Raw genomic sequence first — 230,686 nt, 5'->3', positions numbered from 1 at the left:
AGGGCGTACGGAAGATAGGAGCGGCAGACGTTCAGCGGCGTGTCCTCGCCGGCCGGCCTCGTGCGATAGGTCCGCCTCAGCAGCGCGGTCCCCGTCTCGACGCCGAGAGCGGCGGCAAGATCCGCCGACGCCTCCACCCGGTCGTACACGGCCCGGAACGCCAGTCGGCCGGTGGGCAGCCCCGTCTCCCGCTCGGTGGCCCCGGTGCTGCGGCGTTCCCGCAGGTCAGCGTGGGTCCGCTCCTTCTCCCACCGGTGCCGCAGCGTGGACCGCACGGCCCTGCACCGCGCTGGGTGCCGCGTGCGCTCGTCGTCGTTCATGCGTACCGGGTTCCCCAGTCCGCGCTTCCTCTGCCCGCCTGCGGGGACGGGGGGCCGGGCGGCCGGGGCGTGTCCCGGACTTACGCCCCGTGCATCAGGGATGGAACCGCCACCGGCCCTCGGAGACGACGTCCACCTCGCCGTCCCGGACGCGCACGGCCGTGTCGTCGTCGATGAACCAGACCGGGAAGTCCGCCCGCGCGACGATGCGGTCGGCCCAGGCGTCGTCCCGCTCGGGGAAGTCCGGCGAGTACAGGTGCGGCTTGACGTACCAGTCGAACAGGCCGAACGGCGGCTCCACGGTCGTCGCGCCGAGCACATGGAGGTCCGCGCTGTCTTCGACGACGTCGGCGGAGTGCTCGGTCAGATGCCGGCTGAAGATCATCGACCCGGCGCTGAACCCCACGTAGACCCGGCTCTCCAGCGCCTGCAGGAAGCCGTCGGCCAACCCGTTGCCGGTGATGCTGCGGGCGAGGTGGTAATGGTTGCCGCCCCCGACGTAGACGACGTCGGCGTGCAGCAGCCGGTCGAGCACCGTCCGCCGGGGCAGGCCGTTGAGCTCCAGGATGTCGAACTCGCGCCAGCCGAGGCCGTGCAGCCGGTTCATGTCCGCGAGGACCCACCCGTGGTCCCCGGGTTCAGCGACCGACGCTGTGGGCACGTACACGACGTTCGCCGATCCGAACGGCTTTCCCAGCATGTCCCGCAGCGCTTCCCGCAGCGTCTCGTTGCGCACGCCGCCCGCCGTCAGCAGAAGATTCACCGGGCGAGCCAAGCACGCCGCACCGGGGCGGCGCAACGGATATGAGCGGGGGCTCGATCGTGTGCCAGGGCGTCCGGCCGCCCGGTGTTCCCCGCGGTGTTCCCGCGGTGTCTCCCGTGGCGCTCGGACGATCACCCTGCGGGTGGTGACGCGGAGCGCCACGGCGGGTCACCGTCCGCACACGTGCGGCACCGGCAGGCGCAGGCTGCCACAAAGTGAGCGGCTTCCGGCCGCGTTGATGTCAGCAACTGATGTCGAAGGCCCCCTGGAATGATCCCAGGGGGCCTTCGACCTGTGCGCACTCGGCAGGATTCGAACCTGCAACCTTCTGATCCGTAGTCAGATGCTCTATCCGTTAAGCTACGAGTGCTTGTTCTGTTGTCGTCCCCGCTTCCGGTTCCTTTCGGCCCCTCGCGGCGACACGAAGAACATTACATGATTCGCCGCCGTCATGTGAAATCCATATCCCGCACCCCGTCTGACCTGCGCAAACGCGCCCGGCGACGTGCAGCGAGCGACGGGGCGGCGACGTCGGGGAGACCCGTGGGCGGCAGATCGGTGGTGGATCGGCGGCGCATCGGAGGGGGATCGGAGAGGGGGCGTCCGGCTCCCGGCCGGGCGGAGGAGCACAGCCCGCAGGACGGCGGGGAACGACGGAAGGAGACGGAAGGGGACGGAAGAGGACGGAAGGGGAATGGCGGAAGAACGACGAAGCCCGGAGGCAACACCCTGGGACCAGTCCGGACGGCCGCCCCGGAGAACGACGAAGCCCCGGTCTCACGACCGGGGCTTCGGCGCTCACGCGCGGAGGCGGAGGGATTTGAACCCTCGATGGGCTTTAAGGCCCAAACCGCATTAGCAGTGCGGCGCCATAGACCGGACTAGGCGACGCCTCCAGCACAACCACCGACACATGCGCGTCAGCAGTGCGTGCAGATGATGACACAGCCAAGCGGGGTGTCACCAATCGCTGCCCACGGTACTAGGCAGAACCGCTCCAGAGCAAAGCCCTCGCCGTGGCGTCGGAGCGGCGGCGGGCCCGGCGCGGTGTGCGGGCGGGGTGCGCCGCGCAACGTACCGGGCAGCGACGCGTTAGTCCGGGCATGATGCAGTCGACTCTTTCCTCCTCGGGGCGCCCGGGTCCCCGACGGCTCCCGGGTGCCGGCCGGCGCCGCGCGCTGCGGCGCGTGCTCCTCGGCGTCTCCGCCTGCGCCGCCGCGCTCACCGCGGTGGCCGCCCTGCCCGCCGCCGCGGCCCCCGGTGCGCCGCCGCCGGTCCGGGACGAGGACCGCGCCGGAGATCACCTCACGGTCACGGTGCGGCACGCGGGCGCGGCGCACGACGGGACGTGGGAGCTGTACTGCCACCCCGAGGGCGGCACGCACCCGGACGTGCGGGGCGCGTGCGCGCTGCTCGACCGCAGCGCGCGCTGGGGGCGCGACCTCTTCGCACCCGTGCCGCAGGGCAGCGCCTGCACCATGCAGTACGGCGGGCCGGCCACCGCGCGTGTCACCGGCGTCTGGGCCGGGCGGCGGGTGGACGCGGCCTACGACCGCCGCAACGGCTGTGAGATCGACCGCTGGAACCAGCTGGTGCCCCTCCTGCCCGACCTGCGCTCCTGACGCTGCCGGCACCCGGTGCCGCCCCGCCGCCCGCGACTGCGCGGGCCGTCTCGCGGGTCCGGCCGCGTGAGGCCGGATCGCCGGGCGGGCCGGGGTCCGGTGGAGGGCCCGGCGGTCCGGGACCGCTGGAGGGCCGGGAGCAGAGGGCGTAAAGGTCCTGCGCAGGTCGCGCGAAGCGCCGTCGTACGCCCCCGGTTCACGGCCGTTCGCCCGTGTGACCTCCCTCCCGTCCGGCGTCGCAGCTGCAACCCCAGCGCATAGACTCGCTCGCGTGACACGCTGCGGGCCGGTTGGCAAGATGACCCCCGCGGTCGGCAAGGTGCGGTGACAGGGAGGAAGCGTCTCGTGAGCAGCAGGCCATCCCGAGGCGCTGCTCGCCTCGCTGCCATACTCGACGCCCTCCCCGACGCACTGCTGCTGGTCAACGCCAACGGCACCGTCGTCAACGCCAACACCATCGCCCTGGAGGCGTTCGAGACCCCCGGCACGGCCCTGGTGGGGCGCGGACTGCTGGACCTGCTGCCGCAGTTCGACTCCAAGCTGATCCCCGGGTCGATGCGCCGGCCCGACCACATCGACCCGCGCAGCCGCACCAAGCCGACCCGGATGGTGGCGCGGCGCACCGACGGCAGCGAGTTCCCGGTCGAGGTCACCAGCGCGAATCTGCAGAACGGCCAGCAGGCCTACGACGGCTCCGGCTACACCGGCGACGAACTGCTGATGCTGGTCGTGCGCGACCTGTCCGGCACCGTGGACACCGAGGCCGAGCTGGCCCGTTCGCAGCGGCAGACCGAGATGATCCTGCGGGCCGCCGCCGAGGGCGTGGTGGGCACCGACACCGACGGGCGGATCGTGCTCGTCAACCCCGCGGCCGCGCAGATACTGGGCTACCGGGCCGGCGAACTCGGCGGCCGCGAACTGCACACCCTGGTCCTGCACTCCCGCGCCGACGGCTCGCCGTTCCCGTACGACGAGTCGCCGCTCGCCGACACCCTGCGCTCCGGCCGCAAGCACCGGGTGCGCGGGCAGGTGCTGTGGTGCAAGTCCGGGGAGAAGGTGCCCGTCGACCTGACCACCGCGCCGGTGCGAGACGGCGACCAGCTCGTCGGCGCCGTGATGACCTTCACCGACCGGCGGCCGTACGACGCCCTCGCCAAAGAGAAGGCCGCCGCGGAGAAGAAGCACGCGGAGGAACTGGAAAAGCTTGCCGAGGAACACGCCTCCGAACTCACCGCGCTCCGCCAGGAGCACGTCGCCGAGATCGAGAAGCTGGGCGAGCGGCACGCGGAGGAGCTCGCCGCGAGCGAGGAGCGGTACACCGCCCTCGGTGAGCGCGAGAAGGAGCGCTACGAGGCGCTCGCCGCCCGGCACGGGCAGCTGCTGACGCTGCTCGGCTCGTCCCTGCGCGGCCCCCTGGAGGAGCTGCGCCGCGAACTGTCCGCGCTCGCCGCCGACAACGCCGGACAGCTGTGGCCGGAGGCCAACCAGGTCCTGCACCACCTGTCGGCCGGCTACTCCCGCATCACCACCCTCATCGACAACGTCCTGTCCTACCAGCGCCTCGACGCCGGCAGCGAGGAGATCACACGCACCAAGGTGATGCTCGACTCCGTCGTGGCCGCGGGCATCGACGGCGCGGTGGAACTGGTCGGCCCCGGGCGGCTGCAGTTCGCCGTGCACGCGCCGCCCATCGAGGCCGAGGTCGACCCGCAGCGCCTGGCCACCGCGCTCGCCCACCTGGTCGCGGACGTCGCCGGTGTCGACGCGACCGGCAACGCCCCGGTGTCGGCCACCGGTTACATGGACAACACGGTCGTGGTGGCGGCCGCGCAGCGCGGCGAGGTCGCGCGGATCGAGGTGCGCGGCCCCTACGCCGGCGGAGACCCGGTGCACGAGCCGATCGTGCGCGGGATCGTGCGCGCGCACGGCGGTGTGCTGCAGACCCACGAGGTGCCGGGGACGAGCAGCAACGCGTACGTCCTGGAGGTGCCGCTCGGCAGCGGCGCGGGCACCGTCACGGCCGGCCAGGACCAGGTGCCGGCCGGTCACGGCCTGGCTGCCCTCGGCCCGGCCGCCGAAGCGCAGCCGGAACCGGACGCCGCGGCCGCACAGCTCGCACCCGCGGACGCCGCGGCCGCACAGCTCGCACCCGCGGACGCCGCGGCCGCGGCGGGCGCGCTGCCCGCACCCGCACAGCAACCGTCCGGCGGGCGGCGGCGCGCGCGGCGGGCGTCCACGGACGCCTTCCTGGAACCCGAGGGCGACTCCTCGGCCGTACCGGCTCCCACCGGGCGGCGCAGGCGGCGGGCGGCCGAGGAGACTCCGCAGATCCCGGCCCAGGCCGGCGGCGAGGGCACCGACGGCACCGGCCGCCGCCGCGAGCGCCCCGCCGAGGACGCGGGCGCGGCCCAGGGGTCCGTGGTCACGGCGGCGGAGCACGCCGCAGGGACGGCGGCATCCGGTCCCGGTCTCGGCGGCACGGTGCCGCCGCAGGGCATGCCCGCCGCGCCCACCGGACGCCGTGCCCGCCGCGCCGCCGGCGCGCCGCACGCGCTGCCGTCCGGCGCCGGCGCCCTGCCCGCGCCGTCCGCCGCACAGCCGGTCCCGCCGAACGCCTCGCCGGCCGTACAGCCGGTGCCGCACGCCGCGTCGCACGCCCCGGCCGGGCAGCCCGACATGACCACTGCCGGCGCGCCCGCGGCACAGCCGACCGGGCGCCGGCGGCGTGCCCTGGCCTCGGCCCCGGAGCGGGGCGCCGCGCAGGAGCCGGCCTCCCGTGCGGTGTTCGCCCTGCCGCCCGCCGAGGCCGACCGGCCCTCGCCCGCGCCGGAGGCACCGGCCGTGCCCGGCCCGTCCGAGGCCGCCCCGGCCGCGAGCCGGATCCCGGTGCAGGCCGCGCCGGGCGCCGCCGGTCAGCCGGGCGGGCAGCCCGACGCCGTACCGCACGACCACGCGGACGATGCCACCGCGCCGCAGCCGCATCCCGCGGGCACACCGACGGGGCGCCGGCGGCGGGCCGTCGCCCTGCCTCCGGAGAGCACTGCGGCGGGGGCACCGGCGCAGGAGTCGTCCGCACCGAACGCGCCGGAGGTGCCGCAGCTCTCCCCCGTCGTTCCGCCGACGGGGGTGCCGGGCACGCCGCAGGCACGTGCCGGTCAGCCGGCCGTGGACGCCGCGTCCGCACAGGCCGCCGGGACCGCGCGGCCGGCGCCGCAGCCGCTGCCGCAGTCGCCGTCGCTGCCGGCCGCGCCGCTGCCCGCCGAGACCACGGCCGGGCAGGGCGCTCCCGCTGCCCCTCTTCCGCCGTCCACGGCTCCGGCTGCCGACGGGCCGGCCTCCGCCGCCCCCGGCACCCCGGTCACCGCCACCGCCGGCCACACGGAGTCGGGTCCCGCGCACTCCCATGCCGCCCCTGTGCCGGGTCCTGAGCTGCCCGCCCCGGCCCCGCAGCCGTGGCCGGCCGCCGACGGCGCCCGGACCACCCCGGCCGCGGGCACCGCCGTACCGCCGTCCGGCACCGCCGGTCCCGTACCGCCGGCCGCGCCGGGTGTCCCGGTGCCACCGGCCGGTACCGCGCCGGGCGTTCCCGTCCCCGCGCACGGCACCGCCCCCGGCGCGCCCGTGCCCCCGGGAGGCACGCCGGGCACCCCGCCCGCGGCGGCCGCGCCGACGCCCGCCGCCGTGCCCGTGCCCGGGAACGCGCCCTCCGCCGACACGCCCGCCGCCCCGGCTCCCGGCGCGCAGCCCCAGGTCACGCCGGCCCGGGGGACGCCGGCCGCCACCCCGCTGCCGCCCGAGCAGCCCCCCGCCCAGGCAGCGGGGCACACCCCGGCGCAGCCCGGCGGCCGGACGCAGCGCCTGGCGCAGCCGTTGCCCGCGGAGACCGCCGCGCCGGCCGACTCCGACACCACGCAGGGCCGCGCGATCAGCGTGCGCACCCTCGGCCAGGGGGTGCCGTTCGGACGCCAGGCCGCCCAGGTGCAGCAGCCTTCGGCGACCCCGGCCCCGCACCCGTCCGGCGGTTCCGGCCGCCGTCGCAAGCTGGGCACACGGTCCGACGCGGTCGCACGCCCCGAGCAGCGGTCCGAGCAGCAGGGCGCCCGCCCGCACCCGCCGGCCGAACAGCCCCACGGCGCCCCCGCGGCCTCGCCGCAGCCGCCGGCCGGTCCGACCCGGCTCACCCAGGCCACGCAGGGCGCCGGGCGGTCGTACGCCATCAGCGCCCCGGACGAGAATGCCGCCGAGGGACCCGAACCGCTGGACGGCCCGGGCGGCGCGGTGGAGGTCGCCGACCCGCCGCGCCCGCAGCCGATGGACGACGAACTGCCGCCGGAGCCGCTGGACAACCCGCGCCGGCTGCTGGTCTGGCCGGCCCCCGACGCCTCCACCCAGCAGGCGCTCAGCGACCGCGGGTACCGGCCGGTGATCGTGCACTCGCGCGAGGAGGTCGACGCACAGATCGCGGCGTTCCCCGCGGCGCTGTTCGTCGACCCGCTGACCGGTCCGATCACCCGTACGGCGCTGCAGTCGCTGCGCCAGGCCGCGGTCGCCGCCCAGGTGCCGGTGCTGGTCACGGCGGGGCTCGGGCAGGCGAGCCGCGAGGCGGCCTACGGCGCCGATCCGGCCGTGCTGCTGAAGGCGCTGGCGCCGCGCGACAGCGAGCAGCACCCGCCGCGCGTGCTGCTGATCGAGGAGCGCACGGAGATCGCGCTGGCACTGACCGAGGCGCTGCAGCGGCGCGGGATCCAGGTGGCGCGGGCCGCGAGCGACAGCGAGGCGGTGACGACGGCCGGCCGGTTCCACCCGAACCTGGTCGTGATGGACCTGATGCGGATGCATCACCACCGCGCCGGGATCGTCGACTGGCTGCGGGCGAACGGGCAGCTCAACCGCACTCCGCTGGTCGTCTACACGGCCGCCGTCGACCAGGCGGACCTGCCGCGGCTGGCCTCGGGCGAGACGGTGCTGTTCCTCGCGGAGCGGTCCACCAGCCCCGAGGTCCAGACCCGGATCGTGGACCTGCTGGCCCGTATCGGCGTCAACTGACCGCCGGTGGCGGCGAACGGGACGGTGCCGCGCGGCCCGCCCGTCGCCGCCGTCCCCCGGTGCACGGCCGGGCGGCAGGCGGGCCGCGCCGGTCTCACAGCCGTGTCACGTCCAGCTCCCCGGCGGCGTACTGCCGGCGCAGCACCTTCTTGTCGAACTTGCCCACGGACGTCTTCGGGACCGCGTCGACGACCGTCCAGCGCTCCGGCAGCTGCCACTTGGCGATCCTGGCCTCCTCGGCGAGGAAGGCGCGCAGGGCGGCGAAGTCCGCGGCGGCACCGTCCTTGAGGACGACCGTGGCCAGCGGGCGCTCCCCCCACCGCTCGTCCGGGACGGCGACGACGGCGGCCTCGACGACGTCCGGATGGGCCATCAGGGCGTTCTCCAGCGCGACCGAGGAGATCCACTCGCCGCCGGACTTGATGACGTCCTTGGCGCGGTCGGTGAGGGTGAGGTAGCCGTCGGGCGAGATGGTGCCGACGTCACCGGTCTTCAGCCAGCCGTCCGGGCTGAACTTGTCGTCGGGACGCAGCGGTTCGGCGTCCGCGCCGTTGTAGTAGGCCCCGGCGATCCACGGGCCGCGCACCTCCAGCTCACCGGCGGACTTGCCGTCCCAGGGGAGGCGTTCGCCGTCGGGACCGGTCAGCCGGGCCTCCACACCGGCCGGGAAGCGGCCCTGGGTGAGCCGGTAGCCGAGTTCCTCGTCCGTGCCGACCGCGTGCGCCGGGGGCCGGGCGACCGTGCCCAGCGGGGAGGTCTCCGTCATGCCCCAGGCGTGGCAGACCCGCATGCCCTTCGCGTCGAAGGCCTCCATCAGGGACCGCGGGCAGGCCGAGCCGCCGATGGTGACCTGGACGAGGGAGGAGACGTCCCGGGGGCGGGCGTTCAGTTCGGCGAGCAGGCCCTGCCAGATGGTGGGGACGGCCGCGGCGTGGGTCGGGCGCTCCCGCTCGATCATCTCGGCGAGCGGAGCGGGCTGCAGGAACCGGTCCGGCATGAGCATGTTGATGCCGGTCATGAACGTGGCGTGCGGCAGGCCCCAGGCGTTCACATGAAATTGCGGGACTACGATCAGGGAGGTGTCCCGGTCGGTCAGGCCCATGGACTCCGCCATGTTGACCTGCATGGAGTGCAGATAGATCGAACGGTGGCTGTAGACCACGCCCTTGGGGTCGCCGGTGGTGCCGGAGGTGTAGCACATGGCGGCGGCCTGCCTCTCGTCGAGCTCCGGCCAGTCGTAGGTGGCCGGCCGGCCGGCGATCAGCTCCTCGTAGTCGTGCACCCGCGCGTGCGTACCGTCGAGGGCGGACCGGTCGCCGGGGCCCGAGACGACGACGTGCTTCACGCTCGTCATCCGCGGCAGCAGCGGGGCGAGCACCGGGATCAGCGAGCCGTCGACGATGACGACCCGGTCGGAGGCGTGCTGGACGATCCACACCAGCTGCTCGGCGGGCAGCCGCAGGTTCAGAGTGTGCAGCACCGCGCCCATCGCGGGCACCGCGAAATACGCCTCGACATGCTCGGCGTTGTTGAACATCAGGGTCGCCACCCGGTCGTCGCCCCGGACGCCGAGTTCGTCGTGCAGGGCGTGCGCCAGCTGGGCCGACCGCGCGCCGGCCTCGGCGAAGGTGCGCCGGCGCGGCTCGCCCTCACCGGTCCAGGTCGTGATCCGGGACCGTGCGTGCACGCGCATCCCGTGTTCGAGGAGACGGGTGACGGTCAGCGGTACGTCCTGCATGGTGCTCAGCACAGCGGTCCTCCCGTGGCGCGTTGCCTGCGCGGCGGTAGCGAGTTGCGCCGATTCTGCGCGCATACCACGCGGTATGTCACTAGGCAGGAGTGATCGATCAGCGGTTTCCCGTCTCGCCGGCACCCGCGACCGCTCCGGCCGGCGTCCACGCCCACGACCGCCCCGGCCGGCGTCCACGACCGCCCCGGCCGGCGCACGCACCGGCCCGCCGCGGTCACCGCACGCAGCCCAGCTCCGCGTCCTCGCGCAGCTTGCCCAGTGCCCGGGACACCGCCGACTTCACCGTGCCCACGGACACCCCCAGCACCTCGGCGGTCTGTGCCTCGGAGAGGTCCTCGTAGTACCTGAGGACGACCATCGCCCGCTGCCGGGCGGGCAGTTTGGTGATCGCCCGCCACATCGCGTCGCGCAGCGCCTGCTGCTCCGCGGGATCGGCCGATCCGGGCTCCGCCTCCGGCTCCGGCAGCTCGCCGCAGGCGAACTCGTCCACCTTGCGCTTGCGCCACTGCGAGGTACGGGTGTTCAGCAGGGCGCGGCGGACGTACCCGTCCAGTGCCCGCTGATCCTCGATGCGTTCCCACGCGGCGTAGGTCTTGGCGAGCGCGGTCTGCAGCAGGTCCTCGGCGTCGCTCGGGTTCGCGGTCAGCGACCGGGCGGTACGCAGCAGCACCGGCCGGCGATGGCGCACATAGGCGCTGAACGACGGATACGCCGGGCCCGGTGACACCGGTACGGCGGCGGTGGGCGCGCTGGTGCAGACGGGTGTGGTCATGGCACCACGCTAGAAGCGGCCTTGCCTCCGGCGGATCGCCCGCAGGTGTCGAAGCCGAGTCCGCCTCAGGTCGGAGGGGTGGGGGCGGCCGCACCTCCTGTGGGTGGAGGAACCACCGACCTCACCTGAGGGTTCGTCCCTGAGCGAGGTGCCGTGCACGGCGTCCGCCGGCCCTCAGGCGGGCCGCACGCACGGCCGCCGAGACCCGGTGCAGGCCCGCACCGGGCGCCACGCGACGCGCCGGTGCGGCGGCACCGAGGCACCGCCGCACCGGCGTGTTGCATCCCCACAAGCACACCCACCAGGTCAGGGCCGGCGGATCCCCGAGGTGCGCGCCGGCCCGCCCCGGCTCACCACAGCGGAGTGAAGTTGACGGCGACGTTCCTGTTGCCCTGCTGGATGGACGTGAACGCCGACCGGTTCACCTGAGCGGTGTTGCTCTGGTTGGAAGCGCCGTTTCCGATCGCCTGCTGCTGGCTGGTGGACGAGTTGCCGCTGTTGTCGTGGCCGACGCCGCTGCCGACGACACCGGCGACACCCGCGTTCGATCGGTTGCCCGCGAGGGCGCCGGTGTCCGCGGCGGCGATGCCGCCGAAGAGAACGGCCGCGAGCGGCACAGCGGTGACGGCGGCGAGAACACGGGCGGTACGGATGCTTGCCATATTGCTCCTCCGAGAGGTACGCACCGGCTGCCTGCCGGGAGTACGTGAAGCTGCGTGAAGCGATCTGAACTACGGCTCTCGCCAGGGCAGTTGGCCGACCGCCCCGGCGCTCTCTCACGACGTCGCAAGATCAGAGTTGCCCACGGATCACCGCCGGACCACCTCTGAGGCCCCGATTCGCACCTAAGCGTGAGGACAAGTCGATAAACCCTTTTCACCACCCTTCTCGCCCCGTTCTTCCCACGGACGCCTGTAAGGGATGAGTCGCTCCAAGCGCCACAAGGGGTGAACCGTTTCCCCAACAGTCGTCCGACCGGGCGACCGCACCCCACGGCCCGGGCGCGCCACCCGCGCGCCCCCACCCAACGATCGAACAGACGCACGATCCGGATCGCCCGCCGGCGGACGCGACGCCATCGACGGCGACAGCCGGACACGAGCACGACCGCGACCACCTCCTCAGGGCTGGCCGCCAGGCGCCTCCACTCCCTGAAGCCCCCTGGACCGGCTGGTCGCCTCAGCGATCGACGGGCTACGCCCGCGCCCCGTGCCGGTCCCGGTCACGCACGTCACACCCATGCGGCGGGACGCCCTCCACGACCACCGCGCCCAGCAGGCCGTGCTGCCCGTGACCGCCCCCGACGAAGACGGCGGCACCCGCGAGACGGTGCTCGTGCCCACTCCGGCACAGGTCGAGGCGTACTCCCTCCAGTGGGCACAGCTCGTCGACGCGAGGCAATCGGCGCTTCAGCGCGCACGGTGAACACCGCGGAACAGCGGTGAACCACCGTGCCCGGCACAGCCCCGCGCATGGCAACGGCCCCGGACCGTCACCCTCAGGTCGGGGGCCGTGCTCATGCTCGTGCTGCGGAGGCGGTGGGATTTGAACCCACGGTGACATCGCTGCCACGACGGTTTTCAAGACCGTTCCCTTAGGCCGCTCGGGCACACCTCCCCGCGCCGCCCGTGATCGGCGGCGCGGGGACAAGAGTAACGGGTCGTCCCGCTCGCGTGCCGGTCAGTCGCTGTCGCCGACGCGGGAGCCGAGGGTGACCTCGGTCGTGTGCTCCGCGCCGTCCCGCTTGTAGGTGATCTTGACCTTGTCGCCGGGCTTGTGGGTCCAGATCTCGCCGATCAGGGTGGGCCCGGAGTCGATCACCGTGTCGTCGAGCTTGGTGATGACGTCGCCGGGCTTGAGGCCGGCCTTGTCGGCGGGACCGCCCGGCTCGACCGCGTCGGAGCCGTCGACCCCCTGGTCGGTGATCTGGGCCCCGCTGCTGGTCTCCTCCAGCGAGACCGATGCGCCGATCTTGGCGTAGACCGGCTTGCCGGTCTTGATCAGCTGCTGGGCGACGTACTTGGCCTGGTTGATCGGGATGGCGAAGCCCAGGCCGATCGAGCCGGACTGGCCAGAGCTGCCGAACCCGCCGTTGCCGGCCGACTGGATCGCGGAGTTGATCCCGATGACGGCTCCCCGCGCGTCCAGCAGCGGGCCGCCGGAGTTGCCCGGGTTGATCGAGGCATCCGTCTGCAGGGCGCTCATGTAGGACGCCTTGCTGTCACCGCTTCCATCGCTGGAGGCGACCGGGCGGTTCTTGGCGCTGATGATGCCGGTCGTCACCGTGTTGGACAGGCCGAAGGGCGCGCCGATGGCGATCGTCTGGTCGCCGACGGCCACCTTGTCGGAGTCGCCCAGGGTGAGCGGCTTGAGCTGCGAGGACGGGGCGTCCTTGAGCTTGATGACCGCGACGTCGTAGCCCTGTGCGTGGCCGACGACCTCGGCGGCGTACTTCTTGCCGTCGGGGAACGTGGCCGTGAGCCGGCCGCCGTCCACGGCGTCGGCCACCACGTGATTGTTGGTGATGATGTGGCCCTGGGTGTCGAAGACGAACCCGGTGCCGGTGCCGCCCTGGCCGTCGCTGCCCTGGGCCTCGATGGTGACCGTGCTGGGCAGCGCCCTGGCGGCCACGCCCGCGATCGAGTTCGGGTCGCGTTTGACCTGCGAGGCGCCGTTGTCGGAGACGGAGACGGTGGTCGAGCTGGAGTCGTCGTTCTTGGCCAGCGTGTAGCCGATGCCGCCGCCCAGACCGCCCGCGAACAGCGCGGCCGCGATCACCGCGGCGATCAGTCCGCCGCGCCGGCCGGCGGGACGGGCCGGGGCGGGCTGCTGGTAGCCGGTGCCCCAGCCGCCGCCGTAGGCGGGCATGGCCGGGGGCGCGGGCGGCGGCCAGGAGCCGTCGACGGGCGAGGCGGTGCTGCCGTGGGGCGCCGGGCCGGAAACAGCACCCGAGGGCGCCGCGGCAGCGGCCGCGGTGTCGCCGGGCTGCGGGCCGGCAGCGGGGCCCTGCTGCGGGGTGCCAGGGACCTGCGGAGGGGTGCTGGGAGGCGGAGGCGCGGCGGCGCCGCCCCGCGGGGCGGACGGCTGCGGGGAGGCTGCGGGGGAATCCACCGGCACAGGAGGTGCGGACGGGGCCGGAGGTACCTCGGTGCCCTCGTTCTCGGTGCTCACAGCTCTACTCCTCGATCCACGGCTGTCGTTGTCGGTCGCACTCGGTCACGCTCGTTCATACCTGGTGACGACCCCGGCGTGCTCCAGCTGTGCATGGTCATGTCTATGCCGTCAGCTTTTCCCACCGGCCGTCAGAGCACCATAAGCGGTGGCTGTGGACCGGTTGCCGGTACACGAAAACCCCATCCACATAGAGGTCGTAGTGGATATATGGACACAAGACCGGATCTGGTCCGCAACCACACCCACCCACCGCGGTGGCACCATGACGCGGTGACCCACGTACGCACCCACGCACGGCGGCGCCCCATCCAGGTCGTCGCCCACCGGGGAGCCTCCGAGGACGCCCCGGAGCACACGCTGGCCGCCTACCGGAAAGCCATCGAGGACGGCGCCGACGCACTGGAGTGCGACGTACGTCTCACCGCGGACGGGCACCTGGTGTGCGTGCACGACCGCCGCGTCAACCGTACGTCGAACGGGCGCGGTGCCGTCTCCGCCCTGGAGCTGGCCGACCTGGCCGCCCTGGACTTCGGCGCGGGCCGGACGCGGGCCTTCTGGCGGGGGCGGGACGAGGAGCCCGACTGGCAGGTACGGCCGGAGGACCCCGAGGACACCTCCGTGCTGACCCTGGAGCGGCTGCTGGAACTCGTCGCCGACGCCGGCCGGCGGGTCGAGCTGGCCGTCGAGACCAAGCACCCCACTCGGTGGGCCGGCCAGGTCGAGGAGCGGCTGCTGGAGCTGCTGAAGCGGTTCGGTCTGCACGCCCCGGCCTCGCCCGAGGTCTCGCAGGTACGCGTGATGAGCTTCTCGGCCCGCTCCCTGCACCGGGTGCACGCGGCCTCGCCGACCCTGCCCACCGTCCACCTCACACAGTTCCTCACCCCCCGGCTGCGCGAGGGGCGGCTGCCCGCCGGGGTGGGCATCGCGGGCCCCTCGCTGCGGATCGTGCGTAGCCATCCCGGCTGTGTGGAGCGGCTGCAGCGGGCCGGTCACCAGGTGCACGTGTGGACCGTGAACGAGCCCGAGGACGTCGACCTGTGCATCGGCCTGGGCGTCGACGCCATCATCACCAACCGCCCCAGCGCGGTCCTGCGCCGGCTCGGCCGCTGACCGGCCGCCGGGCCCGTCACCAGGAGTGCTCCGGCGCGTTCGCCGGGTGTCCGATCGTGACGAATGCGTCACCGGCCGGGCACTGCGCGGTTTCCGCTCCAGGTCAGCGGGGCATCCACACCGTGGCGTGGGGCGAAGGAGGTCTCGGGGGTGGCGTTGGTGGTGGCACAGGAGGTGCCCACGTCGTCGAGCATGGCCGTGCCCCATGGCCCTGCGGGCGTGGGCAAGGCGCGGCGCCGGATGCGCGACGAGCTGCGCAGGAGCGGCGTGGCGGAACCGGTCGTCGACGACGCCGTGCTCGTCATGTCCGAGCTGCTGAGCAACGCCTGCAAGCACGGACGGCCCTTGGGCGGTGCGGCCGCCGGGGACGGCACCGTACGGGCCGCGTGGCGGGTGGACGCGCGCGGACGACTGATCGTCGAGGTGACGGACGGCGGCGGTCCGACCCGTCCCGCCCCGGCCGCGCCTTCGGTCACCGCGCACGGCGGCCGCGGGCTGAACATCGTCACGGCGCTCTGCTACGACTGGGGCGTCAGGGACGACATCGACGGCGAGGTCACCGTGTGGGTGGTCGTCCACGACGACGTGCACGACCCGGACGCCGGCCACCGCCGCGACGATTTCGCCAGCCGTGTCACCGCACCGTCGGTCGCGGCCCTGCCCGAGCTGGGCTTCGCGGACGCCTTCGAGGACGTGGACTGACTCAGGGGTCCAGGGGTCCAGGATCGGAGGGGCAGGGCCCCTGGGGCCTGGACCGGGACCGGGAAGACGTCGTCCCGGAGCGACACGGCCCGCGCCGGTTCGCGCGCGGTCCCCCGCCCACACACCGTCCGTCCCCGGTCATGCGGAGCCTCCTCACCACCCACGCGCCCCTTACGCCGGTCCGCGCGCCCCGCTCACAACCCCGGGCGCCCGCCCCTGTCACCGCCCCGGGCGCCCCGTTCACCGGCGCACCGGCGGACGGCTCCGACCCGGCGTGCACCGGCCCGCCGCGCACCGGGGCGCCGGCCCCGCCCGGCCGGCGCGGTCCACGACCGCCGTCCGTCCACAGCTTCCCGGCGTCGGAGGCCGAAGCGGCTAGGCTCCCGCCCGTACGAGACGAGCCGTAACCGGGAGACACCCAGATGGCCAAGAAGCGACCCCAGACCAAGGCCAAGCGCCCGCAGCTGACGGACGGAGAGGTCCCGGTGGTCGGCGCCCGCGAGCCCTGCCCGTGCGGCAGCGGGCGGCGCTACAAGGCCTGCCACGGCCGGGCGGCCGCGCACGCGGTGACCGAACTGGTGCGGCGGCCGTTCGAGGGGCTGCCCGGGGAGTGCGACTGGGTGGCGCTGCGCGAGCTGGTCCCGGCCGCCACCGTGCGGCTGACCCTCCGGGACGGCCTGCCCGAGGGTGTTCCGTCGCTGACCCTGGCCACCGTGCTGCCGATGGCCTGGCCCGCGCTGCGCCGCGACGACGGCTCCGTGCTGATCGGCCTGCAGAACGACATGGCCTCCGGGGACATCAGCCGCGACCTCGCCGACACCCTGCAGCGCGCCCTGCAGGCCGAGCCCGGCACCCCGGTGCAGGGCCGCCGTGTCCCGGCCGACGGCCCCCGCCTGCAGGACCTGCTGGATGTGCAGGCGCCGTTCGAGCCGGTGGTGCACGACGGCTTCGAGTTCTGGGTGCCGGACGCGGAGAACGTCACACCGGAGGTCGCCGCCTCCCTGGAGCGCGCCAACGCCGCAGCGATCCCGACGGTGCGCCTGCGGGGCGTCGAGGCCGCGTACTGGTGCCGGACGCCGGAGAAGAACCATCTGCGGTGGGTCATGCCGCACCCGGAGGAGCAGCTGCTGGACGCCCTGGCGCGGCTGCACGCGGCCGGCCGCTCCGCCCTGGGCGAGGGCACCCGCCTCGTCGGTTCCTTCCGCGCCCACGGTCTGACGGTGCCCGTGTGGGACCTGCCGAGCGAGATGGGCGCCCAGGACGTGGAGAAACCGGCCGCCGAGTTCGCCGAGCGGCTGACCGAGGCGCTGGCCGTACAGGCACCCCTGACCACCGAGGAGCGCCGCGCCCGCAGTGGACTGACCAACCGGCAGGTCACCCTGAGCTGACCAGCCCGTTCGCACGTGTGCCGGCCGCCGGAGCGGGGGGCGCGCGCCCGGCGGCGTGAGCTGATTTGTTGTCAACTTCGTGCTGGCGCAGGCACGTCCATGACTGGAAAGGTGTCCTGCGCGGTGACCGGAAAGCCGGGTCGGAATTTGCGAACGGGCGATCTCTTGTTACCGTTCCCATAGCCCGGTTGCTGGTGCATCCCCCGTCGCCAGCAACCGGGCCTTTCCGTACCGGCGCCCTTTCACGCGCTGCAGCCGCGCGCCTACCGCACGCGACACCGACACCGTCAACCTCTCTGCGATACACGAAAGTTGACCCCCGAGTGCAGCAGCGGACCGGCGCCGCCCGCCCGGGTGAACTCCGCGACGGCCGTGTACGCCGCCGCGTCGCCGGTGTGCTCGCGCGGGGTGTCGCAGGTCGCCGGCTCGTCGCCGCCGTCGAGGGTGCAGCGGGTCCGCACGGTGCGGCCGCCCGGACCCGTCAGGGTCAGCGCGGCCACCAGGCGCTCGCCGGAGGTGTTCCGGTATCAGGTGCGCGCCCAGATGTCGCGCCCCCGGGCCATGACACAGGTCCGGGCCGCCAGACCGCCGGGCGACGAGACCTCGGGGCCGCAACGGGCCGCGATCGCCAGGCCCAGGCCGAGCCATGGGCCGGCACCGGCCGTACCGGACGAAGAGGGAGCGGCGGACGGCATCGTGTCGTCGCCGCGGGCGAGCGGGCGGACGGCATGCCGCGGGACCGTACCGTCCCGGTCGCCCACCCGGTCCGCGGACACCACGGCCGGCGGCACGGCCAGGGCGCACGCCACGAGTGCCGTCAGGGCGTACCGGCGCCCACGCCGCCCGTCCACGCGGCGGGCATCCGCACCGTCCCGGCCGTGCTCGCCGCTGTCGCCCGGCGAACGGCGTGCCCGCTTCTCGGAGCCGCCGGCGTCCCGTGCGAGACCGCGGCCCGCGCCCGCACGGCGTCCGCGCTCCTCGGCATGACGCAGCATGAAACGGGCGATGACGGGCACGGCGGACGCCCGGCTCCGGCGTGCCCCGGGCGCGTCAGAACTCGGGCGCGCTCACGCCCGTCCGGGTGAGGGCGTCCACCACGGCGTCGACCACCGCCTCCACGCCGGGCACCCAGGGCGCGGCGGATCCGGGCAGCGGGGCGCGCTCCCAGCGGATCTGTCCGGCGCCGGTGCGCGAAGGGGGCAGGGCGAGGTAGCCGCCCTCGCCGTGGAAGCGGAGCGAGCCCGGCACGAAGTCCTTGGCGTAGAGCAGTTCGCCGAGCTGCTCCAGGGAGTAGGGCTGGACGAGGATCGACCAGCGGGTGGGCGAGGCGACCACCGGGCCGAGCCGCATCCCGATCCGGTCCAGCGCGCGCAGTGCGCGGGCGGCGGGGAGCGCCGGCAGGCTCACCGCGCACGGCGCCTTGCCTCCGGTGGCGAGGATGATCGGCGCACTGGGCCGGCAGGTCCACCACCAGCGCACCATCCGGGCGTCGGTCGTGGCCGCGAGCAGGCCGGGATCGAGGGGGTGCGCGCCGGGCACCGTGCAGTCCGGGTCGGGGCAGCCGCAGCGATCCGGCTGCCGCGCGTCGAGTCCCACACCGGGCACTACCGGCCACTGCCACCGGGTCGCGAAGGTCAGGGCCGCGTCGACCGACTCAGGCGTCCCGTCACCGTGCCGGGACCGGATCCTGCGTCGCCTTCCGGGGATCTCGCGCATGAGCGCTCGTTCCTTTCCGTTGCACCGCTGGCAACACCGTGGGCCACTCACACCATGTGTCGATCAGTTCACCGGTCGTACCTGGAGGCGCATCGCGCTCCCCGCGACCGGGCACGAGGCACCCGTCCACAGGGGGCGAGCTTCGAGCTGCTTGAGCGGCAGCCCCGTCCATGCGCCTGTCAGAGCACGGGCGTGGCGTGGGGTGGCGGGCGCGTGGCGTACCGCGTCACGCTGTTCTGCTTCTCCGCCGCCCTCACACGAGGATGGGGCACGGTCGTCGGTGGATAGGACGCCCGGGTCCGTCGCCAGGTTCCGAATGGCTCGCGCCGCCCCTGGCCTTCTCCGGGTACGTACCCATCACGACCGCTGTGACGCTCCGTGGAGCACACCAAGTCGACCGCAGCAGGCCTGCACCCCAGGCAGTTTCAAGCCAACTTCGGCCGGAGGCAAGACCGTCGGGCACATCCCTCTCCCGTCTCACGGACACCAGGAATCCCAGCAGGACGATGCTGGACATTCCCGAGCACGGGCGTGTAGATGTGGAGATACTGCTGGCGACGCAGAAGACATGGGGGTTTGCGATGCTTTCGAGCAGTATGCGCCAGTCGGAAAGCCGAACGCCATGAGCGCTCCTCACCCCTCGAAAGTGGCTGGAATCGATCCAACGGTTCCCGCGCCGCCACAGACTGTCGCCTCCGTGTCCGCGACCCCGGACACCTCGTCCCCCGCCTCCGCGCACAGCGCCGGCTCCCCCGGTCCGCCGCGTCCGGCGGGTGCCGTCCTGCAGGACCGGCTCGCCGGCTGGGTCTCCGACCTGAGCACCCTGCACGAGCTGACCGAGCGGATGGTCAGGACCGACCGTCTGGACGCCGCCCTGAACGAACTGCTGCGCGCCGGTGCCGCCCTCGTGGGCGCCCGGCGCGGTCTCGTCGCGCTGGAACCGGACGACGGGCTCGGCCCCGACACCACCGTCGGCCTCGGCCTGGGACGCTGTGACCTCGGGCACATCGAGACCGTGCCGCGCGGCGAACTGCCGCACGGCGCGCTGCTGGACACCGCCGCCTCACTGCCCGGCGGGCCGGGCGAGATCGTGCGGCCCGACCTGTTCGCCGAGGACGGTCTCGACCCGCGCCACCGCGAGGTGGCCACCCGCCTGGGATACGCGGCCAGTTACGCCCTGCCCCTGTGCAGCGAGGCCGCCGGCCGGCTGGGCGCTGCCGTGTGGCTGTACGACGAACCCGCCGAGCCGGACGCCCGCCGGCGTCACCTCGCCGCGCTCTACACCCGCTTCGCCACCGAGCATCTGGCCCGTCTGCTGGACGGCGAGCGCACCCGCTCCTGCCTGGCGACCGTGTACGAGGAACTGCTGCCCTCCCGGCTGCCCCGCCTCGACGGCGTCCAGCTCGCCGCCCGGCACCGCACCGGCCCGCGCGGCGGCGGCGACTGGTACGACGCGCTGCCGCTGCCCGACGACGCGCTCGGCCTCGCGGTCGGCTCGGTGACCGGATCCGGGCCCGGCGCGGTCGCCGCGATGGGCCGGCTGCGCGCCTGTCTGCGCGCGTACGCCGTGATGGAGGGCGAGGACCCGGTCGCCGTCCTGTCCGACCTGGAGCTGTTGCTGCGACTGACCGAGCCCGCCCGCTCGGCCACCGCCCTGTTCGCCTACTGCGAGCCCGCGGCACGCCGGATCACCCTGGCCGGCGCCGGGCACTGTCCGCCGCTGCTGGTCGGGGAGAGGCGTACGCAGTTCGTGGAGACGTCGGTGTCCGCGCCGCTGGGCATGCTCGCCTGCTGGGAGGCGCCGAGCGTGGAGTTCCAGACGGTCGCGGGCGAGACGGTGCTGCTCTACACCGACGGGCTGCTGCACCGCACCGGACAGCCCGTGGACCACGCCTTCGCCCGGCTGCACGCGGCCGCCGCCGCCGTGCCGCGCGCCCTGCGGCACGATCCCGGCGCGATCGCCGACCACGTGCTGGACGCGGTGCTGCCCGACGGCCTGGACGCCACCGGCGGAGCCGAGGACGTGGCCCTGCTGGCGGCCCGCTTCGAGTGAGGTCCGGCCCGGCCCCGGGCGGCCCGCGGTAACAGGCGTTCCGCCCGGGGGCCCCTTCCGCCCGACCGTACGATGGGGAATGGTCCAGTGCCCTATCAAGGAGGAAGACCGTGGCGGAGGAGCTCACTCCGGAAACCCCGGAGACCGAGGCCGAGAAGCCGATCAAGCAGCGCAAGAACGGCTTGTACCCGGGCGTGTCCGAGGAGCTCGCCGAGAACATGACGTCCGGCTGGGCCGACACCGAGCTGCGTGATCTGAAGCCGGTCGCGCAGGCCGGGCAGACCGCCCGCCGCCGCGCCGCGCTGTCCGCACGCTTCCCCGGCGAGCGCCTGGTGATCCCCGCGGGCAACCTGAAGACCCGCTCCAACGACACCGACTACCCCTTCCGCTCCTCGGTCGAGTACGCGTACCTCACCGGCAACCAGACCGAGGACGGCGTGCTGGTGCTGGAGCCCACCGCCGACGACCACCGGGAGACGATCTACCTGCTGCCCCGCTCCGACCGGAGCAACGGCGAGTTCTGGCTCTCCGGCCAGGGCGAGCTGTGGGTCGGCCGTCGCCACTCGCTGGCCGAGGCCGAGCAGCTGTACGGCATCCCCGCCGCCGACGTGCGCGAACTGCCGGAGAAGCTGAAGGCGGCCACCGGCCCGGTCCGGGTGGTGCGCGGCTACGACGCCGGCATCGAGGCGGCCCTGACCGACAAGGTCACCGCCGAGCGCGACGAGGAGCTGCGGGTCTTCCTCTCCGAGATGCGCCTGGTCAAGGACGACTTCGAGATCGGCGAGCTGCAGAAGGCGGTGGACTCCACCGTGCGCGGCTTCGAGGACGTGGTGAAGGTCCTCGACCGGGCCAAGGCCACCAGCGAGCGCTACATCGAGGGCACCTTCTTCCTCCGCGCGCGCGTGGAGGGCAACGACGTCGGCTACGGCACCATCGCGGCGGCCGGCCCGCACGCCTGCACCCTGCACTGGGTGCGCAACGACGGCCCGGTGCGCGACGGCGACCTGCTGCTGCTCGACGCCGGCGTGGAGACGCACACCCTCTACACCGCCGACGTCACGCGCACCCTGCCGGTCAACGGCACCTACAGCGAGATCCAGAAGAAGATCTACGACGCCGTGTACGAGGCGCAGGAGGCCGGCATCGCGGCGGTGAAGCCGGGTGCCAAGTACCGCGACTTCCACGACGCGGCCCAGCGCGTGCTCGCCGGGAAGCTCGTCGAGTGGGGCCTGGTGGAGGGCCCCGTGGAGCGCGTCCTGGAACTCGGCCTGCAGCGCCGCTGGACCCTGCACGGCACCGGCCACATGCTCGGCATGGACGTCCACGACTGCGCCGTCGCGCGCACCGAGACCTATGTCGACGGCACCCTGGAGCCCGGCATGGTCCTCACGGTCGAGCCGGGTCTGTACTTCCAGGCCGACGACCTGACGGTCCCGGAGGAGTACCGCGGCATCGGCGTGCGCATCGAGGACGACATCCTCGTCACCGAGGACGGCAACCGAAACCTGTCCGCCGCGCTGCCGCGCCGGTCGGACGAGGTCGAGGCCTGGATGGCCGCGCTGCGGGGCTGACGGACGGACAGCGGCCGGGCATCCCCGCGGGGTGCCCGGCCGTCGCCGTACCCGGGGCGCCCTTCCCGGAGTCACGCCCGTGTGGAGCAGCGGTGTCAGACCGCCGCCAGCGGTGCGTCCTCGCGCCACTTGAGCAGCTTGTCGAAGCTCACCACGGCCCCGCCGCGGCCCGGTTCGGTGCCGATGGTGACATGGTCGGCGAGTTCCTGGATGAGGCACAGGCCGCGGCCGTGCTCGGCGTCCGGGGGCGCGGTGCACGGCTGCGCGGCGCGCCCCGTGGCGGGGAAGCCGGGTCCGGTGTCGGCCACCTCGATGCGGCACATCTCGCCGTCCAGGTAGGCGGTGACCCGGAAGGCCTCGCAGGACTCGCCGCTGCCGCCGTGCTCGACGGCGTTCGCGCAGGCCTCGCTCAGGGCGACCGACAGGTCGTAGGTGATGTCGGGGTCGACGCCGGCGGTCTCCATCGTGCCCAGGAACAGGCGCCGGGCGAGCCGCACACTGGCAGCGTCGCGCCGCAGACGGAGTGACCACCAGATGCTCATGCTCCAGCCTCCCGGCCGCGGCTCGACGTACCGATACGTATTGCCCCGCGTACCGGGCCATAAGCACCGCGTTGATGCCACACCGCCCGATCGGCGGATGCGGCGGCGCGCGGATCGGTGTATGCACGCCCCGCCTTTCGCCGCAGGTGCGGTACGAAGCCGGTGCATGGGGCGAGCCTGGCGTTCCGGGCGCGAGGGCCGAGTGGGATGATGAGGCCGCCATGTCTGCCCACCCCACGCGCACGGCGTGCGCCGGACACGGTCTCCGGCTGCTGCGGGCCGCGGTGTTCGCCGCGGTCTGCGTCGTGCTGGCCGCGGCCGGTCACGCGCTGGCCTCCTGTGCCCGTGTGCCGCTGTGGGCGCTGGGCGCCGGATTCGCGGGGACGCTGCTCGTCGTGGCGCCGCTGGCCGGGCGGACCCGGTCGCTCCCGGGAATCGCGGCCCTGCTCGCGGTCGGGCAGACCGCGCTGCACACGCTCTTCGGTCTCGCGCAGCACCCCACGGGCGGCCCGGCCGCTCAGGCCGCGGTGTCCGCGGGCGCCGCGGGGCGCGCCGGGCCGGACGGCTGGCTGGTGGCACAGGCCGCGCGGTACATGTGCGGCACCCCGGCCTCCGGTCTCAGCCCGGCCCGGGCCTACCGGGTACTCGTCGACGCCCATGTCTACGCCGGCTCCGCCGCGCACGCCCCGGCTCTCCCCCGCCCCGCGCTGCACCACTCGGCGGACGTGCTGTCCGCCGCGGGCACGACGGCGTCGATGGTGCCGTCGCTGCCGATGCTGCTCGGGCATCTGCTCGCCGCCCTCCCGGCGGGCTGGCTGCTGCGGCGCGGTGATCTCGCCCTGCTGCGGCTGATCGAGCTGTCGGCGCACGGGGTCGCCGAGGCCGCTCTGATCCGTGCCCTGCGCGGGGCGCTCGCCCTGGTGCGCGCGCTGTGCGCCGGGCTGCCCACAGGGCCCGCCGGCGGCCCGCGCCACGCGCGCACCGCCGACTCCTCTCCCCTGGCGCCTGCCTCCCTCGCACTTCAGCACTCGGTGATCCGCCGCGGCCCGCCGGCCGCCGCCTTCCGTCTCGCTGCCTGACACGACGCGGCACACCGGCACCCGCCGGACGTCACTCGAGCGGTTCCGTCCGGGGTGCGGCCGCCGTCGTGCGGCACGCACGGCTGCCCGCGCCCCGCACGGTTAGCCCCGGCGCGCCCGTGCCCCGCACGGTTCGCCCCGGCGCGCCCGTGCCCGCGCTCGGCAGCTCGTCCCGGCAACGGATCCGCACCCGGATCCCGAGCGAAGCAACGGAATTCAGCAGACATGAACCCGCCGGCCGTAACCGGAACGCACCCGGTGGGCCGGGCTCCGGCCCGGCCCTGCGGCCTGCGGGCCCGACTCACCCGAAGTGGAGTGCTCCCAGGCATGAAGGCCTTCACCACCTCCCGGCTCCTCGCTGTCGGCGCCCTGACGGGCACGGCCGTCCTCGCCCTGTCCGTCCCGGCGTTCGCCCACGTCACCGTGGAGCCGGAGGGCACCGCGGCCAAGGGCGGCTACGCGGTCGTCGACTTCAAGGTCCCCAACGAGCGCGACAACGCCTCCACCACCAAGCTCGAGGTCGCCTTTCCCACCGATCACCCGCTGGCCTCGGTGATGCCGCAGCCGGTGGACGGCTGGAAGATCGACATCACCACGTCCAAGCTGGCGAAGCCCGTGCAGTCGCACGGCCAGTCGGTCTCCGAGGCCGTCACCAAGGTCACCTGGACCGCCGACGGCGACGGCATCGAGCCGGGCTTCTTCCAGAAGTTCCCGGTGTCCATCGGCCGGCTGCCCGACAACACCGACCAGCTCGTCTTCAAGGCACTGCAGACGTACTCCGACAAGGAGGTCGTCCGCTGGATCGAGGTGCCGCAGAAGGGCCAGGACGAGCCGGACAACCCGGCGCCGGTGCTGACGCTGGCCCCGGCCGGTGACGAGGGCCAGGACGCGTCCGGCGACGCCACTCCCGCCGCCGCCCGGACCGGCACCGCCTCGGCAGCCGAGAACAGCAGCACGGACGTCACCGCCCGTGTCCTCGGCGTCGTCGGGATCGTCGTCGGCGCCGCGGGCGTGGCCTACGGCGTCCTCGCCGGCCGCCGGCGCACCACCGCCTGACCCTGCCCGCCTCCCGTCCGCCACGCGCACCGGGGCCCTGCGACGCCCGCGTCCGGCCCCGGTGCGCACCGGAGAACACACATCTGGGACATTTTTCTATGCGCACACGAAGCACGAAGACCCTCGCCACGGCCGCGCTGCTGGCGGCCGCGGCCCTCACCCTCACCGCCTGCGGCAGCGGGGACGACAGCGGCAAGCCGGTCGCGGTGGTCTCGGAGGAGGCCGCCTCCCACAAGGCGGCGACCGTCCTCGACCAGCCGTTCGAGAAGCCCGACCTGGTGCTCACCGACACCCAGGGCACGACGTACGACCTGCGCAAGGAGACGGCCGGCCGGCCGACGCTGATCTACTTCGGCTACACGCACTGCCCCGACGTCTGCCCGCTGACCATGAACAACCTCGCGGTCGCCAAGAAGGCACTGCCGAAGGCGGAGCAGGACAAGCTGCGCGTGGTCTTCGTCACCACCGACCCCGACCGGGACACCCCCGGGGAACTCGGCTCCTGGCTGCGCGGCATCGACCCGCAATTCATCGGGCTGACCGGTGACTTCTCCACCATCCAGGCCGGGGCCCGCACCCTCGGCATAGCCATCGAACCGACCAAGAAGGACAAGAACGGCAAGCTCGTCTCGGTGCACGGCACCCAGGTGGTCGCCTTCTCCCCGAAGACCGACGAGGGCTATGTCGTCTACGGCGAGGACGCCACCGTCGACGACTACACCAAGGACCTGCCCAAGCTCATAGAGGGGCAGAACCCGTGAGGCGGCCGGCAGCGGTGGTCCCGCTCGCCGCGACGGTGCTGGCCGGCACCGTCCTGCTGACCGGATGCGGCAGCACGCAGTCCGGCGGGACGCCCGACCTGTCCGTCACCTCGTCCTACATGCCCCAGCCGGTCTCGGCCTCCCTGGCCGCCGGCTTCCTCACGATCGAGAACAAGGGCGACGCCGCCGACCAGCTGACCTCGGTCACCAGCGACGCCGCCGCCTCCGTCACCATGCACCGCACCGAGGGCGGCGCGATGGAGGAGGTGGACCGGCTCACCGTGCCCGCGCACGGACGGCTGGTGTTCCGCAGCGGCGGCGACCACCTGATGTTCGACGGCCTGAAGAGCAAGCCGGTCGAGGGCCGGACGGTCCCGGTCGACCTGCACTTCGCCAAGTCCGGTGATCTGAAGGTCGAGATCCCGGTGAAGCCGGCCACCTACACCCCCGCGACCGGACACTGAAGGAAGGGTCCACCGTGACACGGACCGTCGCCCCCCGCGCACGGACCCTGGTGCTGCTGCTCCTGGCCGCCACCGGCCTGCTTCTGGCCGGCGCCGGTCCCGCCTCCGCACACGCCGTACTGACCGGCAGCGACCCCCGGCAGGGGGCGGTGGTCGGCCGGGCGCCCGCCCAGGTGTCGCTGACCTTCTCCGAGAAGGTCACCTTCAACCCCGGCTCACCGCGCGTGCTGGACCCGCACGGCAGACGCGTGGACACCGGGCAGGTCACCGCGACCGGCGAGAGCACCTACGCCGTGCGGCTGCGCGGCGGCCTCGGCGACGGCACCTACACCGTCACCTACCAGGTCGTCTCGGCCGACAGCCACCCGGTGGGCGGTGCGTACACCTTCTCCGTCGGCGCGCCCTCCGCGACCTCGGTCGCCGTCGGCGGCCAGGAGGCGGGCGGCGGAACCGTCGGCGTGCTGTACGAGATCGGGCGGTACGTGTCGTACGCGGGGTACGTCGTCCTGGCCGGCGGTGCCGCCTTCGTGCTGGCCTGCTGGCCGGGCGGGGCCGGAGTGCGCATCGTGCAGCGCACCGTGACCGGCGGCTGGGTCGCGCTCACCGCCGCCACGCTGGCGCTGCTGCTCCTGCGGGGCGCGTACACCACCTCCGGCAGGCTCGGCGACATCGTCGACCTGGACCTGCTCGGGCAGGTGCTGCAGACCAAGGCGGGTGCGGCGCTCGTCGGCCGGCTGCTGCTGCTCGCCGCGGCGGCCGTGTTCGTCGCGGTGCTCTTCGGCATGTTCGACAAGCGGGCCGGCGAGGACCGGCGACGCCTGACGACCGGACTGGCGATCGTCGGCGTCCTGATCGCGGCGGGGCTCGCCACCAGCTGGGCGGTGGCCGAGCACGCCTCGACCGGCCTGCAGCCGGCCGTCGCCATGCCCGTCGACGTGATCCATCTGCTCGCGGTCGCCGCCTGGTTCGGCGGGCTCGTCACCGTGCTGACCGTGCTGTACCGGGCGCCCGCCGGGACACAGGTGCCGGCCGGTGCCGTACGCCGCTTCTCGACCGTGGCCTTCGGTGCGGTGCTCGCGCTCGTCGCGACCGGCACGTATCAGGCCTGGCGGCAGGTCGGCTCCTGGTCCGCGCTGACCGGCACCCGTTACGGGCAGCTCCTCCTGGTGAAGGTCGCCCTGGTCCTCGCCATGGTCGCCCTCGCGCGGTTCTCGCGCCGCTGGACGGCCCGACTGGCCGAGGCGAAGGACGGCGGAGCCCCGGCCACGGCGGAGCAGGGCGGTACGCCGGAGAAGTCGGGGCAGCCCACCACCGAGGCCACGGAGCAGGGCGGCGGCGAGGGCACCGGCGCAGCCGGGCCGGGTGCGGAGGCGGTGAGCCGGGCAGCGGGCCGGGACACCGACGGCAGCGGCACCGCCACCCTGGACCCCCGGCGCGCCGCACAGCTCGCGCGGCAGCGCGCCGCCATGGAGGCCGCACGCCGCAGACGGGAGCGCGACGCCGACCCGAACAGGTCCGGGCTGCGCCGCTCCGTGCTCGCGGAGGCGGCCGTCGCCGTCGTGGTGCTGGCCGTCACCACCGTGCTCACCCAGACCGAACCCGCCCGCACCGAGCAGGAGGCCGCGGCCGCCCCGTCCTCCTCGGCCTCCGCCGCGTCGACGGGACCGGTCGCCCTCCGGCTCCCGTTCGACACCGGCGGCCCGCACGGCAAGGGCGTCGTCCAGCTCGATTTCGAACCCGCACGCGTCGGCGGCAACGAGATGCATGTCTATGTCGAAGGGCCGGACGGTCAGCCCCTCGACGTTCCGGAGATCACCGTGGCCCTCACCCTGCCCGCGCAGCGCATCGGGCCGCTGCCGGTGGCCGTCGAACGCATCGCCGGCGGCCACTGGGCCGCGACCGGGGTGCAGATCCCGATGGCGGGCGACTGGAAGGTCGCCGTGTCCGTGCGGACCTCCGACATCGACGAGGTGACCGTCACCAAGAACGCGCAGATCGGCTGAACATCACCATGACCGACCAGGACCAGTCCCTTCCCGCGACCGAACGTCCCCGTGTGCCCCGCCAGGCCGGCGCCGGCAGCGGCTCGGCCCGTACCGGGGTGTCCCGGCGCAGGCTGCTCGGCACGGCCGGTGCCACCGGCCTGGTGCTCGGCGCGGCGGGCGCCGCCGGCGGCTACGCCGCGGCCGCCCCCGCCGACGTCACGCCGCTCACCTCGCTCGGCGCGAACCGGGTGACGTTTCACGGGAAACATCAGCCCGGCATCACCGAACCCCTGCAGGCCCGCGGCCACCTCATCGCCTTCGACCTGGCCCCCGGGGCGGGCCGCACCGAGGCGGCCGCCCTGCTGCGGCGCTGGTCGACGACGGCCGAGCGGCTGATGGCGGGCGAACCCGCCGCCCACGGCGACACCGACGTCGCCCGGGACGCCGGCCCGTCCTCGTTGACGATCACCTTCGGCTTCGGCCACAGCTTCTTCGACCGCACCGGCCTGCGGAAGCAGCGCCCGGCCGCCCTGGACCCGCTGCCCGCCTTCTCCTCCGACCGCCTCGACACAGCCCGCAGCGACGGTGATCTGTGGGTGCAGATCGGCGCCGACGACGCCCTGGTCGCCTTCCACGCCCTGCGCGCGATCCAGAAGGACGCGGGCAGCGCCGCCCGGGTGCGCTGGCAGATGAACGGCTTCAACCGGTCCCCGGGGGCCACCGCGCACCCCATGACCGCGCGCAATCTCATGGGCCAGGTCGACGGCACGGGCAATCCCCGGCCCACCGACCCCGATTTCGACCGGCGGATCTTCGTGCCCGCCGACGGCACGCCCTCCTGGATGGCGAACGGCTCCTACGTGGTCGTACGCCGCATCCGCATGCTGCTGGACGACTGGGAGAAGCTCTCCCTGGCCCAGCAGGAGAACGTCATCGGGCGCCGCAAGTCCGACGGGGCCCCGCTCACCGGGGGCACCGAGACGTCCGAGATGGACCTGGAGAAGACGGACCGGAACGGCGAGTACGTGATCCCGGTGAACGCGCACGCCCGGATCACGCGGCCCGACCAGAACGGCGGAGCCGCCATGCTCCGGCGGCCCTTCTCCTACCACGACGGCTACGACCGCGACGGCACACCGGACGCGGGCCTGCTGTTCATCTGCTGGCAGGCGGATCCGCTGCGCGGCTTCGTGCCCGTGCAGCGCAAGCTGGACCGCGGGGACGCCCTGTCGCCGTACATCCGGCACGAGGCCAGCGGACTGTTCGCGGTGCCGGGCGGGGCGGCGAAGGGCGAGTACGTGGGACAGCGGCTGCTGGAGGGGTGAGGCGCCCGCCGCATGCGCGTTCACCCGCCGGAGGGGCGGCCGTGAGACGGATGCGCCAGGTCGCGCCGAGGCCATTAGGGTGAGGTCATGCCAGCGAGCTATGCGTATCTCGGCCCCGAGGGAACCTTCACCGAAGTCGCTCTGCGCACGCTTCCGGAAGCCGCCACGCGCGAGTTGGTGCCCTATGTCTCCGTGCAGTCCGCGCTGGACTCCGTGCGCACCGGGGAGACCGAGGCCGCGTTCGTGCCCATCGAGAATTCCGTCGAGGGCGGTATCACCACCACGCTCGACGAACTCGTCGCCGGCCAACCGCTGATGATCTACCGCGAGGTGCTGCTGTCGATCACCTTCGCGCTGCTGGTCCGGCCCGGCACGAGCCTGTCGGACATCAAGACGGTCACCGCCCACCCGGCCGCGCAGCCGCAGGTGCGCAACTGGCTCAAGGCGAATCTCCCGGACGCGGTCTGGGAGTCCGCCGCCTCGAACGCGGACGGGGCCCGCCTGGTCCAGGAGGGCCGTTACGACGCCGCGTTCGCCGGCGAGTTCGCGGCCGAGCGGTACGGGCTGGTGCCCCTGGAGACAGGGATCCACGACTACCCCGAGACCGCGCAGACCCGGTTCGTCCTGGTCGGTCGGCCCGCCCGGCCCGCGGCCGCGACCGGCGCGGACAAGACCTCCGTGGTGCTGTGGCAGCGGGACGACCACCCGGGCGCGCTGCGCGACCTGCTGGGCGAGTTCGCCAGCCGCGGCATCAACCTCATGCTGCTGCAGTCCCGCCCGACGGGTGCCGGAATCGGCAACTACTGCTTCTGCATCGACGCCGAGGGGCACATCTCCGACCGCCGGATGGCCGAGGCTTTGATGGGGTTGAAGCGGATCTGCCTGCAGGTGCGTTTTCTGGGCTCCTATCCGCGCGCGGACATCGAGGTCGCGGACGCGCGGAAACCGTGTCCCGGAACGTCGGACGCGGAGTTCATGGAGGCGGCGGACTGGGTGGCGCGCTGCCAGGACGGCCGTTTCTAGGGCGACGGGTCCGAAGCGGGGCCGGGCCCGTACGCCCCCGGCTCCGTTTGCTCGGGTTGCCCGGGCGTGCCGGGCAGAGGAAACGGCGGCGCGGTGCCGTCCGCGGCCGGGTGCGCGTGGCGCGCCGTACGGCTGAGGGCCCGGCGTGGCCGTGCGGCGAGGGCACGCCGCCCGCCGGAACGGAATCCTCTGCCCGGACGGGTTGTCCACAGAAGTTATCCACAGGTTCCCTTCTCGACCTGAGGACAAGTCGACATCGAAGGGCATCAACGGTCGATTCCGCTGACATATCCCGTTCGCGCCCCAGGGAGGGAGCCACCCACCGAGAGGTCACCCTTCGTCCATTCGTTTCCTTTGAATCATCTTTTGGGGCGACCTCTTTCCATCGAAAGAGGATGCCGGACGGGTTGAACCGGGACGCTTTCGCTCCGGCTTCCCATGGCCACGACTTCCGGAGCGATCAATTCCAGTGTCCACAGATTTTTCGCACAGCCTGTGGATAACTGTGAGCACAGCCCTGCTCGACTGTGGACAACCCCAGCTCAAGTACCGCTGGGCACAAGCCGATCCGGCCGCTCGGTCCACCGCGAGGCGCCTTACGGCACCCCGGCCGCGATACGCACCGCGATTCATCCATGACGGTACGTCGTGCACGGTTCCGGTAACCAGGTCGTGAGCGAGAACGCCGCACCGGTAGCCTGGACGCGTGATTGACCTTCGCCTGCTCCGTGAGGACCCCGACCGTGTGCGCGCCTCGCAGCGTGCCCGTGGAGAGGACGTCGTGCTTGTCGACGCCCTCCTGTCTGCCGACGAGCGGCGCAGGTCGTCCGGCGTCCGCTTCGACGAGCTGCGCGCCGAGCAGAAGCAGCTCGGCAAGCGCATCCCCAAGGCTTCGCCCGAGGAGAAGGCCGACCTGCTCAAGCGGGCCGAGCAGCTCAAGGCCGATGTCAAGGCGGCCGAGGCCGACCGTGATGCCGCCGACGCCGAGACGCAGGAGCTGCTGCTCCAGCTCGGCAACCTCGTCCACCCCGACGTGCCCGTCGGCGGCGAGGAGGACTTCGTCACGCTGGAGACCCACGGCACCATCCGCGACTTCGCCGCCGAGGGCTTCGAGCCCAAGGACCACGTGGAGCTGGGCCGGATCCTCGGCGCCATCGACGTCGAGCGCGGCGCGAAGGTCTCCGGCTCGCGCTTCTACTTCCTCACCGGCATCGGTGCCCTGCTGGAGCTGGCACTGGTGAACGCCGCGCTGGCGCAGGCCACGGCGGCCGGCTTCACCCCCATGCTGACCCCGGCGCTGGTCCGCCCGCAGTCGATGGCCGGCACCGGCTTCCTCGGCCAGGCCGCCCAGGACGTCTACCACCTCGACAAGGACGACCTGTACCTGGTCGGCACCTCCGAGGTGCCGCTCGCGGCGTACCACATGGACGAGATCATCGACGCCGACCGGCTGCCGCTGCGCTACGCGGGCTTCTCGCCGTGCTTCCGCCGCGAGGCCGGCTCCCACGGCAAGGACACCCGCGGCATCTTCCGCGTCCACCAGTTCGACAAGGTGGAGATGTTCTCCTTCGTCACCCCCGAGGAGTCGCAGGAGGAGCACCGCCGGCTGCTGGAGTGGGAGAAGCAGTGGCTGACCTCGCTGGAGCTGCCGTTCCGCGTCATCGACGTGGCCTCGGGCGACCTCGGCGCCTCGGCCGCGCGGAAGTTCGACTGCGAGGCGTGGATCCCGACCCAGGGCCGGTACCGCGAGCTGACCTCCACCTCGGACTGCACCGAGTTCCAGTCGCGCCGGCTGCAGATCCGCGTCCGCGAGGGCAAGCGGGTCCGTCCGCTGGCCACGCTCAACGGCACCCTGTGCGCCGTCCCGCGCACCATCGTCGCGATCCTGGAGAACCACCAGCAGGCCGACGGTTCCGTCCGGGTGCCCGAGGTCCTGCGTCCCTACCTCGGCGGCCGGGAGGTCCTGGAGCCCGTCGCTTCGTGACCACCACCGCCGAAACGGCCGCCGGAGAACGCTCCGGCGGCTTCCCGTACCAGCTGATCGCCACCGACCTCGACGGAACGCTGCTGCGCTCCGACGACTCGGTCTCCGCACGCACCCGTGACGCGCTCGCCGCGGTGAGCGCGGCGGGTGCCGCGCACATCGTGGTCACCGGCCGGGCGGTGCCCTGGACCCGGCACGTCCTGGACGACCTCGGCTACCAGGGCCTCGCGGTCTGCGGCCAGGGCGCCCAGGTCTATGACGCCGCGGCGCACCGGCTGCTGACCTCCGTCACCCTGGACCGGCGCCTGGCCGGCCTGGCCCTGGCAAAGATCGAGGCGGAGACCGGGCCGCTGTTTCTGGCCGCGAGCCGGGACGGCCTGGACGGCGACGTGCTCGTGGGCCCCGGGTACGCCCTGGCCGGCGCGCTCCCGGCCACCCCGTTCACCGACGCCTCCGACCTGTGGGCCGCGCCGCTGAACAAGATCTACATCCAGCATCCGACCCTCTCCGACGACGAACTCGCCGAGGTGGCCGAGCAGGTGGCAGGCGGCTTCGTGTCCGTCACCATGGCCGGCCAGGGCGTCGTCGAACTGCTGCCGCTCGGCCTGTCCAAGGCCACCGGCCTGTCCCTGGCGGCCCGCCGGCTCGGGGTGAAGGCGGCCGGCACCATGGCCTTCGGCGACATGCCCAACGACATACCGATGTTCTCCTGGGCCGCGCACGGCGTGGCCATGGCCAACGCCCACGAGGAGCTGAAGGCGGTCGCGGACGAGGTGACGTCCTCCAACGACGAGGACGGCATCGCGGTCGTGCTGGAACGGCTGCTCTGCTGACGGCAGGGGGACCGGCGGCCCGCCGGCCGCCCGGACCCGCAACGACGACCGGCGCCGCGAGCGGAACTTCACGTTCTGCTCGGGGCGCCGTCTGCGCGGAGGATGCACGGATCGAACGTGCGCGGGGACAGCCCCGACCACGGCTCAGCAAGCCGGTGCCTTACCACTCGGCCAATCCTCCGGGTGGGCGGCCCACGCGACGGTGGGTCGCGTGCTCGAAGCGGCCGCCCCGGGCAGCTCCCCGTGGCGGCGGGCTCGACGGAGCGGTCGTGGCTCCGGAACCCGCTGCGGGCTGCCCTGTCGGGAGCGCGGCGTACTGCCGTGCGCGGGCATCGCCGCCGCTCCTCTCCCGGACCGTGGCGCCGGTGACGGCCGGCGCTGCGGACATCACCACTGTGCCGGTCGGGCCGGACCGGCGCCACCCATTTTCCGCGTACCGGCTGTCATCACCGCATCTGCGCGTACCGGCCGTCATCACCGCATCTGCGTGTACCGGCCGTCATCACCGCATCTGCGCGTACCGGCTGTCATCACCGCATCTGCGCGTACCGGCCGTCATCACCGCGGACCACCGCGAAGGGCACCGGTCCGGTCAGCGGCGACGCCACCTGCGGCGCCGGGCCTTGCTGAAGAACCACCCGGCGGGCGGCTCGTCGGAACGCCAGGGCTGGGGCTCGGGGGCCTCGCGGCGCCAGCGGGCGGCGAGCATCCGGGCCCGCGCGGAGGGCTCGGTCACCTCGGCGGCCCGGACGAAGTCCTCGTCGAACACGATGTCCTCCCCGCCGTCCCCGGCGCTGTCCGGGCCGTCACCGGACGACGTCTCGTCTGCCATGCCGCCCTCCTCGCGGTGTTGCTCGTCCGCCTCTGCCAGTGTGCGCCCAGGAAAGTGAAGGCCGTGTCAGAGGCCCGGGCCTCACTCCTCGCCGGCGAGCGTGAGGCCCCGCAGCTTCCGCCCGGCGTACCAGGTGGCGAGCACCGTCACCAGCACCAGCAGCACCGTCGCCGTCGGCAGCCCGACGTCGGAGGTGACCAGGTCGCCGCCGGCCACCCGGTGCGCCACGGCCAGGGACCACTGCTGGACGCTCAGCGTGCGCGCCCCGGACACCAGGGAACCGAACAGCGCCTCCCAGACCAGCGCGTAGACCAGTCCGAAGACCACCGCGTGCCGGGAGACCGTGCCCAGCAGCAGGAACAGCGCGGCGTAGGCGATGGAGGCGACCAGCGCCGCCACGGTGTAGGCCACGGCGATCCGCTGTCCGTTGCCGTTGAGGATCAGCCCGGCCACCAGCGTGGGCACCGCGGAGAACACCATGGTGACGGCGATCGCCACGATCAGCTTGGTGAAGACGATCACCGGCCGCTTCAGCGGCTTGGACAGCAGGTACACCACCGAGCCGTCGTCGATCTCGGGCCCGATGGCGCCGGTCCCGGCGATCACCCCGATGATCGGCACCATGGTGGCGAGCGCGAACCCGCCCAGGACGTTCACCGCCGTCTGGTCGTCGGCGCCGGACAGGGCGCGGACGGCCACCGCGATGACGATCAGCAGCAGCGGCAGCGCGCCGAGGATCAGGGCACGGCGGCGGCCGAGCAGGGCCCGGTAGGTGAGCCGCGCGACTGTGGGGTCGTACATGATCGGCCTCCTACGCCGCGACCAGATAGGAGAAGACGGACTCGAGGGACTCGTCGGACGGCGAGACCGTGTGCAGCCGGATGCCCAGCTCCCGGGCCACCTTCGGCAGCAGGGTCGTGAAGCGGCCGAAGTCGACGGCCTGGATGCGCAGCGCGCCCTCGGCGTGGTCGACCTCGATGCCGGACGTCGACGGGTCGGCGATCAGGGCGGCCGCCAGCGCTCGGTCGTCGCTGGAGCGGACCAGGTAGCGGTGCGGGCGGTCGGTCATCAGGCGGCGGATCTTGCGGAAGTCGCCGCTGGCCGCGTGCCGTCCGGCGACGACGACCTCGATGTGCCAGGCGAGCTGTTCGACCTCCTCCAGGATGTGGGAGGAGAACAGCACCGTGCGGCCCTCGTCGCCCATGCGGCGCAGCAGGTCCATCAACTGCATGCGCTGGCGCGGGTCCATGCCGTTGAACGGCTCGTCCAGCAGCAGCAGGGACGGGTCGTGCACCAGGGCGCTCGCCATCTTCACGCGCTGGCGCATGCCCTTGGAGTAGGTGGAGATCTTCCGGTCCTGGGCGTGCTCCATCTCCACCGTGGCCAGCGCCCGCTGGGCCTCCTTGGCACCCAGGCCGTGCAGTTCGGCGTTGGCGAGGACGAATTCACGACCGGTGAGGAAGTCGTACATCGCCTCCCGTTCGGGCACGACGCCGATGTGACGGTAGATCTGCTCGTTGCGCCACACCGGCTGCCCGTCGAGCGTGACGGTGCCCGTGGAGGGGGCGAGGAAGCCGCCCATCATGTTGATCAGCGTGGACTTTCCGGCGCCGTTGGGCCCGAGCAGGCCGGTGACGCCGGGTCCGATGGTCATGGTGATGTCGTTGACGGCGACCACGTTGCCGAACCAGCGGGAGACGTGGTCGAGGGTGAGAGTGCTCATGGGCGCGGCCCATTCCTTCGACGGGTGGTGGTGGGCGACACAGCGGGCGGGGTCACAGTCCCACCTTGCGGTAGCGGCGCAGCAGCAGCCCGTAGGCCGCGGCGACGAGACCGACGACGACCAGGACGTGGACGATGCCCGCCGCCGTCCCGGGAGCGATCCCTCCGGGCGCCGCGGAGGTCGCGCCGAGGAAGGCGCTCTGCACGCCGTCGATCAGAGTGATCGGGGAGAACAGGCCGATCCAGGGGATGGCCCCCGTGGTGCCCTGGGCGTCCGCGATGGCCTGCAGGGTGGAGACCGCGCCGTAGGAGATGACGAGCACGGCGATCACGGCGGCGATGCCGAAGCCGCGGCGCGGGGTGACGGCGGCGATGACCAGTCCGATACCGGCGAAGAGAAGTGAGAGCAGAGCCACGGAGACGAGTCCTTCGGCGAATCCCTTGGTCTGGTCGGCGAAGTCCAGCTTGGCCAGCAGCGCGCCGATGTAGAGCACGAGCAGCGGTGCGGCGGTCAGGATGAACAGGGCCGAGGAGAGGGCCGCGTACTTGGCCCGGACGTAGTCGGCGGTCTCGATGGGACGGGAGAAGTACAGCGGCACCGTCTTGAACCGCAGGTCCCGCGAGACGGCCTGCGGTGCCTGCGAGGCGATGTACAGGCTGATGACGGCCTGCATGATGATCGCGTAGCGCGTGTAGTCGACGGGCAGGTCCTTGGCCTTGGTGGCGACCGTGACGGCGACCATGATGGCCGCGGGCACGCACATCACCACCAACAGCAGCATCGGCAGCACCTTGGACTTCGCCGAGCGTCCCAGCCCCCAGGCGCCGCGCAGGGACTGCGAGTACAGCGAGCGGCGGGCGTAGGCGCGGCCCAGCCGGGGGCCGTCGTAGGACCGGTAGCCGATGTTGTGGATGCGGGTCTGCTCACCCGCCGGGGGCTGCTCAACCGCCATGGCCGACCGCCTCCTTGTGCTGTCCGTCGAGCTCGCCGCCGTGTTCGCCGTGGGTCTGGTCGCCGTCGCGGAAGACCTCAGAGATGCGGTGGCGGCGCTGCTCCATGCGCACCAGGCCGAGCCCGAGGTCCGCGATCACGTCGCGCACCAGGTCGTAGGTCTCCTCGCCCTCGGCGGTCAGGAGCAGGACATGGCCGGCGCCCGGCAGGCCGGTGCCGTCCTCGGTGGGCACCCCGCGCGCCCGGAGCGCCTCGCGCACCGCACGGGTTCCGTCGGGGTGTTCGTCGCTGTCGGTGACTTCGATCGCGAGGGTGGTCGTGGTCCGGGTGAAGTCGGTGGTCGAGCTGGACCGCAGCAGCCTGCCGCCGTCGATGACGACCACGTGGTCGCAGGTGCGCTCCAGCTCGCCGAGCAGATGCGAGGTGACCAGCACGGAGATGCCGAAGTCGCGGTGCACGCGGCGGATCAGGCCGAGCATCTCGTCCCGGCCGACCGGGTCGAGGCCGTTGGTCGGCTCGTCGAGGAAGACCAGCTGCGGGTCGTGCACCAGGGCCTGGGCGAGTTTGACGCGCTGTTTCATGCCGGTGGAGTAGCCGCCGATGGGGCGGTAGCGCTCCTCGTACAGGCCGACGTGGCGCAGGGTGTCCGCGGTGCGCTCGCGTGCCGCGGCGGGCGGCAGCCCGGACATGCGGGCCATGTGGACGACGAACTCGGTGGCCGAGACGTCCGGCGGCAGGCAGTCGTGCTCCGGCATGTAGCCGACGCGCTCGCGGACCGCGGCGCCCTCGGTGGCGACGTCGTGTCCGAGCACCTCGGCGCGGCCCTCCGTGGCGGGGGACAGGCCCAGCAGGATCTTGATGAGGGTGGACTTGCCGGCGCCGTTGGCGCCCACGAGTCCGGTCACACCGGGTCCGATGTCCACGGACAGCCGGTCGAGCGCGGTCACCCGGGGGTACCGCTTGCTCAGGCTTTCGGTCGCGATGACAGTCACACGTCGACGGTAGTGACGCGGACCACGCCGGTCGTCAGACCGCAGAGCTGTTTCCGTGTCCGTCTCGAGTATTACGGGGACCCTAGGGGACGCGCGGGCACGGGCGGTCCGGCTGCGCTCCTGCCGCGCGGAGGTCCGCGGCGAGGTGCGGCGCCGGATGACGGCACAGGGCCCGACCCGCGTCCGATGACGGTGCCGCATCCCGGCCGGCGCGGCGGCGCGGCACATGAGCGGCCTCGGCGGCGTGAGAGCCCGCGCAGCCGAACTCTCTGTGCACAGCGGCCAGTTGTCCACAGAGAGGCCGCCGGTCCGCTGTGGATAACACGTTCTGCTGTGGATCAAACCTGCGCGCCGGAGAAATCCGCGTGATGTTCGTCTCGGACCGCCGACGACGGGCGGCGATTCCCGGCCGGACAGGGGCCGGAGGTGAGGCCGTGCGGCTTGCTGCCGCCTGCGATGGGCGTTTCACGTGAAACGCGAAGCCGCCGTAGGCTCACGTTCCATGACTCTGCGCCTGAGCACCGTGATCCTCCCCTACCGCCGCTGGCACGAGGGCAGCCGTCTCGCCTGGATGCGCGCCGAGGAGCTGGGCTTCCACACCGCCTACACCTACGATCATCTCTCCTGGCGCAGTTTCCGGGACGGCCCGTGGTTCGGTGCCGTGCCCACCCTGACGGCCGCCGCCGCGGTGACCGAACGGATCCGGCTGGGCACGCTGGTGACCTCGCCCAACTTCCGGCACCCGGTCACCCTTGCCAAGGAGCTGATCTCCCTGGACGACATCTCCGGCGGCCGTATCACCCTCGGCATCGGCGCGGGCGGCACCGGCTTCGACGCCACCGTGCTGGGACAGACTCCGTGGACGCCACGGGAGCGCGCCGAGCACTTCGCCGAGTTCGTCTTTCTGCTCGACCGGCTGCTGACCGAGGACGGCCCGGAGGGGGTCACCTACGAGGGCACCTTCTACTCGGCGCACGAGGCACGCAACATCCCCGGCTGTGTGCAGCGGCCGCGGCTTCCGTTCGCGGTGGCCGCGACCGGACCGCGCGGGCTGCGGCTCGCCGCACGCCACGGGCAGGCCTGGGTGACCACGGGTGACCCGAAGCTGTACGAGACCGGTACGCCGGAGCAGTCCGTCCAGGCCCTGCGCGGGCAGGTCGAGAAGCTCACCGAAGCCTGCGCCGCGACCGGCCGGGACGTGCGCGAGCTCGACAAGATCCTGCTCACCGGCTTCACCCCGGACCGCGGGCGCCCCCTTGAGTCGCTGGACGCGTTCGTCGACTTCGCGGGCCGCCACCAGGAGCTGGGCTTCACCGAAATCGTGGTGCACTGGCCGATCCCGGACTCGGACTTCGCCGCGGACCAGAAGATCTTCGAGCAGATCGCCCTGGAGGCCCCGGCGCAACTGGCGTGACGTCCGGAGCTCCGGCCACGGGAGCCTCGCGCGGTCCGCGCGGTGCCGGCGTGACCGAGGCAACGGCTCAGATGCGCGCATCCACGCACGGCCGTGCCGGCATATGCGCGACAATGTCGCGGTGACCTCAGCGACACGCCGACCCGAGTCCCCGGCCGCCACCCCGCGCTCGGCCTCGCCCGAGGAGGGCGGCATACCCGCCGTACCCCGGCTGATCGCCACCGACCTCGACGGAACCCTGCTGCGCGACGACAAGACCGTTTCGCCCCGCACGGTGGCCGCGCTCGCCGCCGCCGAGGAGGCGGGCATCGAGGTGTTCTTCGTCACCGGCCGGCCGGCCCGCTGGATGGACGTCGTCAGCGATCATGTGCACGGCCATGGACTCGCGATCTGCGGCAACGGCGCCGCCGTGGTCGATCTCCACGACGGTGCCGGGGCGCATCGGTTCGTGAAGGTACGGGAGCTGGCACGTGAGAACGCGCTGGACACCGTCCGTCTGCTCCGCCAGGCGGCCCCCGGCACGGTGTACGCGTTCGAGCAGACCTTCGGGTTTCACCAGGAGCCGGACTACCCGAACCTGCACCGGGAGCTGCCGGACACGACCGTCCCCGCCGAGGAGCTGCTCCGGCCGGACGGCCCCACCGCCGAGCAGCCCCTGCTGAAGATCCTCGCGTATCACCCGACGCTGGACCCCGACGCCTTCCTCACCCTGGCCCGCCTCGCCGTCGGGGATCGCGCCACCGTCACCCGGTCCAGCCCCAGCGCCCTGCTGGAGATCAGCGGGCCGGGCGTGTCCAAGGCCAGCACGCTCGCCCTGTGCTGCGCGGAGCGCGGCATCTCCCACGACGAGGTCGTCGCCTTCGGTGACATGCCGAACGACGTGGAGATGCTCACCTGGGCCGGCCGGTCGTACGCCATGGGCAACGCCCACCCGGACGCCGTCGCCGCGGCCACCGGCCGCACCCTCGCCAACAACGACGACGGGGTCGCCGTCGTCATCGAACAGTTCCTGAGCCGGCTGCGGTAGCCGGCGGCCCGGGCTTCCCCTTCACGAGCGGGCCGCCGCCAGCGGCTCCGCCTCGGCCTCCCGCTCGATCATCCGCCGCAGCGGCCCCGGCACGGCGGCCAGCTCCGCATAGGGCCCCCGCTGCGCCACCCGGCCCTCCTGGAGCACGATCACCTCGTCCACCGCCTCCAGACCGGCCAGACGGTGCGTGATGAGCACGGTCGTACGGCCCTCGGTGGCGGCCAGCAGATCGGCGGTCAGGGCGTCGGCGGTCGGCAGGTCCAGATGCTCGGCGGGCTCGTCGAGCACCAGCACCGGGAAGTCCGCGAGCAGGGCTCGGGCCAGGGCCAGCCGCTGCCGCTGGCCGCCGGACAGGCGGGCGCCGTGCTCGCCGACCAGGGTGTCCAGTCCGTCGGGCAGGGAGTCGGCCCACTGAAGCAGCCGGGCCCGTGCCAGCGCGTCGCGCAGCTCGGCCTCGGTGGCGTCCTTCTTGGCCAGCAGCAGGTTCTCCCGCACCGAGCTGTCGAAGAGATGCGCGTCCTGGGCGCACAGCCCGACCAGCCGGCGGACGTCGTCGCCGTCCAGGGTGCGGGCGTCCACCCCGCCGAGCGTGTAGCCGCCCGCCCGCGGGTCGAGGAAGCGCAGCAGCACGTGGGCGAGCGTCGTCTTGCCGGAACCGGACGGCCCCACCACGGCCACCCTGCGGCCCTGCTCCAGGGTCAGGTGCACGTCCGCGAGCGCGTCCCGGTCCTGCCCGGCGTGCCGGGCGGTCAGGGACGTGAGCGTCAGCGGGAACGGCGACACCGGCGCCGGCCGGGGCCGCTCGGGCTCCCGGACGGGGTCGGGCGCGTCCAGGACCTCGTGGACCCGCTCGGCGCTCCGGCGCACCCGCTGCCGGTACCGCATCGCCAGGGGCATGCCGAGGACCGCTTCGAAGGCGGCCAGCGGAGTGAGGACCACGACCGCCATCGCGACACCGTTCAGCCGCCCGTCGGCCACCGCCCGGGCGCCGACGAGGGCCGCCGCGGCGACGGTCAGCCCGGAGACCAGGGCGGTGAGCCCGTCGCCCAGTGCGGTGGCGGTGGCCGCGCGTGAGGCGATCCGGGTCAGCACGCCGTCGGCCCGGCGGGCCTCGGCGGCACGGGCCGGCAGCGCGCCGGCCACGATCGCCTCCGCCGTCCCGGTGAGCAGGTCGGTGACCCGGGTGGCGAGCGTGCCGCGGGCCGGCGCGAGCTGCCGCTCGGCGTGCCGCGCCACCGCGCCGGTGAGCACGGGGACACCGGCCCCGGCCAGGAGCAGCCCGGCGGCGAGGACCGCCCCGGCCTCGGGCAGCAGCCAGGTGGTGAAGGCGACGGAGAGCGCGGAGACGGTCAGGGCCGCTCCGGCCGGCAGCAGCCAGCGCAGCCAGTAGTCCTGGAGCGCGTCCACATCGGCGACGAGCCGGGTGAGCAGATCGCCGCGGCGCAGCGGGCGCAGACCGGCGGGGGCCAGCCGTTCCAGCCGCCGGTAGACCGCGACCCTGGTGTCGGCCAGCATCCGCAGCACCGCGTCGTGCGAGACCAGCCGTTCGGCGTACCGGAACACGGCACGTCCGATGCCGAAGGCCCGCGTCGCCGTGACGGCCACCATGAGATAGAGCACCGGCGGCTGCTGCGAGGCCCGGGAGATGAGCCATCCGGAGGTGGCCATGAGTCCGACGGCGCTCGCCAGGGCGAGGCTGCCGAGCAGCAGGGCGAGGGCGAGACGGCCCCGGCGGGGAGTGGACATCGCGCGGACCCGGGCCAGCGTGTCCTGCCCGGCCGAGGCCGGTGCGGGACCGGCCTTTGTGCCGGTCGGGGGCGCACCGACGGTTGCGGCACGTGGTGCCCGGCCGTCGCCCGGCGCGAGCGGGGTGCGGCGGAGCAGGTGCCCGCCGGCCGGGGCGTCGAGGCGGACCACCCGGTCGGCGATCTGCAGCAGGGCGGGCCGGTGCACGACGAGCAGGACCGTCCTGCCGACGGCCAGCCGCCGTACGGCCTGCACGATCTGCGCCTCGGTCTCCCCGTCCAGGGCGGCGGTCGGCTCGTCCAGCAGCACCACCGGCCGGTCGGCGAGGAAGGCGCGGGCCAGCGCCAGCCGCTGCCGCTGCCCTGCGGACAGTCCGGCGCCGTCCTCGCCGAGCACCGTGTCCGTCCCGTCCGGCAGCGCGTCCACGAAGTCCAGGGCGCCCGCGTCGGCCAGGGCGGCGCGGACGGCGGCGTCGTCCGCGTCGGGCCGGGCGAGCCGTACGTTCTCCGCGACGGTCCCGGCGTACAGGTGCGGCCGCTGCGGGACCCAGGCGATGCGCGAGTGCCACTGCTCGACGTCGAGGCCGGTGAGATCGGCGCCGCCGATGCGTACCCGTCCCTCGGTGGGCCGGACGAATCCGAGCAGGACGTGCAGCAGGGTCGACTTGCCGGCCCCGCTCGGTCCGACGAGCGCGACCGTCTCTCCCGGTTCCACGGTGAACGAGACACCCGAGACGGCGTCCTCGGACCGCCCCGGGTAGCGCACACCGAGACTCTCGACGGCGATGGCCCCGCTGGGGACGCGGCCCGTGCCGGGCGCGGGCAGCGGAGTCTCCAGCACGGCGAAGATCTCCTCGGCGGCCGCCAGTCCCTCGGCCGCCGCGTGGTACTGGGTGCCCACCTGCCGCAGCGGCAGATAGGCCTCGGGCGCGAGCACCAGCACGACCAGGCCGGTGTACAGGTCCATGTCCCCGCCGACCAGGCGCATGCCGATGGTCACGGCCACCAGGGCCACCGACAGGGTGGCGAGCAGTTCCAGCGCGAAGGAGGAGAGGAAGGCGATCCGCAGGGTGCGCAGGGTCGCCTGCCGGTAGGCGCCGGTGATGCGGCGGATCGACTCCGCCTGTGCCTTGGCCCGGCCGAACACCTTCAGGGTCGGCAGGCCCGCGACCACGTCCAGGAAGTGTCCGGAGAGCCGGGACAGCAGCCGCCACTGCCGGTCCATGCGGGACTGCGTGGCCCAGCCGATCAGCACCATGAAAACCGGGATCAGCGGCAGGGTCCCGGCGATGAGGGCCGCCGCGACCCAGTCCTCGGTGACGATCCGCGCCAGCACCGCCACCGGGACGACCACCGCGAGCCCCAGCTGCGGCAGATAGCGCGAGAAGTAGCCGTCGAGGGCGTCGACTCCTCGCGTGGCCAGCGTGACCAGGGAACCGGTGTGCTGCCCGCCGAGCCATCCGGGGCCCAGCGCCGTCGCCCGGTCCAGCAGCCGTCCGCGCAGTTCGGACTTCACCGCGGCGCTCGCCCGGTGCGCGGCGAGTTCGGTGAGCCAGGACACCACCGCCCGGCCGCACGCGACCAGCACCAGCAACACCAGGGGAGTGCGCAGCTCGCCGGCCGTCATCCGGTGCTGGAAGGCACCGACGACCGTCTCGGCGACGAGCATGGCCTGGGCGACGACGAGGCCGGCCCCGAGGCCGCCCAGGACCACCACGGCGACCAGGAAGAACCGGGTGGCCCGGGCGTAACGCAGCAGACGCGGATCGATCGGTTTCACGTGAAACTCGCCCTTCGGTCCAGCAGGGTGCGCTCCAGGGGGCGCACCCCGGTCGGGCTCAGTGCGCGGCGTCGGCGATGTGCTGGGTGCCGATCCGCTTGCGGAACACCCAGTACGTCCAGCCCTGGTAGAGCAGGACGACCGGGGTGGCGATCCCCGCGCACCACGTCATGATCGTCAGGGTGTAGGGGCTGGACGCGGCGTTGCTCACCGTCAGGCTCCAGTCCGCGTTCAGCGTGGACGGCATGACGTTCGGGAAGAGCGACAGGAAGAGCATCGCCACTGCGGCCACGACGGTCACCCCGGACAGGGCGAAGGACCAGCCCTCGCGCCCCGCCCGGTTGGCCACCAGCGCCGCGACCAGGGCGGCCACCGCCACCACCAGCGCGACCAGGCTCCGGACGTTGCCCGAGTGGGCCTGCGTCCACAGCAGGAAGGCCAGTGCCACCACGGCCGTCACCAGGCCCACGCGGCCGGCGAGCCGGCGTGCCCGCTCGCGGATGTCACCGACGGTCTTCAGCGCCGTGAACACCGCGCCGTGGAAGGTGAACAGCGTCAGCGTCACCAGTCCGCCGAGCAGGGCGTAGGGGTTGATCAGGTCGCCGAGGCCGCCGACGTACTCCAGGTTCCGGTCGATCTTGACGCCCCGCACGATGTTGCCGAAGGCCACACCCCACAGGAACGCGGGGATCAGCGAGCACCAGAAGATCGCGTGCTCCCAGGCGCGCTGCCAGGTCTCCTCCGGCCGCTTGGCCCGGTACTCGAAGGCGACGCCCCGCACGATCAGGCAGATCAGGATGACCAGCAGGGGCAGGTAGAAGCCGGAGAAGAGGGTGGCGTACCACTCGGGGAAGGCGGCGAAGGTCGCGCCGCCCGCGCTGAGCAGCCACACCTCGTTGCCGTCCCAGACCGGACCGATGGTGTTGATCAGGACGCGCTTCTCGGCCCGGTCGCGGGCGAGCAGCTTGGTGAGGACGCCGACCCCGAAGTCGAAGCCCTCCAGGAAGAAGTAGCCGGTCCACAGGACGGCGATGAGGACGAACCAGACGTCGTGCAGTTCCATGACGGTGCCTCTCCCTCGGCCTAGTACGAGAAGGCCATCGGCTTGTCGGCGTCACGGGCGTCGCCGCCGATCTTCGTGGGCGGGTTGAGGTCGGCCTCGGTCAGCTCGGGCGGGCCGGCCTTGACGTACTTCGCGAGCAGCTTCACCTCGATGACGGCGAGGACGGCGTAGAGCACCGTGAAGACGGTCATGGAGGTGATGACCTCACCCTGGGAGACGCCGGGGGAGACCGCCTGCCGGGTCTGCAGCACGCCGTAGACGACCCACGGCTGGCGTCCCATCTCGGTGAAGATCCAGCCCCAGGAGTTGGCGATCAGCGGGAAGGCCAGGGTCCACACCGCGATGCGCCAGAACCACGTGGTCCACCGCGGGCCGAGGGCCTTGTTCCGGAACAGCACCAGGTGCGGCACCTCGTCCTCGCCGACCCTGAGATGCTGCGGCAGCAGGAACTTCTTCCGGGTCAGCCACAGGCCGGCCAGGCCGAGGGCGAAGGACGCCATGCCGAAGCCGATCATCCAGCGGAAGCCCCAGAAGGTGACGGGGATGTTGGGCCGGTAGTCACCGGGCCCGAACTTCTGCTGTTCGGCCTTGTTGACGTCGTTGATGCCGGGGACGTACGAGCTGAAGCTGTCGTCGGCCAGGAAGGACAGCAGGCCGGGTATCTCGATCGCGACCGTGTTGTGCCCCTTCTCCACGTCGCCGTAGGCGAAGACCGAGAAGGGCGCCGGCTGCTGCCCGTCCCACAAGGCCTCGGCGGCGGCCATCTTCATCGGCTGCTGCTTGAACATGACCTTGCCCAGGACGTCGCCGCTGACCGCGGTGAGCAGGCCGGCGATGACGACGGTGACCAGGCCGAGCCGCAGCGAGGTCTTCATGGCGCGCACATGCTTCTTGCGGGCCAGGTGGTAGGCGGCGATGCCGACCATGAAGGCGCCACCGGTCAGGAAGGCGGCGGAGAGCGTGTGGAAGGCCTGGGCAAGGGCGGTGTTCTGGGTCAGCACGGCCCAGAAGTCGGTCAGCTCGGCGCGGCCCCTGGCCTTGTCGATGCGGTAGCCGACGGGGTGCTGCATCCAGGAGTTGGCCGCCAGGATGAAGTACGCCGACAGGATCGTGCCGAGCGACACCATCCAGATGCAGGCGAGGTGGATCTTCTTCGGCAGCTTGTCCCAGCCGAAGATCCACAGGCCGATGAAGGTGGACTCGAAGAAGAACGCGATCAGGGCCTCGAAGGCGAGCGGCGCGCCGAAGATGTCCCCGACGAACCGCGAGTAGTCCGACCAGTTCATGCCGAACTGGAACTCCTGGACGATGCCGGTGACCACGCCCATGGCGATGTTGATCAGGAACAGCTTGCCCCAGAACTTGGTGGCTCTGAGGTACTTCTCCTTCTCGGTGCGCACCCAGGCGGTCTGCAGGCCGGCCGTCAGCGCGGCGAGGGAGATCGTCAGGGGAACGAACAGGAAGTGGTAGACGGTCGTGATGCCGAACTGCCAGCGCGCCAGTGTCTCCGGCGCCAAAGCCAGGTCCACGTCGTCACTCTCCTTACGTCGCCGTGGTCACGACGGCGGTTTGCCCCGGTGTGTCCTGCACAACAAGGCAGCAATCGGACTTGCTTGTGAACGCGTTCACATTCACAAGCAATTATGACGTACCGCTTTTCGGACCGTGAGGCGGGGGGGCCTTCCACCCCTCGCGTCAACCCCTGAGATCAAAACTCAACAGACCGTTGATCCGATCGCGCCCGGGCCGAGGCCCCGGATCACCGCGCTCCCGCGGGGCGACGAGCGCCGTCCGGCAGCCCGCGGCGGCGCCGGCGTGCGGGCCCGCCCCGTTCGTCCGCGCGGTGCCGCGACCGCATCTTGGGCACCCGCCGAGCCCGCCCGGGACGACGAAGGGCCTGCCCGCCTGGACGACGCCTCGGCGAGGCAGGAGCCGCTCACACCTCCTTGCGGAACGCCTCCGCCGCCTTGAGGAAAATGTCGTTCGCCTCGGCCTCGCCCACGGTCACCCGCACTCCCTCACCGGGGAACGGACGGACCACCACTCCCGCCCGCTCGCACGCCTCCGCGAAGGCGACCGTGCGCTCCCCCAGCCGCAGCCACACGAAGTTGGCCTGGGTCTCGGGCACCGTCCACCCCTGTGCGCGCAGCCCGTCGACCACGCGGTTGCGCTCGCACACCAGCGAGCCGACCCGGCCCAGCAGCTCGTCCTCGGCGCGCAGCGAGGCGATCGCCGCCTCCTGCGCCAGCTGGCTCACCCCGAAGGGCACGGCCGTCTTGCGCAGCGCGTCCGCCACCGGCTCGTGGGCGATGGCGAACCCCACCCGCAGGCCGGCCAGGCCGTACGCCTTGGAGAAGGTGCGCAGCACACAGACGTTGGGGCGCTCCCGGTACAGGGTCAGGCCGTCGGGGACCTCCTCGTCACGGATGAACTCGCGGTAGGCCTCGTCGAGGACGACCAGCACGTCGTCCGGGACCCGGTCCAGGAACCGTTCGAGCTCGGCCCGCCGCACCACCGTTCCGGTCGGGTTGTTGGGGTTGCAGACGAAGATCAGGCGGGTGCGGTCGGTGACGGCGTCCGCCATCGCGTCCAGGTCGTGGACCTCCTCCGGCGTCAGCGGCACCTGCACCGAGGTCGCACCGCTGATCTGGGAGATGATCGGGTAGGCCTCGAAGGACCGCCAGGCGTAGACGATCTCGTCGCCGGGCCCGCTGGTGGACTGCACGAGCTGCTGGGCGACCCCGACCGAGCCGGTGCCGGTCGCCACATGGGAGACCGGGACGTCGAAGCGCTCGGCCAGCTCGTGGGTCAGGGCGGTGCAGGCCAGATCCGGGTAGCGGTTCAGCGAGCAGGCCGCGGCGGTCACCTTCTCCATGACCCCGGGCAGCGGGGGATAGGGGTTCTCGTTGGAGGACAGCTTGTAGGCAGCCGGTCCCCCGGCCGCGGCGGGCTTGCCCGGCTTGTAGGTGGGGATACCCTCCAGCTCGGCGCGCAGCTTCGGGCTCGTCTCGCTCACCGCAGTCCTCCTCGTGACCACACCGGCCTTGCCACTACTGCCCACCCTATGGGGCGCGCGTGTTCTTGCGTACGAGGCGGAAGCCGTCGCCTCGGTCACTCGACGGCCGCTCTCCGTGCCGGAGGGTCGCCTCGGTCGCCTCACTGGTCACCCTGGCATCACGGGCATCAGTGCCCCAATCCGCACGAACCAGGGGGCGCATCGCACACATATTCATGCGCCGGTGGCTTGCGCCGTGGCGCGCATCCCTCGTCAAGGTGAGTTGAGACCTCTTCGAGACCTGCGCGGCACGACAGGCTCATGCGGTCCACAACTTCACGACCTGACCCAAAGACCGTCAACTGCTTTTGTTTCCAAGGACGTTGACCACTTTTGGCCATGCAGAAACGTGCCTGTCAATGCGTGCATATGCGGCCGCACCACCCCACCGCATGAGCCCTACTATCGGCTCGCCATGACAGCAGCAGGGAAGCACCAGGTGAGCCGCGCGGAAACCTCACGCCGAGGCAGCCGGCCGGGCCGGGCGGGCATCAGGGACGTGGCCGCCGCCGCCGGAGTCTCCATCACGACCGTCTCCGATGCCCTCAACGGCAAAGGCCGGCTCCCGGACGCCACCCGGCGCCATGTCCGCGAGGTGGCCGACCGGCTGGGATACCGCCCGTCGGCTGCCGCCCGGACCCTCCGCACCGGCAAGTCGGGCCTGATCGGCCTGACCGTGACGACCTACGGGGATGAACCTTTCACCTTCACCGAGTTCGCGTATTTCGCCGAGATGGCCCGCGCCGCCACCTCGGCCGCGCTCGCCCGCGGATACGCGCTCGTCATCCTCCCCGCGACCTCCCGCCACGACGTGTGGTCGAACGTCGCCCTGGACGGCACGGTCGTCATCGATCCCTCCGACCAGGATCCCGTCGTCAGCGAACTGGTCCGCCAGGGTTTACCGGTGGTCAGCGACGGCCGCCCGGCCGGCACCCTGCCGGTCACCGCCTGGGTCGACAACGACCACGAGGCCGCGGTCCTCGGCATCCTCGACCATCTCGCCGAAGCCGGAGCCCGGCGCATCGGGCTGCTCACCGGCACCACGACGGACACCTACACCCATCTGTCGACCACCGCCTACCTGCGGTGGTGCGAGCGCGTCGGCCAGGAACCGGTGTACGAGGCCTATCCGGCCCACGACCCGTGCGCGGGCGCCGTAGCCGCGGACCGCCTGCTGGCCCGGCCCGACCGGCCGGACGCCGTCTACGGCCTGTTCGACCCCAACGGCACGGATCTGCTCGCCGCCGCCCGCCGCTACGGGCTGCGCGTCCCCGAAGACCTGCTGCTGGTGTGCTGCAGCGAATCCACGGTGTACGCCAACACCGAGCCGCCCATCACCACCCTGTCGCTGAAACCCCGCCGCATCGGCACCGCGGTGGTCCAGCTCCTCATCGACGCGATCGAAGGTGTCGACTCCGACCGTCCGGTCGAGCAGGTCATACCGACGGAGCTGATCGTGCGCACCTCGTCCCAGCGGCGCCCGCCCCGCACGACCGTCAGCCCGCCGCGCGCACCCGAGGAACGGTAGGCCCTCCCACCCAGAGCCCGCCCGGTCCGGCGGGCTGCGCACCCGCCCGTGGCGCGGTGTCACCGGGTGCGCACCGCCCCTGTGCCCTGCCCCGCGGGGCCCGGGAGCCGTTTCCCGACCGGGTCCGGCCCGCACGACAGGCTGGGGGCGGGCCGGGCACAGGAGGGAAGAAGAGCAGTCAATCCGGGCGAAAGCCGCGGCAGAGCCGAGTTCTGTGGCGATTCACCACCCCTGGGTCATCACATGGCGCGATCGGCATTCCTATGATGGGCGCACGACACCGCGGGCCGCTGCGACCAGGCAGTCCGAAGCGGTGCAGATGCGGCGCAATGGTGGAGGGGTCGATGACTCAGGGGGCCGGTCAGGGACCCGAGGTGCAGCGGACGGCGACGTTGCGCGACTTCCGGGTGCCCGCGTACGTGAACGAGGCCGGTCCGTTCGTCACCAGCACGCACCCCGCCGAGGCCGTACCCCCGGCCGACCCGGGCTACCCGGCGCCCGCTGCCGCGTATCCCGACGGCTACACCCCCACCCAGCGCGACCTGCCCGTCATCCAGCGCGCGGACACCCCGCAGCCCGGCCTGGACCCGGCCGGCCGTCCGGCCTCCGGCCCCGGCCCCCTGTACGTCGTCGGCGACGTGCACGGGTATCTGGACGAGCTGGTCGCCGCGCTCCAGGAGCAGGGCCTCATCGACTCCTCGGGCCAGTGGTGCGCCGGCACGACGCGCCTGTGGTTCCTCGGCGACTTCACCGACCGCGGCCCGGACGGTGTGGGCGTCATCGACCTGGTGATGCGGCTGTCCGCCGAGGCGGCCGCGGCCGGCGGCTACTGCAAGGCGCTGATGGGCAACCACGAACTGCTGCTGCTGGGCGCCAAGCGCTTCGGGGACACGCCCGTCAACTCCGGCGCGGGCACCGCCACCTTCCAGGCGGCCTGGCTGCTCAACGGCGGACAGAAGTCCGACATGGAGCGTCTGCAGGACCACCATCTGCAGTGGATGGCACGCCTCGACGCGGTCGAGGAGGTCGACGGCTATCTGCTCGTGCACTCCGACACCACCGCCTATCTCGACTACGGCTCCTCCATCGAAGAGGTCAACGACACCGTCCGCGAGACGCTCACCCGCAACGACGTGGACGAAGTCTGGGAGCTGTTCCGCAAATTCACCAAGCGTTTCTCCTTCCGCGACGAGGGCGGCGCCGATGCCGTGCGCTCGCTGCTGGATACGTACGGCGGCAGCCGGATCGTTCACGGTCACAGCCCGATCCCCTATCTGCTGGGTGAAGTCGGCTCCGAGGACGGCGACGAATCCACCGGCCCGGTCGTGGAAGGCCCGCACGTCTACGCCGACGGCCTGGCCATCGCCATGGACGGCGGTGTGACCATGTCCGGGAAACTGCTGGTCCGCCGGCTTCCCCTGAGCGGCTGACACCTGTTTCCCGCGGCGCCCGGGCCCTTTTCTCCTTCTGCTTTCTCCTTCAGCGGCCGATGCTTCACCCGTCATATGACGGGTGACTTCCATCCGCGCAGCTCAGTACCCAATGTGCGGAAACCCCCTGTCACCGCGCCCCGCTGCGGCTCTACCATCGGCTTATCCGTAGCAGGCTCCCCTCCGTTTCTGCCCGACGGCTCGCAGGCATGCGAGCCCCAAGCCCTACGGAGCATCGGGGGATGCACATGAACAGCGTTCCGCAGCACCTGCTGAGCGAGGACCGGCTGGAATACGAGCGGATCCTCGATGAGGCGCTGCGCTCCGCGCCGCACCGCCCGGAACTGGCCGCCGCCGGCCGGCGCCTCACCACCGAGCAGCTGCGCGCGATGGCACTCAACGCCACGGCTCTCATCACGGCGGCCGCGGCCGCGGAATACCAGCACTACGTCAAGGTCCGCGAGGAGCTGCGCCGTCCGTCCGGTGCGGCCGACCCCGGCGAGGCGTCCTCGGACCTCGGCCTGACGATCGGGGAGGTCGCCGAGTCGACGGGGGCGGGCGCCGGAGCGGTCGTCGCCGTGCTCGCTCCGGTGCTCGCGGTGGTCGCCGCGGCCTTCTTCCTGATCATCGGCTACCTGCTGCGGGCGCTCGACGCGGATGCGGCCTTCGGTCAGACCCTGGTCACCGCCGGCTGGGTGTTCGGCGCGGTGGCCGCCGCAGCGATCCTCGTCGCCGCCGCCGGACTGCTGATCACCGCTCTGCGCAACCGCCCCTCGGCGTCGTCGGGCCCGTACACCGCGGCCGAGGAACGGGTGGCCCAGGCCCGGGACGCCTGGCGCGCCGCTCTGCTCGAACGAGGCATCCTGCCCTTTCTGCACGACGCGCTCAGCGACCCCGCGTCCGCGGCGGACCGGCGGCCGCGACCGGATGCCGGGACCGGCCGTATTCCTCGCCTGGGATACGACCGGCCCGGCTTCAGCAGCCCGGACGACGGTGTGCCGAGCACCCGTCCGAGCTTCTCCAGCCCCGACTACACCAGCCCGGATTTCTCAGGGCCGGGTGACCGGACCGAGTGACCGGGCCGGGTGACCGGACCGAGTGACCGGACGGAGTGACCGGACCGAGTGACCGGACGGAGTGACCGGGCCAGGTGACCGGACCGAGTGACCGGGCCGGGGCGCCGCGGTACCGGCGTGGTCCGGCAGCAGCCCCCGATGCCGCCGGACCGGCACGGACAGGGCCGGTCTCAGTCCGCGATCGGCAGGTAGACGCGGTTGCCCGCGGCCGCGAACTCCTTCGACTTCTGGGCCATGCCCTCCTCGATCTCGGCCTGCGTCATGCCGTGTTCCCGGCGGATGTCCTGCGAGATCTTCATCGAGCAGAACTTCGGGCCGCACATCGAGCAGAAGTGGGCCGTCTTGGCGGGTTCCGCCGGGAGGGTCTGGTCGTGGAACTCTCGTGCCGTGTCCGGATCGAGGGCCAGGTTGAACTGGTCCTCCCACCGGAACTCGAAACGGGCGTCGGACAACGCGTCGTCCCACGCCTGGGCGCCCGGGTGTCCCTTGGCGAGGTCGGCGGCATGCGCGGCGATCTTGTAGGTGATCACGCCGGTCTTCACGTCGTCCCGGTCGGGCAGGCCCAGATGCTCCTTCGGGGTGACGTAGCAGAGCATGGCCGTCCCCCACCAGGCGATCATCGCGGCACCGATGCCGGAGGTGATGTGGTCGTAGGCGGGAGCGATGTCCGTGGTCAGCGGGCCGAGCGTGTAGAAGGGGGCTTCGTCGCAGAGCTCCTGCTGCAGGTCGATGTTCTCCTTGATCTTGTGCATCGGGACATGGCCCGGGCCCTCGATCATGGTTTGGACCTCGAAGCGCCGAGCGATGCGCCCGAGTTCACCGAGCGTACGCAGCTCCGCGAACTGCGCTTCGTCATTGGCGTCCGCAATGCTGCCGGGCCGCAGCCCGTCCCCCAGCGAGAACGTCACGTCGTAGGCGGCGAGGATCTCGCACAGTTCCTCGAAGTGCTCGTAGAGGAAGGACTCCTTGTGGTGCGCCAGGCACCAGGCCGCCATGATCGAGCCGCCCCGGGAGACGATGCCCGTCTTGCGGCGTGCGGTCAGCGGCACATAGCCCAGACGCACCCCGGCGTGCACCGTCATATAGTCCACGCCCTGCTCGGCCTGCTCGATGACCGTGTCCTTGTAGATCTCCCAGGTGAGTTCCTCGGCCTTGCCACCGACCTTCTCCAGCGCCTGGTAGAGCGGCACCGTGCCGATGGGCACTGGCGAATTGCGCAGCACCCACTCGCGGGTGGTGTGGATGTTGCGGCCGGTGGACAGATCCATGACGGTGTCGGCGCCCCAGCGGGTCGCCCAGGTCATCTTCTCGACCTCCTCCTCGATGGAGGAGGTGATCGCGGAGTTGCCGATATTGGCGTTGACCTTCACCAGGAACCGCTTGCCGATGATCATCGGCTCGGTCTCGGGGTGGTTGACGTTGGCCGGCAGGACGGCCCGGCCCGCCGCGATCTCCTCGCGGACGACCTCCGGCGAGACGTTCTCCCGGAGCGCCACGAACTCCATCTCCGGGGTGATCTCGCCGCGCCGTGCATACGCCAGCTGGGTCACCGCCCGGCCGTCGCGGCCGCGCCGCGGCTGCCGCGGCCGGCCGGGGAACACGGCGTCGAGGTTGCGCAGCCCCCCGCGTGGCGAGGTGTGCCTGATGCCGTCGTCCTCGGGCCGTACCGGACGGCCCGGATACTCCTCGGTGTCGCCGCGGGCGACGATCCAGTTCTGCCGCAACGGCGCCAGTCCACGGCGGACATCGGTGTCGACGTGCGGATCGGTGTACGGGCCCGAGGTGTCGTACAGCGACACCGAGGTGCCATTGGTCAAGTGCACCTGACGGACCGGCACCCGGATGTCGGGGCGTGAGCCCTCGATGTATGCCTTGTGCCAGCCGATGGACTTCCCGGCCTCTCCCTGGGCAGTGGACTGCGCCCCGTCGGGGGACGTCTGGGTGGAGGCAGGCGTGCTTACGTCCTTGTTGGTCATGAGACCTACTCCCTACGCCGGCATTACCCGGTAACAGGTTCGGCGGTCGACGCAGCGGTTACCGTCTGCCGATGTCTGCCGGTGGACCATCGCTGTTCCACGTGAAACATCGCGAAGACGGAGGTCAGCGCCCTCTCAGCCCGGTGCTCCGAGCTCCCGCGTGTGCAAAGGTGCCTCCACGCTAGCGTCATGCACAGCGTGCTGAACAGTGGGCCCTGCCGGTTCTTGCAATGATCGGTCGGTGACGTCGACCCAGCAGTTCCCGCATCCACCGCCTGACCCACGGCGTGGCCCCGGGGCCGGGCACCGCGCGCAGACACCGGGGGAGCCTGTGCGGGCCGCATCCGCGCCACCGGCCGAGCCGGCCCGTGCCGGTCACGGCCACCACCACGAGCGCAGCCGCGCGGCTCAGGAACACGGACACAGCCACAGCCATGCCCATGGGCCCGCCGCGCCGGTCTCCCGGCATCTGCGCACGGTCATCGCCGCGATCCTGATCCCGTTCGCGGTCGCGGTGGTGGCCGGGCTCGCCGTGCTCTGGCCCGGCGGGACCCCCTCGCACCAGCGCACCGGCGTGGGCTTCGACCGGCAGACGCAGCAGGCCACGGTCACCCAGGTGGTGAAGGCGAGCTGCTCGGCGGTTCACACGTCCGGGGGAACGGCCGGCGAGGACGTCCCTGCCGGCAGTGCCACCGCTGCCGGCGGTTCCTCCGGCCGTAGCGGTACCTGCACCAAGGCCACCGTTCGGGTGGACACCGGCAAGGACAAGGGCCGCACCTTCACCGAGATCGTGCAGCCTGACCAGCCGCGGCAGTTGCACCAGGGCCAGAAGGTCGTGGTGGCCTACGAGCCGACCGCGCCACGGGAGTTGCAGTACTCGGTCACTGACGTCAACCGGCGCCTTCCGGTGGGCCTGCTGGCCGGTGCCTTCGCCCTCGCCGTGGTGCTGGTCGGGCGGATGCGGGGCGTGATGGCGCTGATCGCGCTGGGCATCAGCTTCGTGGTGCTGAGCCTGTTCATCCTGCCGGCGATCCTGCAGGGCTCGAATCCGCTCGTCGTGGCGGTGGTCGGGTCGAGCGCCATCATGCTGCTCGCCCTGTATCTGTGCCACGGCCTGTCGGCCCGCACCTCGGTGGCCGTGCTGGGCACGCTGGTGTCCCTGGTGCTCACCGGCGCGCTGGGCTCGCTGTTCATCGGCTGGGCCGCGCTGACCGGCAACACGGACGACAACACCGGGCTCATCCACGGCCTGTATCCGTCGATCGACATGAGCGGCCTGCTGCTCGCCGGCATCATCATTGGCTCGCTCGGCGTCCTGGACGACGTGACGGTGACCCAGACCTCGGCGGTCTGGGAGCTGCACGAGGCCAATCCGTCCATGGGGTGGCGCGGGCTGTACCGGGCCGGGATCCGCATCGGGCGCGACCACATCGCATCGGTCGTCAACACCCTGGTGCTGGCGTACGCGGGCGCGGCGCTGCCTCTGCTGCTGCTGTTCTCGGTCGCCGGCAGCAGCATCGGGACCGTCGCCAACAGCGAACTGGTGGCGGAGGAGATCGTCCGCACGCTGGTCGGGTCGATCGGCCTGGTCGCCTCGGTGCCCGTCACCACCGCCCTGGCCGCGGTGGTGGTCGCCGCCGACCGGCCGGACCGGGGGACGGGGCGGATGCCGCAGGGCACCGGGCCGGGTGTGCCCGCGCCGGCACGCGGCGCAAGGGGCAGGCGGCGCAAGCGGTGACCCCGTGGCGCTCGGCTGCGCGGCCGGCCCGCCGCCCGTGCCACGGGGGCGCGCGGTGAAGCGTGACGCCCCGCGCCGCCCCGCGGGGAAACGCTTCAGCCCGCGCTCTGTTCCTCGGCCAGGATGCGGTCCAGGGCCTCGTCGAGGTGGGCGTCGAAGTCGGCGAGTGCGCCTTCCTGGCCCAGCGGTACCAGCTTGTCCGTACGGTCCAGGAACGCCACCAGGGGCGCGGTGGAGGAACGGAACAGCGCTCGGTCGTTGCCGACCTGAAGCCGGATCAGCACCTCGTTCAGACAGTCGCCGTCCGCGGGCGAGATCCGCACGTCCCCGTCCCCGCACGGGGTACCCACCCCGTCGATCAGCAGCTCGCGTCCGAATACCCAGGTCACCGGGGCGTCGCCGGGCAAGTGGAAGGTGAGCCGCACGGCATAGGGATCGCTGGTCTCGTACCGCAGTTCCACCGGAATGCGGAAGGAGAGCTCCTCGGACACGAGAAAGCTCATCATGACCTCTGCTTGTACGGACTCGCGCATCGCTACCCCGTCATCTGCCGTCGACTGGCCGGGAATCATCCTCGTGACACTGATGGCATCTTGCTGAACGTATATGGCAGATCACAAGGAGTGAGTTTTCAGATGCTGATAGCCAGCGCGAGGGAGCCGACGCGCCGTCCCATCTCGCGCCGCAGCTGCCGTGCGGCGGGCAGCAGCCGGTCGCTCTGACGGGCGGGGAGCGACAGGGCGATGGTCGCCGCCGCGTCCCCGATGGTGAGGGGCACGGCCGCGCAGACCGTGCCCAGAATGTATTCCTGCCGCTCCGTCACCGGCTCCATGCGTCCTACCCGTTCCAGGCGCCGCAGCAGCGTATGGCTGTCCCGCACCGTGTACGGGGTGAGCGACTGCACGGGATAGCGGTCCAGGTGATCGCGGCGGGCGTCCTCGTCCAGCTGGGACAGCAGACACTGCCCGATCGCGTGCGCGTGTCCGGTCTCGCGGAAGTCGGCCCATTCGTGCACCGCCGGGTTGCCCGGCGTCTCGGACACGCACAGGATGTCGATCTCGCCGTCCCGGTACCGCGCGTAGTAGAGCGGTACACCGATCAGATCGCGCCATTGTGCAAGGGTGTCGGCGATCGTGCTGCGACGTTTCTGCGCTGCACCGCTGCTGCTGAGCCGCTCGGCCGCTTCGCCGAGGAAGAACAGCCCCCGATCGCGGTAGAGATAGCCCTCGTGCACCAGGGTGCGCAGCAGATGGTAGGCGGTGGGCAGGGCGAGCCCGGTCTTCCGCGCGAGCTGTTTGGCGGGGGCGCCGTGCTCGTGTTCCGCGACGGTCTCCAGCAGTCGCATCGCCCGCTGGACGGAGCCGATCAAGGTCTGGGACGACGGCGCGTGCCGTGGCTGGGCCGGTCTGCCGCCGGGCCGCTCCACCGGGCCGCCGGAGCGGGGCTGCGCGGGCAGTGCCGTGGAAGGGGACGGCACCCGGGGAGCGAGGGGCGCGTGCGATTCTGCGGGTGCGGTGTCAACCGTGGCCAAGGGTCACTCCCGTAGCGCGAGGGGCAGCCCGTGCGGGGAGACACGGGTGGGGATCGCCTGCCCGCGGGGGCCTGCCCCCGCGTCGATGCCGGGACCCTATCCGCCCGTCGCCGCTCACGGTGGCGCCGCGTCGAAACTTCCCTCCCGCGAGGGACCCGGTGACGGGTGACGTCCACCGCCGTCACCGGCGCACCGGCGTCCTCACCAGTCGCCGCGCGAGGACGAGCCCGCCGTGAACTTGCGCACGATGTAGATCAGCCCGCCGACCAGGGCCACGAAGATCAGCAGCTTGAACAGCAGCCCGATCACGAAGCCCACCACGGTCGCGATCAGGCCGCCGAAGACGATCAGGGCGATGGCCGGCACCGCGATCCACTTCACCCACCACGGCAGTCCCGCGAAGATCCCTCGCATTGCCCCGTCCCTGTCCTCTCGGCCGGCCCTGTGCCGGACTGACGTCGGTGCCCCGATGCTGCTGTGCGTCGGGGCCAAATCTGTCCGCTGTCGATGCTAGGGCCGTCAGCGGGCCGCTCGTGGGCGTCGCATCCCTTGTCCTCCCCTGACCCTTCCCCTAGGGAACCCGGAGACGGACGTCAGGCTTCCGGCGGAGAGAACACCACCAGGACGCGCAGATCCTCGCTGATGTGGTGGAACTTGTGGGGCACCTGGGCCGGGACGTAGACGACGCTGCCCCGTGCCACCTGGGTGGTCTCCGTACCGACCGTGATCAGGGCGCGGCCGCTGACGACGAAGTAGACCTCGTCCTGGTTGTGGGGCTTCTGCGGGTCGTGCTCACCCGCATTGAGCGCGTAGAGACCGACCGACATGTTCCGTTCCCGCAGGAACTGCAGGTAGGCGCCCTGGTTGGCGGCTCGCTCCGCGTCCAGCTCGTCCAGCCGGAATGCCTTCATCGTCCTCGCCCGTACTCGTCACCGATCCGATCCCCACGATCAGACACAGGACGGACCGCCCAGTCAAGACGACCGCCGGCGCGGACACCGGCAGCCAAGTCCAGCCCGGCCCGTCGGCGGGGTGTCCCACCCGCGGACGGCACCGCCGGCCACCCCGGCAGCCCGGCCACCCCGGCAGCCGGCCGCCCCGGCAGCCGGCCGCCCCGGCAGCCCGGCCTCGCCCTCCCCTGCCCGGGCTGCCTCGCGCAGGGGGCGTCGCGGCACCCCGCGGTTTCCTGAGAGGGTGGGACCGACGGCCCGGCCTGCCCGGCCGCAGTACGACAGCACATGAAGGGACGGGCTGCATGAGCGCTTCCGCCGCTGACGGCACGGTGAACACGCACAGGGCCGACGGGCCGGCCGTGACCGGGGACGGCACCCGCGCGGTGCGGGCCGGACTGCCCGAACCGGTCAAGCACGAGCCGACCCTGCCCGGCCCGGTGTTCGCCGCCCACTTCCATCTGCCCGGCGAGCCGACGGGCCCGTACACCTACGGCCGGGACGAGAACCCCACCTGGACCCTGCTGGAGCAGGCCATCACCGAGCTGGAGGCCCCGGGGCGCGATGACGTCGAGACGCTGGTGTTCGCGTCCGGGATGGCGGCCATCTCCTCCGTGCTCTTCTCGCAGCTGCGCGCCGGCGACGCGGTCGTCCTGCCGGACGACGGCTACCAGGCGCTGCCCCTGGTGAGGGCCCAGCTGGAGGCCTACGGCATCGAGGTGCGCACCGCGCCGACCGGCGGCGACGCCCAGCTGGAGGTGCTCCAGGGCGCCCGGCTGCTGTGGATCGAGTCCCCTTCCAACCCCGGGCTCGACGTGTGCGACATACGCCGCCTGACCGAGGCGGCCCATGCGCAGGGCACCCTGGTCGCCGTCGACAACACCCTGGCGACCCCCCTGGGGCAGCGCCCGCTGGAGCTGGGCGCGGACTTCGCGGTGGCCAGCGGCACCAAGCAGCTCAGCGGTCACGGCGACATCCTGCTGGGCTATGTGGCCGGCCGGAACGGCGAGGCCATGGCGGGGGTGCGCCGCTGGCGCAAGATCGTGGGCGCGATCCCCGGCCCCATGGAGGCCTGGCTCGCGCACCGTTCGGTCGCCACGCTGCAGCTGCGCGTGGACCGGCAGGCCGCCACCGCGCTCACCCTGGCCGAGGCGCTGCGGGCGCACCCGGACGTGACCGGCCTGCGGTACCCGGGGCTGCCGGACGACCCCTCGCACGCCGTCGCCAGGCAGCAGATGCGCCGCTTCGGCTGCGTGGTGTCCTTCACGCTGCCCACGCGGGAGCGCGCCGAGCGCTTCCTCGGCGCACTGCGGCTGGTGGACGACGCGACGAGCTTCGGCGGGGTGCGCTCCACCGCGGAACGGCGCGGCCGGTGGGGCGGGGACGCGGTGCCGGAGGGCTTCATCCGGCTCTCCGTGGGCGCCGAGGACCCCGAGGATCTGGTGGCGGACGTGCTGCGGGCCCTGGAGGAGTCGGCCGGCTGATCGCGTGCCGGGGTGCTTCACCGGTGCCCGGGCATGCGACGACGGCGGTCCGAGCCTCCCCCCTCGCGGCTCGGACCGCCTTCGGTTCCGCGCGCGAAGAACCGTGTGACCTAGGCTAATTGACTCGCTGTCAGTGTCCAATCACAGTAGCGACAGAGGCCTATCGACATATTTATAGTTGGCACGCGGCCGGGGCCGGACGGAGAGTGCCGGGAGGGGAGGACGCGCCGTGGATCTGGCGTTACTGCGCACGTTCGTGACCGTCCACCGGGCGGGATCCTTCACCCGCGCGGCTGCTCTGCTGGGCCTGTCCCAGCCGGCCGTCACCTCCCAGATCCGGACGCTCGAAAGACAGCTGGGCCGCCCCTTGTTCCTGCGCCAGGCGCGTGGGGTGACCCCGACGTCCGTCGGGGACGAGCTGGCCCACAAGGCCGCGCCTCATCTGGACGCCCTGGTGGAGATAGCGGAGTTCGGACTCGACGACGAGTCCTCCCTGCGGACGCTTCACCTGGCGGGGCCGCCCGAATTCACCACCGAACGGGCCCTGCCCGCCCTGACACAGCTGACCGGCGAGGACGGCCAGGGGTTCGCTCTGCGGGCGTCCTTTGGACACGCCGAGGAGGTCCTGGAAGGGCTGTCCGCCGGGCATCACGACCTGGCCATCAGCACGGCACGGCCGCGCGGCGGAGTGTTCACGGCGTCGCCTCTGTGCGACGAGGAGCATGTCCTGGTCGCGGCACCACACTGGGCGGAGCAGCTCGGCACCGTGCCCCTGCCCGACCAGGACGTGGAGGCCCTGGAGAGCGTTCCCGTGGTCGAGGTCCACGAGTCGCTCCCCTTCGTGTCCCGCTACTGGGCCTCGGTCTTCGACACCCAGCCGACCGCGTCCGGCTCCGTGATCGTTCCCGACCTGCGCGCGGTTCTCGCCTGTGCGGCGTCCGGTGCCGGGCTCGCGGTACTGCCCCGCTATCTGTGCACCGACGCCTTGAAGCAGGGTCACCTGGTCACGCTGCACGAACCGCCGGTCCCGCCGCTGCGCACCTACTTCCTGGTGGTACGCACCGGGACCCTGGCCTCGCCGAACATCGCCCGCGCCCATGAGTGGCTGCTGCGGGCGGCAGCCGACTGGTGCTGATCCCCCTCCCGTGGAGCGATACGGGAGCTCCGGTGCGGTGACGGCGTGCGATGTTTCACGTGGAACCACGCGGGCCACATGTCACGCATGACCGTCCGCCCCGTGGTCAAGCGCACCGCCCGAGCCGTTCTCCTCGACGGCGACGATCTGATCCTGATCAAGCGCACCAAGCCGGGTGTGGATCCCTACTGGGTCACTCCCGGCGGGGGAGTCGAGCCGGGCGACCCGACCCTCGTCGACGCACTGCGCCGCGAAGTGCACGAGGAACTGGGCGCGAAGATCACGGATGTGGTGCCCTGTTTCGTGGACACCGTGGAGCACATCGGCGTGGACGGCGGTGCCACCGGTGTGAAGGTGCAGTTCTTCTTCGTCTGCCGGCTGACGTCGATGGATCCCTCGCTCCGGCACGGCCCCGAGGTGGAGGAGCCCTCCGGCGAGTACGAGATCGTGCGGGTGCCGTTCACCCGGGTCGGGATCGCCTCCGTCCATCTGGTGCCGTTGTCGCTGCGGCACTATCTGGACGCGAACATCGAGGGCGTCCGGGCCCTGCACGCCGCCGATCTCGGCTGACCGGTGACCGGCGCTCCCCGTGACCGGCCCACGGCGTGGCCCGGGACCCCTGCTGCCCGGCTCGGGAGCCCCGCGACGCTCCTGTCCCGCAGGTCCGGCGGGCTGCGACGGCGTGGCCAAAAGCACGTACGTCCGCCCTGGTGAAGTGGACGCCGGCCCGGCCGGTCGGACAGCCTGACCTGCGTGTCGACTCCTTCCCCTGCCGATCTGCCCATCCGCCGCCTGACGCTGCGGGATCTGCCCGCCTGCGCCGACCTGTCCGAGAGCCGGGGGTGGCTCCGCGAGGAACACAAGTGGAGCTTCCTCCTGACCGCCGGCAACGGATACGGCATCGACGATCCCGCCGGAGGTCTTGTCGCCGCCTGTGTCGTCACCCCCTATGGCCCTCCGGGGCGCACCGAGTTCGCTGCCATCGGCATGGTTCTCGTCGCCGAGGGGCACGAACGGCAGGGCATCGGCCGCCGGCTGATGCGTCACGTCCTGTCGGTGACGGGCACGACGCCCCTGACCCTGTATGCGACGGAGAACGGCCGCCCGCTGTACGAGAAGGTCGGCTTCACGATCACCGGCCGCTCCGAGACGGTGTCGGGGCTGTTCCAGCGGGAGGAGAAGCCCGCACGCATCACCGCTCGCGCGGCCACCGCGGAGGATCTGCCGGGCATCCTCCGGCTGGACGGAGAGGTCTTCGGGGCCGACCGCACCCCGGTCATCACCCGGCTGCCCGCCTTCACCGACCATCTCTGCGTCGCCGAGGACCGCGGGGAACTCATCGGCTATGCCGGGGCCTGGCCGACCACGGACACCCAGGTCGTCGGGCCGCTCATCGCACGGGACACCGAGACGGCGAAGTCCCTGGTCTCCTTCCTCGCCGCCCGGACGGACCGGCCGCTGCGCACCGACATCGACGTCCGCCACGCCGAACTGCTCGCCTGGCTGAAGCAGCGCGGTCTGGCCTCCGTCTCCGTCCAGGCGGTGATGGCCTACGGCACCGCCGAGCTGCCCGGGGACTGGACCCGCCGGTTCGCTCCGCTGACCGTGGCGGCCGGCTGACCGACGCGTCGGAGATCCGTCTCCCCGCTGTGACGACGGGCGGGGCCTGAGGCGTCACTCCGCATCGCCTCGGGCTCCGTCGGTGTCCGAGCCGGCACGCACAGGTCCACCGCCGGGCCGCCCGGCATGCCACCCGAACCCTGCCCATGGAAGGTCCGGACGCTGCCGCTGGGCAAGCCTCGCCCCGCCGCGCCACTGCTTGCACGCGCGGAATGGATGCAGACGCCGTCTCTTGCGCCCTGCTTTACCCTGGACGAAGCCCCCGGGATGGAGGAAACGCTCATGACAGCGACGGACCCCGAGCTCACCGCCCTCGCCCAGGGCTGGTGCGCCCTCTCCCTGCTGCACGGGAGGATCGAGGCGCACATCGAGCGCGCTCTGCAGTCCAAGCACCGCCTGAGCGTGCGCGAGTACTCCCTGCTCGACGTGCTCAGCCGCCAGCACGACGGCGACGGCGGTCATCTGCAGATGAAGCAGGTCGCCGACGCGGTCGTCCTCAGTCAGAGCGCCACCACCCGTCTCGTCACCCGGCTCGAGGACCGCGGGCTGCTGGAGCGCTATCTGTGTCCCACCGACCGCCGCGGCATCTACACCAATGTCACGGAGGCCGGTCTCGCCCTGCTGGAAGAGGCTCGGCCCACCAACGACGCCGCACTGCGCGAGGCACTCGACGAGGCCGCGAAGAACCCGGACCTGGAACCGCTGGTCCGGGCCGTGGAGTCCCTGAAGACACCGGCCGTCCAGGGCCATCCGTCCGCCGTGGCGTCCTGAGGTTCCCGAACCCGGTGTGCTCCCCGGGAGAAGTCCCTAGGGTGCGCCCATGGGCCATCTCGGAATACGGCGGGCCGTCGCCGACGACGTCCCTGCCATCGTCGCCATGCTCGCGGACGACCCACTGGGCGCGCAGCGGGAGTCGCCGGACGATCTCGCACCGTACCTGGCGGCCTTCGAACGGATCCGCACGGACCCGAACCAGCACCTGGTCGTCGCCGTCCGTGAAGGCCGCGTCGTCGGCACCCTGCAGCTGACGGTCGTCCCCGGCCTGTCACGGCGGGGAGCCACCCGGTCGGTCATCGAGGCCGTACGCATCCACGCCGACGCGCGAGGGGACGGCCTGGGCACACAGCTCATCGAGTGGGCGATCGGAGAATCCCGTCGTCTGGGGTGCCACCTGGTGCAGCTGACGTCCGACAGGACACGCAAGGACGCGCATCGCTTCTACGAGCGGCTCGGCTTCGAGGCGTCCCACGTGGGGTTCAAGCTTCCGCTGCGCTGACGGCACGGGGGCCTGTTCCACGTGAAACAGGCCCCGGCCTTCCTCGTCCGGCGTCCCGGCCTACTCGAGGCCGCGCCATCCCTCCGGGTCGACGCCGCCGGGCACCGCCGCGTCGGGGTCGTACGGCTGCCGGGTGAACACGAACGACCCGAGGTCCAGATGGTCCACGGAACCGTCCGCGCGCCGCACCGGCCGCAGCAGCTCGCCGGCGTAGTAGCCCTCCAGTCCCGTCCAGGTCCCGTCCCCGTTCGGCCGGAACCGGGAGTGCCTGCCGGTGCCGGACAGCGGCTCCAGCGAGGCCAGCCCGTCGGCGGTCAGCCGGAGCCCGAACGCATGCGTGCCCCAGTACCACGGCCCGGCCAGCTCCAGCACGGACGGATCGATCTCCCGCAGCGGCCGCCAGGGCTCCGGGATGCGCGGTTCGGCCTCGGCGACGATCCGCACCAGGTCGGCACCCACCGCCACCACCGGCACACCGGAGGTGCAGTTGGCCAGCACCACGGCCGCCACATCGTCGTCCAGGGCGAGGGTCAGCGACGCGACGAAGCCCGGCAGCGACCCGGAGTGGCCCGCCAGGAGCCGCTCACCCGACCGCCGCAGTTCCAGCCCCAGGCCGTAGGCGTACCCCGTCGTCACGTCCGCGGCCTCGGGCGGAGCCGCCGGGGTCCGCATCTCCCGCAGTGACGCGGCGCTCAGCACCCGCTCGTCGCCCCGGGCGAGGAAGGCGGCGAACCGGGCGAGGTCGCCCGTGGTGGACCACAGCTGCCCGGCGGGAGCCATCCGGCCGAGGTCCTCGGCGGGCTCGGGCAGCAGCACATCGGCCCAGGGGTGCACCGCCCAGCCGGCCGCGTGCGGTGCCGTGGGACGGCTGCTCGTGCGCTCCAGCCCCAGCGGGTCGAGCACCTCGCGCCTGAGGACGTCCTCCCAGGCCGCGCCGCGCAGCCTCTCCACCAGCGCCCCCAGCACGGTGTAGCCGGGATTCGAGTAGTGGAACCGCCGGCCGACCGGGTGCCGCAACGGCTCGTCACCCAGGACGTCGGCCAGCTCCGGCCGCAGGGACCCGGGGGTGCGCTCCCACCACGGTGCGGGCGACTCGGCGGCCAGGCCGCCGGTGTGCGACAGCAGGTCGGCGATCGTGGCCTCCCCGGCACCGGTTCCCGGCAGATGCTTCTCCAGCGGGTCCCCCAGGTCGAGGACGCCCTCGTCGCGCAGCCGCATGACGAGCACGGCGGTGAAGGTCTTGGTGATCGAACCGATGCGGTATTGGGTGGTCTCGTCGGGGACATGGCCTCCCGCCCCCGCACGGGCACCGTGCCAGACCGTCCGGCCGTCCCGTACGACCGCGGCGACGAGCGACGGCGCCCGCCCCTCGGCCTGGGCCACGGCGATCCGGTGCGACAGGGCCCGGCGGGTGCCGGGCAGCAGCTCATCCTCAGGTGAAGTCATTCCCCCAGTCCATCGGGTGAGCCCGCACCCCGTCGAGCCCATTGTCACGGCTCAGCCGCCGCGCGGCCCCGCCCCGGCGGAGCTGCACGGCAGGGGGGCAGGCCCGGAAGGCCTTCAGCACGGCAGGGACTCCCCCCCAGGTGCATCCTGGAGGCCCTGGGCACAGTGTGCGCCGGACATGAGCGACGAGGGCTGCTCCGGCAGCGGCTCCCAGGCACCAACCGGACATCCGACGCACCCACCGGACGGCCGCGGCCCGGCGCGACCCGCATCAGGTCTGGGCCATGTCCACGAACCGTGAGTAGTGCCCCTGGAAGGCGACCGTGATCGTCGCCGTGGGGCCGTTGCGGTGCTTGGCGACGATCAGGTCGGCCTCGCCGGCCCGCGGGGACTCCTTCTCGTAGGCGTCCTCACGGTGCAGCAGGATGACCATGTCGGCGTCCTGCTCGATGGAGCCGGACTCACGCAGGTCGGAGACCATCGGCTTCTTGTCGGTGCGCTGCTCGGGACCACGGTTGAGCTGGGACAGCGCGATGACCGGGATTTCCAGCTCCTTGGCGAGCAGCTTGAGGTTCCGGGACATCTCCGAGACCTCCTGCTGACGGCTCTCGGCCCGTCGGGTGCTGCCCGACTGCATCAGCTGGAGGTAGTCGATGACGACCAGTTTGAGGTCGTTGCGCTGCTTCAGCCGCCGGCACTTGGCGCGGATCTCCATCATCGACAGGTTCGGGGAGTCGTCGATGTAGAGCGGGGCCGCGGAGACGTCCGGCATCCGACGGGCCAGCCGGGTCCAGTCGTCGTCGGTCATCGTGCCCGAGCGCATGTGGTGCAGGGCGACGCGGGCCTCGGCGGACAGCAGGCGCATCGCGATCTCGTTGCGGCCCATCTCCAGCGAGAAGATGACGCTCGGCAGGTTGTGCTTGATCGCCGCCGTCCGGGCGAAGTCCAGCGCGAGGGTGGACTTGCCCATGGCGGGGCGGGCGGCGATGACGATCATCTGACCGGGGTGCAGGCCGTTGGTCAGCGCGTCGAAGTCGGTGAAGCCCGTGGGGACACCCGTCATCTCGCCGCTGCGCGAGCCGATCGCCTCGATCTCGTCGAGGGCACCCTCCATGATGTCGCCGAGCGGAAGGTAGTCCTCGCTGGTGCGCTGCTCGGTGACCGCGTAGATCTCGGCCTGAGCGCGGTTGACGATCTCGTCGACGTCGTCGTCCGCGGCGTACCCCATCTGCGTGATCCGCGTACCGGCCTCGACCAGGCGGCGCAGCACCGCCCGGTCGTGCACGATCTCCGCGTAGTAGGCGGCGTTGGCCGCCGTGGGCACGGCCTGTACCAGGGAGTGCAGGTAGGAGGCGCCACCCACGCGGTTGATCTCGCCGCGCTTGGTCAGCTCGGCGGCGATGGTGATGGGGTCGGCGGGCTCGCCGCGCGCGTAGACGTCGAGGATGGCCTGGTAGATCGTCTCGTGCGCGGGCTTGTAGAAGTCGTGGCCCTTGAGGATCTCGACGACGTCGGCGATGGCCTCCTTCGACAGCAGCATGCCGCCGAGGACCGACTGCTCCGCCTCGAGATCCTGCGGAGGGACACGCTCGAACGACGACCCCGCGCCGTCCCACCGGTCGTCCTCACGGCCGCGCTCGTGCTGTTCCTCGCGGCGGCCGGCATCGGGGTGCCGACGGGAGGCGGGCAGACGGTCGCCGGGTCCGCTGTCGGCCCACGGGCTGTCCAAGGGCTCGGACATGCTCACCGAGCGACCTCCTCCCGTCCGCCGAGCGGACCTCGCCGTGCGCGTTCTTTCTACGGCACGGCACTGACAGACCGAGAAGCCTCGCTCCGGTTCGCGGCGTCATGTCGTGCGGGTGCACCAGCCGGTGTCGGACGGAGCGGGCGCCGGACCACGGTAGGCCCCCGGGCACCGTCAGCCAATCTGGTTATCCACAGGCCATGTGGACGACTGGCCGGATGCTGTGGACAACCCCGCTAAACCTGTGCACGACATGGTGGACAGCGCTGTGAACAAGACCGCGACTGCCCGAAAACGACACCTCTGACCTGCACTTTTGCCATCCACGGGCTGTGCAGAAGAAAAACTTCCCCGGTCGGCCCACGATCGCTGCGAACGGTGGGCGCATGGGCACGGCACGAGACGAGAAGTAAGGCATGCACAAGCTTTGCATTCCTTACCTGTGGATGATTGGATGGACGCCCATGACACAGGCCCCCGCACGCCCCACGGCCTCCCGGCGGCGACACGACCGCGAGATCATCGCCCTGGCCGTCCCGGCCTTCGGCGCGCTGGTCGCCGAGCCGCTCTTCGTCATGGCCGACAGCGCGATCGTCGGTCATCTCGGCACGGCACAGCTCGCCGGACTCGGTGTCGCCTCCGCCCTGCTGACCACCGCCGTCAGTGTCTTCGTCTTCCTCGCCTACGCCACCACGGCCGCCGTGGCCCGCCGCGTCGGCGCGGGCGACCTCAGAGCCGCCATACAGCAGGGCATGGACGGCATCTGGCTGGCCCTGCTGCTCGGCGCGGCGGTGATCGTGGTCGTCCTGCCCACCGCCCCCGCCCTGGTGAAACTCTTCGGCGCCTCGCACACCGCCGCTCCGTACGCCACGACCTATCTGCGCATCTCCGCCCTGGGCATCCCGGCGATGCTCGTCGTCCTGGCCGCCACCGGTGTGCTGCGCGGGCTGCAGGACACCAGGACGCCGCTCGCGGTCGCCGTCGCGGGGTTCGTCACCAACGCCGCGCTCAACGCGGGCCTGGTCTACGGCGCCGGTCTCGGCATCGCGGGATCCGCCTGGGGCACCGTGATCGCCCAATGCGGGATGGCAGCGGTCTACCTCACCGTGGTCGTGCGCGGAGCCCGGAGACACGGAGCCTCGCTGCGCCCGGACGCCGCCGGCATCAAGGCCTCCGCACAGGCCGGCGCGCCCCTGCTCGTGCGGACGCTGTCCCTGCGGGCCATCCTGATGATCGCCACGGCCGTCGCGGCCCGCCTCGGCGACGCCGACGTCGCCGCCCACCAGATCATCCTGTCCCTGTGGAGCCTGCTGGCCTTCGCCCTGGACGCGATCGCGATCGCCGGGCAGGCCATCATCGGCCGCTATCTGGGCGCCGAGGACGCCGACGGTGCCCGGCAGGCCTGCCGTCGCATGGTCCAGTGGGGCATCGCGGTCGGCGTGGTTCTCGGCCTGCTGGTGATCGTCACGCGGCCGGTGTTCCTCCCCCTGTTCACCGACGACTCCGCCGTCACGTCCACTGCCCTGCCGGCCTTGCTGGTGGTGGCCCTCGCACAGCCGATCTGCGGGATCGTCTATGTCCTCGACGGTGTGCTCATGGGTGCCGGGGACGGCCCCTATCTGGCCTGGGCCATGCTGATCACCCTGGCGGTGTTCACCCCGGCCGCACTGGCGGTGCCCCGGATCGGCGGAGGGCTCACCGCGCTGTGGGGCGCCATGACGCTGATGATGGCGGTGCGGCTGCTGACGTTGTGGCTGCGGTCCCGCTCGGGCCGATGGGTGGTGACCGGGGCGACGCGCTGAGGAACGCGGCACCGTGCCGCCGCAGGGCGGCCGTTTCACGTGGAACGACGTTCCCGGCGGCTCACCGTCTCGTCTGCCGGCACCCCACCGCCCTGCTCCCTCACACCGCCGCTCCTCTGCGGCGGCGGGGGCGCTCACCATTTCCGCCAAGCGGACTGCACGCGAAAGGGCCGTACCCGGTCAAGGCGGGTACGGCCCTTTCACAGCTGACGCTGCCGAGCGCGACGATCAGGCCGCGACGACCTCGATGTTGACCTTGGCGGCAACCTCGGGGTGCAGACGCACAGACGTCTCGTGGGCGCCCAGGGTCTTGATCGGCGCACCCAGCTCGATGCGGCGCTTGTCGACCTCGGGACCGCCGGCCTCCTTGATCGCCGAAGCGATGTCGGCCGGGGTGACGGAACCGAAGAGACGGCCGGACTCGCCGGAGCGGACGGCCAGGCGGACCTTCACACCCTCGAGCTGGGCCTTGATCTCGTTGGCCTGCTCGATGGTCTGGATCTCGTGGATCTTGCGAGCACGACGGATCTGCTCGACGTCCTTCTCGCCACCCTTGGTCCAGCGGATCGCGAGCTTCCGCGGGATCAGGTAGTTGCGAGCGTAGCCGTCCTTGACGTCGACGATGTCGCCCGCGGCGCCGAGGCCGGAGACCTCGTGGGTAAGGATGATCTTCATGAGTGACTCACCCTTCCCTTAGCGCGCGGTGGAGGTGTAGGGCAGCAGCGCCATCTCACGGCTGTTCTTCACGGCCGTGGCGACGTCACGCTGGTGCTGCGTGCAGTTGCCGGTCACGCGGCGGGCACGGATCTTGCCGCGGTCGGAAATGAACTTCCGCAGCATGTTCGTGTCCTTGTAGTCCACGTACGTGACCTTGTCCTTGCAGAACGCGCAGACCTTCTTCTTAGGCTTGCGCACAGGCGGCTTCGCCATGGTGTTTCTCCTGTGTGATCAAGAAGTCTGGGTAACGACCCGCCCTCGCCCCGCTCCGGCCCGAGGACCGGAAGGACTAGAAGGGGGGCTCGTCCGAGTAGCCGCCGCCCTGCGGGCCGCCGCCCCAGCCGCCGCCCTGGTTGCCACCGGCGGGAGCGCCGGTCGCCCACGGGTCGTCGGCGGGAGCACCGCCCTGCGGGCCGCCGCCCCAGCCGCCACCAGGCTGACCACCGCCGTAGCCGCCCTGGCCACCACGGCCGCCGGTCTTGGTGATCTTGGCCGTGGCATTGCGCAGGCTGGCGCCGACCTCGTCGACGTCCAGCTCGTAGACCGTGCGCTTGACGCCCTCACGGTCCTCGTAGGACCGCTGCTTCAGCCGGCCCTGCACGATGACGCGCGTGCCTCGCTGAAGCGACTCGGCGACGTTCTCCGCCGCCTGACGCCAGACCGAGCAGGTCAGGAAGAGGCTCTCGCCGTCCTTCCACTCGTTCGTCTGGCGGTCGAAGGTGCGGGGCGTGGATGCGACGCGGAACCTCGCGACCGCCGCACCCGAGGGGGTGAAGCGCAGCTCGGGGTCGTCGACGAGATTGCCGACGACCGTGATGACGGTCTCGCCTGCCATGGGGAACCTCTCGGCGGGTGTGCTGCTGGCTGCTGGTGCGTGCTGCTACTCGAATCCCGAGGCCGGCTGAGCGGAGAGGCTCAGTGGGTCTCGGGGCGGAGGACCTTGGTCCGGAGGACCGACTCGTTCAGGTTCATCTGGCGGTCGAGCTCCTTGACGACCGCAGGCTCGGCCTGCAGGTCGATGACCGAGTAGATGCCCTCGGGCTTCTTCTTGATCTCGTACGCGAGACGGCGACGACCCCAGGTGTCGACCTTCTCGATCTTCCCGCCACCGTCACGGACGACGGAGAGGAAGCTCTCGATCAGCGGGGAGACAGCGCGCTCCTCGAGATCGGGGTCGAGGATGACCATCACCTCGTAGTGACGCATGTGGAACCCACCTCCTTTGGACTCAGCGGCCACGGTCGTTCCGTGGCAGGAGGGTCATGATGCGTTGGCACCGGTGTCACCGAGTAAACCAGGCCCCACTGACAGAGGGGCCCACTCGGCCGTACCGGACGACGGGCACCGGTGCAGAAGCTACAGACTACCCGGCAACCGCCGTACGGTTGAAATCCGACCCTGAGGGGACACAATCTGTACACATCGGGTGATGCAGGGCTAAGCGCCCACCGCCTTCCACAGGAGGTCCCGCCATGGCACAGATGATGCGCACCGCCAGATCCCGCAGCGGTCTGCTGGCCACCGACGGCAAGCCCCACCCGCTGCAGGACGCGCTGCTGGCCGTGACCGCGTTCCTCGGCTTGATCTCCCTCGTCACCGCCGCGTTCCCGGCGCTCCACCTGCTGACCGTCTGCACCGGGCTGATCGGCGTGCTCACCGGTGGGTACGGCCAGTTCATCTCGGAGACCACGCGTGAGCGCTTCGGTCTGGTCCTCGGCCTCGGCGCCTCCGCGATCGGTCTGTTCCTCGGCCTCGCGCACAGCGATCTCACCTCGGGGTTCGTCGGCGGCTGAGCGCACCGCCCCAGGGCGGCTGCGGGTGCTCCCCCACAGGGCCGGTTGGCCCAGGCCCAACCGGCCCGCATCCCAGGCGCAGTAGGCTCTGGCGAGAGCCGGAGCCCCTGATCCATGGGGACACGCCAGCCCGAGGAGCGCCCCGAATGAGCCTGACCCTGAGGACCATCAGTCGAGAGCAGCATCTGGCCTACATCCAGAGCCTGCCGGCGGCGAGCCACATGCAGGTCCCGGCGTGGGCGGACGTCAAGGCGGAGTGGCGCTCGGAGAACCTGGGGTGGTTCGACGACCGCACGGGTGAGCTGGTCGGTGTCGGCCTCGTCCTCTACCGGCAGCTGCCCAAGATCAAGCGCTATCTCGCCTATCTGCCCGAGGGTCCGGTCATCAACTGGTTCGCACCGAACCTCGACGACTGGATCCAGCCGATGCTGGCGCACCTGAAGCGGCAGGGCGCCTTCTCGGTGAAGATGGGCCCGCCCGTGATCATCCGCCGCTGGAACGCGGACACCATCAAGAAGGGCATCCAGAACCCGGACGTCAAGCGCCTGCGGGATCTGGAGGCCGACTTCATCGAGCCCCGCGCCTTCGAGGTCGCCGACAAGCTGCGCCGGATGGGCTGGCAGCAGGGCGAGGACGGCGGCGCCGGCTTCGGTGACGTCCAGCCGCGCTACGTCTTCCAGGTGCCGCTGGCCAACCGTTCCCTGGAAGAGGTGCACAAGAACTTCAACCAGCTGTGGCGCCGCAACATCAAGAAGGCGGAGAAGGCCGGCGTGGAGGTCGTCCAGGGCGGCTACCACGACCTGGAGGAGTGGCAGCGGCTGTACGAGATCACGGCCGTGCGCGACCACTTCCGGCCCCGCCCGCTGTCGTACTTCCAGCGCATGTGGACGGCGCTGAACACCGAGGACCCCAACCGCATGCGGCTGTACTTCGCACGGCACAACGGCGCGAACCTGGCCGCGGCGACGATGCTGATCGTCGGCGGCCACGTGTGGTACTCCTACGGCGCCTCCGACAACATCGGCCGTGAGGTCCGGCCCTCGAACGCCATGCAGTGGCGGATGCTGCGCGACGCCTACGCGCTCGGCGCCACCGTCTACGACCTGCGGGGCATCTCCGACACGCTGGACGAGTCCGACCACCTCTTCGGTCTGATCCAGTTCAAGGTCGGCACCGGCGGGCAGGCCGCCGAGTATCTCGGCGAGTGGGACTTCCCGCTGAACAAGCTGCTCCACAAGGCGCTGGACATCTACATGTCCCGCCGCTGACCTCGCGTTCCCCGCTTCGACTCCGTCGACCTCATCCCTACTTCTGACACACCGCAGCCACGAGAAAGGTTCCGGTCCGGCCATGGCGCTCACGCTCTATGTCGACACCGCGCGCTGGCGGGCGCACCACAAGCACGTGCAGGAGCAGTTCCCGGGACTGGTCCCGGTCTGCAAGGGCAACGGCTACGGCTTCGGACACGAACGGCTGGCGGAGGAGGTCACCCGCATGGGCGCGGACGTCCTCGCCGTCGGCACGACGTACGAGGCCGCGCGCATCAAGGACTGGTTCAGCGGCGATCTGCTCGTGCTCACGCCCTACCGGCGTGGTGAGGAGCCGGTGCCGCTGCCGGACCGGGTGATCCGCTCGGTGTCGTCGGTCGACGGCGTGTACGGCCTGGTGGGGGCGCGGGTCGTCATCGAGGTGATGTCGTCGATGAAGCGGCACGGGGTCACCGAGCAGGACCTGCCGCAGCTGCACGCCGCCATCGAGAACGTGCGCCTGGAAGGCTTCGCCATCCACCTGCCGCTGGACCGCACCGACGGCTCGGACGCCGTGGAGGAGGTCATCGGCTGGATGGACCGGCTGCGGGCGGCCCGGCTCCCGCTGCACACCATGTTCGTCAGCCACCTCAAGACCGAGGAGCTGGCCCGCCTGCAGCAGCAGTTCCCGCAGACCCGGTTCCGCGCCCGGATCGGCACACGGCTGTGGCTCGGCGACCACGAGGCCACCGAGTACCGCGGCGCGGTGCTGGACGTCACCCGGGTGTCCAAGGGCGACCGCTTCGGCTACCGGCAGCAGAAGGCCCCCTCCGACGGGTTCCTGGTCGTGGTGGCGGGCGGCACGTCCCACGGTGTGGGCCTGGAGGCGCCGAAGGCGCTGCACGGCGTCATGCCGCGGGCCAAGGGGGTCGCCCGCGCCGGCCTGGCCACCGTGAACCGGAATCTGTCGCCGTTCGTCTGGGCCGGCAAGCAGCGCTGGTTCGCCGAGCCACCGCACATGCAGGTCTCCATCCTCTTCATCCCGGCGGACGCCCCGGAGCCCAAGGTCGGCGACGAGCTGGTGGCCCATCTGCGGCACACCACCACGCAGTTCGACCGTCTCGTGGACCGCTGACCACGCGGCCGGAGACTCCCCCGGGCCGGCCGGCCCACCCGAGATCCTCCTGCACCCACACGAAGGCCGCACCCGGCGCACGCTGCCGGATGCGGCCTTCGACGCGTAGTCCGCCGCTTGCTCAGGCCGGACGGTCCTCCGCACACACCGCTCCGCCGCCCCACCGCACCTGCGGCACATCACCCGGCGCTGCGGAGGCCGCGGGCCGGGCCGCACGGCCGAGGACGAACACGTCCGCGGCGCCGTCCAGGACACCGCCCGAGGGATCGTCGTCCCCGGCGCGGCGCACCACGTCCCGGTCCGGACGCAGGACGTCGCGGACGACCACGGCGCACAGATAGAGCGTCCCGGCCAGGTGCACGGCGATCGCCCAGTGGTAGCCGTCGACCGGCAGTCCTTTGTGCGCGTCTCCGCTGGTGGTGTACGCCAGGTACATCCAGATGCCGAGGTAGTACGCCACCTCGCAGGCCTGCCAGATCAAAAAGTCCCGCCACTTGGGGCGGGCCAGGACGGCCAGCGGCACCAGCCACAGCACGTACTGCGGCGAATAGACCTTGTTGGTGAGGATGAAGACCGCCACGGCCAGGAAGGCCAGCTGGGCGAAGCGCGGCCGGCGCGGCGCGGTCAGCGCCAGGGCCGCGATCCCGAGGAAACAGAGCACCACCAGGAGCGAGGCGGCGGTGTTCACGAAGTCGGTGCTGGGCGGGTTGCTGGAGTTCTGCGCCCAGATCAGCCAGAACGAACCGAAGTCCACGCCCCGGTCATGGCTGAACCGGTAGAACTGCCACCAGCCCTCCTGGGCGAAGGCCAGCACCGGCAGATTCACCACCAGCCAGGCGACGACGGCACTGGCGAGAGCGCGGCCGTACTCCCGCCACCGGCCCGCACGCCAGCACAGGAAGAGAAGCGGAGCGAGCAGCAGGACCGGGTAGAGCTTGGCCGCGGTGGCGAGGCCGAGCAGGACACCGAAGGCGAGGGCGCGGCCCCGCGACCACATCAGCATGGCGGCCGCCGTCAGGGCGACGGCCAGGAGGTCCCAGTTGATGGTCGCGGTGAGGGCGAAGGCCGGCGCCAGGGCGACCAGCAGGCCGTCCCAGGGCCGCCGGGCGTGGGTGCGCACCACACAGACGGCGATGACGGACGCGCACACCATGAGCATCCCGGCGTTGACCATCCAGTACCACCGTTCCTGGTGCTGGATGCTGCCGCTGTGCGGGGTGAGCCAGGAGGCGACCTCCATGAAGAGGCCCGTCAGCACCGGGTACTCCAGGTACGGCATGTCGCCGGGGAGCCGGTCGAAGTAGGGCACCAGGCCGTCGGCGAAGCCGCGTCCCTGGTACAGGTGCGGGATGTCCGAGTAGCAGGCCTTGGTGTACTGCGAGCTGGCACCGAAGAACCAGGCGCTGTGGTAGCACGGTGCCTTCTGGACCAGGCCCAGCGCGAACATGCCGATCGCGACGAGCGCGACGACCCGTATCGGGGTCCACCACGATGTCCCGAGGAGAGCGAACCGGCCGACGGGGCCGCCGATCAGCTCGCTCCCGGCCGCGGCGACCGGGTCCTCCTGGGTCGGCCTGACCGGGCCGGGGTCGGGCTGGTGCACGCTCGCTTGCGTCGATTCAGCACGTGGCATGCCGCCATCCTGCCGTACCCGGCCGGGAATGCGTGTGGGCCGCCGCACTGTCGGTGCGACGGCCCACGTTTCACGTGAAACCGCGACGGGTGACGTCCCCGCCCGGGGGCGTCCGGAAGGCCGCGTCGTCCGCTGGTCGCGGCCTCAGAACCAGCCTCCGTTGCCGTTGCCACGGCTGTTGCCCTGTCCGTGGGTGTCGGACTCGGTGGGGCTGGGCGTCGGGACGCCGCCGTCCGCGCCGCCGGCGTCGTTGCCCCCGTTGTCGCCGGTCTGACCGCCGTCGTCGGAGCAGCCGAAGAACCCGCAGTGCGACTCGGTCGGCGTGGGCGACGGAGAGGTCTCCGTCGCGCTGGGCGACGGCGTCACCGAGGGCGACGGCGACGGGCTCGTGGTGGCCGACGGGGTGGGAGTGGGAGAGGGCTCACCGTTGATGACCTTGCCGATGGGCTGCGGCGTCGGGAACGGCACGGCCGGCTCGCCCTTGAGTGCCTGCTCCATGTAGTCGTGCCAGATCTCGGCAGGGAACGAGGCGCCGTGGATCTTCTCCTGGCCACCGGTTCCGTACATCTCGAGGAACGTGCGCTGCTTGTTGTTCGCGTCGTCGTCGAGGCGGAACATGCTGATCGCGGTGGACAGCTGCGGGGTGTACCCCACGAACCAGGCGGACTTGTTGCCGTCCGTGGTACCGGTCTTGCCGGCCACCTGACGTCCGGGCAGCCGCGCGTTGGTACCGGTTCCCTTGTCGACCACGGTCTTCAGCACGTCGGTGACGTTGTCGGCCACGGCGGCGGTGAAGGCCTGCTTCGGCTTGCTCTCGTGCGTGTAGACCGTGCCGTCCTTGTTCACGACCTTCTCGACCGAGTAGGGGTCGTTCTGCTTGCCGCTGGCGGCGAAGGTGGCGTAGGCCGCAGCCATGCGGATGGCACTCGGGTCGGAAATACCGATGGAGAAGGACGGGTAGGTGGTGCCGGTCAGGCTGCTCTTGAGCAGTCCGGCGTCGAGCGCCGCCTGCTTGACCTTGTCCAGGCCCACGTCCATGCCCAGCTGCACGAAGGCGGAGTTCACGGACTGCCGCATGGCCTCGCGCAGGTCGATCATGTAGTCCGGCGGCTGACCGACCGACTCGTCACCGTCATTGCGCTGCAGCCACTCCTCGCCCTTCTCGTTCGTCCAGACGGTGCCGTCGTAGTTCTTGATCTTGAGCTTGTTCTTGCCGCTGTAGCGGCTCTTGGGGGACACCGGGGTGCGCTCCTCGGGACCCTGCGTCGGCCCCAGGTGCGGGTTGCGCACGCCGTCGCGCATGGCCGCCGCCAGCACGAACGGCTTGAACGTCGATCCGACCTGCGCACCGGTGGCGTCGGCGTTGTTGGTGAAGTGCTTGGTGGCGTCCTCACCGCCGTAGATCGCCACGATGGCGCCCGTCTTCGGGTCCACGGAGGCGCCGCCGAACTGGACGTAGGTGTCGGTGTCCGGCCGCTTGTCGGGCTTGATGTTCTCCTGCCGGATCTTCTTGACGGACTTCTCCAGCTCCTCGACCTTCTTCTTGTCGAAGGTGGTGTGGATCTGGTAGCCGCCCCGCTGCAGCTCGTCCGCGGTGATGTTCGTGTTGTTGATGATGTAGGCCTTGGCGAGGTCGACGAGGTAGCCGATCTGGCCGCTGAGCTGCGTGTTGGAGCGCGGGTTCTGCCACGTCGGCAGGGTCGTGTACTTGGCCCGCTCGGTCGGACTCAGGTAGCCGTACTCGACCATCTTGTCGAGAGTGTCCTGCATCTGCGTCAAGGCGCGCTTCTTGTTCGCCTCGGGCGTGGCCGCAGGGTCGATGGAGGTCGCACCGGCCGGGTCGTAATAGGTGGCGCCCTTGAGCATGGCCGCGAGGAACGCGCACTCGCCGGCGTTGAGGTCCTTGGCGTCCTTGTTGAAGTACGCACGCGAGGCAGCCTGAATACCGTAGGCGCCGCGCCCGTAGTACGAGGTGTTGAGGTAGCCGGACATGATGTCCCTCTTCGGGACCTTGGCGCCCACCTTGATCGCGACGAAGATCTCCTTGAACTTGCGGGAGATCGTCTGCGACTGGTCGTTCAGCATGGCGTTCTTGACGTACTGCTGGGTGATGGTGGAACCACCCTGGGTCTGTCCGCCCCGCGCCATGTTGACCAGGGCCCGGGCGATGCCCTTGAGGTCGACGCCGCTGTCTTGCCAGAAGGTCTTGTTCTCCTGAGAGATCACCGCATTCTGCATGTCCTTGGGAATGTCGGAGATGTTCAGGATCTGGCGGTTGATCTCACCACCGGTCCGGACCATTTCGGAGCCGTCGGACCAGTAGTAGACGTTGTTCTGCGCCTGGGCGGTCTTGGCGACGTCCGGAACCTGCACCGTCGCGTACCCGATTCCGGCCACCGCGACCAGGCTGCCGACGAAGCCGACGAACAGCCCGGCGACCAGCTTCCACGACGGCATCCAGCGCTGCCAGCCGTACTTGCCGGCTCGCGGGTAGTCGATGAACCGCTTGCGTCCCGGGGGTGCAGCACGACCGCGCCCACGGGCCCGGTTGGGGCCACCGGGACCCGCCGCTCTGCGCCGGCCACCGCTTCTCTGCGCCGCACGCCGGGCAGCGGCACGTCCGCCGTACGGGCGTGCCTCGTCTCCCGGTCCGTACGAGCCCGATCCATAGGACGTGGACCCGTAGGAGTCGGCGGGAGATCCGTGGGCGCCTCGCGGTGCCGCGCGGCGGCCGGCCGAGTGGCCGCGCCGGGCCGCGGCTCGTCCGCCTCCTTGCGGCTGCGGCGGTTTGCGACGGTGCTCGCTCATCGAACGATGTACTCCTCGGGCAGGCGCATCCGTGCGCGCCTGGAAACGGCGGCTGGTTTCCGGTCCCCCCGACGTACGGGTGGGGTCGGTCGCGCATCCACCCGTACGGCACCAGGGACGAGGACATCCCCAGGCGTCACTCGGTTCCCGGCGGTTTGCATGGCGCACAGACTACGCACCGCCACAACTCGCCGTGCCCCGAAGTTCACCCCAAATCAGGCAACTTGCCACCACCGCAACAGTGATGTGATCCCGTTCACCATGCCCCCTCTTGTCGCACACGCGGGGCACCTCTATCGTCGAGATGTATCGAGTCGATACATCAGCACGACATAAAGACCGTCACGGCTCCCGGAGCGGCATCCGCCGGTCCCCGGGTCGCGGCAGAGAGGAGGCGACAGTGGGCCGGCGTTCCGGAATCCTTGAGTTCGCCGTACTCGGTCTGCTCCGCGAATCCCCGATGCACGGCTACGAGCTGCGCAAACGACTCAATACGTCACTGGGTGTCTTCCGCGCCTTCAGCTACGGGACGCTCTACCCCTGCCTCAAGACGCTGGTCGCCAACGGCTGGTTGACGGAGGAGAAGGACAGCGCCGGCGAGGACGCCCCGGCCGCTCCTCTTGCGGGGCGCCGCGCCAAGATCGTCTACCGGCTGACGGCGGAAGGTAAGAAGCACTTCGAGGACCTGCTCTCCCAGACCGGCCCTGACACGTACGACGACGAGCACTTCGCCGCGCGGTTCGCCTTCTTCGGGCAGACGTCGCGGGATGTGCGGATGCGCGTGCTGGAGGGACGCCGCAGCCGGCTGGAGGAGCGCCTGGAGAAGATGCGTGCCTCCCTCGCGCGCACCCGGGAGCGCCTCGACAACTACACCCTCGAGCTTCAGCGCCACGGGATGGAGTCCGTGGAGCGCGAAGTGCGCTGGCTGAACGAGCTCATCGAGAGCGAGCGGGCGGGCCGGGACCTGAGAGGTTCCGGCTCCGGGAGGACCGCTCCGCTCGACACCACACAGGGAGCGTCGGGCGGCCTGCCACGGACGGGGAACTTCCCCCGTCCGGATACGCCCGGCGACACCGCCACGTGAGGCCCGTCGGGGCTTCACCGAGAACACACAGGGAGCAACCGGAATGGGTTCGGTTCGCGTAGCCATCGTCGGCGTGGGCAACTGCGCCGCATCGCTGGTGCAGGGCGTCGAGTACTACAAGGACGCCGACCCGGCGTCCAAGGTCCCGGGCCTGATGCACGTGCAGTTCGGCGACTACCACGTGCGGGACATCGAGTTCGTCGCCGCCTTCGACGTCGACGCGAAGAAGGTCGGCCTGGATCTCGCGGACGCCATCGGCGCGTCGGAGAACAACACCATCAAGATCTGCGACGTGCCCCGCACCGGTGTGACGGTCCAGCGCGGCCACACCCTCGACGGCCTCGGCAAGTACTACCGCGCCACCATCGAGGAGTCCGCCGAGGAGCCGGTCGACGTCGTCCAGGTCCTGAAGGACAAGAAGGTCGACGTCCTCGTCTGCTACCTTCCGGTCGGCTCCGAGGAGGCGGCGAAGTTCTACGCCCAGTGCGCCATCGACGCCAAGGTCGCCTTCGTCAACGCCCTGCCGGTCTTCATCGCCGGCACCAAGGAGTGGGCCGACAAGTTCACCGAGGCGGGCGTGCCGATCGTCGGTGACGACATCAAGTCGCAGGTCGGCGCCACCATCACGCACCGCGTCCTGGCCAAGCTGTTCGAGGACCGTGGCGTCATCCTGGACCGCACGATGCAGCTGAACGTCGGCGGCAACATGGACTTCAAGAACATGCTCGAGCGCGAGCGCCTGGAGTCCAAGAAGATCTCCAAGACGCAGGCCGTCACCTCGCAGATCCCCGACCGGGACCTGGGCGAGAAGAACGTCCACATCGGCCCGTCCGACTACGTGGCCTGGCTGGACGACCGCAAGTGGGCCTACGTCCGCCTGGAGGGCCGTGCCTTCGGTGACGTCCCGCTGAACCTGGAGTACAAGCTCGAGGTCTGGGACTCCCCGAACTCCGCCGGTGTCATCATCGACGCCCTGCGTGCCGCGAAGATCGCCAAGGACCGCGGCATCGGCGGCCCCGTGCTGTCCGCCTCCTCGTACTTCATGAAGTCCCCGCCGGTGCAGTACTTCGACGACGAGGCCCGCGAGAACGTCGAGAAGTTCATCCGCGGCGAGGTCGAGCGCTGAGCCGCGCCGAACGCTCCTGCCAGGGCCGGGAGGGCTCCCGCGGTGTCCGCCGCGGGAGCCCTCCCGTATGTGAGGGTGGGCCGCATGGCCGTCGTCCGTGATCTGAGCACGCTGATCCGCCTCAGAGACTTCCGGCGGCTGCTCGCGATACGGCTGCTCTCCCAGGGAGCCGACGGCGTCTACCAGGTGGGACTGGCCACCTACGTCGTCTTCTCCCCGGAGAGACAGACGTCTCCTGCCGCGATCGCCTCCGCCATGGCCGTGCTGCTGCTGCCGTACTCGCTCGTCGGCCCGTTCGCCGGTGTGCTGCTGGACCGCTGGCGGCGCCGCCAGGTGTTCCTCCACGGCAATCTGCTGCGCGCGCTGCTGGCGGCCACCACGGCCGTACTGATGACGGCAGCCGTCCCGGACCGGCTCTTCTATGTCTCCGCGCTCTGCGTCACCGCGGTGAACCGCTTCGTCCTGGCGGGGCTGTCCGCCGCACTGCCACGCGTGGTCGACGCCGAGCGGCTGGTGATGGCGAACTCCTTGTCGCCGACGGCGGGCTCACTGGCCGCATTCGCGGGCGGCGGCCTGGCCTTCGTCCTGCGCCTGGCCGGGGCGGACTCCGACGCGGCCGTGGTGCTGCTCGGCGCCGTCCTGTATCTGTGCGCGGCCCTGGTGTCCCTGCTCATGGCGCCGGATCTGCTCGGCCCCGACCGGGACGCGGCGCGGCCCTCGCTCGGTACGGCCCTGACTGGTACGGCACGCGGGCTGATCGCGGGCGTGGCGCATCTGAGGGAACCGCCGCGCCGGGTCGCCGCCCGGGCACTGGCGGCCATGGCCCTGATGCGTTTCTGCTACGGCGCTCTGACCGTCCTGCTGCTGATGCTCTGCCGCTACGGCCTGACCTCCACCACACAGGAGGGGCTGCGTCTGCTCGGACTGGCCCTGGGGCTCTCGGGGGCAGGCTTCTTCCTCGCGGCCGTGGTCACCCCGTGGGCGGCCGGACGGCTCGGCCCGGTCCGCTGGATCGTCGTGTGCGCCCTCGCGGCCGCGGTCCTGGAGCCCGCGCTGGGTCTTCCGTTCGTCGCGGGTCCTCTGCTGGTCGCGGCCTTCGTGCTGGGGCTGACCACCCAGGCGGCGAAGATCGCCACGGACACGGTCGTGCAGTCCACGGTCGAGGACGGCTTCCGCGGCCGGATCTTCTCGGTCTACGACGTGCTGTTCAACGTCGCCTTCGTGGGCGCTGCGGGTGTGGCCGCCCTGATGCTGCCGCCGGACGGCCGCTCACCCTGGCTGGTGGTCATGGTCGCTGTGATCTATGCGTCGGCCGCTGCGGGGATGGGCCGGCTCCCCCGCACCTCACAGGGCACCTGAGGCGGCCGCCTCCGGGGCCGGCGCGACGGGCATGGGACGGTGCTCCGCACACACGCACAGGGGGCGGTGTTTCACGTGAAACACCGCCCCCTCGTAGTCCTGTTTCACGTGAAACGGACCTTGACCGGCCGGACTCAGCTCTGCGCGGCCCACCACTTCTTCAGGGCCGCCACCGCCTCGTCGTGCCCCATCGGGCCATGCTCCAGGCGCAGCTCCAGCATGTGCTTGTAGGCGCGACCGACGGCCGGGCCCGGCTTGATGCCCAGGATCTCCATGATCTGGTTGCCGTCGAGGTCCGGGCGGATGGCGTCCAGCTCCTCCTGCTCCTTCAGCTGCGCGATGCGCTGCTCCAGGCTGTCGTAGGCCCGGGAGAGCGCGGCCGCCTTGCGCTTGTTGCGGGTGGTGCAGTCGGAACGCGTCAGCTTGTGCAGACGCTCGAGGAGCGGTCCGGCGTCGCGGACATAGCGGCGGACCGCGGAGTCCGTCCATTCGCCGGTTCCGTAGCCGTGGAAACGCAGGTGCAGCTCGACCAGGCGCGAGACGTCCTTGATCACCTCATTGGGGTACTTCAGGGCCGTCAGGCGCTTCTTGGTCATCTTCGCGCCCACCACCTCGTGGTGGTGGAAGGAGACCCGGCCGTCCTTCTCGAAGCGCCGGGTGCGCGGTTTGCCGATGTCGTGCAGCAGCGCGGCCAGCCGCAGGGTGAGGTCGGGGCCGTTGTCCTCCAGCGCGATCGCCTGCTCGAGGACGATCAGCGTGTGGTCATAGACGTCCTTGTGGCGGTGATGCTCATCGCTCTCCAGGCGCAGGGCGGGCAGCTCGGGCAGCACCCGGTCGGCGAGGCCGGTGTCGACGAGCAGGGTCAGGCCCTTGCGCGGCCGGGCCGAGAGGAGCAGCTTGTTCAGCTCGTCCCGGATCCGCTCGGCGGAGACGATCTCGATGCGCCCGGCCATCTCCGTCATCGCCGCGACGACCTCGGGAGCCACCGTGAAGTCGAGCTGGGCGGCGAAGCGCGCGGCCCGCATCATGCGCAGCGGGTCGTCCGAGAAGGACTCCTCGGGGGTCCCGGGAGTGCGCAGCACACGCGCGGCCAGGTCCTCCAGACCGCGGTGCGGGTCGATGAACTTCTTCTCCGGCAGGGCCAGCGCCATCGCGTTGACGGTGAAGTCCCGCCGGACGAGGTCGTCCTCGATGGAGTCGCCGTAGGACACCTCGGGCTTGCGCGAGGTCCGGTCGTAGGCCTCGGAGCGGTAGGTTGTCACCTCGATCTGGTAGCCCTGCTTCTGGGCACCCACCGTGCCGAACGCGATCCCGACCTCCCACACCGCGTCCGCCCAGGGACGCATGATCTTCAGTACGTCCTCGGGGCGCGCGTCCGTGGTGAAGTCCAGGTCGTTGCCGAGCCGGCCGAGCAGCGCGTCCCGGACGGAGCCGCCGACCAGGGCGAGGGAGAACCCGGCCTCCTGGAAGCGGCGAGCGAGGTCGTCGGCGACGGGCGCCACACGCAGCAGCTCGCTCACCGCGCGCTGCTGCGCCTGGCTCAGGGCAGAGGAAGTGTTGTCGTTGGCGTTCGGCACAACAGAAAAGGGTACGTGGCCCGGCCCCGGCCGGGTCCGCTCGCTCGAACAGCTCGCCCTCTCCTCACCAGGGCTCCCGCCTCTCCTCACGCGTCCGTGATCTTTCCTGCACCGCAGGATCGGCACAGGATGCGGCAGGCTCCGCAGAGGACGATGCACCGGGGCGAGCCCGTCTTGTCGTGACGCACCCCACAGCATCCGCGGATAGGCGGACATGCGGGGCAGCCGGTGTCGCCCGCTGATCTTGTGGCCGCCTCCGCGGCACTTCCGCTCCGCGCGCCTCGTTACCATGCCTGGACGCACATGACTGACGACCACTGACGACGAGGGACGGGCGAGCGCGTGGCCGAGGCGGCAGACTTCCAGGGGACCAGTCCCTCACCTGCCCGTCGCTGGCTGCGCAGAGCAGGTGCACTGCTCGCCGGGGCGCCCCTGCTGGCCGGTCTGCTCCAGCTCCCCGCCGCCCCGACCGCACGGGCCGCGGGGCAGAGTGCCGCTCAAGCCGCCGCCGGGTCGCGCACCGTGGCCGTGTCCCTCGACTCGCTCAGCCCGAGTGCCCCCTCCGACGGCGACACGCTGACCGTCTCGGGCACGGTGACCAACAAGGGCAAGCAGCCGATCACCGACGCCCATGTGGGCCTGCGGGTGGGGTCACGCCTGAGCACCCGTTCCGCGATCGACGACGCCGCCGGCCGCACCGGCTTCGATCCGGCGGTCGACGGCAACGAGATCGACGACAAGTACGCCCAGAAGTTCACCGAGCTGGCCCCCGGCGTCGCTCAGCGCTTCAGCATCTCCGTGCCGGTCGGCAAACTGCACCTCGGCCCGGACGGGGTGTACGCGTTCTCCGTCTCGCTCTCGGGCCGGACCTCCTCCCAGCCCTGGGAGCAGGTGCTGGGCGTCCAGCACACGTTCCTGCCCTGGCAGCCCGACAAGGCGGACACCAGGACGAAGACGACGTTCCTGTGGCCGCTGGTGTCCACGGTCCACATGACGGCGGAGACCGGCCCCGGCGCCCAGCAGACGCCGGTGTTCCTCGACGACACCCTCGCCAAGGAGATCTCCCCCGGCGGCCGGCTGGAGCGGATGCTGGAGCTGGGCAAGAGCCTCGACGTCACCTGGGTGATCGACCCGGACCTGCTGGCATCCGTCGATGCGATGACCCGCAGCTACCGCATCCAGACCGACGCCGACAGCGCGCCCGTCGCCGGCACCCACCAGGCGGTGGCCAAGCAGTGGCTCGCCAAGCTGCAGCAGGCGGTGGCCGGCAAGGAGGTCGTGGCACTGCCGTTCGGCGACCCGGACCTGGCCTCTCTCGCCCACCACGGCACCAGCGTCACCGGTTCGCTCAGCCAGCTGAAGGACGCCACCGACGTCGCCGCCGAGACGGTGGAGACGATCCTGCACGTGGAACCGTCCACGGAATTCGCCTGGCCCGCGGACGGCGCCGTCGACCCGTCGATCATCAGGGTCGCCACCTCGGCGGGTGCCGACACGGTCATCGCCCGCAGCGACAGCCTCCAGGAGAGCAGCGGCCTGACGTACACGCCGTCCGCGGCCCGTCCGATCGGCGGGGGCACCACGGCGATCGTGGCCGACGCCCGGCTGTCGACGCTGTTCGAGGGCGATCTGTCGCGCACCGGGGCCGGCACGCTCGCCGTGCAGCGGTTCCTCGCCCAGAGCCTGGCGCTCACCGCCCAGACGAGCAAGCAGCGCAGCATCGTCGTCGCCCCGCAGCGCATGCCCAGCGCCGCCCAGGCCCAGGCCATGGCGCAGGCGCTGACCGCCCTGCAGCACAGCACCTGGTCGGAGTCCCAGGACCTGTCCGCGGCCGCCAAGGCCAAGCCGGACCCCGCGGCCACGAACCGGATTCCGTCGGCCTCGCACTACCCGTCGTCGCTGCGCAAGCAGGAACTGCCGCGTTCCGCCTTCGCCGCGATCGCCCGGACCCAGAAGAAGGTCGACACGTTCAAGGTCGTCCTCACCTACCCGTCCCGGGTCGTCACCCCGTTCGGCCGGGCCCTGAACCGTGAGATGGCCACCTCCTGGCGGGGCCGTGGCAACGCAGCGGCGCACTTCCGCAACGGCGTGGAGACGTATCTGGACAGCCTCTCCGACGAGGTCAAGCTGATCGACAAGTCGGAAACCAAGCTCTCCGGGCACAGCGCCACCATCCCGGTGACCGTCCAGAACAACCTGGTGCAGGGCGTCGACCATCTGGTGCTGCGGCTGACGTCGACCAACCCCACCCGTCTGAAGATCGGCGGGCAGGCCTACGCGGAACAGCCCATCACCGTCTCCGGCGGCCACAGCCAGTCCGTGAAGTTCACCACGTCGGCCAACGCCAACGGCCCGGTGGCGGTGATCGCCCAGCTGTACACCGAGGACGGCCAGGAGTACGGCGCTCCGGTCACCTTCGACGTCAAGGTCACCGAGATCACCGCCACGGTGATGCTGGTCATCGGCGGCGGCGTGCTGCTGCTCGTCCTCGCCGGCTTCCGGATGTACACCCAGCGCAAGCGCGCCGCCGCCCGGCAGGAAGCGGAGGGCGGTCAGGACCCGCGGGAGACCCGCGACGCCGGGGACGGTGCCGGGGACGCCGACGTGTCCGGCACGGCCGCGACGTCGGAGGGGGAGCACGGCACCGCCCAGGAACCGGTGCGGCAGGAGAACTCCGGCGCCACCGCCGAACGTCTCACCCAGGAGTCGGGCACCCGCAGCCGGGCGGACGCCTCCGAGCAGCCGAGTGACCCGGCGCCGGACACCGCGGCAGGTGATGCTGCCCCGTCCGGCACGGGTGAGAAAGTGGACCGTTGAGCATGTCGTGGCCGCAGCGGCCCGGGACGATGAGGTGGGGTAAGCATGAACGCGCCGTACGACGGTGACCGCGGCCGGGCCGTGGGCAGCCAGGGCTACCCCGATGCGGCGCCGCAGCCCGGGAACGGCCAGGCGCCGCAGCCCCCGGCGGACGCGTACGTCCAGGACGCCCTGGGCGAGGACCCCTACCGGGCGCAGGACCTGACCGCACAGGACCCGGTCGGCGAGGCCCTGTACGACCGTGCCGCGCACCCGCCGCCGGCCCCCGGCGCGTACCCCGCGCAGCAGCCGCTGTACGACCCGCCGCCGCAGTCTCCCCATGCACCCGATCCGCGGGTGTGGGCCCGTACCCCGCCCCCGGAGCCGTCCGCGGCCACCCAGTACCTGCCGTACGGGGACGACCCGCGCACCACCCAGTTCGTGGGCGTGGACGATCTCGTCAGCCACTCCGGCGAGGCGCAGCACCAGCCGGACGCCTTCGCCAACCTCTACCGGGACCAGCAGGGCGCCTATCAGGACTCCCGCCAGGGCGGCTTCCCCTCTTCCGGGCCGGCGCAGCAGGACAGTCCCGCGGCGGCTCAGCCGGACGGCTACGCGGACCCCCGGTACGGCTCGGGTACGCAGGGCGTGCCGAGCGGCTACCAGAACCCCGGGCAGCCCTACGGCTACGACCCCCGCCAGGCCGGCTACCAGCCGGCCGCCGCGCACGGCTACGGCTCCTCGCTACAGGCGGGTGCGGCTTACGCCGGTGCCGGACCGGCCCCGGCGGCCGGTCAGCAGGCGGCAGGCCCGTACGCTCCCGGCGGCGGGGGAGCCGAGACCACGGCAGCGGCGTCCGTGGCGACCGACGAGCCCGCGCCCGCGCCGGCGAAGAAGAGCGGCAAGGCCGCGGGGCTGCTGAAGTCGAGTGCCGTGATGGCGGCCGGCACGCTGGTCTCCCGCGTGACCGGTTTCGTCCGGTCGGCGATGATCGTCTCCGCGCTCGGTGTGGGTCTGCTCGGCGACACCTTCCAGGTCGCCTACCAGCTGCCGACGATGATCTACATCCTGACCGTCGGCGGCGGCCTGAACTCCGTGTTCGTGCCCCAGCTCGTCCGGGCGATGAAGGACGACGACGACGGCGGCGAGGCCTACGCCAACCGGCTGCTGACCCTGGTCATGGTGGTGCTGGGCGGGCTCACCGTCCTCGCGGTCGTGGCGGCGCCGCTGCTGGTGAGGCTGCTCTCCCCGTCCGTGGCCGGTGATCCGTCCGCCAACCAGGTCGGCATCACCTTCGTCCGCTACTTCATGCCCTCGATCTTCTTCATGGGCATCCATGTGGTGATGGGGCAGATCCTCAACGCCCGGGGCCGCTTCGGCGCGATGATGTGGACCCCCGTCCTCAACAACATCGTCATCATCGTCACGCTCGGCATGTTCATCTGGGTCTACGGCAGCGCCGCGGACTCCGGGATGAAGGTGTCGAACATCCCGCCGGAGGGCCAGCGGCTGCTGGGCGTCGGCATCCTGCTGGGCCTGGTCGTCCAGGCCCTGGCCATGTTCCCGTACCTGCGGGAGACCGGCTTCCGTCTGCGGCTGCGCTTCGACTGGCGGGGGCACGGGATCGGCAAGGCCGCGGCCCTGGCCAAGTGGACGCTGCTGTTCGTGCTCGCCAACCAGGCCGGCAACATCGTGGTGACCCGGCTGTCCACGGCGGCGGCCACGAACTCGCCCGTGGACGGCACGGGCTACGCCGCCTACGCCAACGCCCAGCTGATCTGGGGTCTGCCGCAGGCGATCATCACCGTCTCCCTGATGGCGGCCCTGCTGCCGCGGATCTCCCGCTCCGCCCACGAGGGCGACGCCGGCGCCGTCCGCGACGACATCTCCCAGGGCCTGCGCACCACGGCCGTCGCGATCGTGCCCGTCGCCTTCGGGTTCGTCGCGCTCGGTGTCCCCATCTGCACGCTGATCTTCGGCACCTCGGGCACCGGCGAGGCCGTCAATATGGGCTACATGCTGATGGCCTTCGGCCTCGGCCTCATCCCCTACTCCGTGCAGTACGTCGTGCTGCGCGCCTTCTACGCCTACGAGGACACCCGGACGCCGTTCTACAACACGGTCATCATCGCCGCGGTCAACGCGGGTGCCTCGGCCCTGTGCTACCTGCTGCTCCCGGCCCGCTGGGCGGTCATCGGCATGGCCTTCTCCTACGGGGTCGCCTACGCCATCGGCGTGGGCGTCGCCTGGGCCCGGCTGCGCAAGCGGCTCGGCGGCGACCTCGACGGTGCGCGCGTGACCCGGACGTACGCACGGCTGTGCATCGCCTCCGTGCCGGCGGCCGCGCTCAGCGGCGCCGCCTGCTACGGCATCAACCACACGCTGGGGCAGGGTGTGATCGCCTCGTTCGCCGAGCTGCTCGCCGGCGGCGTCGTGCTGTTCGGGATCTTCTTCCTCGCCGCCCGCCGTATGCGCATCGAGGAACTGAACTCGCTCGTGGGCATGGTCCGCGGACGGCTGGGCCGTTGAGACGGGGGTAGGTGCACAACCTTCCTCCGTTGCTGCGTGTCGTGCATAGCAGCGGACTGTGGGCACAATTGGTCTCGGCGTCGGACAGCGCGCGGGAACGCGATCTTGGGGAGGCAGGAGCGACGGTGGCGGAACGGAGCACGGCTGCCGTCGACGTGGCAGAAACCAGCGGTGACAAGCCGCTGACCGCGGAGGCGGACCAGGCCACGGCCGACGGTGTGGCCCAGAACCGGAAGCGGGGCACGGACAACGACGACGAGCAGGGCAGCGGCGGCAGCCGGGCTGCCGGCCGGAAGACCACCCCGCCCGAGCTGCACAGCGGCCACAAGCTCGCCAGACGCTACCGGCTGGAGGAGTGCGTCACCCGTCTGGAGGGCTTCAGCAGCTGGCGTGCCGTCGACGAGAAGCTCCGCCGCGCCGTCGGTGTGCACGTGCTGCCCGCGGACCACGCACGCGCCCGCTCCGTGCTGGCCGCCGCCCGTTCCTCCGCGCTGCTCGGCGACCCTCGCTTCGTCCAGGTCCTCGACGCCGTCGAGGAGAACGACCTGGTCTACGTGGTCCATGAATGGCTGCCCGACGCCACCGAGCTGACCACGCTGCTGTCCGCGGGTCCGCTGGAACCGTACGACGCCTACCAGATGGTGAGCCAGGTCGCCGCCGCCATGGCCGCCGCCCACCGCGAGGGTCTCGCCCATCTGCGGCTCAACCCCAACGCGGTCCTGCGCACCTCCACGGGCCAGTGGCGCATCCGCGGCCTCGCCGTGAACGCCGCGCTGCGCGGCATCAGCTCCGACACCCCGCAGCGCACCGACACCGAGGCCATCGGCGCCCTGCTGTACGCGGCACTGACCCAGCGCTGGCCGTACGAGACCGACGCCTACGGTCTGTCCGGCCTGCCCAAGGACGTCGGCCTCCTTCCCCCCGACCAGGTGCGCGCCGGCGTCCACCGCGGGCTGTCCGAACTGGCCATGCGCGCCCTCGCCAACGACGGCGCGACCGCCTCCCGCCACGAGTCTCCGTGCACCACGCCGGAGGAGCTGGTGAAGGCGATCGGCGAGATGCCGCGCATCCGCCCTCCGGAGCCCGCGTTCACCGCGCCTCCGGAGTACCAGAGCACCTCGCACCAGCAGGGCACCTACGGCGGTCCGACGGCCCGGCCCGGTGTCGCGGCGCCGGTCCCGGCCCCGCCGCCCCCGCTGCAGAGCCGCACCGGCAAGGCCCTGAAGTGGGCCGTCTCCGCCCTCCTCATCGCCGCCCTGGGCCTGGGCAGCTGGCAGCTGGCCGAGGCCCTGATGGATCACGGCGGCAGACCGGACAAGGACAACCAGTCGCAGACACAGGACGGCGGCGACAAGAAGAACGACCAGCACAAGCAGGTCCCCCTCGCCATCCAGGGGGCGCAGGAGTTCGTCGCCAAGGGAGAAGCCCAGCACCCCGGTGATGTGGGCAAGACCTACGACGGCAACAGCTCGACCTACTGGAAGACCAACACGTTCATCGACGGCCCGACGCTCGCGCCGTACAAGCCGGGCGTGGGCATCGTCTACGACCTCGGCTCGGCCAAGAACGTCGACGCGGCGACCATCGGTCTGCGGTACAACGGCGATCACACCACCGTCGAGCTGTACTCCGCCGACTCCCTGACGCCTCCGTCCCTGGAGGCGATGCAGAAGATCGGCAGCGTCACGACGAACGGGAAGTCGGCGAGCATCCAGGTCACCAAGCCGGTGAAGACGAGGTACGTCCTGGTCTGGCTCACGGCCGTGCCGTACTCGGGTGAGGACCCGAGCGCGTACTCCGATGCCGGCTACAAGCAGGCCATCACCGAAGTGACGTTCACGAACTGACCGTCACCGGGGGGAGGGGTGCGATGGCGGACGGCACCGCCTACGGCGGCATGAGCGACCAGGACCTCCTGACCCGCCATGTCGCGGGTGACCCCGACGCCTTCGGTGAGCTGGTACGCCGCCACCGTGACCGTCTCTGGGCGGTCGCCCTGCGGACCCTGGGCGACCGGGAGGAGGCCGCCGACGCCGTGCAGGACGCCCTGGTCTCCGCCTACCGGGCCGCTCACACCTTCCGGGGACAGTCCGCGGTCACCACCTGGCTGCACCGGATCACGGTCAACGCCTGCCTGGACCGGGCCCGCAAGGCGGCCTCACGGAAGACCGCTCCGGTGGACGACACCGAGCGTCTGGAGCACCTGCTGGAGCCGCACGAGTCGGCGTCCGCGCCCGCCGAGCGCAACGATGTGCAGCGGCAGCTCGTGAAGGCGCTGGCCACCCTCCCGCCCGACCAGCGAGCCGCCCTGGTGCTGGTCGACATGCAGGGCTATCCCGTCGCCGAGGCCGCCCGGATCCTCGGCGTTCCCGTCGGTACGGTGAAGAGCCGCTGCGCCCGGGGCAGGGCCAGACTCCTGCCGCTCCTCGGCCATCTGCGGCCCGGGAGCCGGGGTGCACCGGGGAAACCGGGCGCGGAAGGGAACCGGGTGCCGGGACCACCCGTCCCATCTGCAGGTCCCCGGCGCGCCGGGCCGGCACCAGCCCTGGGACCCCCGGACCCGGGACCGAACGATCCAGCTGCTGCGAAGGGCGGAGGTGGGCGAGCGTGACATCCACGGCGGACACGGCAGGCCACCCGGACGTCACGGAGATCGCCGATCTCTCCGAGGGCCTCGTGGCGCCTGACCGTGCTCAGGAACTGCGCCGGCATCTGGACGCCTGCACCGCATGTGCAGACGTCCATGCCTCGCTGGAGGAGATCCGGAGTCTGCTGGGCTCCGCTCCGGAGCCCGAGGGCATGCCCGACGACGTCGCGGCCCGGATCGACGCCGCCCTCGCCGCCGAGCGCACGGCCGACGGCCGTGAGGACGGCGTGCATGTTTCACGTGAAACGGCGGCGGCCCGCCCGGCGGCAGACCGCCCCGCGCCCCGTCCGGAGGCTCACCGCCCGGCCGGCCGTGCCACCGGCGCCGGCACCGGGCCGGGCCGCACGTCCCGCACGCCCGGCGCCCGGCGCAGGTTCGGCATGCTCGCCACCGCCTGCACGGCGGCAGCCGTGGTGGTCGCCTCCGCCCTGCTGGCCGCCCTCCAGGACGACAGGAAGTCCCACACCACGGCACAGGACCGGCCCAGCACCTCCGCGGACACGTTCTCCGAAGGAACGCTCCAGCAGCAGGTGGCGAGGCTGCTCGGCCCGGCTGAGCAGACACACGGCACCACCCAGGCCCCGCACGGGTTCGGCGCGTCCTCCGACGCCGGAGGGGCTGCCGGAACCGGTCACCCGAATGTGCTGAAGAGCGCCCCGACGGCCTCGGTCCCGGCATGCGTCCTGCAGGGCATCCGCACCCCCGACAGCCCACTCGCCGCCGAGAGGGGGACCTATGCCGGCAAGGACGCCTATCTCGTCGTCCTGCCCGACCCCTCCGGCGATGCCACCCGCGTCACCGCCTTCGTCGTCGACGCGACCTGTGTGCGGCAGCCCTCGGCCCGGGCCACGGTGCTGCTGTCCCACTCCTATCCCCGGCGCTGAGCACGCCCGGCCCACGGACCATCCCCGGCGCTGAGCACGCCCGGCCCATGAACGCCCGCCGAGGTGTGCTCAGCCGGGGGAGCGGTGCCGACCGCGCCCGTCGGCCACTCCCCGCACCCGTGCCGCGCCCGTCTCGGGGGCCGGCTGCCCGCGTCGCCTCCCTACCGCTCCGCCGGTGGCCCCGTGGTCTCCCGGTGCGTCCGGGCACGCCGGGAATGCAGGCCCCTTAGGATCCGTTGGGTGGGGTGAGAGTCAACAAGCAAGGCTCTCCCGGCCGTAGGACACCGTCCAGAGACGAGGAATCAAGCCGTGAGCGACGTCCGTAACGTGATCATCATCGGCTCCGGGCCCGCCGGCTACACGGCGGCGCTCTACACCGCGCGCGCGTCCCTGAAGCCGCTGGTGTTCGAGGGAGCCGTCACCGCCGGTGGTGCCCTGATGAACACCACCGAGGTGGAGAACTTCCCGGGCTTCCGCGACGGCATCATGGGTCCCGAGCTCATGGACAACATGCGTGCCCAGGCCGAGCGCTTCGGTGCCGAACTCGTTCCGGACGACATCGTCTCCGTCGACCTGACCGGTGAGATCAAGACGGTCACGGACACCTCCGGCACGGTGCACCGGGCGAAGGCGGTCATCGTCGCCACCGGCTCGCAGTACCGCAAGCTCGGTCTGCCGAACGAGGACGCCCTGTCGGGCCGCGGTGTCTCCTGGTGCGCCACCTGTGACGGCTTCTTCTTCAAGGACCAGGACATCGCCGTGGTCGGCGGTGGCGACACCGCGATGGAGGAGGCCACCTTCCTCTCCCGGTTCGCCAAGTCCGTGACGATCATCCACCGCCGGGACACCCTGCGCGCCTCCAAGGCGATGCAGGAGCGCGCCTTCGCCGACCCGAAGATCAAGTTCATCTGGGACAGCGAGGTCGCCGAGATCCAGGGCGAGCAGAAGCTGTCCGGGCTGAAGCTGCGCAACGTCAAGACCGGGGAGCTGACGGATCTGGCGGTGACCGGCCTGTTCATCGCGATCGGCCACGACCCGCGGACCGAGCTCTTCAAGGGGCAGCTCGACCTCGACGAGGAGGGCTACCTGAAGGTCGCTTCCCCGTCCACGCGTACCAACCTCACCGGCGTCTTCGCCGCCGGAGACGTCGTCGACCACACCTACCGGCAGGCCATCACCGCGGCTGGCACCGGTTGCTCCGCTGCTCTCGACGCCGAGCGCTTCCTTGCCGCTCTCGCGGACACCGAGCAGCAGGCCGAGCCCGAGAAGACCACCGTCTGAGACTCTCTTCCACCCCACCGCCCGAATCAAAGAAGGAGCCCGCCGTGGCAGGCACCCTGAAGAACGTGACCGACGCCTCCTTCGAGGAGGACGTCCTCAAGAGCGACAAGCCCGTCCTGGTGGACTTCTGGGCCGCTTGGTGCGGTCCCTGCCGCCAGATCGCACCGTCCCTGGAGCAGATCGCCACCGAGCACGGCGACAAGATCGAGGTCGTCAAGCTCAACATCGACGAGAACCCGGCCACGGCCGCGAAGTACGGCGTCATGTCGATCCCGACGCTGAACGTCTACCAGAAGGGCGAGGTCGCCAAGACCATCGTCGGTGCCAAGCCGAAGGCTGCCCTTCTCCGCGACCTGGAGGAGTTCATCTCCGAGTGACGGCGCACGCCGTCGTAGTCGACGGCGCGTGTTTCACGTGAAACATGAAGGGGCTGGCCCGCTGGGGCCAGCCCCTTCTGCTGTCCGGACGCCGCAAGCCGCAGCTCTTCTCGGTCGCCCCCTCACAGGGGCGCCGCACCGGTCAGAGAGGGCGGAGCGCCGGTTCCTTCTGCACCGCCCCCAGCAGCCGATCGATCGCCATCTCCACGTCTTCCTTCCAGGAGAGAGTCGACCGCAGTTCCAGCCGCAGCCGCGGATGGACGGGATGATGCCGGACGGTCTTGAACCCCACCGCCAGCAGATGATCGGCCGGCAGCACACACGCGGGCTCCGTCCACCGTGCGTCCCCGAACGCCTCGATCGCCTTGAAGCCTCTGCGCAGCAGATCCTTGGCGACCGTCTGGACCATGACACGCCCCAGTCCCTGCCCCTGGTAGCCCGGCATGATGAACCCGGTCATCAGCAGCACCGCATCTGGGGACACCGGACTCGTAGGGAACGCCGTGGACCGCGGTACATACGCAGGGGGAGCGTAGAGCACGAAGCCCACAGGAACATCGTCCACATAGACGACCCGGCCGCAGGACCCCCAGTCCAGCAGAACGGCCGAGATCCAGGCCTCCTTCTCCAGGGCGGGCGTGCCCGCCTTCACCGCGGCCTCACCACTGACCGGGTCGAGTTCCCAGAAGACGCACGCGCGACAGCGCTTGGGCAGGTCCTGAAGGTTGTCGAGTGTGAGCGGTAGGAGCTTGCGGCCCATGGAGGCTGTTCCTCGCTTCCTTCGCCTGCAACGTCACGAACGGCCATCGGCCGAAAATGCGGGAAAAGCAGACTCGATCGCATCGTAACCACGGATGCGACGCCCTCGATACCGTCTCACAGCACAGAGCGGGCCGTGTCCCGTACACACCGGAACACGGCCCGCAACGGCCGAGCGTCGTGGCCCACCCCGAGCCGGGGCCTCACGCTCGTGCAGGTCTCAGGCGCCCGTCTCCTCCGCAGCGCCCTCCGCGAGGCTCTTCTGCAGCACCGGCCCTTCTCCCGGAGCCAGCGTGCTGAGGATGCGCTCCAGGTCCTCCATGGACGCGAACTCGACGGTGATCTTGCCCTTCTTCTGCCCCAGGTCGACCTTCACCCGGGTGTCGAAGCGATCGGAGAGCCGGGTCGCGAGCTCCGCCAGGGCCGGGGAGACCCGGGCACCGGCACGCGGCCGCTTGGTGCGCGAGGTCTTCTGCGGCCCGGCTCCCATCAGCTGGACGATCTCCTCGACGGCCCGGACCGAGAGCCCTTCCGCCACGATCCGGCGGGCCAGCCGGTCCTGCTCCTCCGGGTCGTCCACGGCCAGCAGTGCCCGGGCATGACCGGCGGACAGTACACCGGCAGCAACCCGGCTCTGCACCGCCGGCGGCAGCTTCAGCAAACGCAGGGTGTTCGAGACCTGCGGGCGGGAACGGCCGATGCGGTCGGCCAACTGGTCATGGGTGCAGTTGAAGTCCTTCAGCAGCTGGTCGTAGGCGGCCGCCTCTTCCAGCGGATTCAGCTGGGCCCGGTGGAGATTCTCCAGCAGGGCGTCCAGCAGCATCTTGTCGTCGTCGGTGGCCCGTACGATCGCCGGGATCTTCTCGAACCCCGCCTCGCGGCAGGCCCGCCAGCGGCGCTCACCCATGATGAGCTCGTAGCGCTCCGCCCCGAGCTGCCGTACGACCACGGGCTGAAGAAGACCGACTTCCTTGACCGAGGTGACCAGCTCGGCCAGCGGCTCCTCGTCGAAGACCTTGCGGGGCTGGCGCGGGTTGGCCGTGATCTGATCGAGGGGGATCTCGGCGAAGTGGGCCCCCATCGGAGGCGCCGGGATGCCCGCGGCACTGCTTCCTGTTTCACGTGAAACCGGCGCCAGCCCGGCCACCTTGGCCGCGGCCACCCCACGGTCACTGCGCTCTGCGGTCAGTAGCGGACCTGCGGGCGAGGTGGTGGCCGCACCCCCCAGAGCCGCCTGAGCCGCCGCCTTCTCCCCGGTTGGGGCAGGAGGGATCAGTGCGCCCAGACCACGGCCCAACCCCCTCCGTCGCTCGCTCACTGCATCCCCTCCACCATGTTCGATTCGCTCGGTGCGCCGAGGTGAGCGTGGTCATAGCTGACCCCCACACCCCTCAGCGCGATTTCTCGCGCCGCCTCCAGATAGGAGAGAGCGCCACTTGATCCTGGATCGTAAGTCAACACCGTCTGCCCGTAGCTGGGCGCCTCGGAGATACGGACGGAGCGCGGAATGCTCGTCCGCAGCACCTCGTCACCGAAGTGGCCGCGCACCTCTTCCGCCACCTGGGCCGCCAGCCGGGTCCGGCCGTCGTACATGGTGAGCAGAATGGTCGACACATGGAGTGTGGGGTTGAGGTGGCCCCGTACCAGCTCGACGTTGCGCAGCAGTTGCCCCAAGCCCTCCAGGGCGTAGTACTCGCACTGGATAGGGATGAGAACTTCCTGTCCGGCCACCAGTGCATTGACCGTCAGAAGCCCCAGCGACGGTGGGCAGTCGATGAAGATGTAGTCCAGCGGCTGCTCGTAGGAGTGGATCGCTCGCTGCAGGCGACTCTCCCGTGCCACCAGGGACACCAGCTCGATCTCCGCACCGGCGAGGTCGATCGTGGCGGGGGCGCAGAAGAGGCCCTCCACATCCCTGACGGGCTGGACGACCTCGGCCAGCGGCTTGCTGTCCACCAACACGTCGTAGATCGACGGCACTTCGGCGTGGTGGTCGATGCCCAGTGCGGTGGACGCGTTGCCCTGCGGGTCGAGGTCGATGACCAGCACACGATTGCCGTGCAGGGCCAGCGATGCGGCGAGATTGACGGTGGTCGTCGTCTTGCCGACGCCGCCCTTCTGGTTGGCGACCACGATGATGCGCGTTCGGTCCGGTCGTGGGAGCCCCTCGCCGGCGCGGCCCAGAGCCTCGACCGCCAGTTGGGCAGCTCGGCCGATCGGAGTGTCGTCCATCGGGGGCGGTGTTTCACGTGAAACGTTCTCCCCCGTCGACTCGGTACGGGGACCAGGGACCGGATCGGTCATCGGTCCCGCGATGTTGGCGTCGGACCGCAAGGATTCACTCTCCTCGACTTCAGGCTCGGGACAGACAGAGCCTCCCACGCCTTCCGGGTCGCGAACCAGTGAGGCCTGTCGTTCTGTGGAGAAAACCGACTCTGTGGACAACCGCGTTCCCTCTCCCGGTGAACCGAGAGGCCTACGGTCACGCGGTTGGGCCGCAGCGCGGCCACGGTTGATGATGCCGTGCAGCAATGAGCGACGTTTCACGTGAAACACGATGCACAGCGGCCGTGGCCGAACTGTCGCGACACTCCGTGATGCCCGAGTTCGGCAGCTTATGTGGAGTAGGAGCCGCCGATGCGGGTTTCAGCGACGGCGCCGGGCGCGGCCCGTCCGGGCGGCCTTCGCCCGCTTGGCCGCAAAGCGCACACCGCCAGGGCTCTCACCGACCTCGACACGCACCACGGTGGACAGTGGCTCCACCACACCCTCGCCCACATGCAGGATGGACGTCTCCACCGCACCGAGCTTGCTCAGCGCGGTGGCGGCACTCTTGAGTTCCTGCTCGGCCGTGTCGCCCTTGAGCGCGAGCATCTCGCCGTACGGGCGCAGCAGGGGAATGCCCCAGGTGGCCAGCCGGTCCAGCGGCGCGACGGCACGGGCGGTCACCACATGCACCGGCGGCAGCTTGCCCAGGACTTCCTCGGCCCGGCCCCGCACCACGGTCACATGGTCGAGTCCGAGCAGCTCGACGACCTCGGTGAGGAAGTTGGTGCGGCGCAGCAGCGGCTCCAGGAGGGTGATCTTCAGGTCGTCCCGGACCAGGGCCAGGGGAATGCCCGGCAGGCCGGCGCCGGAACCCACGTCGCACACCGTCACCCCCTCGGGCACCACCTCGGAGAGCACGGCGCAGTTCAGCAGGTGCCGCTCCCATAGCCGCGGCACCTCCCGCGGGCCGATGAGCCCTCGCTGCACTCCTGCCTCGGCCAGCAGCTCGGCGTACCGGACCGCGTCCGCGAAGCGCTCACCGAATACGTCGCGTGCCTGCTCGGGCGCAGGGGGAAGCTCAGCTGCCTCCGTCACGGGGACCGTCCTTCCGTACCGCATCAGCGCATCCGCGCCGACCGTCAGAACTATCAAGCTGATGAGAACGTTTCGGCCCCGCCTGCGCTACAGACGGGGCCGAAGAGACTGGGGGTACCGCTCAGGCGGGGAGCACGACGACGAAGCGCTGCGGCTCCTCGCCCTCGGACTCGCTGCGCAGACCCGCGGCCTTGACCGCGTCGTGCACCACCTTGCGCTCGAACGGAGTCATCGGCTTCAGCCGCACGGCCTCGCCGGTGCTCTTGACCTCGGCCGCGACCTTGGCGCCCAGCTCGGACAGCTCGGCCCGCTTGCGGGCGCGGTAGCCGGCGATGTCCAGCATCAGGCGGCTGCGTTCACCGGTCTCCCGGTGCACGGCCAGCCGCGTCAGCTCCTGCAGCGCCTCCAGCACCTCGCCGTCCCGGCCGACCAGCTTCTGCAGGTCGCGGCTGCCCGTGTCGCTGATGATCGACACGGAGGCACGGTCGCCCTCGACGTCCATGTCGATGTCGCCGTCGAGATCGGCGATGTCCAGCAGACCCTCGAGGTAGTCCGCCGCGATGTCGCCCTCCTGCTCCAGGCGGGTCAGGGTGTCTGCATCCACGGCAGCGGCGGAGGTGGTGCCTTCCGTCACGGGATGGGCTCCTTCTTACTTCTTGGACGGGGACTTCGGCCGCTGCGGGCCCTTGCGCTGGCCGGACTGGGCCCTGCTGCGCTGCCCGGCCTGGGCCTTGCTGCGGGCACCGTTCCCGGGCTTCTGGGCGGCCTTGCCGGCTGCGGGCTTCGCGGCGTCCTGTGGCCGGTCGGACGTGGCCGTGGCGGATGCCGCGGACTCGCTGTCGGCGGCCTTGGGACCGCCCGCCTGGCGCTGGGCCTTGGTCAGCCGCTTGGGCTGCTGGCGCCGGGGCGCGGTCGTGGTCGTGGTCGCACCGTCCTCGGCCTGGGCGACGACGGCCGCGTCGCTCTTGACCACGGTGCCGTCGGCCTGCGCCGCCAGGCCGGCCTTGTTCAGCCCATTGATGAACTTGCGCTCGAACTCGTTGCGGTCGCGGCCCTTGGCGACGATCGCCTTGACGATCGCACGCTCACGCCGGTTGCGGGTCTTGCCGTGATGCGTGACGTGCTTGTACAGACGCTCCAGGTAGGCGGCCTGGGCCTTGGAACCCGGGGTCGGGTTGTTGTGGATGACGTACATCTGCTGGCCCATGGTCCACACGTTGGTGGTCAGCCAGTAGACGAGGACACCGACCGGGAAGTTGATGCCGAAGACGGCGAACATGACCGGGAAGATGTACATCAGCATCTTCTGCTGCTGCATGAACGGCGTCTTCACCGTGGTGTCGACGTTCTTCGTCATCAGCTGCCGCTGCGTGAAGAACTGCGAGGCCGACATCAGCACGATCATGACCGCGGTGACGATCCGGACGTCGGTCAGCGAGGCGCCGAGCGCCGCGACCTTGTCGGAGCTGTCCATGAACTTCGCGGCCAGCGGGGCGCCGACGATGTGCGCGTTACGGGCGCTGGCGAGCAGCGGCTCGTTGATGACACCGATGGTCTTGCCGGTCGCGATCGCGCTGAGCACGTGGTACAGGGCGAAGAAGAACGGCGACTGCGCCAGGATGGGAAGGCACGAGGAGAGCGGGTTGGTGCCCGTCTCCTTGTACAGCTTCATCATCTCTTCGGACTGACGCTGCCGGTCGTTCTTGTAGCGCTCCTGGATCTTCTTCATCTCCGGCTGGAGCGTCTGCATCGCGCGCGTCGCCTTGATCTGCTTCACGAAGAGCGGGATCAGGCAGATGCGGATGAGGATCACCAGGGACACGATGGACAGGCCCCACGCCCACCCCGTGTCGGCACCGAAGATCGCGCCGTACACCTTGTGGAACTGGACGATGATCCAGGAGACGGGCCAGGTGATGAAACTGAAGAGGCTGGCAATCGTGTCCACTAATCATGCTCCTTGGGCATGGGACGAGGTCTTCGCGGCCGGGCTCGACGGAACGAGTCCGCCGGTGGCCGTTTCGGCGGCGGAGGGCCCGCCCTTGCGTGCGCGCCAGGCGTCGCGCAGCAGTTCGTGCCACCGCGGACGCTTGCGCGGCGGAACATGGTCCACGCCGCCCAGCGACCACGGGTTGCACCGCAGGATGCGCCAGGCGGTCAGCGCCGTGCCCTTGATCGCACCATGCCGGTCGATGGCTGTGTAGCCGTAGTGGGAACACGACGGGTAGTACTTGCACACCGGCCCGAGCAACGGGCTGATGGTCCACTGGTACAGCTTGATCAGCGCCAGCAGCGGGTACTTCATCGCGCGCCCCCTCCCAGCAGTCGTCGAAGGGCGGCATCCAGATCTCGGGCCAGCTGTGCGTGATCGGCGTCACCCGCCCCGGGCAGCGCTCGTACGACTACCAGGCTACCGGGGGGAAGCTGACCGATCCGGTCACGCATCAGATGGCGAAGTCTGCGCTTCACGGTATTGCGCACGACCGCACCACCCACGGCCTTGCTCACGACGAAACCCGCACGCGGCCTAGGAGCGCTCTCCCCAGGCGCGTGCGGGTCCGTGGCACCGCGAAAAAGGTGGACGACGAGGAGCGGGCGGCCTGCCCGGCGCCCTCGTCGTACAGCGGTCGCGAAGTCTTCGCGCCGCCTCAGCCGGTTCTCGGTGGGCAGCACGACGTCATGACCTGACCGGGATCAGGCGGACAGACGGGCGCGACCCTTGCTACGGCGGGACGCGAGAATCGCGCGGCCGGCACGGGTGCGCATACGCAGCCGGAAGCCGTGGGTCTTCGCGCGACGACGGTTGTTCGGCTGGAAGGTGCGCTTGCTCACTCGGGGGCTCCAGAAAAAATTCGGTAGTGGCGGGGTGCCGTCCTGGCTGTCACCGTGCGCCCACGAGTAGCTCGCAGTGACGCCCGAGTGCACCGCTTCCCGATCACCTGACGTGATCCGTGCCCTTCGGAGGCAGGCGGCAGCAGCCATCGACAACTCGACCTGGTTACGGTACGCGCGCTCGCGCCGTCCGGTCAAACCAGCCCGGCTCGCGACCGGCTTGTCCACAGGCTGGGGACAACAACTTGAACCGCACCCACCGGCCTGACTACCGTGGCTGGACTCCCATTCGTTCCTGTCCCCCGTTTACATCCCGACCCGTCCCGAACCACACGTTCGTGGGACCCGTGAGAGAGCGTGCCCTGTGGCTGACGTACCCGCCGATCTTGCCGCAGTGTGGCCGCGAGTACTGGAGCAGCTCCTCGGGGAGGGCCGCGGACAGGGCGTCGAGGCGAAGGACGAACACTGGATCCGCCGTTGCCAGCCGCTGGCGCTGGTCGCGGACACCGCCCTGCTCGCCGTGCCGAACGAGTTCGCCAAGGGCGTGCTCGAAGGCCGCCTCGCCCCGGTCGTCAGCGAGACCCTGACCCGGGAGTGCGGCCGGCCGATCCGGATCGCGATCACCGTCGACAGCTCCGTGGGCGAATCCCGCCCGCCCGTCTCGCCGACCCCTGCGCCGCGCTACGAGGAGCAGGAGCTGCCCACCGGTCAGGGCGGCTACGAGGGCTACGGCCGGCACCGTGCGGACCACCTGTCCGACAGCCCGCGCCCCTCCCGCGCCGACCAGCACCCGGGCGCGCCCGGCGACCAGCTGCCGCCGCCGCGCACCGGCCCGTCCGACGGCGACTCGCTGCCCACCGCCCGCCCGGCCTACCCCGCGGAGTACACCGACTACTCCGAGTACCACCGCACCGAGCCCGGTGCCTGGCCGCGCCACGGCCAGGACGACTACGGCTGGCAACAGCGGCGGCTCGGCTACCCCGAGCGCGACCCGTACGCCGTGCCCGCGCAGGAGCCGCCGTACGGCTCCCGTGACGGCTACGGTGCCGCGGACTCCTACTCCGCGGCACCGCAGGACTACCGTGCGCGTCCGGTGGACCGCGCGTCGTACGACCCGTCGCGCGCGGACTACGACTCCGCACGCGGCGAGTTCGACCAGCGGGACTACGACGCACGCGACTACGAGCAGCACGAGCCGGGGCGCCGCGAGCCGTCCGCCGGCTCGGGGCCCGTGCACCGGACGGGTCCGGCCGCGTCCGACACGGGTGTCCGCGGCCCGTCGGGCGGTCAGCCGTCCTCGGGCGGCCATCCCGGCGAGCCGACGGCGCGGCTGAACCCGAAGTACCTGTTCGACACGTTCGTCATCGGCGCCTCCAACCGGTTCGCGCACGCGGCCGCGGTCGCCGTCGCCGAGGCCCCGGCGAAGGCGTACAACCCGCTGTTCATCTACGGCGAGTCCGGGCTCGGCAAGACGCACCTGCTGCACGCCATCGGGCACTACGCGCGCAGCCTGTACCCGGGCACGCGGGTGCGGTACGTCAGCTCGGAGGAGTTCACCAACGAGTTCATCAACTCCATCCGCGACGGCAAGGGCGACAGCTTCCGCAAGCGCTACCGCGAGATGGACATCCTGCTCGTCGACGACATCCAGTTCCTGGCGGACAAGGAGTCGACGCAGGAGGAGTTCTTCCACACGTTCAACACCCTGCACAACGCCAACAAGCAGATCGTGCTCAGCAGCGACCGGCCGCCCAAGCAGCTGGTCACGCTGGAGGACCGGCTGCGCAACCGCTTCGAGTGGGGACTGATCACCGACGTCCAGCCGCCGGAGCTGGAGACGCGCATCGCGATCCTGCGCAAGAAGGCGGTGCAGGAGCAGCTGAACGCCCCGCCGGAGGTGCTGGAGTTCATCGCCTCCCGCATCTCGCGCAACATCCGCGAGCTGGAGGGCGCGCTGATCCGGGTCACGGCGTTCGCGTCGCTGAACAGGCAGCCGGTGGACCTGGGCCTGACGGAGATCGTCCTGAAGGACCTGATCCCCGGCGGGGAGGACACCGCCCCGGAGATCACGGCGACTGCCATCATGGCCGCCACCGCCGACTACTTCGGGCTGACGGTGGAGGACCTGTGCGGCACCTCGCGCGGGCGTGCGCTGGTCACGGCACGGCAGATCGCGATGTACCTGTGCCGGGAGCTGACCGACCTGTCCCTGCCGAAGATCGGCGCCCAGTTCGGCGGCCGCGACCACACGACCGTCATGCACGCCGACCGCAAGATCCGCGCGCTGATGGCCGAGCGGCGCTCCATCTACAACCAGGTCACCGAGCTGACCAACCGGATCAAGAACGGCTGACGACCGCTGCAGCGCACGTGAAGGGCGCCCCGGGAGCGATCCCGCGGGCGCCCTTCACGCATGCCTGGGCCGGCAGGAGCGGTGCCGCGGGAAGCCACGTTCCGGGACAGCACAGCCAGCCCGTCACGCCTTCCGGGCCCCTTCCCTGGAACGGGCCGGGAGCACGTCTCGCAGGCGGGCCACGGACACGGTCCGGCAGCCACCGGACGGCTGCTGGACAACTGCCGTCCAGCAGCGGCCCGCAGGCGGTCGGCCGCACAGCCCGGGAAGCGGCCGGCAGCACCGGGCAAGCCCTCGTCTCGCGGTCCGGGAACCGGCCGGCCAGCACCCCACAGTCCCCCAGCACACGGTCCGCAGTCTCCCCAGCACACGGTCCGGGGCCGCCGGGGAGCCGAGCGTGCCAACAGGCCCGGCCGGCCCCGCTGTTCGATTACCGGCCTGGTTACGGTTCTTCTCCACAGATTCGGCGACTTTTTTCCGTCCACACGCTGGGGACCGGGACGTTGTCCCGATCGGCGTCCACATCTGTGCTGTGCGAGAGTCGTCCTCCCAGCTCACGGCCCTGTGGACTCGTGGACGAACACCGTCCACAGGCTGTGGACGAAGGATCGGTCCACAGACCGTGCCGCACGTTGTCCACCGGTGACCCACAGGTTGTGGGCGGTTGTCCCCAGCGATCGGCGTCTTCTCCACACCCCTGTCCACTGTTCGGCAAGGCACCGCCCCCGCTCACTGCGTCGAGTGAAAGGCGTCACACGGGGTTGCCGGACCGGGGTGTGGGAAACGGGCGCGAATCTGGGGACGCAGCTGGGGAGAACTGGCCTCGGCCTGTGGGTGGGATGTGCAGAACTTTCTGTTCTCCACAGAGCCCCCGAGTTGTCCACGCCGGACGCCCACAGGGTCCGTGGACAAAATCAGGGCGTCAACCTGCGGAAACGTGGTTATCCACGGTATCCACAGGGCCTACTACTACGTCCGACGAGTAGAGAGCGCGAATTCGTTTCGAAGTGGGCCCTGTGCACAACCGTCCGTCGCGAGCCCGGCTGCCCCGGGCGACGAGCTGACCGCGACGGGCACCTACTGTCGGTGCGGTACGTCAGACTGGTCCCCGGAGTCCTTCCCGTCCCGTGGGGCGGTGACACCGCACAGGACTCAGGAGCACCCGCAGGCAACAGCAGCAGGAGGCGGCTTACGGTGAAGATCCGGGTGGAACGCGACGTACTCGCGGAGGCAGTGGCCTGGGCGGCACGCAGCCTCCCGGCCCGTCCGCCGGCGCCTGTCCTCGCCGGCCTGCTGCTCAAGGCCGAGGACGGCCAGCTGAGCCTGTCCAGCTTCGACTACGAGGTCTCCGCGCGCGTGTCGGTGGAGGCCGAGGTCGAGGAGGAGGGCACGGTCCTGGTCTCCGGCCGCCTGCTCGCCGACATCTCCCGCGCGCTGCCCAACCGCCCGGTGGAGATCTCCACCGACGGGGTGCGGGCGACCGTGGTCTGCGGCTCCTCGCGGTTCACCCTCCACACCCTGCCGGTGGAGGAGTACCCGGCTCTGCCGCAGATGCCGAACGCCACGGGCACCGTCCCCGGCGAGGTCTTCTCCTCCGCGGTGCAGCAGGTCGCGATCGCGGCCGGCCGGGACGACACGCTTCCCGTCCTGACCGGTGTCCGCATCGAGATCGAGGGCGACACCGTGACGCTGGCCTCCACCGACCGCTACCGCTTCGCGGTCCGTGAGTTCCTGTGGAAGCCGGAGAACCCGGACGCCTCCGCGGTCGCCCTGGTCCCGGCGAAGACCCTGCTGGACACCGCCAAGTCGCTGACCAGCGGGGACAGCGTCACGCTCGCGCTGTCCGGCTCGGGCGCCGGCGAGGGCCTGATCGGTTTCGAGGGCTCCGGGCGCCGGACGACCACCCGCCTGCTCGAGGGCGACCTGCCGAAGTACCGCACGCTGTTCCCGACGGAGTTCAACTCGGTGGCCACCATCGAGACCGCTCCGTTCGTCGAGGCCGTCAAGCGCGTGTCCCTGGTCGCGGAGCGCAACACCCCGGTGCGGCTGAGCTTCGAGCAGGGAGTGCTGGTGCTGGAGGCCGGAAGCAGCGACGACGCACAGGCTGTGGAGCGGATCGACGCCCAGCTGGACGGCGACGACATCTCGATCGCCTTCAACCCGACGTTCCTGCTGGACGGCCTGAGCGCCATCGACTCCCCGGTGGCCCAGCTGTCCTTCACCACCTCCACCAAGCCGGCGCTGCTGGGCGGCAAGCCCGCGGTGGACGCCGAGGCGGACGAGTCGTACAAGTACCTGATCATGCCGGTGCGGCTGAGCGGCTGAGCCCTGCGAGGCGGTGGTCCTCATCCTCGGTGAGGCCACCGCGCGGCGGCCTCAGGCGCGTGCGTTTGAGCGCCTATGCCCACGGATGTGCGTGAAGATCCGGGTTTAGGCTCGGACGCGGGTACGAATGTGCCCTCACGCCACGTCGGACACCACTAAGGAACACAACTGATGGAGCTCGGTCTCGTCGGCCTCGGCAAGATGGGCGGCAACATGCGCGAGCGGATCCGCCGCGCGGGCCACACCGTCATCGGATACGACCGCAACCCGGACCTCGCGGACGTCCACAGCCTCAAGGAACTGGTGGACAAGCTGCAGGGCCCGCGCGTCGTCTGGGTGATGGTGCCGGCCGGTGCCCCGACCCAGTCGACCATCGACGAACTCGCCGAGCTGCTGGAGCCCGGCGATGTGGTCGTCGACGGCGGCAACTCCCGCTGGACCGACGACGAGAAGCACGCCGAGCAGCTGGCCGCCAAGGGCATAGGCTTCGTGGACTGCGGCGTCTCCGGCGGTGTGTGGGGCCTGGAGAACGGCTACGCCCTCATGTACGGCGGCGACGCCGAGCACATCGCCAAGGTGCAGCCGGTCTTCGACGCGCTCAAGCCGGAGGGCGAATTCGGTTCGGTGCACGCCGGCAAGGTCGGCGCGGGCCACTTCGCGAAGATGGTCCACAACGGCATCGAGTACGCGATGATGCAGGCTTACGCCGAGGGCTGGGAGCTGCTGGAGAAGGTCGACTCCGTGGACAACGTCCGGGAGATCTTCCGCTCCTGGCAGCGCGGCACCGTCATCCGCTCCTGGCTGCTCGACCTCGCGGTCAACGCCCTCGACGAGGACGAGCACCTCGACGCCCTGCGCGGCTACGCACAGGACTCCGGCGAGGGCCGGTGGACGGTGGAGGCCGCCATCGACAACGCCGTGCCGCTGCCGGCGATCACCGCCTCGCTGTTCGCGCGTTTCTCCTCCCGCCAGGAGGACTCGCCGCAGATGAAGATGATCGCGGCGCTGCGCAACCAGTTCGGCGGCCACGCCGTCGAGAAGAAGGCCTGAGCGGCTCCGCCGTCACAGGCAAGCAGTCCCACCGGACCGTGCGGCACGGTCCACGACGCGCAAGGAGGTCGGCACACGCCATGCATGTGACGCATCTGTCGCTGGCCGACTTCCGTTCCTATGCCCGGGCCGAGGTCCCGCTCGGCCCGGGCGTCACCGCCTTCGTCGGCCCCAACGGCCAGGGAAAGACCAACCTCGTCGAGGCCGTCGGCTATCTCGCCACCCTCGGCAGCCACCGGGTCGCCTCCGACGCCCCCCTGGTCCGCGTGGGAGCCGAGCGGGCGGTGATCCGGGCGCAGGTGAGGCAGGGCGACCGGCAGCAGCTGGTCGAACTGGAACTCAACCCGGGCAAGGCCAACCGCGCCCGCGTCAACCGCTCCGTGCAGGGCAGACCGCGCGATGTGCTGGGCATCGTGCGGACCGTGCTGTTCGCGCCCGAGGACCTCGCCCTGGTCAAGGGCGACCCGGGCGAGCGGCGCCGTTTCCTGGACGAGCTGATCACGGCCCGCTCTCCGCGTATGGCGGGCGTGAGGGCCGACTACGAACGCGTCCTCAAACAGCGGAACACCCTGTTGAAGACCGCGGCGCTGGCCCGCCGGCACGGCGGCCGCACGCTGGATCTGTCCACGCTGGACGTCTGGGACCAGCACCTGGCCCGGGCGGGCGCCGAACTGCTCGCCCAGCGCCTGGACCTGATCACCGCGCTCCAGCCGCTGGCCGGCAAGGCCTACGACCAGCTGGCCCCGCAGGGCGGCCCGGTCGCGCTGGAGTACAAGCCGTCCGCCCCCGGCGAGGCGCACACCCGCGAGGACCTGTACGCCCAGCTGATGGCCGCGCTCGCGGACGTCCGCAAGCAGGAGATCGAACGGGGCGTCACGCTCGTCGGCCCGCACCGCGACGACCTGGTGCTCAAGCTCGGCCGGCTGCCCGCCAAGGGCTACGCCTCCCACGGCGAGTCCTGGTCGTTCGCCCTGGCACTGCGGCTGGCCTCGTACGACCTGCTGCGCGCCGAGGGCAACGAGCCGGTGCTGATCCTCGACGACGTCTTCGCCGAGCTGGACGCCCGGCGCCGCGAGCGGCTCGCCGAGCTGGTCGCGCCCGGCGAACAGGTGCTGGTGACCGCGGCGGTCGACGACGACGTGCCGCGGATGCTGGCCGGCAGCAGATTCGCGGTGTCCGGCGGGACGGTGGAGCGGGTATGAGCGGCGAGGCGGATCCGGCGGGCCGGCGCGGACCGGCCCCCGTGCCCCGGCAGTCCCCGCCGCCCGGCGCGCAGCCGTCCGCGCCCTCCGGCGTCGACCTGGCGCGGGTGGCGCTGCGCGCGGCGAAGGAGGCGGCCCAGGCACGAGGCCAGGCCGCCCGGGCGCAGCGGCGGACGCGGCGAGGCGGATGGCGTTCGGCCGTGCGCACCGACGGCCGCGAACCGATGGCGCTGAGCGCGGCGATCAACCGGCTGATCACCGAGCGGGGCTGGGAGACCCCCGTCGCGGTCGGCGGGGTGATGGGGCGCTGGCCGCAGATCGTCGGCGAGAACCTGGCCAAGCACTGTGTGCCGCAGCGCTACGACGAGGACGAGCGGGTGCTGACCGTCCAGTGCGACTCCACGGCGTGGGCGACCCAGCTGCGGGTGCTCGCCCCCTCGCTCGTGGCCCGGCTCAACGAGGCTCTCGGGCACGGCACGGTGCGGCTGATCCGTGTGCTCAACCCCGGCGGAGCCCCCCGGCGCCACGGCCCGCTGCGCGCTCCGGGCAGCACGGGCCCCGGCGACACCTATGGGTGACACACTTCACATCACAACGTGACGAAGGGCTGTGCGTGCCCCCGCGTGTGCGGTGCGCGACCCGTCCGTACGCCTGTGTGCACACCCCCTGACCCGTGGGTAGCGAAGGGTTGACGGCTCGAAGCGCTGAGTGCCGCTGTGAGGCTCTTGGAACCCCCATCCGCATATCGGGACCCGCCCGAGTCCGGTTCAGGGCGGCACATGCGGCCTCAGGGACCCGCAAACCCCCATCACTGTCGGCGCTACCGGTAGACTGGACGACAATCCCGCCCCGAACGTGGGGACCGTCCGGGAAAAGCTGAGCAACGCTGAATCAAGGCTGACCAACGCACCATGCCGCAGCCGCTCCGGCACTCTCCCCCAAAGGGGGCACTGAAGGAGCTCGGCTCGGGCTGTGCCAGAAAGGGCGCTTCGTGGCCGATTCCGGCAACCCCAACGAGAACATCCCGTCCACCGACGCCGACGTCAGCGGTTCCGCCCCAGCAGGCGGCACCGCGGCTTCGTACGACGCCAGCGCCATCACCGTCCTCGAGGGGCTGGACGCGGTCCGCAAGCGACCCGGCATGTACATCGGCTCCACCGGTGAGCGCGGCCTGCACCACCTTGTGTACGAGGTGGTCGACAACTCCGTCGACGAAGCCCTGGCCGGGCACGCCGACACCATCGACGTGACGATCCTGGCCGACGGCGGCGTCCGCGTCATCGACAACGGCCGCGGCATCCCGGTCGGCATCGTCCCCTCCGAGGGCAAGCCGGCCGTCGAGGTCGTGCTGACCGTGCTGCACGCGGGCGGCAAGTTCGGCGGCGGCGGCTACGCGGTCTCCGGTGGTCTGCACGGTGTCGGCGTCTCCGTGGTCAACGCCCTGTCGACCAAGGTGTCCGTCGAGGTCAAGACCGACGGCTACCGGTGGACGCAGGACTACAAGATGGGCGTGCCGACGGCCCCGCTGGCCCGCCACGAGCCCACGGACGAGACCGGCACCTCCGTCACTTTCTGGGCCGACCCGGACATCTTCGAGACCACCGACTACTCCTTCGAGACGCTCTCCCGGCGTTTCCAGGAGATGGCCTTCCTCAACAAGGGCCTGACCATCCGGCTCACCGACGAGCGCGAGTCGGCGAAGGCCACGAGCGGCGCCGACGAGGCGGGCGCCGACCAGAAGGACGAGGTCAAGTCGGTCACGTACCACTACGAGGGCGGCATCGTCGACTTCGTGAAGTACCTCAACTCCCGCAAGGGAGAGGTGGTGCACCCCTCCATCATCGCCCTGGAGGCCGTGGACAAGGACAAGAGCCTGTCCCTCGAGGTCGCGATGCAGTGGAACAACGGCTACAGCGAGGGCGTGTACTCGTTCGCCAACATCATCCACACCCACGAGGGCGGTACCCACGAAGAGGGCTTCCGCGCCGCGCTGACCTCGCTGATCAACAAGTACGCGCGCGACCGGAAGCTGCTGCGGGAGAGGGACGACAACCTCACCGGTGACGACATCCGCGAGGGCCTGACCGCGATCATCTCGGTCAAGCTGAGCGAGCCGCAGTTCGAGGGCCAGACCAAGACCAAGCTGGGCAACACGGAGGCCAAGACCTTCGTGCAGAAGGCGGTCTACGAGCACCTCGCCGACTGGCTCGACCGCAACCCGAACGAGGCCGCCGACATCGTCCGCAAGGCCATCCAGGCGGCCACCGCGCGCGTCGCGGCCCGCAAGGCGCGCGACCTGACCCGCCGCAAGGGCCTGCTGGAGACCGCGTCGCTGCCCGGCAAGCTGGCGGACTGCCAGTCCAACGACCCGTCCAAGTGCGAGATCTTCATCGTCGAGGGCGACTCCGCCGGCGGCTCGGCCAAGTCCGGCCGCAACCCGCAGTACCAGGCGATCCTCCCGATCCGCGGCAAGATCCTCAATGTCGAGAAGGCGCGCATCGACAAGATCCTCCAGAACCAGGAGATCCAGGCGCTGATCTCGGCGTTCGGCACCGGTGTGCACGAGGACTTCGACATCGGCAAGCTCCGCTACCACAAGATCATCCTGATGGCGGACGCCGACGTCGACGGCCAGCACATCAACACGCTGCTGCTGACCTTCCTGTTCCGCTTCATGCGGCCGCTGGTGGAGGCCGGGCACGTGTTCCTGTCCCGCCCCCCGCTGTACAAGATCAAGTGGGGCCGGGAGGACGTCGAGTACGCGTACTCCGACCGCGAGCGCGACGCGCTGATCGAGCTGGGCCGCCAGCGCGGCAAGCGGATCAAGGAGGACTCGATCCAGCGCTTCAAGGGTCTCGGCGAGATGAACGCCGAGGAGCTGCGGGTGACCACCATGGACCCGGACCACCGGGTGCTCGGCCAGGTCACTCTCGACGACGCCGCCCAGGCCGACGACCTGTTCTCGGTGCTGATGGGCGAGGACGTGGAGGCCCGCCGCCAGTTCATCCAGCGCAACGCCAAGGACGTGCGCTTCCTCGACATCTGAGTCGGTCTCAGCTGACCGCACCAGGAAGGATCCCCACCAGCAATGGCCGACGAGAACACTCCCGTGACGCCGGAGAACCCGGAAGAAGAGGGCGGCGACATCGCGCTCCGCGTCGAGCCCGTCGGGCTCGAGACGGAGATGCAGCGTTCCTACCTCGACTACGCGATGTCCGTCATCGTCTCGCGTGCGCTGCCGGACGTCCGGGACGGTCTCAAGCCCGTCCACCGCCGGGTGCTGTACGCCATGTACGACGGCGGCTACCGCCCCGAGCGCGGCTTCTACAAGTGCGCCCGCGTGGTCGGCGACGTCATGGGCAACTACCACCCCCACGGCGACTCCTCCATCTACGACGCGCTGGTCCGCCTCGCCCAGCCCTGGGCGATGCGCATGCCGCTCGTCGACTCCAACGGCAACTTCGGTTCGCCGGGCAACGACCCGGCGGCGGCCATGCGCTACACCGAGTGCAAGATGGCGCCGCTGTCGATGGAGATGGTCCGTGACATCGACGAGGAGACCGTCGATTTCACGGACAACTACGACGGCCGCTCCCAGGAGCCGACCGTCCTGCCCTCCCGCTTCCCGAACCTGCTGATCAACGGCTCGGCGGGCATCGCGGTCGGCATGGCGACCAACATCCCGCCGCACAACCTGCGCGAGGTCGCCGCCGGCGCCCAGTGGTACCTGGAGAACCCGGACGCCTCCCACGAGGAGCTGCTGGACGCGCTCATCGAGCGGATCAAGGGCCCGGACTTCCCGACCGGTGCGCTGGTCGTGGGCCGCAAGGGCATCGAGGAGGCCTACCGCACGGGCCGCGGCTCCATCACCATGCGCGCGGTGGTGGAGGTCGAGGAGATCCAGGGCCGCCAGTGCCTGGTGGTCACCGAGCTGCCCTACCAGGTCAACCCGGACAACCTGGCGCAGAAGATCGCCGACCTGGTCAAGGACGGCAAGATCGCCGGCATCGCGGACGTCCGGGACGAGACCTCGTCCCGCACCGGCCAGCGCCTGGTGATCGTCCTCAAGCGGGACGCGGTCGCCAAGGTCGTCCTGAACAACCTGTACAAGCACACCGACCTGCAGACGAACTTCGGCGCCAACATGCTGGCGCTGGTCGACGGCGTGCCGCGCACCCTGTCGCTGGACGCGTTCATCCGGCACTGGGTGGGCCACCAGATCGAGGTCATCGTCCGCCGGACCCGCTTCCGGCTGCGCAAGGCCGAGGAGCGCGCCCACATCCTGCGCGGCCTGCTCAAGGCCCTGGACGCCATCGACGAGGTCATCGCGCTGATCCGGCGCAGCGAGACCGTCGAGGTCGCCCGCGACGGCCTGATGGGCCTGCTGGACATCGACGACATCCAGGCCAACGCCATTCTGGAGATGCAGCTGCGCCGCCTGGCCGCCCTGGAGCGCCAGAAGATCGTCCAGGAGCACGACGAGCTCCAGGCCAAGATCGACGAGTACAACGAGATCCTGGCCTCCCCGGCCCGCCAGCGGGGCATCGTCAGCGAGGAGCTGGCCGCGCTCGTCGAGAAGTACGGCGACGACCGCAAGACCAAGCTGGTGCCCTACGAGGGCGACATGTCCATCGAGGACCTGATCGCCGAGGAGGACATCGTCGTCACGGTCACCCGCGGCGGCTACATCAAGCGGACCCGGACCGACGACTACCGGGCCCAGAAGCGCGGCGGCAAGGGTGTCCGCGGGACGAAGCTGAAGGAAGACGACATCGTCGACCACTTCTTCGTCTCCACCACGCACCACTGGCTGCTGTTCTTCACCAACAAGGGCCGGGTGTACCGGGCGAAGGCCTACGAGCTGCCCGAGGGCGGCCGGGACGCGCGCGGCCAGCACGTGGCGAACCTGCTGGCCTTCCAGCCGGACGAGACGATCGCCGAGATCCTCGCCATCCGCGACTACGAGGCGGCGCCGTACCTGGTGCTCGCCACGAAGTCCGGTCTGGTCAAGAAGACGCCTCTGAAGGATTACGATTCGCCGCGCTCCGGCGGTGTCATCGCGATCAATCTGCGGGAGCGGGAGGACGGAACCGGCGACGAACTGATCGGCGCCGAACTCGTCTCGGCAGAGGACGATTTGCTTCTGATCAGCAAGAAGGCCCAATCCATCAGGTTCACCGCATCGGACGAAACCCTGCGTCCCATGGGCCGCGCGACCTCGGGCGTCAAGGGCATGAGCTTCCGCGAGGGCGACGAACTGCTGTCGATGAATGTCGTGCGACCGGGTACGTTCGTGTTCACCGCCACCGACGGTGGTTACGCGAAGCGGACCGCCGTCGACGAGTACCGCGTCCAGGGCCGCGGCGGCCTCGGCATCAAGGCCGCCAAGATCGTGGAGGACCGCGGATCCCTCGTGGGTGCGCTGGTGGTCGAGGAGGGCGACGAGATCCTCGCCATCACGCTCTCGGGCGGCGTGATTCGCACGCGAGTCAACGAGGTCAGGGAGACGGGCCGTGACACCATGGGCGTCCAACTGATCAACCTGAGCAAGCGCGATGCCGTGGTCGGCATCGCACGAAACGCCGAGGCGGGACGCGAGGCGGAGGAAGTCGACGGCGAGCAGGCCGCCGGCACCGCCGCCGAGGGTGCCACGACCACCGGCACGGACGAGGGTGAGGCGCCCTCGGCCGAGTAGCACGAGGAGTGAGTCATCGTGAGCGGAGCCACGGGCGCCGGATCAGCCGGTACCTCCAGGGGTACGGAAGCGGACGGCGGCGGCCGTGGCTCCGCCGCGCATGTGACCGACACGCGCACGACCAACCTCAAGCCGATCCGGCGGCCGTCCGCGGCCGACGCACCCGGCGCCCACGGACCCCAAGGGGGAGCGGTGACGGACACCCGAGGTCACGCCCAGCCGCCGGCCGGCCGCCCGGCCTCACCGCTGCCCTCGGAGCGGCCGCAGCAGCCCGCCGCGCCGTACCACCCGCCGCAGGCCTACTCGGCGGCCGAGGACGGCCACACCGGCGCGGTCCGCAGGCCGCGCACCGGCGCCCGCACCACCCCGCGCACCCGCAAGGCCCGGCTGCGCGTGGCCAAGGCCGACCCCTGGTCGGTGATGAAGGTCAGCTTCCTGCTGTCCCTCGCCCTCGGCATCTGCACGATCGTGGCCGCCGCCGTGCTGTGGATGGTCCTGGACGCCATGGGCGTCTTCTCCACGGTCGGCGGAACGATCTCCGAGGCCACCGGGTCCAACGAGTCCAACGGCTTCGACCTGCAGTCCTTCCTGTCCCTGCCGCACGTGCTGATGTTCACCACGATCATCGCGGTGATCGACGTGGTCCTGATGACGGCCCTGGCGACCCTGGGCGCCTTCATCTACAACCTCTCCGCCGGCTTCGTCGGCGGTGTGGAAGTGACCCTGGCCGAGGACGAATGACGGCCGCCGCCGGTCGCGGCGCCCCCCGCGACCGGCGGCCCGCGGCCAACCGATTTTGGTACTGACCGCCTCGTGCGCTAATCTTCAGGAGTCAGCGCGCGGGACACACACCGCAGAGCGCGGCGGGGCTATAGCTCAGTTGGTTAGAGCGCATCCCTGATAAGGATGAGGCCACTGGTTCAAATCCAGTTAGCCCCACCAGCGACAAGACCCCCGGTCCACCAGGGCCGGGGGTCTTTTGACACCCATGGTCGACACCAACAGCGGCGTATCAGCCGATGAGCGGGTCCTGAAGCAGCTCGGCGAGCATCGCGACGGCTTTCCGTTCACTGTCGCCGACCACGTGCGTGCAGTCGTCCATGGTCATGCTCGGCCCCTTGGCGTCCAGGTCGTTCGTACAGTGGCGCGCTCCACCTGGACGCCAGAAACCACGCCCGTTCCACGGCACGTGGGCCGACGGCGGACGGGATGGGATCTGGGGTGAGTGGTGGGTTGAGGTGGGCAGGTCACGGCTGGTCGGCTCGCTGCACTGCGGCCCCCGAGCAGGAGGAGTGGTGCCCATGTTCACTTGCCTGCTCGTCGCGGGTGGTGAGCGGAATAGCCACGGCTCCTCCTGTCTTGCTGGTAAGCATGCGGATCTTTCGTACCTACGCACGCGTCTATACCACCGACCTGAATGCGGTGCTGGCACCGCTCAGCACCGTTACTGATGAGCCGATCACCAGTCGCTTCAGGATGCCGAACGGCCTGGAGCTGGCCGCCGTCGGCCAGGTTCTGGTGGTGGCGGGGGACGAGCGGACATTGGAGCCGTACACGGCGACGGCGGCGACGCTGATCGTGGATGACCTCGATGAGTGCCAGGTACGTCTCAATCAGACGGGAGCACAGATTGTGCGTGGCCCGCAGGCCGTTCCCACTGGGAGGAACCTGACCGCCAAGCTGCCCGGTGGCGTCCAGCTCGAATATGTCGAGTGGGACGAGGCACAGTGGGAACGTGTCGGAGGCCGACCCGCCTAGACGCGAAGCGCTTGTGGGCCCTTGTGTCTCCCTGCTGTTGCGCGGTGCACGCGGACAGAAGGGCCTCGTGCCGCGCTGCGGAACGTGCTGCGTGCCGATGTGAGGACTGCCCATGCCGGCCCGGGGATCGTCCTCGCGTCGTTCGGGTGGGCCGAGTGGACCGCGTAGGGGGCGTGGCCTGCCGCGACGGTCCAGGACGACGCGAGATCCCCGGCCGCGGGCGGCCGGGGATCTCTGTGATGGGTGCGATGGTGCCGGGGTGACGGTGGTCCTGTACGCAGATCGCCGTTACGTCATGGTGGTGGCTGGAGGACCCGGGGGTTCCGGGCCGGCACTGTCAGCGCTGCATGGGGATGAGGGGCCGGGACGGTGGGGCGACGGGGGCGCACACCGGGTCGGTGCCGAGCGAGGGGGCTTCGGAGAGCGGACGGTGGCGGCAGCGGGGGCTCTTGCCGTGGGCCTCGGCACGGATCCGCTGTTTCATCGTGGGGGGCAGGGACCGGGCCTGAAGCCTGGACCACGGTGAGATCGTCCTGACCGGCACCCGGGTCGTGCTCTTGGGTGCCGCCTCGGGCTGCGTCGCGGCGGTGGCCGTGGTGGCGGCGGTCGTGGTGATCAGTCCGAGCGCCGTGCAGAGCGCGAGAAAGGCGGTGACGATGGCGGTCCACAGCTTCTTGACCTTGTGCTGGTCCATGGCCCCTCACTTTCGGGTTGGGCGATTTGCGTACTTTGCTCATGATGTGTATGTGGGCCACGAAGTGGTGGACCGACGCTCGGGGTGCCGGGATCTTCCGATGAACACCACTCGGATGGACGCATGAGCGCCGAAAAAGTGAGATGAAGGGAGGAGCATGGGCAAAGTCACCGTCCGTGCGGGACTCGTCACGCTCCGGCCGGGGCGGCTGGTGCGGCGTCTGCTGCGGCTCAGGCCAGGACAGTTGCGGGCGGGCACGGGCCGCAAGCCGGTTCCGGCCGGTGTGTATAGTCGGGCGCCAGAGGTCCTCTACGTCAACGAAAGACGAGGTCGCGCGGTGAAGAAGCTTCTCCTGGTCGCACTGGCCGCCATCGGCGGGCTCCTCGTGTACCGCCAGATTCAGGCCGATCGCGCCGAGCAGGACCTGTGGACGGAGGCCACCGACTCCGTGTCCACGGGTTCTTGATCACCCACAGTCGATTCTGAGCAGACCCCGGCCGCCGCAGCGGTCGGGGTTTCGTGTTGCCGGGGCCGGCCGAGCCTCCGGCTCCGGTTGCGGGGCCGGCGGAGATGAGGTAGGCGTCGCCGGGCGAGTGGACGAGGCTCGCGGCGACGCGCGGCGGGTGTGCGCGGCCTCCTGCCGGGTGCGGTCCGGTGGAGGGATTCCGCTCGGCGGTGCCTGTCTCCCGGTGTGCGGCCGCGCGGGGCAGGCGTACGCCGGCCGCGGCGTCGCCCGGCGTACGCCTGGTTGCGGCCCCTGCCTCGTGTCGCCGACGGCGGCCGGTACGGCTCGCGGCCGGTGCAGGTCGTGCGGTGCGCGGGTGTCTGCTGCCGGGTCCCGGTGCCGTGGCACGAGGAGCGCGCCGGGCCGGTCGGCGGTTTCTCGGAGCAGGGGCGGGACGGCGTCTGCCGGTGCCGTCAGCTCTGGTGGGCCTGGTAGTGGGCGACCGCGTCGGCGGTGCGGCCGGCTCCGTACACCCGCAGGAATTCGGCGAGTTCGGGGTGGGTGGGTGCGAGGCTGTCCGCGGCCTCGATGATGTCGCTCGCGGCGGCCACCGAGCGCAGCAGCGACTGGATCTCACGCACCACGCGCTTGACCGTCGGTGCGCTCGAACTGGTCACGTTCTGCGTGGTGTTGCTGAGCACCGCCCCTCCCTGAGACCGTTTGATCTCCTCCATGCGCTCGGTGGCCTCGGCGGCGCTGACACTGCCGTCCGCCACCTGCACCGCCAGCTCCTGCAGCAGCTGCACGCGCTGGACCACCGCGGGATTGCCGATCTTCGCGCGCTGGCCGCTCATCAGCTGCGACAGCATCGGTGCGGACAGCCCCAGCACCCCCGCAAGACGGGCCTGGTTGAGCCCGAGGTCGTCTATGAGCCTGCGGAAGAGCGTCCCCAAGGGCTCCCCGTACCAGTTCCGCTGCAGTTCCCGCGCTCTTGCGGTGGCTTCCTGCTGTGCGGCGTCCATTGCGTCTCCCCATCGCTTCCCCGAGTAGGTGGTTCGCTGTAGCGAACCACGCGGAGCATCTTACGGAGCGTGGTCGTCGAGGGGGACCCCCAATCTTTTTGCCGGATCCAGGGGAAGACCCGGTACTCTGTTGTGCGGTACCGACCGGTGGGCTGTTTCGCTGGCCGGATACTCCTCTTCCGGGGCCTTAGCTCAGTTGGTAGAGCGCTGTCTTTGCATGGCAGATGTCAGGGGTTCGACTCCCCTAGGCTCCACCGCAGGTCAGACGCCCTTCGGATCGGTGATCCGGAGGGCGTCTCGCATTGTCGGCGTCCACTGAGCGGCCGCAGTGCCGTGGACCGGGCGCGCTTCGTGCTCTTCGCCGCCGTGCCCGGTCTCCCGCCCCGCCCCCGCACCAGTGACCGTTGCCCGCCCGGCGAGGCCGAGAGATGGTGCACCGGCCCGTGGGCGGGTGACCGGCGCGCCGATCCGTTCCGGCGAACTGCCGTAGGCTACAGAGGACTTGAGCCATGCTGATCGGCATGCCGAGGGGTCGGGGAACAGCGGCGGCGCGCAGATGCCCGCTCGGCACGTCCGACCGGACGGAGCCGACGAGCCGAGGGGGAGCGAGTCCCGCATGGGCAGGCGGAGCGGAAGAGGGACGGCCACGGTCGTCGCCCTCTGGGCAGCCGCGGTCCGTACCGTGAGGGCGGTCGACGGGGAGAGCCCGCCGGCGGTCGTCCTCCTCGCCGGCATCGCGCCGGGCGCCGTGTCCGCTGCTCTGGCGGGCTGTGTCAGCCGTACGTTCGTGAAGTCCCAGGAGGCGGACGCCGGGCATCCGCGGGCCTGCTTCGGGCAGCCTGCGGCGTTCTCGCGGTCCCTGGCCGCCGAGCGGCTGCTGCGGGACGGGAACCTGGACGAGGCGAAGCGGGCGGAGGTGCCGGCGGGCCTGGTGCCGGCGGCCGATCGGAAAGCCCCGGCGGACGACCCCTTGGCGCCACCGTCCGCGTGAGACGGGGCCGCACGGCCGCGCCGGCCCGGCGACCGGCAGGCGTCACCGCTCCGAGGCAGGCGGGTCGCCCGGCGGCGTGGGACCGGGCGGCGCGGGACCGGTCGGCGGCCCGGGGGCGCCCGGGTCCTTCCGTGCGCTGCCGGAGGCTGGGGCTCCGGTATCGGGCGTCCCGGCAGGTCCCGCGGTGCCCGGGACGCCCGCCGCCTCGGCCGGGCGGAGCAGGCTCCAGGCCACCGAGGCCGCCAGCACGACGACGATCACGCCGAGGCTGATCAGGGTGGGGATCTCGGGTACCGCAGGGCTGACGATCTTGTGGCAGGCCTGCAGGACGAGCTTCACCCCGATGAAGCCCAGGATGACCGCCAGGCCTTTGCTGAGGTGATGGAACCGGTCCAGCAGTCCCGACAGCATGAAGTACAGGGCGCGCAGTCCCAGGATGGCGAAGGCGTTGCTGGTGTAGACGATGAAGACGTCGTCGCTGACGGCCAGCACGGCCGGGACGCTGTCCACGGCGAAGACCAGGTCGGCGGCCTCGATCGCGGCGACGACGGCGAGCAGGGGAGTCGCCGTGCGCCGCCCGGCTTCCCTGACGAAGAACTTCGTGCCCGCGTACTCGCTCCGCACCGGCATCAGGGTGCGCAGCAGCCGGACGGCGAAGCTGTGGCCGGGGTCGAAGCTCTCTTCCTGCCCCGAGAGGATCTTGTAGACGCTGTAGAAGAGGATCGCGGCGAAGACGAACAGGACGGCGGTGAAGCGGCTGACCACGGCCACACCGGCGGCGAGGAAGAGACCGCGGAACACCAGGGCCCCGATCACTCCGAAGAACAGCACCCGGTGCTGGTAGGCGCGGGGCAGCCGGAAGTAGGAGAAGATCAGGGCGAACACGAAGAGGTTGTCGACCGACAGGCTCTTCTCCAGCAGCCACGCCGTGATGTACTCCGTGCCGGCCGTCCCTCCGAGGACGAGGAAGACGACCGCGCCGAAGACGAGCGCGAGCCCGACCCACAGTCCGCTCCAGGCGGTGGCCTCCTTGAAGCCGATGACGTGCTCGTGGCGGTGGGCCAGCAGGTCGGTCACCAGCGAGACGAGCACCACGGCGGCGAAGACCGCCCAGAGCCAGAACGGCACATCGAGCACGCGGGCCTCACAGGGGTTGGCCGGGCACCTCTCCGGTACCCGAGTCTGCCGCAGCGTGCCGGGCGCGGCACCGCGAGAGAGGCGAACGGCGCACCGCCGGACCTGTCACCGATGACGTCCGCCCGCTCACCGAGCGCGACCGCAGCGGGCGGCGGCTGAGCCGGTGATCACTGGTGCAAACAGGCCGGGCGGGCGGGTGGCCCGGCCCCGGGGCGGCCGCCGGCGGGATGCCGGGGCGGCATCGAGGGGAGACGGCCGGGCGGCGGGGATTCGGGCCGGTTCGGGTGGTTTGCTGTTCGCGGCAGAGAAAGCTCCCCTTCGTGTCGGGCGGGCCGAGCGGAGGGGAGCTGCGCGGTGAGCGCCGCCGGACGGTGCGGCCGTGTGAGGCGTGCCGGGCGGTCAGGCCCGGTCGTCGCGGTCGGTGGGCCGCTCCTCGGCGCTTGTGGCCTCCTGCGTCCCGGAGCCCGGCTCCGCCGGCGTCTGCCCGCTGCCGTCGACGGCGGACAGGCGGCCCTCTTCGGGCACCTCTGTCGCGGCCGGCGGCTCCACCAGCCAGTCGGGGTTGGCCTGCTTGTCCCACCACCTCCAGGCCGCGAAGGCGCCGCCCGCCAGGACGCCCGCCACCGCGAGCAGCTTGGCCACGCGGCCGGCCCGGCAGCGCCGGCTGTGCTTGCGGGCGAGCTTCTGGATCTTCTCCGGCCGGACCTGGCCGCGCAGCGCGACCAGCGCGGCGGCGCCGCGCGCGGCGGCCTCGTCCGCCACCGGACCGGCGACGGCCCGTGCCTGCTCGATGCGCGGCCGGGAGTACTCGGCGGCCCTGCGCGCGGCCTGACGGGTGCGGCAGGCGGCCACCTGGGCGGCCTGGTCCAGCTTCGGCGGCACGTACGTCATGGCCTGCGCACGGGCCTGCTCCAGCCGGGGTGCGACGTAGGCGCCGTACTGGGCACGGGCCTGGTCGGCGGCCAGGGACACCTTCGGTGCCAGCCGTACGCGGGCCTCGTGCGCGTAGGCCGCGGCCCTCTCCCTGGCCGTGTCGGCGTAGGGCGCCACCGCTTCCGCGGCGTGCAGCACGCTGTCCTTCGCCGATCCGGTCGCGGCGCGCACGCTGTCGATGCGGGTCACGGGTTCCTCCTCCTCGGTGGCGTACGGGGAATCGACTTTCCACCCTTTTACGGATCATGCCTGTCACAGGACCCCTGGGCATGCGAGAACGGGCAACCGGGTCACGGGCGGCGACTCGGTCCCCGGAGCCCTTCCGGTGGCGGGGTCCACGGGAGACGATGGGACGGGACAAGGGACGAACGGGTCTGTCGAGGATCAACAGGGGCAAAGGGAGCTTGCCGCCGACCCTTCCACGGATCGGTGCGCAACACCCCCGACCCGGGCGGATCCGCCCCGATTTCCGCAACCGGCGTGCCCCCGTGACGCGTGTCGTGCGGCCGCCGGGGACGCGCGGCACGGGGCGTGCGAGGATCGGGGAGCCAAAGGAAGACAACGGAAGGCAGATCGTGGCCGAGCAGCTCTACGCCACCCTGAAGACCAACCGCGGCGACATCAAGGTCCGGCTTCTGCCGGACCACGCCCCCAAGACGGTCCGCAACTTCGTGGAGCTCGCCAAGGGCGAGCGCGAGTGGACGCACCCCGCCACCGGCAAGAAGTCCACGGACAAGCTGTACGACGGCACGGTCTTCCACCGGGTGATCAGCGGCTTCATGATTCAGGGCGGTGACCCCCTGGGCAACGGCACCGGCGGTCCGGGCTACACCTTCGAGGACGAGTTCCACCCGGACCTGCGCTTCGACCGGCCCTACCTGATGGCGATGGCCAACGCCGGCCCGGGCACCAACGGCTCCCAGTTCTTCATCACCGTCGCCCCGACGGCCTGGCTGACCCGCAAGCACACCATCTTCGGCGAGGTCACCGACGAGGCGAGCCAGAAGGTCGTGGACGCCATCGCGAACACGCAGACCAACCCGCGCAACGACCGTCCGGTCAACGACGTGGTCATCGAGTCGGTCGTCGTCTCGGGCGACGCCTGACGGACCGCTTGAGGCCGCCCCGGCGACCGGCGGCAGCGGACCGTGCCGGGAACCAAATGCCCCGCTCGTGCGTAGGCACGGGCGGGGCGGTGCGGTGCACGGCGCGGCACGGCCCGGACGTGCCGCCGTCCGCGACGAACACGAGGGGACCGAATGGACCAGGCACCAGGCAGCCCGCAGGGCCCGCTGGAGCGGGGCGCGGCCGGCCGCGGTCCGGCCGGCGACGGACCGGCGGGCGACGGCGAGGGCGCCCCGGACCTGCCGGTGTGCTACCGCCACCCGGACCGTGAGACCGGCATCCGCTGCACCCGCTGCGAGCGGCCGATCTGTCCGGAGTGCATGGTGAACGCGGCGGTCGGTTTCCACTGCCCGCAGTGCGCGCGGCAGGGATCCGGTGCGGGACCGGCGCCGGCCGCCACCCGGCCGCGTACCCTCGCCGGCGGCGTCGTCGCCGCCGACCCACGGCTCGTCACCAAGGTGCTCATCGGCCTGAACCTGGCCTTCTTCCTCGTGCAGCTGGCCGTCGGCGACCCCTTCACCTACCGGTTCGAGCTGCTCGGCCAGGCCTACCAGCCGGGCGTCGAAGGCGTCCAGGGCGTCGCGCAGGGCCAGTGGTACCGGCTGCTGACCGCGATGTTCCTGCACGGCGGCTATCTGCACATCGCGTTCAACATGCTCAGCCTGTGGTGGATCGGCGGCCCGCTGGAGGCGGCCCTGGGCCGGGCCCGCTACCTCGCGCTGTACCTGGTCTCCGGGCTGGCCGGCAGCGCGCTGAGCTATCTGCTGGCCGCGCAGGACCAGCCCTCGGTCGGTGCCTCGGGCGCCATCTTCGGCCTGTTCGGCGCGACGGCCGTGCTCATGCGGCGGCTGCGCTACGACATGCGCCCGGTCGTCGCCCTGCTGGTGATCAACCTGGTCATCACCTTCGGCTGGGGCGGCATCGCCTGGCAGGCGCACGTCGGCGGCCTGGTGGCCGGAGTGATCGTCGGCTATGCGATGGTCCACGCTCCGCGCCGGCGGCGGGCCCTGGTGCAGTACGGCACCTGTGCGCTGATGCTGGCGGCCGTGGTCGTCGTGACCGTGCTCAGAACCGCCCAGCTCACCTGACGGGCGCACCCCGGGCACCCCCGACGAGTGCGTGTACGCACAGTTGTCCACAAACGGTGGCCGATCTTGTGCACACCGTGCGCGATCAGGTGGTTCCCTCGCTGCTCACCTGAGTTTGCGCAGGTCAGCACCGGTGTCGCAGGCGTTCGCCGGAGCGGTGCGACAGTCCTACCGGCGTCAAGGGGCGACTGGTTATCCACAGATCGTCGGCTTTTCCCCAGCCTTCGTGTGGAAATTCCACCAGCCCTGTGGATAACTCAGCGGAAGGCCGTGGGCAGAGCCGTGCGCACCGCCCGGACGTCCTGCTTCCGCCGCCCTATTTCCACTGGGTGGAGACGCCGAACCCGGCCGCGATGAAGCCGAAGCCCACCACGATGTTCCAGTTGTCCAGCTGCTCCACGGGCAGCGAGCCGTCGGTGACGTAGAAGACGACGATCCAGGCCAGACCGATGACGAACAGCGCGAGCATGACGGGGGCCACCCACCCGCGGCTCTGCAGCTTGACGCTCGCGGCCTGCTTGGTCGGCGGCGGCGTGTAGTCGGCCTTCTTGCGGATACGTGACTTCGGCACGAGGGTCTCTCCTGTCGATGCGCTGCGTGGCCGCGCAAGGATACGGGCTGGCTCGGGGCAGCGTACAAGGGGAAACTGAGCACTCCCCCGGGCGTCCGTTAGCGTAGTGCTTCCATGGCGCCGAAGGAGATAAGGGTACGTTGAGCAATTCCGCCGACTCCCCGGGAACGGGACCCGGTCCGGGAATCCGTCCGGGCGGCCCGCGCCGGGTGCGGCCCGTGCGGATCCTCACCGCGGCCGTCTTCGCTCTCGCCGGGCTCATCTTCTTCACCAGTTTCCACACCGCCAAGGGCACCGACATACGGACGGACTCCTCCCTGCTGAAGCTGTCCGACCTCATCCAGGAACGCAGCCGCAAGAACAAGGAACTGGACGAGTCCAACGCGGCTCTGCGCGGCGAGGTGGAGTCCCTCGCCCGCCGCGACGACGGCGGCACCGGGGCCGAGGACGACAAGCTCGCCGGCCTGGCGGAGAGCGCGGGCACCCGGCCGCTGAAGGGCCGGGCGATCACCGTCACGCTCAACGACGCGCCCCCGAACGCCACCGCCAAGCTCCCGGGCTACCCCGAGCCGCAGCCCGACTATCTGGTCATCCACCAGCAGGACCTGCAGGCCGTGGTCAACGCGCTGTGGCACGGCGGCGCCCAGGGCATCAAGGTCATGGACCAGCGGCTGATCTCCACCAGCGCGGTGCGCTGCGTGGGCAACACCCTGATCCTCCAGGGCCGCGTCTACTCCCCGCCCTACAAGATCACCGCCGTCGGCGACCCGGACAGGCTGCGCAAGGCGCTCGCCGACTCCCCGGCGATCCAGAACTACATGATGTACGTCAACGTCTACGGGCTGGGCTGGAAGGTCACCGACGACGGCACGGTGACCCTCCCCGGCTACACCGGGACCGTGGACCTGCAGTACGCCGAGCCGCTTGTGTCCTCCGCCGGCCGCTGAACCGGGCCGGCGGGGCGGCGACCCAGGGCGCACGGTGGTAAAGCCCGTACCAGCACCTTGTGGACGACCGCCGATCCGGGGCGCCGCGCCGTTAGTCTGGTGGACGAAAGCGGCGGGAGACCCGTGCCGTGACGCGAGGGAAGGGACGGCATGTACGGCTGGATCTGGCGGCATCTGCCGGGCAACACCTGGGTGAAGGCGCTGATCTCACTGGTGCTGGTCCTGGCCGTCGTCTATGTCCTGTTCCAGTACGTCTTCCCGTGGGCCGAGCCGCTGCTTCCCTTCAACGATGTGACGGTGAACAACCAGTGAGCGCACGGATCCTCGTCGTCGACAACTACGACAGCTTCGTCTACAACCTCGTGCAGTACCTGTACCAGCTGGGCGCCGCCTGCGAGGTGCTGCGCAACGACGAGGTGCGCACGGAGCACGCCCAGGACGGCTTCGACGGCGTGCTGCTGTCGCCGGGGCCGGGCACACCGGAACAGGCGGGCGTGTGCGTGGACATGGTCCGGCACTGCGCGGCCACCGGCGTTCCCGTCTTCGGGGTGTGCCTGGGCATGCAGTCCATGCAGGTCGCCTACGGCGGTGTGGTCGGCCGGGCCCCTGAGCTGCTGCACGGCAAGACCTCCCTGGTGGAGCACGAGGGCAAGGGCGTCTTCGCCGGCCTGCCCTCCCCCTTCACCGCGACCCGCTACCACTCGCTGGCGGCCGAGCCCGCGACCGTCCCGGACGAGCTGGAGGTCACCGCCCGCACCCGCGACGGCATCGTCATGGGCCTGCGCCACCGCGAACTGCCGGTGGAGGGCGTGCAGTTCCACCCCGAGTCGGTGCTCACCGAGCACGGGCACCGGATGCTCGCCAACTGGCTCGCGGAGTGCGGCGACGAAGGTGCCGTGGCGAGGTCTGAGGGGCTCGCCCCAGTGGTGGGCAGGGCCACGGCGTGACGGCGCTGCGCCCCGAGCGCGAGTCCGGAGCCGGCTGGTATCCGGCGGGGGCGTACGACGCGTCCTGGGAGCCGCACACGGCGCCGTACGACACGCACGGTTCGGGGACGCCGTATCCGCCGCCCGACGGCTCCGGGGAGCAACCCGCGGCCGACGACGCGGAGACGATGGCGCTGCGCATCCCCTCCCCGTCGGCCCCGCCGGACTCCGCGGGCACCGCGGCGCACGGGTCCCACGGGCCCCGGGAGGCGGCGGGCAGCCCCCCGGCCGCGACCGGGGGCCGGGCGGCCCGCAGACGGGCCGCCCAACGCCGCCGCGGCCGCCGTGCGGCGGGCAGCAGACCGCGGGTGCCCCAGCAGACGGCCCCCCGGGACCCGTCCGCCCCGCTGAGCCGCGTGGAGGCACGCCGGCTGGCCCGGGCCCGCAGACCGAGCCCGGCGGTCATCGCCAGCCGGATCATCGGCGAGCTGTTCATCACCACCGGCGTGGTGATGCTGCTGTTCGTCACCTACCAGCTGTGGTGGTCGAACGTGCGCGCGCATCAGCAGGCGGGTCACGAGGCGCACCAGCTGCAGGACGACTGGGCCAGCGGCAAGCGTGCGCCGGGGGCGTTCGAACCGGGGCAGGGCTTCGCGATCCTGCACATCCCCAAGCTCGACGTGGTGGTGCCGATCGCCGAGGGCACCGACAAGACCAAGGTGCTCGACAAGGGCATGGTCGGGCACTACGGGCCCGGGGACTTCGACACCGCGATGCCGGACGCGAAGACCGGCAACTTCGGGCTCGCGGGCCACCGCAACACGCACGGCGAGCCGTTCCGTTACATCAACAAGCTCACACCGGGTGATCCGATCGTCGTGGAGACGCAGGACACCTACTACGTCTACAAGATGACGTCGATGCTGCCGGTGACCTCGCCGTCGAACACCAGCGTCCTCGATCCGATCCCGGCGGGCTCCGGCTTCACCAAGCCCGGCCGCTACATCACCCTCACCACCTGCACGCCGGAGTTCACGAGCAAGTACCGCTTGATCGTCTGGGGCAAGATGGTCGAGGAACGGCCGCGCAGCAAGGGCAAGCCGGATGCGCTCGTCGAATAGAGGCCGCGAAGACAAGGGCGGATGACACAGTGGCAGCGACCACGGACGGCACGGCAGAGCACACCGACGACGGCACCGAGCGGCGTCCGCGCCGCGGCACCGGCCGGCTGGCACAGGCCGTCAGCGTCTTCGGTGAACTTCTCATCACGGCGGGCCTGGTGCTCGGCCTGTTCGTCGTCTACTCGCTGTGGTGGACGAACGTCATGGCGGACCGCACGGCCGACCGGCAGGCCGACAAGGTCCGCGAGCAGTGGGCCCACCCCGCCCCCAGCGGCCCGGGCGCCCTGGACACCGAGGACGGCATCGGCTTCCTCCATGTGCCGGCCATGCACAACGGCGAGGTCCTGGTGAAGAAGGGCACCTCGCCGGACGTCCTCAACGACGGCGTGGCCGGCTACTACGTCGACCCGGTCAAGGCGACGCTGCCGACGAGCGGCAAGGACGGCAACTTCACCCTGGCCGCCCACCGGGACGGCCACGGCGCGAAGTTCCACAACATCGACAAGCTGTCCAAGGGCGACCCGATCGTCTTCGAGACGCGCGACAACTGGTACGTCTACAAGGTCTTCGCCGTCCTCCCCGAGACCTCGAAGTACAACGTGGACGTCATCGCGCAGGTCCCGAAGGAGGCGGGCGTGACGAAGCCCGGCCGTTACATCACCCTGACGACCTGCACGCCGGTGTACACCAGCCGGTACCGGTACGTGGTCTGGGGAGAGCTGGTCCGCGTGGAGAAGGTGGACAGCAAGCGGACACCGCCGAAGGAACTGCGGTGAGATGAGCGTCCGGCCGCAGCGGAGCAGCCGGCCGGCCGTGTCCTCAGCCCGGACCCGGGTGCCGTCGTCCCGCGGTGTGCCGCGAGCATCACGTCTTCGCTGAACGCCGTCCGCCGGCGCCCAACCGGCCGTGTCCCTCACCGCGTCCAGCACCTCGGCAGGGTGCGTTGCGTCACGCCGCTGCGCGGCCTTCGAAGCGCCCCGCAGACAGCACGTGGGCCTCTGCCGGGAACACGTCCCCGCAGAGGCCCACTGCTCAGGCGGCGCGGCTTTGGATGGCGCCGCTCAGGTGGCGGATCAGCCGAAGAAGCCGCCGTTGTTGCCGCCTCGGTTGCCCGCGTGGTTGGCGCCACCACCGATCGTCGTCAGGGTGACCTGCGTGCCGGCCGGGTTGTCGACCGGCTGGTTCGGCTGCGGGTCCTGGCTGATGACGAACGCGTTGGGGTCGTTGCTGCCGTTGACCTTGATGTTGGTGAAGCCGGCCTGGGCGAGCAGCTGCTGCGCCTCCGAGAGCTTGCGACCGCGCACCTCCGGGAGCGGCGTCTGCTGCTGCGGCGCCTGCTTGCCGATCTTGAGGGTCACCGTGGAGCCCTTCTCGACCGGGGTACCTGCCGCAGGCGAGATCTCGAAGACCTTGTCGATCTGGTTCGGGTCGGTGGTTTCCGCCTGAGTGCAGCTGGCCTTGAGACCGCTGGCCTGCAGCTGGGCCGTGGCCTCCTCGCACGTCTTGTTGAGGACGTCCGGTACCGGAACCCTCTCGACCGGCTTGGAAACCGTGAGGGTGATCGTGGAGCCCTTCTCCACCTCCTGGTCCCCGGTGGGGTCCTGGGAGATGACGACGCCCTCGGGGCGGTCGGATTCCTCGGTCTTCTGCTCGACCTTGAAGCCCTTGGCCTGAAGCTGGGACTGGGCCGTTGCGAAAGTGAGACCCGTCACGTCGGGCACGAGCACCTTCGGCGCGCCGGTCGACAGCACCAGGCTGACCGTCTCGCCCTTCTTGATCTCCGTGTCCTTGGCCGGGTCCTGCGAGCAGACCTTGCCCTTGGGCTCGTTGTCGCAGGGCTTCTCGGTGAACGTCACCTTCAGGCCGACGTTGTCCGCCATCTTCTCGGCGTCCGCCCTCGTGTGGTCGACGAAGTTCGGCACGCTCACCTTGTCGTTGCCGACGCCGTTCCCGCTGGTGAGCATCCTGCCGATGAGGACGGCGCCCGCGAGGACCAGGATGCCGGCGACGACCAGCAGGATCGTCGAGGTGTGGGACTTCTTCTGCCGGCGCCGGTCGGGCCGCTCCTCGTAGCCGTAGCCGCCGTCGTCCGGGTTCATGGGCGGCAGCATCGTCGTGGCCTGGGCGCCGGAGTCGGGGCGCAGGGCCGTGGTGGGCTGGTCGTCGCCGTAGGTGCCGTAGCCGACGGTGCCCATGGCCGCGGTGGCCGCGACCGGCTGGCCGTCGAGGCAGGCCTCGATGTCGGCGCGCATCTCGTCGGCGGTCTGGTAGCGGTAGTCGGGGTCCTTCACCAGCGCCCGCAGCACGATCGCGTCCATCTCCGGGGAGATCTCCGGGTCGAACACGCTCGGCGGCTGCGGTTCCTCACGGACGTGCTGATAGGCGACCGCGACCGGGGAGTCGCCCACGAAGGGCGGGCGGACCGTCAGCAGCTCGTACAGCAGGCACCCCGTCGAATACAGGTCCGAGCGGGCGTCGACCTGCTCGCCCTTGGCCTGCTCCGGCGAGAGGTACTGCGCGGTGCCGATGACGGCGGCGGTCTGCGTCATCGTCATGCCGGCGTCGCCCATGGCACGGGCGATGCCGAAGTCCATCACCTTGACCTGGCCGGTGCGCGTCAGCATGACGTTGGCCGGCTTGATGTCGCGGTGGACGATGCCGTTGCGGTGCGCGTACTCCAGACCCTGGAGGATGCCGATGGTCATCTCCATGGCCCGCTCCGGCAGCAGCTTGCGGCCGCTGTGCAGCAGCTCACGGAGAGTGGAGCCGTCGACGTACTCCATGACGATGTACGGGATCGAGACCCCGTCGATGTAGTCCTCGCCCGTGTCGTAGACCGCGACGATCGCCGGGTGGTTGAGCGAGGCGGCCGACTGGGCCTCCCGGCGGAACCGGGCCTGGAAGGAAGGGTCGCGCGCCAGGTCGGCGCGCAGTGTCTTCACCGCCACGGTGCGGCCCAGGCGGGTGTCATGCGCGAGGTACACCTCCGCCATGCCACCACGGCCGAGCACCTGGCCCAGCTCGTACCGGCCGCCGAGGCGACGCGGCTCTTCCATAGCTACCTACCAGCCCTCTCCGTCGGTCCCGGACCGGCACCACGTGTGCCGCCGGAGCTGCCGTCCGGGCCTACCGTACCCGGCTCGCTCTGTGTGACCTGGCCAAGCCCGCCACCCGATACAGGACCGGTATCGCCACGTGCACCGATGTGTAGGCATCGTGGCGGTGGTCACTTCCTGGAGTTGATGACCGCCTCCATGACGTTCTTCGCGATGGGAGCCGCGAGACCGCCACCGGAGATGTCCTGGCGGTCGGCTGCCTCGTCCTCGACCACCACGGCCACGGCCACCGGCGAGCTGCCGTCGGGCAGCTTCGCGTAGGAGATGAACCACGCGTACGGCTTCTCGCTGTTGTTGACACCGTGCTGCGCGGTACCGGTCTTGCCGCCCACGGTGACGCCCGGGATCTGCGCGTTGGTGCCCGTACCGTCCTTGACGACGGTCTCCATCATCGACTGCAGGATCTGCGCGTTCTTCGACGACAGCGGGCGGCTCAGCTCCTTGGGCTCGGTCTGCTCCAGGGTGTCGAGGTTCGGCGACTGCAGCTTGTCCACCATGTACGGCTGCATCAGCTTGCCGTCGTTGGCGACCGCGGAGGCCACCATCGCCATCTGCAGGGGCGTCGCGGCGGTGTTGAACTGGCCGATGGAGGACAGCGCGACCTGCGAGGCGTTCATGTCCTTGGAAAAGTTCGAGGCGTTGGCCCGCACCGGCGTGAACTGCTCACTGTTGAAGCCGAACTTCTCCGCCTCCGAGAGCATCTTGTCCTGGCCGAGGTCGGCTCCGATCTTGCCGAAGACGGTGTTGCAGGAGTACTTCAGCGCGACGCGCATGGTGGCGTTCTTGCAGGGGATGCTGCCTTCGTTGGCGAGGGGCGTGACGGTGCCCGGCATGATCCACGGGTCCGGGGAGTTCGTGGGCTGGTCGGCCGAGGTGTACAGGCCGTTCTCCAGCGCTGCGGCCGCGGTGACCACCTTGAAGGTGGAGCCCGGCGGGTAGGTCTCGCGCAGCGCCCGGTTCAGCATCGGGTCGTCCGGGTCGTTGTCCTTCTGCAGCTTCTGCCAGGCCTTCGCGTCCGAGTCGGACATGCCGGCGAACGAGGACGGGTCGTACGACGGGTAGGACGCCAGCGCCAGGATCTTGCCGGTGGACGGCTCCAGCGCGACGACGGCGCCCTTGCCGTGGCCCTTCAGCCCGTTGTAGGCCGCCTTCTGCGCGGCCGCGTTCAGCGTGGTGACGACGTTGCCGCCCTGCTTCGGCTTCCCGGTGATCATGTCCAGGGTGTTGCGGAAGAACAGCCGGTCGTCGTTGCCGGTGAGGATCTTGTCGTCCACGCTCTCCAGCTGGGTGGCGCCGAAAGCCTGCGAGGCGTACCCGGTGACCGGCGCCCACATGGGGCCGTCCTTGTACGTCCGCTTGTACTTCAGGTCGTTCAGCCCGCTGGTGTCCATCTCCTTCGACCCGGTGATCGGTGAGCCGTCGACGATGATGTCGCCGCGGGGGACGGAGTAACGGGCGATCGTGACACGGCGGTTGTACTTGCTGTCCGCGAGGCTGTCTGCCTTGACGTACTGGAGCCAGTTGTCGCGCAGCAGCAGCGTGAGGACGAGGAGGCCGCAGAAGATCGCGATCCGGCGCAGGGGCTTGTTCACGGGCGGACCACCTGGGTCATTTCGGCGTCGGGGTTGGTCACGGGAGCGGGGGCCGGGCGGCGCGCGGTGTCGCTGATTCTGATGAGGATGCCGATCAGCGCCCAGTTGGCCAGCACGGACGAACCGCCGTAGGCCAGGAACGGCATCGTCATACCGGTCAGCGGGATCAGGCCCATCACACCGCCGGCCACCACGAAGACCTGCAGCGCGAAGGCGCCGGACAGGCCGACGGCGAGCAGCTTGCCGAACGGGTCGCGGGCGGCCAGCGCGGTGCGCACGCCGCGCTCCACGATCAGGCCGTAGATCAGCAGGATCGCCATGATCCCGGCCAGGCCCAGCTCCTCGCCGAAGGTGGCGAGGATGAAGTCGGAGTTGGCGGCGAACCGGATCAGGTCGGAGTGGCCCTGGCCGAGGCCGGTGCCGAGGGTGCCGCCGGAGCCGAAGGCCCACAGGGCCTGCTGCAGCTGGTCGGAGTGCACGATGCCGTCGTGGGTCACCTCGCGGCTGAGCTTGTACTCGCGCAGGGGGTTGAGCCAGGCCTGCACACGGGTCTGGATGTGCGGCTCGAAGCTCGCCACGCCGACGGCGCCCGCGGCGGACATCAGCAGACCGAAGACGATCCAGCTGGTCCGCTCGGTGGCGACGTACAGCATGATCACGAACATGCCGAAGAACAGCAGCGAGGTGCCCAGGTCGGTCTCGAAGATCAGGATGAGGATCGAGAGCGCCCAGACGACCAGGATGGGGCCGAGGTCGCGTCCGCGCGGCAGGTACAGCCCCATGAAGCGGCGGCTGGCGAGCGCGAGCGCGTCCCGCTTGACCATGAGGTAGCCGGCGAAGAACACCGCCAGCACGATCTTGGCGAACTCACCGGGCTGCAGGGAGCCGAGACCGGGGATGTTGATCCAGATCTTGGCGCCGTAGATGTTCGCGCCCAGGCCCGGCACCAGCGGCAGGATGAGCAGCACCAGGGCGCAGAACATGGAGATGTAGGTGTAGCGCTGCAGGACGCGGTGGTCCTTGAGGAAAAGCAGGACGACCACGAACAGGGCGATGCCCAGCGCGGTGTACAGCAGCTGGCGAGGCGCTGCCTGGAAGTAGTTCGGCAGTGACTGCAGCAGCTTCGACTGGTCCAGCCGCCAGATGACGACCAGACCGAGGCCGTTCAGCAGGGTGGCCAGCGGCAGCAGCAAGGGGTCCGCGTACGGGGCGAACTTGCGGACGACCAGGTGGGCGACGCCGGCCAGCAGGCCGAGGCCGAGCCCGTAGCTGAGCAGTCCGGAGGGCACCTCGTTGTTGATGGCCAGACCGACGTTGGCGTAGGCGAACACCGGGATGGCGACCGCGAAGACCAGCAGCGCCAGCTCGGTGTTGCGCCGGCTGGGCGCCCCGATCGCGCCGATCGTGGACGTGTGGTGCGTCGACGTGTTGGTAGTGCTGCTCATCGTGTGACAGGGCCTCTCACGGCTTGCCTACTGCTTACCGCACAGCGAGACGACCTTCTGCTCTTCCTCCGAGAGAGTGGGGCCGGGGCTGGGTGTGGGCGCGGTCGCGGACTGGGACGGGGAGGGGGACTTCGTCGTCAATGTGCTCGATGCCGGTGTCGCCTTGGACGCGAAGGCCGTGAGCGTGGTTCCGTCGAGCCGCGTGCCGACGGTGTCGCCCTGCCCCGGCTTGGGCTTGTTCTGGGACTCGGCGGCGCGGCGCTCCGCTTCCTTGCGGCAGGCGGAGGCCTGCACCGACAGCTCCTCGATCTTCCGCTGGGCCGCCTTCAGGCCGCCCGCGGCGATCGTCGCCCTGACCTGCTTCTGCTGGTAGGGCGGGAGGTACTTCAGCTCGATCTCCGGGTGGTCCTTCTGGAGTCTGGACAGCTTCACCCAGGCCAGGTCCTGGCTGATCCCCTGGTACAGCGCCACGTGCTCGTCGTTGACGCCGACGAAGTACTGGGTCTGCGTCCAGCGGTAGCCGCCGTACAGGCCGCCGCCGATCACGGCGAGCGCGAGCGCGCTGTACAGCGAGCCCTTGAGCCACCTGCGGCTCTTGCGCGGCTTGGTGAGGTCGTCGTCGCCGTAGCCGGCGAAGCCGCCCGCCGAGGCGTAACCGTCGCCGGAGCCGGGCGGGCCGAACTGGCCGCCGCCGCGGCGGCCCAGGCGGGCGGCGCGGCCCGCCGGGGTCTGCATGATGCCGTTGTCCTGCAGGTGCTGCTGGTTCTCGGCGACCGCGCCCACCACGACCGGGGTGTCGTGCAGTTGCCCGGACAGGGTGTCGCCGGTGTCCAGGTCGAGGACGTCGGCGACGATCACGGTGATGTTGTCCGGGCCGCCGCCGCGCAGCGCGAGCTGGATCAGCTCCTGGACGGTCTCCTCGGGACCCTGATAGCTGGCGAGGGTCTCCTCCAGGGTCTGGTGGGAGACGACGCTGGACAGGCCGTCGGAGCAGATCAGGTAGCGGTCGCCGGCGCGGACCTCGCGGATGGACAGGTCGGGCTCGACCCGCTCGCCGCTGCCCAGGGCCCGCATCAGCAGGGACCGCTGCGGGTGGGTGGTGGCCTCCTCCTCGGTGATGCGGCCCTCGTCGACCAGGCGCTGCACCCAGGTGTGGTCCTGGGTGATCTGGGTCAGCACCCCGTCGCGCAGCAGATAGGCGCGGGAGTCGCCGACGTGGACGAGGCCGAGCCGCTGCCCGGTCCACAGCAGCGCGGTGAGGGTGGTGCCCATGCCCTCCAGGGCCGGGTCCTCCTCGACCATCTGCCGCAGCTGCTCGTTGGCGCGCTGCACGGCCGCACCGAGCGAGGTGAGGATGTCGGAGCCGGGGATGTCGTCGTCGAGGGCGACGATGGTGGAGATCACCTCGGACGAGGCGACCTCGCCGGCGGCCTGGCCGCCCATGCCGTCGGCGATCGCGAGCAGCCGCGGGCCGGCGTAGCCGGAGTCCTCGTTGCCCTCACGGATCATGCCTTTGTGGGAACCGGCGGCGAAGCGCAGTGACAGACTCATGCGCACCTCGCCCGCCGGCTCGGGATACAGCCGATCGTGTCGAGCCACACTGCCCACCCTCCGGTCGGGAGCGCGCCGGGGCCCGGGGTGCCGGCGGCCGCTGCGTGCTCGCTCCGCTCGCGCTCTTCCATGACGTAGCACTACTTCCGCAGCTCGATGACGGTCTTGCCGATGCGGATCGGCGTGCCCAGCGGGATCGGCGTGGGGGTCGTCAGCCGGGACCGGTCCAGGTACGTGCCGTTGGTGGATCCGAGGTCCTCGACGATCCACCGGCCGCTCTGGTCCGGGTAGATCCTGGCATGCCGGCTGGAGGCGTAGTCGTCGTCCAGCACGATCGTGGAGTCGTGCGCGCGGCCCAGCGTGATGGTCTGGCCCTGCAGCGCGACGGTTGTCCCGGTGAGGGTGCCCTCGGTGACCACGAGCTTGGTGGGGGCGTTGCGGCGCTGGCGGCCTCCGCCCTGCTGGCCGCGCTGCTGCGGAGGCGAGGCCTGGCGTGCGGCGGCCCGCCCGCCCTGCTGCGACCGTGCCCCCTCGCGGCGGGTCCCCCGGCGGGTGACGCGCGTACCGAACAGATCGCTGCGGATGACCTGCACGGCCACGATCACGAACAGCCACAGTACGGCCAGGAAACCCAGCCGCATGACCGTGAGGGTCAGCTCTGACATTGCCCCCGGTTCACCCTTCGGCTTGCCTATAGATAACGGTGGTGCTGCCCACGACGATCCGCGAGCCGTCGCGGAGCGTAGCGCGGGTTGTGTGCTGCCCGTCCACCACGATGCCGTTGGTGGACCCGAGATCCTGGATCGTCGAGGGCGTTCCGGTCCGGATCTCACAGTGCCGGCGGGAGACGCCGGGGTCGTCGATCCGCACGTCGGCGTCGGTGCTGCGGCCCAGCACCATCGTCGGGCGGGAGATCTGGTGGCGGGTGCCGTTGATCTCGATCCAGTAGCGCGTGCGCCCGCCGGGCATGGCCGGCTGCGGGTAGCCGTACCCGCCGGGCGGCGGGGTGGAGGGCATGGGGGGTGCGCCGACGGGCGGGTAGCCGTATCCGCCCGGGGCGGCGGGCCGGCCGGGCGCGGGCGGCACGGGGCCCTGGGGCTGGGCCTGCTGGCTGCTGGACGAGGCGAGCGTGCGGCTGCGCACCCGGTACAGGCCGGTGTCCAGGTCGTCCGCCTTCTCCAGGTGGACCTTGATCGGCCCCATGAAGGTGTAGCGCTGCTGCTTGGCGTAGTCGCGGACCATGCCGGCCAGCTCGTCGCCCAGCTGGCCCGAATAGGGGCTCAGCCGCTCGTAGTCGGGGGCACTCAGCTCGACGATGAAGTCATTGGGGACGACGGTGCGGTCGCGGTTCCAGATGGTGGCGTTGTTGTCGCACTCACGCTGGAGCGCACCCGCGATCTCCACAGGCTGGACCTCGGACTTGAAGACCTTGGCGAAGGTGCCGTTGACCAGACCTTCGAGACGCTGCTCGAACTTCTTCAGGACTCCCATGGGGCACCTCCTCCGTCGTGGCCGTCGCTGCGCCGGTGCGCATGCCGCGGGTCTTGCGGGTCTTGCTCGTGCGGGTCTCGCTGCTGTCGCGATTCTCGCGAGGTTCGCGGTCGGTTCTTGCCGTCGTGCTGTTGAGTACTGCCTACCTGATACTGCTCACTGATCGTATCTACGCGCCGGTCGATCGGCTGGTTCCCCCTTGTCCGCCTCGTCGACGGGTGTCGACGCCTCCCCCTGGCCTGCCCTGCCGGCCGGCTCCTGACCACTCCTTCCGCCCAGGATCGTAGAGGCGTCCGCCGACCAGTGTCCCGCACCTCGGGGCGCACCCCGTCCCGCTCCAGGGGAGACGGCACGGACCGGTACGAGGTTGATACGTGATCACGCCCAGGTCGAGACGGCGCTGTGGCGTGGGGCCTGTGCCGGGCCGGGTGCGGTGGGGCCGGGGCGATGCGAGCCGGCCGGCCGGGAGGCGGACCCGGCTGTGCCGGTCCCGTCTGCGGCTGACCGGAATTCGCCGGGTCGGGAAAGGCCGGGGCGTGGTGGGCGGGGAAGGACGCCGGGAGTCCGGTGGCCGCTTGCGGCCGGTGTGTCCCGGGTGCCCGGGGCGTCGGGAGTGTCGGTGGTGTCCGGTTTCCGTGTGCGCGGGGTCGGGGGCGCCGGGTCGCTCCGGGGTGCCGGATCTCTCGTGTTGTTCCAGGTCGTGGGGGCTCTGGGTGATCGGGGGCGTCCCTGGAGGACGTCGCTCAGGTGGGGATGGGGGACTGCCGGGCGGGGGGTGCGAGGCGCGGGGTGTCGGGGGTGGTGGATCACAGGGAGGGGCTCAGGGGGAGGGGACGGCGGCTGTTTTCGGGCGGGTGCTGGAGGTGCGGTGGAGGCCGGCTGTGCGGTGCGGGGTGGGTCAGGGGCGAGGGCTGTGCGGGGCGGGGACGGGCCAGGGCTGTGGTGCGGTCCGGGGGCGAGGAGCGGGTGGTGCGGGGGCGGTGAGGGTGAGGGCGGCTGACCGGAGCCGGTGAGTGGTCCGGGGGTGCGGTCGGTGCCGGCGGAACGCGGGGTTGATCCGGGGCGGTTCCGTGCGGGTGATCGGGGCGGGTGAGTGCCCGGGGCGCGTTGGGTGCCTCACCCCGTGGGCCGGGGCCGGCGGAGGGGCGGGAATCGGGGTGCACGTGCCCTCGGAGGAAGGGATGTGAATCCACCCGCGGGGACGTGCTAATGTTCTGGGTGTCGGAAGGCGCCGGGCCCGAAAGGGAACGGAGCCGGAAGGCAAGCCCAATGCGCGGGTGGCGGAATAGGCAGACGCGCTGGATTCAGGTTCCAGTGCCCGCAAGGGCGTGGGGGTTCAACTCCCCCCTCGCGCACCGTCAGGAACGGGTGGCATCGCGAAGATGCCACCCGTTCCTTGTTTTTGCGTTCCTTGTATTCGCGTGTGGTTGCCGTGTGGTGACGCGTGCCTCAGGTGCCTGGTGTCCGCCGGAGTGCGCGAGCGTCGAGCGGACCGTGAGGGGGCCGTGAGAGGGCCGTGGGGGCCGCGGAGGCCGTGGGGGCCCGTGGGGCTTGTCCGGGCTTCGCGGTCTCGCGCTGCCCGTGCGCGTTCCGGATCTCCGGCGGTGCTGCTGCTCGGTCGGATGTGAGGAAGGTCTCAGAGGTGGATGCCCCTTTTCGGGGGCGGTGATCAAGTGATCAGTGCTGGCAGAGCGGGCCGTGGGGACAAAGGGCGCCGCCGTGGGGACAGAGGGCGCCGTGGGGACACAGGGCCAGGGGTCGCAGAGGGCCAGGGGCCAGGGAGCCGGAGGGGGAGTGGGCTTGTGGGCTCGCGTGCCGGTGCGCCGGCCGGCCGTTCGTCGGCTGTGCCCTCCCCGGCGTCTCGGCGAGATCCCGCCCGGCTGTCCGGCCCGAGCGGCGTGTGCGGTGGTGTGCACCCGGCTGTACGGTCGGGCCCGGAGCCTGACAGCGTACGGGGACGCCGTACAGGGACGGCGTGCAGGGACGGGGAGGGCGGTCCTGGGTGACCGAGGGCATAGCGGATGTGGCGGCGCCGGCGTCGGGTGCGGGGACGGTCGGGGACATCGAGGACCGTGGCGGCCATGGCGAGGCGGTGCGGACCGAGGCGCGGGTGCCGGTGGTTGCCGGGTTTGCGCGGTGGCCGGTGCAGGGGTCGCCGAAGGCGGAGGGCAAGGCGCTGCGGCGGCGCGTTCCACGGTCCGCGCACGCCGCCTTCACGGCGGACGCCGGCCGGCCCGACGCCGTTGCGGCCGTGCGCGCGTCCAACCGGGGCCGCCTGCCCGAGCTGACACCGATCCGCGTGGGCAGGATGGCGGCCACACCGTTCGCGTTCCTGCGCGGCTCGGCGGGCCTGATGGCCCATGACCTGGCGCGCACCCCGACGACCGGCATCGGCGCCCAGCTCTGCGGCGACGCCCACGCCTGCAACTTCGGTCTCTACGGCGACGCCCGCGGCGGCCTGGTGATCGACCTGAACGACTTCGACGAGACGGTCCACGGCCCCTGGGAGTGGGACCTGAAGAGGCTCGTCGCCTCCCTGGTGCTCGCGGGCCGTGAGGCGGGCTGCGACGAGGACAGCTGCCGGCGCGCCGCCCAGGACGCGGCGGGCGCCTACCGGCGCACCATGCGGCTGCTGGCCCGGATGCCGGTCCTCGACGCCTGGAGCGCCATCGCCGACGAGCGACTCGTCTCCCACGCCGACGCCCACGACCTGGCCGGCACTCTGGAGCGGGTCTCGGCCAAGGCACGGTCCAACACCAGCGGCCGGTTCGCGGCCAGGTCGACCGAGCGCACCGAGGACGGCGGGCGCAGCTTCGTGGACGCCCCTCCGGTGCTGCGCAGGGTCCCGGACGCCGAAGCGGCCGCGGTGGCCCTCTCGCTGGAGGAATACCTGACCACGCTCCCCGAGGACCGCCGTCCGCTGCTCGCCCGCTACGCGGTGCACGACGTCGCCTTCCGCGTGGTCGGCACCGGCAGCGTGGGCACGCGCTCCTACGTCGTGCTGCTGCTGGACCACCGCGGTGAGCCGCTGGTGCTGCAGGTGAAGGAGGCCAGACCCTCGGCGCTGGTGCCGCACCTGGCCGCCGCGGGGTTCCCGGTGCCGCAGGTGACGCACGAGGGGCGGCGGGTGGTGCTCGGCCAGAAGCGCATGCAGGTGGTCAGCGACATCCTGCTCGGCTGGACCACGATCGACGGGCGTGACTTCCAGGTGCGGCAGTTCCGCAACCGCAAGGGCAGCGTGGACCCGGCCGCGCTGCCCGCCGGCCAGATCGACGACTACGGCCGCATGACCGGAGCGCTGCTGGCCCGCGCCCACGCGCACAGCGCCGACCCGCGGCTGATCGCCGGCTACTGCGGCAAGAACGAGCAGCTGGACGAGGCCCTGGCCGCGTTCGCCGTCGCCTACGCCGACCGCACCGAGGCCGACCACGCACAGCTGGTGGCCGCCGTACGGGCGGGCCGGATCGCGGCCGAGCCGGGGGTGTAGCCCGGCGGTCCGGTGGTGCGGCGGGTCGGCGGTCCGGTGGTGCGGCGGGTCGGCGGTCCGGTGGTGGGCGGTGTGGTGGTGCTGTCATGCGTAGGTGCTGGATGCGTAGGTGCTGTGGTGCGGGCAGCATGGCGGGCTGGTCGTGTGCCGGGCTGCCGGGGCGGACGCCGGTCAGGGGTGGTGGCGCGGTGATGGGCTGCGGTGATGGGCTGCGGTCCGGTGGCGGGGCGTGCCCGCCTGGGCGGAGCGGGGGCGCCGCGGTGGCGCGGGGCTGTACTGGCGCGACGCTAGGCTGGTCGGGTGACGACCCGGGAAGCTGAGCAGGGGGACGGCGGCGGCGTGGATCAGGCGGCGTCCGAGGGCGGTGCGGCGCGGCCCGAGGAACGGTTGGAGCAGGCCGTACGCTCCGCCGAGCAGGCGCTGATCGAGTACGAGATCGCCGTGGAGACCTTCCGGGTGGAGGTCGAGAACTTCTCCCGGCTGCACCAGCAGCGGCTCGGCCCGCTCTACGCCCGCATCGAGGAACTGGACGCACAGATCGCCGAGGCCCAAGCCGCCCGCAGCGGCGACCTGGAGGATCTGCGCCGCGCCCAGGAGGCCCGGGCCCGGTTGCAGCCGATCCCGGCGGTCGAGCATCTGATGCACGGCTGGATGGACGGCAACGGGCTGTTCCCGGAGGCGGTCGCGATGCTCACCGACCAGCCGGTGCGGCCGCCCCAACGGGTCCGCCCGAGCGAGGAGGCCCGGCGCCTGTACCGCGAGCTGGCGCGGAAGGCCCACCCGGACCTGGTGCAGGACGAGGCCGAACGCCGGCGGCGGGAGGACTTCCTCACCCGGGTCAACGCCGCCTACGCCCGGGGAGACGCCGACGAGATGCGCCGGCTGGCCGAGGAGTGGGCCGCCGGTCCCGCCCCCGCGCAGCACCGGCCGAGCCGCAGCGAGGAGCTGTACGCCCGCCTGGAGTGGCTGTCCGAGCGCAAGGAGATGCTGACGCTCGTCGCGAAGCAGCTGGAGGACAGCGCCATCGCCGCGATGCTCCGGCTCGCCCCCGACGACCCCGACGGGCTCCTCGACGAGATCGCCGGGAAGCTGCGTCAGGACATCGCGGAACGGGAAGCCCAGCTGGCCGTGCTCCTCGGCGGGGGCTGAGCCCCTCGGCCGGGCCGTGACGCGCCGCACCGGCCCGTGGGGCGGGCCGGTCCGGCCGTGGCTTCGGGTAGCGTCGGCACCATGCATTTCGGAGCTGGTGTGCCCACGGTCCAGGTCGGCGACCTGAAGGACGACGACTTCCTGCTGGACGTCCGCGAGGACGACGAGTGGCAGGCGGGCCATGCCGAAGGGGCGCTGCACATCCCCCTCAGCGAGTTCACGGCCCGCTACGGCGAGCTGACCGAGGCGGCGCCCCAGGACGGCCGGATCAATGTGATCTGCCGCTCCGGGGGCCGCTCCGCCCAGGTCACCATGTACCTGGTTCAGCAGGGCATCGACGCGGTGAACGTCGACGGCGGCATGCAGGCCTGGTCGGCCGCCGGCCGTGCCGTGGTCACCGACGACGGCCTGCCCGGCCACGTCCTCTGACCCGCCGCAGCCGTCTTCCGCCGGCCGCCGGCGCGGGCGACGCGGTGATGTCCTGCTCCTCGGGCTGTGCGGCGGCCGGTGAGCGCCGTCCTGCCTCGTCGTCCGTGCGGCGGCCGGTGAGCGCCGTCCTGCCTCGTCGTCCGTGCGGCGGCCGGTGCTCAGCGGTCGAAGTCCAGTTCCACCCGCTCCGTGACCGGGTGGGACTGGCACGCCAGGACGTAACCCGCCTCGGTCTCCTCCGGCTCCAGCGCGAAGTTGCGGTCCATGCGCACCTCGCCCGACACGAGGAAGGCCCGGCAGGTTCCGCACACGCCGCCCTTGCAGGCGTACGGGGCGTCGGGGCGGTTGCGCAGCACCGTCTCCAGCAGGGTCTCGCCGTCGCGGACCGGCCAGGATCCGCTGCGGCCGTCGAGCCGGACGGCGACCGTGCTGTGCGCGGGTGCCGTGGCGGCCGGGGCCGGTCGCGTACCGGCGTCCACATGGAAGATCTCCTGGTGGATCCGGGCCCGGGGCACCCCGAGGCCGCGCAGCGCCCGCTCGGCGCCCTGCACCAGCCCGTACGGGCCGCACAGATACCACCCGGCCACCTCCTGCACCGGCAGCAGCGTCGGCAGCAGTCCTGTCAGCCGCTCCTGGTCGAGGCGCCCGGTCGGCAGCCCGGCCTGCTGTTCCTCCCGGGACAGCACCGTCACCAGCTGCAACCGCTCGGGATACCGGTCCTTGAGGTCGGCGACCTCCTCCAGGAACATCGTCGAAGCGGTCGTGCGGTCGCTGCGTATCAGGCAGAAGCGGGCCGCCGGCTCGCGTGCCAGCAGGGTGGAGACGATCGACAGCACCGGAGTGATGCCGCTGCCGCCGACGATCGCCGCGTACTGGCCGGGCGCGGGCTCCAGGACGAAACGCCCCGCTGGAGTCATCACCTCCAGTTCGTCCCCGACGGCGATCTCCTTCAGCGCGTAGGGGGAGAAGGCGCCGCCCTCCACCAGGCGCACCCCGACCCGCAGGTGCGTCGGCCCGTCGCTGCCGGGGGCCGGTGCCGGCGAGCAGATCGAGTACGTCCGCCGTGTCTCGACCCCGTCGGCAACCCTCCGCAGGGCGAGGTGCTGGCCCGGTGCGTGGCGGTACTCCGCGCGCAGCTCGGGCGGCACCGCGAAGGTGAGGGCGACGGAGTCGTCGGTGAGCCGGTCGACCGCCGACACCGTCAGCCGGTGGAAGCGGGCCATCAGACCTCCTTGAAATGGTCGAAGGGGTTCTCGCAGGCCCTGCAGCGCCGCAGCGCCTTGCAGGCGGTGGAGGAGAACCGGCTCAGCAGCTCGGTGTCGGCCGACCCGCAGTGGGGGCATGCGACCGGCTCGACGGGGCCGGTGGCGGCCCGGGACACCGCGGAGCCCGCGGCCGGGTCGGTGCCCGCGGGTCCGGACGGGTGGGAAGAGCGGGTGCGGGTCGGGCCGAGTGCCAGGGAGACCGGGCCGCCGGCCGCGCGGACCCGGGGCGGCGCGATGCCCGACTCCCGCAGCTTGCGCCGGCCCTCGGGCGTGATGTCGTCGGTCGACCAGGCGGGCGAGAGCACCGTGCGGACGGCAACCTCCCGCATACCGTGCTCGCGCAGCACCCGCTCGATGTCCCGCGACATCGCCTCGACGGCCGGGCAGCCGGTGTACGTCGGGGTCAGCTCGACCTCGACCGCGTCGGCGCCGCGCAGATGCACCGCGCGGACCACGCCCAGGTCCTCGAGGGTCAGTACAGGCAGTTCGGGGTCGGGCACCGAGCCGGCCAGCCGCAGCAGCTCGGCCTCCAGCGCCGTCGTGGTCACCATGACGCCCCCGGATGGCTGCGGTGCAGATGCTGCATCTCGGCGAGCATCCGCCCGAACGGCTCGGTGTGCAGGCCCTGCCGGCCCGCGCCCGCCGACCACGCCCCCCGGCGCGGTCCCTCGGGCAGGGTCAGCGTGGCCCGCCGCAGCACGTCGCCCACGGTGTCCAGCCAGGTGGCCTCCAGTGCGGCCCAGTCCACGTCGAGACCCTCGACGGGCTGGAACATCTCACCAGTGAACCGCCACAGCGCCTCGCAGGCCCGCTGCATCCGCTCGTGACTGACGTCGGTGCCGTCGCCGAGCCGCAGCGTCCACTGCTCGGCGTGGTCGCGGTGGTAGGCGACCTCGTGCACGGCCTTGATGGCCAGCGGGGCGAACGGGCCGTCGCCGTCGGCCAGTTGCCCGTACAGCAGGTGCTGATAGGCGGAGAAGTACAGCTGGCGGGCGATGGTGTGGGCGAAGTCGCCGTTCGGCTGCTCCACGAGCTGGAGGTTGGTGAAGGCGCGTTCCTCCCGCAGATAGGCCAGCTCGTCCTCGTCGCCGGCCATCGACAGCAGGAACCGGGCCTGGCCGAGCAGGTCGAGGGCTATGTTGACGAGGGCGACCTCCTCCTCGAGGACAGGCGCGTGCCCCGTCCACTCCGCGAGCCGGTGGGAGAGCACCAGAGCGTCGTCGCCCAGGGCGAGGGCGGCGGTCGTGGGGACGGTGGCCGTCACAGGTGCTTCACCCCTTCCGGGATCTCGTAGAACGTCGGGTGCCGGTAGGGCTTGTCGGCGGACGGCTCGAAGAAGGGGTCCTTCTCGTCGGGCGACGAGGCGGTGATCGCCGCGGACGGCACGACCCAGATGGAGACGCCCTCGCCGCGCCGGGTGTACAGATCGCGGGCGTTGCGCAGCGCCATCTCCGCGTCCGGGGCGTGCAGGCTGCCGGCATGGGTGTGGGACAGTCCGCGCCGGGAGCGCACGAAGACCTCCCACAGGGGCCAGTCGGTGTGGGTCATGCCTGCTCGCCTTCCGTGCTGCCGCCGACGGCGGCGGTGGGGTCGTCGGTGGGTCCGCCCTCCGGGTGGGTGCCGTGTTTGGCCGCATAGGCCGCGGCGGCCTCCCGAACCCAGGCGCCTTCCTCGTGGGCCCGCCTGCGCTGGTTCAGGCGCTGCTCGTTGCACGGGCCGTTGCCCTTGATGACCTGCCAGAACTCGTCCCAGTCGATGGGGCCGAAGTCGTAGTGGCCCCGTTCCTCGTTCCACCTCAGGTGGGGGTCGGGGAGAGTGAGGCCGAGGGACTCGGCCTGCGGGACGCAGATGTCGACGAAACGCTGGCGCAGCTCGTCGTTGGAGTGACGCTTGATCTTCCACGCCATCGACTGCGCGGAGTGCTGCGAGGCGTCGTCGGGCGGACCGAACATCATCAGCGACGGCCACCACCAGCGGTCGACCGCGTCCTGCGCCATCGCGTGCTGCTCGGGCGTGCCGTGGCTGAGCGTCATCAGCAGCTCGTAACCCTGGCGCTGGTGGAAGGACTCCTCCTTGCAGATGCGGACCATCGCGCGGGCGTAGGGCCCGTAGGAGCAGCGGCACAGCGGGACCTGGTTGGTGATCGCGGCGCCGTCCACCAGCCAGCCGATGGCACCCACGTCCGCCCAGGTCAGCGTCGGGTAGTTGAAGATCGAGGAGTACTTCTGACGGCCGCTGTGGAGCTTGTCGAGCAGCTCCTCCCGGCTGACGCCCAGCGTCTCGGCCGCGCTGTACAGGTACAGGCCGTGACCGGCCTCGTCCTGGACCTTGGCCATGAGGATGGCCTTGCGGCGCAGGGACGGCGCCCGCGTGATCCAGTTCGCCTCCGGCTGCATGCCGATGATCTCGGAGTGGGCGTGCTGGGCGATCTGCCGGACGAGCGTCGCCCGGTAGCCCTCCGGCATCCAGTCCCGGGGTTCGATCCGCTCGTCGGCGGCCACCGCCGCGTCGAAGGCGCGCTGCTGGGTGTCGGTGTCCCCGGTGGTGTCCGCGGCACCGTGCGTCAGGGTGCCCGCCCGGTGCGCGGCTGCTGTCGCCATGCTGTCCCCCTCGACCTCGGCTGTCGTCGTCGTCCCGACCGATCGTTCGGTTTGGGCGAGTTCCATGGTGCGGCGTGCCGCCAGGGGTGTCAACTGCTTCGGGCGCCTGTGGAAAACCGCGGTCAGACCCGGTGGACAGGCTGCACGGAGTCTGCTCCGCGTCCCGGTCCCGCACCGCCGCGGCCCGTGCGGCGCACCGGACAGCGGGACACACCGGATGCGGGCAGGCATCGGTGACGCCAGGCGGGTGAAGGCCGGCCCAGCGGCGAAGCACTCGGTCCCGATCCCGGGGCGCGGCAACCGGGGCGGGGCTGTGCCGGTGGGGCGCGCGTGAGTACCGTTCCGTGCGGCGTGCGGCGTGCGGCAGCGGACGGCCCGTGCGGGCGCAGTGCCGTGCCCGGCCGTACGAGCGAACAGGCGGCCGTGGGGCCGGCACGACGAACGGAATCGGGGACAGGCGGATGGACGCGTACGACGGGGACCCGGGTGCCCCGGCCGGGCCGGGTGGACGGACGAAGTCGCCGCCCGTCCCCGGGCAACGGCATGAGACCGCCGGTCCCGGAAAGCCGGAAGGGACCGCCGGTCGAAGCAGGCCGGAGGGGACCGCCGGTCAGGAAGGGCCGGGGACCGCCGGTCCCGAAAGGCAGCACGGGATCGCCGGTGCCGAGGCGACGGACGCGGAGCCCGGCCCCGAGATGCCGTCCGGGGCGGCCGCCGGGAGCGGTTGCACCGGCCGGCAGCCGGTCCCGGCCACCGGTCTGGCCGCTCTCTCCCCCCGCTGCCGGGCGGTAGCGGCGGTGGCGGCCGTCGCCGTCGCCGTGGTCGCCTGTGTGCACCTGGGGATGGTGTTCCTGTCCGTCGCGCCCGCGAACACGGTGAGCAAGCGCCACGCCGACGCCGTCGACGCCTGGGTCTACCCGGAGTTCGAGCAGAACTGGAAGCTGTTCGCGCCCAACCCGCTGCAGCAGAACATCACGGTGCAGGTGCGCGCCCAGGTCCGCACGGAGGCCGGGGACACCCTCACCACCGGCTGGTACGACCTGTCCGCCCAGGACGGGAGGGACATCAGCGGCAATCTGCTGCCCAGCCACACCCAGCAGAACGAGCTGCGCCGTGCCGTGGACTTCTACGCCGGCACGCACGACGCCGGCAACCGCCCGGCCGGCCTGCGCGGCGAGCTGTCCGAGGAGTATCTGCGCCGCATCGCCGTTCTGCGCCTGGAGCGCGTGCACGCCGCCGCCCCGCGGGAGGACCTCACGCGCATCCAGATACGGATACGGAGCACCGAGGTGAAGCCGCCGCCGTGGAGCGAGGAGAAGGCGTCGACGGCGCCCGTGGACCGGCTGCTGCCGTGGTGGACGGTGCCTGCTGGTGAGGCCGGGGGTGGTGTGCGGTGAACCGTCGGGTGATACCGGTGTCGCGCCTGCTGGGCCGGGTCACGGACGTGGCCCTGGGGCCGTACCAGACGGCCGTGGTCCGTATCGGCTTCGCCTTGACGTGGCTGGTGTTCCTGCTGCGGGAGTATCCGCACCGGCAGGAGCTGTACGGCCCCGACGGTCCCTGGAGCTGGGCTCTCGCGCACCGGCTGACCACGGAGAACGGGGCGTTCACCGCGCTGATGTGGTTCCGCGGTCAGCTGTGGTTCGAGACCGTCTACGCGCTGGCGGTGCTGTCGAGTGCGCTGCTGGTGCTGGGCTGGCGGACGCGCACCGTGTCGGTGCTGTTCATGGTCGGTGTGCTGTCGCTGCAGAACCGCAGTGTGTTCGTCGGCGACGGCGGCGACAACGTCGTGCATCTGATGGCGCTGTATCTGGTGTTCACGCGGTGCGGGCAGGTGTGGTCGCTGGACGCGCGGCGGGTGCGGCGTGAGCGGGCGGCGTGTGCGCGCGGGGAGCGGGTGCGCGACCCGGTGGGGCCGGTGTTGTGGTGCGGGCTCGGCGCGGTGCTGGCCGCGGTCACCGTGGCGGGGCGGGTGCAGGGGGAGTGGCTGGTGCCCGCGATCCTGTGGACGGTGTGGGCCGCCCAGGGACTGTGGTGGGCGGTGGGGCGGAGCGCGCGGTGGGTGCAGCCGCGGATCCTGCTGGACGTCGTGGCGAACCTCGTGCACAACGGTGCGCTGGTGGTGATCATGGCCGAGGCGTGCCTGATCTACGCGACGGCCGGCTGGTACAAGATCCAGGGGTCGCGGTGGCAGGACGGCACCGCCGTGTACTACCCGCTGCACCTGGACTACTTCTCGCCGTGGCCCGGGCTGGCCGGGCTGCTGTCCGCCAGCGGCACGCTGGTGATGCTGGTGACGTACGGCACGGTGATCGCGCAGGTCGCCTTCCCCTTCACCCTGTTCAACCGGCGGGTGAAGAACGTGCTGCTGGTGGTTCTGATGATCGAACACGCGGTGATCGCGGTGGTCCTTGGTCTGCCGTTCTTCTCCCTGGCGATGATCGCGGCCGACGCCGTGTTCCTGCCCACCTCCTTCCTGCGCCGCGTCGAGGGATGGGCCACGCGTGCGCGGGACCGCCTGCGCATCCGGCGCCGGGACCGCGGTGCTCCGGCCGAGGAGAGCGCCGGCCGGGACGGTGAGCCCGACCGCGTAGGCTTCCCGGCATGACCGACCCGCTCAGCTCCTGGCACCGGCTCGCCGGCGGCTGCGTGCTGCTCGACGGCTTCCACGCTCTGAAGCATGCGGTGCGCTTCGGGGCCGAGGTGCCCGTGGCGGTCACCACGGACCGGCGGGCGGCGCTCGCCCTCGCCGAGGAGCTGGCGCCGGACGTCCAGGACCGGCTGGACACCCTGCTGACCGAGGTGCCCGAGGAGACGTACCGGTCCCTGGTGCCCAGGCCGCACCCCACCGCCGTCGCGGCCCTGGCCGTGCGGCCCAGCCGCCAGGACAACCTGCGGACCCTCGAGCTGCCCCGGAGCGCGCCCGTCGTCGTCCTGGACCAGCCGCGCAACCTGGGCAACGCGGGCGCGGTGGTCCGGCTGGCCGCCGGCTTCGGCGCGACCGGCGTGGTCACCACCGGGACCCTCGACCCGTGGCATCCCACGGTGGTGCGCGGCGGGGCGGGGCTGCACTTCGCGACCGTCGTGGAGCGGCTGACCGTGGAGGAGCTGCCGCGCGGACCGCTGTTCGCGCTCGACCCGGAGGGCGAGGACATCCGCGGGGTGAAACTGCCCGACGACGCCGTGCTCGCCTTCGGATCGGAACGCAGCGGACTGTCCGCGTGGCTGCGGGCACGCACCGACCACCTGCTGGCGCTGCCGATGCGCCCCAAGGTCTCCAGCTACAACCTGGCCACCAGCGTGGCCATGGCGCTGTACCACTGGAGCGCCGGCGGGGGCGCGTCCGCGCCGTGAGGCGCCGTGCCCCCGACACAGCCCGCGGGTCGGGGGCCAGGGCGCGGCGCTGCTGACCCTGACCCCCGCAGCTGCCGGCCCACCGGCCCCTTGACCCTCCCGGCCGCTGTGCCTCGCGGCGGACCTCCCGGCCGCTGTGCCTCGCGGCGGACCTCCCGGCCGCTGTGCCTCGCGGCGGACCTCCCGGTCGCTATGCCTCGCGGCGGACCTCCACCACCCGGAAGCGGCTCGCCACGAACGCGCCGTCGGTGAGCGTGGCGTTGGCCGCCGGGTTGCCGCCGGAGCCGTGGAAGTCGGAGAAGGCGGCCGTCTGGTTCACGTACACCCCGCCGGTGAGGTTGAACGACAGCTGGGCGGCCTCCTCCAGGCAGACCTCCTCGATCTTCCGCTCCACCTCCGCGTCCGTGGTGTAGGCGCCGACGGTCATCGCGCCCTTCTCGCGGACGGTGCGCCGCAGCAGCTCCACCGCGGCGTCGGCGGAGTCGACGGCGACGGCGAAGGAGACCGGCCCGAAGCACTCGCTCATGTACGCGGCTTCGGCGTCGGGCTTGGAGCCGTCCAGCTTCACGATCACCGGCGTGCGCACGACGGCCTTCGGGAAGTCCGGGTTGGTGATCTCCCGGGAGGGCAGGGCGACTTCGCCGAGCAAGGCCGCGGCCTCCAAGCGGGCCTTCACGTCCGGGTTGACGATGGCGCCGAGCAGGGCGTTGGCCCGTGCGTCGTCGCCGAGCAGGCCATCGACCGCCTGGGCGAGGTCGGCGGTGACCTCGTCGAACGTCTTGTGGCCGGCGTCGGTGCGGATGCCGTCCCGGGGGATCAGCAGGTTCTGCGGGGTGGTGCACATCTGGCCGCTGTACAGGGACAGCGAGAAGGCCAGGTTGGCGAGCATGCCCTGATAGTTGTCGGTGGACTGCACGATCACCGTGTTGACGCCGGCCTTCTCCGTGAAGACCTGGGCCTGGCGGGCGTGGGTCTCCAGCCAGTCGCCGAAGGCGGTGGAGCCCGTGTAGTCGATGATCTTGATCTCGGGGCGGGTGGCGAGGGTCTTGGCGATGCCCTCGCCGGGACGCTCGGCCGCCAGCGCCACGAGGTTGGGGTCGAAGCCGGCCTCGGCGAGCACCTCACGGGCGGTCTTCACCGTGAGGGCCAGCGGCAGCACCGCCCGCGGGTGCGGCTTGACCAGGACCGCGTTGCCGGTGGCGAGGGAGGCGAACAGGCCCGGATAGCCGTTCCACGTCGGGAAGGTGTTGCAGCCGATGACCAGGCCGATGCCGCGCGGGACCGGGGTGAACCGCTTGGTGAGGGCGAGCGGGTCCCGCTTGCCCTGCGGCTTGGTCCATTCGGCGGCGTCGGGGGTGCGCACCTGCTCGGCGTAGGCGTACGCCACCGCCTCCAGGCCGCGGTCCTGGGCGTGCGCGCCGCCGGCCTGGAAGGCCATGACGAACGCCTGGCCGGAGGTGTGCATGACGGCGTGGGCGAATTCGTGCGTGCGGTTGCTGATGCGCTTGAGGATCTCCAGACAGACCACGGCGCGCGCCTCGGGGCCCGCGTCGCGCCAGGCGCCCTGGCCGGCCTTCATGGCGGGCAGCAGCACGTCGGGGTCCGCGTGCGGGTACTCCACGCCCAGGTCGAGGCCGTAGGGCGAGACCTCGCCGCCGACCCAGCCGTCCGTGCCGGGCTGGCCGAGGTCCAGGCGGCTGCCCAGCAGGGCGTCGAAGGCCGCCTTGCCGGCAGCGGCGTCCAGGCTGCCGTGCTCCCCGTACGCCTTGGGGTGTTCGGGGTGGGGCGACCAGTACGCGCGCGTGCGGATCGCCTCCAGCGCCTGGTCCAGGGTGGGCCGGTGCCGGGCGATCAGCTCGTCCACGGTGAGTGCGGCGGCCATGCGGGACCAACTCCTCGTCGTCGAAAGCTCCTCGTCGAGCTGGTGACTGGCGGAAACATGGGCAGGAACAGCCGGTCAGAGCTAGAGTAACCGAACGATCGGTCGGGGCAAGGGCTTCGGCGCGTGGTGTGGAAAAGCCGGACCTGGGGGTCCGCCGCAGTTGTGGACAACGCCGTGCGGGAGGATCGCGCACATGACAGCACTCGACCTCAGCAGCCCCGTGGCCGTCGTCGGCACCGGCACCATGGGCCAGGGCATCGCCCAGGTCGCGCTGGTGGCCGGCCACCCCGTACGGCTGTACGACGCCGTGCCCGGCCGGGCACGGGAGGCGGCCGCCGCGATCGGCGCCCGGCTCGACCGGCTCGTCGCCAAGGACCGGCTCAGCCCCGCGGAACGGGACGCCGCCCGCGCCCGTCTTCAGCCTGTGGACAGCCTCGCCGCGCTCGCGGACTCCGCGCTGGTCGTGGAGGCCGTCCTGGAGCAGCTGGACGTGAAGCAGGAGCTGCTGCGCGAGCTGGAGGACATCGTCGGCGACGCATGCCTGCTGGCCACCAACACCTCCTCCCTGTCGGTGACCGCCATCGGCGGGGCGCTGCGCGTCCCGGGCCGCTTCGTCGGCCTGCACTTCTTCAACCCGGCTCCGCTGATGCCGCTGGTCGAGGTGGTCTCCGGGTTCGCCACCGACGTCACGTCGGCCACCCGCGCGTACGAGACGGCCCGCGCCTGGGGCAAGACCCCGGTCGCCTGCGCCGACACCCCCGGCTTCATCGTCAACCGCATCGCGCGCCCCTTCTACGCCGAGGCCTTCGCCGTCTACGAGGCCCAGGCCGCCGACCCCGCCACCATCGACGCCGTGCTGCGCGAGAGCGGCGGATTCCGGATGGGGGCGTTCGAACTGACCGATCTGATCGGGCAGGACGTCAACGAGGCGGTGACGCACTCGGTGTGGCGCTCCTTCTTCCAGGACGTCCGCTTCACGCCGTCGCTCGCCCAGCGCCGGCTGGTCGAGTCCGGCCGCCTGGGCCGCAAGACCGGGCGCGGCTGGTACGACTACACGGAGGGCGCCGAGCGTCCCGAGCCGCACACCGCCGACGCGGCCGAGCCCCCCGCGCACGTGGTCGCCGAGGGCGACCTGGGACCCGCCGGCGAGCTGCTCCCCATGATCCGCGAGGCGGGTATCACCGTCCGCGAGAAGGACGAGGACAACGGCACCCGCCTGGTGCTGCCCAGCGGCGGTCATCTGGTGCCGGCCGACGGCCGGACCTCCGCGGAGTTCCGTGACGTCGTCCACTTCGACCTGGCGCTGGACTACCGCCGGGCCACCCGCATCGCCCTGTCCGCCTCCCAGGACACCTCGCCGCAGGTGCTGGCGGAGGCCACCGGCCTGTTCCAGGCGCTCGGCAAGAAGGTCAGCGTCATCGGGGACGTCCCCGGCATGATCGTCGCGCGTACGGTCGCCCGTATCGTGGACCTCGCCTACGACGCCGTGGCCAAGGGCGTGGCCACCGAGGAGGACGTCGACACCGCGATGCGACTGGGCGTCAACTACCCGCTCGGCCCGTTCGAATGGAGCCGCCGGCTCGGACGCACCTGGGCCTACAGCCTGCTGGACGATCTCCATCTGCGGGAACCGTCCGGCCGCTGCGCCCCGTCCCTGGCGCTGTACCGCCACGCGTACGCCACCGACAAGCGGGAGACCGCCTCATGACCACCGCCAAGCGCGACACGTACACCCCCGAGACGCTGCTGTCCGTGGCGGTGCGCGTCTTCAACGAGCGCGGCTATGACGGCACGTCCATGGAGCACCTGTCGAAGGCCGCCGGGATCTCCAAGTCGTCGATCTACCACCATGTCGCCGGCAAGGAGGAGTTGCTGCGCCGCGCCGTCAGCCGGGCACTGGACCGGCTCTTCGGGATCCTCGACGAGGAGCAGGCACGCACGGGCCGCGCCGCCGAGCGGCTGGAGCACGTCGTACGGCGCATGGTCGAGGTGCTCATCGCCGAACTCCCCTACGTGACACTGCTGCTGCGGGTGCGCGGCAACACCGCGACCGAGCGGTGGGCGCTGGAGCGGCGCCGGGAGTTCGACCACCGGGTGGCCGAGCTGATGAAGGCGGCCGCCGCGGACGGCGACGTGCGCGGCGACGTGGAGGTGCGGCTGGCGACCCGGCTCGTCTTCGGCATGATCAACTCGATCGTGGAGTGGTACCGGCCGGACGGTCGCGGCATGGGCGAGCGCGAGGTGGCCGACGCCGTGGTGACGCTGGCCTTCGGCGGGCTGCGCCGGGACGGGTGAGGCGTCCGGGCCGCGGGGCGGTCGCGGCTTGCCGCGATGCCGGTGCGGGGGTGAGCGCCGGCGGGCCGGGCACGGACGTCCTTCCGGGCGGACCACGCGGCGGACGGGCCCGTTCCGCGTCAGCCCTGCGGCTCCACGTCCTCCTCCTCGAACACCAGCAGGGTGCGCGTGCTGAGGACCTCGGGGATGGCCTGCAGGCGGGTCAGCACCACCTCGCGCAGGGCCCGGTTGTCCGGCGTGTGCACCAGGAGCAGCACGTCGAAGTCACCGCCCACCAGGGCGATGTGGGAGGCGCCGGGCAGTGTGCGCAGCTGCTCGCGCACCGTCCGCCAGGAGTTCTGCACGATCTTCAGCGTGATGTACGCCGACGTTCCCTGCCCGGCCCGTTCGTGGTCGACGCGCGCCCCGAAGCCGCGGATGACGCCGTCCTCGACGAGGCGGTTGATCCGGGCGTAGGCGTTGGCGCGCGAGACGTGCACCCGTTCGGCGACCGAGCGGATCGAGGCACGGCCGTCCGTCTGGAGTATGCGGAGGATGTCGTGGTCGACGGCGTCCAGCGGGCGCGGCGGCGGCAGGGGGCTCCCGTCCGGGTCGTCGGCCAATTGTTCAGGTGCCATGTGCCGCCACCTCCCTACCATGGACGTACTGCGTCCATCCCACGGAGCGAAGAACCGTTTGTCCACAGCCTGGGGCCGCCTGTAGCCAAATTGTGTCGGCGACCGAACAATCGGTAGGTGAGGCGGGTCACCTCGACGCGCCGTCCGTAGCCGCTCCCACGAGGAGGTGCCGTCATGACGGTCATGGAGCAGCGGGGTGCCTACCGGCCATCGCCGCCGCCCGCCTGGCAGCCCCGCACCGACCCCGCGCCGCTGCTGCCCGACCCGGAGCCCTGCCGCGTCCTCGGCACGCCGGCAGCGGCACAGGCCGACCCGGAGCTGCTGCACCGTCTGTACGTCAAGCTGGTGCACGGCCGCCGGTACAACACGCAGGCCACCGCCCTGACCAAGCAGGGCCGGCTGGCCGTCTACCCCTCCAGCACCGGCCAGGAGGCCTGTGAGGTCGCCGCCGCCCTGGTCCTCGCGGACCGCGACTGGCTCTTCCCCAGCTATCGCGACACGCTCGCCGTCGTGACCCGCGGCGTCGACCCCGTCGAGGCGCTCACCCTGCTGCGCGGCGACTGGCACACCGGCTGGGACCCCTGCGCCCACCGTGTCGCCCCGCTGTCCACCCCGTTGTCCACGCAGCTGCCGCACGCCGTCGGCCTGGCCCACGCGGCCCGCCTCAAGGGCGACGACGTGGTGGCGCTCGCCATGGTCGGCGACGGAGGCACCAGCGAGGGCGACTTCCACGAGGCGCTGAACTTCGCCGCCGTCTGGCAGGCCCCGGTGGTCTTCCTGGTGCAGAACAACGGGTTCGCCATCTCCGTCCCGCTCAGCAAGCAGACCGCGGCCCCCTCCCTGGCCCACAAGGCCGTCGGCTACGGCATCCCGGGCCGCCTGGTCGACGGCAACGACGCCGCCGCCGTGCACGAGGTGCTCCGCGACGCGGTACGGCGGGCGCGGGCGGGCGGCGGCCCGACCCTCGTGGAGGCGGTGACCTACCGCATCGACGCCCACACCAACGCCGACGACGCCACCCGCTACCGCACCGACGACGAGGTCGAGGCCTGGCGCGGCCACGACCCCCTCCAGCTGCTGGAACGGGAGCTGACCGAGCGGGGTCTGATCGACGAGGCGGGCATCGCCGCCGTCCGCGAGGACGCCGAGACGATGGCCGCGCGCCTGCGGGAGCGCATGAACCAGGACCCGGTGCTCGACCCGCTGGACCTGTTCGAGCACGTCTACGCCGAGCCCACGCCGCAGCTGCGCGAGCAGCAGCGGATGCTCCAGGCCGAGCTGCAGGCCGAGGCGGAGGAGGAGGGGGCGGCCCGATGACCACCGTCGCGCTCAAGCCGGCCACCTTCGCCCAGGCCCTCACCCGCGCCCTGCGCGACGCCCTGGCCGACGACCCGTCCGTGCACATCCTGGGCGAGGACGTCGGCACGCTCGGCGGCGTCTTCCGCATCACCGACGGCCTCGCCGCGGAGTTCGGCGATCACCGCTGCTTCGACACCCCGCTGGCGGAGGCCGGCATCCTCGGCACCGCCGTCGGCATGGCCATGTACGGCCTGCGTCCGGTCGTGGAGATGCAGTTCGACGCCTTCGCCTACCCGGCGTTCGAGCAGCTCGCCAGCCATGTCGCGAAGATGCGCAACCGCACCCGCGGGACGATGCCGCTCCCGCTGACCATCCGCATCCCCTACGGCGGCGGCATCGGCGGGGTCGAGCACCACAGCGACTCCTCCGAGGCGTACTACATGGCGACTCCGGGGCTCCATGTCGTCACGCCCGCCACCGTCGCCGACGCCTACGGGCTGCTGCGCGCCGCCATCGCCTCCGACGACCCGGTCGTCTTTCTCGAACCCAAGCGGCTGTACTGGTCGAAGGACTCCTGGAACCCCGACGACCCGACGCCCGTGGAGCCGGCAGGCCGTGCCGTGGTGCGGCGCACCGGGCGCAGCGCCACGCTCATCACCTACGGCCCGTCCCTGCCCGTCTGCCTGGAGGCCGCCGAGGCCGCCCGTGAGGAGGGCTGGGACCTGGAGGTCGTCGACCTGCGCTCGCTGGTGCCGTTCGACGACGAGACGGTGTGCGCGTCGGTGCGGCGCACCGGACGGGCCGTGGTCGTGCACGAGTCGGGCTCCTTCGGCGGGCCGGGCGGGGAGATCGCCGCCCGGGTGACCGAGCGCTGCTTCCACTACCTGGAGGCCCCGGTGCTGCGCGTGGCCGGGTTCGACATCCCCTACCCGCCGCCGATGCTGGAGCGGCACCATCTGCCCGGCGTCGACCGGATCCTGGACGCGGTGGCCCGCCTGCAGTGGGAGGCCGAGAGCTGATGGCACAGGTCCTGGAGTTCAAGCTGCCCGACCTCGGTGAGGGCCTCACCGAGGCGGAGATCGTCCGCTGGCTGGTCGAGGTGGGCGACGTCGTCGCCGTGGACCAGCCGGTCGTCGAGGTGGAGACGGCCAAGGCGATGGTCGAGGTGCCCTGCCCCTACGGCGGCGTGGTCACCGCCCGCTTCGGCGAGGAGGGCACGGAGCTGCCCGTGGGCGCGCCGCTGCTGACGGTCGCCGTGGGCGAGCCGTCCGAGGCGCCCGAGCGGGCCGCCGAGGACCGGGCCGACGGCTCCGGCAACGTCCTGGTCGGCTACGGCACGGGCGGCTCACGCGCGGCACGCCGCCGCCGGACACGGCCCGCCCCGCTGGCGCCCGCCGGTCAGGCCGCGTCCCCGGCCGCCGCACGCGACACGGCGACCGCCGCCCCCGCGCCCTCCACCGGTCCCGCCTCTTCCGCCGCGGCACCGGCCCGGGCGGACGCCGCAGCCGCCTCTGCGCCGCCGGCGAGTGCCCCCGCGGACGGTCCCGTGCCCGTGATCTCCCCGCTGGTGCGGCGGCTCGCCCGGCAGCACGGCGTGGACCTGCGGAAGCTCACCGGCTCCGGGCCCGAGGGACTGATCCTGCGCGCGGACGTCGAGAAAGCCCTGCGGGCCAAGGCGGCTGCCGGGACGGACGGTGTCCCGGCCGCCGCTCCGGCCGGGGCCGTTGATGCCGGTGCCGTACAGGGCGGCACGCCGCTCGCCTCGCGCCCGGCGGGTGTGCCGGACGCCACAGCCGGCGGGCGCATCCCGCTCAAGGGCATCCGGGGTGCCGTCGCCGACAAGCTGACCCGGAGCCGGCAGGAGATCCCGGACGCGACGTGCTGGGTGGACGCCGACGCCACGGAGCTGCTGCGCACCCGGGCGGCCATGAACGCGGCCGGCGGGGCGAAGATCTCCCTGCTCGCGCTCCTCGCACGGATCTGCACCGCCGCGCTCGCCCGCTACCCGCAGCTGAACGCCACCGTGGACGCGCAGGCGAGGGAAGTGGTCCTGCTCGACCGCGTGCACCTCGGCTTCGCCGCCCAGACCGACCGCGGGCTGGTCGTCCCCGTCGTCCGGGACGCGCACACGCGCAACGCCGAGTCGCTCACCGCCGAGTTCGCACGGCTCACCGAGGCGGCCCGGGCCGGCACGCTCACGCCCGCGGACCTCACCGGCGGCACCTTCACGCTGAACAACTACGGCGTGTTCGGCGTCGACGGCTCCACACCGATCATCAACCATCCCGAGGCCGCCATGCTCGGCGTCGGCCGCATCGTCCCCAAGCCGTGGGTGCACGAGGGCGAGCTGGCGGTGCGCCAGGTCGTGCAGCTCTCGCTGACCTTCGACCACCGGGTCTGCGACGGCGGCACGGCGGGCGGCTTCCTCCGCCATGTCGCGGACTGCGTCGAGCAGCCCGCACTGCTGCTGCGCACGCTCTGACCGCGCGGGAGGCGAGCAGGTACCTCCCCCACGTTCCCTGTGCTCAGGGGCGGGTCGCATACTCGGGGGGTGACCGACCACGAACATCCCGGCCCGCCCGGCGCCCCGGCCCACGACGCCGTCGTGCTGGCCGGGGGCGCCGCCCGGCGGCTCGGCGGCGTGGACAAACCCGCGGTGCGCATCGGCGGCCGGACGCTGCTCGACCGTGTCCTCGGCGCCTGCGCCGAGGCACGCACCACCGTGGTCGTGGCCGCGCCCCGGCCCACCGCGCGCCCGGTGCGGTGGGCACGGGAGGAACCTGCCGGAGGCGGCCCGGTCGCCGCGCTCGACGCGGGCCTGCGGCACGTCACCGAGGAGCAGGTCCTCGTCCTCTCCGCCGACCTTCCCTTCCTCGCACCGGTCACCGTGCGGCGGCTGCTGGACGCGCTGGACACCGGCCGCACCGACGGGGTGCTGCTCACCGACGCCGACGGCCGTGACCAGCCGCTCGTGGCGGCCTACCGCACCCGGGCGCTGCGCGGCGCGCTGGCCGCGCTCGCCCGGGAACACGGCGCCCTGACCGGGCTGCCCCTGCGCCGGCTGACCGCCGCCCTGCACCTCACCCGAGTCCCCGATCCTTCCGCGTCGTTCGACTGCGACACCTGGGACGACATCGCCGCCGCCCGGGCACGCATCAGGGAGCATGGTCACGTGTTGGATGAATGGATCTCCGCAGTCAAGGACGAGCTGGGCATCGACCTGGACGTCGACACCGGCGTGCTGCTCGATCTCGCCCGCGACGCCGCCCACGGCGTGGCGCGGCCCGCGGCGCCCCTGACCACCTTCCTCGTCGGCTACGCGGCCGCGCGCGGCGAAGGCGGTCCGCAGGCGGTCGCCGAGGCCGCCCGCAAGGCAGCCGCCCTCGCGCTGCGCTGGGCCCAGGAGGACACCGCCGAGGGCAAGCCCGACGTGGCCCCCGACGCCACGCCCGACACCCGCCCGGACGCCGGATGACCGCCCGTGGTGCGGACACCCGCCAGGACGCCGACGACCTCGATGTCGAGGAGGCGCTCGCCCTCGTGAAGAAACCCGGCCGCGACCCGGTCCCCGCCCCCGTGCCGGCCTCCTTCCCGGCCGGGCGCGCCGAGCACGCCAGGCCGCACTCCCCTGAGACCCGCCGCCGGGCCACCCCATGGCGCCAGGCCCGGGAGGCGGCCGCCGCTGCCGCACGCATCACCGCGCAGCGCGCGCCCGTTGCGGTCCCCCTGGCGGAGGCGCTCGGCCTGGTCCTTGCGGAGCCGCTGCTCGCCCTCACCGACCTGCCCTCCTTCGACACCTCGGCGATGGACGGCTGGGCGGTGGCCGGCCCCGGCCCCTGGACCGTGCGCGACGACGGCGCGCTGGCCGGAGAAGAGCGGCCCGCTCCGCTGTCCGACGGCGAGGCGGTGCGGATCGCCACCGGCGCCCGCATCCCGCAGGACACCACGGCCGTGCTGCGCTCCGAGCACGGCCGCGTCGACGCCAAGGGCATGCTGCACGCGGTCCGCGAGGTGGGGCACGGCCAGGACATCCGGCCGCGCGGGCAGGAGTGCCGCACCGGGGAGCACCTGCTGCCCGCCGGCACCCTGGTCACTCCGGCGGTGCTGGGGCTGGCCGCGGCCGCCGGGTACGACACGCTCGCCGCGGTTCCCCGGCCGCGCGTGGAGGTCCTGGTGCTCGGCGACGAACTGCTCACCGAGGGGCTGCCGCACGACGGACGTGTCCGGGACGCGCTCGGCCCGATGCTGCGGCCGTGGCTGCGCGCGCTGGGCGCCGAGGTGACCGGGGTGCGCCGGATCGGAGACGAGGCCGAGGCCCTGCGGCAGGCGGTCACCCGGTCCGAGGCGGAGCTGATCGTCACCACCGGCGGGACCGCCGCCGGTCCCGTCGACCATGTGCATCCCGTGCTGGACCGTGTCGGCGCCGAAGTGCTGATCGACGGCGTCGCCGTGCGCCCCGGTCACCCGATGCTGCTGGCCCGCACCGGCGGGCATCAGCTCCTCGCCGGACTGCCCGGCAATCCGCTCGCGGCCGTCTCGGGCCTGCTCACCCTGGTCGAGCCGGTGCTGCGCACGCTCGCCGCGCGCCCCGCCCCGGAGCCGTACACGCTGCCGCTGCAGAGCGCGGTGCACGGACACCCGCACGACACCCGGCTCGTCCCCGTGGTGCTGCGCGGCGACCTGGCCGTGCCGGTGCGCTACAACGGGCCCGCCATGCTGCGGGGCGTCGCCGCGGCCGACGCGCTGGCCGTGGTGCCGCCCGGGGGCGCCCGCTCCGGCCAGGAGGCCGAGCTGCTGGACCTGCCGTGGGCCGCTGCCGGAATCGGGGTGTGTTTCACGTGAAACTTCCGGGCCAGGACGCCATCGCGCGCCAGGCGGACGAACGTCTGGTGACCCATCGGGTGAAACTGCCCAGGAAGGCGGTGGAGCGCCCGATACGGCAGGTCGGCAAGCGGATCGCCATGGCCCTGCTGGTCCTGTTCATCACCGTGGTGATCGTCTACGCCGACCGCGACGGCTACCGCGACGGTTCCGACACCGGCGTCGACCTGCTCGACGCGGTGTACTACGCCACGGTGACCCTGTCGACCACCGGGTACGGCGACATCACCCCCGTCAGCGACAGTGCGCGCCTCACCAACATCCTCGTCATCACGCCGCTGCGCGTGGCGTTCCTGATCATTCTCGTCGGCACCACGCTCGAAGTGCTCACCGAGCGCACCCGTGAGGAATGGCGCCTGAGCCGCTGGAGGTCCACCTTGCGCGATCACACCGTTGTCGTCGGCTTCGGCACGAAGGGACGGTCCGCGATCCAGACCGTCTGTGCGACGGGGCTGAAGAAGCAGCAGGTCGTGGTGGTCGACCCCAGCTCGAAGGTGATCGAGGCGGCCACGGCCGACGGATACGCGGGTGTGGTCGGGGACGCCACCCGCAGCGAGGTGCTCCTGCGGGCGGAGGTGCAGCGGGCACGGCAGATCATCATCGCCACCCAGCGCGACGACACCGCCGTGCTGGTCACGCTCACCGCCCGGCAGCTCAACCGCAGGGCCAAGATCGTCGCGGCGGTGCGCGAGGAGGAGAACGCGCCGCTGCTCAAGCAGTCCGGAGCCGACGCGGTGATCACCAGCGCGAGCGCGGCCGGACGACTGCTGGGACTGTCCGTGCTCAGCCCGGCCGCGGGCATGGTCATGGAGGATCTCATCCAGCAGGGCACCGGCCTGGACCTGGTCGAACGCCCGGTCACCAAGGCCGAGGCGGGCCGGAATCCGCGGGACATCGACGATCTGGTGGTGAGCGTGGTCCGCGGCCACCGGGTCCTCGGCTACGACGATCCCGCCGTCGCTGAACTCCAGCTGACCGACCGCCTGATCACGATCGTCCGCGCCACACCGGCCACCCGGGTCACCCCGGACACCCGGCCCCTGCCGCAGGACTGACCACGCGGGCCTGCGCACCGCCGTCCGGAGCGACCATGCGCAGGCCCGCGGCCGTCCCCACGGGGAGCCCGGGACCGTGCCTTCGCCGTGCACCTGGTGCCGGGCACGGCGAGGAGTAGCGTCGGCTCCATGCATGCGATCACGATTTCCGCACCCGGCGGGCCCGAGGTGCTGGCCTGGCAGGAGGTACCGGACCCGGTACCCGGCGACGGTGAGGTGCTGGTCGAGGTGACGGCCGCCGCCGTCAACCGCGCCGACATCATGCAGCGGATGGGCTACTACGACCCGCCGCCCGGCGCCTCGCAGTACCCCGGTCTGGAGTGCTCGGGACGGATCGCTGCGCTCGGTCCGGGCGTGTCCGGCTGGGCGGTCGGCGACGAGGTGTGCGCGCTGCTCGCGGGCGGCGGCTACGCGGAGAAGGTCACGGTCCCGGCGGGCCAGCTGCTGCCCGTGCCCCAGGGGCTCGACGTCCGGCAGGCCGCGGCCCTGCCCGAGGTGACCTGCACCGTCTGGTCCAACGTCTTCATGGTCGCCCACCTCCGCCCCGGCGAGACGCTGCTGGTGCACGGCGGTTCCAGCGGCATCGGCACCATGGCCATCCAGCTGGCCAAGGCCGTCGGCGCGAAGGTGGCCGTCACCGCGGGCACCAAGGAGAAGCTCGACCGCTGTGCCGAGCTGGGCGCCGACATCCTGATCAACTACCGCGAGCAGGACTTCGTCGAGGAGATCGCGCGGGCCACCGACGGCGCCGGAGCCGACGTCATCCTGGACAACATGGGCGCCAAGTACCTGGACCGCAATGTGCGCGCCCTCGCCGTCAACGGGCGGCTCGCGATCATCGGCCTGCAGGGCGGCGTCAAGGGCGAGCTGAACATCGGCGCCCTGCTCAACAAGCGCGGCGCCATCAGCGCCACCTCGCTGCGGGCCCGCCCGCTCGACGAGAAGGCGGCCATCGTCGCGGCCGCGCGCGAGCACGTCTGGCCGCTCATCGCCGACGGCCATGTGCGGCCGGTGATCGACCGGGAGATGCCGATGAGCGAGGCCGCCGAGGCCCACCGGATCGTGGAGAAGAGCACGCACATCGGCAAGGTGCTGCTCGTGAAGCCCTGACCGCCGGCTGCTTGCCGTCGTGCCCTGACCGCCGGCTGCTTGCCGTCGTGCCCTGACCACCGGCAGCCGGGCCGCATCGCTCACCGCGCCGCTGCCTCACGGTGCGGGGCCGCTACGGACCGCGCAGCCGCAGGGCGACGAACGCCAGCCCCAGACCGAGGCCGATGAGGACCAGTCCGCCGCCCAGCGGCAGCATCTGGACGACCGGACCGGACCCGGAGCCGCTCTGCGTGGCGGTCCGCGCACCAGGGGCGTCCGAGGATGCGGAGGGCGGGACGGCGGGGGCCTCGGAGGAGGACGCCGAGGGTTCCGGCACCGGGGGGTCCTCGCCCGGTGAGACGCCGGAGGCGCCGGCGTCCGGGGCCTCGCCGTCCTCACCGGGCTCGTCGGGGTCGACGTCCTCGCCGGGCTCGTCGGGATCGCCGTTCCCGTCGGGCTCGCCGTCTTCGTACGGCTCGCCGTCCTGCTCCTCCCAGGGCGGCCGGGACCGGTGCGGCCGGTCCGGACGGTGCCGCTCCCGCCCGTTCCCGTCCGCGGCTCGCGGCACACCGGTGGCGGGCGGTGCCAGGGCGGACGGCCCGGAGGAGGAACCCGCCTGTGGCGGGGACGGAGGAAAGGCCGCGGCCGCGGCGCAGGGCCCCGCGGCCGGGGCGGCCGGGGACGGCCCGGGGACGGAGCCGCCGGGCAGGAACGTCACGCACAGCGCGACGAGCAGCCCCGCCGCACCCGGAACGACGCGCAGCCGAGGAGCCATCGGGGGACCCCCTCACGGTGCCCGGTCAGTGCTTGATGCAACGACCCTCACACGGCCGGCCTCACCGGGCACCCCCGGCACCTCCGTCGGAGTGACGGCCCCGCGGCTCCGCCGCCCCTGCCGTCCGCCTGCGATCCCCCTGGCCCTCGGCGATCCCCGGACCCGCACCCGGAAACCCAACCCGCACGGAAACCCACCCGGTCCCCCAGGACCCGCGCCCCGGACCGGACCCCATCGCTCCTGTCATGATCACCCGCCCGCACACGGTGGATCACCGTCCGCAGGGGGCACCCAGAAGGAAAAGGGGGTGGGTGCGAGAGAATGGGCCGCATGGAGATGCCGAGGAACGAACGGTCGCCGGAGAATCCGCAGATTCTGGTCGTGGGGCAGGACGGCATGGCGCTCGGCGGTGGGGACGAAGAGTCCCGTGAGACCCCGGTGACGGAGCAGGTGGAACAGCCTGCGAAGGTCATGCGCATCGGAAGCATGATCAAGCAGCTGCTGGAAGAGGTGCGCGCCGCTCCTCTGGACGAGGCGAGCCGGGTGCGCCTGAAGGAGATCCACGCCAGCTCGGTGAAGGAGCTGGAGGACGGCCTGGCTCCGGAACTGGTCGAGGAACTGGAGCGGCTGTCTTTGCCGTTCACCGACGAGCAGACCCCCAGCGACGCAGAACTGCGGATCGCCCAGGCCCAGTTGGTGGGCTGGCTGGAGGGGCTCTTCCACGGGATCCAGACGACCCTGTTCGCCCAGCAGATGGCGGCCCGCGCCCAGCTGGAGCAGATGCGCCGCGCGCTGCCGTCCGGCCTCGGACACGACGGCGGCGACGACCACCGCACCGGCGGCCGCTCGGGCGGTCCCTACCTGTAGGTCTTGGCCTGCAGGTCTTGTGCACCTGTAGGTCTTCCGCGGTGCCGGGCCGTGCTCACCGGGCCGTGCTCACCGGGCCGGCCCCGCACCGCACACCTGCATCCGCACACCTGCATCCGCACACCTGCATCCGCACACCTGCATCCGCACGCCTGCCCGCTTCCGCACGCCCTGCGTGTCTCCGCACGCCTGTCCGCCGGCCGTTCCGCGTCCCGACCACCAGCCCCGGCCGTTGCGCGTCCGCGTCCCTGCCCCGGCGGACCGCTCCGCGCGCCATGGCCGGCGCTCGGCGGCCTCACACCGCCACGGCGCCTACGCCGGCGGGTTGCCCGTGGATATGTCGAACTGGATCTGCGGCGGGTCGTCGGGGTCGATGTCCGTGTCGGCCGTCGGCGACTGACGCATGACCGTGCCCTCGCCGTAGGTGTTCTCGTCCACGTACCGCTTGGAGTAGTTCCACCCCGCGGCCTGCAGGCAGGCGAGCACCGAGTCCCAGTTCTTGAACGTGAAGTCGGGTAGCTGCACCTTCTCCGGGTCGTCGTACGACTCCGAAGGGTCGGTGCACGCCGAGGTCTCGATGGTCTTCGTCGTGTCCGGGCCGCGGTAGCCCTCCCGGTGGGACGCGGACGCGCTGGGCCGGTCCCCTCCGCCCTTGGCCTGGTCGTCGGAGGTGTTGCTCGCCAGCAGCGCGACGATCAGGCTGCCGACCGCCACGACGGCGACCGCGGCCGAGACGGCGACGACGCGCTTGTTCTTCCCGCTGCCGGAGCTTGATTCGCGCACCTTGACGGCGGGCGGCGGCGACGGCACGTTGTACGGGGACGGGGTCTGCTGCGGCCCGTACGCCGCGGGGCCCGGGTAGCCGCTCTGGTGCGGATAGCCGTACGCCGGCGCGGGCGCGGACGGCGGCGGGGTGCCGTACGGCTGCTGCGGCGAGGGCCGCGGCGGAGTGGGCTGCTGCGGCGACGGAGCCGGCTGGTAGGGCGTCTGCACGTTCCCCACGGGCGGTGGCGTGGAGTCGACCGGCGGGAAGACCGCGGAGGCCACGCCCGCGCCGCTCGGCGTGTGGGCGCCCGGGACGATGCTGGGCGGGGCCGGCTGGAGGGAGGCCGCCACCCGCAGGCACTCGTCCCGCATGGCCACGGCGTTCGGGAACCGCTCGTTGGGGTTCTTCTTCAGCGCGCGGGCGACCAGCGCGTCCACCGCCGGGGGCAGCGAGCGGTTGATCGAGGAGGGCGCCGGGGGCTCCTCCTGGACATGCGCGTAGGCGATGGCCAGCGGCGAGTCCGCGTCGAACGGCAGCCGCCCGGTGACCAGCTGGAACAGCATGATGCCGACCGAGTACAGGTCGGACCGCGCGTCCACGCCGCGGCCGAGGGCCTGCTCCGGGGACAGGTACTGCGGGGTGCCGACCACCATGCCGGTCTGCGTCATCGAGGTGACGCCGGACTGCATGGCGCGGGCGATGCCGAAGTCCATGACCTTGATCACGCCGCGCTTGGTCGTCATCACGTTGCTCGGCTTGATGTCCCGGTGGACCAGCCCCATCTCGTGGCTGATCTCCAGCGCCGCCAGTACGTCCGCGGTGACCTTCAGGGCCTTGTCGGCGGGCATGGCGCCGTACTGCCGGACGTCCGCCTCCAGCACCGAGCTGAGCGAGCTGCCCTCGACGTACTCCATGACGATGTACGGCGTCGTCATGCCGTCCAGCTCGTCCTCGCCGGTGTCGAAGACCGAGACGATGTTGGTGTGCGTGAGCTTCGCCACGGCCTGGGCCTCGCGGCGGAACCGCTCACGGAAGGCCTGTTCCCGGCCGAGCTCGGTGTGCAGGGTCTTGATCGCGACCTGGCGGTCCAGCACGGTGTCGTAGGCGAGGTGCACGGAGGCCATGCCGCCCTCGCCCAGCAGGTCGCGCAGCTGGTACCGGCCACCGGCCAGCGCGCGCCCCGTGAACCGGCCTCGTGCGCCGTCCTGGCTCATCTTCTGCGTCCCCCATAGGCGCGCGCGGGGCGGCGGCTTCCGCGCCCGCGCGATCGGCTGTCCGTCGACCGGTTGCGGGACCGGACCTGGTCTGACCCGACCTCAAGTCCGGATCTCGTTGATCGAAAGTGTTATTCCCGGCCAAGTCTGCCCCAGGGCACCGACACGTCAAGTTCGGTGCCCGTTCCGTGACCGTACGCGAAAGAAACGTCGCGGAAGCGTTACAGCAGCCGTACAGCGCGTACCCGGGATTTGCACGGCGGCGGCCGTACGGGGTTTGATGGCCGGTCCCGTCCTGGACCGGTTCCCGCAGTGAAGCTGGACCGGCGGCCCGCTCGGAGCCTGTAGCGTGGCCGACGGAGACCGTAACTACACCGCACACCGCGGGCACACACGACGGCGAGGACTGATGGCACAGACGCAGCGCGCCCAGGACCCGTCCGATCCCGAGGCGTCCGTCGGCGGCGGCACGTCGGACGCGCCGGAGACGTGGGGCAACGGCGGCCTGGTCGGCGACGGCCGGTACCGGCTGACGCACCGGCTCGGACGGGGCGGCATGGCCGAGGTGTTCGCCGCGGAGGACGTCCGGCTGGGCCGGACGGTCGCGGTCAAGCTGCTGCGCGCAGACCTGGCCGAAGACCCCGTGTCCAAGCGCCGGTTCACACGCGAGGCGCAGTCGGTGGCCGGACTCAACCACCACGCGATCGTCGCCGTGTACGACTCCGGCGAGGACATCGTCGGCGGGCAGTCCGTGCCGTACATCGTGATGGAGCTGGTCCAGGGCCGCACCATCCGCGACCTGCTGCTCAATGCCGAGGCACCGGGGCCGGAACGGGCGCTGATCATCGTCTCGGGGGTGCTGGACGCCCTCGCGTACTCGCACCAGCACGGCATCGTGCACCGCGACATCAAGCCGGCCAACGTCATCATCACCGACAGCGGCGCGGTGAAGGTGATGGACTTCGGCATCGCCCGCGCCCTGCACGGGGCGTCCACGACGATGACGCAGACCGGCATGGTCATGGGCACCCCGCAGTACCTCTCCCCGGAGCAGGCGCTCGGCAAGGCCGTCGACCACCGTTCCGACCTGTACGCGACCGGCTGCCTGCTGTACGAACTCCTGGCGTTGCGCCCGCCGTTCGTCGGCGAGACTCCGCTGTCGGTGGTCTACCAGCACGTCCAGGACCCGCCGGTGCCGCCGTCGCAGATCTCCGACGGCGCCTGCCCGCCGGAGCTGGACGGCCTGGTCATGCGCGCGCTCGCCAAGGAGCCCGACGACCGCTTCCAGACCGCCGAGGAGATGCGCGGCACGGTGCAGTACGCCCTGCAGATGCTCTACGAGCAGGGCGGCCACACCGGCACCTGGAACACCGGCCCGGTGCAGCCGTACGACGTCCGCAGCACCCCGTCGGCCGGTCTCGCGGGCACGTCCGTGATGCCGCAGTCCGGCGGTGCGGGCTCCGGCACCCAGCAGATCCCCCAGCCGGTCCTGTCCGGCGGGTACGGCGACCGGGACGACGGCGGCTTCGACGGCCACGGCGAACGGCGCGGCGGCCGGGGCAAGCTGTGGATCCTCGCCGTGCTCGCGGTCGTCGCGGTCGCCGCGGGCGTGGCCCTGGCCCTGAACAACACCGGCGGCGGCGACGGCGGCGGCGCCGGCACCACCCAGTCGCCGACCAGCACGCACTCCACCGAGGAGGGCCGGCCCAGCTCCAGCGCGGACGACGGGTCCGCCGAGGAGCCGTCGGAAGGGGACACGGACCAGGGCAGCGGGAGCGGCGGCGGTGGCGGCTGGCACTGGACGCCGTCGCAGGACCCGTCGTGGACGCCTTCGGACTCGTCGACCGACGACCAGTCCGACCCGGCGGACGGCGTGCCGTCGTCGACCCCGTCGGCGCCGTCGGACCCGCAGGACACGGCCGGCGGCGGCAGCGGCGAGGGCGGCGGCGAGGGCAGCGGCGGCGAGGACACCGGCGGCAATCCCGGCACCGGCACCGGCGGTGGCGCCGGCACCACCGGGAGCGGCGGCAGCACGGGCAGCGGCGGTGGTAACTCCGACGCCGGAGGCCTCACCGGCACCCTCAACGGCGGCACCGGCTGACCGCCGGATTCCCGCGCGCGTGCGGGCCCGTGCGGCCCCACGCGCGCGTCGTCGTGTCCGGGGTACACCGTCCGCCGCGGGCGACGGGTGATCAGTCCGCGAACGCCCCGCACACCGCGTCGTACTGACGGGTCCACCACACAGCGAGCGCCGAGGCGGCCGGGAACTGCTCGTCCGCGCGCCGGTCGCCCCGCTCGTAGTGCCAGCGCAGCATCCAGAAGTCGTTCAGGCGCTCCCACCACACGCGGTGCACGGCCGCCGCGAGTTCCGAGGCGGTGGCGCCCGCCGCCCGCCGGTACGCGCGGGCGTACGCCCTGATCTTCGGCAGGTCCAGGGTGCCCGCCGGGCGGACGAAGAAGATCACGGCGGCGCGTACCGCCTCCTCCGCGCGGGGCTGCACGCCGAGCCGGTCCCAGTCGACGATCGCGGCGGGGGAGTCCCCCTTGTAGAGCAGGTTGAACGGGTGGAAGTCGCCGTGCACCCAGCCGACCGGGCCGCCGGGCGGCGGACGCCGGTCGGCGTGCTGCTCAAGCAGCGTGCGGCGCTCCAGCAGCCGGTGACGCGCCAGCGTGTCGAAGGCGTCGCAGGGACGGTGGCGCTGCACATGCCCGAGCAGCTCGTCGATCAGGGCGAAGGTGTCGGCCGGATCGGCGCTCTCCACCGGATGGGGGCTGGTGGCGGGGCGCGTGCGCCCCTTGGGCGGCATCACGGCCTCCAGGCAGGCGTGCACGGCGCCCAGCAGCGCGCCCAGACGGGCACTCTGCGCGGTGGTGAGCTGGCCGCCGTGCCGGTGCCGGCCGTCGACCCAGGGATGCAACGCGTAGGCGTGCCCGCCGACGACGGCGACGGTGCGCCCGTCGCGGCAGGCGAGCGCGGGCGCCACCGGGACCCCCAGGTCGGCCAGGCGCTGGGTGGCCCGGTGGCGGCGGGCGATGGCGGCGGGGTCGGCGGTGTCCGGGTCGGAGTGGTGCTTGAGGAAGTAGCGGCCGCGGGTGGTGCACAGCCGGTAGCCGCGGTTGAGCAGTCCCTGTTCGACCGGCTCGCAGGTCAGGGCCGATCCGGCGGCGTACTGGCGCAACAGGGCCCGCAGAGGGGGCGCATGCGGCACAGGGGGTGGTACACATGAGCGCGGCACGCGGCAGATGTTAGGGCACGACGGAGGGCCCGTGAGCTGCCGGTTGTCACAGAACGTCAGCAGTGGTCACATCCGGTCACGACGGGTCGTCGTCGCCCCGGCGTCCCGCTCCGCCGCGCGGCCCCTTCGGACGGGCGCGCGAGGTCACTCGTCAAGAGCAGTTCCGGCCCCTTTCCGACCCTTCCCCAGACGGGGGTGGGCGGGATACCGTGCGGCTGTTCCGGCCCCCTCGCAGGGCTGTGACCAGCGGCTGCACCACATGATCGGCGAGTTGCTCGGACGTCCAAGCGAAAATACTTGGAAATCCAATGAAACGCGCAGGTCAGAGGGGGTTTCCCAGAAATGTGCAGCACTGGGTAACGTGGCTGCTGCAGGGCGCTCGCCGGGGCACCTGTCACGCCTGTTCCCGGCCGAGTGGCATCCACCCCGTGTCCGGTGGCCGACAACAGGTGAGCCTCCCCCAGGCTCTGAACGAGCAAGGGGGGAATCCCAGGCCTACCGGCAACCCCGGGGGCCGGACCGACGGAGGAGCACTACGTGACCGTGGAAGGGACTGCCGCGCGCACATCGCGACGCAGCGCCGGCAAGAAATCCGGAACAAGCGGCACCAAGGCAGCGGGCACCACTGGTACCAAGCGCGCCACCCGCACGACCGCCAAGAAGGGCTCCGGCACGGTGACCGCCGCCGACCCCGACCTGGTACAGCTGCTGACCCCCGAGGGGCAGCGCGTCAAGAACGCCGAGTACGACCGCTACGTCGCCGGCATCACCCCCGAAGAGCTGCGCGGTCTGTACCGCGACATGGTGCTCACCCGGCGCTTCGACGCCGAGGCCACCGCTCTGCAGCGCCAGGGCGAGCTGGGCCTGTGGGCCTCGCTGCTGGGCCAGGAGGCGGCCCAGATCGGCTCGGGCCGGGCCCTGAACGACGACGACTACGTCTTCCCCACCTACCGCGAGCACGGGGTCGCCTGGTGCCGCGGGGTGGACCCGGTCAACCTGCTCGGCATGTTCCGCGGCGTGAACAACGGCGGCTGGGACCCGAACAGCAACAACTTCCACCTGTACACGATCGTCATCGGCTCGCAGACGCTGCACGCCACCGGCTACGCCATGGGCGTCGCCAAGGACGGCGCGGACTCGGCGGTGATCGCCTACTTCGGCGACGGCGCCTCCAGCCAGGGCGACGTGGCCGAGTCCTTCACCTTCTCCGCGGTCTACAACGCCCCGGTCGTCTTCTTCTGCCAGAACAACCAGTGGGCGATCTCCGAGCCCACCGAGCGCCAGACCCGGGTGCCGCTCTACCAGCGCGCGCGGGGCTACGGCTTCCCCGGCGTGCGCGTCGACGGCAACGACGTCCTGGCCTGTCTGGCCGTCACCAAGTGGGCGCTGGAGCGTGCCCGCGCCGGCGAGGGCCCCACCCTGGTCGAGGCGTTCACCTACCGCATGGGCGCCCACACCACCTCCGACGACCCCACCCGCTACCGCAGCGAGGAGGAGCGCCTGGCCTGGGAGGCCAAGGACCCGATCCTGCGCCTGCGCCGCCATCTTGAGGCCGGCAAGCACGCCGACGAGGCGTTCTTCGCCGAGGTCGAGGCCGAGAGCGAGGCCCTGGGCAAGCGGGTGCGCGAGGCGGTCCGTGCCATGCCCGACCCGGACCACTTCGCCATCTTCGAGAATGTGTACGCGGACGGGCACGCGCTCGTCGACGAGGAGCGCGCCCAGTTCGCCGCCTACCAGGCGTCGTTCGCGGACGCGGAGGGGGTGTGAGCATGGCTGCGGAGAAGATGGCCCTGGCCAAGGCGATCAACGAGTCGCTGCGGCGCGCCCTGGAGGAGGACCCCAAGGTCCTGATCATGGGTGAGGACGTCGGCAGGCTCGGCGGTGTGTTCCGGGTGACCGACGGCCTGCAGAAGGACTTCGGCGAGAGCCGCGTCATCGACACCCCGCTGGCCGAGTCCGGCATCGTCGGCACCGCGATCGGCCTGGCGCTGCGCGGCTACCGCCCGGTGGTCGAGATCCAGTTCGACGGTTTCGTCTTCCCGGCGTACGACCAGATCGTCACGCAGCTGGCGAAGATGCACGCCCGCTCCCTGGGCAAGGTCAAGCTGCCGGTCGTCGTCCGCATCCCCTACGGCGGCGGCATCGGCGCGGTGGAGCACCACTCGGAGTCGCCGGAGGCCCTGTTCGCCCACGTGGCGGGCCTGAAGATCGTCTCTCCCTCCAACGCCTCGGACGCCTACTGGATGATGCAGCAGGCCGTCCAGAGCGACGACCCGGTGATCTACTTCGAGCCCAAGCGGCGCTACTGGGACAAGGGCGAGGTCGACGTCGAGGCCATCCCCGGCCCGCTGCACAAGGCCCGGGTCGTCCGCGAGGGCACCGACCTGACGCTGGCCGCCTACGGCCCGATGGTGAAGCTGTGCCACGAGGTGGCCGCCGCGGCCGCCGAGGAGGGCAAGTCCCTGGAGGTCCTGGACCTGCGGTCGGTGTCCCCGCTCGACTTCGACACCATCCAGGCGTCGGTGGAGAAGACCGGCCGCCTGGTGGTGGTCCACGAGGCCCCCGTCTTCTTCGGCTCCGGCGCGGAGATCGCCGCCCGGATCACCGAACGCTGCTTCTACCACTTGGAGGCGCCGGTCCTGCGGGTCGGCGGATTCCACGCGCCGTATCCGCCGGCGCGCCTGGAGGAGGCCTACCTGCCGGACCTGGATCGCGTGCTCGACGCCGTCGACCGCTCGCTGGCGTACTAGGGGAGAGGTTCGTGACGACGATGACCGAAGCGTCCGCATCGGTGCGCGAGTTCAGAATGCCGGATGTCGGCGAGGGCCTGACCGAGGCCGAGATCCTCAAGTGGTACGTCCAGCCCGGGGACACGGTCACCGACGGGCAGGTGGTCTGCGAGGTCGAGACGGCCAAGGCCGCCGTGGAGCTGCCGATCCCCTACGACGGCGTGGTCCGCGAGCTGCACGTCGCCGAAGGCACCACGGTGGACGTGGGCACGCCCATCATCGCGATCGAGGTGGCGGGCGGCGCCGGGGCCGACGTCCCGGCGCAGGCCCCGGCGGCCGAGCCGGAGCCTGCCCAGCCGGCCCAGGAGGTGCAGCCGGAGGGCCGGCAGCCGGTCCTGGTGGGCTACGGCGTGGCCGCCTCGTCGACCAAGCGCCGCCCGCGCAAGAGCGGCACCACGGTGTCCGAGCCGGCCCGGACGGCCGTCCAGGCGGAGCTGAACGGGCACGCTGCGGCCCGGCCCGAGCCCGCCCCGGCCGCCGCCGGCCTGCCGCGCCCGCTGGCCAAGCCGCCGGTGCGCAAGCTGGCCAAGGACCTGGGCGTGGACCTGGCGACGGTGGTCCCCACCGGCCCGGACGGCGTCATCACCCGCGAGGACGTGCACGCGGCGGTGGCCGCCCGAACGGCCGCTCCCGCACAGCAGCCGGCGGCACCGGCTCCCCAGGCACCCGCCCCCGCCCCGGCGGCCGCCCCGGCACCGTCCGCGCCCGCCGTGAGCTGGGACGCCGTGCGGGAGACCCGGATCCCGGTCAAGGGCGTCCGCAAGGCCACGGCGGCGGCGATGGTCGGCTCGGCGTTCACGGCCCCGCACGTCACGGAGTTCGTGACGGTGGACGTGACGCGCACCATGAAGCTGGTCGACGAGCTCAAGCAGGACAAGGAGTTCGAGGGGCTGCGGGTCAGCCCGCTGCTGCTCGTCGCCAAGGCCCTTCTCGTCGCCGTCAAGCGCAACCCGGACATCAACGCCTCCTGGGACGAGGCGAGCCAGGAGATCGTCCAGAAGCACTACGTCAACCTGGGCATCGCCGCCGCCACCCCGCGCGGCCTGATCGTGCCGAACATTAAGGACGCCCACACCCTGACGCTCCCGCAGCTCGCCCGGGCCCTGGGCGAGCTGGTGACGACCGCCCGCGAGGGCCGGACGACGCCCGCGGCGATGCAGGGCGGCACGATCACCATCACCAACGTCGGCGTCTTCGGCGTCGACACCGGTACGCCGATTCTCAACCCCGGGGAGTCGGCGATCCTCGCGGTCGGTGCGATCAAGCCGCAGCCGTGGGTCCACAAGGGCAAGGTGAAGCCCCGCCAGGTCACCACCCTGGCACTGAGCTTCGACCACCGCCTGGTCGACGGCGAACTCGGCTCGAAGGTCCTGGCGGACGTGGCCGCCGTCCTGGAGCGGCCGAAGCGCCTGATCACCTGGGCCTGAGCCGGAACACGGACACGCGCACGAAGGGGCCTGCCGCCGTCGGGCGGCAGGCCCCTCGCGTATGCCGTCCGGCCCCGAGGGCCGGCTTTTCCGCCTACCGGCCCAGGCGGGCGAAGCCGTAGTCGAGGATCTTCGTGGCGTCCTTGCCGCGCTGGGCGACGGACGAGGAGGCCAGGACCGTCCCGATCACGGTCTTCGAGCCGCGGGTGGCGGCGAAGACCAGGCAGTACTTGGCCTGCGGGCCCGAGCCGGTCTTCACCCCGACGGCGCCCTTGTAGCTGCCGAGCAGCGTGTTGGTGTTCGTCCAGGTGCCCATGGTGCGGATGCTGCCGGTTCTGGTGACCGTCTTCGCCTGGTACGACCTCGTCTTCACGATGGTGCGGAAGACGGAGTTCTTCATCGCGCTGGAGGCCAGCTTCGTCAGGTCGCGCGGCGTCGAGTAGTTGCTGCCCTTGCCGATGCCGTCGAAGGAGTCGAAGTGCGTGTTCTTCAGGCCGAGGCGCCCCGCGGTGCTGTTCATCCGGCCGATGAAGTTCTTCACCCGCGCGTCCCGTGTCTTCCCCGAGCCGAAGGTGTCGGCCAGCGCGTAGGCGGCGTCGCAGCCCGAGGGCAGCATCAGCCCGTACAGCAGCTGCCGGACGGTCACCTTGTCGCCCACGATGAGATGGGCCAGGGAGGCGTTGTTCTTCACGACGTAGTCGCTGTACGCCTTCTGGATGGTGACCTTGCGGTCCAGGTTGAGCCCCGGCTGGTCGAGCACCACCTTCGCGGTCATGATCTTGGTGGTGGAGCCGGTGGACAACCGCGTGTCCGCCTTCTTCGCGAACAACGTGGCCCCGTTCGTGCCGTTCATCGCGTACGCGCCCTTGGCCACGACGGACGGCGCGGCGGCGGCCTGCGCCGGAGCCGCGGCGAGGGCTCCGGTGGCGCACAGCGTGCCGGTGGCCAGGGCGACGGCGGTGGCTGTGCGGAGGCGGTGGGTGGCCTTGATGCCGGTGTTCAAGAGAAATACCCCGATGCTTCTCGAATGCCTCTGTGACGTGGCGTAGTCGACTGCCCACGAGGTGAGGTCGCATCTGTCTGACTGCCGACGGCCGCGGTTGGTTGCGGGGTGCGCGGGTGAAATCTCCGCCGCCCGTGCGGTCCGCATGGCCGTCACGGTCCGCATGATGGACGCGCCCTGCCATGCGTACGTGTTGTATCTATCATGTCGCCATGACTCTGGCCGTGAAGCAGCCGCCCGCCGCGGACCGTGTGTACGCGCACGTCAAACAGGCTCTGCTGGAACGCCGTTACGAGGGCGGCACCCTGCTGACCGAAGGGGAACTGGCCGAGGCCGTCGGTGTCTCCCGCACCCCTGTGCGCGAGGCGCTGCTGCGGCTGGAGGTCGAAGGGCTGATCAAGCTCTACCCGAAGAAGGGAGCGCTCGTCCTGCCGGTCTCCGCGCAGGAGATCGCCGATGTCGTCGAGACCCGGCAGCTGGTGGAGGAGCACGCGGCCCGCAAGGCCGTGCCCGCCCCGCCGGGTCTCATCCAGCGGCTGGAGGAGCTGCTGGAGCAGCAGAAACAGCAGGCCGCCGACGGCGACTTCGCGGCGGCCGCCGTCACCGACCGCTGCTTCCACGCCGAGATCGTCCGCAGCGGAGGCAACGAGATCCTCTCCCGCCTCTACGACCAGCTGCGCGACCGGCAGCTGCGCATGGGGGTGGCCGTCATGCACGCCCACCCGGACCGCATCGCCAAGACCCTCACCGAGCACGAGCAGATCCTCGACGCGCTGCGCACCGGGGACGCCGACGCCGCCGTCGGCCTCGTCCACCGGCACGTCAGCTGGTTCTCCAACCTGGCCCGGGGTGAGGTGCGGTGACGACGGTTTCCCGTTCCGCGGCGTCCGTCCAGCGGCCCGGTGATCCGCCCGGCGGCCCCAGGGCCGTCCTCGTGTGGAGCATCGGGGTCGCCGTCTACTTCGTCGCGGTCATCTTCCGCACCTCGCTGGGCGTGGCCGGCCTCGACGCGGTCGACCGCTTCCACGTCAATGCCTCGGCGCTGTCCACCTTCTCGATCCTGCAGCTGCTCGTGTACGCGGGCATGCAGATACCCGTCGGCCTGCTCGTCGACCGGCTCGGCACGAAGAAGGTGCTGGCCCTGGGCACCGTGCTGTTCACGGCCGGTCAGCTCGGCTTCGCCTTCTCCCCGTCGTACGGCACCGCGCTCGTCTCCCGTGCCCTGCTCGGCTGCGGGGATGCCATGACGTTCATCAGTGTGCTGCGGCTGGGCACCCGGTGGTTCCCGGCGCGGCGCGGGCCGCTGGTCGGCCAGCTCGCCGGACTCGTCGGCATGGCGGGCAACCTGGTCTCCACGCTGGTGCTGGCCCGGCTGCTGCACTCGGTGGGCTGGACGGCGGCCTTCGCGGGCAGCGCGCTGGCCGGTGCGGTGGTCTTCGTCCTGCTGCTGCTCTTCCTCAAGGACCACCCGGAGGGACACGAGCCGGCCCCGCAGCCGCACCAGGGGGCCGTGTACGTGCGCCGGCAGATCGCCGCCTCCTGGCGGGAGCCCGGCACCCGGCTGGGCATGTGGGTGCACTTCACCAGCCAGTTCCCGGCGATGGTGTTCCTGCTGCTGTGGGGGATGCCGTTCCTGGTGGAGGCGCAGGGGCTGTCCCGGGGCACCGCCGGGAACCTGCTCACGCTGGTCGTGCTGTCCAACATGGCGGTCGGGCTCGTGTACGGACAGGTCGTCGCCCGGCACCACGCGGCCCGGCTGCCGCTCGCCCTGGGCACCGTCACCGCGACCGCGGGCCTGTGGGCGGCGACGCTGGCCTGGCCCGGTGAGCGGGCCCCGATGTGGCTGCTGGTGGTGCTCTGCCTGGTGCTCGGCGCCTGCGGCCCGGCCTCGATGATCGGCTTCGACTTCGCCCGCCCGGCGAACCCGCCGGAACGTCAGGGAACCGCCTCCGGCATCACCAACATGGGCGGTTTCATCGCCTCGATGACGACGCTGTTCGCGATCGGGGTGCTGCTGGACGCGACCGGCGACGACTACACGGTCGCCTTCTGCGCGGTGTTCGTGGTCCAGGCGCTCGGCCTCAGCCAGATCCTGCGGCTGCGCGGGCGGGCGGCCCGCAGGGAGCGGGAACGGCTGGTCGCCAGCCGGGTGGAGACGCTCCACGTGCCGGCGTAGCCGTCCCGGCCGCCGCGGCGTGCCGTCCCCGGGGCCCGCGGCGGCGCCGCCCTGCCCGGCGGGGCGGTCACGGCGTCGGACGGCACCTGCCGCGGCCCCCGTCCGCTGCCCGTGCCGTCGTCGTGGCCGCGGCCGCACCACGGCCCGTACGGCCTGTACGGCCCGTACGGCGCGGGGCGCCGACCCCGGCAGCCACGTCCCCTCCGGCGGCTACTGCGTCACCGTGAAGTTCCGCAGGATCCGTTCCGCCAGCTCCGTGTCGCCCTCGGTCTTCACCCGGTCCTCCACCGCCTGGTAGCTCACCCGCCCGCAGGCCAGGCGGACATAGGTCTCCCAGTCGAGGCTCAGCGAGGCGGCCGGCCCCAGGGCGGGTGCCGTCTCCAGCGTGGCCCGGCCCTTGATGTCGATGCGCACCGTGCGCAGGAACTCGACCGGACCGCTCACGTCGAACACGATCGCCGAACTGCGCGGCGCCTCCGCCCGCTCGGCGATCACGCCCGGCAGCGCGTCCAGCAGATAGTCACGGGTCACCTGGGCGCCCGGCGAGTCGAGGTTGCCGGGCTCGCCGAGCGCGGTGCGCAGGTCCTGTTCGTGCACCCAGATGTCGAACGCCCGGTAGCGCATGGCCTCTTCGAGGGTGATCTGAGCGCCGAGCGGGCCGCGCACCGTCGTGCCCGGGTCCCGGTTCTCGTTCCGCAGCTGCCGGTTGCGGCGGATGATCGTGTACTCCAGCTCCGACGTCATCTCCGGAGCCGTGTGGTGGCGGCGGACGTCGACCTGCAGCTCCATGTAGCGCTGATGGTCGCTGGTGACATGGAACAGGTCGCGGGGCAGCGCGTGGATCGGCCGCGGATCGCCCAGTGCCTCGCAGTCCAGGCCGATGACGTGCGAGACGATGTCACGCACCGACCATCCGGGGCACGGGGTGCGCCGGTTCCACTCGCCCTCCACGAGCGGCTGCACCAGGTCGGATATCGCTTCTACGGAGTGGGCCCAGGCATCGGCGTACGGCTGGAGGGTGGGATGCAGACTCACGGAACGGGACCCCTCGGCGGTCGGTACACGGCTAGGTTGTGACGGCATTGCCAGCGGGTGGTGGCTGCTCGGCGGACAACTCGCGGGCCCCCAGGCTCTCGCTCCGCTACGAGCATGGGGATCCCCAAGTTACGCTGCTGGGAGGCACCCCGGCAGTGCTTTCGTGTGACGATCGTAGGCCCGTGGGGGCCAACTCGATGGCCAGGACGGTGGTATTGTGCGCGCCTCACTGATCCAGATCGCCGTGGACGAGGACGAACCGGTCGGAACCCGGCGGCAGCGGGCGGCCGCGCTGGTGCGCGAGCAGTCCGGCTCCGACCTCGTGGTGCTCCCCGAGCTGTGGACCACCGGGGCCTTCGCCTTCGAGCGCTTCGCCGAGCACGCCGAGCCGCTGAAGGGGCCGACCTGCGAGACGATGGCCGAGGCGGCGCGCACGGCGGGCGTGTGGCTGCACGCCGGCTCGATCCCCGAACGGGACGAGCAGGGCACCCTCTACAACACCTCCCTGGTCTTCTCCCCGTCCGGCGACCTGGCCGCCGCCTACCGCAAGATCCACCGCTTCGGTTTCGACAAGGGTGAGGCCGTGCTGATGGGGGCGGGCGACACCCCGGTCACCGTCGCCCTGCCGGACACCACCGTGGGTGTGGCGACCTGCTACGACCTGCGGTTCCCCGAACTGTTCCGCGCGCTGGTCGACGCGGGCGCCGAGACGTTCGTCGTCCCGGCCGGCTGGCCCGAGCGGCGGCGGGCGCACTGGACGCTGCTGGCCCGCGCCCGGGCGGTGGAGAACCAGGCCTTCGTGCTCGCGTGCGGCACGGCCGGCACCCACGCCGGGGTCCCCCAGGCGGGGCACTCGATCGTGGTCGACCCCTGGGGCGAGGTGGTGGCCGAAGCCGCGGCCGGCGAGGAGATCCTCACGGTCGACATCGACCCGGGCCGGGTGGCCGCCACCCGCGAGCAGTTCCCGGTCCTCAAGGACCGGGTGCCGGGCCTGCACCGCCCGGCCTGACCCGGCCGCGAGGCCGCGCTACGCCTCCTCCCGCTCCTTCTCCGCCAGGTGGATCACGCACACCGCGACGGCGATGAGCAGCGCCGGGTCGGCGTCGTCGCGGACGATGTCCACACCGTAGGTGTCCACGACGCTCAGCCACCGCCGGGAGATCACCGCCAGCAGCTCCCCGTCGTACTCGACGGCGAACTCCCGGTCGAGGATCTTGCCGCTGACGTCCAGCTCGGTGCCGTCCGCGAGGGTCACCCGGTAGTGGTTGCGCAGCAGCGACAGCCGTTTGCGGCGGATTTTCGCCAGGGGCTGCCCGTCCCGCTCGATCACCATGGTGTCCCGCAGCGCGAACATCTTCTGGTGGATGTCGATCAGGACCCGGCCCTGGGCGTCCTTCAGCTCGAAGGTGTCGCGCAGCCGCATCGCCTTGCCGTCGACGAGGAAGACCTTGCGGCCATGCTCGTCCTCGATCCAGTAGTCGTCGCCGATGCCGAGGATGCGGTCGCGTACGAGGAATCTCATGCCTGACGGCTTCCCCGGCCCGCCCCGGGGCACGCCGCCGGTAGGCCGAGGGGCTGAGCCGGGCGGGCCGCGGACGACGCCTGACCCCGTTTACACGCCCTCGCTCGGGTCCCCGTCGCGGGGCTCAGGCCGGGGCGCTTCTGCCTTTGCGGGGCCGATCGCGAACGACCCCTTCGAGGGCAAGGTCTCGATCAGGCCCCGCTCGCGAAGATCGCGGAGAGCGCGCCTGATCGTGTGATCGGCCACGCCGTACTCCTGCGCGAGCCGCACAATGCCCGGCAGCGCACCGCCCGGCGGGATGCGCCCGGTCCTGATGTCCTGCTCGATCGCTCGCGACACGCGCTGCCACTCGTACTCGACCACAACACCAGCGTCGCGCGGCGTACCGAGGGCAGCATCGGCGGACCATGGTGCACCATGGCACTCCGTGGCGTACCGTGGTGTATGCGATACGCAAGGTGCCCGGCGGCCGATGTGAGCGACCCCGGGCGTGGCCGACTGCAGAGGAGTCGACATGCGAGAGCGTACTGCTGTCCGATACGAGGACGGAGCCATCTACGTGACCGATCCGGACCCGATCGAAGAGATCCGGATCACCTATGCGCGGAAGCTCCTCGCGGCGGCGTCGCCGCTGTTGGACACAGGCCAGGACGCGATGAGCCAACGTGAGCTCTGGTACACCGCCCTCGAACTCGCCCGGTGCTGCCGTGACCTGTTGATCATCATCGAAGATTCGCGCGGCTGATCCCGCCGCACGGACGCCTCGGCCTTCCCGGGGGTCGGGGCGTTTTTCGTACTTCGGTACCGGTCGGCGATGCTGGACACATGAGCAACGCAACCCGACGCGCCCGCGTCCGCGCCCCCGAGCTGATCGGCAAGGGAGGCTGGCTGAACACGGGCGGCCGGCAGTACACCCTGGCCGACCTGCGCGGCCGCATCGTCCTCCTCGATTTCTGGACCTTCTGCTGCATCAACTGCCTGCACGTCCTGGACGAGCTGAGAGAACTGGAGGCCAAACACCGGGACACGCTCGTGATCATCGGCGTGCACTCGCCGAAGTTCGTGCACGAGGCGGAGCACCAGGCGGTCGTCGACGCCGTGGAGCGGTACGGCGTGGAGCACCCGGTGCTCGACGACCCCGAGCTGGCCACCTGGAAGCAGTACGCGGTGCGGGCCTGGCCGACGCTCGTCGTCATCGACCCCGAGGGGTACATCGTCGCCCAGCACGCCGGCGAGGGGCACGCGCACGCCATCGAGAAGCTGGTCGAGGAGCTGGAGGCCGAGCACGAGGCCAAGGGCACCCTGCGCCGCGGCGACGGCCCGTACGTGCCGCCGGAGCCGGAGCCGACCACCCTGCGCTTCCCCGGCAAGGCGCTGCGGCTGCCCTCGGGCACCTTCCTGGTCAGCGACACCACCCGGCACCAGCTGGTGGAGCTGGCGCAGGACGGCGAGAGCGTGGTGCGCCGGATCGGCTCCGGCGAGCGCGGCCTGCGCGACGGCGACGTGACCACAGCCGCGTTCAACGAGCCGCAGGGCCTGGCCCTGCTCGACGACGGCACGGTGGTCGTCGCCGACACCGTCAACCACGCGCTGCGCCGCCTGGACGTGGCCACCGGCGAGGTCACCACGCTGGCCGGCACCGGCCGGCAGTGGATGCAGGGCGAGCCCTCCTCCGGCCCGGCGCGCGAGGTCAGCCTGTCCTCGCCGTGGGACGTGGCCTTCTGGCGCGGCAAGGTGTGGATCGCCATGGCGGGCGTGCACCAGCTGTGGACGTACGACCCGGCCGAGAACCGAGTGGCCGTCGCCGCCGGCACCACCAACGAGGGCCTCGTCGACGGGCCGGGCGAGCAGGCCTGGTTCGCCCAGCCGTCCGGGCTCGCGGCCACCGAGGACCGGCTGTGGCTGGCCGACTCCGAGACCAGCGCCCTGCGCTGGGTGGACGCCGAGGGGCAGATCCACACCGCCGTCGGCACCGGCCTGTTCGACTTCGGGCACCGTGACGGTGCGGCCGGCCAGGCGCTGTTCCAGCACCCGCTGGGCGTCACCGCCCTGCCCGACGGCTCGGTGGCCGTCGCCGACACCTACAACTACGCCCTGCGCCGCTACGACCCCGCCACCGACGAGGTCACCACGCTGGCCACGGATCTGCGCGAGCCCAGCGACGCGGTGCTGGACGGCGACGAGATCGTGGTCGTGGAGTCCGCGCGGCACCGGCTGACCCGGCTGCGCCTGCCGGAGGAGGCGGTCCGGGTGGAGGCGGTCGCCCACCGCACCCAGCGCGCCGCCACCGAGGTCGCTCCCGGCACGCTCCGCCTGGACGTGATCTTCCAGGCCCCCGCGGGCCAGAAGCTGGACACGCGGTTCGGGCCGTCCACCCGGCTGCTGGTCTCCTCCACCCCGCCCGAGCTGCTGCTCGGCGGCGAGGGCGCGGGCACCGATCTGGCCCGTGACCTTCAGCTGAACCCCGAGGTCGGCGAGGGCGTCCTGCACGTGTCCGCGATGGCCGCGAGCTGCGACGACGACCCGGCCAACGAATACCCGGCCTGCCACGTCCACCAGCAGGACTGGGGTGTACCGGTCCGCGTCACCGAGGGAGCCGCCGACCGGCTGCCGCTGGTGTTGGCCGGTCTGGACGCCTGAGGACCGAGGCCGTGAGGCCGCGCGGGTGCGGCGCGGCGGTCGGACGCCGTACCCGCCGGTGATGTCCCGCGCGCGGTGCTGCCGGTCCTCCCCTCGACGGCGGTCGTGGGCGGCAGCACCGTGCGGCGCCGTCGGCCCATGACGGTCGCCTCGCTGTCCGGCCCGGTCCCTTCGGGCCGGACCGCCGCCTACCCCGCACCTCAACCCGCATGCGAAGCAGGGCGGTTGCGGCGGCGTCAGCCCTCCAGGAAGGCCGCCAGGGCGTTCGCCAGCAGGAACGGGTCGTCGGCGGCGCACAGTTCGCGGGCGCTGTGCATGGACAGGATGGCCACGCCGATGTCGACGGTCTTGATGCCGTGGCGGGCCGCGGTGATCGGGCCGATGGTGGTGCCGCACGGCATGGAGTTGTTCGAGACGAACGACTGGAACGGCACGCCCGCCTTCTCGCAGGCCGCGGCGAACACCGCGCGGCCCGAACCGTCCGTGGCGTAACGGTTGTTCACGTTCACCTTGAGGATCGGTCCGCTGCCGGCGCGCGGGTGGTGCGTCGGGTCGTGCCGTTCGGCGTAGTTGGGGTGCACGGCGTGGCCGGTGTCGGACGACAGGCACACGGTCCCGGCGAAGGCGCGCGCCCGGTCCTCGAAGGTGCCGCCGCGCGCGTACACCGAGCGCTCCAGCACCGTGCCGAGCAGCGGGCCGTCGGCGCCCGTGTCGGACTGGGAGCCGGTCTCCTCGTGGTCGAAGGCGGCCAGCACCGGGATGTACGGCAGGGATCCGGCCTGCTCGCCGGAGGCCACGGCCGCCAGCGCCGCCGTGCCGGCGTGCACGGACAGCAGGTTGTCCATGCGCGGCCCGGCCACCAGCTCGCGGTCCCGGCCCAGGTAGGCGGGGGACTCCACGGAGTGCGTCATCAGGTCCCAGCCGGCCACCGAGCCCTGGGGAAGGCCGGCCTCCTGCTCCAGGAAGGCGATGAGTTCGCCGTCGCGGATGTCGTCGCCCAGGCCCCACAGGGGCTGCAGATGCCGCTGCTTGTCGAGCTTGAGCCCGTCGGTGGACACCGAGCGGTCCAGGTGGATCGCCAGCTGGGGGATGCGCAGCAGCGGACGGTCGACGTTCACCAGGCGGGTGGAGCCGTCCCGCAGGGTGAGCCGGCCCGCCAGGCCCAGGTCGCGGTCGAGCCAGGAGTTCATCAGCGGGCCGCCGTAGATCTCCACGGCGACCTGGCGCCAGCCGTGCGCCCCGCTGTCGGGCCGCGGCTTGACGCGCAGGTTGGGCGAGTCGGTGTGGGCGCCGATGATGCGGAAGGGCGTGTGCGGGGCGGCGTTCTCGGGGACGTACCAGGCGATGATCGCCCCGCCGCGCAGCACGTACCGGCCTCCGCTGCCGCCCTCCCACGCATCGGTCTCGGCGACCTCGCGGAAGCCGGCCTGTCGCAGCCGTTCGGCGGCGTTCGCCACGGCGTGGTACGGCGACGGGCTCGCCGCCAGGAAGGACATCAGATCGTCGGTGTGGCCGCGGTCGAAGGGCCGGCGTGTGCTCATGGAATCACCATAACGACGCGGCAGGGGTCCGCTCCCGGGCTCGGGAGGGACCCCTGCGCACGGACGGGGCGCGGGCGGCTAGAACGCGGCCTCGTCCAGCTCCATCAGGTCCAGGTCGACGTTCTGGGCCACCTTGCGGGCGAAGGTGACGCCGGGCAGGACGTTGGCCGCGAAGAACTTCGCCGCCGCGATCTTGCCCTGGTAGAACGCCTGGTCCTTGGCGGAGGCCGTGGGGAGCTTCTCGGCGGCGACCGCGGCGCCCTTGAGCAGCAGGTAGCCGACGACCACGTCACCGGAGGCCAGCAGCAGGCGGGTGGTGTTCAGGCCGACCTTGTAGATGTTCTTGGTGTCCTGCTCGGTGGCGGCCAGGTCGGTGAGCATCGTGCCGACGATGGCCTCCAGCTCGCCGGTGGCCCGGGCCAGCTGCTCGCGGGCGGCGGCCAGCTCCTCGCCGCCGGTGCCCAGCTCCAGGAACTTCTTGATGTCCTCGGCGAGGGCGTTCAGCGCGGCGCCCTGGTTACGGACGATCTTCCGGAAGAAGAAGTCCTGGCCCTGGATCGCCGTGGTGCCCTCGTACAGGGTGTCGATCTTGGAGTCCCGGATGTACTGCTCGATCGGGTACTCCTGCAGGAAGCCGGAGCCGCCGAAGGTCTGCAGCGACTGGGCGAGCTGCTCGTAGGCCTTCTCCGAGCCGTAGCCCTTGACGATCGGCAGGAGCAGGTCGTTCAGCGCGTGCTCGGCGGAGGCGTCCTCGCCGTTGGCCTCCTTGACCTGGATGGCGTCCTGGATCGAGGCGGTGTACATCACCAGGGCGCGCATGCCCTCCGCGTACGCCTTCTGCGTCATCAGCGAACGGCGCACGTCCGGGTGGTGGGTGATGGTGACCTTGGGGGCGGTCTTGTCCGCGAAGTTGGCCAGGTCCGGGCCCTGGACGCGCTCCTTGGCGTACTCGAGCGCGTTGAGGTAGCCGGTGGAGAGCGTGGAGATCGCCTTCGTGCCGACCATCATCCGGGCGAACTCGATGATGCGGAACATCTGGCGGATGCCGTCGTGCTTGTCGCCGATGAGCCAGCCCTTGGCGGGGTGCTTGTCGCCGAAGGTCATCTCGCAGGTGTTGGAGACCTTCAGGCCCATCTTGTGCTCGACGTTGGTGGCGTAGACGCCGTTGCGCTCGCCCAGCTCACCGGTGGTGAAGTCGAAGAGGTACTTCGGGACGAGGAACAGAGACAGGCCCTTGGTGCCGGGGCCGGCGCCCTCGGGACGGGCGAGCACGTAGTGGAGGATGTTCTCCGCCATGTCGTGCTCACCGGAGGTGATGAAGCGCTTCACGCCCTCGATGTGCCAGGAGCCGTCCTCCTGCTGGATCGCCTTGGTGCGGCCGGCGCCCACGTCGGAGCCCGCGTCGGGCTCGGTGAGCACCATGGTGGAGCCCCACTGCTTCTCCACGGCGATCTTGGCGATGTGCTTCTGGACCTCGTTGCCCTCCTCGAAGAGGATGCCGGCGAAGGCCGGGCCGGAGGAGTACATCCACACGGCCGGGTTGGCACCGAGGACCAGCTCGGCGTAGGCCCAGATCAGGGAGCGGGGAGCCGTGGTGCCGCCGATCTCCTCGGGGAGGCCCAGGCGCCAGTACTCGGAGTCCATGAAGGCCTGGTAGCTCTTCTTGAAGGACTCGGGGATCGGTGCGGTGTGCGTCTCGGGGTCGAACACCGGCGGGTTGCGGTCGGCGTCGGCGAAGGACGCGGCCAGCTCGTTCTCGGAGAGGCGGGTCAGCTCCTCCAGGACGCTCTTGGCGGTCTCGACGTCCATCTCCTCGAAGGGACCGGTGCCATAGACCTTGTCGCGCCCCAGTACCTCGAAGAGGTTGAACTCGATGTCGCGGAGATTCGACTTGTAGTGCCCCATGGCGACGGCTCCATCGGAGAGAGGACTCGGCGAGGCACTGACTCCTCGCAGCTTGTTCGCATACCGACTAGTAGCAACTAGTCGGCTCCGATGATGCTACCCGCGAGTAATATCCCGCAACCCCGCTCCGGCCATCTGTGACGCGTCTCAAGTGCGCCGACGTGCTCCCGTGGCGTCGCGGCCGTACGGGTGACCCCGCGCCTCCGGTCGGAGCGCACCGCGCGACCTGGCGACTACGGTCAGTGATCAATCGTTGCCTCTTCTCGTGCACGGAGGTGTCCCATGTGGCGATTCCTGACCAGGCTGGGCGGGCTGGCGGCGGCGGTGATGCTCACCGTCGGACCGGCCCATCCCGCGCAGGCGGCCGGGCCGGCCTATTTCGAGTTCACGGACAGCAGCCAGAAAAGGGCGGTCGTCCGGATCGACAGCCCGGCCATGATCCAGCACGCCCGCGACCTGCTCAGCGGCGCGACGGACGCACAGCCCCACCTCTTCGGACGGATCGTCAAGCGCCCGGCCGTGGACAACCCGCGGTGGTCCTTCCACTACGACCCGGACACGGTCCACTTCTTCGATGTGGCGGTGGAGGTGTGCGACGCCACCATCCCCTATGTCGAGGATCATCTCGACGAGGCGGGCGGCTCCTTCCTGCCCGGACTCTTCTGGTGCCCCTGGACCTCCCGGCTGACCCGTGAGGTTCCGGCTCCGTAGCCCTCCGGGCGGCGAGGCGGCTCGGTACGCTTCTCCCCATGTACGGCTACGACCAGAACGTGGGTGCCCAGCAGCAGTACGCCCCGCCGCAGCAGCCGATGGCCGGCGGCTACGGGCAACAGCAGCCGCTGTACCCCGAGCCGTCGCCGCCCTCGCTCGCGGACGCGGTGCGCGCCTTCACCACCGGCCAGATGTCCGCCGAGGACTTCCAGCAGATCTTCGCCACCTCCAAGGTCTACTGCCCCCGTGGTGACACGCCGGGCTTCCTGGCGCTGCACAACACCCAGCAGCCGGTGATCCCGATGTTCACCTCGCTCAAGCAGCTGCGCCGCTACGCCGGCAAGGAGTCGAAGTACTTCGTGATCACCGGTGCCGAGGTGATCGACCTGCTGCCCACGGGGTACGGCTTCGTGCTCGACATGGAGGGCGAGCACCGCATCGTCTTCGACGCCAAGGCCGTCGAGCAGATGGTCGACTTCGCGATGCGGCGCATGTACGGCTGAACCGCCGCGGCGGTCGCGGCGGAGGTACCCGAGCCGGGAGCCCGGAGGGAATGCCCTCCGGGCTCCTCGCGTTGGTGATGGCAAGAAGTTGAACACTCAACTAGAGTGGGTACAAACCACACCGAGGAGGTACATCGACGGAATCTTCGACCACCAGGACAGCCACGGGGGCGGCGGCACCATCACCAACGGCGACACCCAGTGGATGACCGCCGGCAGCGGCCTGCTGCACATCGAGGCCCCGCCGGAGCACCTGGTGGTGTCGGGCGGCCTGTTCCACGGGCTGCAGCTGTGGGTGAACCTGCCCGCCAAGGACAAGATGATGGCGCCGCGCTACCAGGACATCCGCGCCGGCAGCGTGCAGCTGCTGACCTCCCCGGACGGCGGCGCGCTGCTGCGGGTCATCGCCGGAGAGCTCGACGGGCACAAGGGCCCCGGCATCACGCACACGCCGATCACGATGATCCACGCCACGCTCGCGCCGGGCGCGCAGATCACCCTGCCCTGGCGGGAGGACTTCAACGGCCTGGCGTACGTGCTGGCCGGGCGCGGCACGGTGGGCGCCGAACGCCGCCCGATCGAGCTGGGGCAGGCCGCCGTGTTCGGCGCCGGCTCCTCGCTCACCGTCGGCGCGGACGCACGGCAGGACTCCCGCACGCCCGACCTGGAGGTCGTCCTGCTCGGCGGCCGCCCGATCCGCGAACCCATGGCCCACTACGGCCCGTTCGTGATGAACACCCGTGAGGAGCTCCAGCAGGCGTTCGAGGACTTCCAGACGGGGCGCCTGGGGACCATTCCGGCCGTGCACGGGATGTCCGAGGGCGGAATGTAGCGCTCAGGCCGAGCGCGGACGAGTCCGGTCCGGTGCCGTCGTGCGCGAGGGCGTCAACCAGCCCTCTTCCGGTCAGCCGGTGACGGAGTCTTCCGGCCACGGGCCGGGGCCGTGACCTGGGTGGGGGCTCTGCCCAGTGGGTCGCTGCCCCGGCCTTCGGGCGATCGGAGCCGGCATGTGCACGGGCCGCGGCCGGCCACCGGTGGGGCGACCCGGTCCCGAAGGGGAACATACCTGGTCACATCCGGCTTTCCGGGCCGGTTGCCGGAGTAGTGTGAACACACCGGGAGTTCTCCGCGCACCGGCTCCGCCGCTGGTGCCGTTCCCGGTGATCGACCATGCCGGGCCGCATCGACGAGCCCGGGGACAGGCGCGCGTCATGCCCGTGACCATTGACCGTACGGCATCGAGCAGGCGCACGCCGCAGCAGCCGGCCCGGCTGTCCCTGACGCCGGCACCAGGCGGGCTGGACGGCATGTGGTGGCCTCGCTCCCGAGCCCTCACTCGTGAGCTGCCCACCCTGACGGCCGCGCTGAGCGCACACTGGGGCCGCATCACAGGCGTCACCGTGCATCCGGCCCACTGGCCCGTCGTTCCGCACTGGGTGTCCGTCGCCGGGCGTACCGTGCAGGTGAGCTGTTCCACCGAGGTCCAGGATCCGCACAGACTGACTGTCTCCCTGCCCGATGGCCGCCGCGACGTCCTGGTGATTCCGCCGGAGACCGGTGCGGATGCCGCCGCGCACCTGATGGCGGGCGACGACGGGGACGCCGCGGCACGTAAGGAGGCGGCGGACAGGATCGACGCCAGGACCAGGGAAGAAGCGTGGGAGACCGATGGCGGTGCAGGTCGGGCCGTCGTACCTGACCCGGCCCATCGGGTCGGCAGGGCTCTCGCTCGCGGGTCGGCGGAGGTGGGAGAACCATGACCGTCATCGCCGTGGCCGTGCTGCTCTTTGTGATCGCCGTCGGAGTCGTTGTGATCCACCGGCTCAACGGTCAGCACGACGAACGGATCGCTGCCTTCCGCTACAGCGATGCGTTGCCGGGGATCGGGCGTCGTCGGTCCCGGAGGCACGGCCGGCCGGCGACCGTTCAGGCACCCCCGACCGAGACGGCGGTCGCGGATGACATCGACGTCGGCCCGGCCCTGGGCAGCAGAGGAAGGCGCGTGATGGCGATACTGCGAGACCGGAAGACGTACCGCGACAGGATCATGCAGGCTCTGTACCGAGCCGCCGAAGGCGATCGCCTCCTGGGCGTCGATGGGGCGAAGCTCCGCACCGACCTCGGTATTCCTGAGCAGGACATGGCCGCCGCCTGTACGTACCTGGCGGGCGAAGGCTGGGTTGTCGTGGATTGGGGGAGGGGCAACACGCCCGCGATGATCACACTGACGCACCAGGGGATCCGGCGGATGGAATCGGAAGAGGAAGCGCGTGGCTGAGCCGCCGCGTCGGCGCATGTGCACGTGCGATGAACCGCAAGGGCGGCTTCGGCGGGGGTGTGCGCCGAGGCCGTCGCCTTCCCGCAGCCGCCTCCTGCGGCGAAGCGCTCACGGGAGCGTCGTGCGGCGTACCGTGAGGTGGCAGGGCGGTCTCGCGCAGAACGCCCTGCCGTCGCACTGCTCTCCCCGGACGGGCGGACACCATGACCGACTCCGACACCCCTGACGTCCCCGGGCTGCTGCCGGACGCCGTCCATCGGTCGGTGAAGCCCGGAACGGCCCTGCTGCGGCTGGAGACGACACACGAACGCGAGGGAATCCTGGACGGCGCGTGGTGGCCGAGGTCCCGCGACATCGGTGCCGAGCTCCCCGCGCTGATCACGGCACTGACCGAGTATCTGGGACCTGTCACCCGGGTCGGTCTGGACGGCAGCGCCTGGGACGGACTGCCGACCCGGGTGGTGATCGACGGCCGGGTCGTGCACATCGACTCCTTCCCGGTCGGTGACGACACCGTCCTCGTCACCCGGGGCGACCGGGACCATTTCTCGTTCTTGCTGATCCCTCCGGACACGTCGCCCGACGCGGCACGCGCCGCGATGGCCAGGGCCGTACGGCCCGGCAACGTCACCGAGGCCAGCCAGATCCTCATCGACACGGGCGGCGGCACGCCACCTGCGCCGGCCTGACACCTCCGTCGCGGTCCGGCCTGCGCCGTCCCGGTCGCTAGATGCGGGCGAACTTCTCCGTCTGCTGGGCGAATTGCCGGGCCATGGCGGCGCTGACCGTGGGCCTGGTGCCGCGGATCGTGTCCAGATAGTCGTCGGTGGTGGGGGTGGTCCGGGTCCCGGTGTCGAAGGAGCGCTCGAACTGGGCCTGGGAGACGGTTCGCGCCGCATGTGCGATGTCGGCGGGGGTGAATCCCTCGCTGGCGGACGCGAGTACCGCGCTGTCGGCCCGCGCGCCCGCCCGGGCCAGGTAGCTTTCCCACAGCGCGGTCCTGGCGGTGTGGTCGGGCGGGCCGATGGGCAGCACGTAGTCGAAGCGGCCGTGCCGCAGGAACGCGGAGTCGAGCGTGGTCACGTCGTTCGTGGCGCAGACGAGCAGCCGTCCGTCCTGGCGTCGGAACCGGACGATCGCCTTGAGCAGTTCGTTGACGACGCCGACAGCGGTCGCGTCCGCGCCAGCGCGTTGGCCGGCGATCTCCTCGACCTCGTCGATGAAGACGAGGACGTGATCGAGCCGCGCGATCTCGTCGAAGCGCCGGTTCAGCCCGGTCGCAAGGCCGTACTCGGCGGCCAGTCGGGCGGGGAACAATTCGAGGAAGGGCCACCCCAGGCGGCTGGTGATCGCGTGCGCGAACGTGCTCTTGCCGGTCCCGGGCGGGCCGAACAGCATCACCGCCCGTGGCAGTTCCACTCCGTGCTGGGCGGCCAGTTCGGGATGGGCCAGCGGCAGGACCAGGCGCCGCTCGATGAGCTGCTTCTCCCGTTGCATGCCCGCGACCTTCTGCCACAGTCCCCCTGGCGGCAGCTCCGCTCCGAGCGCGGACAGTGTGCCGGCCGACTGCGGAGTCACCGGCCCGCGCTTTTCGAAGAAGACCAGCCCGGTGCGGACGCCGAAGTCGCAGTGGTGCAGGGCGGTGGCACCGGTCTCGCCCTCGGGCAGGGCGGCGTGCACCGCCCGGACGCCGGCGGCGAAGAGCCGTTGCTCGAGGGCGGTGACCAGGGCAGTGCCCAGCCCGCCCTGCCGCCAGGCGGGCTCCACACAGATGCGCAGGATCCAGGCCCGTTCGCCCTCCACCCTGCTCACCGCGGCGCCGACCAGCGCAAGCGCGTCACCGGCCGTGGCCACCACGGCCGGATGGCGGGCCTGGAGGGCCTTCACGGCGTCCGCAAGGGGGAAGAGCGGCGGGCCCTCGGCCGTGCGGCTCTCGATGTCGACATGGATCAGCGCGTCGAGGTCGTCCTGTGTGTAGTCCCTGATCCGCCAATCCGTCATCGATCCGGCTGCCTTTCCGGTCGGAGCTCTCACTTCACGCGGTGTGCTCGGTGGCGCCTGGCCTGCAGGCGGACCTCGGTGGGCGGGTCCGGAAGGCCGGTGCACCGGCGGGCGGTGCTGAGCGGGCCGGCGCAGAGCGCAGTGAGAGTGGCGCCGGGCGCGCCCTCGGGAGTGAGGGTGAGCCTGATGCGGGTGCGGTGCTGGGCTGGTCGGCCGGTGATGCGTACGGCCGCATCGTCGACACCCGGCAGGGCACCGGCCTCGGCCGCGATCGCGTCGCTGAGTGCGCGGTCGCGCAGTTCGACGCCGTCCGGCGGGGGTGTGCCGCCGACCGGCAGGGAACCGGGGCGGCGTCGGCGCAGCTGGGCGAGCAGCCACCACAAGGCGAGCAGGGCGGTGAGGACGAGGGCGGCGATGACCGCGGGCCACCACCACCAGCCCTGGCTGCTCCAGCGTGCCCGGTCGGCGGAACCGAGCAGGACGTCGGCCGGGGTGGTCAGGGGCCAGCCGGCGGGCGGGACCAGACCGTGCCACCGGTAGACATCGAGCCCGGCGAAGAAGATCAGCAGTCCGCCGCCGAGCAGAACCAGTCCGGCGAGGGCCAGAAGGCTGCGGTTGAGTGCGGATCGCGGTGACATGGTGCGGGCTCCCGGTGATGCGGTTGTCGGTCAGTCGGTGCGTTGCCGCACTCGTACGACGATGCGAGGTGGACGAGCGAGTGCCAGCTGGTCGCATTCCTCGCCGAGGACGGCAGTGAGGTCGTCCTTCACCCGCTGGGGGTCGCGGAAGCGGACGTCCGCGCGGGCTTTGATGCGGTGGCGGCCCACCAGGACGCGCGCCGCGCCGACTCCGGGGACCCGCAGGGCGGCGTCCCGCAGCAGAACGGCGGCGCCCTCGCGGTCCAGGAAGGCACGCAGCCGGGGGCAGCCGGCGGGGGAGCGCAGGGGCAGCCAGCGGCGTCGACCGGGGGTGAGGGCCAAGACGATCAGCCAGACGCCGACGGCGGCGGCCACGGCGGCTCCCGTCAGCATCCACACGTCGTCCACCGGGCGGGTGGCCAGTTCGTCGGCCAGATGCCGTCTCCAGAAGGCCGCCGGGCGTCCGGCCCGTACGGCGATGACGTCCACCAGCGCCGCGACCGCGGCCACGAGGATCACCGCGGCGACCAGTGCCGCCGTGATGCGACGCGGGGACCACGTGCGGTGGGTTCGGTGCCCTCGGCCGGGCCCACCGGGTGCGAGCGGGGAGGTGGCCTGCGCCGGCGGCACGGCACCCGGGTGCGCGGACGGCGCGCCGCTGCGGCCCGGAGGAGTGGAACCGGGTGTCATCGCGTTCGTCCTTCCTCCACGGCGTGCTGTGCGACCCGGACCGCGTGGCCGCTCACCGGATCCGTCCCCGGCTCGCGTCGGCGGTCACCAGTCGCCGGACGGTGAGGAGGACCTCTTCCACCCGCAGCCCGGTCAGCTGGGCGACCCGTTCGGCGACGTCCCGCTGGATCCGCTCGCAGACGCGGGGGATGTCGGTGGGGTAGGGCAGGTCCATGGTCAGATGCAGGCGCACCGACCCGGTACGGACGGCGGCGGAGGCACTCGGCGACGTCGGTCCGCCGCGGTCGGACGGTACGGCAGCGCGCCGTGACTGGGCCGTACGTGCGGCCTGGGCGGCGATACGGGCGACCACCCTGTCCGGGATGACAGTGGCGCCCCGCTCGGCCGGAGGCGGCAGCGCGGCGGCCGGCGCCGGCGGGCCGGGCCCCTCGCCCGGCGGAGCGGGCCGGGTCCTCACCGTTGCCTCCGGGCCCGAACGTCGAGGTCGCCCTGTACGAAGAGGCCGACGATCAGCCCCACCGCACCCAGCACCAGCACCAGCAAAAAGGCCCAGAAGCCGCCGAAGTAACCGGCGAAGCCCAGGGCCATACCGGCTGCGAGGCCCGTCGTTGCTGTGTTCATCTCGCACTCACCCGTCTAGGTCGCACTGGCCTGCATCGCGTACGCGTATGTCACCGTGCGCGCGATCACCCACGCCCGCTCCGGGCGCGGCGGTAGCTCACCTCACGCGGCCCTCGTCCGGTTCCACCTCTTCCTCCCCCTCGGGCAGGTGGACGTCGTCGACGGCGATGTTCACCTCGACGACCTCCAGGCCCGTCATCCGCTCCACGGCACTGATGACGTTCGTGCGCACGTCGCCGGCGACGTCGACGATGGAGACGCCGTACTCGACGACGACGTCCAGGTCCACGGCTGCCTGCCGCTCCCCGACCTCGACCTTCACTCCTCGCGTGACGGGCGCGCCTCCCCCTGCGCCGGGAACGCGTTCTCGCATGCCGCCGAAGGCGCGTGCCATCCCCGTTCCCAGGCTGTGGATGCCCGGTACCTCGCGGGTCGCCATGCCCGCGATCTTGGCCACCACACCGTCCGCGATGGTGGTCTTCCCCCGTGTCTCGGCCGGAGCCCCGGCTCCGGTGCGGCCCTTGAGCGCGCTCACGTCCGCCTCGGGCCGGCTGCCCCCGCCTACGCTCGTGATGTTGTCCGTCATGGCGGTCGCCTCGATCGGTCGCTCAGACACCGGTGCGGTGCCCCTCACAGACTTGGACATCCCGGGCGCCGTGTTCCTCACATCCCTGATGTGTGATGTGCATCACATGCGAGTTCTCGGGTACGCGTACGGTCCGAGCCGTCTGTGAGGCTGCCATGATCGACACCGCTGTTGCCTTGTCGCCGGGCCGTAACCTGGGGGGACGCGACCTGCCGGACGGTCTGCTGGCTGTGCGGGCGGCCGAGGGGGACGAGGAAGCCTTCGCCGTTCTCGTCCAGCGGCACGGCCGCCCCCTCCTCGACCTGGCTCGCTGCATGCTCGGCAATCCTCAGGACGCCGAGGAGGCGGTGCAGGACGCCTTCGTCAGTGCCTGGCGGCGACTGCCGGAATACCGCCACAGCGCGGAGTTCCATACCTGGATGCACCGGATCACCGTCAACCGCTGTCTGACCATGCGACATCGCCGGCCGCCACCCCTGTCGCTGGACACCGTCGCCGAGCCCGCGGCGACGGACGCCTGGGGCCAGCCGGCCCGGTCCGCCGAGCAGAAGGCGGCCACCGCCGCCCTGGTGCGAGCACTCGGCGAACTCGACACCGGGCAGCGACTCTGCTGGATCCTGCGGGAGGTGCAGGGCTTGTCCTACAAGCAGATCTCCCATGTGACGCGGAGCAGCGAACAGGCGGTGCGCGGCAGACTGTTCAGGGCACGCCGATCCCTGCAGGAGGCGATGGGCCCATGGCGGTAGACGAATCGCACGCGCCCCCTCCCGAATCCCTCGGAGCCGACGGGACCGGTCCGAAGCCGGGTGCCGCCGATGTCCCCTCGTTCGCGGATGACGTGGTCACGCCCTGCGGCCGGCTGCTCAGCCGGATCTGGGAACAGGCCCGCGACACGGCGCAGGCCGCAGACCCGCACATCTCCTCCTGCCCGCACTGCCGCGAGGCCGCCGAGGGACTGTCCGCGGTGACCGCGGCCTCCCAGGCGCTCCGCACCGGGGACAGGCCCGGCCTTGAGGCACTCGCCGACCGCGTCATGAACATCGTCAGGGCAGAGGTACGGCTCGGGCGGCTGCTGCCCCTGGCCGACCCGGACCGGGCGTTGCGCATCGCCGAGAGCGCCGCGGCGAAGGTCCTCCGGCAGGCCGCCGACAGGGTCCCCGGTGCCAGGGCCGCGGCCTGCCGGTTCGTACCCGTCGGTGACGGCGTGGACCTGCGGGTGACCATGACGTTGGCCGCCGCCCTGGACCGCCCGCTGCCCGACCGGATCCACCAGGTTCGCCGCTCGGTCCTCCGCTCGGCAGGTCAGGACCTGGGCCTCGCCGTGACGGCCGTCGACATCACCGTGGTCGACGTCCTGGAGCAGGAGCCGCCCTGCCGTCCCGGCCTCACGCCCGGAGGTGCGTGATGACTGTCGACCGCACCACCACGCTCCTCGACACCGCGGCCGAGGCGGCTCTGGCGGTTCCCGGCGTGGCGGCCCTGCAACCTCGTCGCTCCCCTCGCACGGCGGCAGCCGTCGCATCCACCGGGACGGACGCCACGCCAAAGGGCACGCGCGAGTCGGGCATTCGCGCCGACCGGTCGCCGGACGGTCCGGGCTGGCGCATCGAGGTCCGCTGCATCCTGTCGTTCGAGGGCCGGCGAGCGCTGGAGATCGCCCAGAACGTCCACGACCGGGTGAGGGCCGCCGTCATCTCCCGCCTCGCCGCTCTCGATGCCGTGGAGCGGGTCACCGTCGAGGTCACCGTGACCGGTGTCGTCACCCGGTACGACCTGACGTGAGTCCCGGTGACCGGCCCAGCTCGGGCATACCACCACGGCCCGTTCATGATCAACACCAAGGAAGAGCTCGTGCGGCCCTTAGAGGACAGCCTGAAGGGCCGGCCGGCACGGTCCCGGCCGGCCACGGCATGACGGACAGCGGCCCGCAGGACTGATCTCGTCCTCGGCCGGTCTCACCCGGGCGGGCCGTCCGCGCAGGACAGCCCGCCCCCGGGCGTGATCCGCTGGAGACGTGCACCTGCTGCCCGAGTCCGTCCGCCGCTTCGCCGCCTGGTGTGCCGTCGCGCTGCTGGTCTCCGGGGTGGTGTGGATCGTGGTGAAGGTGTGCGTCATCTTCCGTACGACCGTCACACCGATCCTGCTGGCGCTGCTCGGGACCGCGCTGCTGCGGCCGCTGTACCGGCGGCTGGTGCGGACCCGGATCAACCGTTCGGTGGCGGCCGGCATCACCTGTGCCGCCGTCCTGCTCGCCGTCGGCGGCGTCGGCTACATCGTGGCGCTCGCGCTGATCGAGAGCGGGCCGCAGATCGTGTCCTCGCTGGAGCGTGCCGCCCGGTCGCTCGCCGGGTACTTCGGGGCCGCCGGGACCTCCCTGAAGGACCTGGCCTCCCACGCCCGGCAGCTGCTGTCGAAGTTCGGCGGCACCGCCCTGTCCAACATCATCAGCGGTGTCAGCGTGCTCGCCGAGTACATCGCCATGGCCGTCCTGGCGCTGCTGCTGGTGTTCTTCTTCCTGCGCGACTCCCCCCGGATCCTGCGCGGCCTGCGGGCCCTCGCCCCGGGCGACAGCGCGGACACCGTCGAGGCCGTGGCCCGGCGGGCCTTCGCGGCCGTCGAGGGCTTCATGCGCGGCACCACCGTCATCGCGCTCATCGACGCGGTGTGCATCACCGTCGGCCTGCTCCTGCTGTCCGTGCCCGGCGCCCTCGGCCTGGGCGCGCTGGTCTTCGTCGGCGCCTACATCCCCTACTTGGGCGCGTTCATCTCGGGGGCGCTGTCCGTGCTGGTCGCGCTCGCCGACCGCGGGTTCGTGGTGGCGCTGTGGGTGCTCGGCGTGGTGCTGGCCGTGCAGGTGCTGGAGGGCCATGTGCTCCAGCCGCTGATCCAGAGCCGTACCGTGCAGATGCACCCGGCGGCGATCCTGCTGGCGCTCACCGCCGGCGCGTCGGTCGCGGGGATCGTCGGCCTGCTGCTGGCGGTGCCGCTGACCGCGGCGGCCTTCGGCATCGTGCACGAGCTGCGCGACCGCCACTCGTGAGGCGGCCATCCTGCCTGCCCCGGCCGCCGTGGACGGGCCGCAGCCAGGTCCGTGAGGCCGACCGGACGCCGACGAGGCGGCCCTATGTCTTCTCGTGCAGCTCGAACCAGATGCTCTTGCCCACCCCGCGCGGCTCGACGCCCCATTCGTCCGCCAGCAGCTCGATCAGCACCAGGCCGCGGCCGTGCGAGGCCAGCTCCCCGGGCCGGCGCCGGTGCGGCAGGTCCTCGCCGGCGTCGGTGACCTCCACCCGGATCCGCCGCTCGCCCTTCTCCCCGCCCACCTCGGCCAGCACCAGCGCGTCGGTGTCGGTGTGCACCAGCACATTGGCCAGCATCTCCGACATCAGCAGCACCGCCGAGTCCACCTGCTCCTCGGACGGCCAGTCGTGCAGCAGCTCCCGCAGCTGCTGCCGGGCCACCGCGATCCGCTCCGGCTCGGCCTGGGCGACGGTCAGCAGGGTGCGCCGCAGCTCCGGGCGGACGGGGCCGCCGCCGGGATGCCGGGCCAGCAGCAGCACGGCGATGTCGTCCTCGCGGCGGTCGGCCAGCGGGCCGGTGGTGTGGTGCGAACTCGGCCCGTGCACCCCCTGCACCAGCGCGTCGGCCAGCTCCTCGATGCCGCCCTTGTGCCGCTCCAGGATCGTCCGGATCCGCTGCCAGCCGGTGTCCAGGTCGTGCCCGCCGGTCTCGATCAGGCCGTCGGTGCAGATCATCATGATCTCGCCCGGCTGCAGCACGAACCGCGTGGTGGGGTAGTCGGCGTCCGGATCGACCCCCAGCGGCAGACCGCCCGCCGTCGGACGGAACAGCACCGTGCCGTCCGCCATCCGGATCATCGGGTCCGGGTGCCCGGCACGGGCGATCTCCAGCACGCCGGTGCGCGGATCGACCTCGGCGTACAGGCAGGTCGCGAAGCGCAGGTCGAGGGCGTTCCCGTGCTCGCCCCCGAAGCCGCTGCGGGTGTCGCTGCCGAGGATGCCGTGCAGGAACCGGGACGCACGGGAGAGCACCGCGTCGGGACGGTGGCCCTCGGCGGCGTAGGCCCGCAGCGCGATCCGCAGCTGGCCCATCAGTCCCGCGGCGCGCACGTCGTGGCCCTGGACGTCCCCCATCACCAGCGCGAACCGGCCCACCGTCCCGGCCTTCCTCACGCAGGCCGCGGACGGGCTGCCGGGCAGCGGGATCATGTCGTACCAGTCGCCGCCGACCTGCAGTCCGCCGCCGGTGGGGATGTAGCGGGCGGCCAGCTCCATGCCGGGGACCTCGGGCCCCAGCGTCGGCATCATCGAGCGCTGGAGTCCCTCGCTCAGCTCCCGCTCGGTCTCGGCGGTCCCGGCCCGCGACAGCGCCTGGGCGAGCATGCGGGCCACCGTGGTCAGCACCGAGCGCTCGTCCGGGGTGAAGGCGACCGGATGGCTGAACGCCGCCATCCAGGCGCCCATGGTCCGGCCCGACGCGGTCAGCGGCAGATACGCCCAGCACCGGCGGTTGAACCGCTCGGCCAGCGGCCAGGTCAGCGGATAGCGGGACTGGTACTCCTCGGGCGAGGAGATGTACACCGCCCGCCCGGTGCGCACCACCTCGGCGGCCGGATAGCCCGTCTCCAGCGGCATCCGCTCGAACGAGTCCTCGTCGCCGGGCTTCTGCCCGTAGTGGCCGATCATGGTCAGGTGGTCGCCCTCCACGCCGAACACGGCCAGGCCGCTGGGCGAGAACCCGGGCATCGACAGCCCGGCCGCGACCCGCAGCACCTCCGCAGTGGACCGGGCCTCGGCCAGCGCACGGCCCGCGTCCAGCAGGAACGCCTCACGGGAGCGCCGCCAGTCACCGGTGACCGCGTGGCTACGCCCGGCCGGGGAACCAGGGGTGGGCTCGGCGACCTCCTGCAGGGTGCCGGTCAGCGTGTAGCCCTTCCGCTCCTCCTGCACGACCGGCCGGGAGCGGCTGCGCACCACACGGATGACCCGGCTTTCCTCGTCCATGACGCGGAAACGCACCTCGGCCAGGGTGTGCTCGGCGGCGGCGAGCCGCACCACGCCGGTGATCTCGTTCCAGTCGACCGGGTGGATCCGGGCGCGCACCTCGGCCCCGGTCAGGGTGGCCGGTTCGGCGGGCAGCCCCATGAGGCGTGCCGTCTCGGCATCGACGGAGACCTGCCCGGTGGCCGTGTCCCAGTGCCACAGCCCGGTCGCAAGTGAGGCGAGGACGTCCCCCACGGCGGGCAGGGGCTCACCAGTGCGCATTTCTCAACTGTAGGAACAGGGCCGCGTACGCTGCCACTGAAGCCGGACGGCCTTGCGGGCCGCGTGGACGGGGAGCCGGGCCGCGCGCGGACGGGGAACCGGGCGGCGGGGTGCGGACCGGCGGCGGCGCGCCCCCGGGAACGGAAACAGGGGCGAGTCGACCGTGGGGCGGCCGGTACCCTTGGTAGGTCCGGGCCGGTGGCGTGCAGGCGCCCCGGTGGTCCCTGATCCGCGAAGACTGGATGAACGACGATGCATCGGTACAGGTCCCACACCTGCGGGCAGCTCCGCGCCTCTGACGTCGGCACCGGCGTCCGGCTCAGTGGCTGGCTGCACAATCGGCGCGACCTGGGCGGCATCCTCTTCATCGATCTGCGCGACCACTACGGCATCACGCAGCTCGTCGCCCGCCCCGGCACCCCCGCCTACGAGGCCCTGGACAAGCTCTCCAAGGAGACCGTGATCCGCGTCGACGGCACGGTGGTTTCACGTGGAACCGAGAACGTGAACCCGGACCTGCCGACCGGTGAGATCGAGATCGAGGTCGGCGAGGTCGAGGTGCTGGGCGCCGCCGCCCCGCTGCCCTTCACGATCAACAGCGAGGACGGGGTCAACGAGGAGCGGCGCCTGGAGTACCGCTTCCTGGACCTGCGCCGCGAGCGCATGCACCGCAACATCATGCTGCGTACCCAGGTCATCTCGGCGATCCGCCGCAAGATGGTCGAGATGGGCTTCAACGAGATGGCGACGCCGATCCTGTCCGCCACCTCGCCCGAGGGCGCGCGCGACTTCGTGGTGCCCTCGCGTCTGCACCCCGGCAAGTTCTACGCGCTGCCGCAGGCCCCGCAGCAGTTCAAGCAGCTGCTGATGATCTCGGGCTTCGACCGCTACTTCCAGATCGCGCCCTGCTTCCGTGACGAGGACGCCCGCGCCGACCGCTCGCCCGGCGAGTTCTACCAGCTCGACGTCGAGATGAGCTTCGTCGAGCAGGAGGACGTCTTCCAGCCGATCGAGAAGCTGATGACCGAACTCTTCGAGGAGTTCGGCGGCGGGCGCCACGTCACCTCGCCGTTCCCGCGCATCCCGTACCGCGAGGCGATGCTCAAGTACGGCTCCGACAAGCCGGACCTGCGCGCCAAGCTGGAGCTGGTCGACATCACCGACCTCTTCGAGAACTCGGAGTTCAAGGCGTTCGCCGGCAAGCACGTGCGCGCCCTGCCGGTTCCGGCGGTCCAGGACCAGCCGCGCAAGTTCTTCGACCAGCTGGGCGACTACGCTGTGTCGCTGGGCGCCAAGGGCCTGGCCTGGGTGCGTGTCGGCGAGGACGGCTCGCTGAGCGGCCCGATCGCGAAGTTCCTCACCGAGGACAACGTCGCCGAGCTGACCAAGCGCCTGTCGCTGGCCCCGGGCCACGCGGTGTTCTTCGGCGCCGGCGAGTTCGACGAGGTCTCGAAGATCATGGGCGCGGTGCGCGTCGAGGCCGCGCGCCGGGCCGGTCACTTCGAGGAGAACGTCTTCCGCTTCTGCTGGATCGTCGACTTCCCGATGTACGAGAAGGACGAGGAGACCGGGCAGATCGATTTCTCCCACAACCCCTTCTCCATGCCGCAGGGCGGCCTGGAGGCGCTGGAGACCCAGGACCCGCTGGACATCCTCGGCTGGCAGTACGACATCGTCTGCAACGGTGTCGAGCTGTCCTCCGGCGCGATCCGGAACCACGAGCCGGAGATCATGCTGAAGGCTTTCGAGATCGCCGGCTACGACCGGGACACCGTCGAGGAGAAGTTCGCCGGTATGCTCCGCGCGTTCCGCTTCGGCGCCCCGCCGCACGGTGGCATCGCCCCCGGCGTCGACCGCATCGTCATGCTGCTGGCAGACGAGCCCAACATCCGCGAGACCATCGCCTTCCCGCTCAACGGCAACGCCCAGGACCTGATGATGGGCGCCCCCACCGAGCTGGAGGAGTCCCGCCTGCGGGAGCTGCACCTGTCGGTGCGCAAGCCGCAGCCGAAGTAAGTCCCGAGCCGGACTGTGCCGCCGGGGCGGGAAGCGAGCGCGCTTCCCGCCCCGGCGGCGTTTGCCCACTGGGTGAGGACGTCGGTCGGCTCGCACTTCTCGTACGGTGCGCACGGTGTCCCCACGCCGCGCTGAGGAGTCCTTCTCTTCCCGGCCTCTTCCTTTTCCCGGCGAGTGCCCGTTCCTTTTCCCGGGGGGTGCCCGCCCTCTCATCCGGACTCGTCGTTCTCGGCGCGGCAGTCGTGGCAGCGGCCGGGGGCCGGGGCGCGGAAGGCGCGGTCGCAGCCCTCGCAGGTCTGGAAGGGGTGGCGCGGCTCGGGAGCCGGAGCAGCGCACACAAGAGCAGTCCGCACAAGCCCCCGGTCGTCACGGCCTCCTGGACCGGTGACGAAGACCCCGAAACCTTCAGCGAGCCCCGTACGCCATGGCCGGCAGCTTCGAGGACCTGTTGAAGGGTGAAGGCCGGAGTCTCGCGTTCGTGGCAAGTCTCTGCCTCATGGCTTGGGGCACAGTCGAGATGTCATGCCGGATTCCGCTCAGCAAGGTGAGGACTTTTGCGCCCGCGCACTCTGCGCCTCGACGCCACGGGCCTCACCCTCAGCGATCCGTCGGGCGAACAGCACTTCCCTGGACATCGATCAGGAAGATGTCCATGCACCATGTCGAGCGCCTCTGCCATTGGGCCCCCTCGCCCTTCACATCAAGCTGGAAGAGTCCTCCGAGCAAGCGGCCCAGCTGGTCCGGCCCGCCGGATGGCCCCTGTCCGTGTCTCCTCCAGAAGCGTGCCGGCAGCCTCCCCGCACCCAGTCCTTCGAATGGGTGCCCGTGTGTGTCCTCGGACCGCTGACCACTCCCGACAAGACCGAGCTGCAGAACGCCGTCACCACCTACCTCGACGAGCCGCTGAAAGACATCTGGTGACCCTCGCGGGCCGGCTGACGCGCCTGCAGGTTTCACGCTGGAATCCCTCGTTGGGCGGGTTTCGTGGTGTATGTGGCCGGGAGCTGATCAACGCGGGGGCACGATGCATGGACCAGGCGGGGCCCGGGAGGCGGACGTTCGTCTCCCGGGCCCCGGTTGTCGTGTGCGTGCGGGCGCCGCTTACGCGGCCGACTTTTCCTCCAGGCGCGGGAAGAGGACCGCGCCCTTGGTGACCGTCGAACCGGCGGGGAGCTTGCCCCACTCGCCGGCCTCCTGGATCCGCTGGTCGGCGAGGGCGCCCAGGGATGCCTCGGCACCCAGGGACTCCCACAGCTTCCGCGAGGTCTCCGGCATGACCGGGTTGAGCAGGACGGCGACCGCGCGCAGGGACTCCGCGGCGGTGTAGAGGATCGTCGCCAGGCGGGCCTTGCCCTCCGGCGAGCCGTCCTTGGCCACCTTCCACGGCTCCTGCTCGGTGATGTAGCCGTTGACCTGCTTGATGAAGTCGAAGACGGCCAGGATGCCGCCCTGGAAGTCCAGCTCCTCGCCGATCTTCCGGTCGGCCTCGGCGACCGCCTTGGCCAGGCCCTCGTGGATCGCCTTCTCGGCGTCGCTGTCGGCCGTCGCCTCGGGCAGGCTGCCGCCGAAGTACTTGCCGACCATGGCGGCCACGCGGGAGGCGAGGTTGCCGTAGTCGTTGGCCAGCTCGGAGGTGTACCGGGCGGAGAAGTCCTCCCAGGAGAAGGAGCCGTCCTGGCCGAAGGCGATCGCCCGCAGGAAGTACCAGCGGTAGGCGTCCACGCCGAAGTGCGAGGTGAGGTCCTGCGGCTTGATGCCGGTCAGGTTCGACTTCGACATCTTCTCGCCGCCGACCATCAGCCAGCCGTTCGCGGCGATCTTCTTCGGCAGCGGCAGGCCCTGCGCCATCAGCATGGCCGGCCAGATCACCGCGTGGAAGCGCAGGATGTCCTTGCCGACCAGGTGCACGTCGGCCGGGAAGGTGGACTCGAACTTCTCCGGGTTCTCGTTGTAGCCGACCGCCGTGGCGTAGTTCAGCAGCGCGTCGACCCACACGTAGATCACGTGCTTGGGGTCCCACGGGATCGGGATGCCCCAGTCGAAGGTCGAGCGGGAGATCGACAAATCCTGCAGGCCCTGGCGGACGAAGTTGACCACCTCGTTGCGGGCGGACTCGGGCTGGATGAAGTCCGGGTTCGCCTCGTAGTGGGCGAGCAGCTTGTCGCCGTAGGCGCTCAGCTTGAAGAAGTAGTTCTCCTCGCTGAGGATCTCCACCGGCTTCTTGTGGATCGGGCACAGCTTCTGGCCGGCGTACTCGCCCTCGCCGTCGAGCAGCTCGCCGGGGAGCTTGTACTCCTCGCAGCCCACGCAGTACGGGCCCTCGTAGCCGCCCTTGTAGATCTCGCCCTTGTCGTACAGGTCCTGCACGAACTCCTGGACGCGGTCGGTGTGCCGCTTCTGCGTGGTGCGGATGAAGTCGTCGTTCGCGATCTGGAGGTGTTCCCAGAGAGGCTGCCAGGCCTCCGTGACGAGTTTGTCCGCCCACTGCTGGGGCGTCACCCCGTTCGCGTCGGCCGTGCGCATGATCTTCTGACCGTGCTCGTCCGTGCCGGTGAGGTACCACACCTTCTCGCCGCGCTGACGGTGCCAGCGCGTGAGCACGTCCCCTGCGACGGTCGTGTAGGCGTGGCCCAGGTGAGGAGCGTCGTTGACGTAGTAGATGGGGGTGGAGACGTAGAACGCCTTCCCCGCCTGCTTCTCGGATCCAGTGGCCGCCATGGGCGAAATCCTACTGGTCCCGTGAAGATCGACTCACATGCTTTTCGGGGGGTGGACGGCCGTGTACGGCGTCCACCCCCCCCTGCTACGGCCTGCCCACGCAAGCCCTGGTCACGGGACCGGTCACGGCGGGTACCGGCCGGTCACGGGTCCGTCACGGGCGCCAGGCGGCCAGGACGCCCTCGTACAGCTGCTTGTCGGTCAGCTCACGCGGGGCGGGACCGGCGTGGAAGAAGGACGTGTTGCCCGTCTTGAGCCGCCGCAGGTAGTCGAAGGCCTTGTTGTCGTTTTCACCGAAGGCGACGAAGGCGAAGAACAGGGAGGGGTGGTTCTTCGCCGCGTCGGCGAGGGACCGGGTGGCGGGGGTCTTCGAGTCCGGCGCGCCGTCCGTCTGGAAGATCACCAGAGCGGGGGCCGAGGGATCCTCGGACTTCTGGTGCTCGGCGATCACGTCCGCCACGGCCGTGTGGTAGCTGGTGCGGCCCATGCGCCCGAGCGTCGGGTGCACCTTGTCGATCTTGTTCTCGTGGTCGGTGAGGGTGATCGTGGTGGTGCCGTCGACCGCCGTGGAGAAGAACGTGACGTGGACCGTGGCCTCGGGGTCGAGGTGCGCGGCGAGCGCGAGCGCCTGGTCGGCGAGGGTCTGCGCGGAGCCGTCCTTGTAGTAGGGGCGCATGCTCGCGGATCGGTCGAGGACGAGGTACACCTTCGCGCGGGTCCCGGTCAGGCCCTGCTTCTTGAGTGTGGCGGTGGCCGCCTTGTAGGCGGTGGCCAGCCCCGGCGCACGGCGCTTGACCCGGGCGAGGGACACGGCGGGCTTGCGGGGAGTTTCGGCCTCGGGTGCGGGGGCCGGGGCGGGTTCTTCGGTGGTCGGGGCGGTCTCCAAGGTGGGTGCGGGTTCGGGTGCGGCAGTGGCTTCGGGTGCGGGCGCCGGTGCCGGTTCCTCGGTGGCCGGCTTCTCCGTGGAGGGTGCCTCGGCGTCCGTTTCCTCGGTGGCGGGCGTGACGGCAACGGCGTCGTCGGCAGCCGGGGTGCCGGTGGCCGTGTCGCCGGTGGTGTCCTTGCCGGACGCCGTGTCGTCGCTGGCGAGCGCGGTGTCGTCGCGGGTGGGCGCCGTGTCGTCGCGGGTGGGCGCGGTGTCGGCGGTGTCCTTGTCGGCAGCCGGGGTGGTGACGGCCGTGGTGGGGGCGGTCTCCTCGGTGGTGGCCTTGCCGGTCGCCACTTCCTCGGTGGCCGGGGTGTCATCGGTGGCGGCCAAGGTGCCGGTTGCTGTGGCGCCCTCGGCCGTGTGGTCGACGGACGGGGCATCATCGGCGGCGGGCTCGTCGGCCGGTGCCTGACCGGCGGTGGGTTCCTCGGGCTTCGTCTCGTCGGCGGCCGGTTCCTCGGGCTTCGTCTCGTCGGCGGCCGGTTCCTCGGGCTTCGTCTCGTCGGCGGCCGGGTCCTCGGGCTTCGTCTCGTCGGCGGTGGGCCTGCCGGTCACCGGCTCCTCGGACACCGACGTCCCGGCCGGTTCTTCGGCGACTGGCCCGTCGTTCGCCACCTCGTCCGGCGCCTGGTCCGTCACTTTGTCCGCCGCCGGCTTCTCGGTGGCCGTGTCGTCCGTGGTGCCCTCGGGTGCCGTTGCCTCGGCGGCCGTGGTGCCGGCAGCCGGCTCGCCGGCCGGTTCCTTCCCGGCGGACGGCTCCGGCGCCGACGGCTCCTCCTGCCGCGGTGCGTCCACGGGACGGGACGGCTTGGGGACCTTGACCTTGCCGAAGGCGGCGGTGACCAGTTCGTGCTCCTCGCGCTCCACGGCCGGCGAGGTGCGGGGGTCGGGCACATGGGGCGTGTCCGGGGACGCGGTGTCCGTGGTGGTGGCGGTGTCGGCGGCCGGGGACGGGACCTGGGCTTCCGGCTGCTCCGCGGCATCCGTGGTCGGGGGCGCCTGCTGGGTTTGCGTCTGTTCCGCACCCTCTGCCGCGGCCGTACGCCCCTTGCGCCGGCCGAACACGTTCCGCAGGCGAGTGAGAATGCCCATGTGCGCACCCCTTGCTGAGTTGTTCCCGTCGATCTCTGGCCAGGACGGACACGTAAGGTTAGCGGCCTTTCGCGGCGATCCCGGGCAGGGGCGAAGGGCGCTGGACGAGCCGTGTCAAGGGCGTCCGGAGGCCGCCCTGGGCGCGTACAGCGTGAGGTGGGCCAGCACGGCACGGTGGTCGGTGCCGGACAGGTGCGGGAAGCGTACGCGAGTCGCGGCGAAGCGGTCCGCGGAGACCAGGATGTGATCGATCTGGACGCCCAGGGCGGGGGTGGTGCGGGCGGGCCAGGTCGGGGTGCGGTCGGCGGTGAGACGGGCCGCGTCCTGCAGGCCGGTGTCGAGGATGCGGCGGAAGGCGGCGTGGTCCTGAGAGGCGTTGAAGTCGCCCGCGAGGATCGTGGGAGTGTGCGGGGCGGCCGCGGCGAAGGCGCGCAGCCGGGACAGTTCACGGCGCCAGAGGGCGACCTGGCCGGGCAGCGGAGGCACGGGGTGGGCCAGCTGGAGACGTACCGGGTGCCCGCGCACGTCGGCGATCGCGCCGGGCATGCCCATGGTGCCGGGGACGCCCTCCGTGCCCCGCAGCGCGTAGGTGCTGAGGATGAGGGAGCCGCGCGAACCGGATGCGGCCACGGCCTGGTGGTACGGGTAGGCCGCGCCGACCTCCTCCAGCAGGGTCGCCCGGCAGTGCTCCTCGCACTCCGCCACGAAGACGACGGCCGGATGCTCGGCGCGGACGACCGGCACCAGGGCGTCGGCGGCACGGCCGAACTCGACGTTCGCGCTCAGGACCCGCAGGCCGGCGACCGGGGTACCGGTGAGCGTGCGGTCCTTGCCGTACGGCTCGATGTACCAGGCCAGCAGGCCGAGAAGCGCCACGCCCCACACGGCTCCGGGCAGCCAGCGGCCGCGCAGGGTCAGGGCCAGGCCGAGGCCGGTGGGCACGAGCAGCCACGGCAGGAAGGCGAGCAGCTGCGGGACGGGGGTGATGCCGTCGGTGCCGGCGACCCGGCAGCCGACGACCACGCTCACCACGGCGAACAGCAGCCCGGCGCACCAGACCGCGCCGCGCCTGCGGCGCCGGCGCGGTCGCCGTGCGGCGTCGTCCAGCTCGTCGTCCAGATCGTCCCGGGGCGTGGCCACGGCACAGGCGCCTACGAGGCCCGGTCGAGCCGCTCCAGGAACGCGCCGAGAACGCGGTTGAACTCGTCCGGGCGCTCCAGGTTGGGCATGTGGGCCGCACCCTCGACGACATGGAGCGTGGAGTCGGGCAGTGCCCGGTGCATCTCCTCGGCGTCCGTGACGGGGGTGTAGGTGTCCTCGGCGCCCACGACGACGAGGGCGGGCACGCTGACACGGGTCAGCAGCTCCCGGTAGTCGGGGCGTTCGGCCCGGCCGCGCAGGGCCGCCGCGGCGCCCTCGGGTGCGGTGGCGGTCATCATCCGGTGGACGTGCTCCTTGACCCGGGGGTCGGCATCGGGGAGAACCATCCGGTCCAGCATCTCGTCGGCGTAGCCCCGCATGCCTTCGCGCAGCAGACGGTCCGCCATCGCGTTGCGCGCCCGCTTGCCCTCGTCCGTCTCCGGGGCGGCGAAGGTGTCCGCCAGGACCAGGCCGGCGATGCGCTGCGGGAACTGCCGGTAGCACTCCATCGCGATCTGTCCGCCCATCGACAGCCCGGCCAGGACGAAGGTGTCCACCTTCAGCTCGTCCAGCAGCTCCTCGATGTCCTGGGCGAACCGGGCCAGCGAGGTGATGCCGGAAGTCACCGGCGAGGCGCCGTAGCCGCGCAGGTCGGGGGCGACGACCCGGCGCGCCGGGGCGAAGGCCGCGAGCTGCGGGGCCCACATCGTGCGGTCGAAGGGGTGCCCGTGGATCAGGACCAGCGGCAGCGGGGGCGGCGAGGACGGCGACCGGCTTTCACCGCCTTCGTCCTCGTATGCGAGTAACGGTGCCATGGCAGAGACCCTAGGCGGGCCCAACTGCGGTGTGCAACAGGGTGTTCGCGCTCGGTACAGCCGCTGCGGTGCCGCTGTCCCGCTGTCCGCGGTGCCGCTGTCCCGCCATCTGCCGATCCTGCGATGGCGGTCTCGCGGGGCGGCGGGCGGCTCGGGCCGGGTGCGCGTCTGCGTGCCGGCCCTCCGCAGCGGCCTTCGGGCGAGCGCGCGGTCAGGCTTTCACCCGCGTCGGCTGCTGGGCTTGGGCCGGAGCGTGTGCCGCGGAGCCTCGCCGCCGTCGCCGCAGCGGCAGGCGCGGGCGGCGCCGTGGGCCCGGTGGGTGCGGGCGCCCGGCGCGGCGGCGGACGAGCCAGGTCAGGGCGGCCGCGGTCAGGCCCAGGGCGATCAGCAGCCAGGCGGTGGTGCGCAGGGTGGCGGTCAGGGCGTCGTAGACGGCGCCCGCGGCCGGAGGGGAGACGTCGTCGGGAAGTCCGGCGAGCGTCAGGCGGCGTCCCACCGTGACCGCGAGGGCGAGGAGCGCGCCGCCCAGGGCGGTGCCGAGCGCGGTGGCGGTCACGGCGCGGCGGCGGTGCACGGCCAGCGCGATACCGGAGGCGGCGAAGACGACGGCCCCCACGGGCAGCCAGAACCCCGCGACCTGAAGCACGTGGTACCCCGTCCGCAGCCGGCCCAGATCCTCGGCGGGCACCAGGGCGACCTCGGTGTGCGCGACGGGGATGCGGTCGGCCAGCGGCATGTTGTCCTCGGTGAGGCGGGCCTTGACGTGGGCCGCGACCGGGGCGAGATCGACGGTGACCGGCTGGTCGCGGGCTCCGTCGTCCTGGCGCAGGGCACGCAGCACGGCGTCGTGGGCGGCCCGGTTTCCCTCGGTCCACGCGGTGCGGAAGGCCGCGGTCTGGGTGAAGGACCGCACCGCGTCGTGCACGAACGGCACCACCATCCCGGACAGCACCCGGGCGTCCGTGCCCGGCCGGATCTGCTCCACGATCGCGTCGCCGACGGTGTCGGCGATGGCCTCGCGCACGTCCGGATCGCCGGCCAGCGGCGTCACGGCGGTGACGTAGCGGCCGGTGTCGGCGAGCCCGTACACCGCCCAGGCCGACAGCGCGCCCAGGGGCACGAGCAGGCACGAGAGAGCGATCAGTACGGCCGACAGGCCGCTGCGCAGGCGTCGGGACACACATCCAGCCAAGCTGGCCGCCGAACGCTCCGCGAGCGGGGACGTGGCAATCGGGTGACCGGGGTGACGGCACCGGGCGTGCACGGGAGCGGGGCGCGGGGAGCCGGGCACGGGGAGCAGGTCACGGAGAGCAGGTCACGGGTGGGCTGTGGGACGGTGCGTGCGGCCCGCCCGCAGACGTCGTCCGGCGCTCGGCCGCACCGGGCGGCGCGGCGCGGTACGCGCCGCTCAGCGCACCGCACGGCCGGCACCGCCCGCAGCCGGGCCGCGCCGCACAACCCACAGCCGGGCCGCGCCGCACAGCCCACAGTCGGGCCGCGCCGCACAACCCACAGTCGGCCCGCGCCGCACAGCCCGACGTGCCGCGCAGCGCACCGCGTCGTACAGTGCAGCCGCCGCGCCGCCGCACCGCGTCGTACAGCGCAGCCATACGCCGCACGGCTCACCGCGCTGTACAGCGCACCGCTGCACGCAGCTCACCACGCCGTACAGCTCACCGCTCCGCGTCGCGCCCGGACCGCCGGTCCTGCCGGGTGTCCTCGTGCGTGTACACCCAGTAGAAGACCATCAGGCCGATGGCCACCCCGAACAGCAGGGACAGACCGATGGTCATCAGGACCGTGTCTCCGGACTGGCTGTACAGGAAGCCGAAGGCCGCGCCGGAGAAGAGGAACCACGCGAAGGCGCGCAGTTCGCGCGGCAGCCGCGGGGACAGGCGGAACATGCCCGCCAGCAGCAGCGCGAACACGATGGCGGAGACGAAGCCGAACACCAGGTTCGTGGCCGTGATCGGCCCGCCGGAACGGCGGCTGGCCGCGGCCCAGTAGCCGTAGACCAGCCCGATGCCGAAGGACCCCAGCCACCGGCCGATCCTGTGCGCCCGCGGGCTGAAGATGTCGGGGTAGCGCTCGTCGTGGCCGGAGGTGAGAGCGCGGCGGCCCGACGTGGGTGCCACCCGAGCCATGAGGCACTCCTCTCTCTCGCGTCCCCCTCCGCTTTTCCAGGGCACACCGGGCACGCACCCGTGGCAAGTCGGGCGACTCGGGCCCCTCAGGGCACAGGTTTCTCCTCGGTCCGGCCCCCGCCCGCGCGGTGACAGCGGTTACCGTGCTGACGTACGTGACCGACCCACGGATCACCGACGGGGGGACCATGCCTGGAACCGTGCTGCTGCTCGCGGCCTCGCCCGTCGGCAAGGCACGCCTGGTGGACGCCGCGTCCGTGCTTCCGGTGCTGGCCGCGGTCGAGCCCTCCGTGCTGGCCGGGACGGGCAGCGCGAGTGTCGTGGAACTCGCCGACCCGCTGGACCCGCAGGCCGTCCTGACCCGGCTGCGCGCCGCCGCCGCGTCCCCGGGCCCGCTGACCGTGTACATCACCGGCCAGCTCACCCTCGACCGCCGCCAGCACCAGCCGCACCTGTGCCTGGCCCGCACCACGCCGGCCACCGTCCGCTACACCGCCCTGCCCTGGCACTGGCTGCGCGACGAGATGCGGCTGCGCCCGGACGGGACGACCACGGTCGTCGCCGACCTGTACGCGGACCAGGAGAGCTGGCAGGAGGTGGGCCGGCGGCCGCTGGACGCGGGCCGCACGGTCGCCGTGTACGGCAGGATCGCGCCGCCGCCCGCCCGGCGCACGATGGCGGCCCCGGCCTACATGAAGGCGGTCGCGACGATCCTGCGCAGCGGGCACCGGCCGCCGCTGGACCAGCTGCACGAGCAGGCGCTCGCCCGGCTCGCCGCGGAGCACCGGGCGGACAGGACATGGCAGGGGCCGGGCATCGTGCTGGCCAGCCGCCGCCCGCCGGCCGACGACCCGCACGCCGCGATAGCCGCCTGGGTGGCCTCGGGGCGGCACGGTGACGCCGACGCGTTCGCCGCCCGCTGGGAGCAGGCCGCGGTACGGGAACACGGGGCGGCGTCCGAGGAGGCGCTGCACTGGAGCGAGGTCCGTGCCGACCTGGCGATGATGGCGGGCGACGCCGCCCGCAGCTGCCGTGCCTGGCTGTCGGTCGCGGCCACCCGCCTGGCCATGGGCCAGAGTGCCGACTCGCCGCAGGTGGAGGTCGCGGTCGACCGGGCACACCACCAGTGGGGCCGTGTCACCGACCCGGGCGAGGCGCAGGAACTCGGCGCGGTACTCGCGGAGTTGAGGGCGCGGGTGCCCGGACGCCGGCAGGGCGCCCTGGACCATGTACGCCGCCAGCTGCGGCAGTTGCAGACGTAGACCTGACTGTTGCCGAACCGCGTCGTACGAACCCTCCCCAGCGCGATGCGGCGGTGCCACCATGGGGTGTCATGGCTGAGGGGGATGGCGTGTACGGCCGTGCCATACGAGTCCGGCTGGACGCGAACGCGACCAAGGACGATGTGACCGCGCTGAAGGCGTGGCTGGAACGCGAGAAGCCGCTGGAGGACCACATCCGCGAGGGGCGGCTGAGAATCGTCGAGCGCCCCGGTTCCGGGGGCCCTCCGGGCCAGATGGGATACTTCACGGATCTCCTGCTGGAGCAGGTGGTCGACGAAGGGACCAAGATCGTCCTGGCGGTACTGCTGCAGCAGGTCAAACGGGCCGTGAAGGCCTGGCAGGAGAACCGCCGCCGGGTGGAGCGTGGCGCACCGCCCGAAGTAGAGGTCGATCTGGCGCATTCCGACGAGGAATGATCCGGTGGACCGCTTCGATCCGCGCGGCCGAAGAAACCGGGCGCTGCTGGTGGGTGTGTCCGAGTACGACTTCCGGCGGCCGGAGGAGACGGACGGTGTGTCCGGCAACCTGCCCGCCGTCGGGCACAACCTGCGAGCGATGCAGGACGCGTTGCGGGGTGGCGGCGTCTTCGGCGACCGGGACATCGACCCGTGCGCCTCGCCGACCCTGGACGACTTCACCGAGAAACTGCGCAGCGCCGCCCAGGAGGCCGACGGGCTGCTGCTGTGCTACTTCGCCGGGCACGGAGCCGTGCCGAGCGCGGGCCACGAGCTGTTCCTGCAGATGCGCAACGCGCGGATCGTCGCGGGGGCCGAGGCGGTCTTCCCGGGTGCGGCCTACTTCTCCCAGGTGCTCGCCGTGCTCGCCAGGAGCCGCGCCCAGCGGATCGTGGTGATCCTGGACTGCTGCTTCGCGGGCAACGCCGCCCGGGTGTGGCAGAACTTCTCCGACCACCGGCGGACCCTGGTGCTGATGGCCGTGCAGGCCAACCGCCTCATCGACTCGGGCAACGGCAGCGAGGCGACCCCGTTCACCCGGGACGTGGCCGAGCTGCTGGGGGCGCCCGGGGAGATCTCCGCCCTGCGGATGTACGAGCTGCTGCGGAAACGCATGGTGACCGCGCACCGCACGACCACCCAGGGCGACCTGTGGCTGCCGGACTTGGCCGCCGCGCCCGGTGTCGACGTGCTGCTCAGTGCGCGGCCCGTGCTGCCGGACCCGGTGACGGTTCCTGCCCCGACGCTCCCGCCCCCGTCGTCCGAGGAACCGAGCCCATCCCCCGAGATGTCCGATCCGCCGCCGGGGACCGGGCCCGGCGGGCGGACCGAGGGCGGGGAGCCGGGCCGGCGAAGGCCCGCCGACACCGGCCGGACGGAGCCGGTGCACCAGCCCTTCCGCGCCGCCCTCCGAGCGCGCCTCCGGGCATGCGTCCGATGGGCCAGAAACCAGCCCCGGCCCGTCGTCGTCGGTGCCTGCCTCGTCCTCGTCGCCGGTGTCGTCGCGGGCTGCCTCTTCGGCTCCGGGGCGTTCTCCACGGACGACCACGCCCTGTGCACGCCGCCGCTGGAGCTGCGGCTGCTCACCGATCCCGACCTGGAGCCCGTGGTCAGCGCCGCCGCGAACGCGTATCTCGCCTCGGACGCCAACCTCACCGGCGACGGCTGCCGCCGTACCGGCATCACCGTCTACTCGGCCGGTGCGGGCAACGTGGTCACCGCGCTGCACCGGCAGACCGACCCGTGGCAGGAGCCGGTCGAGGACGACGTCAATCCGCAGCGCGACATCGGACCCCAGCCGGACGTGTGGATCCCGGCCTCCGCGGCCGACGTGGAGCGGGTCACCGCCGGCCAGTCCGGGCCGACGCGTGCCACGCTCCAGCCGGACCCCGGCCCGTTCGTGTACTCCCCGGTGGTCCTGGCCGTCCCGCAGGACATCGCCGGGGAATCGCCGTCCGACCGGGCCGGGCAGCCGCTGTCCCGGCTGGTGGCGGACATGAAGAAACGGGAAGCGGACGCGGGTGTGCTGCGCGCCGACCCGGAGGGGACCGACGCCGCCCTGCTGGCGACGGTCGGCCTGTACGGCGACGGCGCCGACCCGCGCTCGGCCGAGCAGAGCGTACGGCCCGCCGGCGTGCCCTCGCGGACGTCCCACGAGCTGTTGTGCGCGCTGGCCGCCGACAGCCGGGCGGACCGCCGCACCGCCGCACTGGTCCCCGAGTTCCTGCTGTCGAGCGGCGTGGACTGCGCCCCGGACGTTCCGGTGCCGCGCACCGCCGAGTACCCCGACGACGTGCCCGCGCTGACACCCACGTTCGTCCGGGTCCGCTGGGAGGGCGGCGACCACGACCGGCCGGCCCGCGACGACGCCGTCAGACGCTTCCGTACCTGGCTCACCGGGGAGGACGGCCTGGCCGCGTTCGAGGCGGCCGGTTTCCGCTCGGCCACGACGGCGGGTCATCCGCTGCTCGGTCCCGGCCGGGCCGGCGCGGCGGTGCTGCGCTTCCCGGGCGCGCTGCCGGGTTCTGTGCCGGGCACCGCGATGGACGACGCGCTGGCCCGCTACCGCAGCGCGGACGGTCCCGGCCGGGTTCTGTATCTGCTGGACAGTTCCAGCTCGATGTTCCAGCAGTGGCCCGGCCCGGGCGGCGGGCCCGGCATCCTGAAGCAGTCGCTGGGCGGCCTCGGCCCCGACGACCAGTACGAGGTGTGGTCGGTGTACGAGACGGCCGACGGCCGGCACCACGAGGAGCTGCTGCCGTTCGGCCACCACGAGCGGGCCGACGCCGAGCGGGCCGTCGACACCAGGGCGCGCACCCGGGACGCCGAGGCGGACCCGCACGCGGCGCTGCTGGACGCCATCGACACCATGGCCCGGCGGGGCGCGGACGACGCGCGGCCGCAGCTCGTCGTCTTCATCACCGACGACGAGGACGTGGGCCGCCTGTCCGGTGACCACCTCACCGACGTGCTGGACCGGGCCCGGGCGAAGAACGTCACCGTCGACATGGTGTCGCTGACGGCCGGCTCCTGCGACAAGGGCCGCCCGGACGCACAGATCGCCGACGTCAGCCACGGCCGCTGCCTGGACGCCGACGACGACCTCGGCACGGAACTGAGCGACGAGGTGGCGCGCGTGGGGACGGGGGAGGAACGATGAGCATCCGACGGACCACAGGACGCGTGCGACGGCTCATGGCCCCCGCCCGTCGGCCGGGCCGCAACCGGCCGCACGCCCTGTTCTCCCCGCCGCGGCGCGTCGCCGGCCTGCTGCTGTCCGCCGCTGTGCTGGCCGCCACCGCCTGCACCGGCGGCACCCCGCAGGCCGCGAAGACCGCCCTGGGCGACGTGCCCGGCGAGATCGTGGTGGCCAGCGGCCGGGACGTCACCGGCAAGGGGGGTGTCCGTCAGCAGCTCATCGACGCCTGGAACCGGAAGCAGGAGAGGGAGAACACCGGTTTCCGCGCCCGCCTGGTGGAGCTGCCCGGTTCCGCCGACGAGCAGCGCAGCCAGCTGCTGGGTGCACTGCAGTCGGGCAGCGCCCGCTACGACGTGGTGAACCTGGACGTGACGTGGGTGCCGGAGTTCGCCGAGGCGGACCTCATCAGTCCGCTGAGCGACACGCTGGTGGACGAGGACGTCATCCCCTCGGTCGCCGTCACCGCCCGCTGGCACGACCGGGTGTACGCGGTGCCGTTCAACAGCGACGTGGGACTGCTCTTCTACCGCCGCGACTACCTGCGTGAGGCGGGCGTGCAGCAGACCGACCTCGGGTCCGGACTTTCCTGGCAGCAGCTGCGCAGCCTCGGCGACACACTGGAGGCCCACCCGCCCAAGGGATTCGACAAGACCTGGACGACGCAGCTGGACGCGTACGAGGGCCGGACCGTCAACGCCATCGAGGCGTTCGCGTCCGCCACCGACGGTTTCCAGCTGGTCGACGACTCCGGGCACTTCACCGCCACGGAACAGGAACTGGCCGACGGCATCGCGGAATTGCGCCGGCGCACCGACACGCCGTACACGCTGAACCGGGCGGTCACCTCCCGCGAGGACGGATCGCTCAGCGACTTCGCGGCCGGACGCACCGCCTTCCTGCGGCACTGGCCCTACGTCTACCGCACGCTCCACCAGCGGTTCACCGCCCAGCAGTTGGGGGTCGCTCCGCTGCCCGGACGGGCGGTCCTCGGCGGGCAGAACCTGGCCGTGACGCGCGACTCGCCCCGGCAGCGGAAGGCCGCCGAACTGGTCGCGTTCCTCACCAGCCCGTCCAGCGAACGCTGCCTGCTGGACGCGGGGTTCGCCGCTACCCGGACCTCGGCGTACACCGACGACAGCGTCACCTGCACCGCGGCCGGGGGCGCGACGGCGTCCCCGTCACGGGACAGCACGGACCGGATGCCGCGGGACTCCGCGGGCCGCCCGGCCTACGCCCGGACCGTCCTGCTGCCCGCGCTGCGCACGGCGGTGCACCGCCCTCGCACCCCGCTCTACGGCGCGTTCACCCAGACCTTCGCGGCCGAGCTGGATCCCCTGTTCTCCGCGGATCCGCCGAGCGACAAAGCACTCGCCCGGCACCTGTACCAGGCGTTGCGCACCGTGCTGCCCAACTAGGAGCGCGATACCGGTGTTCCAAGACGCCGTCGACGTCGTTCAGCGGTCCTGGGCGGCGACCTGCTGGACGGTGTCGGGGGCATGGGTATCGGAGGGACCGGCGTTGGCCGCCACCACCAGGGCGGTCACGGCGATCACGGCCGCGGTGAGCCCTCTGATGTGATGCGTACGGAGGCGACCTGGACGCAGTTCCGTGGCAGAACGTCCGAGCACGGCAACCGACCTCGCAGCGACAGGAAGAGTGACAGTGACGGATTAAGCGGGTTTAACGCCTCTCCCAACCTAGGGGTTCTGAGCCTCAACGAAAAGATGTGACGGTCGAGTTGACGGCTGCTGTGCACAACGTTGCACAGAAGACGACAGGTTTTCTCGCAAGCCTTCGCTGGGCCCCCACCGGCTGGCATGATGAGCCGCATGGTGAAGCGGGACGACCCGGAGACCATCGGACGCCGGGTGCAGCGGCTGCGGCGCGAACGGGGGTTGACACAACGGCAGTTGGCCGAACCCGCCTACACTCCCGCCTACGTGTCCACCCTGGAGGCCGGCCGGGTGCGCCCCTCCGACGAGGCGCTGCAGCATCTCGCGGCCCGTCTGGGCGTCGGCTTCGAGGAACTCGCCACCGGGCGCCCCGCCCATCTGGCCACCGATCTGCGGATGCGGCTGACCGAGGCGCAGCGCACCCACGCGAGCGGGGAGGCCGACGACGCCGCCGCGCAGTACGAGCGGCTGCTGGCGGAGGCCGAACGGTTCGATCTCACCGATGTGCGGGCCGCCGCCCTGCTCGGGCTCGGCGAGTGCGCCCTGGACACCGGCGAACTCATCCGTGGACGCGAGTACTTCGAGCGCTGCGAACAGGTCCTGGCCGAGGCACCGCTGCCCGCGCGTGTCCCCGCGCTGCGCGGCCGCGCCGTCTCCCACTACCTCGCCGGCGAAATCCGGTACGCGGTCTACCTGCTGGAGTCCACGCTCGACGAGCTGAACCGCAACGGGATGCACGACCCCGACGCGCTGCTCCTGCTGTACGCCAGCGTGATCGGCCCCTACATGGACCTCGGTGCCCATGCCCGGGCCGCGCAGGCGGCCGAGTTCGCGCTCGCGCTCGCCCCGCAGGCCGGTGATCCGGCGCTGGTGGCCCGGATGCACCGGTCCGTCGCCCGCACGCTGCTCGCCGAGGGCCGCCTCGCGGAGGCGGACGCCTCGCTCGCCAAGGCCGCCGAGCTGTACCGCCAGTTGCAGCTGCGCACCGAACTCGCCAACTGCCACTGGATGCGCGGCTACGTGTGCGCGCAGAAGGGCGAACTGGAGCGTGCGGAGGAGGAGTTGCGGGCCGCGCAGGGCATGCTGCGGGAGCGCCGGGCGTCCCTGTACTCCAGCCAGGTCGTGGTCGAGCTGGCCGATGTGCTGCACCGGCGCGGCAAGTCCGGGCAGGCCGCCGAGCTGCTGCACCAGGTCCTCGGCGAGCTGTCCTCCGAACGCGGCGCGGTGCACGCCGCCGCCGCGCACCGGCTGCTCGGCATCATCGCCGAGGACGCCGACGACACGGAGGCGGCGGAGGAGCACTACGTCCGCGCGCTGAGCCTGCTGGAGAGGGCCGGCGCCGCCGGTGACCTGGCGGATCTGTGCCGTCTGCTGGGCGATCTGCTGCGCCGCACCGGCCGGGTGGAGGCGGCCCTGGACGCCTACCGCACGGGACTGGGCCACCGCACCGCGCCGGGCACCACCACCCTGGGCCCCGCACCTGCCCAACCGCCCTGGACCGCAACGCAGTTCTGAGGTTCCACTGAGCCTTCGCGGTGCCGCCGGACACTACGCTCGGTGTCATGGACACCATCGCCATGGCCCTTGTCGTCACCGTTCTCGTCGTGCAGTTCGCCGGCAGCGGGGTGTACTTCTCCCGCGCCGACCGTCGGCTGGCCCGCATCGAGCACGAACTCGATTTGATCATGGCCCACTTGGGGCTGGAGGACGACGACCCGCGTCTGCAGCAGGCGCACGAACTGGCGCGGGCGGGACGGCAGATCGAGGCCATCAAGGTCTACCGTGAGGCGACCGGCGCCGGCCTGAAGGAGGCCAAGGACGCCGTGGACCGCATGGTCGCCTGAGACGTCGTGCCGGCGACGGCTCTCACGCCCGCGCGTGGTGGCCGTCGTGCACCTTCTCAAGCCGGCCCACGGCCTGCTCGACGGCCCGCGTGATGATGCGCGGCACGAGCGTGCCCTCGGCGCCTGTGCTGATGGTGAGCGCGTCGGCGCCGACCCGGACCGCGGCAACGTCCAGGGTCAGCGTGGGCGGGTCGTCGTAGTCGTCCGGGCCGGTGAACACGATCCGCAGGCCCTGACGGGCGTCCCCGACCTCCGGCAGCGCCACCTCGCGTACCTGCACGCTCTGCTCCCCGTGGCGGGTCGTCGTCGCGGTGAAGCGGGCGCAGTCGTCCGCCATGCCGCGCATCCAGGCCAGGGAGCGGTCCACGTCCGCGGGGCGCGGGGAGAGCACCCGGTGCCGCAGCTGCGCCGCCCCGTCCACGTCGTCGAACCCGGCGACCGCCTGCGTGCCCTGGGGCCTGCCGAGGGGCTCGTCCGCGTAGAGGGCGTCCAGCAGCCGCTGGCAGGCAGGGGTGTCGGCCTTGGCCTTGAGCACCCCGTCGTGCCAGGTCGCGGCGCCCCGCGTCGGCTGCCACGGCTCCCCCATGTCGGCCTCGGTGAGCAGGGCCGCCTCCGCCTGCACCGCGGTGAGCGCCTTCGGCGCCGGCGAGGCGGTCACGGCCGGCCGGGTGGCCTCGGCGGCGGAGGCCGACGCGTCGGCGTCCGGGCCCCGCGCGCCGGACGAGCACGCGGTCACGGACACCAGGAGGACCGCGCACAGCGCGGCGACGGACAGGGCACGGGCGGCGGGACGGGGCATGGGCGGGTGCCTCCCAGCAGCAGGGACGGTCGAGCTGTCCCTTCGAGCATCCGCAGCCCGGGCGCCGCGGTGCCGTGAGCGCGCCGGTGTCGCGCCGCCGCATCACCCGCCCGCCGGGCCCTCGCCCGGGCAGAGGCCACCCGGGCGAGGGCCGGGCGGGTGACCCGTGGCGGACGGCTCAGCGGGTGTCCGCCGGACGGGCCGCCCAGCGCTGCTCCACCTTGGCCACCTTCCAGTACGTCAGCGCCACCGCCCACACCACCACGAACAGGCCGACGATGACATAGCCCACGTGGTCGAGATCGAGGCCGGCGATCCAGCCGGTGACGCGGTCGCCGAGAGCGAGCTTGTCGTGGAGGACCCCGACCAGCTCGATGGTGCCGATGAGAAACGCGACCGCGATCGACAGACCGGTGATGGTCAGGTTGTAGTACACCTTGCGGACGGGGTGGGAGAACGCCCACTGGTAGGCGACGTTCATGAACGTCCCGTCGAGCGTGTCGAACAGGCTCATCCCGGCCGCGAACAGCAGCGGCAGGCACAGGATGGCGTACCAGGGCAGGCCCGACGCCGCGCCCGAGCCCGCCATCACCATCAGGGTGACCTCGGTGGCGGTGTCGAAGCCCAGGCCGAACAGGAAGCCCAGCGGATACATCTGGCCGGGGCGCGAGACGGACTTCGTCAGCCGGCCGAGGACCCGGTTCATCAGGCCGCGCGAGTCCAGGTGCGCCTCCAGGGCCCGCTCGTCCCAGGTGCCCGCGCGCATCGCCCGGAACACCTTCCAGATTCCCGCCAGCGCGACCAGGTTCAGGGCCGCGATGAGATACAGGAACGTCCCCGAGACGGTGGTGCCCACCACGCCGAGCGCCTGGTGGGTGCGCGACTCGTCGCTCATCAGGGTGCCCGCCAGCCGGGTGCCGCCCGCGACCAGCGCGGCCATGAGCACCACCACGCTGGAGTGCCCGAGCGCGAACCAGAAACCCGCCGACACCGGGCGCTTGCCGTCGGCCATCAGCTTGCGGGTGGTGTTGTCGATGGCGGCGATGTGGTCGGCGTCGAACGCGTGCCGCATGCCGAGGGTGTAGGCGGTGACCCCGAGGCCGATGCCGAAGGCCTTGGTGCCGACCTGGTAGTGCTGCGGGACGACGAGCAGGAACAGCACACCGAAGGCGACGACGTGCAGGGCGGCGATCACCCCCATCAGCCCCGCCGTCCTCAGGGTGTCCTCCCGCCGCCAGCGGAAGGCGCCGGGGTTCGTGCCGGCCCGGGTGTCGGGCGTCGTGCGGGCAGGGTCGGGCAGGGTCATCCGGTCATCACGCTCCAGCACCTCGTGGATCTTCCGTGAGCTGCCGTGGCCGGTCTCCTGGCTTCCGGGTGCCGCGTGCCCGGCCCGCCTTCCCGGCCGCGTGAGCGGCCAGTGGCTGTCCCGTGAGGGACATGGGCCGGGAACTTCCCGATCACAGTGGCGAGGGCCGCGCCGGTCTCGCACCGGCTTCCCGAACACCACGGCCCGCCCACCGTAGGGGCACCGGGCACCGCCTGCATAGCTGCACAACCACGCAGGTATGCAAAATCACACGCTGTGCGGGAGGAGCTGTCCTGACAGGATGGGCGCCATGCATCTCGTGCCGCCCGACCGGGCGAACCGTCGCAGCATCGACGGCCACCGGGTGTGCGAGGCGATCGCCGCCATCGGCGACGCGGACCGCGTCCGCACCTGGGCCGGCCGCTTCTCCCTGCTCGCCGACGCCAACCGGCTCGCGCTGCTGTTCGCCCTGCACCGCACCGGACCGCTGGCCGTCTCCGACCTGGCGATCGCCACCGGCATGAACGACCCGGCCGTCTCCCAGGCGCTGCGGCTGCTGCGGGCCGCCGGGGTGGTGGAACGGCACAAAGAGGGGCGCGTGGCGCGCTACCGGGTGGTGGACGAGGACATACGCCGTCTGCTGGAGCACTGCGCGGCGGACACCGGCTGATGCGCGCGGGGCGCCGCAGGCGGCCGGCCCCGGCCGGAGTGCGCCAGGCGCCGCGCGCGCCCGGCGCCACAGGACGCGAGCACCGAACGCCCCTTTCGCCCCCTGCCGGCGGTGTTCGTCCATCGGGCGAACGGGACACAGTTCCCTGTGTCGCCGCACCGCACCACGAGGAGACCGCGTGACCGACCGCACCACCGCGCACCGCTCCCGCCCCGCCGCCGGCCATCCGGACCTGTCCGCCAAGAACCCCGACTGGTGGCGGCAGTCCGTCGTCTACCAGATCTATCCGCGCAGCTTCGCCGACGCCGACGGGGACGGACTCGGCGACATCCGGGGCATCACCGAACGGCTGACCCATGTCGCCGCGCTCGGTGCGGACGCGGTCTGGCTCAGCCCGTTCTACCCCAGCGAACTCGCCGACGGCGGCTACGACGTCATCGACCACCGGGACGTCGATCCGCGCCTGGGCACCCTCGACGACTTCGACGCGATGGTCGCCGAGGCCCACCGGCTCGGCCTGAAGGTGATCGTCGACATCGTCCCCAACCACAGCTCCCACCAGCACCCCTGGTTCCAGGAGGCGCTGCGCGCCGGACCGGGCTCGGCGGCCCGCGCCCGGTACGTCTTCCGCGACGGGCGCGGCCCGGGAGGCGAACAGCCGCCCACCGACTGGCAGTCCGTCTTCGGCGGCAGCGCCTGGCAGCGGGTGCCCGACGGACAGTGGTACCTGCACCTGTTCGCACCCGAACAGCCGGACTTCGACTGGCGCAACGAGGAGGTCCGCGCCGACTTCCGCACCACACTGCGCTTCTGGGCCGACCGCGGCGTCGACGGCTTCCGCATCGACGTGGCCCACGGCCTGGTCAAGGACCTCGACGAGCCGCTCAGGGACGTCGGCGACCTCCGCGCCACCGGCGAGGCCGCCCTCGCCCACCTCCCGCCCGGCAGCCACCCCTACTGGGACCGCGACGACGTCCACGAGATCTACCGCGACTGGCGCAAGATCTTCGACGCGTACTCCCCGCCGCGCACCGCCGTCGCCGAGGCGTGGGTGCCGGGACCCCGCCGTGCCCTGTACGCCCGCCCCGACGAACTGGGCCAGGCCTTCAACTTCGAGTACCTGGAAGCGCCGTGGGACGCCGAGCGGCTGCGCCGGGTCATCACCGACTCCCTGCGGGTGGCGCGGGCCGCCGGAGCCTCGGCCACCTGGGTGCTGTCCAACCACGACGTCGTCCGGCACGCCTCCCGGCTGATGCTGCCGCCGGGCACGGACCCGGACGCCTGGCTGCTGTCCGGGGGCCGCACCCCGGCCGTGGACGAGCGCGCCGGGCTGCGCCGGGCCCGCGCCGCGACCCTGCTGATGCTGGCACTGCCCGGCTCGGCCTACCTCTACCAGGGTGAGGAACTCGGCCTGCCCGAGGTCGCCGACCTGCCCGCCGAGGTGCTGCAGGACCCGGTGTGGGAGCAGACGGGACATGCCCGCAAGGGCCGCGACGGCTGCCGGGTGCCGCTGCCGTGGACGACGACCGGGCCGTCGTACGGCTTCGGGCCGGGCGGCGCCTGGCTGCCGCAGCCGGCGAGCTTCGCCTCGTACTCCGTCCAGGCGCAGGACGGGGTGGAGGGCTCGACGCTGGAGCTGTACCGCTCGGCCCTGCGGCTGCGCCGCAAACTCCTCTCCGGCGAGGATTTGACCTGGGCGGAGGACACCCCGGAAGGCGTGCTGGCCTTCACCCGGTCCCAGGGCTGGCGGTGCGTCAGCAACCTCTCCGGCCGGCCCGTCGCCCTGCCGCCCGGGGACGTGCTGCTCAGCAGTGCCCCGCTGACCGGGCGCACTCTGGAACCGGACACCACGGTCTGGCTCGTGTGAACCGGTGCCGTCCTCAGGCGGATGGTCCGGTGGTCGCTGCCGTGCCGGGCGGGCCGGGTGGCGGATACTCGCGGTCAGGTGATCCGCACGACCGCAGGAGAAGGACCACATGACCGACACCACCACCCGCACCGTGGCCGTCCTGGGCACCGGCATCATGGGCGGCGCCATGGCCCGCAACCTCGCGCGGGCCGGGCACACCGTCCGGGCCTGGAACCGCTCCCGGGACAAGGCCGAGGCGCTGACGGCCGGCGGCGTGCAGGTCGCCGGCACCCCGGCCGAGGCGGTCCGGGACGCCGACGTGGTGCTCACCATGCTGTTCGACGGCGACACGGTGCTGCAGGTGATGCGCGAGGCGGCCGGCGCGGCCCGCGAGGGCGCCGCCTGGGCGCAGTCGACCACGGTCGGCCTGGAGTCGGTCCCCGAGCTGGCGGACCTGGCCCGCACCCACGGCCTGCTGTTCTACGACGCCCCGGTGCTGGGCACCAAGCAGCCCGCCGAGGCCGGACAGCTCACCGTGCTGGCCGCCGGCCCCGCCGCGGGCCGCGACACGGTGACCCCGGTGTTCGACGCGGTCGGCACCCGCACCCTGTGGACCGGCGAGGACGGCTCGACCGGTGCCGCGACCCGGGTGAAGCTGGTCGCCAACAGCTGGGTCATCGCGGCCACCACCGCCACCGGCGAAGCCCTCGCGCTGGCCAAGGGCCTCGGCGTGGACCCGCAGAACTTCTTCGACCTCATCGCCGGCGGCCCCCTGGACATGGGCTACCTGCACGCAAAGGCCGACCTGGTGCTGGGCGGCCGTCTCACGCCGCCGAGTTTCACCGTGGCCACGGCCGAGAAGGACGCCCGGCTCATCGTGCGTGCGGGCGAGCTGCACGGCGTCCGCCTCGACGTGGCCGCCGCCGGCGCCGAGCGCTTCGCACGCGCCGCCGCCGCGGGCCACGCCGACGAGGACATGGCCGCGGCGTACTTCGCCAGCTTCGAGGGCGGCGAGGACTGAGCGGGCAACAGGAATCCGGCGGACGAGGCGGTACCGGGCGACGGTGGCGGGTGCGTGTGCCCGAGCCCCGGTTCCGTCTCCGAGCCCGGTTCCGTCTCCGAGCCCCGGGCAGTCGGTGCCTAAGCCGGCGGGACGTCCGGGGGCGCCGGACGGGCCGGGCCGGGATCGCGGTCGTCAGCGGCGAGGGGACGCGCACGCAGGCCGGCGTCCAGCATGCGCAGCAGCTCACCCGTTCTCCCACCGCCGGCCGGTGCCGCCGGATAACGCCGGAGCACACCGACCACGGCCGGTGTCGCACGGCGCATCACCCGGCCGATGTGCTCGGCACCGACGTCCGGATCGTCGCCCGCGGCGAGTTCGGCGGCGCGCGCCGCGTGGGCGCCGGATCCGAGGATGTGCCTGACCTGGGTGGCCTTGGCCAGCGGATGCAGATATGCGGCACCGGCCGCGGACATCGCCGCCCGAGCCGCCTCGCGCGCGGCCTCGGTGCCCGCGCTCCCGGCAGCCCTCAGAGCCGCCCACGCCGTGTCGCGCAAGGCTTTCCCCCGCTCCCCGCCCCGCGCGAACTCCCAAGCGGCAGCGAGTGCTTCGCGCGGCCGCGCATCGTCCGGCCGGTCCGCCTCGAACAGGGCGAGCACCCCGTCCGCGCACGCAGCGGCGAACGCGGTCACCTCACGAAGATCCTGCTTGCTCAGCGCAAGTTCGGTACGGGCATCTGTCATGACGCCATCCTCGGGCACGGGTGCGGACAATGCGGCCGATGGTGGCATCAGTTGAGTCGGCGGTGCCCGGGCAGGCACAGCACCCGGTCCGCATCGCGACGACGCGGATCAGCGGACGCAGATCAGCCCCAGCAGGCACAGTCCCTGGGACGAGTGCGACGAGGTGGACGAGGAGGAACCGGACGACGAGGCGGGCGGTGCCGTGGAGTCGTCGGGCGCGGGTGTGCTGCCGGTTTCGTCAGGTTCGGTGGAACCCGGAGAGGGTTGTCCCGTGCTGCCGGACCCGGACCCCTCGTCCGTGGAACCGGTGGACGGCGTGGACCCGGTGTTCGGGGCGGTCGACTGCTCGGTGGGCTTCGCGTCCGACGGCGCGGTCCGGCCGCTGGTGTGCGCTGCGCTCGTGCGGCCGGAGGGGTCCGATGCGGCGTGCATGACCTGCGTGCGGTCGGACTGTGCGGAGGCGGTGCCGTGCTGCGCGGTGGGCCGGCCGCTGTCCGTCGGGGTGCTGGCGGGCGTGCTGTGCCGTGCGGAGGAGGTGGCCTTCGCGTCGTCGTCGGGCGTGGTCGCCGGGTCGGTACGGTCGGGCAGCCGGCTGCTCACGGTGTCCGTGCGCGGCGTCTCGGGTGCCGTCGGGGCGGCCTGGACGCGCGCGGCGGTGTGCCGGTCCATGGAGGCGACGGTCAGCCCGCCGCCGACGAGAGCCACGGCCGTGGCGACCAGGGCCCGGCGCTGCGTCTTCTTCCAGCGTTCCCGCTGCCTCCGTCGCGCCGCCCGGCCCGGCCCCCGCACCACGGCCGGGGGGAAGCCGGGCACCGGCTCGGCGTCCTCCGGGCCGGCCGGAGCACCGGAGACGGCCGGGGCACCGGAGACGGCCGGGGCACCGGAGACGGCCGGGGCACCGGAGACGGCCGGGGCGGCGGCGAGACCGGCGGCGGACTCGGCACCGCGGGCGGTGCCCGGTGTCTCACCGGGAGCAGGAGCTGGTGTCTGGCCGAAACCGGCGGTGCGGGTCTTCCAGGCACCGGTGGGAGTCTTCTCGAAACCGGTGAGGGTCTTCCCCGAACCGGTGGAGGTCCCCTCGATACCGGTGGGTGCCTCGCCGGTACCGGTGGCGGACGCCTCACCGGGGCGTGTCGTGTACGGCCGTCCGGACCCCGGCGTGGGCACCGGGTACGGCGCGGCCAGGGCGTCCGCGGCGGGGCCCGGTGCGTAGAGCGCCGCGGAGTCGGCGGTGGAGTTCGGGGCTATGTCCGGTGCGTATGCACCGCAACCGGGACATACCAGGGCGCCGTTGAGGTGCCGTCGGCACGTGGTGCAGTAGTCCATCCGGTTCATCCTGAGTCGGTCGGCCGGGCGGCCTGCCACGCTAACAAGGCTGTGTGCAGCCTTTGTGACGGTCGTGCGGGGATTCCCCTCAGGTGGGTCCGCATTCCCCCCGTACTGGGCTCATGGGCCCATGGAGTCGTGTCCTCATCGGGCCATGTCCTCATCGGGCCATGTCCTCATCGGGCCATGTCCTCATGGGGTCATGTCCTCATGGGGCCATGTCCTCGAATCTGTGTCTCGCCGGTTCCGGGCGTCGCTGCTCGCCCCACGGCCGCCGTCCGGCCGTCACACCGGACCAATCCGTCACGTCCTACCGCGCCGTCACGCCCCACCGCTGCCGCACCGCCCGGCTCCTCGACGCAGATCCGCCGTTGCCTGTTCGCACGACCGCAGGGACCGCGCATCGGCCACAGGCACTGCCACACACCGGACGGAACACCGGCCGGCGCGCTCCCGCCCGCGCGGCGTGCACCCGCAACCGTACGGCGTGCGCGCACTGGCCGTGTCAGAACGGGACGAGACCGTCCCGGAGACCTGAATGCCTCGTGGGCCGAGCAGCCTCAGGCGACGAGCAGCGGGCGCAGGACGCCCTGCCGCAGCCGGGTGACCAGCGGACCGCACAGCCAGCGGGCCGCCAGGACCAGGACCAGCGCGACGAGCGAGCCGACCACGGCACCCACCGCGACGTCGTGCGGGTAGTGGGCGCCGACGTACACCCGGGAGGCGCCCATCGCGACGGCCGCCAGCAGCGCTATTCCGCCCAGCCACCGGTAGGTGAGCGCCAGCGCCACGGTGAAGGCGAACGCGACCGTGGTGTGGTTGCTGGGGAAGGCGTAGTCGTCCGGGGGCGGGCAGGCCTCGACGAGGTAGGCGTGCGGCAGCGCCCGGCAGGGCCGCGGCTCCTGGAAGACGTCCTTGATCCCGGTGTTGGCGAGGTAGGCGATGACGACGGCGAACGGCGTGGCCAGCACCCCGGCCATCACCGCGCTCCCCTCCCGGCGGGCCCGCCACCAGGCGATCAGCAGGAACACCACGAACACGCCCATGCCGACGGAGGTGTACGCGGACACGGGCCCGTTCAGCCAGTGCGTGTCGCGCGCGAAGTCGGTGACGTCGGTGTAGAGGCCGCCGTCGATGGCCGCGCCGTCGATCCCCTGCGCGGTCGTGATGGAAGTCGTCATCGAATGGGTCTCCGGCCAGTTCTCAGGTGCGGGGGCGCTACGGGCAGCGCTCAGGACGCAGTGCTGTCGTCGTTTGTATTGTCGTCTGTATCGTCCGATTGTCCCGCGAATGACGTCTGCAGATGGGCAGACGTTAGCAGCCGGGCAGGGGTTGTCCTTGCCCGGCCGAGGCGTCGGCCACACCGCTCGCCGGCCGCGCGGCGGCGCACTCGCGACTGTGGGCGCCGTCACCACTTCTCGTCGTCGTCGAGCACCCGGAAGCTGCCGACGACACCGTCGTCGCCGGACAGCATGCCGTGGCCGAAGCCGTCGAGCAGGCCGTCGTGGAAGGTGTCCGTCACCACACCGTGGGTGGCGCCGTGCGGGCCGACGGTGGCGACCGGAGCGCCGTTGTCGCAGGTGAAACCGCGGTACACCTCGACGGTCCGCTCGCTGTCGTTGAACACGCTGAAACTGGTGGAGCCCAGTCCGCCGGCCGCGGTGACGCAGCCGGTGGCCGACGCCGAGTACATGCGCTCGTTGAAGTAGATCTTCCCCTCGTCGTGGTCGCCGTGGCCCCCGTGGCCGCGCCCGCCTCCGTCCCGGCCGTGGTCGCCGCCGCTGTCGCGGTCACGGCCGCCGCGCTCGTCTCCGCCCTTGCCGCCGTCCCGGTCCGAGCCGCTGTCCCCGTCCCGGTCGTCGTTCCCGGCGGCGGGCTGCGCGGGAGCGGCCACCTGGGCGGGCGGCCGGTCCGCACGCGGGGCGGGGGCGGCCGCCGCCTGCTGGGCGGACGATGCCGCCGGGGCGTCCGCGGCGGCGGAGGCGTAGGTGAGTCCTGCGGCGGTGACAACCACCGCGCTCACTCCGGCAGCGGCCACGGCAACGGTACGGATACGCATGTCACTTCCCTCTGTCGCACGGACGTCGGCCCGGGCGACCGACCTGTGACGAACGTAACGATCGGGCATGTGACCGGCATATCGGGCGGGTTGACGGTGTGACGTCGTGAGCCGCCCGAGTGTTGTCGCCGCCGCGTGTGCCGAGTGGACCGCGTGCCCGCTGCCCGGGCGGCGCCGTGGCTCTCACAGCTCCTTCGCCGGCCAGTCCAGCAGGCGGGCGCCGATGGTGGCGGTCTGGAGCCGGTAGCGGTGGGCCGGGTCGTTGGGGTCGGCGCCGGTGAGCTGGCGGATACGGGCCAGGCGGTAGGTCAGGGCGCGCACGCTCAGGGACAGCCGGCGGGCCGCCTCGGTGGCCACGCAGCCCGAGTCGAAATAGGCAGTCAGGGTGTCCAGCAGAGGCTGAGCCCCGCCGCGGGCGGCGGTGAGCGGGCCCAGGGTGTTGCGGACCAGGTCGGCCATGGCCTGGCGGTCGCGGGCGAGAACCGGGTAGACGAGCAGGTCCTCCGCGTGCAGGACGGGGTCGTCCAGGCCGAGCCGCTCCGCCATCTCCAACGCGTTCAGGGCCTCTTCGTACGACTGGACCACCCCGCCGGGGCCGGGCTGCGGGCGGCCGATGGCCACGCGGCCGCCGCCGGTGGCGTCGTGAGCGTACTTGGCGAAGTAGGGCAGCACATCCTGCTCATGGCCGGGCGCGATGCACAGCAGCCGTCCGTCCTTGGTGGTGAGCAGCACGTCACGGTTGCCGAAGCGGGTCAGCAGCGCCTGCTCCACCCGGCGGGGCACGGGCTCCCCCTCGGCGTAGGGGGTGGGTCCCTCGGCGACGGCGACGGCGTGGGCGCGGGACAGCCGCAGGCCGAAGCGTTCGGCGCGTTCGGCGAGCCGGCCCAGATTGCTGCGGCCGTAGAGAAGGTCGTCGATGAACTCCCGCCGGGCGGCCTCCTCCTGGCGCACGGCGAGGCGCTGGGCACGCTCGTACCCCTCGGCGAAGGCGTCGACCGCCTGATGGAGCGCGGCCAGCGCGCCGTCGGCACAGCCGTGATCGGCGGGCCAGACGGTGCGGGCCGCAGTGAGGTGCGCACCGACCAGGGCGCGCAGCCCGTGCCCGGCCTCGGCGGCCCGTTCGCCCAGGGTGCGCCGCGACTCCAGCTCCTGACGGGTCAGACGCCGTCCGGTGGCGGCCGCATCGGCCAGAATGCGGGCAAACCCGTCCAGATAGCGCTCCGTGCCCTGCCTCACCCGTCCCCCTGTCGTATGCGCCCCGTCGCGTGCGCCGCGGCGGCACTTTGTTGACTGTTCACCAGCAACGAAACCGTAGTGAACATTGCCGGAGGCCGGCAATGCGACGACAGGAGCCGGTCGGGCATCCTGGCGCAGGGGGAGCACTACGGATCGCTCCGGTGCCGGACACCGGCAGGTTTCCGGCGCCGGACCGGACCGATGCGGGTTCCGGCCGTGCCCGTGCGGGGGCGGGCGCGGCCGGACGGGTCACCGGGCCGTCCGCGCAGATCTTCGCCGACCGGCGGTCACGGCGACGTCTCCAGCCGAGCCGCCAGTACGCGGGCGCGGTTCCGCTGCACCGCCGCGGCCTGTGCGGCGGCGAAACGCAGCAGGCCCAGCGGTGTGCGCAGGCGCAGGGTGTCGGTGACGGCGGTGCCGTCCCCGTCCCGGGTCAGGGCGAACCGGTAGCTCATGCGGACCCGGCCCGGGCTGCGGACCTCACCGGACACCTCGGCCGCCTCGGGAAGCCGGTCCGGCACGGCGACGAGGGTGACATCGATGAGGTTGTCATGCCGCAGCACGCCCAGCAGCCGGAAGCGCTCCACCGCCGTGTAGTGCACGGTCCGGCCGCTGCGGCGCACCTCCCGGACGGTGACGACGAGCGGCGACAGGCCGATGTAGTGCGTCGGTTCGGCCAGGTGCGCGAAGACCTCGGGCAGCGGCGCGGCGATGCGGTAGGTGTGGATCAGCTCGGTGGACGGCACCTCGGCCCCTCCTCGGCACGGCACGACGGCACGGCGATCCGGCCCGCGGGAGATCCGGAACACCGGCACGGTGCTCCGGCGTACAGGGCCCCGGAGCACCCGTACGGCGATCCGGCCCGCACGAGACCCGGAACACCGGCACGGTGATCCTGCCACCGCGGCCCCGCGCGCCGACAGGTTTCCGGCGGCGCACCACCGCCCGGTACACGGCGGGCACCGTCACCGCCGTCGGAACGAGCCCGTCACGGCCGTCGGAACGAGCCCGTCACGGCCGTCGGAACGAGCCCGTCACGGCCGTCGGAACGGAACCGTCACGGCCGTCGGAACGGAACCGTCACCCGGATGAGCCCGGCCGCGTCAGGCGCGGTACGCGTGCGTCTGGGCGGCCTTCACCGTCGCCCACACCACGGCTCCCGGGTGGAGGTCCAGTTCGGCGGCGGCGACCGTGGTCAGGTCGGCGACCAGCGGCAGGTCACCGGTGAGGTCGGCGCGGATCTGGTCGCCGTGCGTCTCCAGGCCGGCCACCTCGCAGCGCCAGACGTTGCGGGCGCTGGAGCTGTGAGGACGTTCCCGGTGCAGGGTCACCGCGCCGGGCGGGAAGACGACGAAGACGTCACCGGCGAGGTCCTCGCTAGTGGTGATCGAGGGCCCGTCCTGCACGCGGACCGTGTGCCCGTCGGCCCGCCCCCGGTAGAGGTTGAGGCCGACCAGCTGGGCGATGTAGTCGGTGCGCGGATGGCGGGCGACGTGCGCCGGGGACCCCTGCTGCACGATCCGGCCGTTCTCGATGACGACGAGGTGGTCGGCCAGCACCATGGCGTCCAGCGGATCGTGCGTCACCAGCACGGCGACCGCCTCGAAGCCGGCCAGATGGCGGCGCAGTTGAGCACGGACGTCGAGCCGGGTCCGGGCGTCCAGGGCGGCGAGCGGCTCGTCGAGCAGCAGCAGCCGGGGGTGCGTGGCCAGCGCGCGGGCGAGGGCGACGCGCTGGGCCTGCCCGCCGGACAGGTTGCGGGGCTTGGCCGCCGCATGCGCGGCCAGGCCCATGCGTTCCAGCCAGACGGCGGCCTGGGCGCGGGCCTCGGCCTTGCGGACACCGTGGCAGCGCGGCCCGAACGCCACGTTGTCCAGCACCGACAGATGCGGGAAGAGCAGATAGTCCTGGAAGACGACACCGACCGGGCGGGCCTCCGGCGGCGTACGGTCCAGCCGCTTGCCGTCCAGCCGCAGATGCCCGCCGGACAGCGGGACCAGACCGGCCAGGGCCCGCAGGGCGGTCGTCTTGCCGGCGCCGTTCGGACCCAGCAGCGCCACCACGTCCCCGGGCGCGGCGGTCAGCGTCACATCGAGACGGAAGGAGCCGCGCTCGACGACCAGACGGGCGTCCAGCCCGGCGCCGCTCCCGGTGGCGTCCGCCTTACGGGGGCCACCGGTGCCGGTGCCGGTGCTGGTGCCGGTCGTGAGACGGTCCCCGGTCATGAGGCGCCCATCCAGCGGTCCCGCAGCCCGGCGAGCACCGCGACCGACACGGCCAGCAGGACCAGACTGAGGGCGATGGCCGCCTCCGGGTCGTTCTGCAGGGCCAGGTAGACGGCCAGCGGCATGGTCTGGGTACGGCCGGGGAAATTGCCGGCGAAGGTGATCGTCGCGCCGAACTCGCCGAGCGCCCGCGCCCACGCCAGCACCGCACCGGCGGCGATGCCGGGCGCCACGAGCGGCAGCGTCACCCGGCGGAACGCGGTGAACCGGGACGCCCCCAGCGTGGTGGCCGCCTCCTCGTACCGGGGGTCGGCGGCGCGCAGCGTGCCCTCGACGGTGATCACGAGGAACGGCAGCGCCACGAACGCCTCGGCCAGCACGACCCCGGTGGTGGTGAACGGCAGCGTGATGCCGAACCAGGAGTCCAGCCACCGCCCGGCGACCCCGTTGCGCCCCAGCGCCATGAGCAGGGCCACACCGCCCACCACGGGCGGCAGCACGAGCGGCAGGGTCACCAGGGCGCGCACCAGCCGGCGCCCGGGGAACTCCGTGCGGGCCAGCAGCCAGGCCAGCGGCACCCCCAGCACCAGGCTCACCGCGGTCGCCGCCGTCGCGCACACCACGGACAGCCGCAGCGCCTGCCACACCTCGCTGCTGGTCAGCAGGCCGGGCATGCTCCGCCAGGGCGCCCGCACCAGCAGGGCGACCAGCGGCAGGACCAGGAACACCAGGCCGATCAGCGCGGGCAGCAGCAGGGGCAGCGGCGCGCCGCCTCGGGTGCGGCGCCGCGGACGGCCCGTGTGGGGGCGGCGCGCCGTCCCGGCCTCGCCGGGCGGCGTCACGGCGTGAGGAACCCGGCCTCGCCGAGCACCTTCTGGCCCTCGGCGGAGCGGACCAGCGCGATGAACGCGTCGGCGGCCGCGGCGTTCTTCGCGTGCTTCAGCCGGACGATCGGGTATTCGTTGACGGCCTTGGCCGATTCGGGGAAGTCCACGCCCTCCACTGTGCCACCGGCGGCCTGCACATCGGTCCGGTACACCAGCGCGGCGTCGGCCTCCTTGAGCACCACCTTGTTCAGGGCGGACTTCACGTCCTGCTCGTAGGAGACGGGCGTGACCCGGACACCTCCGGCGTCCAGTGCCTGCTGCGCGGCGGCCCCGCACGGCACCGTCTGCGCGCACAGCACCACCTTCAGACCGGATTTGGTGAGGTCCTTCAGGGAGGACAGGTGGTCCGGGTTGCCGGGCAGGGTGGCGATCTCCAGCCGGTTGCGCACGAAGGTGACGGGGGTGCCGGCCGCCTCGCCCTGATCCGTGACGGTCTTCATCGTCTTCGGGCTGGCGGAGGCGAACACATCGGCCGGGGCACCACCGGTGATGCCGGCCGCGAGTGAGTCACTGCCGCCGAAGTTGAAGGTGACCTTGGCGCCGGGGTGGTCCTTCTCGAACTTCTTGCCCAGCGTCGTGAAGCTTTCCTTCAACGAGGCCGCGGCGAAGACGGTCACCTCACCGGACACCGCACCCGAGGCACCGGACGACGCGGAGGAGCCCTGCGAGGACTGCGGTGACGAGTCCGGACCGGACGACGAACAGGCGCTGAGGGCCAGCAGCGCGGCGGCACCGGCACCGGCGGCCCGGAGCATCCGGCGGGGAGACCGGGCGGAACGGCTCATCACGGATCCACTCCCTCAAGGTCCGGGGCGGACGGGCCGGTCCGGTACGGACACCCCGGTCCGCACGGACTCATCCGCCCTGCACGGACTCGTCGAGGTCCGCCGGCACTCCTACCGGCGGACCGGCCGCACGGCGGCCGGTGCCGATGATACGTCCGCATCTGCGAGGCGGAAGCTCATCTTTTCATCGCAACAGCAAGATCTTTGGTGAGTGGCCCTTGCATGTGCGGCTCCGTGGAGTGGTTGCCACCTTCCTTTGACTTCCCCTGTCGGCCGTCGCCGACTCGCACCGACCTCAGCCGGCTGTTCCGGCCACTGCGGCCGCTCCGGCCGTCTCCGGCAGCTTTCGGTCGTCGCGGGACGGCGCTGTGGTGCCGGTGTTGTGCCGCTGTGGCACCGCTGTGGTGAGCCCGCTGTGGTGCGTCCTGGTGGGGTTCAGGTGGTGGGGAGGGTGGTGCCTTGGACGGCTTGGATGTCGAGTTCGATTTTGAGGGTGGTGCCG

General features: G+C 71.9%; 199 protein-coding genes, 7 tRNA genes, 1 pseudogene and 1 riboswitch (1 of these 208 cut by a window edge). Of the genes and pseudogenes, 110 read left to right on the top strand and 97 right to left on the bottom strand.

Annotation, left to right across the window (positions count from 1 at the left end; translation table 11 throughout):
* The 4 genes from IE286_RS08920 to IE286_RS08905 form a co-directional block, all read right to left on the bottom strand.
* Positions 1–275, bottom strand: partial view of a UTRA domain-containing protein gene (locus tag IE286_RS08920; RefSeq protein WP_229862122.1) — the beginning only. It extends 283 nt beyond the left edge of the window; only the first 275 of its 558 coding nucleotides appear in the window; the start codon lies at positions 273–275; its stop codon lies beyond the left edge, outside the window.
* Positions 276–414: 139 nt separating this feature from the next.
* Positions 415–1,083, bottom strand: coding sequence for a Type 1 glutamine amidotransferase-like domain-containing protein (locus tag IE286_RS08915; protein WP_189796076.1), 669 nt, complete (start codon positions 1,081–1,083; stop codon positions 415–417).
* Positions 1,084–1,380: 297 nt separating this feature from the next.
* Positions 1,381–1,453: transfer RNA gene (locus IE286_RS08910), tRNA-Arg, on the bottom strand.
* A 435-nt stretch (positions 1,454–1,888) separates the two neighbouring features.
* A tRNA-Ser gene (locus IE286_RS08905) sits at positions 1,889–1,979 on the bottom strand.
* Between the two features lie 291 nt (positions 1,980–2,270).
* On the opposite strand from IE286_RS08905, the gene IE286_RS08900 reads away from it, so the two are divergent.
* The gene (locus IE286_RS08900) at positions 2,271–2,705 is read left to right on the top strand and encodes an SSI family serine proteinase inhibitor (protein ID WP_308115055.1); all 435 of its coding nucleotides are present in this window, start codon (positions 2,271–2,273) and stop codon (positions 2,703–2,705) included.
* A gap of 345 nt (positions 2,706–3,050) precedes the next feature.
* Positions 3,051–7,751, top strand: a complete 4,701-nt coding sequence (locus tag IE286_RS08895; RefSeq protein ID WP_189796074.1) for a PAS domain-containing protein — start codon at positions 3,051–3,053, stop codon at positions 7,749–7,751.
* Between the two features lie 94 nt (positions 7,752–7,845).
* Here IE286_RS08895 and IE286_RS08890 read toward each other — a convergent pair whose 3' ends face one another.
* The 3 genes from IE286_RS08890 to IE286_RS08880 all read right to left on the bottom strand — a co-directional run bounded on the left by IE286_RS08890 (position 7,846) and on the right by IE286_RS08880 (position 10,935).
* Entirely contained in the window at positions 7,846–9,501 is a 1,656-nt protein-coding gene (locus tag IE286_RS08890; RefSeq protein WP_189796073.1) for a long-chain fatty acid--CoA ligase, read from the bottom strand.
* Positions 9,502–9,715: 214 nt separating this feature from the next.
* A complete protein-coding gene (locus IE286_RS08885; RefSeq protein WP_189796072.1) occupies positions 9,716–10,273 on the bottom strand; it encodes a SigE family RNA polymerase sigma factor in 558 nt (185 codons plus the stop codon).
* A 350-nt stretch (positions 10,274–10,623) separates the two neighbouring features.
* Positions 10,624–10,935 carry a hypothetical protein gene (locus tag IE286_RS08880; RefSeq protein ID WP_189796071.1) on the bottom strand — a complete coding sequence of 104 codons (312 nt, stop codon included), beginning with the start codon at positions 10,933–10,935 and terminating at the stop codon, positions 10,624–10,626.
* A gap of 577 nt (positions 10,936–11,512) precedes the next feature.
* On the opposite strand from IE286_RS08880, the gene IE286_RS08875 reads away from it, so the two are divergent.
* Positions 11,513–11,698: a hypothetical protein gene (locus IE286_RS08875; RefSeq protein ID WP_189796070.1), complete on the top strand. Its 186-nt coding sequence runs from the start codon at positions 11,513–11,515 to the stop codon at positions 11,696–11,698.
* Positions 11,699–11,803: 105 nt separating this feature from the next.
* Here the strand turns inward: IE286_RS08875 and IE286_RS08870 are convergent.
* Both IE286_RS08870 and IE286_RS08865 read right to left on the bottom strand, forming a co-directional pair.
* Positions 11,804–11,890 (bottom strand) — tRNA-Ser (locus tag IE286_RS08870).
* Between the two features lie 63 nt (positions 11,891–11,953).
* Positions 11,954–13,444, bottom strand: a complete 1,491-nt coding sequence (locus IE286_RS08865; RefSeq protein ID WP_189796069.1) for a S1C family serine protease — start codon at positions 13,442–13,444, stop codon at positions 11,954–11,956.
* A 273-nt stretch (positions 13,445–13,717) separates the two neighbouring features.
* On the opposite strand from IE286_RS08865, the gene IE286_RS08860 reads away from it, so the two are divergent.
* The 3 genes from IE286_RS08860 to IE286_RS08850 all read left to right on the top strand — a co-directional run bounded on the left by IE286_RS08860 (position 13,718) and on the right by IE286_RS08850 (position 16,647).
* The gene (locus tag IE286_RS08860) at positions 13,718–14,557 is read left to right on the top strand and encodes a glycerophosphodiester phosphodiesterase (RefSeq protein ID WP_229862120.1); all 840 of its coding nucleotides are present in this window, start codon (positions 13,718–13,720) and stop codon (positions 14,555–14,557) included.
* A 63-nt stretch (positions 14,558–14,620) separates the two neighbouring features.
* Positions 14,621–15,259: an ATP-binding protein gene (locus tag IE286_RS08855; RefSeq protein ID WP_189796067.1), complete on the top strand. Its 639-nt coding sequence runs from the start codon at positions 14,621–14,623 to the stop codon at positions 15,257–15,259.
* Between the two features lie 422 nt (positions 15,260–15,681).
* Positions 15,682–16,647, top strand: coding sequence for a DUF5926 family protein (locus IE286_RS08850; RefSeq protein ID WP_189796066.1), 966 nt, complete (start codon positions 15,682–15,684; stop codon positions 16,645–16,647).
* A gap of 287 nt (positions 16,648–16,934) precedes the next feature.
* Here the strand turns inward: IE286_RS08850 and IE286_RS27755 are convergent, their stop codons facing one another.
* Genes IE286_RS27755 through IE286_RS08840 form a run of 3 tightly spaced genes read right to left on the bottom strand, consistent with a single transcriptional unit; the run spans position 16,935 to position 18,363 of the window.
* Positions 16,935–17,147 (bottom strand): hypothetical protein, encoded by a 213-nt coding sequence (locus tag IE286_RS27755; protein ID WP_308115054.1) that lies wholly within the window; start codon positions 17,145–17,147, stop codon positions 16,935–16,937.
* 27 nt (positions 17,148–17,174) lie between these two features.
* The gene (locus IE286_RS27750) at positions 17,175–17,642 is read right to left on the bottom strand and encodes a hypothetical protein (protein ID WP_308115053.1); all 468 of its coding nucleotides are present in this window, start codon (positions 17,640–17,642) and stop codon (positions 17,175–17,177) included.
* A gap of 55 nt (positions 17,643–17,697) precedes the next feature.
* Positions 17,698–18,363 carry a bifunctional DNA primase/polymerase gene (locus IE286_RS08840; protein WP_189796065.1) on the bottom strand — a complete coding sequence of 222 codons (666 nt, stop codon included), beginning with the start codon at positions 18,361–18,363 and terminating at the stop codon, positions 17,698–17,700.
* A gap of 622 nt (positions 18,364–18,985) precedes the next feature.
* Here IE286_RS08840 and IE286_RS08835 point away from each other — a divergent pair.
* Together IE286_RS08835 and IE286_RS08830 are read left to right on the top strand one after the other, a co-directional pair.
* On the top strand, positions 18,986–20,416 hold the full coding sequence (locus tag IE286_RS08835; RefSeq protein WP_308115052.1) for a PP2C family protein-serine/threonine phosphatase: 1,431 nt from the start codon (positions 18,986–18,988) through the stop codon (positions 20,414–20,416).
* Positions 20,417–20,526: 110 nt separating this feature from the next.
* Positions 20,527–21,987 carry an aminopeptidase P family protein gene (locus tag IE286_RS08830; RefSeq protein ID WP_189796063.1) on the top strand — a complete coding sequence of 487 codons (1,461 nt, stop codon included), beginning with the start codon at positions 20,527–20,529 and terminating at the stop codon, positions 21,985–21,987.
* 95 nt (positions 21,988–22,082) lie between these two features.
* Here the strand turns inward: IE286_RS08830 and IE286_RS08825 are convergent, their stop codons facing one another.
* On the bottom strand, positions 22,083–22,529 hold the full coding sequence (locus IE286_RS08825) for an ATP-binding protein (protein WP_189796062.1): 447 nt from the start codon (positions 22,527–22,529) through the stop codon (positions 22,083–22,085).
* 221 nt (positions 22,530–22,750) lie between these two features.
* Here IE286_RS08825 and IE286_RS08820 point away from each other — a divergent pair, with 221 nt between their 5' ends.
* From IE286_RS08820 to IE286_RS08780, 9 genes are all read left to right on the top strand, one after another.
* The gene (locus IE286_RS08820) at positions 22,751–23,608 is read left to right on the top strand and encodes a hypothetical protein (protein ID WP_189796061.1); all 858 of its coding nucleotides are present in this window, start codon (positions 22,751–22,753) and stop codon (positions 23,606–23,608) included.
* A 327-nt stretch (positions 23,609–23,935) separates the two neighbouring features.
* Positions 23,936–24,664: a YcnI family copper-binding membrane protein gene (locus IE286_RS08815; RefSeq protein ID WP_189796060.1), complete on the top strand. Its 729-nt coding sequence runs from the start codon at positions 23,936–23,938 to the stop codon at positions 24,662–24,664.
* A gap of 98 nt (positions 24,665–24,762) precedes the next feature.
* On the top strand, positions 24,763–25,425 hold the full coding sequence (locus IE286_RS08810) for an SCO family protein (protein WP_189796059.1): 663 nt from the start codon (positions 24,763–24,765) through the stop codon (positions 25,423–25,425).
* Positions 25,422–25,889 carry a copper chaperone PCu(A)C gene (locus IE286_RS08805; RefSeq protein WP_189796058.1) on the top strand — a complete coding sequence of 156 codons (468 nt, stop codon included), beginning with the start codon at positions 25,422–25,424 and terminating at the stop codon, positions 25,887–25,889. Before IE286_RS08810 ends, IE286_RS08805 begins: the two co-directional genes overlap by 4 nt.
* 14 nt (positions 25,890–25,903) lie before the next feature.
* Positions 25,904–27,892, top strand: coding sequence for a copper resistance CopC/CopD family protein (locus tag IE286_RS08800; protein WP_189796057.1), 1,989 nt, complete (start codon positions 25,904–25,906; stop codon positions 27,890–27,892).
* A gap of 8 nt (positions 27,893–27,900) precedes the next feature.
* A complete protein-coding gene (gene efeB / locus IE286_RS08795; RefSeq protein WP_189796056.1) occupies positions 27,901–29,199 on the top strand; it encodes an iron uptake transporter deferrochelatase/peroxidase subunit in 1,299 nt (432 codons plus the stop codon).
* Between the two features lie 87 nt (positions 29,200–29,286).
* Positions 29,287–30,222, top strand: a complete 936-nt coding sequence (gene pheA / locus IE286_RS08790; protein WP_189796055.1) for a prephenate dehydratase — start codon at positions 29,287–29,289, stop codon at positions 30,220–30,222.
* Positions 30,223–30,928: 706 nt separating this feature from the next.
* A complete protein-coding gene (gene serS / locus IE286_RS08785) occupies positions 30,929–32,206 on the top strand; it encodes a serine--tRNA ligase (protein WP_189796054.1) in 1,278 nt (425 codons plus the stop codon).
* Entirely contained in the window at positions 32,203–33,039 is an 837-nt protein-coding gene (locus tag IE286_RS08780) for an HAD family hydrolase (protein ID WP_189796053.1), read from the top strand. The genes serS and IE286_RS08780 overlap by 4 nt, the downstream gene beginning before the upstream one ends.
* A 96-nt stretch (positions 33,040–33,135) precedes the next feature.
* Here IE286_RS08780 and IE286_RS08775 read toward each other — a convergent pair.
* The 6 genes from IE286_RS08775 to IE286_RS08750 form a co-directional block, all read right to left on the bottom strand.
* Positions 33,136–33,220, bottom strand: a tRNA-Ser gene (locus tag IE286_RS08775).
* A gap of 411 nt (positions 33,221–33,631) precedes the next feature.
* Complete coding sequence (locus IE286_RS08770) at positions 33,632–33,871, bottom strand: SGM_3592 family protein (protein WP_189796052.1); 240 nt, start codon at positions 33,869–33,871, stop codon at positions 33,632–33,634.
* Positions 33,872–33,952: 81 nt separating this feature from the next.
* Positions 33,953–34,672, bottom strand: a complete 720-nt coding sequence (locus IE286_RS08765) for an ABC transporter permease subunit (RefSeq protein WP_189796051.1) — start codon at positions 34,670–34,672, stop codon at positions 33,953–33,955.
* A 10-nt stretch (positions 34,673–34,682) separates the two neighbouring features.
* Positions 34,683–35,594: an ABC transporter ATP-binding protein gene (locus IE286_RS08760; RefSeq protein ID WP_189796050.1), complete on the bottom strand. Its 912-nt coding sequence runs from the start codon at positions 35,592–35,594 to the stop codon at positions 34,683–34,685.
* A 52-nt stretch (positions 35,595–35,646) separates the two neighbouring features.
* Positions 35,647–36,546 carry an ABC transporter permease gene (locus tag IE286_RS08755; RefSeq protein ID WP_189796049.1) on the bottom strand — a complete coding sequence of 300 codons (900 nt, stop codon included), beginning with the start codon at positions 36,544–36,546 and terminating at the stop codon, positions 35,647–35,649.
* On the bottom strand, positions 36,536–37,537 hold the full coding sequence (locus IE286_RS08750; RefSeq protein ID WP_189796048.1) for an ABC transporter ATP-binding protein: 1,002 nt from the start codon (positions 37,535–37,537) through the stop codon (positions 36,536–36,538). Before IE286_RS08750 ends, IE286_RS08755 begins: the two co-directional genes overlap by 11 nt.
* A 502-nt stretch (positions 37,538–38,039) precedes the next feature.
* Here IE286_RS08750 and IE286_RS08745 point away from each other — a divergent pair.
* Both IE286_RS08745 and IE286_RS08740 read left to right on the top strand, forming a co-directional pair.
* Positions 38,040–38,951: an LLM class flavin-dependent oxidoreductase gene (locus tag IE286_RS08745; RefSeq protein WP_189796047.1), complete on the top strand. Its 912-nt coding sequence runs from the start codon at positions 38,040–38,042 to the stop codon at positions 38,949–38,951.
* 121 nt (positions 38,952–39,072) lie between these two features.
* Positions 39,073–39,978 (top strand): Cof-type HAD-IIB family hydrolase, encoded by a 906-nt coding sequence (locus IE286_RS08740; RefSeq protein WP_229862115.1) that lies wholly within the window; start codon positions 39,073–39,075, stop codon positions 39,976–39,978.
* Positions 39,979–39,999: 21 nt separating this feature from the next.
* Here IE286_RS08740 and cydD read toward each other — a convergent pair whose 3' ends face one another.
* The 4 genes from cydD to hisC form a co-directional block, all read right to left on the bottom strand.
* Positions 40,000–43,503, bottom strand: coding sequence for a thiol reductant ABC exporter subunit CydD (gene cydD, locus IE286_RS08735; RefSeq protein ID WP_189796045.1), 3,504 nt, complete (start codon positions 43,501–43,503; stop codon positions 40,000–40,002).
* Positions 43,504–43,561: 58 nt separating this feature from the next.
* A complete protein-coding gene (cydB, locus tag IE286_RS08730; protein WP_189796044.1) occupies positions 43,562–44,566 on the bottom strand; it encodes a cytochrome d ubiquinol oxidase subunit II in 1,005 nt (334 codons plus the stop codon).
* Positions 44,567–44,586: 20 nt separating this feature from the next.
* On the bottom strand, positions 44,587–46,095 hold the full coding sequence (locus tag IE286_RS08725) for a cytochrome ubiquinol oxidase subunit I (protein WP_189796043.1): 1,509 nt from the start codon (positions 46,093–46,095) through the stop codon (positions 44,587–44,589).
* Between the two features lie 407 nt (positions 46,096–46,502).
* Positions 46,503–47,582: a histidinol-phosphate transaminase gene (hisC, locus tag IE286_RS08720; protein WP_189796042.1), complete on the bottom strand. Its 1,080-nt coding sequence runs from the start codon at positions 47,580–47,582 to the stop codon at positions 46,503–46,505.
* A gap of 454 nt (positions 47,583–48,036) precedes the next feature.
* On the opposite strand from hisC, the gene IE286_RS08715 reads away from it, so the two are divergent.
* From IE286_RS08715 to IE286_RS08705, 3 genes are all read left to right on the top strand, one after another.
* Positions 48,037–49,149, top strand: a complete 1,113-nt coding sequence (locus IE286_RS08715; RefSeq protein ID WP_189796041.1) for a LacI family DNA-binding transcriptional regulator — start codon at positions 48,037–48,039, stop codon at positions 49,147–49,149.
* 344 nt (positions 49,150–49,493) lie between these two features.
* Positions 49,494–50,579: a metallophosphoesterase family protein gene (locus tag IE286_RS08710; RefSeq protein ID WP_189796040.1), complete on the top strand. Its 1,086-nt coding sequence runs from the start codon at positions 49,494–49,496 to the stop codon at positions 50,577–50,579.
* Between the two features lie 242 nt (positions 50,580–50,821).
* Entirely contained in the window at positions 50,822–51,655 is an 834-nt protein-coding gene (locus IE286_RS08705; protein ID WP_189796039.1) for a hypothetical protein, read from the top strand.
* 170 nt (positions 51,656–51,825) lie between these two features.
* Here IE286_RS08705 and thiC read toward each other — a convergent pair whose 3' ends face one another.
* Positions 51,826–53,631 (bottom strand): phosphomethylpyrimidine synthase ThiC, encoded by a 1,806-nt coding sequence (gene thiC / locus IE286_RS08700; protein ID WP_229862112.1) that lies wholly within the window; start codon positions 53,629–53,631, stop codon positions 51,826–51,828.
* 241 nt (positions 53,632–53,872) lie between these two features.
* On the opposite strand from thiC, the gene IE286_RS08695 reads away from it, so the two are divergent.
* Positions 53,873–55,369 carry a YibE/F family protein gene (locus IE286_RS08695; protein WP_189796038.1) on the top strand — a complete coding sequence of 499 codons (1,497 nt, stop codon included), beginning with the start codon at positions 53,873–53,875 and terminating at the stop codon, positions 55,367–55,369.
* Positions 55,370–55,464: 95 nt separating this feature from the next.
* On the opposite strand, the gene IE286_RS08690 is transcribed toward IE286_RS08695, so the two are convergent.
* The 4 genes from IE286_RS08690 to IE286_RS08675 form a co-directional block, all read right to left on the bottom strand.
* Positions 55,465–55,902, bottom strand: coding sequence for an SsgA family sporulation/cell division regulator (locus tag IE286_RS08690; RefSeq protein WP_189796037.1), 438 nt, complete (start codon positions 55,900–55,902; stop codon positions 55,465–55,467).
* Positions 55,903–56,000: 98 nt separating this feature from the next.
* The gene (locus IE286_RS08685) at positions 56,001–56,738 is read right to left on the bottom strand and encodes an IclR family transcriptional regulator (RefSeq protein ID WP_267969525.1); all 738 of its coding nucleotides are present in this window, start codon (positions 56,736–56,738) and stop codon (positions 56,001–56,003) included.
* A gap of 363 nt (positions 56,739–57,101) precedes the next feature.
* Positions 57,102–57,314, bottom strand: a complete 213-nt coding sequence (locus tag IE286_RS08680) for a DUF5326 family protein (RefSeq protein ID WP_189796036.1) — start codon at positions 57,312–57,314, stop codon at positions 57,102–57,104.
* A gap of 179 nt (positions 57,315–57,493) precedes the next feature.
* Positions 57,494–57,811, bottom strand: a complete 318-nt coding sequence (locus IE286_RS08675) for a cupin domain-containing protein (RefSeq protein ID WP_189796035.1) — start codon at positions 57,809–57,811, stop codon at positions 57,494–57,496.
* Positions 57,812–58,155: 344 nt separating this feature from the next.
* Here IE286_RS08675 and IE286_RS08670 point away from each other — a divergent pair, with 344 nt between their 5' ends.
* The 6 genes from IE286_RS08670 to IE286_RS08645 all read left to right on the top strand — a co-directional run bounded on the left by IE286_RS08670 (position 58,156) and on the right by IE286_RS08645 (position 63,365).
* Positions 58,156–59,334, top strand: a complete 1,179-nt coding sequence (locus tag IE286_RS08670) for a cystathionine gamma-lyase (protein ID WP_189796034.1) — start codon at positions 58,156–58,158, stop codon at positions 59,332–59,334.
* A 229-nt stretch (positions 59,335–59,563) separates the two neighbouring features.
* Positions 59,564–60,469, top strand: a complete 906-nt coding sequence (locus tag IE286_RS08665) for a LysR family transcriptional regulator (RefSeq protein ID WP_189796033.1) — start codon at positions 59,564–59,566, stop codon at positions 60,467–60,469.
* Between the two features lie 87 nt (positions 60,470–60,556).
* Positions 60,557–61,039, top strand: a complete 483-nt coding sequence (locus tag IE286_RS08660; protein WP_189796095.1) for an NUDIX domain-containing protein — start codon at positions 60,557–60,559, stop codon at positions 61,037–61,039.
* Between the two features lie 183 nt (positions 61,040–61,222).
* The gene (locus IE286_RS08655; RefSeq protein WP_189796032.1) at positions 61,223–62,089 is read left to right on the top strand and encodes a GNAT family N-acetyltransferase; all 867 of its coding nucleotides are present in this window, start codon (positions 61,223–61,225) and stop codon (positions 62,087–62,089) included.
* A gap of 282 nt (positions 62,090–62,371) precedes the next feature.
* The gene (locus tag IE286_RS08650; protein WP_189796031.1) at positions 62,372–62,860 is read left to right on the top strand and encodes a MarR family winged helix-turn-helix transcriptional regulator; all 489 of its coding nucleotides are present in this window, start codon (positions 62,372–62,374) and stop codon (positions 62,858–62,860) included.
* Positions 62,861–62,909: 49 nt separating this feature from the next.
* Positions 62,910–63,365 carry a GNAT family N-acetyltransferase gene (locus IE286_RS08645; protein ID WP_189796030.1) on the top strand — a complete coding sequence of 152 codons (456 nt, stop codon included), beginning with the start codon at positions 62,910–62,912 and terminating at the stop codon, positions 63,363–63,365.
* A 60-nt stretch (positions 63,366–63,425) separates the two neighbouring features.
* On the opposite strand, the gene IE286_RS08640 is transcribed toward IE286_RS08645, so the two are convergent.
* Entirely contained in the window at positions 63,426–64,811 is a 1,386-nt protein-coding gene (locus IE286_RS08640) for a serine hydrolase domain-containing protein (RefSeq protein ID WP_189796029.1), read from the bottom strand.
* A 271-nt stretch (positions 64,812–65,082) separates the two neighbouring features.
* Entirely contained in the window at positions 65,083–66,558 is a 1,476-nt protein-coding gene (gene dnaB / locus IE286_RS08635) for a replicative DNA helicase (RefSeq protein ID WP_189796028.1), read from the bottom strand.
* 461 nt (positions 66,559–67,019) lie between these two features.
* Between dnaB and IE286_RS08630 the strand changes: the two genes are divergently transcribed.
* Complete coding sequence (locus IE286_RS08630; protein ID WP_189796027.1) at positions 67,020–68,357, top strand: MATE family efflux transporter; 1,338 nt, start codon at positions 67,020–67,022, stop codon at positions 68,355–68,357.
* A gap of 228 nt (positions 68,358–68,585) precedes the next feature.
* On the opposite strand, the gene rplI is transcribed toward IE286_RS08630, so the two are convergent.
* The 4 genes from rplI to rpsF form a co-directional block, all read right to left on the bottom strand.
* Entirely contained in the window at positions 68,586–69,032 is a 447-nt protein-coding gene (gene rplI, locus IE286_RS08625; protein WP_125496709.1) for a 50S ribosomal protein L9, read from the bottom strand.
* Between the two features lie 18 nt (positions 69,033–69,050).
* The gene (gene rpsR / locus IE286_RS08620) at positions 69,051–69,287 is read right to left on the bottom strand and encodes a 30S ribosomal protein S18 (protein WP_003949403.1); all 237 of its coding nucleotides are present in this window, start codon (positions 69,285–69,287) and stop codon (positions 69,051–69,053) included.
* A 76-nt stretch (positions 69,288–69,363) separates the two neighbouring features.
* On the bottom strand, positions 69,364–69,909 hold the full coding sequence (locus IE286_RS08615; RefSeq protein ID WP_189796026.1) for a single-stranded DNA-binding protein: 546 nt from the start codon (positions 69,907–69,909) through the stop codon (positions 69,364–69,366).
* An 80-nt stretch (positions 69,910–69,989) separates the two neighbouring features.
* Positions 69,990–70,280, bottom strand: a complete 291-nt coding sequence (gene rpsF, locus IE286_RS08610; RefSeq protein ID WP_125496707.1) for a 30S ribosomal protein S6 — start codon at positions 70,278–70,280, stop codon at positions 69,990–69,992.
* Positions 70,281–70,546: 266 nt separating this feature from the next.
* Here rpsF and IE286_RS08605 point away from each other — a divergent pair, with 266 nt between their 5' ends.
* The 3 genes from IE286_RS08605 (at position 70,547) to IE286_RS08595 (ending at position 73,249) form a co-directional block, all read left to right on the top strand.
* Entirely contained in the window at positions 70,547–70,867 is a 321-nt protein-coding gene (locus tag IE286_RS08605) for a hypothetical protein (RefSeq protein WP_189796025.1), read from the top strand.
* 146 nt (positions 70,868–71,013) lie between these two features.
* Positions 71,014–72,135 (top strand): peptidoglycan bridge formation glycyltransferase FemX, encoded by a 1,122-nt coding sequence (gene femX, locus IE286_RS08600; protein ID WP_189796024.1) that lies wholly within the window; start codon positions 71,014–71,016, stop codon positions 72,133–72,135.
* Between the two features lie 82 nt (positions 72,136–72,217).
* The gene (locus IE286_RS08595; RefSeq protein WP_189796023.1) at positions 72,218–73,249 is read left to right on the top strand and encodes an alanine racemase; all 1,032 of its coding nucleotides are present in this window, start codon (positions 72,218–72,220) and stop codon (positions 73,247–73,249) included.
* A gap of 121 nt (positions 73,250–73,370) precedes the next feature.
* Here the strand turns inward: IE286_RS08595 and IE286_RS08590 are convergent, their stop codons facing one another.
* The gene (locus tag IE286_RS08590; protein ID WP_189796022.1) at positions 73,371–74,882 is read right to left on the bottom strand and encodes a glycosyltransferase family 87 protein; all 1,512 of its coding nucleotides are present in this window, start codon (positions 74,880–74,882) and stop codon (positions 73,371–73,373) included.
* A 144-nt stretch (positions 74,883–75,026) separates the two neighbouring features.
* Positions 75,027–77,690 (bottom strand): transglycosylase domain-containing protein, encoded by a 2,664-nt coding sequence (locus IE286_RS08585; protein ID WP_189796021.1) that lies wholly within the window; start codon positions 77,688–77,690, stop codon positions 75,027–75,029.
* Between the two features lie 400 nt (positions 77,691–78,090).
* Between IE286_RS08585 and IE286_RS08580 the strand changes: the two genes are divergently transcribed.
* The 3 genes from IE286_RS08580 to IE286_RS08570 all read left to right on the top strand — a co-directional run bounded on the left by IE286_RS08580 (position 78,091) and on the right by IE286_RS08570 (position 81,259).
* Entirely contained in the window at positions 78,091–78,774 is a 684-nt protein-coding gene (locus IE286_RS08580; RefSeq protein ID WP_189796020.1) for a PadR family transcriptional regulator, read from the top strand.
* Between the two features lie 43 nt (positions 78,775–78,817).
* Positions 78,818–79,900, top strand: coding sequence for an inositol-3-phosphate synthase (locus tag IE286_RS08575; RefSeq protein WP_125496700.1), 1,083 nt, complete (start codon positions 78,818–78,820; stop codon positions 79,898–79,900).
* 84 nt (positions 79,901–79,984) lie between these two features.
* Positions 79,985–81,259, top strand: a complete 1,275-nt coding sequence (locus tag IE286_RS08570; RefSeq protein ID WP_189796019.1) for an MFS transporter — start codon at positions 79,985–79,987, stop codon at positions 81,257–81,259.
* 134 nt (positions 81,260–81,393) lie between these two features.
* On the opposite strand, the gene IE286_RS08565 is transcribed toward IE286_RS08570, so the two are convergent.
* A complete protein-coding gene (locus IE286_RS08565; protein WP_189796018.1) occupies positions 81,394–82,836 on the bottom strand; it encodes a CCA tRNA nucleotidyltransferase in 1,443 nt (480 codons plus the stop codon).
* 342 nt (positions 82,837–83,178) lie between these two features.
* Here IE286_RS08565 and IE286_RS08560 point away from each other — a divergent pair, with 342 nt between their 5' ends.
* The 7 genes from IE286_RS08560 to trxA all read left to right on the top strand — a co-directional run bounded on the left by IE286_RS08560 (position 83,179) and on the right by trxA (position 93,350).
* Positions 83,179–85,653, top strand: a complete 2,475-nt coding sequence (locus IE286_RS08560) for a DUF6049 family protein (RefSeq protein ID WP_189796017.1) — start codon at positions 83,179–83,181, stop codon at positions 85,651–85,653.
* A 45-nt stretch (positions 85,654–85,698) separates the two neighbouring features.
* On the top strand, positions 85,699–88,161 hold the full coding sequence (gene murJ / locus IE286_RS08555; protein ID WP_189796016.1) for a murein biosynthesis integral membrane protein MurJ: 2,463 nt from the start codon (positions 85,699–85,701) through the stop codon (positions 88,159–88,161).
* Positions 88,162–88,286: 125 nt separating this feature from the next.
* Complete coding sequence (locus IE286_RS08550) at positions 88,287–90,008, top strand: protein kinase family protein (protein ID WP_189796015.1); 1,722 nt, start codon at positions 88,287–88,289, stop codon at positions 90,006–90,008.
* 23 nt (positions 90,009–90,031) lie between these two features.
* Positions 90,032–90,772 (top strand): RNA polymerase sigma factor SigM, encoded by a 741-nt coding sequence (sigM, locus tag IE286_RS08545; protein ID WP_189796014.1) that lies wholly within the window; start codon positions 90,032–90,034, stop codon positions 90,770–90,772.
* Entirely contained in the window at positions 90,769–91,692 is a 924-nt protein-coding gene (locus tag IE286_RS08540; protein WP_189796013.1) for an anti-sigma factor family protein, read from the top strand. Before sigM ends, IE286_RS08540 begins: the two co-directional genes overlap by 4 nt.
* A gap of 309 nt (positions 91,693–92,001) precedes the next feature.
* Positions 92,002–92,973, top strand: coding sequence for a thioredoxin-disulfide reductase (gene trxB / locus IE286_RS08535; protein ID WP_189796012.1), 972 nt, complete (start codon positions 92,002–92,004; stop codon positions 92,971–92,973).
* Positions 92,974–93,017: 44 nt separating this feature from the next.
* Positions 93,018–93,350 carry a thioredoxin gene (gene trxA, locus IE286_RS08530; protein WP_189796011.1) on the top strand — a complete coding sequence of 111 codons (333 nt, stop codon included), beginning with the start codon at positions 93,018–93,020 and terminating at the stop codon, positions 93,348–93,350.
* 142 nt (positions 93,351–93,492) lie between these two features.
* Here trxA and IE286_RS08525 read toward each other — a convergent pair whose 3' ends face one another.
* The 9 genes from IE286_RS08525 to rpmH form a co-directional block, all read right to left on the bottom strand.
* Positions 93,493–94,110 carry a GNAT family N-acetyltransferase gene (locus tag IE286_RS08525; protein ID WP_189796010.1) on the bottom strand — a complete coding sequence of 206 codons (618 nt, stop codon included), beginning with the start codon at positions 94,108–94,110 and terminating at the stop codon, positions 93,493–93,495.
* 219 nt (positions 94,111–94,329) lie between these two features.
* On the bottom strand, positions 94,330–95,427 hold the full coding sequence (locus tag IE286_RS08520; protein ID WP_189796009.1) for a ParB/RepB/Spo0J family partition protein: 1,098 nt from the start codon (positions 95,425–95,427) through the stop codon (positions 94,330–94,332).
* Positions 95,424–96,491, bottom strand: coding sequence for a ParA family protein (locus tag IE286_RS08515; RefSeq protein ID WP_189796094.1), 1,068 nt, complete (start codon positions 96,489–96,491; stop codon positions 95,424–95,426). Before IE286_RS08515 ends, IE286_RS08520 begins: the two co-directional genes overlap by 4 nt.
* Before the next feature lie 264 nt (positions 96,492–96,755).
* On the bottom strand, positions 96,756–97,472 hold the full coding sequence (rsmG, locus tag IE286_RS08510; RefSeq protein WP_189796008.1) for a 16S rRNA (guanine(527)-N(7))-methyltransferase RsmG: 717 nt from the start codon (positions 97,470–97,472) through the stop codon (positions 96,756–96,758).
* 121 nt (positions 97,473–97,593) lie between these two features.
* Positions 97,594–98,106, bottom strand: a complete 513-nt coding sequence (locus IE286_RS08505; protein ID WP_189796007.1) for a Jag family protein — start codon at positions 98,104–98,106, stop codon at positions 97,594–97,596.
* A 15-nt stretch (positions 98,107–98,121) separates the two neighbouring features.
* A complete protein-coding gene (yidC, locus tag IE286_RS08500; protein WP_189796006.1) occupies positions 98,122–99,420 on the bottom strand; it encodes a membrane protein insertase YidC in 1,299 nt (432 codons plus the stop codon).
* Positions 99,421–99,423: 3 nt separating this feature from the next.
* Positions 99,424–99,777 carry a membrane protein insertion efficiency factor YidD gene (gene yidD / locus IE286_RS08495; RefSeq protein ID WP_189796005.1) on the bottom strand — a complete coding sequence of 118 codons (354 nt, stop codon included), beginning with the start codon at positions 99,775–99,777 and terminating at the stop codon, positions 99,424–99,426.
* Positions 99,774–100,145 carry a ribonuclease P protein component gene (gene rnpA / locus IE286_RS08490; protein ID WP_189796004.1) on the bottom strand — a complete coding sequence of 124 codons (372 nt, stop codon included), beginning with the start codon at positions 100,143–100,145 and terminating at the stop codon, positions 99,774–99,776. Before rnpA ends, yidD begins: the two co-directional genes overlap by 4 nt.
* Positions 100,146–100,166: 21 nt before the next feature.
* Complete coding sequence (rpmH, locus tag IE286_RS08485; protein ID WP_003956500.1) at positions 100,167–100,304, bottom strand: 50S ribosomal protein L34; 138 nt, start codon at positions 100,302–100,304, stop codon at positions 100,167–100,169.
* Between the two features lie 364 nt (positions 100,305–100,668).
* Here rpmH and dnaA point away from each other — a divergent pair, with 364 nt between their 5' ends.
* The 10 genes from dnaA to IE286_RS08435 all read left to right on the top strand — a co-directional run bounded on the left by dnaA (position 100,669) and on the right by IE286_RS08435 (position 114,687).
* Positions 100,669–102,657 (top strand): chromosomal replication initiator protein DnaA, encoded by a 1,989-nt coding sequence (gene dnaA, locus IE286_RS08480; protein ID WP_189796003.1) that lies wholly within the window; start codon positions 100,669–100,671, stop codon positions 102,655–102,657.
* A 1,194-nt stretch (positions 102,658–103,851) separates the two neighbouring features.
* Positions 103,852–104,982 carry a DNA polymerase III subunit beta gene (gene dnaN / locus IE286_RS08475; protein WP_189796002.1) on the top strand — a complete coding sequence of 377 codons (1,131 nt, stop codon included), beginning with the start codon at positions 103,852–103,854 and terminating at the stop codon, positions 104,980–104,982.
* Between the two features lie 171 nt (positions 104,983–105,153).
* A complete protein-coding gene (gene gnd, locus IE286_RS08470; RefSeq protein WP_189796001.1) occupies positions 105,154–106,032 on the top strand; it encodes a phosphogluconate dehydrogenase (NAD(+)-dependent, decarboxylating) in 879 nt (292 codons plus the stop codon).
* Between the two features lie 80 nt (positions 106,033–106,112).
* On the top strand, positions 106,113–107,234 hold the full coding sequence (gene recF / locus IE286_RS08465; protein ID WP_189796000.1) for a DNA replication/repair protein RecF: 1,122 nt from the start codon (positions 106,113–106,115) through the stop codon (positions 107,232–107,234).
* Positions 107,231–107,812: a DciA family protein gene (locus IE286_RS08460; protein ID WP_189795999.1), complete on the top strand. Its 582-nt coding sequence runs from the start codon at positions 107,231–107,233 to the stop codon at positions 107,810–107,812. The genes recF and IE286_RS08460 overlap by 4 nt, the downstream gene beginning before the upstream one ends.
* Before the next feature lie 413 nt (positions 107,813–108,225).
* Positions 108,226–110,280, top strand: coding sequence for a DNA topoisomerase (ATP-hydrolyzing) subunit B (gene gyrB, locus IE286_RS08455; RefSeq protein ID WP_189795998.1), 2,055 nt, complete (start codon positions 108,226–108,228; stop codon positions 110,278–110,280).
* Positions 110,281–110,322: 42 nt separating this feature from the next.
* Positions 110,323–112,929: a DNA gyrase subunit A gene (gene gyrA / locus IE286_RS08450; RefSeq protein WP_189795997.1), complete on the top strand. Its 2,607-nt coding sequence runs from the start codon at positions 110,323–110,325 to the stop codon at positions 112,927–112,929.
* Positions 112,930–112,947: 18 nt separating this feature from the next.
* On the top strand, positions 112,948–113,670 hold the full coding sequence (locus IE286_RS08445; RefSeq protein ID WP_189795996.1) for a DUF3566 domain-containing protein: 723 nt from the start codon (positions 112,948–112,950) through the stop codon (positions 113,668–113,670).
* Positions 113,671–113,794: 124 nt separating this feature from the next.
* A tRNA-Ile gene (locus tag IE286_RS08440) sits at positions 113,795–113,871 on the top strand.
* A 429-nt stretch (positions 113,872–114,300) separates the two neighbouring features.
* Positions 114,301–114,687, top strand: coding sequence for a hypothetical protein (locus tag IE286_RS08435; RefSeq protein ID WP_189795995.1), 387 nt, complete (start codon positions 114,301–114,303; stop codon positions 114,685–114,687).
* Between the two features lie 337 nt (positions 114,688–115,024).
* Here the strand turns inward: IE286_RS08435 and IE286_RS08430 are convergent, their stop codons facing one another.
* A complete protein-coding gene (locus IE286_RS08430; protein WP_189795994.1) occupies positions 115,025–115,381 on the bottom strand; it encodes a DUF6344 domain-containing protein in 357 nt (118 codons plus the stop codon).
* Between the two features lie 337 nt (positions 115,382–115,718).
* On the opposite strand from IE286_RS08430, the gene IE286_RS27110 reads away from it, so the two are divergent.
* Positions 115,719–115,847, top strand: a complete 129-nt coding sequence (locus tag IE286_RS27110; RefSeq protein ID WP_221886882.1) for a DLW-39 family protein — start codon at positions 115,719–115,721, stop codon at positions 115,845–115,847.
* Positions 115,848–116,299: 452 nt separating this feature from the next.
* On the opposite strand, the gene IE286_RS08420 is transcribed toward IE286_RS27110, so the two are convergent.
* A complete protein-coding gene (locus IE286_RS08420; RefSeq protein WP_189795993.1) occupies positions 116,300–116,848 on the bottom strand; it encodes a helix-turn-helix domain-containing protein in 549 nt (182 codons plus the stop codon).
* A gap of 181 nt (positions 116,849–117,029) precedes the next feature.
* On the opposite strand from IE286_RS08420, the gene IE286_RS08415 reads away from it, so the two are divergent.
* Together IE286_RS08415 and IE286_RS08410 are read left to right on the top strand one after the other, a co-directional pair.
* A tRNA-Ala gene (locus IE286_RS08415) sits at positions 117,030–117,102 on the top strand.
* A gap of 428 nt (positions 117,103–117,530) precedes the next feature.
* Entirely contained in the window at positions 117,531–117,839 is a 309-nt protein-coding gene (locus IE286_RS08410) for a hypothetical protein (RefSeq protein ID WP_189795992.1), read from the top strand.
* Positions 117,840–117,881: 42 nt separating this feature from the next.
* Here IE286_RS08410 and IE286_RS08405 read toward each other — a convergent pair whose 3' ends face one another.
* Both IE286_RS08405 and IE286_RS08400 read right to left on the bottom strand, forming a co-directional pair.
* Positions 117,882–118,976 (bottom strand): TerC family protein, encoded by a 1,095-nt coding sequence (locus IE286_RS08405; protein ID WP_189795991.1) that lies wholly within the window; start codon positions 118,974–118,976, stop codon positions 117,882–117,884.
* A 399-nt stretch (positions 118,977–119,375) separates the two neighbouring features.
* Positions 119,376–120,098 carry a DUF5324 family protein gene (locus IE286_RS08400; RefSeq protein ID WP_189795990.1) on the bottom strand — a complete coding sequence of 241 codons (723 nt, stop codon included), beginning with the start codon at positions 120,096–120,098 and terminating at the stop codon, positions 119,376–119,378.
* Between the two features lie 386 nt (positions 120,099–120,484).
* On the opposite strand from IE286_RS08400, the gene IE286_RS08395 reads away from it, so the two are divergent.
* Together IE286_RS08395 and IE286_RS08390 are read left to right on the top strand one after the other, a co-directional pair.
* Positions 120,485–121,015, top strand: a complete 531-nt coding sequence (locus IE286_RS08395; protein WP_189795989.1) for a peptidylprolyl isomerase — start codon at positions 120,485–120,487, stop codon at positions 121,013–121,015.
* Between the two features lie 153 nt (positions 121,016–121,168).
* Positions 121,169–122,122 carry a rhomboid family intramembrane serine protease gene (locus IE286_RS08390; RefSeq protein WP_189795988.1) on the top strand — a complete coding sequence of 318 codons (954 nt, stop codon included), beginning with the start codon at positions 121,169–121,171 and terminating at the stop codon, positions 122,120–122,122.
* 316 nt (positions 122,123–122,438) lie between these two features.
* Here IE286_RS08390 and crgA read toward each other — a convergent pair whose 3' ends face one another.
* Positions 122,439–122,693: a cell division protein CrgA gene (gene crgA, locus IE286_RS08385; protein ID WP_189795987.1), complete on the bottom strand. Its 255-nt coding sequence runs from the start codon at positions 122,691–122,693 to the stop codon at positions 122,439–122,441.
* 140 nt (positions 122,694–122,833) lie between these two features.
* Here crgA and IE286_RS08380 point away from each other — a divergent pair, with 140 nt between their 5' ends.
* The 5 genes from IE286_RS08380 (at position 122,834) to IE286_RS08360 (ending at position 126,463) form a co-directional block, all read left to right on the top strand.
* On the top strand, positions 122,834–123,640 hold the full coding sequence (locus IE286_RS08380) for a DUF881 domain-containing protein (protein ID WP_189795986.1): 807 nt from the start codon (positions 122,834–122,836) through the stop codon (positions 123,638–123,640).
* Between the two features lie 150 nt (positions 123,641–123,790).
* The gene (locus tag IE286_RS08375) at positions 123,791–123,952 is read left to right on the top strand and encodes a hypothetical protein (protein ID WP_159667808.1); all 162 of its coding nucleotides are present in this window, start codon (positions 123,791–123,793) and stop codon (positions 123,950–123,952) included.
* Positions 123,949–124,587, top strand: coding sequence for an aminodeoxychorismate/anthranilate synthase component II (locus tag IE286_RS08370; RefSeq protein ID WP_189795985.1), 639 nt, complete (start codon positions 123,949–123,951; stop codon positions 124,585–124,587). Before IE286_RS08375 ends, IE286_RS08370 begins: the two co-directional genes overlap by 4 nt.
* Positions 124,584–125,687: a class E sortase gene (locus IE286_RS08365; RefSeq protein WP_189795984.1), complete on the top strand. Its 1,104-nt coding sequence runs from the start codon at positions 124,584–124,586 to the stop codon at positions 125,685–125,687. Before IE286_RS08370 ends, IE286_RS08365 begins: the two co-directional genes overlap by 4 nt.
* Positions 125,688–125,716: 29 nt before the next feature.
* Positions 125,717–126,463, top strand: a complete 747-nt coding sequence (locus IE286_RS08360) for a class E sortase (RefSeq protein ID WP_189795983.1) — start codon at positions 125,717–125,719, stop codon at positions 126,461–126,463.
* A 297-nt stretch (positions 126,464–126,760) separates the two neighbouring features.
* Here the strand turns inward: IE286_RS08360 and pknB are convergent, their stop codons facing one another.
* From pknB to IE286_RS08330, 6 genes are all read right to left on the bottom strand, one after another.
* Entirely contained in the window at positions 126,761–128,743 is a 1,983-nt protein-coding gene (gene pknB, locus IE286_RS08355) for a Stk1 family PASTA domain-containing Ser/Thr kinase (RefSeq protein ID WP_189795982.1), read from the bottom strand.
* Positions 128,744–128,913: 170 nt separating this feature from the next.
* Entirely contained in the window at positions 128,914–130,395 is a 1,482-nt protein-coding gene (locus tag IE286_RS08350) for a peptidoglycan D,D-transpeptidase FtsI family protein (protein ID WP_189795981.1), read from the bottom strand.
* Complete coding sequence (locus tag IE286_RS08345) at positions 130,392–131,840, bottom strand: FtsW/RodA/SpoVE family cell cycle protein (protein ID WP_189795980.1); 1,449 nt, start codon at positions 131,838–131,840, stop codon at positions 130,392–130,394. Before IE286_RS08345 ends, IE286_RS08350 begins: the two co-directional genes overlap by 4 nt.
* A 27-nt stretch (positions 131,841–131,867) precedes the next feature.
* Positions 131,868–133,391, bottom strand: coding sequence for a Stp1/IreP family PP2C-type Ser/Thr phosphatase (locus IE286_RS08340; RefSeq protein ID WP_189795979.1), 1,524 nt, complete (start codon positions 133,389–133,391; stop codon positions 131,868–131,870).
* 140 nt (positions 133,392–133,531) lie between these two features.
* A complete protein-coding gene (locus IE286_RS08335) occupies positions 133,532–134,056 on the bottom strand; it encodes an FHA domain-containing protein FhaB/FipA (protein ID WP_189795978.1) in 525 nt (174 codons plus the stop codon).
* 10 nt (positions 134,057–134,066) lie between these two features.
* Entirely contained in the window at positions 134,067–134,882 is an 816-nt protein-coding gene (locus IE286_RS08330) for an FHA domain-containing protein (protein ID WP_125500460.1), read from the bottom strand.
* Positions 134,883–136,153: 1,271 nt separating this feature from the next.
* On the opposite strand from IE286_RS08330, the gene IE286_RS08325 reads away from it, so the two are divergent.
* The 4 genes from IE286_RS08325 (at position 136,154) to IE286_RS08310 (ending at position 139,947) form a co-directional block, all read left to right on the top strand.
* A tRNA-Leu gene (locus IE286_RS08325) sits at positions 136,154–136,237 on the top strand.
* Positions 136,238–136,944: 707 nt separating this feature from the next.
* On the top strand, positions 136,945–138,369 hold the full coding sequence (locus IE286_RS08320; RefSeq protein WP_229862140.1) for a DUF2252 domain-containing protein: 1,425 nt from the start codon (positions 136,945–136,947) through the stop codon (positions 138,367–138,369).
* A 300-nt stretch (positions 138,370–138,669) separates the two neighbouring features.
* Positions 138,670–139,518 carry a hypothetical protein gene (locus IE286_RS08315; RefSeq protein ID WP_189795976.1) on the top strand — a complete coding sequence of 283 codons (849 nt, stop codon included), beginning with the start codon at positions 138,670–138,672 and terminating at the stop codon, positions 139,516–139,518.
* 99 nt (positions 139,519–139,617) lie between these two features.
* Positions 139,618–139,947, top strand: a complete 330-nt coding sequence (locus IE286_RS08310; protein WP_189796092.1) for a rhodanese-like domain-containing protein — start codon at positions 139,618–139,620, stop codon at positions 139,945–139,947.
* A 158-nt stretch (positions 139,948–140,105) separates the two neighbouring features.
* On the opposite strand, the gene IE286_RS08305 is transcribed toward IE286_RS08310, so the two are convergent.
* From IE286_RS08305 to paaA, 5 genes are read right to left on the bottom strand one after another with little or no spacing between them, the layout of a single operon-like run.
* Positions 140,106–141,170, bottom strand: a complete 1,065-nt coding sequence (locus tag IE286_RS08305; protein ID WP_189795975.1) for a 2Fe-2S iron-sulfur cluster-binding protein — start codon at positions 141,168–141,170, stop codon at positions 140,106–140,108.
* On the bottom strand, positions 141,170–141,763 hold the full coding sequence (gene paaD, locus IE286_RS08300) for a 1,2-phenylacetyl-CoA epoxidase subunit PaaD (protein ID WP_189795974.1): 594 nt from the start codon (positions 141,761–141,763) through the stop codon (positions 141,170–141,172). The genes IE286_RS08305 and paaD overlap by 1 nt, the downstream gene beginning before the upstream one ends.
* Entirely contained in the window at positions 141,757–142,476 is a 720-nt protein-coding gene (gene paaC, locus IE286_RS08295; RefSeq protein ID WP_189795973.1) for a 1,2-phenylacetyl-CoA epoxidase subunit PaaC, read from the bottom strand. The genes paaD and paaC overlap by 7 nt, the downstream gene beginning before the upstream one ends.
* Entirely contained in the window at positions 142,473–142,760 is a 288-nt protein-coding gene (gene paaB / locus IE286_RS08290) for a 1,2-phenylacetyl-CoA epoxidase subunit PaaB (protein WP_189795972.1), read from the bottom strand. The genes paaC and paaB overlap by 4 nt, the downstream gene beginning before the upstream one ends.
* Positions 142,757–143,812 (bottom strand): 1,2-phenylacetyl-CoA epoxidase subunit PaaA, encoded by a 1,056-nt coding sequence (paaA, locus tag IE286_RS08285; RefSeq protein ID WP_229862106.1) that lies wholly within the window; start codon positions 143,810–143,812, stop codon positions 142,757–142,759. Before paaA ends, paaB begins: the two co-directional genes overlap by 4 nt.
* A 797-nt stretch (positions 143,813–144,609) precedes the next feature.
* Between paaA and IE286_RS27745 the strand changes: the two genes are divergently transcribed.
* From IE286_RS27745 to IE286_RS08270, 3 genes are read left to right on the top strand one after another with little or no spacing between them, the layout of a single operon-like run.
* Positions 144,610–145,209, top strand: coding sequence for a DUF5819 family protein (locus tag IE286_RS27745; RefSeq protein ID WP_308115051.1), 600 nt, complete (start codon positions 144,610–144,612; stop codon positions 145,207–145,209).
* Positions 145,206–146,420 carry an HTTM domain-containing protein gene (locus tag IE286_RS08275; protein WP_189795970.1) on the top strand — a complete coding sequence of 405 codons (1,215 nt, stop codon included), beginning with the start codon at positions 145,206–145,208 and terminating at the stop codon, positions 146,418–146,420. The genes IE286_RS27745 and IE286_RS08275 overlap by 4 nt, the downstream gene beginning before the upstream one ends.
* Positions 146,417–147,166 (top strand): TrmH family RNA methyltransferase, encoded by a 750-nt coding sequence (locus tag IE286_RS08270; protein WP_189795969.1) that lies wholly within the window; start codon positions 146,417–146,419, stop codon positions 147,164–147,166. Before IE286_RS08275 ends, IE286_RS08270 begins: the two co-directional genes overlap by 4 nt.
* Before the next feature lie 190 nt (positions 147,167–147,356).
* Here the strand turns inward: IE286_RS08270 and paaN are convergent, their stop codons facing one another.
* Complete coding sequence (gene paaN, locus IE286_RS08265; RefSeq protein WP_189795968.1) at positions 147,357–149,048, bottom strand: phenylacetic acid degradation protein PaaN; 1,692 nt, start codon at positions 149,046–149,048, stop codon at positions 147,357–147,359.
* A gap of 193 nt (positions 149,049–149,241) precedes the next feature.
* On the opposite strand from paaN, the gene IE286_RS08260 reads away from it, so the two are divergent.
* Positions 149,242–150,756 (top strand): 3-hydroxyacyl-CoA dehydrogenase, encoded by a 1,515-nt coding sequence (locus IE286_RS08260; protein WP_189795967.1) that lies wholly within the window; start codon positions 149,242–149,244, stop codon positions 150,754–150,756.
* A complete protein-coding gene (locus tag IE286_RS08255) occupies positions 150,753–151,343 on the top strand; it encodes a TetR/AcrR family transcriptional regulator (protein ID WP_189795966.1) in 591 nt (196 codons plus the stop codon). Before IE286_RS08260 ends, IE286_RS08255 begins: the two co-directional genes overlap by 4 nt.
* Before the next feature lie 119 nt (positions 151,344–151,462).
* On the opposite strand, the gene IE286_RS08250 is transcribed toward IE286_RS08255, so the two are convergent.
* A complete protein-coding gene (locus IE286_RS08250) occupies positions 151,463–151,960 on the bottom strand; it encodes an Lrp/AsnC family transcriptional regulator (RefSeq protein ID WP_229862104.1) in 498 nt (165 codons plus the stop codon).
* Positions 151,961–152,134: 174 nt separating this feature from the next.
* Between IE286_RS08250 and pdhA (IE286_RS08245) the strand changes: the two genes are divergently transcribed.
* From pdhA (IE286_RS08245) to IE286_RS08215, 7 genes are all read left to right on the top strand, one after another.
* Positions 152,135–153,277, top strand: coding sequence for a pyruvate dehydrogenase (acetyl-transferring) E1 component subunit alpha (gene pdhA / locus IE286_RS08245; RefSeq protein ID WP_189795965.1), 1,143 nt, complete (start codon positions 152,135–152,137; stop codon positions 153,275–153,277).
* Entirely contained in the window at positions 153,274–154,278 is a 1,005-nt protein-coding gene (locus IE286_RS08240) for an alpha-ketoacid dehydrogenase subunit beta (RefSeq protein ID WP_189795964.1), read from the top strand. Before pdhA (IE286_RS08245) ends, IE286_RS08240 begins: the two co-directional genes overlap by 4 nt.
* Positions 154,278–155,741 carry a dihydrolipoamide acetyltransferase family protein gene (locus tag IE286_RS08235; protein ID WP_189795963.1) on the top strand — a complete coding sequence of 488 codons (1,464 nt, stop codon included), beginning with the start codon at positions 154,278–154,280 and terminating at the stop codon, positions 155,739–155,741. The genes IE286_RS08240 and IE286_RS08235 overlap by 1 nt, the downstream gene beginning before the upstream one ends.
* 69 nt (positions 155,742–155,810) lie before the next feature.
* Positions 155,811–156,734 (top strand): NTP transferase domain-containing protein, encoded by a 924-nt coding sequence (locus IE286_RS08230; protein WP_189795962.1) that lies wholly within the window; start codon positions 155,811–155,813, stop codon positions 156,732–156,734.
* Complete coding sequence (locus IE286_RS08225; RefSeq protein WP_189795961.1) at positions 156,731–158,101, top strand: molybdopterin molybdotransferase MoeA; 1,371 nt, start codon at positions 156,731–156,733, stop codon at positions 158,099–158,101. Before IE286_RS08230 ends, IE286_RS08225 begins: the two co-directional genes overlap by 4 nt.
* On the top strand, positions 158,098–159,195 hold the full coding sequence (locus IE286_RS08220) for a potassium channel family protein (protein WP_189795960.1): 1,098 nt from the start codon (positions 158,098–158,100) through the stop codon (positions 159,193–159,195). Before IE286_RS08225 ends, IE286_RS08220 begins: the two co-directional genes overlap by 4 nt.
* 129 nt (positions 159,196–159,324) lie before the next feature.
* On the top strand, positions 159,325–160,305 hold the full coding sequence (locus IE286_RS08215) for an NAD(P)H-quinone oxidoreductase (RefSeq protein ID WP_189795959.1): 981 nt from the start codon (positions 159,325–159,327) through the stop codon (positions 160,303–160,305).
* A 112-nt stretch (positions 160,306–160,417) separates the two neighbouring features.
* Here IE286_RS08215 and IE286_RS08210 read toward each other — a convergent pair whose 3' ends face one another.
* On the bottom strand, positions 160,418–161,059 hold the full coding sequence (locus IE286_RS08210; protein ID WP_189795958.1) for a hypothetical protein: 642 nt from the start codon (positions 161,057–161,059) through the stop codon (positions 160,418–160,420).
* A gap of 330 nt (positions 161,060–161,389) precedes the next feature.
* On the opposite strand from IE286_RS08210, the gene IE286_RS08205 reads away from it, so the two are divergent.
* Entirely contained in the window at positions 161,390–161,926 is a 537-nt protein-coding gene (locus IE286_RS08205) for a bacterial proteasome activator family protein (RefSeq protein WP_125499315.1), read from the top strand.
* 312 nt (positions 161,927–162,238) lie between these two features.
* Here IE286_RS08205 and IE286_RS08200 read toward each other — a convergent pair whose 3' ends face one another.
* The gene (locus tag IE286_RS08200; protein WP_189795957.1) at positions 162,239–163,906 is read right to left on the bottom strand and encodes a Stk1 family PASTA domain-containing Ser/Thr kinase; all 1,668 of its coding nucleotides are present in this window, start codon (positions 163,904–163,906) and stop codon (positions 162,239–162,241) included.
* 409 nt (positions 163,907–164,315) lie between these two features.
* On the opposite strand from IE286_RS08200, the gene IE286_RS08195 reads away from it, so the two are divergent.
* A complete protein-coding gene (locus IE286_RS08195) occupies positions 164,316–166,007 on the top strand; it encodes a protein kinase domain-containing protein (RefSeq protein ID WP_189795956.1) in 1,692 nt (563 codons plus the stop codon).
* A gap of 91 nt (positions 166,008–166,098) precedes the next feature.
* Here the strand turns inward: IE286_RS08195 and IE286_RS08190 are convergent, their stop codons facing one another.
* The gene (locus tag IE286_RS08190) at positions 166,099–167,115 is read right to left on the bottom strand and encodes a phosphotransferase (RefSeq protein ID WP_189795955.1); all 1,017 of its coding nucleotides are present in this window, start codon (positions 167,113–167,115) and stop codon (positions 166,099–166,101) included.
* Positions 167,116–167,679: 564 nt separating this feature from the next.
* On the opposite strand from IE286_RS08190, the gene pdhA (IE286_RS08185) reads away from it, so the two are divergent.
* Genes pdhA (IE286_RS08185) through IE286_RS08175 form a run of 3 tightly spaced genes read left to right on the top strand, consistent with a single transcriptional unit; the run spans position 167,680 to position 171,358 of the window.
* Positions 167,680–168,909: a pyruvate dehydrogenase (acetyl-transferring) E1 component subunit alpha gene (pdhA, locus tag IE286_RS08185; protein WP_189795954.1), complete on the top strand. Its 1,230-nt coding sequence runs from the start codon at positions 167,680–167,682 to the stop codon at positions 168,907–168,909.
* A 2-nt stretch (positions 168,910–168,911) separates the two neighbouring features.
* Positions 168,912–169,892: an alpha-ketoacid dehydrogenase subunit beta gene (locus IE286_RS08180; protein ID WP_189795953.1), complete on the top strand. Its 981-nt coding sequence runs from the start codon at positions 168,912–168,914 to the stop codon at positions 169,890–169,892.
* Positions 169,893–169,903: 11 nt separating this feature from the next.
* Complete coding sequence (locus IE286_RS08175) at positions 169,904–171,358, top strand: dihydrolipoamide acetyltransferase family protein (RefSeq protein WP_189795952.1); 1,455 nt, start codon at positions 169,904–169,906, stop codon at positions 171,356–171,358.
* 94 nt (positions 171,359–171,452) lie between these two features.
* Here IE286_RS08175 and IE286_RS08170 read toward each other — a convergent pair whose 3' ends face one another.
* Positions 171,453–172,361 carry a D-alanyl-D-alanine carboxypeptidase family protein gene (locus IE286_RS08170; protein ID WP_189795951.1) on the bottom strand — a complete coding sequence of 303 codons (909 nt, stop codon included), beginning with the start codon at positions 172,359–172,361 and terminating at the stop codon, positions 171,453–171,455.
* Between the two features lie 212 nt (positions 172,362–172,573).
* Here IE286_RS08170 and IE286_RS08165 point away from each other — a divergent pair, with 212 nt between their 5' ends.
* On the top strand, positions 172,574–173,224 hold the full coding sequence (locus IE286_RS08165; RefSeq protein WP_189795950.1) for a GntR family transcriptional regulator: 651 nt from the start codon (positions 172,574–172,576) through the stop codon (positions 173,222–173,224).
* Entirely contained in the window at positions 173,221–174,537 is a 1,317-nt protein-coding gene (locus IE286_RS08160; protein ID WP_189795949.1) for an MFS transporter, read from the top strand. The genes IE286_RS08165 and IE286_RS08160 overlap by 4 nt, the downstream gene beginning before the upstream one ends.
* A 210-nt stretch (positions 174,538–174,747) precedes the next feature.
* Here IE286_RS08160 and IE286_RS08155 read toward each other — a convergent pair whose 3' ends face one another.
* Positions 174,748–175,572 (bottom strand): maleylpyruvate isomerase family mycothiol-dependent enzyme, encoded by an 825-nt coding sequence (locus tag IE286_RS08155; protein ID WP_189795948.1) that lies wholly within the window; start codon positions 175,570–175,572, stop codon positions 174,748–174,750.
* 217 nt (positions 175,573–175,789) lie between these two features.
* Between IE286_RS08155 and IE286_RS08150 the strand changes: the two genes are divergently transcribed.
* The gene (locus IE286_RS08150) at positions 175,790–176,581 is read left to right on the top strand and encodes a carbon-nitrogen family hydrolase (protein WP_189795947.1); all 792 of its coding nucleotides are present in this window, start codon (positions 175,790–175,792) and stop codon (positions 176,579–176,581) included.
* Between the two features lie 18 nt (positions 176,582–176,599).
* On the opposite strand, the gene IE286_RS08145 is transcribed toward IE286_RS08150, so the two are convergent.
* Both IE286_RS08145 and IE286_RS27105 read right to left on the bottom strand, forming a co-directional pair.
* Positions 176,600–177,094 carry an LURP-one-related/scramblase family protein gene (locus tag IE286_RS08145; RefSeq protein WP_189795946.1) on the bottom strand — a complete coding sequence of 165 codons (495 nt, stop codon included), beginning with the start codon at positions 177,092–177,094 and terminating at the stop codon, positions 176,600–176,602.
* Positions 177,095–177,184: 90 nt separating this feature from the next.
* A complete protein-coding gene (locus IE286_RS27105; RefSeq protein WP_229862099.1) occupies positions 177,185–177,457 on the bottom strand; it encodes a winged helix-turn-helix domain-containing protein in 273 nt (90 codons plus the stop codon).
* Positions 177,458–177,653: 196 nt separating this feature from the next.
* Between IE286_RS27105 and IE286_RS08135 the strand changes: the two genes are divergently transcribed.
* Positions 177,654–177,839, top strand: a complete 186-nt coding sequence (locus IE286_RS08135) for a hypothetical protein (RefSeq protein ID WP_189795944.1) — start codon at positions 177,654–177,656, stop codon at positions 177,837–177,839.
* An 80-nt stretch (positions 177,840–177,919) separates the two neighbouring features.
* The gene (locus tag IE286_RS08130; protein WP_189795943.1) at positions 177,920–179,734 is read left to right on the top strand and encodes a thioredoxin-like domain-containing protein; all 1,815 of its coding nucleotides are present in this window, start codon (positions 177,920–177,922) and stop codon (positions 179,732–179,734) included.
* Between the two features lie 236 nt (positions 179,735–179,970).
* Here the strand turns inward: IE286_RS08130 and IE286_RS08125 are convergent, their stop codons facing one another.
* Together IE286_RS08125 and IE286_RS08120 are read right to left on the bottom strand one after the other, a co-directional pair.
* Positions 179,971–181,275: a M18 family aminopeptidase gene (locus tag IE286_RS08125; RefSeq protein WP_189795942.1), complete on the bottom strand. Its 1,305-nt coding sequence runs from the start codon at positions 181,273–181,275 to the stop codon at positions 179,971–179,973.
* A 78-nt stretch (positions 181,276–181,353) separates the two neighbouring features.
* On the bottom strand, positions 181,354–183,180 hold the full coding sequence (locus IE286_RS08120; protein ID WP_189795941.1) for an acyl-CoA dehydrogenase: 1,827 nt from the start codon (positions 183,178–183,180) through the stop codon (positions 181,354–181,356).
* A gap of 282 nt (positions 183,181–183,462) precedes the next feature.
* Here IE286_RS08120 and IE286_RS08115 point away from each other — a divergent pair, with 282 nt between their 5' ends.
* The 6 genes and pseudogenes from IE286_RS08115 (at position 183,463) to IE286_RS08095 (ending at position 187,361) form a co-directional block, all read left to right on the top strand.
* Positions 183,463–183,891: a BP74-related protein gene (locus IE286_RS08115; RefSeq protein ID WP_189795940.1), complete on the top strand. Its 429-nt coding sequence runs from the start codon at positions 183,463–183,465 to the stop codon at positions 183,889–183,891.
* 38 nt (positions 183,892–183,929) lie between these two features.
* Positions 183,930–184,394, top strand: a complete 465-nt coding sequence (locus tag IE286_RS08110; protein WP_189795939.1) for an SseB family protein — start codon at positions 183,930–183,932, stop codon at positions 184,392–184,394.
* A gap of 133 nt (positions 184,395–184,527) precedes the next feature.
* Positions 184,528–185,226: pseudogene (locus IE286_RS08105) on the top strand (pirin family protein); the annotation flags it as partial.
* A gap of 175 nt (positions 185,227–185,401) precedes the next feature.
* Entirely contained in the window at positions 185,402–186,154 is a 753-nt protein-coding gene (locus IE286_RS27100) for a DUF5994 family protein (RefSeq protein ID WP_308437390.1), read from the top strand.
* On the top strand, positions 186,151–186,672 hold the full coding sequence (locus tag IE286_RS27865) for a hypothetical protein (protein WP_372462523.1): 522 nt from the start codon (positions 186,151–186,153) through the stop codon (positions 186,670–186,672). Before IE286_RS27100 ends, IE286_RS27865 begins: the two co-directional genes overlap by 4 nt.
* Positions 186,673–186,875: 203 nt before the next feature.
* Complete coding sequence (locus IE286_RS08095) at positions 186,876–187,361, top strand: DUF5994 family protein (protein WP_189795938.1); 486 nt, start codon at positions 186,876–186,878, stop codon at positions 187,359–187,361.
* Between the two features lie 37 nt (positions 187,362–187,398).
* Here IE286_RS08095 and IE286_RS08090 read toward each other — a convergent pair whose 3' ends face one another.
* The 6 genes from IE286_RS08090 to IE286_RS08065 all read right to left on the bottom strand — a co-directional run bounded on the left by IE286_RS08090 (position 187,399) and on the right by IE286_RS08065 (position 191,208).
* A complete protein-coding gene (locus IE286_RS08090; RefSeq protein ID WP_189795937.1) occupies positions 187,399–188,673 on the bottom strand; it encodes an ATP-binding protein in 1,275 nt (424 codons plus the stop codon).
* 29 nt (positions 188,674–188,702) lie between these two features.
* Positions 188,703–189,311 (bottom strand): alkaline shock response membrane anchor protein AmaP, encoded by a 609-nt coding sequence (locus IE286_RS08085; RefSeq protein WP_189795936.1) that lies wholly within the window; start codon positions 189,309–189,311, stop codon positions 188,703–188,705.
* Positions 189,312–189,341: 30 nt separating this feature from the next.
* The gene (locus IE286_RS08080) at positions 189,342–190,001 is read right to left on the bottom strand and encodes a DUF6286 domain-containing protein (protein WP_229862085.1); all 660 of its coding nucleotides are present in this window, start codon (positions 189,999–190,001) and stop codon (positions 189,342–189,344) included.
* A 52-nt stretch (positions 190,002–190,053) separates the two neighbouring features.
* Positions 190,054–190,458, bottom strand: a complete 405-nt coding sequence (locus tag IE286_RS08075) for an Asp23/Gls24 family envelope stress response protein (protein ID WP_189795935.1) — start codon at positions 190,456–190,458, stop codon at positions 190,054–190,056.
* Complete coding sequence (locus tag IE286_RS08070; protein WP_189795934.1) at positions 190,455–190,622, bottom strand: hypothetical protein; 168 nt, start codon at positions 190,620–190,622, stop codon at positions 190,455–190,457. Before IE286_RS08070 ends, IE286_RS08075 begins: the two co-directional genes overlap by 4 nt.
* A 97-nt stretch (positions 190,623–190,719) precedes the next feature.
* Positions 190,720–191,208, bottom strand: a complete 489-nt coding sequence (locus IE286_RS08065) for an Asp23/Gls24 family envelope stress response protein (RefSeq protein ID WP_189796088.1) — start codon at positions 191,206–191,208, stop codon at positions 190,720–190,722.
* Between the two features lie 155 nt (positions 191,209–191,363).
* On the opposite strand from IE286_RS08065, the gene IE286_RS08060 reads away from it, so the two are divergent.
* From IE286_RS08060 to IE286_RS08045, 4 genes are all read left to right on the top strand, one after another.
* Positions 191,364–191,954, top strand: coding sequence for an RNA polymerase sigma factor (locus IE286_RS08060; RefSeq protein ID WP_189795933.1), 591 nt, complete (start codon positions 191,364–191,366; stop codon positions 191,952–191,954).
* Positions 191,945–192,613, top strand: coding sequence for an Asp23/Gls24 family envelope stress response protein (locus tag IE286_RS08055; RefSeq protein ID WP_189795932.1), 669 nt, complete (start codon positions 191,945–191,947; stop codon positions 192,611–192,613). Before IE286_RS08060 ends, IE286_RS08055 begins: the two co-directional genes overlap by 10 nt.
* Positions 192,613–192,990 carry an Asp23/Gls24 family envelope stress response protein gene (locus IE286_RS08050; protein WP_189795931.1) on the top strand — a complete coding sequence of 126 codons (378 nt, stop codon included), beginning with the start codon at positions 192,613–192,615 and terminating at the stop codon, positions 192,988–192,990. Before IE286_RS08055 ends, IE286_RS08050 begins: the two co-directional genes overlap by 1 nt.
* A 232-nt stretch (positions 192,991–193,222) precedes the next feature.
* Positions 193,223–194,248 carry an AI-2E family transporter gene (locus tag IE286_RS08045; RefSeq protein WP_189795930.1) on the top strand — a complete coding sequence of 342 codons (1,026 nt, stop codon included), beginning with the start codon at positions 193,223–193,225 and terminating at the stop codon, positions 194,246–194,248.
* An 82-nt stretch (positions 194,249–194,330) separates the two neighbouring features.
* Here the strand turns inward: IE286_RS08045 and IE286_RS08040 are convergent, their stop codons facing one another.
* Positions 194,331–196,493 (bottom strand): ATP-binding SpoIIE family protein phosphatase, encoded by a 2,163-nt coding sequence (locus IE286_RS08040; RefSeq protein WP_189795929.1) that lies wholly within the window; start codon positions 196,491–196,493, stop codon positions 194,331–194,333.
* 252 nt (positions 196,494–196,745) lie between these two features.
* Between IE286_RS08040 and aspS the strand changes: the two genes are divergently transcribed.
* Both aspS and IE286_RS08030 read left to right on the top strand, forming a co-directional pair.
* Positions 196,746–198,509, top strand: a complete 1,764-nt coding sequence (aspS, locus tag IE286_RS08035) for an aspartate--tRNA ligase (RefSeq protein WP_189795928.1) — start codon at positions 196,746–196,748, stop codon at positions 198,507–198,509.
* A 765-nt stretch (positions 198,510–199,274) separates the two neighbouring features.
* On the top strand, positions 199,275–199,430 hold the full coding sequence (locus IE286_RS08030; RefSeq protein WP_189795927.1) for a hypothetical protein: 156 nt from the start codon (positions 199,275–199,277) through the stop codon (positions 199,428–199,430).
* A gap of 180 nt (positions 199,431–199,610) precedes the next feature.
* On the opposite strand, the gene metG is transcribed toward IE286_RS08030, so the two are convergent.
* From metG to IE286_RS08000, 6 genes are all read right to left on the bottom strand, one after another.
* The gene (gene metG, locus IE286_RS08025; protein ID WP_189795926.1) at positions 199,611–201,227 is read right to left on the bottom strand and encodes a methionine--tRNA ligase; all 1,617 of its coding nucleotides are present in this window, start codon (positions 201,225–201,227) and stop codon (positions 199,611–199,613) included.
* 154 nt (positions 201,228–201,381) lie between these two features.
* On the bottom strand, positions 201,382–203,247 hold the full coding sequence (locus tag IE286_RS08020) for a VWA domain-containing protein (RefSeq protein WP_189795925.1): 1,866 nt from the start codon (positions 203,245–203,247) through the stop codon (positions 201,382–201,384).
* A gap of 114 nt (positions 203,248–203,361) precedes the next feature.
* Positions 203,362–204,354 carry an endonuclease/exonuclease/phosphatase family protein gene (locus IE286_RS08015; protein ID WP_229862128.1) on the bottom strand — a complete coding sequence of 331 codons (993 nt, stop codon included), beginning with the start codon at positions 204,352–204,354 and terminating at the stop codon, positions 203,362–203,364.
* A gap of 44 nt (positions 204,355–204,398) precedes the next feature.
* On the bottom strand, positions 204,399–205,202 hold the full coding sequence (locus IE286_RS08010) for an alpha/beta fold hydrolase (protein ID WP_189795924.1): 804 nt from the start codon (positions 205,200–205,202) through the stop codon (positions 204,399–204,401).
* Positions 205,203–205,413: 211 nt separating this feature from the next.
* On the bottom strand, positions 205,414–206,382 hold the full coding sequence (locus IE286_RS08005; protein WP_189795923.1) for a hypothetical protein: 969 nt from the start codon (positions 206,380–206,382) through the stop codon (positions 205,414–205,416).
* Between the two features lie 493 nt (positions 206,383–206,875).
* Positions 206,876–207,346 (bottom strand): hypothetical protein, encoded by a 471-nt coding sequence (locus tag IE286_RS08000; RefSeq protein ID WP_189795922.1) that lies wholly within the window; start codon positions 207,344–207,346, stop codon positions 206,876–206,878.
* A gap of 188 nt (positions 207,347–207,534) precedes the next feature.
* Here IE286_RS08000 and IE286_RS07995 point away from each other — a divergent pair, with 188 nt between their 5' ends.
* The 6 genes from IE286_RS07995 to IE286_RS07970 all read left to right on the top strand — a co-directional run bounded on the left by IE286_RS07995 (position 207,535) and on the right by IE286_RS07970 (position 215,299).
* Positions 207,535–208,608 carry a hypothetical protein gene (locus IE286_RS07995; protein ID WP_189796086.1) on the top strand — a complete coding sequence of 358 codons (1,074 nt, stop codon included), beginning with the start codon at positions 207,535–207,537 and terminating at the stop codon, positions 208,606–208,608.
* A 71-nt stretch (positions 208,609–208,679) separates the two neighbouring features.
* Positions 208,680–209,045, top strand: a complete 366-nt coding sequence (locus IE286_RS07990; RefSeq protein ID WP_229862081.1) for an effector-associated constant component EACC1 — start codon at positions 208,680–208,682, stop codon at positions 209,043–209,045.
* A 4-nt stretch (positions 209,046–209,049) separates the two neighbouring features.
* Complete coding sequence (locus IE286_RS07985; RefSeq protein WP_189795921.1) at positions 209,050–211,743, top strand: VWA domain-containing protein; 2,694 nt, start codon at positions 209,050–209,052, stop codon at positions 211,741–211,743.
* A complete protein-coding gene (locus IE286_RS07980) occupies positions 211,740–213,197 on the top strand; it encodes an extracellular solute-binding protein (protein WP_229862077.1) in 1,458 nt (485 codons plus the stop codon). The genes IE286_RS07985 and IE286_RS07980 overlap by 4 nt, the downstream gene beginning before the upstream one ends.
* Before the next feature lie 414 nt (positions 213,198–213,611).
* A complete protein-coding gene (locus IE286_RS07975) occupies positions 213,612–214,970 on the top strand; it encodes a helix-turn-helix domain-containing protein (RefSeq protein ID WP_189795920.1) in 1,359 nt (452 codons plus the stop codon).
* 47 nt (positions 214,971–215,017) lie between these two features.
* The gene (locus IE286_RS07970) at positions 215,018–215,299 is read left to right on the top strand and encodes a ribosomal protein L7/L12 (protein WP_189795919.1); all 282 of its coding nucleotides are present in this window, start codon (positions 215,018–215,020) and stop codon (positions 215,297–215,299) included.
* A gap of 22 nt (positions 215,300–215,321) precedes the next feature.
* Here IE286_RS07970 and IE286_RS07965 read toward each other — a convergent pair whose 3' ends face one another.
* Both IE286_RS07965 and nicT read right to left on the bottom strand, forming a co-directional pair.
* Positions 215,322–216,098 carry a hypothetical protein gene (locus tag IE286_RS07965; RefSeq protein WP_189795918.1) on the bottom strand — a complete coding sequence of 259 codons (777 nt, stop codon included), beginning with the start codon at positions 216,096–216,098 and terminating at the stop codon, positions 215,322–215,324.
* Between the two features lie 178 nt (positions 216,099–216,276).
* Positions 216,277–217,404 (bottom strand): Nickel transporter NicT, encoded by a 1,128-nt coding sequence (gene nicT, locus IE286_RS07960; RefSeq protein ID WP_189796083.1) that lies wholly within the window; start codon positions 217,402–217,404, stop codon positions 216,277–216,279.
* A 30-nt stretch (positions 217,405–217,434) separates the two neighbouring features.
* Positions 217,435–217,621: riboswitch (cobalamin riboswitch) on the bottom strand.
* A 93-nt stretch (positions 217,622–217,714) separates the two neighbouring features.
* Here nicT and IE286_RS07955 point away from each other — a divergent pair.
* From IE286_RS07955 to IE286_RS07945, 3 genes are all read left to right on the top strand, one after another.
* Positions 217,715–218,074, top strand: coding sequence for an ArsR/SmtB family transcription factor (locus IE286_RS07955; RefSeq protein ID WP_189795917.1), 360 nt, complete (start codon positions 217,715–217,717; stop codon positions 218,072–218,074).
* A gap of 178 nt (positions 218,075–218,252) precedes the next feature.
* Positions 218,253–219,941 carry a glycoside hydrolase family 13 protein gene (locus IE286_RS07950; RefSeq protein ID WP_189795916.1) on the top strand — a complete coding sequence of 563 codons (1,689 nt, stop codon included), beginning with the start codon at positions 218,253–218,255 and terminating at the stop codon, positions 219,939–219,941.
* Positions 219,942–220,050: 109 nt separating this feature from the next.
* The gene (locus tag IE286_RS07945) at positions 220,051–220,944 is read left to right on the top strand and encodes an NAD(P)-dependent oxidoreductase (RefSeq protein ID WP_189795915.1); all 894 of its coding nucleotides are present in this window, start codon (positions 220,051–220,053) and stop codon (positions 220,942–220,944) included.
* 119 nt (positions 220,945–221,063) lie between these two features.
* Here the strand turns inward: IE286_RS07945 and IE286_RS07940 are convergent, their stop codons facing one another.
* From IE286_RS07940 to modA, 9 genes are all read right to left on the bottom strand, one after another.
* Positions 221,064–221,666, bottom strand: coding sequence for a putative immunity protein (locus IE286_RS07940; RefSeq protein WP_189795914.1), 603 nt, complete (start codon positions 221,664–221,666; stop codon positions 221,064–221,066).
* 108 nt (positions 221,667–221,774) lie between these two features.
* Positions 221,775–222,992 carry an SCO2400 family protein gene (locus tag IE286_RS07935; RefSeq protein WP_189795913.1) on the bottom strand — a complete coding sequence of 406 codons (1,218 nt, stop codon included), beginning with the start codon at positions 222,990–222,992 and terminating at the stop codon, positions 221,775–221,777.
* Between the two features lie 560 nt (positions 222,993–223,552).
* Positions 223,553–224,173 (bottom strand): phosphatase PAP2 family protein, encoded by a 621-nt coding sequence (locus tag IE286_RS07930; RefSeq protein ID WP_189795912.1) that lies wholly within the window; start codon positions 224,171–224,173, stop codon positions 223,553–223,555.
* 227 nt (positions 224,174–224,400) lie between these two features.
* Positions 224,401–225,051: a hypothetical protein gene (locus IE286_RS07925; protein ID WP_189795911.1), complete on the bottom strand. Its 651-nt coding sequence runs from the start codon at positions 225,049–225,051 to the stop codon at positions 224,401–224,403.
* Between the two features lie 183 nt (positions 225,052–225,234).
* Positions 225,235–226,287 (bottom strand): PucR family transcriptional regulator, encoded by a 1,053-nt coding sequence (locus tag IE286_RS07920; protein ID WP_189795910.1) that lies wholly within the window; start codon positions 226,285–226,287, stop codon positions 225,235–225,237.
* A 287-nt stretch (positions 226,288–226,574) separates the two neighbouring features.
* Entirely contained in the window at positions 226,575–227,033 is a 459-nt protein-coding gene (locus IE286_RS07915) for an SRPBCC family protein (protein WP_189795909.1), read from the bottom strand.
* Positions 227,034–227,390: 357 nt separating this feature from the next.
* Positions 227,391–228,512: an ABC transporter ATP-binding protein gene (locus IE286_RS07910; RefSeq protein ID WP_189795908.1), complete on the bottom strand. Its 1,122-nt coding sequence runs from the start codon at positions 228,510–228,512 to the stop codon at positions 227,391–227,393.
* Positions 228,509–229,354, bottom strand: a complete 846-nt coding sequence (gene modB / locus IE286_RS07905; RefSeq protein ID WP_189795907.1) for a molybdate ABC transporter permease subunit — start codon at positions 229,352–229,354, stop codon at positions 228,509–228,511. The genes IE286_RS07910 and modB overlap by 4 nt, the downstream gene beginning before the upstream one ends.
* Positions 229,351–230,184, bottom strand: coding sequence for a molybdate ABC transporter substrate-binding protein (gene modA / locus IE286_RS07900; RefSeq protein ID WP_189795906.1), 834 nt, complete (start codon positions 230,182–230,184; stop codon positions 229,351–229,353). Before modA ends, modB begins: the two co-directional genes overlap by 4 nt.
* Positions 230,185–230,686: the final 502 nt, after the last annotated feature.

Origin of the sequence: Streptomyces thermodiastaticus (genome assembly GCF_014656135.1) — a bacterium.
Classification (GTDB): Bacteria; Actinomycetota; Actinomycetes; order Streptomycetales; family Streptomycetaceae; genus Streptomyces; species Streptomyces thermodiastaticus.
The sequence above is the reverse complement of the archived record's forward strand: the minus strand, read 5'-3'. Positions and strand labels throughout refer to the sequence as shown.

Bases quoted from the DNA above. Each gene is read 5' to 3' on its own strand.
- IE286_RS08240 (WP_189795964.1), top strand. From the start codon at position 153,274: ATGACCACCGTCGCGCTCAAGCCGGCCACCTTCGCCCAGGCCCTCACC.
- sigM (WP_189796014.1), top strand. From the start codon at position 90,032: ATGGCGGACGGCACCGCCTACGGCGGCATGAGCGACCAGGACCTCCTG.
- IE286_RS07970 (WP_189795919.1), top strand. From the start codon at position 215,018: ATGGACACCATCGCCATGGCCCTTGTCGTCACCGTTCTCGTCGTGCAG.
- IE286_RS07990 (WP_229862081.1), top strand. From the start codon at position 208,680: ATGGCTGAGGGGGATGGCGTGTACGGCCGTGCCATACGAGTCCGGCTG.
- IE286_RS08710 (WP_189796040.1), top strand. From the start codon at position 49,494: ATGACTCAGGGGGCCGGTCAGGGACCCGAGGTGCAGCGGACGGCGACG.
- IE286_RS27750 (WP_308115053.1), bottom strand. From the start codon at position 17,642: ATGCTGCGTCATGCCGAGGAGCGCGGACGCCGTGCGGGCGCGGGCCGC.
- IE286_RS08040 (WP_189795929.1), bottom strand. From the start codon at position 196,493: ATGCGCACTGGTGAGCCCCTGCCCGCCGTGGGGGACGTCCTCGCCTCA.
- IE286_RS08000 (WP_189795922.1), bottom strand. From the start codon at position 207,346: ATGGCTCGGGTGGCACCCACGTCGGGCCGCCGCGCTCTCACCTCCGGC.
- femX (WP_189796024.1), top strand. From the start codon at position 71,014: ATGAGCCTGACCCTGAGGACCATCAGTCGAGAGCAGCATCTGGCCTAC.
- IE286_RS08885 (WP_189796072.1), bottom strand. From the start codon at position 10,273: ATGACCACACCCGTCTGCACCAGCGCGCCCACCGCCGCCGTACCGGTG.
- IE286_RS08760 (WP_189796050.1), bottom strand. From the start codon at position 35,594: ATGAGCACTCTCACCCTCGACCACGTCTCCCGCTGGTTCGGCAACGTG.
- IE286_RS07910 (WP_189795908.1), bottom strand. From the start codon at position 228,512: ATGACCGGGGACCGTCTCACGACCGGCACCAGCACCGGCACCGGCACC.
- IE286_RS08180 (WP_189795953.1), top strand. From the start codon at position 168,912: ATGGCTGCGGAGAAGATGGCCCTGGCCAAGGCGATCAACGAGTCGCTG.
- IE286_RS08585 (WP_189796021.1), bottom strand. From the start codon at position 77,690: ATGAGCGAGCACCGTCGCAAACCGCCGCAGCCGCAAGGAGGCGGACGA.
- IE286_RS08330 (WP_125500460.1), bottom strand. From the start codon at position 134,882: ATGGGAGTCCTGAAGAAGTTCGAGCAGCGTCTCGAAGGTCTGGTCAAC.
- pdhA (WP_189795965.1), top strand. From the start codon at position 152,135: ATGACGGTCATGGAGCAGCGGGGTGCCTACCGGCCATCGCCGCCGCCC.
- IE286_RS08815 (WP_189796060.1), top strand. From the start codon at position 23,936: ATGAAGGCCTTCACCACCTCCCGGCTCCTCGCTGTCGGCGCCCTGACG.
- IE286_RS08820 (WP_189796061.1), top strand. From the start codon at position 22,751: ATGTCTGCCCACCCCACGCGCACGGCGTGCGCCGGACACGGTCTCCGG.
- IE286_RS08195 (WP_189795956.1), top strand. From the start codon at position 164,316: ATGGCACAGACGCAGCGCGCCCAGGACCCGTCCGATCCCGAGGCGTCC.
- murJ (WP_189796016.1), top strand. From the start codon at position 85,699: ATGAACGCGCCGTACGACGGTGACCGCGGCCGGGCCGTGGGCAGCCAG.
- IE286_RS07965 (WP_189795918.1), bottom strand. From the start codon at position 216,098: ATGCCCCGTCCCGCCGCCCGTGCCCTGTCCGTCGCCGCGCTGTGCGCG.
- IE286_RS08260 (WP_189795967.1), top strand. From the start codon at position 149,242: ATGACAGCACTCGACCTCAGCAGCCCCGTGGCCGTCGTCGGCACCGGC.
- IE286_RS08850 (WP_189796066.1), top strand. From the start codon at position 15,682: ATGGCCAAGAAGCGACCCCAGACCAAGGCCAAGCGCCCGCAGCTGACG.
- IE286_RS08235 (WP_189795963.1), top strand. From the start codon at position 154,278: ATGGCACAGGTCCTGGAGTTCAAGCTGCCCGACCTCGGTGAGGGCCTC.
- IE286_RS08010 (WP_189795924.1), bottom strand. From the start codon at position 205,202: ATGGCACCGTTACTCGCATACGAGGACGAAGGCGGTGAAAGCCGGTCG.
- rplI (WP_125496709.1), bottom strand. From the start codon at position 69,032: ATGAAGATCATCCTTACCCACGAGGTCTCCGGCCTCGGCGCCGCGGGC.
- IE286_RS08615 (WP_189796026.1), bottom strand. From the start codon at position 69,909: ATGGCAGGCGAGACCGTCATCACGGTCGTCGGCAATCTCGTCGACGAC.
- aspS (WP_189795928.1), top strand. From the start codon at position 196,746: ATGCATCGGTACAGGTCCCACACCTGCGGGCAGCTCCGCGCCTCTGAC.
- IE286_RS08590 (WP_189796022.1), bottom strand. From the start codon at position 74,882: ATGCCACGTGCTGAATCGACGCAAGCGAGCGTGCACCAGCCCGACCCC.
- IE286_RS08055 (WP_189795932.1), top strand. From the start codon at position 191,945: ATGGCGGTAGACGAATCGCACGCGCCCCCTCCCGAATCCCTCGGAGCC.
- IE286_RS08205 (WP_125499315.1), top strand. From the start codon at position 161,390: ATGGAGATGCCGAGGAACGAACGGTCGCCGGAGAATCCGCAGATTCTG.
- IE286_RS08715 (WP_189796041.1), top strand. From the start codon at position 48,037: ATGACAGCAGCAGGGAAGCACCAGGTGAGCCGCGCGGAAACCTCACGC.
- IE286_RS08120 (WP_189795941.1), bottom strand. From the start codon at position 183,180: ATGGGGCACTACAAGTCGAATCTCCGCGACATCGAGTTCAACCTCTTC.
- IE286_RS08085 (WP_189795936.1), bottom strand. From the start codon at position 189,311: ATGTCACCGCGATCCGCACTCAACCGCAGCCTTCTGGCCCTCGCCGGA.
- IE286_RS08650 (WP_189796031.1), top strand. From the start codon at position 62,372: ATGACAGCGACGGACCCCGAGCTCACCGCCCTCGCCCAGGGCTGGTGC.
- IE286_RS08825 (WP_189796062.1), bottom strand. From the start codon at position 22,529: ATGAGCATCTGGTGGTCACTCCGTCTGCGGCGCGACGCTGCCAGTGTG.
- efeB (WP_189796056.1), top strand. From the start codon at position 27,901: ATGACCGACCAGGACCAGTCCCTTCCCGCGACCGAACGTCCCCGTGTG.
- IE286_RS08675 (WP_189796035.1), bottom strand. From the start codon at position 57,811: ATGAAGGCATTCCGGCTGGACGAGCTGGACGCGGAGCGAGCCGCCAAC.
- IE286_RS08460 (WP_189795999.1), top strand. From the start codon at position 107,231: ATGAGCGGCGAGGCGGATCCGGCGGGCCGGCGCGGACCGGCCCCCGTG.
- IE286_RS08250 (WP_229862104.1), bottom strand. From the start codon at position 151,960: ATGGCACCTGAACAATTGGCCGACGACCCGGACGGGAGCCCCCTGCCG.
- IE286_RS08375 (WP_159667808.1), top strand. From the start codon at position 123,791: ATGTACGGCTGGATCTGGCGGCATCTGCCGGGCAACACCTGGGTGAAG.
- IE286_RS08640 (WP_189796029.1), bottom strand. From the start codon at position 64,811: ATGACTTCACCTGAGGATGAGCTGCTGCCCGGCACCCGCCGGGCCCTG.
- IE286_RS08345 (WP_189795980.1), bottom strand. From the start codon at position 131,840: ATGAGCAGCACTACCAACACGTCGACGCACCACACGTCCACGATCGGC.
- rpsR (WP_003949403.1), bottom strand. From the start codon at position 69,287: ATGGCGAAGCCGCCTGTGCGCAAGCCTAAGAAGAAGGTCTGCGCGTTC.
- IE286_RS08210 (WP_189795958.1), bottom strand. From the start codon at position 161,059: ATGGCTCCTCGGCTGCGCGTCGTTCCGGGTGCGGCGGGGCTGCTCGTC.
- IE286_RS08880 (WP_189796071.1), bottom strand. From the start codon at position 10,935: ATGGCAAGCATCCGTACCGCCCGTGTTCTCGCCGCCGTCACCGCTGTG.
- nicT (WP_189796083.1), bottom strand. From the start codon at position 217,404: ATGACCCTGCCCGACCCTGCCCGCACGACGCCCGACACCCGGGCCGGC.
- IE286_RS08525 (WP_189796010.1), bottom strand. From the start codon at position 94,110: ATGGGCCGCAAGCTCCTACCGCTCACACTCGACAACCTTCAGGACCTG.
- IE286_RS08340 (WP_189795979.1), bottom strand. From the start codon at position 133,391: ATGAGTCTGTCACTGCGCTTCGCCGCCGGTTCCCACAAAGGCATGATC.
- IE286_RS08855 (WP_189796067.1), top strand. From the start codon at position 14,621: ATGCGTCACCGGCCGGGCACTGCGCGGTTTCCGCTCCAGGTCAGCGGG.
- paaA (WP_229862106.1), bottom strand. From the start codon at position 143,812: ATGGCGACAGCAGCCGCGCACCGGGCGGGCACCCTGACGCACGGTGCC.
- IE286_RS08770 (WP_189796052.1), bottom strand. From the start codon at position 33,871: ATGGCAGACGAGACGTCGTCCGGTGACGGCCCGGACAGCGCCGGGGAC.
- IE286_RS07935 (WP_189795913.1), bottom strand. From the start codon at position 222,992: ATGGACTACTGCACCACGTGCCGACGGCACCTCAACGGCGCCCTGGTA.
- IE286_RS08115 (WP_189795940.1), top strand. From the start codon at position 183,463: ATGTGGCGATTCCTGACCAGGCTGGGCGGGCTGGCGGCGGCGGTGATG.
- pknB (WP_189795982.1), bottom strand. From the start codon at position 128,743: ATGGAAGAGCCGCGTCGCCTCGGCGGCCGGTACGAGCTGGGCCAGGTG.
- IE286_RS27100 (WP_308437390.1), top strand. From the start codon at position 185,402: ATGTGCACGGGCCGCGGCCGGCCACCGGTGGGGCGACCCGGTCCCGAA.
- IE286_RS08595 (WP_189796023.1), top strand. From the start codon at position 72,218: ATGGCGCTCACGCTCTATGTCGACACCGCGCGCTGGCGGGCGCACCAC.
- IE286_RS08835 (WP_308115052.1), top strand. From the start codon at position 18,986: ATGAGCGCTCCTCACCCCTCGAAAGTGGCTGGAATCGATCCAACGGTT.
- IE286_RS08420 (WP_189795993.1), bottom strand. From the start codon at position 116,848: ATGGACGCCGCACAGCAGGAAGCCACCGCAAGAGCGCGGGAACTGCAG.
- IE286_RS08145 (WP_189795946.1), bottom strand. From the start codon at position 177,094: ATGAGATTCCTCGTACGCGACCGCATCCTCGGCATCGGCGACGACTAC.
- paaN (WP_189795968.1), bottom strand. From the start codon at position 149,048: ATGGCCGCCGCACTCACCGTGGACGAGCTGATCGCCCGGCACCGGCCC.
- gnd (WP_189796001.1), top strand. From the start codon at position 105,154: ATGGAGCTCGGTCTCGTCGGCCTCGGCAAGATGGGCGGCAACATGCGC.
- IE286_RS07980 (WP_229862077.1), top strand. From the start codon at position 211,740: ATGAGCATCCGACGGACCACAGGACGCGTGCGACGGCTCATGGCCCCC.
- IE286_RS08570 (WP_189796019.1), top strand. From the start codon at position 79,985: ATGGCCGTCGTCCGTGATCTGAGCACGCTGATCCGCCTCAGAGACTTC.
- cydB (WP_189796044.1), bottom strand. From the start codon at position 44,566: ATGGAACTGCACGACGTCTGGTTCGTCCTCATCGCCGTCCTGTGGACC.
- metG (WP_189795926.1), bottom strand. From the start codon at position 201,227: ATGGCGGCCACTGGATCCGAGAAGCAGGCGGGGAAGGCGTTCTACGTC.
- IE286_RS08605 (WP_189796025.1), top strand. From the start codon at position 70,547: ATGGCACAGATGATGCGCACCGCCAGATCCCGCAGCGGTCTGCTGGCC.
- IE286_RS08875 (WP_189796070.1), top strand. From the start codon at position 11,513: ATGCGGCGGGACGCCCTCCACGACCACCGCGCCCAGCAGGCCGTGCTG.
- IE286_RS08200 (WP_189795957.1), bottom strand. From the start codon at position 163,906: ATGAGCCAGGACGGCGCACGAGGCCGGTTCACGGGGCGCGCGCTGGCC.
- IE286_RS08020 (WP_189795925.1), bottom strand. From the start codon at position 203,247: ATGGGCATTCTCACTCGCCTGCGGAACGTGTTCGGCCGGCGCAAGGGG.
- IE286_RS08165 (WP_189795950.1), top strand. From the start codon at position 172,574: ATGACTCTGGCCGTGAAGCAGCCGCCCGCCGCGGACCGTGTGTACGCG.
- IE286_RS08305 (WP_189795975.1), bottom strand. From the start codon at position 141,170: ATGGCCCGCTTCCACCGGCTGACGGTGTCGGCGGTCGACCGGCTCACC.
- rpsF (WP_125496707.1), bottom strand. From the start codon at position 70,280: ATGCGTCACTACGAGGTGATGGTCATCCTCGACCCCGATCTCGAGGAG.
- IE286_RS08755 (WP_189796049.1), bottom strand. From the start codon at position 36,546: ATGGCGGTTGAGCAGCCCCCGGCGGGTGAGCAGACCCGCATCCACAAC.
- IE286_RS08130 (WP_189795943.1), top strand. From the start codon at position 177,920: ATGAGCAACGCAACCCGACGCGCCCGCGTCCGCGCCCCCGAGCTGATC.
- IE286_RS07995 (WP_189796086.1), top strand. From the start codon at position 207,535: ATGCCTGGAACCGTGCTGCTGCTCGCGGCCTCGCCCGTCGGCAAGGCA.
- IE286_RS07945 (WP_189795915.1), top strand. From the start codon at position 220,051: ATGACCGACACCACCACCCGCACCGTGGCCGTCCTGGGCACCGGCATC.
- IE286_RS08125 (WP_189795942.1), bottom strand. From the start codon at position 181,275: ATGAGCACACGCCGGCCCTTCGACCGCGGCCACACCGACGATCTGATG.
- IE286_RS08575 (WP_125496700.1), top strand. From the start codon at position 78,818: ATGGGTTCGGTTCGCGTAGCCATCGTCGGCGTGGGCAACTGCGCCGCA.
- recF (WP_189796000.1), top strand. From the start codon at position 106,113: ATGCATGTGACGCATCTGTCGCTGGCCGACTTCCGTTCCTATGCCCGG.
- gyrA (WP_189795997.1), top strand. From the start codon at position 110,323: ATGGCCGACGAGAACACTCCCGTGACGCCGGAGAACCCGGAAGAAGAG.
- IE286_RS08080 (WP_229862085.1), bottom strand. From the start codon at position 190,001: ATGACACCCGGTTCCACTCCTCCGGGCCGCAGCGGCGCGCCGTCCGCG.
- IE286_RS08060 (WP_189795933.1), top strand. From the start codon at position 191,364: ATGATCGACACCGCTGTTGCCTTGTCGCCGGGCCGTAACCTGGGGGGA.
- IE286_RS08065 (WP_189796088.1), bottom strand. From the start codon at position 191,208: ATGACGGACAACATCACGAGCGTAGGCGGGGGCAGCCGGCCCGAGGCG.
- IE286_RS08090 (WP_189795937.1), bottom strand. From the start codon at position 188,673: ATGACGGATTGGCGGATCAGGGACTACACACAGGACGACCTCGACGCG.
- yidD (WP_189796005.1), bottom strand. From the start codon at position 99,777: ATGAAGTACCCGCTGCTGGCGCTGATCAAGCTGTACCAGTGGACCATC.
- IE286_RS08215 (WP_189795959.1), top strand. From the start codon at position 159,325: ATGCATGCGATCACGATTTCCGCACCCGGCGGGCCCGAGGTGCTGGCC.
- IE286_RS08690 (WP_189796037.1), bottom strand. From the start codon at position 55,902: ATGCGCGAGTCCGTACAAGCAGAGGTCATGATGAGCTTTCTCGTGTCC.
- IE286_RS08630 (WP_189796027.1), top strand. From the start codon at position 67,020: ATGACACAGGCCCCCGCACGCCCCACGGCCTCCCGGCGGCGACACGAC.
- IE286_RS07975 (WP_189795920.1), top strand. From the start codon at position 213,612: ATGGTGAAGCGGGACGACCCGGAGACCATCGGACGCCGGGTGCAGCGG.
- IE286_RS08435 (WP_189795995.1), top strand. From the start codon at position 114,301: ATGCGGATCTTTCGTACCTACGCACGCGTCTATACCACCGACCTGAAT.
- IE286_RS08070 (WP_189795934.1), bottom strand. From the start codon at position 190,622: ATGAACACAGCAACGACGGGCCTCGCAGCCGGTATGGCCCTGGGCTTC.
- IE286_RS08110 (WP_189795939.1), top strand. From the start codon at position 183,930: ATGTACGGCTACGACCAGAACGTGGGTGCCCAGCAGCAGTACGCCCCG.
- IE286_RS08705 (WP_189796039.1), top strand. From the start codon at position 50,822: ATGCACATGAACAGCGTTCCGCAGCACCTGCTGAGCGAGGACCGGCTG.
- IE286_RS08745 (WP_189796047.1), top strand. From the start codon at position 38,040: ATGACTCTGCGCCTGAGCACCGTGATCCTCCCCTACCGCCGCTGGCAC.
- IE286_RS07940 (WP_189795914.1), bottom strand. From the start codon at position 221,666: ATGACAGATGCCCGTACCGAACTTGCGCTGAGCAAGCAGGATCTTCGT.
- IE286_RS08670 (WP_189796034.1), top strand. From the start codon at position 58,156: ATGAGCGCTTCCGCCGCTGACGGCACGGTGAACACGCACAGGGCCGAC.
- IE286_RS08225 (WP_189795961.1), top strand. From the start codon at position 156,731: ATGACCGCCCGTGGTGCGGACACCCGCCAGGACGCCGACGACCTCGAT.
- IE286_RS08050 (WP_189795931.1), top strand. From the start codon at position 192,613: ATGACTGTCGACCGCACCACCACGCTCCTCGACACCGCGGCCGAGGCG.
- IE286_RS08660 (WP_189796095.1), top strand. From the start codon at position 60,557: ATGACCGTCCGCCCCGTGGTCAAGCGCACCGCCCGAGCCGTTCTCCTC.
- IE286_RS08430 (WP_189795994.1), bottom strand. From the start codon at position 115,381: ATGGACCAGCACAAGGTCAAGAAGCTGTGGACCGCCATCGTCACCGCC.
- modA (WP_189795906.1), bottom strand. From the start codon at position 230,184: ATGAGCCGTTCCGCCCGGTCTCCCCGCCGGATGCTCCGGGCCGCCGGT.
- IE286_RS07955 (WP_189795917.1), top strand. From the start codon at position 217,715: ATGCATCTCGTGCCGCCCGACCGGGCGAACCGTCGCAGCATCGACGGC.
- IE286_RS08680 (WP_189796036.1), bottom strand. From the start codon at position 57,314: ATGCGAGGGATCTTCGCGGGACTGCCGTGGTGGGTGAAGTGGATCGCG.
- pheA (WP_189796055.1), top strand. From the start codon at position 29,287: ATGCCAGCGAGCTATGCGTATCTCGGCCCCGAGGGAACCTTCACCGAA.
- IE286_RS08645 (WP_189796030.1), top strand. From the start codon at position 62,910: ATGGGCCATCTCGGAATACGGCGGGCCGTCGCCGACGACGTCCCTGCC.
- paaD (WP_189795974.1), bottom strand. From the start codon at position 141,763: ATGGTGACCACGACGGCGCTGGAGGCCGAGCTGCTGCGGCTGGCCGGC.
- IE286_RS08765 (WP_189796051.1), bottom strand. From the start codon at position 34,672: ATGTACGACCCCACAGTCGCGCGGCTCACCTACCGGGCCCTGCTCGGC.
- IE286_RS08270 (WP_189795969.1), top strand. From the start codon at position 146,417: ATGACCGACCCGCTCAGCTCCTGGCACCGGCTCGCCGGCGGCTGCGTG.
- paaB (WP_189795972.1), bottom strand. From the start codon at position 142,760: ATGACCCACACCGACTGGCCCCTGTGGGAGGTCTTCGTGCGCTCCCGG.
- IE286_RS08335 (WP_189795978.1), bottom strand. From the start codon at position 134,056: ATGTCAGAGCTGACCCTCACGGTCATGCGGCTGGGTTTCCTGGCCGTA.
- IE286_RS07930 (WP_189795912.1), bottom strand. From the start codon at position 224,173: ATGACGACTTCCATCACGACCGCGCAGGGGATCGACGGCGCGGCCATC.
- IE286_RS08095 (WP_189795938.1), top strand. From the start codon at position 186,876: ATGACCGACTCCGACACCCCTGACGTCCCCGGGCTGCTGCCGGACGCC.
- thiC (WP_229862112.1), bottom strand. From the start codon at position 53,631: ATGACCAACAAGGACGTAAGCACGCCTGCCTCCACCCAGACGTCCCCC.
- IE286_RS07925 (WP_189795911.1), bottom strand. From the start codon at position 225,051: ATGCGTATCCGTACCGTTGCCGTGGCCGCTGCCGGAGTGAGCGCGGTG.
- IE286_RS27865 (WP_372462523.1), top strand. From the start codon at position 186,151: ATGACCGTCATCGCCGTGGCCGTGCTGCTCTTTGTGATCGCCGTCGGA.
- IE286_RS08840 (WP_189796065.1), bottom strand. From the start codon at position 18,363: ATGCGCGAGATCCCCGGAAGGCGACGCAGGATCCGGTCCCGGCACGGT.
- IE286_RS08810 (WP_189796059.1), top strand. From the start codon at position 24,763: ATGCGCACACGAAGCACGAAGACCCTCGCCACGGCCGCGCTGCTGGCG.
- IE286_RS08255 (WP_189795966.1), top strand. From the start codon at position 150,753: ATGACCACCGCCAAGCGCGACACGTACACCCCCGAGACGCTGCTGTCC.
- IE286_RS08390 (WP_189795988.1), top strand. From the start codon at position 121,169: ATGGACCAGGCACCAGGCAGCCCGCAGGGCCCGCTGGAGCGGGGCGCG.